240 protein-coding genes, 1 tRNA gene and 2 riboswitches (2 of these 243 cut by a window edge) are annotated in these 228,329 nt (G+C 62.6%); of the genes, 130 read left to right on the top strand and 111 right to left on the bottom strand.

What is annotated here, in order from left to right; all coding sequences use genetic code 11:
- Positions 1-877 carry the 3' portion of a peptidoglycan DD-metalloendopeptidase family protein gene (locus H6955_18490; GenBank protein MCP5315555.1) on the top strand. The gene continues 620 nt to the left of window position 1, outside the view, so 877 of the gene's 1,497 nt are visible here — the last part of the coding sequence; its start codon lies off the left edge, out of view; it ends in the stop codon at positions 875-877.
- Complete coding sequence (locus H6955_18485) at positions 874-1,986, top strand: anhydro-N-acetylmuramic acid kinase (protein MCP5315554.1); 1,113 nt, start codon at positions 874-876, stop codon at positions 1,984-1,986. The genes H6955_18490 and H6955_18485 overlap by 4 nt, the downstream gene beginning before the upstream one ends.
- A gap of 16 nt (positions 1,987-2,002) precedes the next feature.
- Here H6955_18485 and H6955_18480 read toward each other — a convergent pair whose 3' ends face one another.
- Positions 2,003-2,929 carry a histone deacetylase family protein gene (locus H6955_18480; protein MCP5315553.1) on the bottom strand — a complete coding sequence of 309 codons (927 nt, stop codon included), beginning with the start codon at positions 2,927-2,929 and terminating at the stop codon, positions 2,003-2,005.
- A 136-nt stretch (positions 2,930-3,065) separates the two neighbouring features.
- Between H6955_18480 and H6955_18475 the strand changes: the two genes are divergently transcribed.
- Positions 3,066-5,753, top strand: a complete 2,688-nt coding sequence (locus H6955_18475) for a bifunctional acetate--CoA ligase family protein/GNAT family N-acetyltransferase (protein ID MCP5315552.1) — start codon at positions 3,066-3,068, stop codon at positions 5,751-5,753.
- Positions 5,754-5,865: 112 nt separating this feature from the next.
- Here the strand turns inward: H6955_18475 and erpA are convergent, their stop codons facing one another.
- The 4 genes from erpA to H6955_18455 form a co-directional block, all read right to left on the bottom strand.
- Positions 5,866-6,219 (bottom strand): iron-sulfur cluster insertion protein ErpA, encoded by a 354-nt coding sequence (gene erpA, locus H6955_18470; protein MCP5315551.1) that lies wholly within the window; start codon positions 6,217-6,219, stop codon positions 5,866-5,868.
- A 79-nt stretch (positions 6,220-6,298) separates the two neighbouring features.
- Positions 6,299-6,739, bottom strand: coding sequence for a polymer-forming cytoskeletal protein (locus H6955_18465; GenBank protein ID MCP5315550.1), 441 nt, complete (start codon positions 6,737-6,739; stop codon positions 6,299-6,301).
- A gap of 21 nt (positions 6,740-6,760) precedes the next feature.
- On the bottom strand, positions 6,761-7,507 hold the full coding sequence (locus tag H6955_18460) for a hypothetical protein (GenBank protein ID MCP5315549.1): 747 nt from the start codon (positions 7,505-7,507) through the stop codon (positions 6,761-6,763).
- A 5-nt stretch (positions 7,508-7,512) separates the two neighbouring features.
- The gene (locus tag H6955_18455) at positions 7,513-8,550 is read right to left on the bottom strand and encodes an N-acetyl-gamma-glutamyl-phosphate reductase (GenBank protein MCP5315548.1); all 1,038 of its coding nucleotides are present in this window, start codon (positions 8,548-8,550) and stop codon (positions 7,513-7,515) included.
- 145 nt (positions 8,551-8,695) lie between these two features.
- On the opposite strand from H6955_18455, the gene H6955_18450 reads away from it, so the two are divergent.
- From H6955_18450 to H6955_18435, 4 genes are read left to right on the top strand one after another with little or no spacing between them, the layout of a single operon-like run.
- Complete coding sequence (locus tag H6955_18450) at positions 8,696-9,397, top strand: DUF4126 domain-containing protein (GenBank protein ID MCP5315547.1); 702 nt, start codon at positions 8,696-8,698, stop codon at positions 9,395-9,397.
- Positions 9,397-9,891: a TlpA family protein disulfide reductase gene (locus H6955_18445; protein MCP5315546.1), complete on the top strand. Its 495-nt coding sequence runs from the start codon at positions 9,397-9,399 to the stop codon at positions 9,889-9,891. Before H6955_18450 ends, H6955_18445 begins: the two co-directional genes overlap by 1 nt.
- A 5-nt stretch (positions 9,892-9,896) precedes the next feature.
- Entirely contained in the window at positions 9,897-10,319 is a 423-nt protein-coding gene (gene hemJ, locus H6955_18440; protein ID MCP5315545.1) for a protoporphyrinogen oxidase HemJ, read from the top strand.
- A 3-nt stretch (positions 10,320-10,322) separates the two neighbouring features.
- Positions 10,323-12,371, top strand: coding sequence for a hypothetical protein (locus H6955_18435; GenBank protein MCP5315544.1), 2,049 nt, complete (start codon positions 10,323-10,325; stop codon positions 12,369-12,371).
- Between the two features lie 64 nt (positions 12,372-12,435).
- On the opposite strand, the gene H6955_18430 is transcribed toward H6955_18435, so the two are convergent.
- From H6955_18430 to H6955_18420, 3 genes are all read right to left on the bottom strand, one after another.
- Positions 12,436-12,801, bottom strand: coding sequence for an iron-sulfur cluster assembly accessory protein (locus H6955_18430; protein ID MCP5315543.1), 366 nt, complete (start codon positions 12,799-12,801; stop codon positions 12,436-12,438).
- A gap of 65 nt (positions 12,802-12,866) precedes the next feature.
- Positions 12,867-13,349: a DUF5063 domain-containing protein gene (locus H6955_18425; protein ID MCP5315542.1), complete on the bottom strand. Its 483-nt coding sequence runs from the start codon at positions 13,347-13,349 to the stop codon at positions 12,867-12,869.
- Positions 13,350-13,548: 199 nt separating this feature from the next.
- Complete coding sequence (locus H6955_18420) at positions 13,549-13,713, bottom strand: rubredoxin (GenBank protein MCP5315541.1); 165 nt, start codon at positions 13,711-13,713, stop codon at positions 13,549-13,551.
- A 144-nt stretch (positions 13,714-13,857) separates the two neighbouring features.
- On the opposite strand from H6955_18420, the gene H6955_18415 reads away from it, so the two are divergent.
- Genes H6955_18415 through H6955_18400 form a run of 4 tightly spaced genes read left to right on the top strand, consistent with a single transcriptional unit; the run spans position 13,858 to position 17,159 of the window.
- Positions 13,858-14,622, top strand: a complete 765-nt coding sequence (locus H6955_18415) for a hydroxymethylpyrimidine/phosphomethylpyrimidine kinase (protein ID MCP5315540.1) — start codon at positions 13,858-13,860, stop codon at positions 14,620-14,622.
- On the top strand, positions 14,610-15,266 hold the full coding sequence (locus H6955_18410; protein ID MCP5315539.1) for a thiamine phosphate synthase: 657 nt from the start codon (positions 14,610-14,612) through the stop codon (positions 15,264-15,266). The genes H6955_18415 and H6955_18410 overlap by 13 nt, the downstream gene beginning before the upstream one ends.
- Positions 15,263-16,546: a glutamate-1-semialdehyde 2,1-aminomutase gene (hemL, locus tag H6955_18405; GenBank protein MCP5315538.1), complete on the top strand. Its 1,284-nt coding sequence runs from the start codon at positions 15,263-15,265 to the stop codon at positions 16,544-16,546. Before H6955_18410 ends, hemL begins: the two co-directional genes overlap by 4 nt.
- A 10-nt stretch (positions 16,547-16,556) precedes the next feature.
- A complete protein-coding gene (locus H6955_18400) occupies positions 16,557-17,159 on the top strand; it encodes a DedA family protein (GenBank protein ID MCP5315537.1) in 603 nt (200 codons plus the stop codon).
- On the opposite strand, the gene H6955_18395 is transcribed toward H6955_18400, so the two are convergent.
- Positions 17,160-17,780 carry an LON peptidase substrate-binding domain-containing protein gene (locus H6955_18395; protein MCP5315536.1) on the bottom strand — a complete coding sequence of 207 codons (621 nt, stop codon included), beginning with the start codon at positions 17,778-17,780 and terminating at the stop codon, positions 17,160-17,162.
- Positions 17,770-18,387: a UbiX family flavin prenyltransferase gene (locus tag H6955_18390; protein ID MCP5315535.1), complete on the bottom strand. Its 618-nt coding sequence runs from the start codon at positions 18,385-18,387 to the stop codon at positions 17,770-17,772. The genes H6955_18395 and H6955_18390 overlap by 11 nt, the downstream gene beginning before the upstream one ends.
- Before the next feature lie 153 nt (positions 18,388-18,540).
- Between H6955_18390 and H6955_18385 the strand changes: the two genes are divergently transcribed.
- A complete protein-coding gene (locus tag H6955_18385; GenBank protein ID MCP5315534.1) occupies positions 18,541-19,659 on the top strand; it encodes a GGDEF domain-containing protein in 1,119 nt (372 codons plus the stop codon).
- Positions 19,660-19,683: 24 nt separating this feature from the next.
- Here the strand turns inward: H6955_18385 and mpl are convergent, their stop codons facing one another.
- A complete protein-coding gene (mpl, locus tag H6955_18380) occupies positions 19,684-21,045 on the bottom strand; it encodes a UDP-N-acetylmuramate:L-alanyl-gamma-D-glutamyl-meso-diaminopimelate ligase (GenBank protein ID MCP5315533.1) in 1,362 nt (453 codons plus the stop codon).
- Entirely contained in the window at positions 21,046-21,558 is a 513-nt protein-coding gene (locus H6955_18375) for a hypothetical protein (protein ID MCP5315532.1), read from the bottom strand.
- Positions 21,559-21,658: 100 nt separating this feature from the next.
- Here H6955_18375 and rnd point away from each other — a divergent pair, with 100 nt between their 5' ends.
- Positions 21,659-22,813: a ribonuclease D gene (rnd, locus tag H6955_18370; protein ID MCP5315531.1), complete on the top strand. Its 1,155-nt coding sequence runs from the start codon at positions 21,659-21,661 to the stop codon at positions 22,811-22,813.
- Here the strand turns inward: rnd and H6955_18365 are convergent.
- The 4 genes from H6955_18365 to H6955_18350 all read right to left on the bottom strand — a co-directional run bounded on the left by H6955_18365 (position 22,810) and on the right by H6955_18350 (position 26,854).
- On the bottom strand, positions 22,810-24,909 hold the full coding sequence (locus H6955_18365) for a bifunctional (p)ppGpp synthetase/guanosine-3',5'-bis(diphosphate) 3'-pyrophosphohydrolase (protein MCP5315530.1): 2,100 nt from the start codon (positions 24,907-24,909) through the stop codon (positions 22,810-22,812). The genes rnd and H6955_18365 overlap by 4 nt on opposite strands.
- Positions 24,910-25,001: 92 nt before the next feature.
- Complete coding sequence (rpoZ, locus tag H6955_18360; protein ID MCP5315529.1) at positions 25,002-25,289, bottom strand: DNA-directed RNA polymerase subunit omega; 288 nt, start codon at positions 25,287-25,289, stop codon at positions 25,002-25,004.
- A 43-nt stretch (positions 25,290-25,332) separates the two neighbouring features.
- Positions 25,333-25,974, bottom strand: a complete 642-nt coding sequence (gene gmk, locus H6955_18355; protein ID MCP5315528.1) for a guanylate kinase — start codon at positions 25,972-25,974, stop codon at positions 25,333-25,335.
- A gap of 13 nt (positions 25,975-25,987) precedes the next feature.
- The gene (locus tag H6955_18350; protein ID MCP5315527.1) at positions 25,988-26,854 is read right to left on the bottom strand and encodes a YicC family protein; all 867 of its coding nucleotides are present in this window, start codon (positions 26,852-26,854) and stop codon (positions 25,988-25,990) included.
- Positions 26,855-26,952: 98 nt separating this feature from the next.
- Here H6955_18350 and H6955_18345 point away from each other — a divergent pair, with 98 nt between their 5' ends.
- From H6955_18345 to rdgB, 4 genes are read left to right on the top strand one after another with little or no spacing between them, the layout of a single operon-like run.
- The gene (locus tag H6955_18345; protein ID MCP5315526.1) at positions 26,953-27,858 is read left to right on the top strand and encodes a serine/threonine protein kinase; all 906 of its coding nucleotides are present in this window, start codon (positions 26,953-26,955) and stop codon (positions 27,856-27,858) included.
- On the top strand, positions 27,858-28,712 hold the full coding sequence (locus tag H6955_18340) for a serine/threonine-protein phosphatase (GenBank protein ID MCP5315525.1): 855 nt from the start codon (positions 27,858-27,860) through the stop codon (positions 28,710-28,712). The genes H6955_18345 and H6955_18340 overlap by 1 nt, the downstream gene beginning before the upstream one ends.
- Before the next feature lie 13 nt (positions 28,713-28,725).
- Entirely contained in the window at positions 28,726-29,445 is a 720-nt protein-coding gene (gene rph / locus H6955_18335; protein ID MCP5315524.1) for a ribonuclease PH, read from the top strand.
- Positions 29,446-29,494: 49 nt separating this feature from the next.
- Positions 29,495-30,088 carry an RdgB/HAM1 family non-canonical purine NTP pyrophosphatase gene (gene rdgB / locus H6955_18330; protein MCP5315523.1) on the top strand — a complete coding sequence of 198 codons (594 nt, stop codon included), beginning with the start codon at positions 29,495-29,497 and terminating at the stop codon, positions 30,086-30,088.
- A 17-nt stretch (positions 30,089-30,105) separates the two neighbouring features.
- On the opposite strand, the gene H6955_18325 is transcribed toward rdgB, so the two are convergent.
- Together H6955_18325 and H6955_18320 are read right to left on the bottom strand one after the other, a co-directional pair.
- Complete coding sequence (locus tag H6955_18325) at positions 30,106-30,441, bottom strand: DUF2782 domain-containing protein (GenBank protein ID MCP5315522.1); 336 nt, start codon at positions 30,439-30,441, stop codon at positions 30,106-30,108.
- A gap of 96 nt (positions 30,442-30,537) precedes the next feature.
- Positions 30,538-31,257, bottom strand: a complete 720-nt coding sequence (locus H6955_18320) for a TIGR00730 family Rossman fold protein (protein MCP5315521.1) — start codon at positions 31,255-31,257, stop codon at positions 30,538-30,540.
- 218 nt (positions 31,258-31,475) lie between these two features.
- Between H6955_18320 and H6955_18315 the strand changes: the two genes are divergently transcribed.
- Positions 31,476-32,348 (top strand): NAD(P)-dependent oxidoreductase, encoded by an 873-nt coding sequence (locus tag H6955_18315; GenBank protein ID MCP5315520.1) that lies wholly within the window; start codon positions 31,476-31,478, stop codon positions 32,346-32,348.
- Between the two features lie 90 nt (positions 32,349-32,438).
- On the top strand, positions 32,439-34,445 hold the full coding sequence (rep, locus tag H6955_18310) for a DNA helicase Rep (protein ID MCP5315519.1): 2,007 nt from the start codon (positions 32,439-32,441) through the stop codon (positions 34,443-34,445).
- A gap of 79 nt (positions 34,446-34,524) precedes the next feature.
- On the opposite strand, the gene H6955_18305 is transcribed toward rep, so the two are convergent.
- From H6955_18305 to H6955_18295, 3 genes are all read right to left on the bottom strand, one after another.
- Positions 34,525-35,346 carry a cytochrome c5 family protein gene (locus tag H6955_18305; protein ID MCP5315518.1) on the bottom strand — a complete coding sequence of 274 codons (822 nt, stop codon included), beginning with the start codon at positions 35,344-35,346 and terminating at the stop codon, positions 34,525-34,527.
- A gap of 134 nt (positions 35,347-35,480) precedes the next feature.
- The gene (locus H6955_18300; GenBank protein MCP5315517.1) at positions 35,481-36,236 is read right to left on the bottom strand and encodes a Crp/Fnr family transcriptional regulator; all 756 of its coding nucleotides are present in this window, start codon (positions 36,234-36,236) and stop codon (positions 35,481-35,483) included.
- Between the two features lie 186 nt (positions 36,237-36,422).
- The gene (locus H6955_18295; GenBank protein MCP5315516.1) at positions 36,423-38,264 is read right to left on the bottom strand and encodes an adenosylcobalamin-dependent ribonucleoside-diphosphate reductase; all 1,842 of its coding nucleotides are present in this window, start codon (positions 38,262-38,264) and stop codon (positions 36,423-36,425) included.
- 151 nt (positions 38,265-38,415) lie between these two features.
- Here H6955_18295 and ccmA point away from each other — a divergent pair, with 151 nt between their 5' ends.
- The 9 genes from ccmA to ccmI all read left to right on the top strand — a co-directional run bounded on the left by ccmA (position 38,416) and on the right by ccmI (position 45,577).
- Positions 38,416-39,066 carry a cytochrome c biogenesis heme-transporting ATPase CcmA gene (gene ccmA / locus H6955_18290; protein MCP5315515.1) on the top strand — a complete coding sequence of 217 codons (651 nt, stop codon included), beginning with the start codon at positions 38,416-38,418 and terminating at the stop codon, positions 39,064-39,066.
- Positions 39,059-39,727 (top strand): heme exporter protein CcmB, encoded by a 669-nt coding sequence (ccmB, locus tag H6955_18285; GenBank protein ID MCP5315514.1) that lies wholly within the window; start codon positions 39,059-39,061, stop codon positions 39,725-39,727. Before ccmA ends, ccmB begins: the two co-directional genes overlap by 8 nt.
- 220 nt (positions 39,728-39,947) lie before the next feature.
- A complete protein-coding gene (locus H6955_18280; protein MCP5315513.1) occupies positions 39,948-40,697 on the top strand; it encodes a heme ABC transporter permease in 750 nt (249 codons plus the stop codon).
- A gap of 1 nt (position 40,698) precedes the next feature.
- Positions 40,699-40,866, top strand: coding sequence for a heme exporter protein CcmD (gene ccmD / locus H6955_18275; protein ID MCP5315512.1), 168 nt, complete (start codon positions 40,699-40,701; stop codon positions 40,864-40,866).
- Positions 40,863-41,321, top strand: a complete 459-nt coding sequence (gene ccmE / locus H6955_18270) for a cytochrome c maturation protein CcmE (GenBank protein ID MCP5315511.1) — start codon at positions 40,863-40,865, stop codon at positions 41,319-41,321. Before ccmD ends, ccmE begins: the two co-directional genes overlap by 4 nt.
- Positions 41,318-43,276 carry a heme lyase CcmF/NrfE family subunit gene (locus tag H6955_18265; GenBank protein MCP5315510.1) on the top strand — a complete coding sequence of 653 codons (1,959 nt, stop codon included), beginning with the start codon at positions 41,318-41,320 and terminating at the stop codon, positions 43,274-43,276. The genes ccmE and H6955_18265 overlap by 4 nt, the downstream gene beginning before the upstream one ends.
- Positions 43,273-43,818, top strand: coding sequence for a DsbE family thiol:disulfide interchange protein (locus H6955_18260; protein ID MCP5315509.1), 546 nt, complete (start codon positions 43,273-43,275; stop codon positions 43,816-43,818). The genes H6955_18265 and H6955_18260 overlap by 4 nt, the downstream gene beginning before the upstream one ends.
- Positions 43,815-44,285 (top strand): cytochrome c-type biogenesis protein CcmH, encoded by a 471-nt coding sequence (locus tag H6955_18255; GenBank protein ID MCP5315508.1) that lies wholly within the window; start codon positions 43,815-43,817, stop codon positions 44,283-44,285. Before H6955_18260 ends, H6955_18255 begins: the two co-directional genes overlap by 4 nt.
- Positions 44,282-45,577, top strand: a complete 1,296-nt coding sequence (gene ccmI / locus H6955_18250) for a c-type cytochrome biogenesis protein CcmI (GenBank protein ID MCP5315507.1) — start codon at positions 44,282-44,284, stop codon at positions 45,575-45,577. Before H6955_18255 ends, ccmI begins: the two co-directional genes overlap by 4 nt.
- A 53-nt stretch (positions 45,578-45,630) precedes the next feature.
- On the opposite strand, the gene H6955_18245 is transcribed toward ccmI, so the two are convergent.
- Complete coding sequence (locus H6955_18245) at positions 45,631-45,975, bottom strand: TusE/DsrC/DsvC family sulfur relay protein (protein ID MCP5315506.1); 345 nt, start codon at positions 45,973-45,975, stop codon at positions 45,631-45,633.
- 499 nt (positions 45,976-46,474) lie between these two features.
- On the opposite strand from H6955_18245, the gene H6955_18240 reads away from it, so the two are divergent.
- A tRNA-Arg gene (locus H6955_18240) sits at positions 46,475-46,551 on the top strand.
- A gap of 219 nt (positions 46,552-46,770) precedes the next feature.
- Positions 46,771-47,703 carry a hypothetical protein gene (locus H6955_18235; GenBank protein ID MCP5315505.1) on the top strand — a complete coding sequence of 311 codons (933 nt, stop codon included), beginning with the start codon at positions 46,771-46,773 and terminating at the stop codon, positions 47,701-47,703.
- A 370-nt stretch (positions 47,704-48,073) separates the two neighbouring features.
- Here the strand turns inward: H6955_18235 and H6955_18230 are convergent, their stop codons facing one another.
- Positions 48,074-49,666: a hypothetical protein gene (locus H6955_18230; GenBank protein MCP5315504.1), complete on the bottom strand. Its 1,593-nt coding sequence runs from the start codon at positions 49,664-49,666 to the stop codon at positions 48,074-48,076.
- 543 nt (positions 49,667-50,209) lie between these two features.
- Here H6955_18230 and H6955_18225 point away from each other — a divergent pair.
- From H6955_18225 to H6955_18205, 5 genes are read left to right on the top strand one after another with little or no spacing between them, the layout of a single operon-like run.
- Positions 50,210-50,389: a carbon storage regulator gene (locus H6955_18225; GenBank protein ID MCP5315503.1), complete on the top strand. Its 180-nt coding sequence runs from the start codon at positions 50,210-50,212 to the stop codon at positions 50,387-50,389.
- A gap of 43 nt (positions 50,390-50,432) precedes the next feature.
- Positions 50,433-52,289 carry a hypothetical protein gene (locus tag H6955_18220; protein MCP5315502.1) on the top strand — a complete coding sequence of 619 codons (1,857 nt, stop codon included), beginning with the start codon at positions 50,433-50,435 and terminating at the stop codon, positions 52,287-52,289.
- Positions 52,244-53,323, top strand: a complete 1,080-nt coding sequence (locus H6955_18215; protein ID MCP5315501.1) for an alkene reductase — start codon at positions 52,244-52,246, stop codon at positions 53,321-53,323. The genes H6955_18220 and H6955_18215 overlap by 46 nt, the downstream gene beginning before the upstream one ends.
- Positions 53,324-53,362: 39 nt before the next feature.
- Entirely contained in the window at positions 53,363-53,905 is a 543-nt protein-coding gene (locus tag H6955_18210) for a hypothetical protein (protein MCP5315500.1), read from the top strand.
- A gap of 10 nt (positions 53,906-53,915) precedes the next feature.
- Positions 53,916-54,698, top strand: coding sequence for a zinc-dependent peptidase (locus H6955_18205; protein MCP5315499.1), 783 nt, complete (start codon positions 53,916-53,918; stop codon positions 54,696-54,698).
- Between the two features lie 69 nt (positions 54,699-54,767).
- On the opposite strand, the gene H6955_18200 is transcribed toward H6955_18205, so the two are convergent.
- Positions 54,768-54,974 (bottom strand): DUF2934 domain-containing protein, encoded by a 207-nt coding sequence (locus H6955_18200; protein MCP5315498.1) that lies wholly within the window; start codon positions 54,972-54,974, stop codon positions 54,768-54,770.
- A gap of 108 nt (positions 54,975-55,082) precedes the next feature.
- A complete protein-coding gene (locus tag H6955_18195; GenBank protein MCP5315497.1) occupies positions 55,083-56,606 on the bottom strand; it encodes a PAS domain S-box protein in 1,524 nt (507 codons plus the stop codon).
- A 372-nt stretch (positions 56,607-56,978) separates the two neighbouring features.
- Here H6955_18195 and H6955_18190 point away from each other — a divergent pair, with 372 nt between their 5' ends.
- A complete protein-coding gene (locus H6955_18190) occupies positions 56,979-57,914 on the top strand; it encodes a hypothetical protein (protein ID MCP5315496.1) in 936 nt (311 codons plus the stop codon).
- Between the two features lie 32 nt (positions 57,915-57,946).
- Here H6955_18190 and H6955_18185 read toward each other — a convergent pair whose 3' ends face one another.
- The 7 genes from H6955_18185 to H6955_18155 form a co-directional block, all read right to left on the bottom strand.
- Positions 57,947-58,441, bottom strand: a complete 495-nt coding sequence (locus H6955_18185) for a hypothetical protein (GenBank protein MCP5315495.1) — start codon at positions 58,439-58,441, stop codon at positions 57,947-57,949.
- Positions 58,442-58,745: 304 nt separating this feature from the next.
- Positions 58,746-59,339 (bottom strand): membrane integrity-associated transporter subunit PqiC, encoded by a 594-nt coding sequence (locus tag H6955_18180; protein ID MCP5315494.1) that lies wholly within the window; start codon positions 59,337-59,339, stop codon positions 58,746-58,748.
- Positions 59,339-60,937 carry an MCE family protein gene (locus H6955_18175; protein ID MCP5315493.1) on the bottom strand — a complete coding sequence of 533 codons (1,599 nt, stop codon included), beginning with the start codon at positions 60,935-60,937 and terminating at the stop codon, positions 59,339-59,341. Before H6955_18175 ends, H6955_18180 begins: the two co-directional genes overlap by 1 nt.
- Complete coding sequence (locus tag H6955_18170) at positions 60,912-61,559, bottom strand: paraquat-inducible protein A (GenBank protein MCP5315492.1); 648 nt, start codon at positions 61,557-61,559, stop codon at positions 60,912-60,914. The genes H6955_18175 and H6955_18170 overlap by 26 nt, the downstream gene beginning before the upstream one ends.
- Positions 61,556-62,173: a paraquat-inducible protein A gene (locus H6955_18165; GenBank protein ID MCP5315491.1), complete on the bottom strand. Its 618-nt coding sequence runs from the start codon at positions 62,171-62,173 to the stop codon at positions 61,556-61,558. The genes H6955_18170 and H6955_18165 overlap by 4 nt, the downstream gene beginning before the upstream one ends.
- 42 nt (positions 62,174-62,215) lie before the next feature.
- Complete coding sequence (locus tag H6955_18160) at positions 62,216-63,265, bottom strand: class I fructose-bisphosphate aldolase (protein MCP5315490.1); 1,050 nt, start codon at positions 63,263-63,265, stop codon at positions 62,216-62,218.
- 217 nt (positions 63,266-63,482) lie between these two features.
- Positions 63,483-63,944 carry a CopD family protein gene (locus H6955_18155; protein ID MCP5315489.1) on the bottom strand — a complete coding sequence of 154 codons (462 nt, stop codon included), beginning with the start codon at positions 63,942-63,944 and terminating at the stop codon, positions 63,483-63,485.
- A gap of 133 nt (positions 63,945-64,077) precedes the next feature.
- Here H6955_18155 and H6955_18150 point away from each other — a divergent pair, with 133 nt between their 5' ends.
- Genes H6955_18150 through greB form a run of 3 tightly spaced genes read left to right on the top strand, consistent with a single transcriptional unit; the run spans position 64,078 to position 65,132 of the window.
- Positions 64,078-64,452: a CoA-binding protein gene (locus H6955_18150; protein MCP5315488.1), complete on the top strand. Its 375-nt coding sequence runs from the start codon at positions 64,078-64,080 to the stop codon at positions 64,450-64,452.
- A 6-nt stretch (positions 64,453-64,458) separates the two neighbouring features.
- Positions 64,459-64,632 (top strand): hypothetical protein, encoded by a 174-nt coding sequence (locus H6955_18145; protein MCP5315487.1) that lies wholly within the window; start codon positions 64,459-64,461, stop codon positions 64,630-64,632.
- Positions 64,629-65,132, top strand: a complete 504-nt coding sequence (greB, locus tag H6955_18140) for a transcription elongation factor GreB (protein ID MCP5315486.1) — start codon at positions 64,629-64,631, stop codon at positions 65,130-65,132. Before H6955_18145 ends, greB begins: the two co-directional genes overlap by 4 nt.
- A gap of 19 nt (positions 65,133-65,151) precedes the next feature.
- On the opposite strand, the gene H6955_18135 is transcribed toward greB, so the two are convergent.
- From H6955_18135 to H6955_18110, 6 genes are all read right to left on the bottom strand, one after another.
- Complete coding sequence (locus H6955_18135; protein ID MCP5315485.1) at positions 65,152-65,460, bottom strand: hypothetical protein; 309 nt, start codon at positions 65,458-65,460, stop codon at positions 65,152-65,154.
- A gap of 167 nt (positions 65,461-65,627) precedes the next feature.
- Positions 65,628-66,578 (bottom strand): outer membrane lipoprotein-sorting protein, encoded by a 951-nt coding sequence (locus H6955_18130; GenBank protein MCP5315484.1) that lies wholly within the window; start codon positions 66,576-66,578, stop codon positions 65,628-65,630.
- A gap of 20 nt (positions 66,579-66,598) precedes the next feature.
- Positions 66,599-67,015: a hypothetical protein gene (locus H6955_18125; GenBank protein MCP5315483.1), complete on the bottom strand. Its 417-nt coding sequence runs from the start codon at positions 67,013-67,015 to the stop codon at positions 66,599-66,601.
- A gap of 149 nt (positions 67,016-67,164) precedes the next feature.
- On the bottom strand, positions 67,165-67,392 hold the full coding sequence (locus H6955_18120) for a hypothetical protein (protein MCP5315482.1): 228 nt from the start codon (positions 67,390-67,392) through the stop codon (positions 67,165-67,167).
- Positions 67,392-69,632, bottom strand: coding sequence for a CDGSH iron-sulfur domain-containing protein (locus tag H6955_18115; GenBank protein MCP5315481.1), 2,241 nt, complete (start codon positions 69,630-69,632; stop codon positions 67,392-67,394). The genes H6955_18120 and H6955_18115 overlap by 1 nt, the downstream gene beginning before the upstream one ends.
- A 91-nt stretch (positions 69,633-69,723) precedes the next feature.
- Complete coding sequence (locus H6955_18110) at positions 69,724-70,509, bottom strand: RMD1 family protein (protein MCP5315480.1); 786 nt, start codon at positions 70,507-70,509, stop codon at positions 69,724-69,726.
- Between the two features lie 120 nt (positions 70,510-70,629).
- On the opposite strand from H6955_18110, the gene H6955_18105 reads away from it, so the two are divergent.
- Complete coding sequence (locus H6955_18105; GenBank protein MCP5315479.1) at positions 70,630-71,775, top strand: GNAT family N-acetyltransferase/peptidase C39 family protein; 1,146 nt, start codon at positions 70,630-70,632, stop codon at positions 71,773-71,775.
- Positions 71,772-73,232: a RimK family protein gene (locus H6955_18100; GenBank protein ID MCP5315478.1), complete on the top strand. Its 1,461-nt coding sequence runs from the start codon at positions 71,772-71,774 to the stop codon at positions 73,230-73,232. Before H6955_18105 ends, H6955_18100 begins: the two co-directional genes overlap by 4 nt.
- Before the next feature lie 429 nt (positions 73,233-73,661).
- Here the strand turns inward: H6955_18100 and H6955_18095 are convergent, their stop codons facing one another.
- A complete protein-coding gene (locus tag H6955_18095; GenBank protein ID MCP5315477.1) occupies positions 73,662-74,111 on the bottom strand; it encodes a hypothetical protein in 450 nt (149 codons plus the stop codon).
- Between the two features lie 67 nt (positions 74,112-74,178).
- Between H6955_18095 and H6955_18090 the strand changes: the two genes are divergently transcribed.
- From H6955_18090 to H6955_18020, 15 genes are all read left to right on the top strand, one after another.
- On the top strand, positions 74,179-74,610 hold the full coding sequence (locus H6955_18090; protein ID MCP5315476.1) for a cytochrome c: 432 nt from the start codon (positions 74,179-74,181) through the stop codon (positions 74,608-74,610).
- Positions 74,611-74,767: 157 nt separating this feature from the next.
- Entirely contained in the window at positions 74,768-75,133 is a 366-nt protein-coding gene (locus tag H6955_18085; GenBank protein ID MCP5315475.1) for a hypothetical protein, read from the top strand.
- 219 nt (positions 75,134-75,352) lie between these two features.
- Positions 75,353-75,826 carry a DUF4375 domain-containing protein gene (locus H6955_18080; protein MCP5315474.1) on the top strand — a complete coding sequence of 158 codons (474 nt, stop codon included), beginning with the start codon at positions 75,353-75,355 and terminating at the stop codon, positions 75,824-75,826.
- A gap of 86 nt (positions 75,827-75,912) precedes the next feature.
- Positions 75,913-76,272, top strand: a complete 360-nt coding sequence (locus H6955_18075; protein MCP5315473.1) for a hypothetical protein — start codon at positions 75,913-75,915, stop codon at positions 76,270-76,272.
- Between the two features lie 339 nt (positions 76,273-76,611).
- Positions 76,612-76,950 carry a hypothetical protein gene (locus tag H6955_18070; protein ID MCP5315472.1) on the top strand — a complete coding sequence of 113 codons (339 nt, stop codon included), beginning with the start codon at positions 76,612-76,614 and terminating at the stop codon, positions 76,948-76,950.
- Positions 76,951-77,020: 70 nt separating this feature from the next.
- Entirely contained in the window at positions 77,021-77,374 is a 354-nt protein-coding gene (locus H6955_18065) for a hypothetical protein (GenBank protein MCP5315471.1), read from the top strand.
- A gap of 83 nt (positions 77,375-77,457) precedes the next feature.
- Positions 77,458-77,889: a hypothetical protein gene (locus H6955_18060; GenBank protein ID MCP5315470.1), complete on the top strand. Its 432-nt coding sequence runs from the start codon at positions 77,458-77,460 to the stop codon at positions 77,887-77,889.
- A 140-nt stretch (positions 77,890-78,029) separates the two neighbouring features.
- Positions 78,030-78,500, top strand: coding sequence for an EamA family transporter (locus tag H6955_18055; GenBank protein ID MCP5315469.1), 471 nt, complete (start codon positions 78,030-78,032; stop codon positions 78,498-78,500).
- A 138-nt stretch (positions 78,501-78,638) separates the two neighbouring features.
- Positions 78,639-79,157, top strand: a complete 519-nt coding sequence (locus H6955_18050; GenBank protein MCP5315468.1) for a LysE family translocator — start codon at positions 78,639-78,641, stop codon at positions 79,155-79,157.
- Positions 79,158-79,287: 130 nt separating this feature from the next.
- Positions 79,288-79,578, top strand: coding sequence for a hypothetical protein (locus tag H6955_18045; GenBank protein MCP5315467.1), 291 nt, complete (start codon positions 79,288-79,290; stop codon positions 79,576-79,578).
- Positions 79,579-79,724: 146 nt separating this feature from the next.
- On the top strand, positions 79,725-80,291 hold the full coding sequence (locus H6955_18040; GenBank protein MCP5315466.1) for a histidine phosphatase family protein: 567 nt from the start codon (positions 79,725-79,727) through the stop codon (positions 80,289-80,291).
- A gap of 277 nt (positions 80,292-80,568) precedes the next feature.
- Positions 80,569-81,102 (top strand): hypothetical protein, encoded by a 534-nt coding sequence (locus H6955_18035; GenBank protein ID MCP5315465.1) that lies wholly within the window; start codon positions 80,569-80,571, stop codon positions 81,100-81,102.
- Between the two features lie 34 nt (positions 81,103-81,136).
- Positions 81,137-81,571 carry a hypothetical protein gene (locus tag H6955_18030; GenBank protein ID MCP5315464.1) on the top strand — a complete coding sequence of 145 codons (435 nt, stop codon included), beginning with the start codon at positions 81,137-81,139 and terminating at the stop codon, positions 81,569-81,571.
- 147 nt (positions 81,572-81,718) lie between these two features.
- Positions 81,719-82,180, top strand: a complete 462-nt coding sequence (locus tag H6955_18025) for a hypothetical protein (protein ID MCP5315463.1) — start codon at positions 81,719-81,721, stop codon at positions 82,178-82,180.
- A 68-nt stretch (positions 82,181-82,248) separates the two neighbouring features.
- Positions 82,249-82,695 carry an SRPBCC family protein gene (locus tag H6955_18020; protein MCP5315462.1) on the top strand — a complete coding sequence of 149 codons (447 nt, stop codon included), beginning with the start codon at positions 82,249-82,251 and terminating at the stop codon, positions 82,693-82,695.
- A 39-nt stretch (positions 82,696-82,734) separates the two neighbouring features.
- Here the strand turns inward: H6955_18020 and H6955_18015 are convergent, their stop codons facing one another.
- From H6955_18015 to H6955_18005, 3 genes are read right to left on the bottom strand one after another with little or no spacing between them, the layout of a single operon-like run.
- The gene (locus tag H6955_18015; protein ID MCP5315461.1) at positions 82,735-83,526 is read right to left on the bottom strand and encodes a putative DNA-binding domain-containing protein; all 792 of its coding nucleotides are present in this window, start codon (positions 83,524-83,526) and stop codon (positions 82,735-82,737) included.
- A complete protein-coding gene (locus H6955_18010) occupies positions 83,519-84,373 on the bottom strand; it encodes a DUF692 domain-containing protein (protein MCP5315460.1) in 855 nt (284 codons plus the stop codon). Before H6955_18010 ends, H6955_18015 begins: the two co-directional genes overlap by 8 nt.
- 44 nt (positions 84,374-84,417) lie before the next feature.
- The gene (locus H6955_18005; protein MCP5315459.1) at positions 84,418-84,876 is read right to left on the bottom strand and encodes a hypothetical protein; all 459 of its coding nucleotides are present in this window, start codon (positions 84,874-84,876) and stop codon (positions 84,418-84,420) included.
- A gap of 340 nt (positions 84,877-85,216) precedes the next feature.
- Between H6955_18005 and H6955_18000 the strand changes: the two genes are divergently transcribed.
- Entirely contained in the window at positions 85,217-85,489 is a 273-nt protein-coding gene (locus H6955_18000) for a YdeI/OmpD-associated family protein (protein ID MCP5315458.1), read from the top strand.
- Positions 85,486-85,935: a protein tyrosine phosphatase family protein gene (locus tag H6955_17995; GenBank protein ID MCP5315457.1), complete on the top strand. Its 450-nt coding sequence runs from the start codon at positions 85,486-85,488 to the stop codon at positions 85,933-85,935. The genes H6955_18000 and H6955_17995 overlap by 4 nt, the downstream gene beginning before the upstream one ends.
- 76 nt (positions 85,936-86,011) lie before the next feature.
- On the opposite strand, the gene H6955_17990 is transcribed toward H6955_17995, so the two are convergent.
- Positions 86,012-86,941 (bottom strand): bifunctional helix-turn-helix domain-containing protein/methylated-DNA--[protein]-cysteine S-methyltransferase, encoded by a 930-nt coding sequence (locus H6955_17990; protein ID MCP5315456.1) that lies wholly within the window; start codon positions 86,939-86,941, stop codon positions 86,012-86,014.
- Between the two features lie 169 nt (positions 86,942-87,110).
- Here H6955_17990 and H6955_17985 point away from each other — a divergent pair, with 169 nt between their 5' ends.
- Entirely contained in the window at positions 87,111-88,127 is a 1,017-nt protein-coding gene (locus H6955_17985; protein MCP5315455.1) for a metal-dependent hydrolase, read from the top strand.
- An 88-nt stretch (positions 88,128-88,215) separates the two neighbouring features.
- Complete coding sequence (locus H6955_17980) at positions 88,216-89,034, top strand: ion transporter (protein ID MCP5315454.1); 819 nt, start codon at positions 88,216-88,218, stop codon at positions 89,032-89,034.
- 26 nt (positions 89,035-89,060) lie between these two features.
- Here H6955_17980 and H6955_17975 read toward each other — a convergent pair whose 3' ends face one another.
- The 6 genes from H6955_17975 to H6955_17950 all read right to left on the bottom strand — a co-directional run bounded on the left by H6955_17975 (position 89,061) and on the right by H6955_17950 (position 95,054).
- Positions 89,061-89,867 carry an ABC transporter permease subunit gene (locus H6955_17975; GenBank protein MCP5315453.1) on the bottom strand — a complete coding sequence of 269 codons (807 nt, stop codon included), beginning with the start codon at positions 89,865-89,867 and terminating at the stop codon, positions 89,061-89,063.
- Positions 89,868-89,910: 43 nt separating this feature from the next.
- Positions 89,911-90,852 (bottom strand): ABC transporter permease subunit, encoded by a 942-nt coding sequence (locus tag H6955_17970; GenBank protein ID MCP5315452.1) that lies wholly within the window; start codon positions 90,850-90,852, stop codon positions 89,911-89,913.
- Complete coding sequence (gene potA / locus H6955_17965; protein MCP5315451.1) at positions 90,830-91,963, bottom strand: polyamine ABC transporter ATP-binding protein; 1,134 nt, start codon at positions 91,961-91,963, stop codon at positions 90,830-90,832. The genes H6955_17970 and potA overlap by 23 nt, the downstream gene beginning before the upstream one ends.
- Positions 91,964-91,969: 6 nt before the next feature.
- On the bottom strand, positions 91,970-93,076 hold the full coding sequence (locus H6955_17960) for a polyamine ABC transporter substrate-binding protein (protein ID MCP5315450.1): 1,107 nt from the start codon (positions 93,074-93,076) through the stop codon (positions 91,970-91,972).
- A 147-nt stretch (positions 93,077-93,223) separates the two neighbouring features.
- Complete coding sequence (locus H6955_17955; GenBank protein MCP5315449.1) at positions 93,224-94,567, bottom strand: MFS transporter; 1,344 nt, start codon at positions 94,565-94,567, stop codon at positions 93,224-93,226.
- A 253-nt stretch (positions 94,568-94,820) separates the two neighbouring features.
- Positions 94,821-95,054: a hypothetical protein gene (locus H6955_17950; protein MCP5315448.1), complete on the bottom strand. Its 234-nt coding sequence runs from the start codon at positions 95,052-95,054 to the stop codon at positions 94,821-94,823.
- Between the two features lie 362 nt (positions 95,055-95,416).
- Between H6955_17950 and H6955_17945 the strand changes: the two genes are divergently transcribed.
- The 3 genes from H6955_17945 to H6955_17935 all read left to right on the top strand — a co-directional run bounded on the left by H6955_17945 (position 95,417) and on the right by H6955_17935 (position 97,034).
- Positions 95,417-95,830, top strand: coding sequence for a YbaN family protein (locus tag H6955_17945; GenBank protein ID MCP5315447.1), 414 nt, complete (start codon positions 95,417-95,419; stop codon positions 95,828-95,830).
- A 58-nt stretch (positions 95,831-95,888) separates the two neighbouring features.
- Entirely contained in the window at positions 95,889-96,761 is an 873-nt protein-coding gene (gene htpX, locus H6955_17940) for a protease HtpX (protein ID MCP5315446.1), read from the top strand.
- Positions 96,762-96,830: 69 nt separating this feature from the next.
- Entirely contained in the window at positions 96,831-97,034 is a 204-nt protein-coding gene (locus tag H6955_17935; GenBank protein ID MCP5315445.1) for a YjfB family protein, read from the top strand.
- 8 nt (positions 97,035-97,042) lie between these two features.
- Here the strand turns inward: H6955_17935 and H6955_17930 are convergent, their stop codons facing one another.
- Together H6955_17930 and yidD are read right to left on the bottom strand one after the other, a co-directional pair.
- Positions 97,043-98,089, bottom strand: coding sequence for a hypothetical protein (locus H6955_17930; GenBank protein MCP5315444.1), 1,047 nt, complete (start codon positions 98,087-98,089; stop codon positions 97,043-97,045).
- Positions 98,073-98,312: a membrane protein insertion efficiency factor YidD gene (gene yidD / locus H6955_17925; protein ID MCP5315443.1), complete on the bottom strand. Its 240-nt coding sequence runs from the start codon at positions 98,310-98,312 to the stop codon at positions 98,073-98,075. Before yidD ends, H6955_17930 begins: the two co-directional genes overlap by 17 nt.
- A gap of 88 nt (positions 98,313-98,400) precedes the next feature.
- Between yidD and H6955_17920 the strand changes: the two genes are divergently transcribed.
- Positions 98,401-99,000 carry a hypothetical protein gene (locus tag H6955_17920; protein ID MCP5315442.1) on the top strand — a complete coding sequence of 200 codons (600 nt, stop codon included), beginning with the start codon at positions 98,401-98,403 and terminating at the stop codon, positions 98,998-99,000.
- Between the two features lie 6 nt (positions 99,001-99,006).
- Here the strand turns inward: H6955_17920 and H6955_17915 are convergent, their stop codons facing one another.
- From H6955_17915 to H6955_17890, 6 genes are all read right to left on the bottom strand, one after another.
- Positions 99,007-100,533, bottom strand: a complete 1,527-nt coding sequence (locus H6955_17915) for a GGDEF domain-containing protein (GenBank protein ID MCP5315441.1) — start codon at positions 100,531-100,533, stop codon at positions 99,007-99,009.
- A gap of 20 nt (positions 100,534-100,553) precedes the next feature.
- Positions 100,554-101,375 carry an endonuclease/exonuclease/phosphatase family protein gene (locus H6955_17910; protein MCP5315440.1) on the bottom strand — a complete coding sequence of 274 codons (822 nt, stop codon included), beginning with the start codon at positions 101,373-101,375 and terminating at the stop codon, positions 100,554-100,556.
- 3 nt (positions 101,376-101,378) lie between these two features.
- Complete coding sequence (locus H6955_17905) at positions 101,379-102,020, bottom strand: thiol:disulfide interchange protein DsbA/DsbL (protein ID MCP5315439.1); 642 nt, start codon at positions 102,018-102,020, stop codon at positions 101,379-101,381.
- Positions 102,021-102,271: 251 nt separating this feature from the next.
- Positions 102,272-102,877 carry a cytochrome c4 gene (locus H6955_17900; protein ID MCP5315438.1) on the bottom strand — a complete coding sequence of 202 codons (606 nt, stop codon included), beginning with the start codon at positions 102,875-102,877 and terminating at the stop codon, positions 102,272-102,274.
- Positions 102,878-102,943: 66 nt separating this feature from the next.
- Positions 102,944-103,249 (bottom strand): c-type cytochrome, encoded by a 306-nt coding sequence (locus H6955_17895; GenBank protein MCP5315437.1) that lies wholly within the window; start codon positions 103,247-103,249, stop codon positions 102,944-102,946.
- Between the two features lie 127 nt (positions 103,250-103,376).
- Entirely contained in the window at positions 103,377-103,838 is a 462-nt protein-coding gene (locus H6955_17890) for a hypothetical protein (GenBank protein ID MCP5315436.1), read from the bottom strand.
- Positions 103,839-103,982: 144 nt separating this feature from the next.
- Here H6955_17890 and H6955_17885 point away from each other — a divergent pair, with 144 nt between their 5' ends.
- Entirely contained in the window at positions 103,983-104,729 is a 747-nt protein-coding gene (locus tag H6955_17885; protein MCP5315435.1) for a ferredoxin--NADP reductase, read from the top strand.
- A 15-nt stretch (positions 104,730-104,744) separates the two neighbouring features.
- Here H6955_17885 and H6955_17880 read toward each other — a convergent pair whose 3' ends face one another.
- Complete coding sequence (locus H6955_17880; GenBank protein ID MCP5315434.1) at positions 104,745-105,191, bottom strand: PilZ domain-containing protein; 447 nt, start codon at positions 105,189-105,191, stop codon at positions 104,745-104,747.
- Positions 105,192-105,239: 48 nt separating this feature from the next.
- Positions 105,240-105,965 carry a pseudouridine synthase gene (locus H6955_17875; protein ID MCP5315433.1) on the bottom strand — a complete coding sequence of 242 codons (726 nt, stop codon included), beginning with the start codon at positions 105,963-105,965 and terminating at the stop codon, positions 105,240-105,242.
- Between the two features lie 104 nt (positions 105,966-106,069).
- Between H6955_17875 and H6955_17870 the strand changes: the two genes are divergently transcribed.
- From H6955_17870 to H6955_17855, 4 genes are all read left to right on the top strand, one after another.
- Positions 106,070-106,654, top strand: a complete 585-nt coding sequence (locus H6955_17870) for a CBS domain-containing protein (protein ID MCP5315432.1) — start codon at positions 106,070-106,072, stop codon at positions 106,652-106,654.
- 66 nt (positions 106,655-106,720) lie between these two features.
- Complete coding sequence (locus tag H6955_17865; GenBank protein MCP5315431.1) at positions 106,721-107,077, top strand: hypothetical protein; 357 nt, start codon at positions 106,721-106,723, stop codon at positions 107,075-107,077.
- Between the two features lie 57 nt (positions 107,078-107,134).
- Positions 107,135-107,461 carry an EF-hand domain-containing protein gene (locus tag H6955_17860; GenBank protein MCP5315430.1) on the top strand — a complete coding sequence of 109 codons (327 nt, stop codon included), beginning with the start codon at positions 107,135-107,137 and terminating at the stop codon, positions 107,459-107,461.
- Positions 107,462-107,568: 107 nt separating this feature from the next.
- Entirely contained in the window at positions 107,569-107,700 is a 132-nt protein-coding gene (locus H6955_17855; GenBank protein ID MCP5315429.1) for a DUF3149 domain-containing protein, read from the top strand.
- A gap of 273 nt (positions 107,701-107,973) precedes the next feature.
- Here the strand turns inward: H6955_17855 and H6955_17850 are convergent, their stop codons facing one another.
- Positions 107,974-108,156: a hypothetical protein gene (locus H6955_17850; GenBank protein MCP5315428.1), complete on the bottom strand. Its 183-nt coding sequence runs from the start codon at positions 108,154-108,156 to the stop codon at positions 107,974-107,976.
- Between the two features lie 241 nt (positions 108,157-108,397).
- Between H6955_17850 and H6955_17845 the strand changes: the two genes are divergently transcribed.
- The 4 genes from H6955_17845 to H6955_17830 are packed head-to-tail and all read left to right on the top strand — an operon-like array spanning position 108,398 to position 111,461.
- Positions 108,398-108,745: a hypothetical protein gene (locus H6955_17845; protein MCP5315427.1), complete on the top strand. Its 348-nt coding sequence runs from the start codon at positions 108,398-108,400 to the stop codon at positions 108,743-108,745.
- Positions 108,648-109,409, top strand: a complete 762-nt coding sequence (locus H6955_17840) for a (Fe-S)-binding protein (protein ID MCP5315426.1) — start codon at positions 108,648-108,650, stop codon at positions 109,407-109,409. Before H6955_17845 ends, H6955_17840 begins: the two co-directional genes overlap by 98 nt.
- Positions 109,406-110,827: an iron-sulfur cluster-binding protein gene (locus tag H6955_17835; GenBank protein MCP5315425.1), complete on the top strand. Its 1,422-nt coding sequence runs from the start codon at positions 109,406-109,408 to the stop codon at positions 110,825-110,827. The genes H6955_17840 and H6955_17835 overlap by 4 nt, the downstream gene beginning before the upstream one ends.
- Entirely contained in the window at positions 110,820-111,461 is a 642-nt protein-coding gene (locus H6955_17830; GenBank protein ID MCP5315424.1) for a lactate utilization protein, read from the top strand. Before H6955_17835 ends, H6955_17830 begins: the two co-directional genes overlap by 8 nt.
- Positions 111,462-111,490: 29 nt before the next feature.
- On the opposite strand, the gene H6955_17825 is transcribed toward H6955_17830, so the two are convergent.
- A complete protein-coding gene (locus tag H6955_17825) occupies positions 111,491-111,934 on the bottom strand; it encodes a TerB family tellurite resistance protein (GenBank protein ID MCP5315423.1) in 444 nt (147 codons plus the stop codon).
- A 132-nt stretch (positions 111,935-112,066) separates the two neighbouring features.
- Between H6955_17825 and H6955_17820 the strand changes: the two genes are divergently transcribed.
- Positions 112,067-112,381: a PilZ domain-containing protein gene (locus tag H6955_17820; GenBank protein ID MCP5315422.1), complete on the top strand. Its 315-nt coding sequence runs from the start codon at positions 112,067-112,069 to the stop codon at positions 112,379-112,381.
- Between the two features lie 48 nt (positions 112,382-112,429).
- On the opposite strand, the gene H6955_17815 is transcribed toward H6955_17820, so the two are convergent.
- The gene (locus H6955_17815) at positions 112,430-112,717 is read right to left on the bottom strand and encodes a hypothetical protein (GenBank protein MCP5315421.1); all 288 of its coding nucleotides are present in this window, start codon (positions 112,715-112,717) and stop codon (positions 112,430-112,432) included.
- A gap of 191 nt (positions 112,718-112,908) precedes the next feature.
- Positions 112,909-114,801, bottom strand: a complete 1,893-nt coding sequence (thiC, locus tag H6955_17810; GenBank protein MCP5315420.1) for a phosphomethylpyrimidine synthase ThiC — start codon at positions 114,799-114,801, stop codon at positions 112,909-112,911.
- Positions 114,802-114,838: 37 nt separating this feature from the next.
- A riboswitch (TPP riboswitch) is annotated at positions 114,839-114,935 on the bottom strand.
- 97 nt (positions 114,936-115,032) lie between these two features.
- A riboswitch (TPP riboswitch) is annotated at positions 115,033-115,129 on the bottom strand.
- Positions 115,130-115,351: 222 nt separating this feature from the next.
- Between thiC and H6955_17805 the strand changes: the two genes are divergently transcribed.
- The 3 genes from H6955_17805 (at position 115,352) to H6955_17795 (ending at position 117,193) form a co-directional block, all read left to right on the top strand.
- On the top strand, positions 115,352-115,999 hold the full coding sequence (locus H6955_17805) for a peroxiredoxin (GenBank protein ID MCP5315419.1): 648 nt from the start codon (positions 115,352-115,354) through the stop codon (positions 115,997-115,999).
- 200 nt (positions 116,000-116,199) lie between these two features.
- Positions 116,200-116,862 carry a protein-L-isoaspartate O-methyltransferase gene (locus H6955_17800; protein MCP5315418.1) on the top strand — a complete coding sequence of 221 codons (663 nt, stop codon included), beginning with the start codon at positions 116,200-116,202 and terminating at the stop codon, positions 116,860-116,862.
- Between the two features lie 10 nt (positions 116,863-116,872).
- The gene (locus H6955_17795; protein MCP5315417.1) at positions 116,873-117,193 is read left to right on the top strand and encodes a sulfurtransferase; all 321 of its coding nucleotides are present in this window, start codon (positions 116,873-116,875) and stop codon (positions 117,191-117,193) included.
- A 72-nt stretch (positions 117,194-117,265) separates the two neighbouring features.
- Here the strand turns inward: H6955_17795 and H6955_17790 are convergent, their stop codons facing one another.
- From H6955_17790 to H6955_17765, 6 genes are all read right to left on the bottom strand, one after another.
- Positions 117,266-118,660, bottom strand: coding sequence for a peptidoglycan-binding protein (locus H6955_17790; protein ID MCP5315416.1), 1,395 nt, complete (start codon positions 118,658-118,660; stop codon positions 117,266-117,268).
- 230 nt (positions 118,661-118,890) lie between these two features.
- Complete coding sequence (waaA, locus tag H6955_17785) at positions 118,891-120,144, bottom strand: lipid IV(A) 3-deoxy-D-manno-octulosonic acid transferase (GenBank protein ID MCP5315415.1); 1,254 nt, start codon at positions 120,142-120,144, stop codon at positions 118,891-118,893.
- Positions 120,144-121,880, bottom strand: a complete 1,737-nt coding sequence (gene msbA, locus H6955_17780) for a lipid A export permease/ATP-binding protein MsbA (GenBank protein MCP5315414.1) — start codon at positions 121,878-121,880, stop codon at positions 120,144-120,146. Before msbA ends, waaA begins: the two co-directional genes overlap by 1 nt.
- A 108-nt stretch (positions 121,881-121,988) precedes the next feature.
- On the bottom strand, positions 121,989-122,996 hold the full coding sequence (locus H6955_17775; GenBank protein ID MCP5315413.1) for a glycosyltransferase family 4 protein: 1,008 nt from the start codon (positions 122,994-122,996) through the stop codon (positions 121,989-121,991).
- On the bottom strand, positions 122,989-123,960 hold the full coding sequence (locus H6955_17770) for an NAD-dependent epimerase/dehydratase family protein (protein ID MCP5315412.1): 972 nt from the start codon (positions 123,958-123,960) through the stop codon (positions 122,989-122,991). Before H6955_17770 ends, H6955_17775 begins: the two co-directional genes overlap by 8 nt.
- Before the next feature lie 38 nt (positions 123,961-123,998).
- Positions 123,999-124,772 carry a glycosyltransferase gene (locus H6955_17765; protein MCP5315411.1) on the bottom strand — a complete coding sequence of 258 codons (774 nt, stop codon included), beginning with the start codon at positions 124,770-124,772 and terminating at the stop codon, positions 123,999-124,001.
- Between the two features lie 390 nt (positions 124,773-125,162).
- Here H6955_17765 and H6955_17760 point away from each other — a divergent pair, with 390 nt between their 5' ends.
- Entirely contained in the window at positions 125,163-126,431 is a 1,269-nt protein-coding gene (locus H6955_17760; GenBank protein MCP5315410.1) for an acyltransferase, read from the top strand.
- Between the two features lie 208 nt (positions 126,432-126,639).
- Here the strand turns inward: H6955_17760 and H6955_17755 are convergent, their stop codons facing one another.
- Together H6955_17755 and H6955_17750 are read right to left on the bottom strand one after the other, a co-directional pair.
- A complete protein-coding gene (locus H6955_17755) occupies positions 126,640-127,299 on the bottom strand; it encodes an IS5 family transposase (protein ID MCP5315409.1) in 660 nt (219 codons plus the stop codon).
- Positions 127,300-127,556: 257 nt separating this feature from the next.
- Positions 127,557-128,707 (bottom strand): IS3 family transposase gene (locus H6955_17750; protein MCP5315408.1). Its coding sequence is split into 2 segments (ribosomal slippage): positions 127,557-128,470 and positions 128,470-128,707, totalling 1,152 coding nucleotides; the frame shifts between segments, so codons are not numbered across the junction.
- Positions 128,708-128,847: 140 nt separating this feature from the next.
- Between H6955_17750 and H6955_17745 the strand changes: the two genes are divergently transcribed.
- On the top strand, positions 128,848-130,557 hold the full coding sequence (locus H6955_17745) for a hypothetical protein (GenBank protein MCP5315407.1): 1,710 nt from the start codon (positions 128,848-128,850) through the stop codon (positions 130,555-130,557).
- 36 nt (positions 130,558-130,593) lie between these two features.
- Here H6955_17745 and H6955_17740 read toward each other — a convergent pair whose 3' ends face one another.
- Positions 130,594-132,180 carry a sulfatase-like hydrolase/transferase gene (locus tag H6955_17740; protein MCP5315406.1) on the bottom strand — a complete coding sequence of 529 codons (1,587 nt, stop codon included), beginning with the start codon at positions 132,178-132,180 and terminating at the stop codon, positions 130,594-130,596.
- 426 nt (positions 132,181-132,606) lie between these two features.
- On the opposite strand from H6955_17740, the gene H6955_17735 reads away from it, so the two are divergent.
- Positions 132,607-133,704 (top strand): acyltransferase, encoded by a 1,098-nt coding sequence (locus H6955_17735; protein MCP5315405.1) that lies wholly within the window; start codon positions 132,607-132,609, stop codon positions 133,702-133,704.
- 63 nt (positions 133,705-133,767) lie between these two features.
- On the opposite strand, the gene H6955_17730 is transcribed toward H6955_17735, so the two are convergent.
- The 15 genes from H6955_17730 to H6955_17660 form a co-directional block, all read right to left on the bottom strand.
- Entirely contained in the window at positions 133,768-134,541 is a 774-nt protein-coding gene (locus H6955_17730; protein MCP5315404.1) for a hypothetical protein, read from the bottom strand.
- 30 nt (positions 134,542-134,571) lie between these two features.
- Positions 134,572-135,201 (bottom strand): hypothetical protein, encoded by a 630-nt coding sequence (locus H6955_17725; protein MCP5315403.1) that lies wholly within the window; start codon positions 135,199-135,201, stop codon positions 134,572-134,574.
- Positions 135,202-135,342: 141 nt separating this feature from the next.
- Positions 135,343-137,232: a sulfotransferase gene (locus H6955_17720; protein MCP5315402.1), complete on the bottom strand. Its 1,890-nt coding sequence runs from the start codon at positions 137,230-137,232 to the stop codon at positions 135,343-135,345.
- 51 nt (positions 137,233-137,283) lie between these two features.
- Positions 137,284-138,486 (bottom strand): ABC transporter ATP-binding protein, encoded by a 1,203-nt coding sequence (locus H6955_17715; protein ID MCP5315401.1) that lies wholly within the window; start codon positions 138,484-138,486, stop codon positions 137,284-137,286.
- A complete protein-coding gene (locus tag H6955_17710) occupies positions 138,483-139,301 on the bottom strand; it encodes an ABC transporter permease (GenBank protein MCP5315400.1) in 819 nt (272 codons plus the stop codon). Before H6955_17710 ends, H6955_17715 begins: the two co-directional genes overlap by 4 nt.
- A gap of 9 nt (positions 139,302-139,310) precedes the next feature.
- The gene (locus tag H6955_17705) at positions 139,311-140,270 is read right to left on the bottom strand and encodes a peptidylprolyl isomerase (GenBank protein MCP5315399.1); all 960 of its coding nucleotides are present in this window, start codon (positions 140,268-140,270) and stop codon (positions 139,311-139,313) included.
- 501 nt (positions 140,271-140,771) lie between these two features.
- A complete protein-coding gene (locus tag H6955_17700; protein ID MCP5315398.1) occupies positions 140,772-142,403 on the bottom strand; it encodes a hypothetical protein in 1,632 nt (543 codons plus the stop codon).
- Between the two features lie 227 nt (positions 142,404-142,630).
- Positions 142,631-143,032: a hypothetical protein gene (locus H6955_17695; GenBank protein MCP5315397.1), complete on the bottom strand. Its 402-nt coding sequence runs from the start codon at positions 143,030-143,032 to the stop codon at positions 142,631-142,633.
- A 460-nt stretch (positions 143,033-143,492) separates the two neighbouring features.
- The gene (locus H6955_17690; GenBank protein MCP5315396.1) at positions 143,493-144,329 is read right to left on the bottom strand and encodes a hypothetical protein; all 837 of its coding nucleotides are present in this window, start codon (positions 144,327-144,329) and stop codon (positions 143,493-143,495) included.
- A 157-nt stretch (positions 144,330-144,486) separates the two neighbouring features.
- Entirely contained in the window at positions 144,487-145,434 is a 948-nt protein-coding gene (locus H6955_17685) for a glycosyltransferase family 2 protein (protein ID MCP5315395.1), read from the bottom strand.
- 8 nt (positions 145,435-145,442) lie between these two features.
- Positions 145,443-145,850, bottom strand: a complete 408-nt coding sequence (locus tag H6955_17680) for a GtrA family protein (protein ID MCP5315394.1) — start codon at positions 145,848-145,850, stop codon at positions 145,443-145,445.
- 18 nt (positions 145,851-145,868) lie between these two features.
- Positions 145,869-147,665 carry a hypothetical protein gene (locus H6955_17675; GenBank protein MCP5315393.1) on the bottom strand — a complete coding sequence of 599 codons (1,797 nt, stop codon included), beginning with the start codon at positions 147,663-147,665 and terminating at the stop codon, positions 145,869-145,871.
- Between the two features lie 173 nt (positions 147,666-147,838).
- On the bottom strand, positions 147,839-149,266 hold the full coding sequence (locus tag H6955_17670) for a sulfotransferase family 2 domain-containing protein (protein ID MCP5315392.1): 1,428 nt from the start codon (positions 149,264-149,266) through the stop codon (positions 147,839-147,841).
- Between the two features lie 237 nt (positions 149,267-149,503).
- Positions 149,504-149,914: a hypothetical protein gene (locus tag H6955_17665; protein MCP5315391.1), complete on the bottom strand. Its 411-nt coding sequence runs from the start codon at positions 149,912-149,914 to the stop codon at positions 149,504-149,506.
- 354 nt (positions 149,915-150,268) lie between these two features.
- The gene (locus H6955_17660; protein MCP5315390.1) at positions 150,269-151,270 is read right to left on the bottom strand and encodes a hypothetical protein; all 1,002 of its coding nucleotides are present in this window, start codon (positions 151,268-151,270) and stop codon (positions 150,269-150,271) included.
- A 197-nt stretch (positions 151,271-151,467) separates the two neighbouring features.
- On the opposite strand from H6955_17660, the gene H6955_17655 reads away from it, so the two are divergent.
- The 21 genes from H6955_17655 (at position 151,468) to H6955_17555 (ending at position 175,518) form a co-directional block, all read left to right on the top strand.
- Positions 151,468-154,584 carry a glycosyltransferase gene (locus H6955_17655; protein MCP5315389.1) on the top strand — a complete coding sequence of 1,039 codons (3,117 nt, stop codon included), beginning with the start codon at positions 151,468-151,470 and terminating at the stop codon, positions 154,582-154,584.
- Positions 154,581-154,868 (top strand): DUF3144 domain-containing protein, encoded by a 288-nt coding sequence (locus tag H6955_17650; GenBank protein ID MCP5315388.1) that lies wholly within the window; start codon positions 154,581-154,583, stop codon positions 154,866-154,868. Before H6955_17655 ends, H6955_17650 begins: the two co-directional genes overlap by 4 nt.
- A gap of 92 nt (positions 154,869-154,960) precedes the next feature.
- Positions 154,961-155,863 (top strand): glycosyltransferase family 2 protein, encoded by a 903-nt coding sequence (locus H6955_17645; GenBank protein MCP5315387.1) that lies wholly within the window; start codon positions 154,961-154,963, stop codon positions 155,861-155,863.
- 335 nt (positions 155,864-156,198) lie between these two features.
- Positions 156,199-158,088, top strand: a complete 1,890-nt coding sequence (locus tag H6955_17640; protein MCP5315386.1) for a polysaccharide biosynthesis protein — start codon at positions 156,199-156,201, stop codon at positions 158,086-158,088.
- Positions 158,089-158,113: 25 nt separating this feature from the next.
- Positions 158,114-159,844 carry a type II secretion system ATPase GspE gene (gspE, locus tag H6955_17635; protein MCP5315385.1) on the top strand — a complete coding sequence of 577 codons (1,731 nt, stop codon included), beginning with the start codon at positions 158,114-158,116 and terminating at the stop codon, positions 159,842-159,844.
- Positions 159,845-159,933: 89 nt separating this feature from the next.
- The gene (locus tag H6955_17630; GenBank protein MCP5315384.1) at positions 159,934-161,148 is read left to right on the top strand and encodes a type II secretion system F family protein; all 1,215 of its coding nucleotides are present in this window, start codon (positions 159,934-159,936) and stop codon (positions 161,146-161,148) included.
- A 191-nt stretch (positions 161,149-161,339) separates the two neighbouring features.
- Complete coding sequence (gene gspG / locus H6955_17625; GenBank protein MCP5315383.1) at positions 161,340-161,765, top strand: type II secretion system major pseudopilin GspG; 426 nt, start codon at positions 161,340-161,342, stop codon at positions 161,763-161,765.
- Complete coding sequence (locus H6955_17620; protein ID MCP5315382.1) at positions 161,734-162,207, top strand: prepilin-type N-terminal cleavage/methylation domain-containing protein; 474 nt, start codon at positions 161,734-161,736, stop codon at positions 162,205-162,207. Before gspG ends, H6955_17620 begins: the two co-directional genes overlap by 32 nt.
- Positions 162,203-162,598, top strand: a complete 396-nt coding sequence (locus H6955_17615; GenBank protein MCP5315381.1) for a prepilin-type N-terminal cleavage/methylation domain-containing protein — start codon at positions 162,203-162,205, stop codon at positions 162,596-162,598. Before H6955_17620 ends, H6955_17615 begins: the two co-directional genes overlap by 5 nt.
- Positions 162,595-163,311 (top strand): general secretion pathway protein GspJ, encoded by a 717-nt coding sequence (locus tag H6955_17610; protein MCP5315380.1) that lies wholly within the window; start codon positions 162,595-162,597, stop codon positions 163,309-163,311. The genes H6955_17615 and H6955_17610 overlap by 4 nt, the downstream gene beginning before the upstream one ends.
- A complete protein-coding gene (locus H6955_17605) occupies positions 163,308-164,231 on the top strand; it encodes a general secretion pathway protein GspK (GenBank protein MCP5315379.1) in 924 nt (307 codons plus the stop codon). Before H6955_17610 ends, H6955_17605 begins: the two co-directional genes overlap by 4 nt.
- A gap of 148 nt (positions 164,232-164,379) precedes the next feature.
- Positions 164,380-165,312: a PilN domain-containing protein gene (locus tag H6955_17600; GenBank protein MCP5315378.1), complete on the top strand. Its 933-nt coding sequence runs from the start codon at positions 164,380-164,382 to the stop codon at positions 165,310-165,312.
- The gene (locus H6955_17595) at positions 165,309-165,881 is read left to right on the top strand and encodes a hypothetical protein (protein ID MCP5315377.1); all 573 of its coding nucleotides are present in this window, start codon (positions 165,309-165,311) and stop codon (positions 165,879-165,881) included. Before H6955_17600 ends, H6955_17595 begins: the two co-directional genes overlap by 4 nt.
- Positions 165,878-166,432 carry a hypothetical protein gene (locus tag H6955_17590; GenBank protein ID MCP5315376.1) on the top strand — a complete coding sequence of 185 codons (555 nt, stop codon included), beginning with the start codon at positions 165,878-165,880 and terminating at the stop codon, positions 166,430-166,432. The genes H6955_17595 and H6955_17590 overlap by 4 nt, the downstream gene beginning before the upstream one ends.
- Positions 166,433-166,509: 77 nt before the next feature.
- Entirely contained in the window at positions 166,510-168,702 is a 2,193-nt protein-coding gene (gspD, locus tag H6955_17585; GenBank protein MCP5315375.1) for a type II secretion system secretin GspD, read from the top strand.
- 138 nt (positions 168,703-168,840) lie between these two features.
- Entirely contained in the window at positions 168,841-169,923 is a 1,083-nt protein-coding gene (gene rfbB, locus H6955_17580) for a dTDP-glucose 4,6-dehydratase (protein MCP5315374.1), read from the top strand.
- Positions 169,924-169,932: 9 nt separating this feature from the next.
- Entirely contained in the window at positions 169,933-170,811 is an 879-nt protein-coding gene (gene rfbA / locus H6955_17575) for a glucose-1-phosphate thymidylyltransferase RfbA (GenBank protein MCP5315373.1), read from the top strand.
- On the top strand, positions 170,808-171,362 hold the full coding sequence (gene rfbC / locus H6955_17570; GenBank protein MCP5315372.1) for a dTDP-4-dehydrorhamnose 3,5-epimerase: 555 nt from the start codon (positions 170,808-170,810) through the stop codon (positions 171,360-171,362). Before rfbA ends, rfbC begins: the two co-directional genes overlap by 4 nt.
- A 3-nt stretch (positions 171,363-171,365) precedes the next feature.
- Positions 171,366-172,256, top strand: coding sequence for a dTDP-4-dehydrorhamnose reductase (rfbD, locus tag H6955_17565; protein MCP5315371.1), 891 nt, complete (start codon positions 171,366-171,368; stop codon positions 172,254-172,256).
- A gap of 155 nt (positions 172,257-172,411) precedes the next feature.
- Entirely contained in the window at positions 172,412-173,374 is a 963-nt protein-coding gene (locus H6955_17560) for a glycosyltransferase (GenBank protein MCP5315370.1), read from the top strand.
- A gap of 53 nt (positions 173,375-173,427) precedes the next feature.
- Positions 173,428-175,518 (top strand): hypothetical protein, encoded by a 2,091-nt coding sequence (locus H6955_17555; protein MCP5315369.1) that lies wholly within the window; start codon positions 173,428-173,430, stop codon positions 175,516-175,518.
- Between the two features lie 42 nt (positions 175,519-175,560).
- Here the strand turns inward: H6955_17555 and H6955_17550 are convergent, their stop codons facing one another.
- The 7 genes from H6955_17550 to H6955_17520 all read right to left on the bottom strand — a co-directional run bounded on the left by H6955_17550 (position 175,561) and on the right by H6955_17520 (position 182,307).
- On the bottom strand, positions 175,561-175,914 hold the full coding sequence (locus H6955_17550) for an EamA family transporter (protein MCP5315368.1): 354 nt from the start codon (positions 175,912-175,914) through the stop codon (positions 175,561-175,563).
- 5 nt (positions 175,915-175,919) lie between these two features.
- Positions 175,920-176,639: a class I SAM-dependent methyltransferase gene (locus H6955_17545; protein ID MCP5315367.1), complete on the bottom strand. Its 720-nt coding sequence runs from the start codon at positions 176,637-176,639 to the stop codon at positions 175,920-175,922.
- Positions 176,640-176,759: 120 nt separating this feature from the next.
- A complete protein-coding gene (gene lpxL / locus H6955_17540) occupies positions 176,760-177,674 on the bottom strand; it encodes an LpxL/LpxP family Kdo(2)-lipid IV(A) lauroyl/palmitoleoyl acyltransferase (protein MCP5315366.1) in 915 nt (304 codons plus the stop codon).
- 65 nt (positions 177,675-177,739) lie between these two features.
- Complete coding sequence (locus H6955_17535; GenBank protein ID MCP5315365.1) at positions 177,740-177,928, bottom strand: zinc-finger domain-containing protein; 189 nt, start codon at positions 177,926-177,928, stop codon at positions 177,740-177,742.
- Positions 177,929-177,954: 26 nt separating this feature from the next.
- Positions 177,955-178,878: a branched-chain amino acid transaminase gene (locus H6955_17530; protein ID MCP5315364.1), complete on the bottom strand. Its 924-nt coding sequence runs from the start codon at positions 178,876-178,878 to the stop codon at positions 177,955-177,957.
- Positions 178,879-179,005: 127 nt separating this feature from the next.
- Positions 179,006-181,852 (bottom strand): bifunctional [glutamate--ammonia ligase]-adenylyl-L-tyrosine phosphorylase/[glutamate--ammonia-ligase] adenylyltransferase, encoded by a 2,847-nt coding sequence (gene glnE / locus H6955_17525; protein ID MCP5315363.1) that lies wholly within the window; start codon positions 181,850-181,852, stop codon positions 179,006-179,008.
- Positions 181,852-182,307, bottom strand: coding sequence for a DUF302 domain-containing protein (locus H6955_17520; GenBank protein ID MCP5315362.1), 456 nt, complete (start codon positions 182,305-182,307; stop codon positions 181,852-181,854). Before H6955_17520 ends, glnE begins: the two co-directional genes overlap by 1 nt.
- 99 nt (positions 182,308-182,406) lie before the next feature.
- On the opposite strand from H6955_17520, the gene H6955_17515 reads away from it, so the two are divergent.
- Positions 182,407-183,876, top strand: coding sequence for a serine/threonine-protein phosphatase (locus tag H6955_17515; protein ID MCP5315361.1), 1,470 nt, complete (start codon positions 182,407-182,409; stop codon positions 183,874-183,876).
- A gap of 53 nt (positions 183,877-183,929) precedes the next feature.
- Here H6955_17515 and groL read toward each other — a convergent pair whose 3' ends face one another.
- A complete protein-coding gene (groL, locus tag H6955_17510) occupies positions 183,930-185,567 on the bottom strand; it encodes a chaperonin GroEL (protein ID MCP5315360.1) in 1,638 nt (545 codons plus the stop codon).
- A 51-nt stretch (positions 185,568-185,618) separates the two neighbouring features.
- Positions 185,619-185,909, bottom strand: a complete 291-nt coding sequence (gene groES, locus H6955_17505) for a co-chaperone GroES (protein ID MCP5315359.1) — start codon at positions 185,907-185,909, stop codon at positions 185,619-185,621.
- Positions 185,910-186,432: 523 nt separating this feature from the next.
- Between groES and H6955_17500 the strand changes: the two genes are divergently transcribed.
- Positions 186,433-187,002: a hypothetical protein gene (locus H6955_17500; GenBank protein MCP5315358.1), complete on the top strand. Its 570-nt coding sequence runs from the start codon at positions 186,433-186,435 to the stop codon at positions 187,000-187,002.
- A gap of 31 nt (positions 187,003-187,033) precedes the next feature.
- Here H6955_17500 and H6955_17495 read toward each other — a convergent pair whose 3' ends face one another.
- Positions 187,034-187,480: an FxsA family protein gene (locus H6955_17495; protein MCP5315357.1), complete on the bottom strand. Its 447-nt coding sequence runs from the start codon at positions 187,478-187,480 to the stop codon at positions 187,034-187,036.
- Positions 187,481-187,752: 272 nt separating this feature from the next.
- On the opposite strand from H6955_17495, the gene H6955_17490 reads away from it, so the two are divergent.
- The 11 genes from H6955_17490 (at position 187,753) to purH (ending at position 198,365) form a co-directional block, all read left to right on the top strand.
- Positions 187,753-188,043: a divalent-cation tolerance protein CutA gene (locus H6955_17490; GenBank protein MCP5315356.1), complete on the top strand. Its 291-nt coding sequence runs from the start codon at positions 187,753-187,755 to the stop codon at positions 188,041-188,043.
- The gene (locus H6955_17485; protein MCP5315355.1) at positions 188,028-190,451 is read left to right on the top strand and encodes a protein-disulfide reductase DsbD; all 2,424 of its coding nucleotides are present in this window, start codon (positions 188,028-188,030) and stop codon (positions 190,449-190,451) included. Before H6955_17490 ends, H6955_17485 begins: the two co-directional genes overlap by 16 nt.
- Positions 190,448-191,002: a TlpA family protein disulfide reductase gene (locus tag H6955_17480; protein MCP5315354.1), complete on the top strand. Its 555-nt coding sequence runs from the start codon at positions 190,448-190,450 to the stop codon at positions 191,000-191,002. The genes H6955_17485 and H6955_17480 overlap by 4 nt, the downstream gene beginning before the upstream one ends.
- A 135-nt stretch (positions 191,003-191,137) precedes the next feature.
- Positions 191,138-191,572, top strand: a complete 435-nt coding sequence (aroQ, locus tag H6955_17475; GenBank protein ID MCP5315353.1) for a type II 3-dehydroquinate dehydratase — start codon at positions 191,138-191,140, stop codon at positions 191,570-191,572.
- Between the two features lie 40 nt (positions 191,573-191,612).
- Positions 191,613-192,071: an acetyl-CoA carboxylase biotin carboxyl carrier protein gene (locus H6955_17470; GenBank protein ID MCP5315352.1), complete on the top strand. Its 459-nt coding sequence runs from the start codon at positions 191,613-191,615 to the stop codon at positions 192,069-192,071.
- Between the two features lie 4 nt (positions 192,072-192,075).
- A complete protein-coding gene (gene accC / locus H6955_17465; GenBank protein MCP5315351.1) occupies positions 192,076-193,416 on the top strand; it encodes an acetyl-CoA carboxylase biotin carboxylase subunit in 1,341 nt (446 codons plus the stop codon).
- Positions 193,417-193,490: 74 nt separating this feature from the next.
- Positions 193,491-194,372 carry a 50S ribosomal protein L11 methyltransferase gene (gene prmA, locus H6955_17460; protein ID MCP5315350.1) on the top strand — a complete coding sequence of 294 codons (882 nt, stop codon included), beginning with the start codon at positions 193,491-193,493 and terminating at the stop codon, positions 194,370-194,372.
- Complete coding sequence (locus H6955_17455; protein MCP5315349.1) at positions 194,369-195,127, top strand: zinc-ribbon domain-containing protein; 759 nt, start codon at positions 194,369-194,371, stop codon at positions 195,125-195,127. The genes prmA and H6955_17455 overlap by 4 nt, the downstream gene beginning before the upstream one ends.
- A gap of 183 nt (positions 195,128-195,310) precedes the next feature.
- Complete coding sequence (gene dusB, locus H6955_17450; GenBank protein ID MCP5315348.1) at positions 195,311-196,330, top strand: tRNA dihydrouridine synthase DusB; 1,020 nt, start codon at positions 195,311-195,313, stop codon at positions 196,328-196,330.
- Positions 196,327-196,626, top strand: a complete 300-nt coding sequence (fis, locus tag H6955_17445) for a DNA-binding transcriptional regulator Fis (protein MCP5315347.1) — start codon at positions 196,327-196,329, stop codon at positions 196,624-196,626. The genes dusB and fis overlap by 4 nt, the downstream gene beginning before the upstream one ends.
- A 179-nt stretch (positions 196,627-196,805) precedes the next feature.
- Complete coding sequence (gene purH / locus H6955_17440; GenBank protein MCP5315346.1) at positions 196,806-198,365, top strand: bifunctional phosphoribosylaminoimidazolecarboxamide formyltransferase/IMP cyclohydrolase; 1,560 nt, start codon at positions 196,806-196,808, stop codon at positions 198,363-198,365.
- 23 nt (positions 198,366-198,388) lie between these two features.
- Here purH and H6955_17435 read toward each other — a convergent pair whose 3' ends face one another.
- Positions 198,389-198,856 carry an MGMT family protein gene (locus H6955_17435; protein ID MCP5315345.1) on the bottom strand — a complete coding sequence of 156 codons (468 nt, stop codon included), beginning with the start codon at positions 198,854-198,856 and terminating at the stop codon, positions 198,389-198,391.
- On the opposite strand from H6955_17435, the gene H6955_17430 reads away from it, so the two are divergent.
- The 5 genes from H6955_17430 (at position 198,743) to msrA (ending at position 201,841) form a co-directional block, all read left to right on the top strand.
- Entirely contained in the window at positions 198,743-199,045 is a 303-nt protein-coding gene (locus H6955_17430; protein ID MCP5315344.1) for a hypothetical protein, read from the top strand. The two genes, H6955_17435 and H6955_17430, sit on opposite strands and share 114 nt — an antisense overlap.
- Positions 199,046-199,109: 64 nt before the next feature.
- Complete coding sequence (locus tag H6955_17425; protein MCP5315343.1) at positions 199,110-199,400, top strand: hypothetical protein; 291 nt, start codon at positions 199,110-199,112, stop codon at positions 199,398-199,400.
- Between the two features lie 42 nt (positions 199,401-199,442).
- Positions 199,443-200,732 (top strand): phosphoribosylamine--glycine ligase, encoded by a 1,290-nt coding sequence (gene purD / locus H6955_17420; protein MCP5315342.1) that lies wholly within the window; start codon positions 199,443-199,445, stop codon positions 200,730-200,732.
- Positions 200,732-201,097: a VanZ family protein gene (vanZ, locus tag H6955_17415; GenBank protein MCP5315341.1), complete on the top strand. Its 366-nt coding sequence runs from the start codon at positions 200,732-200,734 to the stop codon at positions 201,095-201,097. The genes purD and vanZ overlap by 1 nt, the downstream gene beginning before the upstream one ends.
- A 102-nt stretch (positions 201,098-201,199) precedes the next feature.
- On the top strand, positions 201,200-201,841 hold the full coding sequence (msrA, locus tag H6955_17410; GenBank protein MCP5315340.1) for a peptide-methionine (S)-S-oxide reductase MsrA: 642 nt from the start codon (positions 201,200-201,202) through the stop codon (positions 201,839-201,841).
- Positions 201,842-201,911: 70 nt separating this feature from the next.
- Here msrA and H6955_17405 read toward each other — a convergent pair whose 3' ends face one another.
- Positions 201,912-203,990, bottom strand: a complete 2,079-nt coding sequence (locus H6955_17405) for a hypothetical protein (GenBank protein ID MCP5315339.1) — start codon at positions 203,988-203,990, stop codon at positions 201,912-201,914.
- A gap of 463 nt (positions 203,991-204,453) precedes the next feature.
- Here H6955_17405 and H6955_17400 point away from each other — a divergent pair, with 463 nt between their 5' ends.
- The 4 genes from H6955_17400 to H6955_17385 all read left to right on the top strand — a co-directional run bounded on the left by H6955_17400 (position 204,454) and on the right by H6955_17385 (position 208,193).
- Positions 204,454-206,037, top strand: coding sequence for an acyl-CoA ligase (AMP-forming), exosortase A system-associated (locus tag H6955_17400; GenBank protein MCP5315338.1), 1,584 nt, complete (start codon positions 204,454-204,456; stop codon positions 206,035-206,037).
- A gap of 197 nt (positions 206,038-206,234) precedes the next feature.
- Complete coding sequence (locus tag H6955_17395; protein ID MCP5315337.1) at positions 206,235-206,474, top strand: acyl carrier protein; 240 nt, start codon at positions 206,235-206,237, stop codon at positions 206,472-206,474.
- Positions 206,474-207,325 (top strand): hydrolase 2, exosortase A system-associated, encoded by an 852-nt coding sequence (locus H6955_17390; protein MCP5315336.1) that lies wholly within the window; start codon positions 206,474-206,476, stop codon positions 207,323-207,325. Before H6955_17395 ends, H6955_17390 begins: the two co-directional genes overlap by 1 nt.
- Positions 207,315-208,193: a hydrolase 1, exosortase A system-associated gene (locus tag H6955_17385; protein ID MCP5315335.1), complete on the top strand. Its 879-nt coding sequence runs from the start codon at positions 207,315-207,317 to the stop codon at positions 208,191-208,193. The genes H6955_17390 and H6955_17385 overlap by 11 nt, the downstream gene beginning before the upstream one ends.
- 64 nt (positions 208,194-208,257) lie before the next feature.
- On the opposite strand, the gene H6955_17380 is transcribed toward H6955_17385, so the two are convergent.
- From H6955_17380 to H6955_17370, 3 genes are all read right to left on the bottom strand, one after another.
- The gene (locus H6955_17380; GenBank protein MCP5315334.1) at positions 208,258-209,040 is read right to left on the bottom strand and encodes a hypothetical protein; all 783 of its coding nucleotides are present in this window, start codon (positions 209,038-209,040) and stop codon (positions 208,258-208,260) included.
- A 90-nt stretch (positions 209,041-209,130) separates the two neighbouring features.
- Positions 209,131-210,126: a glycosyltransferase family 2 protein gene (locus tag H6955_17375; GenBank protein MCP5315333.1), complete on the bottom strand. Its 996-nt coding sequence runs from the start codon at positions 210,124-210,126 to the stop codon at positions 209,131-209,133.
- A gap of 22 nt (positions 210,127-210,148) precedes the next feature.
- Positions 210,149-211,885 (bottom strand): ATP-grasp domain-containing protein, encoded by a 1,737-nt coding sequence (locus H6955_17370; protein ID MCP5315332.1) that lies wholly within the window; start codon positions 211,883-211,885, stop codon positions 210,149-210,151.
- Between the two features lie 489 nt (positions 211,886-212,374).
- On the opposite strand from H6955_17370, the gene H6955_17365 reads away from it, so the two are divergent.
- From H6955_17365 to H6955_17355, 3 genes are all read left to right on the top strand, one after another.
- Positions 212,375-213,307, top strand: a complete 933-nt coding sequence (locus H6955_17365; protein ID MCP5315331.1) for a hypothetical protein — start codon at positions 212,375-212,377, stop codon at positions 213,305-213,307.
- 94 nt (positions 213,308-213,401) lie between these two features.
- On the top strand, positions 213,402-214,955 hold the full coding sequence (locus tag H6955_17360) for a lipopolysaccharide biosynthesis protein (protein MCP5315330.1): 1,554 nt from the start codon (positions 213,402-213,404) through the stop codon (positions 214,953-214,955).
- A 501-nt stretch (positions 214,956-215,456) separates the two neighbouring features.
- Entirely contained in the window at positions 215,457-216,764 is a 1,308-nt protein-coding gene (locus H6955_17355; protein ID MCP5315329.1) for a putative O-glycosylation ligase, exosortase A system-associated, read from the top strand.
- A 123-nt stretch (positions 216,765-216,887) separates the two neighbouring features.
- Here H6955_17355 and H6955_17350 read toward each other — a convergent pair whose 3' ends face one another.
- Complete coding sequence (locus H6955_17350) at positions 216,888-217,712, bottom strand: FkbM family methyltransferase (protein MCP5315328.1); 825 nt, start codon at positions 217,710-217,712, stop codon at positions 216,888-216,890.
- Between the two features lie 515 nt (positions 217,713-218,227).
- On the opposite strand from H6955_17350, the gene H6955_17345 reads away from it, so the two are divergent.
- Positions 218,228-218,980 carry a hypothetical protein gene (locus H6955_17345; GenBank protein MCP5315327.1) on the top strand — a complete coding sequence of 251 codons (753 nt, stop codon included), beginning with the start codon at positions 218,228-218,230 and terminating at the stop codon, positions 218,978-218,980.
- Between the two features lie 132 nt (positions 218,981-219,112).
- Here H6955_17345 and H6955_17340 read toward each other — a convergent pair whose 3' ends face one another.
- The 4 genes from H6955_17340 to H6955_17325 form a co-directional block, all read right to left on the bottom strand.
- Positions 219,113-220,348, bottom strand: a complete 1,236-nt coding sequence (locus H6955_17340; protein ID MCP5315326.1) for a pyridoxal-dependent decarboxylase, exosortase A system-associated — start codon at positions 220,346-220,348, stop codon at positions 219,113-219,115.
- Positions 220,349-220,527: 179 nt separating this feature from the next.
- Entirely contained in the window at positions 220,528-221,250 is a 723-nt protein-coding gene (locus H6955_17335) for a sulfotransferase (protein MCP5315325.1), read from the bottom strand.
- Positions 221,251-221,295: 45 nt separating this feature from the next.
- Positions 221,296-222,072: a dienelactone hydrolase family protein gene (locus H6955_17330; protein ID MCP5315324.1), complete on the bottom strand. Its 777-nt coding sequence runs from the start codon at positions 222,070-222,072 to the stop codon at positions 221,296-221,298.
- A gap of 76 nt (positions 222,073-222,148) precedes the next feature.
- Positions 222,149-222,697 carry a uracil-DNA glycosylase gene (locus tag H6955_17325; GenBank protein MCP5315323.1) on the bottom strand — a complete coding sequence of 183 codons (549 nt, stop codon included), beginning with the start codon at positions 222,695-222,697 and terminating at the stop codon, positions 222,149-222,151.
- Between the two features lie 149 nt (positions 222,698-222,846).
- On the opposite strand from H6955_17325, the gene H6955_17320 reads away from it, so the two are divergent.
- Complete coding sequence (locus H6955_17320; GenBank protein MCP5315322.1) at positions 222,847-223,389, top strand: metallophosphoesterase family protein; 543 nt, start codon at positions 222,847-222,849, stop codon at positions 223,387-223,389.
- Here H6955_17320 and H6955_17315 read toward each other — a convergent pair.
- Positions 223,359-223,901: a histidine phosphatase family protein gene (locus H6955_17315; GenBank protein ID MCP5315321.1), complete on the bottom strand. Its 543-nt coding sequence runs from the start codon at positions 223,899-223,901 to the stop codon at positions 223,359-223,361. The two genes, H6955_17320 and H6955_17315, sit on opposite strands and share 31 nt — an antisense overlap.
- A 2-nt stretch (positions 223,902-223,903) precedes the next feature.
- Positions 223,904-225,331 (bottom strand): DUF2628 domain-containing protein, encoded by a 1,428-nt coding sequence (locus H6955_17310; protein MCP5315320.1) that lies wholly within the window; start codon positions 225,329-225,331, stop codon positions 223,904-223,906.
- A 234-nt stretch (positions 225,332-225,565) separates the two neighbouring features.
- On the opposite strand from H6955_17310, the gene H6955_17305 reads away from it, so the two are divergent.
- Positions 225,566-226,312 (top strand): tRNA 2-thiocytidine biosynthesis protein TtcA, encoded by a 747-nt coding sequence (locus H6955_17305; GenBank protein ID MCP5315319.1) that lies wholly within the window; start codon positions 225,566-225,568, stop codon positions 226,310-226,312.
- A gap of 56 nt (positions 226,313-226,368) precedes the next feature.
- Here the strand turns inward: H6955_17305 and H6955_17300 are convergent, their stop codons facing one another.
- Both H6955_17300 and H6955_17295 read right to left on the bottom strand, forming a co-directional pair.
- A complete protein-coding gene (locus H6955_17300) occupies positions 226,369-227,322 on the bottom strand; it encodes a 2-hydroxyacid dehydrogenase (protein MCP5315318.1) in 954 nt (317 codons plus the stop codon).
- A gap of 78 nt (positions 227,323-227,400) precedes the next feature.
- Entirely contained in the window at positions 227,401-227,781 is a 381-nt protein-coding gene (locus H6955_17295; protein ID MCP5315317.1) for a hypothetical protein, read from the bottom strand.
- Between the two features lie 314 nt (positions 227,782-228,095).
- Here H6955_17295 and H6955_17290 point away from each other — a divergent pair, with 314 nt between their 5' ends.
- Positions 228,096-228,329, top strand: partial view of a DUF3683 domain-containing protein gene (locus H6955_17290; GenBank protein ID MCP5315316.1) — the 5' end (the start) only. 3,603 nt of this gene lie beyond the right edge of the window; only the first 234 of its 3,837 coding nucleotides appear in the window; the start codon lies at positions 228,096-228,098; its stop codon lies off the right edge, out of view.

Raw genomic sequence — 228,329 nt, 5'->3', positions numbered from 1 at the left:
GACCGAGGAAATCAGCAAGGCAGTCGAACGCCGTGTCGCGTCCACCGCCGGTGTCATTGAATCTTCGCTGTTCGTCGACGGGCAGAAGGCAGGCATGTCGGACGGGCAGATCATGGAGCTGGCGACGATATTCGGCTGGGATATCGATTTCGCACTGGAGATCAGGGCGGGTGACCAGTTCCGCGTGCTTTACGAAGAGCACTACCTGGATGGTGAGAAGCTGCGCGACGGTCCGATATTGGCCGCCGAGTTCACCAGCCGGGGAACCACCTTCCGAGCCGTGCGCTACGAAGACAAGACCGGAGAAGTCGGCTATTTCGACGCCGATGGGCAGAGCAAACGGCGGGCATTCATTCGGACACCGATCAAGTTCGCCCGTGTGAGTTCACGATTCAATCCGCGTCGCTGGCACCCCGTTCTGAAGAAGTGGCGCTCGCACAAGGGTGTGGACTATGCAGCGCCTACCGGCACGCCGGTCAAGGCAACCGGTGACGGCCGCGTCGTGTTTCGCGGCACCAAGGGCGGTTACGGCAAGACGGTGATCCTGGAACACGCGGGAAGGTATCAGACCCTGTATGCACATCTGTCCAAGTATTCCGGTCGCGCCGCACCTGGCACGAGGGTCAAGCAAGGTCAGGTGATAGGCTACGTCGGTAAGACGGGCCTGGCGAGCGGGCCTCATCTGCACTATGAGTTTCGCGTTGGCGGCCTGCATCAAGACCCACTCAAAGTGAAGCTACCCAAGTCGCTGGGACTGCCCAAGTCGGAGATCGTGGAATTCCACGAAGCCACGGACCCGCTGCTCGCGCAGCTGGATGCGATTGCGCCGGAAACCATGGTTGCGAGCGCACCCGCCGATCCCCGCCCGACACCCTGATCCACGTGTCACTGTTCGTCGGCGTCATGTCCGGGACGAGCATGGACGCCGTCGACGCCGGGCTGGTGGAACTCGGTGGCAAACTGCCTCGCCTGGTTGCGACCTTGTCGGGCGCGTGGCCCGAACGATTGCTCGAGCGCATGAAGCGCCTGGCCGGCGGCGAGCCGCTCGACGCGACGGCCGTCGCCATTTTGGACACCGAGGTCGGCCGCTTCATCGCCCAGGTGGTCAAGGACCTGCTCGCTACGCAAAGGATTGACGCGAGACGGGTGCAGGCAATCGGCTGCCACGGTCAGACCGTGGCGCACGTCCCGGAAGGCGAGGTGCCTACAACCTGGCAACTCGGTGATGCGAATATCATTGCCGAACGAACCGGGATCACCACGATCAACGACTTCCGCCGACGTGACATGGCGGCGGGCGGTCAGGGCGCGCCGCTGGCGCCGGCATTCCATGCCGCAGTGCTGCGTGATCGCCGAGAGGAGCGTGTCGTCCTGAATCTGGGCGGCATCGCGAACGTCACCGTGCTGCCGACCGACGATGCAGCTGACGTGACCGGCTTCGATACCGGACCCGCCAACTGCCTGCTCGACCTCTGGGCGCGTCGCCACCTGGGCCAGCCATTCGACCGAGACGGGGCCTGGGCGGAATCGGAACACCCGGACACGAGGTTTCTTGCGCATCTGAAAAGCGATCCCTACTTCGATCTCTTGCCACCGAAGAGCACCGGCACGCAGTATTTCTCGGCCGCCTGGCTGGATGCCCGACTCGGCACCACGAACGACCTTTCGCCCGCCAAGGTGCAGGCGACCCTGTTGGCACTCAGCAGCGCCACCGTCGCCGACGCCATTTCGCGCCATGCCCCGAAAACCCAGCGCGTGCTGGTCTGCGGTGGCGGCGTCCACAACCGCGCGTTGATGCGCCAGCTGACGCAGACGCTGGGGATTCCCGTCGAATCGACAGCGCGCCACGGCGTGGACCCCGACTGGGTGGAGGCGATGGCATTCGCATGGCTAGCCGAACGGACTCTGTCGAGCCGACATGGCAACCTGCCGACCGTGACCGGCTCGAGCGGCCCGCGGATCCTCGGCGCGATCCACCCGGCCTGAGCGCCGCTGCGGGCGGTCAATACTCGCCGAGGAATGCCTTGAGGTGGGCCTCGACGCTACGCGCCAGTGCGTGCAGGTCGTAGCCCCCCTCCAGTGACGAGACGATTCGCCCTTGTGCACTCTGCTCCGCCTGCTCGCAGAGTCGGCGCGTGACCCAACCGTAATCCGCATCGATCAGATTCAGGCCGGCCATATCGTCCGCCTGATGTGCATCGAAGCCAGCTGAAATCAGGATCAGTTCGGGCGCGAATTCAGCCAGACGCGGCAACCACGTGGACTCGATGACCTCACGGAAGGCCTTACCATCGCTGCCCGAGGGCAACGGGCTGTTGACTACATTGGCCGCGGTCTCACCGAACCCCGAATGCGGGTAAAAGGGGTGCTGAAAGGTTGAGCAGAACAGGATCCGGTCGTCGCCAGAGACGATGTCCTCGGTACCGTTGCCATGGTGCACATCGAAATCGACGATTGCGACCCGCTTCAGGGCATGCCGATTGATCGCGTGCAGGGCACCCACCGCGATATTGTTGAAGATGCAGAATCCCATCGCCCGGTGGCGTTCGGCGTGGTGTCCCGGGGGCCGAACGGCACAGAACACCTGCTGCATGCCACCATCGACGACCAGATCCACCCCGTAGGCCGTCCCACCGGCGGCCCGTAGCGCCGCGGTGAGCGAATGCGGATTCATCGCCGTTTCATCATGGAACCAGACAATCCCCTCGCTCGGGGAAGCGGCATACACCTCATCGATGTAGTCCGCATCGTGCGCCGCCTCGAGCATCTCCCGCGTGGCCAAAGGCGCGTCATAGTGGTGCACGAGTGACGCAAGTCCGCTGGCGATCAGACGGTCGTTGATCGCACTCAGCCGAGCCGGCTGCTCCGGGTGGTGGTGCCCCATATCGTGCAACTCGCAGTCGTGATGCGAGACCAATCCAATCGCCATAAGCCACCCTCAACTTCCGAAATTACTTGCCGCTACTTATGTTGCAGTGCACCATAGTTGCGCCCGCATCACCTGCCTGGCCCCAGAAACTCCTCGGCTCAGCGCCCAGGGTCTTCAACATCCGAGTCGTAACGAGATGAAAAAACACTACCTCAACAAAGTCTTCGAGCCACAATCGGTCGCCATTGTAGGCGCGTCCGATCGGGCCAATTCTGTCGGCGGCCAGGTGCTGCGCAACATGCGGGAAAGCGGTTTCAACGGGGACATCTATCCGGTCAACCCAAAGCACACGACGGTCCAAGGCATCAAATCGTACGCGTCGATAACCGATATTGACCACCCCATCGATCTGGTGGTGATTGCAATTCCCGCACAGGCGATCCCGGAAGTGATCCGCCAATGTGGCGACCACGAGGTGGGCGCAGTGGTCGTGTTGTCCGCCGGATTTGGCGAAGTCGGCAAACGCGGACTCGCGCTGCAGCAAGAGATCGTCGACGTCGCACGTACCTATGACATCCCCATGGTGGGCCCCAATTGTCTCGGCATCGTTCGTCCGAGGGTGGGCCTCAATGCCACCTTCGCAAAGAGCGGCGTGCAGACCGGCCACGTGGCCCTGGTCGCCCAGTCGGGCGCGTTTTGCACGGCGTTGCTGGACTGGGCGGACTCGAACGGATACGGATTTTCGGCGGTCGCTTCGCTGGGTGCGACCGCGGATGTTGGATTCGGCGACGTACTCGACTACCTGGCGGTAGACCCCGAAACCAAGAGCATCCTGTTGTACGTCGAAGGCATCTCGGACGCCCGCTCTTTCATGAGCGGACTGCGCGTCGCAGCCCGCCTGAAACCGGTCATCGTTGTCAAATCGGGGCGCAACGAGAGCGGCACGCGCGCCGCCGTTTCGCACACCGGCGCACTGGTCGGCAACGATGCCGTGTTCGACGCCGCAATCGAGCGTGCCGGCGCGGTACGCGTCACCACGGTCAACCAACTGTTCGCCGCCGCCCGCACCCTGGCCTCCGGGACACGTGTCGAAGGGCCACGCCTGGCGATTCTGACCAACGGAGGCGGTCCCGGCGTGATGGCGGCCGATCGGGCCAGCGATCTCAAGGTCCCGTTGGCCGAGCTCGCAGTGCAGACCATCGACCGGCTCAGCGAGGTGCTGCCGGACCACTGGTCGCACAGCGATCCGGTGGATATCCTCGGCGACGCGGACCACGCCCGGTACCGTGCAGCCACCGAGATCGTGCTGGCCGACCAAAACGTGGACGGACTGCTGGTATTGCTCACACCGCAGGCGATGACCGATGCGACGGCGTGCGCCGAAGGCGTCATCGAGGCCATCAAGACCGCGAAACAACACAAGCCCGTGCTGGCCTGCTGGATGGGTGAGAACCTGGTCAAGGACGGGCGTAAGCGTTTTGCTGATGCCGGCATCCCGCATTTCACCAGCCCCGAGGCCGGGGTCGACGCATTCGGCTACCTGGCCTGTTACCGGCGCAACCAGAAGGCATTGCTCCAGGCACCCACGCCGCTGTCCAAGCACCGCGAGCCCGATGTCGAAGGGGCCAGGCTGATCATCGAGCACGCGATGGGCGAGCGTCGCAACACCCTGAGCAGCGCCGAAGCAAAGGCGGTCCTCAACGCGTTCCACATCCCGACCTCGCCCAGCATCAACGTCAATTCGGCCGCCGATGCGCTGATCGCCGCGGAAGGTGTCGGGCTGCCTGTGGCGATGAAGATCAATTCACCCGATATCACGCACAAATCCGACGTCGGCGGGGTGCGTCTGAACATCCGCGAACCGCGTTCGGTACGCACCGCATTTCGCGAGATGATGGACAGCGTGAAGGCACTCAACCCGGACGCACGGGTCGATGGCGTGACGATAGAGCCGATGGTGGAACGACCGCACGCCCGTGAGATCATGATCGGGATCGCGCACGATCCGGTGTTCGGACCGGTCGTCAGCTTTGGTGCCGGCGGCACTGCCGTCGAGATCTTCGCCGACAGTCATGTCGCCCTGCCGCCGTTGAACGAGTACCTCAGCCGGGAACTCATCCGCGGCACGCGTGCCGCCCGGTTCCTGAAGCGGTTCCGCAACCTGCCCGAGGCGGATGCCTCGAAGTTGACCGATGTGTTGCAGCGCATCTCGGAGATCGCATGCGAACTGCCGGAGGTACGGGAACTCGACATCAATCCCTTGCTGGTCGATGAACAGGGCGTCATCGCGGTCGATGCGAGGGTGGTCGTCGCAGCACCCAAAGCCAGCACTGCGCATTATGGGCACATGGCGATCCACCCCTACCCGCCCGAACTCGAGACGACGTGGCAGCTGCCCGACGGCACCGACGTCTCGGTGCGCCCGATTCGCCCGGAAGACGCCGAGATCGAGCAGGACTTCGTGCAGAACCTGTCGCCGGAGAGCAAATATTTCCGCTTCATGCAGAGCATGGACAAGCTCACACCGATGATGCTGGCGCGCTTCACGCAGATCGACTACGACCGCGAGATGGCCTTGGTGGCGGTGATCAACGAGCACACACCGCAGGCGCGCATCCTGGGTGTCGCACGCTACATCAGCAACCCGGACAAACAGTCGTGCGAATTCGCCTTGACGGTTGCCGACGCCTGGCAGCAGAAGGGCATAGGTCGACTATTGATGCAGCGCCTGATGACCGTCGCCCGCGACCGCGGCATCGAGATCATGCAGGGCGAGGTGTTGTCGGCGAACAGCAAGATGCTGCGGTTGTGCGAGAAGCTCGGTTTCCGGGCCGCGCACAACCGGGACGAAACCGACATCGTCGAGGTCCGACGCCACTTGTGACGGCCAGGCCGGAACGACGCTCGACAACCTGGCGGGGCCCGGCGCTGTGCTCGGTCGCAGAAATGCGAAAGGCGCCGCAGAGGCGCCTTTGCCGGGCCCGAACGGCGTACGATCAGGTCGAGAACGAAGAGCCGCAGCCGCAGGTGGTCGTCGCGTTCGGATTGCGAATCACGAACTGCGCCCCCTGAAGGCCTTCTGAATAGTCCACCTCGGCTCCCATCAGGTACTGGATGCTCATCGGGTCAATGAGCAGGGTCACGCCGTCCGTCACCACACGCTCGTCGCCCTCGTTGACGGTCTCGTCGAACGTGAAACCGTACTGGAAACCGGAACAGCCGCCACCCTGAACGTAGATGCGCAGCATCAGCTCCGGGTTGCCTTCCTCCGCAATCAGTTCCGCGACTTTTTGCGCCGCCGCAGAGGTGAACACCAGGGAATCGTTGTTCGCCGTCGCTTGCTCAGTCATACCATCACCTAACAGACCGGTGGTCCGCCCCGAGCGGACCGATAACAGGGGCAAAGTATGCTTTTCCTGATCAATTCAGTCAAGTATTCGGCTCGCCGTCCGGTGCCGGGACGATGTCGGCACCGGACTCCCGCTTCGGGTCGGCGGCCGACTGCGCGGGCTGGTCCTCGCTGTGCACCAGCTGGCCGTTGACCTCGGCGCCCATCGCCATTTCCAGCAGGCGATAGTAAACGGTGCCCGTAACGCGCGCGTTCGGTGCCAGCTCGGCACGTTCGTTCGCGTACACGTCGCCGATCACGGTACCGTTGAGAATGAGGTTCTCGACGCGCACATCGCCCTCGACGGCGCCCTGCTCACTGACCGTCAGCGTCGACTGGCTGTCGACCGCGCCCGATACGTTGCCGTTGATACGGCCGTCCAGATGCAATCCGGCAGAAAAATCGACGTCTCCGGTAATCACGGTACCGTGTCCGATCACGGTGGATACCTTCGGCGGCTTAAAGCGCTTGATTCGTGCCATCTGTCTCGTGTCCCCGTGTGATTAACCGCTTGCCGCGTCTGAAACGGCCCAGCTGTACGCCTGATCGAACGATTTGAAAGCCTTGCCGTCTGGACGCACCGCGACCTCGACGGTCGCCGGTGTGAAATCGCCGGGCAGCTGCAGTTCCGTCTTCAGCTTCTGAAAACTCTTGAAACGGATGCCGAAATTACTGCGTTTCCCGTCAGTGAGGGCATCCATTTCGAGTGTCTTGTCGACCCCCGCCAGTGTGCCTTTAACACGAATGCTGACCTGGCCGCTGACCGTGTCCTGATCCTCGTCGGCCGGCTTGGAGACCGTGATCTCGAAACGGTATTCGCGTTCGCCGACCTCGACCAGACGATAATCGTCGAGGATCAGCGCCTTTTTGTCTCCGCCGGAAACCAGGGTGTTGAGGAATGCCACCTTGCGCTTGAGTTCGGCGCGTTCGTCCTGCAACGCTTTTACTTCGGCCTTGACCTTGTCGACCGCCGCCCGGTCGATCTGCCCGGCGCGCTCGAACCGTGCCGCCGCCGCGCGCAACACATCGTTCTCTTCCTGGATTTCGGCGACCCGTTCACGCAGTCGGTCTTCGGCCGCGTCGCGCCGCCCGACGTCAAAGCCGGCGCGTTGCTGGCCGAACTGAAACACCTGCCACGACCAGGCGCCGAGCGCTATCAGAAACGCTATCCAGAGCCACGGGCGCACGCCACCTTCGCCCGGCTGGACGATACGCGGCGAGATGATTCGCGATGGCTTGATCTTCCCCATAGCCGTTATGGCAACAGTGCCACCTGTTCGAGCCCGGCACTCTCGTCGAACCCATACATCAGGTTCATGTTCTGTACCGCCTGACCCGCCGCGCCCTTGGTGAGGTTGTCGATCACCGAAAGCACCACGACGACATCACCGTCCTGCGGCCTGTGCACCGCGATGCGACAGTGATTCACGCCGCGAACGCTGCGCGTCTCGGGGTGCGCACCGGCTGGCAGGACGTCGACAAACGGTTCGGCTGCGTACCGCTGCTCGAACATCGCCTGCAGATCGCCGGCATCTCCCGTCAAACGGGCATACAAGGTGGCATGTATCCCGCGGATCATCGGCACCAGGTGCGGAACAAAGGTCAGCCCCACCGGTTGCCCGCTCACCCAGGACAGGGTCTGACGGATCTCCGGCAGATGGCGGTGCCCCGGCACCGCGTAGGCCTTGAAGCTTTCGCCGACCTCGCCCATCAGGTTGGCCACCTTTGCACTACGCCCCGCACCGCTGACACCGGACTTGCAGTCGGCAATCAGGCTCGACGCGTCGACCACGCCACGCTCGACGAGCGGCAGCAGACCTAGCGCCGCGGCGGTCGGGTAACAACCGGGATTCGCGACCAGACGGGCACCTCGAATGCGCTCCCTGTTGAGCTCAGGGAGTCCATAGACGGCCTCGTCCAGGAATTCCGCGCACGCGTGCGGCATGCCGTACCACTGCGTCCAAACCGCCGGGTCGCGGAGTCGGAAATCGGCGGCCAGGTCAATGACCCGCGTGCCCGCTGCCAACAACTCCGGCACCAGTTGCATCGCCGTGCCATTGGGTGTTGCGAAGAACACCAGATCGCACTCGGCAAGCGCCTTGGGGTCCGGCTCTGCAAAGACCAGGTCTAAATGGCCACGCAGATTGCCGTACAACTCCGCAACGTCGCGCCCCGCCTCGCTGCGCGAAGTGATCTGGACCACCCGGGCGTGCGGATGGGTCGCCAACAGCCGCAACAACTCGACCCCGGTGTAACCGGTTCCCCCAACGATTCCCACCTTGACCGTCGTCACTGCTGCTGCCTCGGCTATGCGCTAAGCGGAGCGGTATTCTAAACGCAATCCGCACCGGCGGTCCCGTGCGGACGTGCACTGGGCACGTGGTAAAGTCTGCAACGCGCCGCCCCGCCGAGCCAGGCGCGCCGGGGACACAACTGCAATGGACACGATCGAAACCGTTTCATTAATGCTGGGGGCCGCGTGGGCATCCGGCATCAACCTGTACGCCGCCATCCTGGTACTGGGATGGCTCGGTGGCATGGGTCAGGTTGACCTGCCGCCCGGCCTCGAGGTCCTCAGCCAACCGGCGGTGATGCTGGCCGCCGGCGGCATGTTCGCAGTCGAGTTCTTCGCCGACAAGATCCCCGGGGTGGACACCGCCTGGGATGCACTGCACACGTTCATTCGTATCCCGGCCGGGGCCATGTTGGCCGCTTCGGCGGCGCAGGGCCTGGACGCCGGCCCTGCGACCGAGTTGATCGGGCTGCTGTTGGGCGGTGGCATCGCGGCGACCAGTCATGCGACAAAGGCCGGCGCGCGCATCGTGCTGAATACGTCGCCCGAACCCATCAGCAACTGGGGGACGTCGCTCGCCGAAGACGTTTCAGTGTTCGCCGGGCTGTGGGCCGCGCTGAACCATCCGTGGGTGTTCCTCGCGCTGTTCGTCGTTTTCTTGGTGTTGGTCGCCTGGCTGCTGCCCAAGATCTGGCGTGCGATAAAGCGTGCGGCCCGGGCGCTGCGTCGCTGGTTCGGCGGTGGCGAAACGGCGCCCGCCGGCCAACCAACCGCGATCCGACGCAAGGCATTGCTCCAGGCTTTGCGCGCGGACCCGGGAGTGGAAAGCAACGGGGGGCGCCACTGATGTCAACGGACAAACTGCATGGTCTGTTGCTGCTCCTTGCCATCGGCGTCGCCGGCTGGCTGCTTTGGCCCGATCCGCAGCCGATGCCGGACACGACGTTCAATCTGACCGACGGGCGCACCTTGCACAGCGGCGACCTGCGCGGCAAAAGCGTTCTGATCAATTTCTGGTCGGTGGCCTGTCCGACCTGCCGGCGCGACATCCCCACCTTGACGCGATTGCACGACGACGGCCTTGGCGGCAAGGGCTTGATGGTGATCGGCGTTGCCTCGGCGCAGGACCCACCGCCAGTGATCCTGAGTGCTCTCGAGCAGCTGCAACCCGGTTACCCGATCGCACTCGATGTGCATGGAACTGTCGAGGCGGCGTTCGGCGGCATCGACGCGACGCCCACGAATTTCCTGATCTCGCCCGACGGCCGCATTCGCTACGTGGAGCGCGGCCCGCTCGACGAGCAACGCATTCGCGCAACCTTACTGACATTCAAGGAATAACAACGATGTGGCTGAAGGCATGGCACCTGATTGGCATGGTGACCTGGTTCGCGGGCCTGTTCTACCTGCCTCGTCTGTTCGTCTACCACGCGATGAGCGATGACCAGGTGTCGATCGAGCGGTTCAAGGTCATGGAACGGAAGCTGTATTTCGGGATCACCACGCCCGGCGGCATATTCACCCTGGTTTTCGGCGTGTGGATGCTACATGACTACGCCTGGGCCGCATTCGGCAATCACCTCTGGCTCCAGGTGAAACTGGCGCTGCTTGCCGTACTGATCGCCTACCACCTGTACTGCGGGAAGCTGCTGCTGGACTTCAAACATGATCGGAACAGCCACAGCCACGTGTGGTACCGCTGGTTCAACGAGTTACCCGTGTTGCTGCTGATCGCGATCGTCCTGCTGGCGGTCCTCAAGCCGGTCTGAACGATGGCCGAGGAACAGCACCGCCATCGACGCACTCCGTCTCGCGAGACACTCGCACGTCAGCGACGGCGGCACATATTTTGGTTGAGCCTGCTGGTCGCCCTGGTGTTCGCCAGCGCGCTCGGTGGTGAATTCGTATGGCGCGACCGCGGCGACCTCGTGCAAGGCGCCTATCGACTGCATGGCATCAGCGACATCGGCGCCGCACTGACGATGTCGGGTGAGGCCTACCGCGCCCGTGCGCACGGCCAGACGCTGGACCCGGCTGTGGGGAGTTGGCAACCACTGACGATCGTCGCCAATACCCTGAGCTGGGCGCTATGGGGCGATTGTGCGTTCTGTCACCACCTGGAGAACCTGTTGCTGCATGGCCTTGTCGTGGTCGGCCTGTACGTGCTCGGCCGCCACCTGCTGTCACAACGCCGGCACGGAAGACGCATCGCGGCTTGGTCTGCAGCGCTATTCGCGGTCCACCCGATCGCCGTCAACAACGTGGCCTGGATTGGCGGGCGTTCGTACCTGTTGGCGGCCGTATTCGCAGTCTGGTCTCTGGTCCTGCTCACCCGCCTGCCGGCCACAGCCCAATCGCGGCAGGGGTACGTGAAACGCTGGACCGGAGGACTGGCGCTGATGGCGGTGGCGGCGGTGCTGAGCAACGAGATGGCCTATGTACTGCCACTGTTGGCGATCATGATCGCCGCGTGGGAAAGCCGCGAACGGGGTCGCCGGGCATTCAGCGGCATCGCGACCCTCCGACTTCGCGCACTCGGGCTGCTATGCATCGCATTGATCAGTGTGCTGATTTACCGGTGGCTGGTCCTCGGCGGGGTACAGTCGGCAGGCGGCTATCCAAGCGCCAGCGCCTTCGACAATCTCGGCAGCGCATTGCGGCACGCCTGGTTCATGATCGAGCAGGTGATGCTGCCTGGCGAACCGATCGTCTCCGACGCGCGTCCCGTGACGGTGGGCTGGGGTGCTCTGGAGGTCGCCGCTCTGCTCGGCTTCCTGGTCGTGATCGCCGCCAGCGTAGTTGGGCTGCAGCTCCGTTACGCGAGCGGCCTGGGCGCGGTGTGGTTCCTGCTGTGGATCATCCCGAGCGTCGGCATCTTTCCTTCCACGCATTATCACGACAGCCAGGCCTTGTACCTGGCCGCCTGGGGACCGGCGCTCGCCGTGACCTATTCGTTGTTCCTGGTGTGGAAGCCTGCGGGAAGACAGCTGGTCCCCGGCAGCGAGGCGGTGATATATGTGCCGATCATCCTTGTGCTTGGCGTCATCAGTGCGTTCTCGAACGTTCGCTGGTGGAACCACCAGGGCCTGTTTGAGAGCGAGATCGCGACCGATCCACACTACATGGAAGGGCGCCAGGAGCTCGCCAGAGCGGCACTCGAACGCAACGAACCGGAAATCGCGATGCAGCACGTGCTCGCAGCAATAGAGGCGTCACGCGACCAGGCTTTCAGCGGCTACTGGTCTCCGCGCGAAAGTTACCTCATTCTGGGTCGCGCGCAATACGCGCTCGGCCTGTTCCAGGAGGCGGCAGGCAACTTCCAGGCGGCACTTGGCGATCAGGTCGAGGATGCCGAACTGCAATACTGGCTCGGCGCTGCGCAGCTCGCGTTGGGGGACCTGGAAGCGGCCGATCGGCACCTGAGAACGGCGCTGAGACTGCGTACGCCGTTCCCCGAAGCCGCTGCGGAACTCGGTGTCGCCTTGGTCGCGCAGCAGCGCTATGCAGAGGCGGAGGCGTTGCTCGCGAACGCCCTCGAACAAGGTGCCGGTACTCCGGCGCGTCACCGCGCGATGGCATTGATCAAGATCGACGCGCACCAGTATGCCGACGCTGCCCGACACCTCGAAGCCGCGTTGAGCGGGCGCGAAAATGCCGACGATCGTGCGCGCCTCGCCTGGGTGGCGTGGCAGTTGGGACAGACCGAGAAGGCACAGAGCGACCTGAACATGGCGCTGGAACTCGAAGACGAGACGAGCCCCTACGTCAGCTGGGTACGCGATCAGATTTCATCCGGGACGGCCGACACCGCCGGCCAATGATCTCACGGACCAGAACGCGAAGGCCCGCTTGCGCGGGCCTTCGCGAGGATCCTTTGGGCTGGATTCAGGAACAACCGCCCTGCGAACCGCAGGTACCGCAGCCGCCGCCGGAGACCGGCTGGAGGTTGTTGAACACAAATCGCGCGTCCCCGTCACCGCCGTCGACGAAATCGATCTCGACACCGCGGATGTACTCCAGCGTGCCCTGGTCGACGATGACCCGCACGCCGTCAATCTCACGGACCCGGTCGTCGTCGTTCAGCTGATCGGTAAAGGTCATGCCGAAACTGACACCGCTGCAACCGCCGGGCGTCGCAAATACACGCACTCCCTGAATGGTTTCTTCTACCTGGCCGAGGAGTTCGGCCATCTTGCCCTGGGCCGGACTGGTAAGGCTCAGGTCGGTGTCGGACAGGACTGCTTGGTTCATGGATTCCACCTTCAGGGTCACAAGTCGGAAATAGTCTGCGAGTCTAGCATCATTGGCGTCGGATTTCAGTAGAGTCGATCGCGCGCCGAAAGCGCATACAGATGACGCTCTGCGTCCACGACGTGCTGCCCCCAGTCCTTGCAGAAACCCGAACGCCAGCGGCCGAGGGTGCGCCGGGCGTCGTGATTGCGTTCCAGGCGGGTCAGTCCGTTCTTGAGTTCGCAGTAGATATCGGTCAGGTCGTCGGCCAGACTGCCGCTCATCTCCTGGCGGTCCGGCGTGACGTCGTACTCCATCCAATAGCCATCGAGGTCGCCGAGCAGGCGACGCAGCCGGCTGAACAGCTCGAAACGCTGGTCGAGATCCACGCCGGCATCTTCCGGATTTTCTTCCTGCCAGGGGCCGACCGCGGCCATTGCCGCGTGCAATTGCGGCAACAGGGCATTCAACTGCCCCAACGCCACATCGCGCGCGTCCTCTTCAATCGATTCGATCAATGCACAGTAGCGACGGGCAATCGCGAGCAGTTCATTGACATTGGTATGCATGGCGCCTCCTCAGGACTCGGTGTGCGGGCAACGCAAGGCCCTGGCCGCAAGTCATTGTTTTTGCGGCTTTTGATACACACGTTGGGCTGAGGAAAAGTGTAGTCGAGATTTCGGCCGGGCCTAGCCCGGCAACTGACGGATATCTCAGAAAGCGAAAAAATGCGCGCCGACAAACCCCTGGCGTCGCCGACCGGGCGATTCAAACCTCGACCAGTTCGAAGTCTTCCTTGCCGGCACCGCACTCCGGACACTGCCAGTTCAACGGCACGTCCTCCCAACGGGTACCGGGCGGAATCCCCTCGTCCGGCAACCCCTTGGCCTCGTCGTAAATGAATCCGCAGATCACGCACATATAGGTTTTCATCGGTCGGGCTCCTCGGCTCGTACCCCAACTGCTTTATCGAGCGTGCGATTCTGCCAGATGCGACGCGTGGATTGGCGGGGTTGGCTACAGGGTTTGCCTTCGCTGCGCCGAACACCTCCGTGCGCGCTGCTACAATGCGCCGCGATGACACCCCCCCCTTGCATTCTGTGTATCGGCGGCCACGATCCGACCGGCGGTGCCGGTATCCAGGCGGACATCGAAACGATCGGCGCGCTGGGAGGCCGCGCGCTGACCCTGGTCACCGCACTGACGGTACAGGACACATCCGATGTGCGCGGGGTGCTGCCGACGCCACCGGATTTCTTCGCCGAACAGGCGACGACCCTGCTGCGCGACATGCAGCCCGACGCCATCAAGCTGGGGATGCTGGGCGACGCGGCCCTGCTGCCCACGCTGAGCGAGCTGGTGGCCGGGTTCGGTGGCCCCGTGGTGCTCGACCCGGTGCTTGCCGCCGGGGGCGGTTACGACCTGGACCGGGGGGGCCTCACCGGCCGGCTGCACCCGCTCCTGCGCCACGTCACCCTGCTGACCCCCAACCGTGCCGAGGCGCGACGCCTGGGCGGTGATCCAACATTGACGACGGCAATCGGGAACCTGCTGAAGGCGGGCACCGGCGCGATCCTGGTCACCGGCGCCGACGAGGCGGACGGCGATCAGGTCATCAACCAGTTGTATGGTGCCACCCCGGAACCATCGCTGTTTCGCTGGCCGCGTCTGCCACACAGCTATCACGGCTCCGGCTGCACACTGGCCAGCGCCTGCGCGGTGCGCCTCGCGCTCGGCGATGGACTCGTGGCCGCCGTGGAGGCCGCACAGGGTTTCACCTGGCGGGCGCTCGAACAGGCCCAGCGACCGGGTCGTGGGCAGGCGCTGCCATGGCGACGTTGAGGCGGCCCGTGTTGCGCGGCCTATATCTGATCACCGACGATGCGCGTCCCGGCCCGACGGCGATCGCGGCCCGGGTCGATGCGGCCCTGCGCGGTGGTGGACGGGTGGTGCAGTACCGCGATAAGGGACGCGACGCGCAACGTCGGCTCGACGAGGCACGGGCGCTGCAGACAGTGTGTGCTGAGTACGGGGCAGTCCTGTTGATCAACGACGATATCGAACTCGCTGCAGCCATCGGCGCAGACGGCGTGCACCTCGGTCGCGACGATACGGATATTGCCAGCGCCCGGCGCCGCCTGCCGGCCGGCAGCCTGATCGGGGCGTCCTGCTACGCGGACTTCGATAGCGCCCTTGAGGCCGTCGCTCAGGGCGCCGACTACGTGGCGTTCGGCAGTTTCCATACGTCGCCGACCAAGCCGCAGGCAGTGCGCGCCCCGACCGGGTTGCTGACGCGCGCGCGGCGCGAACTCGGGGTGCCGACGGTTGCGATCGGCGGCATAAGCCCCGAGAATGGCGCGGCGCTGGTGCAGGCCGGTGCCGACATGCTCGCGGTGATCAGCGCGGTTTTCGGCGCCGCCGACGTTACCGCTGCCGCCAAGGCCTTCGCCGACTGTTTCAACCCCGCCGAGGAGACCCGCCGATGAGCGCCGCACATGATCGCTTCGAACTCGCCCAACGCCACATCCCGGGTGGCGTGAACTCGCCGGTGCGGGCGTTCAAAGGCGTCGGCGGCGATCCGGTGTTCGTCGACAGCGCCGCCGGTCCCTACCTGTTCGACCCGGAAGGAAAGCGCTACATCGACTACGTCGGCTCCTGGGGACCGATGATCCTCGGCCATGCCCACCCCGAAGTGATCGAGGCAGTCTCCGAGGTGATCCATAAGGGCCTGTCGTTCGGTGCCCCGACCGAGATCGAGACCCGCATGGCCGACCGGGTCTGCGCGCTGATGCCGTCGATTGAACTGGTGCGCATGGTCTCGTCCGGTACCGAGGCCACGATGTCGGCCATCCGGCTCGCGCGGGGATTCACCGGGCGCGACAAGATCGTCAAGTTCGAGGGTTGTTACCACGGCCACTCCGATTCGCTGCTGGTGAAGGCCGGTTCGGGCGCCCTGACCCTCGGCGAGCCATCGTCACCGGGCGTGCCGGCGGCGCTCGCCGAACACACCATCACGCTCAGCTACAACGACCTCGACCAGGTCCGTGATGCGTTCGCCGCGGCCGGCGACCAGATCGCCAGCATCATCGTCGAACCGGTAGCGGGCAACATGAACTGCATCCTGCCGGAGCCCGGTTTCCTGCAGGGACTGCGCGAGGTCTGCGACCAGCACGGTGCGGTGCTGATCTTCGACGAGGTGATGACGGGCTTCCGGGTCGCGCTCGGCGGCGTACAGTCGCTGTACAACGTGCGCCCCGACCTGACCACCCTGGGCAAAGTGATCGGCGGCGGTATGCCGGTCGGCGCATTTGGCGGGCGCCGCGACATCATGCAGAAAATTGCGCCGCTCGGGCCCGTGTATCAGGCGGGCACCCTTTCCGGCAACCCGGTCGCGATGACGGCCGGTCTCAAGACACTCGAACTGATCGCGACGCCCGGCTTCTTTGAACAGCTCGGCGCAAAGGTCGAGACGCTGGTCCATGGTGTGACCGCCGCCGCACGCGACGCCGGTATCCCGCTGACCGAGAACCATGTCGGCGGCATGTTCGGCCTGTTTTTCACCGAACAGGACAAGGTCGGCGACTTCGCCGGTGCGACCGCCTGCAACGTCGAACGCTTCCGGGCATTCTTCCACGCGATGCTGGAGCACGGCGTTTACCTCGCGCCTTCGGCGTTCGAGGCCGGCTTCGTCTCGGCGGCACATTCCGATCAGGACATCGCGGCGACAGTCAGTGCCGCCGCGGCGGTATTCGCCGGCCTCAATTGAACCCGTACGCTTGAGCGAGTGGTTCGGCGAACTGCTGACGTGGATCGAAACCAACCCGGGCTACGCCGGCTGGGTGGTGTTTGCGATGTCGCTGGCCGAATCGCTGGCGATCGTCGGCGTACTCATCCCCGGCGTGGTGATCCTGTTCGGCGCCGGCGCATTGATCGGTGCCGGTGTGCTGGACTTCTGGAGCATGTGTCTTTGGGCGGTCGCCGGAGCGATCATCGGTGACGGCCTGAGTTACTGGCTGGGCCACCACTTCGAATATCTGACCGCGCGCTGGCGCTGGTTCCGACTGCACCCGGACCACCTGCGCAAGGGCATCGAGTTCTTCGAGAAATATGGCGATCTGAGCGTCGCATTGGGACGGTTTTTCGGACCCATCCGGGCGATCGTGCCACTGGTTGCCGGCTTGATGCACATGCCGCCGCGGCGCTTCTACACCGCCAACGTGCTTTCGGCACTGGTCTGGGCGCCGGCCTATCTCGTGCCGGGGATGGTACTGGGTGAGATCGGCGGGAACGGTGACTGGCGCTACCTGCTGTTCCCCGCCGCCGCGATCGGCTTGATCGTCCTGGTCTGGCTGGTCGTCCACAGCCGCATGCGACGCTGATCAACAAACGGCAGACGGCGGCTCGTGCTGCGGATTGATCAGCCGCGCCAGCTGCCGCAGGCGCTGCACGCTGTCGTCTGTCTCGAACAACGCCTGCTTGCGACCCAATCCCAGTGGCAGCAACTCGATCAACCGGTTGGCGACGTGGTCAGCGGTCACCGGCCGGGTTGCCAATCGGTCGAACGGGGGCCCAATCCGCTCCAGCAGCTCGGCGAGCAATCCTGCCATCCACGCCAGGTCGCCGGGCAGCGCCTGCTCGGCCGCCGGCGGCAACCGCTCCACCGATGCGCGCAACAATTGGTCGTGTTCGACAGCGACCTCGCGCAGCGCGACGCATTGCTCACCCGCACACACCAGGCCAAGCAGACCGTCATCCAGCTGCTCCCAGTCGGTGATGCGCGCCAGGGTACCGCTGCCGGCGGTGTTGGCCACGCCACCGGCCTCCGGGCCATCGATGATTGCCGCGACCGCGAAGGGCCGGTCCGCGCGCAGACATTCGCTCACCATGCGCAGGTAGCGTGGCTCGAAGATCCGCAGCGACAGCACCCCGCCGGGAAACAGGACCAGGTTCAGCGGGAACAGGGCCACCCGTTCCAACGCCGCCGCGGGATCAGCCGGCATCGCCCCAGCGCGCGCCCAGGCTGTGCGCCACCTGCAGATGGTCGAGCACCCGCGCGACCATGAAATCGATAAGCTCACTGACGCTGTCGGGACGAAAGTAGAACCCCGGATTGGCCGGCATGATCACCGCCCCCGCCTGCGCCAGGCGCAGCATGTTCTCCAGATGAATGGTCGACAACGGTGTCTCGCGCACCACCATGATCAACTTGCGTCGCTCTTTCAATGCGACATCGGCGGCGCGGTCGATCAGGTCGTCGCAGATGCCGTTCGCAATCGATGCCAGGGTACCGGTCGTGCAGGGGCAGATCACCAGGGCCTCGGGCGGATTCGAGCCGCTGGCCACAGGGGCTGTCCATTGTTGCCGCCCGAACACCTGCAGCTGCCCGGGCGCACTGGCAAACAGGTCTGACAGGTACCTCTGCATCTCTTCCGGCCGGCCGGGCAGACTGAGGTCGGTTTCCATGTTCACCACGACCTGCGCGGCCTGCGACACCATCAGGTACACCGTGCGCCCGGCCTGCAACAGGCACTCGACCAGGCGCAGGCCGTACTGGATGCCGGAGGCCCCGGTAAAGGCGACGGCGATAGGCGGCAAACGGTCGTTCATCTTGGCTATTTAAGCACGCCGAACAGGGGCGGTCGCGTGCTACGACGCGGCCGACCCGTCCGGCTCTCGTACCGTCCGGTCGACCGTCTGTGGCCCGGACAGACGCCCGGCACAGGATAAAGAAAACCGGCGATCTGGCCGATCTAATGCGGAATGAGCCTCGAACTCGACGACCTTTGGCTGGACAAGATGGATCGGCTGGAAGGGCTGACGCTTACCCAGAAGCGGCGGCTCTACCGGATCATGATAGTGGCCGCTGCCGGTGCGAGTTATCTGATCGATGTCCTGTTGCTGATCGCCTTCAGTCTTGCCGGTACCATCGATCCATCGCTGCCCGCCATCTACTTCGGGTTAGCGCTCGGTCACGTGGCACTGTTTTCCTCGCTGCACTGGAAGGGCCTCACCGACCACCTGAGCAACCCCCATCTGACGGTGTGGCAGACGGTCTATTCGCTGGGCGTGCAGATCCTCGGCATCTTGATCGCGCCACAGCTCACACAGCTGTTCCTTGGCTTGGTGTTCATCATCTTTGCGTTCGCCACGCTGCGTCTCTCGCTGCGATCGACCCTGGTGATCTGGGCCCTGTCCTGCATCGCGGCCGCGGTGGCACTGACCGGCACCGGCCAAACGAGCATCGGCATCACCGATCCCAGCACATGGGAGGCGGGACTGGTCGCGGTCGCGTTCTCCACCATCCTGTTGCGCACCATCGCGCTCGGCTACTACGGGACGGCCCTGCGATTGAGGATGTACGAGAAGAGCCGGTCGATCGAGGCCGCCGCCACACTCGACGCGCTCACCGGCTGCCTCAATCGCCGGCCAGCGCTCGGTGTGATCAGTGAACAGATCGCATTGCGCCGCCGCAAGGGTATCCGTACCGCCGTCCTGATGCTCGACCTGGACCACTTCAAGGCGATCAACGACCGCCTTGGCCATCTGACCGGTGACGAGGTGCTCCGACAGGTATCCGGCCGCATCCGGTCCACACTTCGCGAAACCGACAAGGTCGGTCGCTACGGTGGCGAGGAATTTGTCGTGATCCTGCCGGCCACCGATCTGACCGAGGGCAAAGCCGTTGCCGAACACATCCGCAATGGCGTCGCCAGCATGCGATGGCCGATGGTCGACCAGGCGCTGTGGGTCACGTTGTCGTGTGGCGTTACCGAGATCCGACCCGGCGACACCGTCGAGGATGTCGTCGGGCGCGCAGATGCGGCACTCTACGAGGCCAAACACAAAGGCCGCAACCGCGTCGACAGCGCTGCTGCCTGAGCCGCACAGGCCGAAGCCTGCGCTTCATCCGCGCGCCAGCGCATCCAGCAAACGCTGGTGGATACCTTCGAAGCCACCGTTGCTCATGATCAGCACATGGTCCCCCTGCGCGGCGAATTCGGCGATCTGCTGGACGATCGTAAGCGTTTCGTCACAGACGTTGAGGCGCTGCCCGAGACCGCGCAACACACCGGCCGCATCCCATTTCAGATCCGGCGGCGCATAAACCCACACGCGATCCGCCTGGCTCAGCGCGTCCGCCAGCTGTGCCGCGTGCACCCCCATGCGCATGGTATTGGAGCGCGGCTCCAGTACCGCGAGTATGCGTTGCTGGCCGACATGCCGCCGCAGGCCTTCCAGTGTCAGACGGATCGCGGTCGGGTGATGGGCGAAATCATCGTAGACGGTGACGCCACGGACCTCACCGCGACGCTCCATGCGACGCTTGACGTTGCGGAACCGTGCGAGTGCGGCGACCCCAACCGCGGGCGGCACACCGGCGTGCCGTGCGGCGGCCAGCGCCGCCAACGCGTTCGCGACATTGTGCTGACCCGTCAGCGCCCATTCCACCCGCCCGACATTGTCGGTCTCGCAGATCACGTCAAAGGCACTGCCGTCGGCGGTAGCATTGGCGATATGCCAGGTCGCCTCGTATTCCGGTGCGAAATGTTCGACCGGGGTCCAGCATCCCATATCCAGCACATCGTGCAGGTTGCCGTCGTCGAGCGGCGAGATGATCAGGCCGTTGCCGGGCACGGTTCGCACCAGGTGGTGAAACTGCCGCTGGATCGCCTCGAGGTCGTCGAAGATGTCGGCGTGATCGAACTCCAGATTGTTCATCACCAGGGTCCGCGGATGGTAGTGGACGAACTTGGAGCGCTTGTCGAAAAATGCTGTGTCGTACTCGTCGGCCTCAACGACGAAAAACGGTGACTCGCCCGCGCGTGCCGACACACCGAAGTTCTGTGGCACACCGCCGATCAGGAAGCCCGGGCTCAGACCGGCATGTTCGAGAATCCATGCCAGCATGCTCGCCGTGGTGGTCTTGCCATGGGTTCCCGCGACAGCCAGCACCCAGCGGTCTTGCAGGACATTTTCCGCCAGCCACTGCGGCCCCGAGATATAGCGCAGGCCACGCTCCAGCATGAACTCCACGGCAGGATTGCCGCGCGACATTGCATTGCCAACGACCACCTGATCGGGCGGCGGGTCGAGATGTTCGGGTTCATAACCCGAAATCAGTCGGATCCCGGCCGCTTCCAGCTGGGTACTCATCGGCGGGTAGACGTTGCTGTCGGATCCCGAAACTTCGTGCCCCAGGCTGCGCGCAATCAGCGCAATGCCGCCCATGAAGGTTCCGCAGATACCGAGGATATGGATTTTCATTCAGGTACTCGTCACCGGTGGGTAGATTCGAGCGATCAGGGTGAACGACATGACGGTGTAAGCGAGGACGACGACAACACCGAGCGCAAGGGGGACCTCGAGTGCGTGTCGCAACACGCCACCGAGCGCCAGGTGCAACCAGATGATCAACACGAGGTTCAACAATGCGACGCTTCCGGGGGTGCCGACCGCCTCGACCGGGATCTGTACCAGCGTCATCAAGATACCCGCGAGCACCCCCAGACCGAGAAATGCACTGGTGGTCTGTAACCAGCGGCGGGGGTGACCGCGGATCTGCAGCAGCGCGAACAACACCAGCATACTGAACAGCAGGTCAATCAGATTGGCGCCCAAGGCGTTACCGAAGCCTCCAAACAATTTGGCCCCGTTCGCGGCACCCAGGACCACATTGAGCACCGCGAACAACAGCAACAGGACGGGAGACGCGGGCAGGTCCTGGGGGCGCCGCCGCAGCAGAGCGAGTTCGACGAAAAACTTGATCAGTGCCTGCATGGATCGCATCCGCTGTAGAGGCGAGCCGATATCTTACCGCGTGACATACAGTCCGCGTCCCACCCGGTGTTATTCTTGCGTCCTCGAACGGAAGGAAATGATGCGGGAAGAATACATCGACACGCCGGACGCCCTGGCGACCCTGTGCGAAGAGCTCAAGCATAGCGAATGGCTGGCGCTCGACACGGAATTCATTCGCGAGAAAACCTACTATCCGCGGCTGTGTCTGATTCAGGTCAGCAACGGGGAGGTCGCGGCATGCATCGACCCCTTACGCCTTCCGGACCTGCAGCCGTTTCTGGACGTACTGTACGATGGCGCAATCTTGAAGGTATTGCATGCAGCCCGCCAGGACCTGGAGATCTTTCTGCACGACTACGATGGCCTGCCGATGCCGGTGTTCGATACGCAGCCGGCCGCCGCGTTGCTGGGACACGGCGATCAGATTGGCTACGCGAACCTCGTCAAGTTGCTACTCGGCGTGGAGCTGCCGAAGGACCAGTCGCGCACCGACTGGTCACAACGCCCGCTGGAGGATGACCAGCTCCGGTATGCGCTCGACGACGTCGTGTTTCTCGGCCAGATCTATCTGCACATGCGCGGCCACCTGTTCGATCGCGAGCGTCTGCAGTGGTTGGCAGCCGATTTTGCGCCGCTGACCGATCCGCAGACCTACTACCCGGATCCACAGACCATGTGGCGGCGGATCAAGGGTAAGCATCTGTTGCGCGGACGGCAACTCGCCGTGCTGCAGAAACTTGCGGCCTGGCGGGAGATCCAGGCACGCGAACGCGACCTGCCACGCAAATGGATACTGAAAGATGAGGTGATGATCGATCTCAGCCGCCGCATGCCGCGCGATCCGGGCGGTCTGGCGAAGATTCGTGGGCTCGAACCGGCACAGATTCGTCGCGAAGGCGAAGTGCTGATCGCACTGGTCAGCGCCGGCATCGAACTGCCACGCGACCAGTGGCCACGTGAAAAAGACCGACCGGCACCGCTCGACGCACAGCAGGAGGCAATGGTCGACCTGCTCAGTGCGGCACTGCGCCTGATCGCCGACCAACACCAGTTGTCTCCGATGGCGATCGCGAGTCGCAAGGAACTGGAGGGCTTCGTGCGCGGGGACCCGGACAGCGGCCTCCACGACGGATGGCGGAAATCGCTGGTCGGGGAAACGCTCGGCGCGCTCATGCGGGGAGAAAAGCGGCTGGAACTACGCGACGGCAGACTCGAGCTGTCTGAAACGGGCTAGCCGATCACGCGGTTGATACGCAGCACGAAGGGTATCTTCTTCAGACGCCGCATGATGCTGGCCAGGTGTTTGCGTCCTTTCACCGACACCACGAAACGCAGACTGGTGCTGAGACCGTCGCGCTCCTCGCTTCGGACATCCTCGATATTCGAACCCTCTTCGGCGATCATCGAGGCGATTGTCGCGAGCATGCCGCGCTGATTGCCCGCATCGACGCGAATCGCAGTCGAGAACTCGCCACTCACCTCGTCAGACCATTGCACGTCCAGCCAACTCTGGCCCTGGCGACGGAAATCCCCCAGATTCGGACAGTCGTGATGGTGCACGACCAGGCCACGCCCCGGGCTGAAGATCGCCACCACCGGATCGCCGGGTATCGGGCCGCAGCACTTGGCAAAGCTGACGACCATGCCCTCGGTGCCTTTGATCGTCAGTGACCCTGCCGAGGCGGCATCGGACGAAGGTTGTTCTTCGCTGTTGATCAGCAGCCGCGCCACCAGTTTCGCCATACGGTTGCCGAGACCGATCTGTTCGAGCAACAGATCGAAGCTGGCCAGGCCAAGTTCGGCAACCAACTTGCTGCGATCGGCATCGTCGATACCGCTGCAGTCGCGGCCCAGCGCTTCGATCTCCCGTTCCAGCAGGCGGCGGCCGAGTTCGATCGCCTCCTTTTGTTCGAGTCGCTTCAGATACGACCGGATGGTCGCGCGCGCCTTGCCGGTCACGACGAAATCCAACCATGCCGGATTCGGCCGATTGTTCGGTTTGGTGATGATCTCGACGGTCTGGCCGTTGCGCAGTTGCGATCGCAGCGGCGCCAGGCGGCGGTCGATACGCGCCGCAACACACTGATTGCCGACATCCGAATGGACCGCGTAAGCGAAATCGATGACGGTTGCGCCCTTCGGCAGCACGAAGATCTGACCCCGCGGAGTGAACACATAGACCTCGTCCGGAAACAGGTCGACCTTGACGTGCTCGAGGAACTCCATCGAGTTGCCCGAGTCTTTCTGGACCTCGAGCAGGTTGCGCAGCCAGTCGGCCGCGGCATCCGGGGTCAGGGCACCACCCGCATCCTTGTACTGCCAGTGTGCCGCGATACCCTCCTCGGCGACCCGGTGCATCTCGCGTGTGCGGATCTGGATCTCGATCGGCAGGCCGTGCGGCCCGAACAGGATGGTGTGCAGCGACTGATAGCCGTTCGCCTTGGGAATCGCGATGTAGTCCTTGAACTTGCCGGGCACCGGCCGGTAGAGGTTGTGCACCACGCCCAGCACGCGATAACAGCTGTCCACCGAATCGACGATGATCCTGAACGCGTAGACGTCGGCGAGTTCGTTCAACGACAGCCGCTTCTCCAGCATCTTGCGGTAGATGCTGTAGACATGCTTTTCCCGCCCGTAGACCTCGCCGTCGAACCCCTCCTGCTGCAGGCGCCCGCGCAACACCTCTTCGATATTGCCGACGACCTCCTTGCGATTGCCACGACGTTTGCGCAGGGCCGCACGGATGATGTTGTACCGCCATGGCCAATGCGCGGCCATGCCCAGTTCCTGCAACTCGTGGCGGATGCTGTTGATGCCCAGACGGTTGGCGATCGGTGCGTAGATGTCGAGCGTCTCGCGCGCAATGCGCCGCGCCTTGTTCGGCGCCATCACGCCCAGGGTGCGCATGTTGTGCAGCCGGTCGGCTAGCTTGATCAGGATGACCCGGATGTCGCGGGTCATCGCCAGCATCATCTTGCGGAAGTTTTCCGCCTGCGCTTCCGCGCGTGAACGGAACTTTATCTGGGTGAGTTTGCTGACGCCGTCGACCAGCTCGGCGATCTGCGGACTGAATTCACGGGCCAGCTGATCCTTGGCGGTCTCGGTGTCCTCGATCACATCGTGCAGGATCGCCGCCATCAGGCACTGGTGGTCCATGCGCATCCCGGCCAGGATGCGCGCGACGGCCACCGGATGATAGATATAGGGCTCGCCGGAGAGCCGGTTCTGGCCCTCGTGGGCCTCGGCACCGAACAGGTAGGCGCGGTAGACCTCGCGCACCTGTTCTTCGGGGAGATAGGCCTCCAGGTCGCTACAGAGGTCGCTGATCAAAAACCGGTCATCGCCCGCGACCGCGGCAACAGACTCCGCGCCGGGCGTCGGTAGCGTGGCGATCTCAGAACGCGAGGCGTCCACCTTTCCGTCTACTCATCGTCGTTCCCCATGTCCACGACGCCCAGCTCACCGGCGAGGGCCGCGGCCAGCTCCTCGTCGATCGAATCGGTGGTGTCGACGGGTTCGGCGACGGTCTCTTCGTTGATCAGGCCCTCGGCGATCTCGCGCAGCGCGACGACCGTGGGCTTGTCGTTCTCCCAGGGCACCAGCGGATCCACGCCATTGACCAGCTGGCGCGCGCGACGGCTGGCGAGCAGGACCAGGTCGAAACGGTTGTCCACGTTCGAGAGACAGTCTTCTACGGTGATGCGTGCCATGGCGGTTTCGGGACTCCAGGATCAAAAAATTCAGTGATAACGGTCAATTATATGAATCTGAAGGCGCCCCGCCAAGCATCGTCGCCAGCGCACCCGCATACCGGGCCGCCTGGCGTGGTTCGCGCAGCCGCTCGGCCGACACGATCGCCCGCAGATCGGCGAGCGCGACGGCAAAATCATCGTTGATCACCAGGTAATCGTATTCCGGGTAGTGCGACAGCTCGGCGCACGCATCCAGCATCCGCCGCTCGATGACGTCCTGGCTGTCCTGGCCACGCCCGGCAAGGCGATCGCGCAACGCCTCGATGCTCGGCGGTGCGATGAAGATCGATACGGCCTCGGGAAACCGGTGACGCACCTGCCGGGCGCCCTGCCAGTCGATCTCCAGGACCAGATCCCGACCGGCGCCCAGCTGCTCGCGCACCGTGGCCTCCGCGGTGCCGTAATAGTTGTCGAACACACGTGCATGTTCGAGGAAGGCCCCCTGTTCGACCAGTTCCTCAAACCGCTCGACGCCGACGAAATGGTAGTGCACACCGTCCTGCTCACCGGGTCGCATCGCGCGGGTTGCATGCGATACCGACATCACCAGCCGTGCATCACCGGGCACCAGTTCGCGCAGCAGGCTCGTCTTGCCCGCGCCGGACGGCGCCGAAACGATGAACAATATGCCTGAGTGGGACATCGCCGCCGGCCGCCTATTCGATGTTCTGGACCTGTTCCCGCATCTGCTCGACCAGCACCTTCATCTCGACCGAGATCGCCGTGGTCTCGCTGTCCGCCGACTTCGAACCCAGGGTATTGGCCTCGCGATTCAGTTCCTGCATCAGGAAATCCAGGCGCCGCCCCACCGGCTCGTCCTGGCGCAACACGCGGGTGACCTCGTCGAGGTGGGTGTTCAGACGGTCCATCTCCTCGTCGACATCCAGGCGCTGTGCGAGCAACGCCATCTCCTGTTCGAGCCGATCCTTGTCAAGATTTTCCGCCACCTCGGCCAGGCGAGTCCGCAACCGTTCGCGGACCGACGCGATCACCGCAGGCATCTTTTCGCGCGCGGCATCGACCTGAACCCGCATCGCCTCGACCCGCTGCGCAATCATCTCCGCGAGCCTCGTACCCTCTCGCTCACGACATTCGACCAATGCGTCGATCGCCTGCTCGAGCAACGCGAGCGCGGCCTCCTGGACCGGCGTGAAATCCTGTTCGGCACTCTCCAGCACGCCGGGCCAGCGCAACACGTCCATGATGCTCGGATGATGTGAACTGTGCAGCCGGTGCGCCATCTTGTCGGCCGCCGCGAGAATCTGATCGACCAGCGCGTCGTTGACCTGCAGTTCGACCGCCGCTGTCCTTGCGGCCTTGTAACGCAGGCCGCACTCCACCTTGCCGCGCCCGAGGCGCGCGTTCAGGCGGTCGCGTACGACGGGCTCGATGGCCCGCAGATCCTCAGGCAGACGCACCGTGGCCTCGAGATAACGGTGGTTTACTGAACGAATTTCCCAGGTGAGCTCACCGAACTCGCCGTGTCCCTGTTGGCGCGCAAACGCCGTCATGCTCCGAATCATATTCTCCCCGGGGTGCTTCGCCCTGTCCCATCGGCCTTGGGCTTTGCGTGTATCATATGCCGCATCGAACGCCAACGCACCGTGACCGACAGCGCCGCATGTCCTCCCGCCCCCGCGATAGCCTCCCGGTCGGCACAGTGCTCGACTGCTACCGGATTACGAAACTGATCGGTAGCGGTGGCTTCAGTCTCATCTACCTCGCCGAAGACGAAGACAACCACGACGAAGTCGCCATAAAGGAGTACCTGCCGAAGCGCTTCGGCACGCGCCACAAGGGTCTGGTGGTCACCGTCAGCAAGGAAGAGAAGCAGGAAAGCTTCCAACGCGGCAGACGCCTTTTCTATCAGGAAGCCCGGGTCCTGGCCACGCTCCGTCACCCCAACATCGTGCACGTTCGCAACTGTTTCCTGGCGAACAACACCGCCTATCTGGTGATGAACTACGAGCCCGGCAAGAACCTCGGGCGCTACATCAAGAAGCGCGAAGGCGGACTCAGCACGACTTTTCTGATGACGGTGTTTCCGCCGCTGCTCGACGCGTTGGAGTTGATCCACAGCCGCCACCAACTGCATCTGGACATCAAGCCGAGCAATGTCCACCTGAGGCCCGGTGGCAACCCGCTGCTGCTCGACTTCGGGGCCGTATATCACCTCGACGATGTCGGCGAGAAGAAGGCCCAGGTGGTGACCCCCGGTTTTTCACCGATCGAGCAATACTACGCATCCGCCCGCGTCGGGCCCTACACCGACGTATACGCGATCGGCGCGACGATGCGCGCCTGCATCGAGGGCAAACCCCCACCGTCCGCGGTGGAGCGGCACGCCCAGGACAGCCTGGTGCCGGCGGTCGAGGCGTTCGGTGCGCGCTACCCGCACGAGATCCTCGAGTCGATCGATTGGGCCATGCAGATCGAGTACGCGAACAGGCCGCAGACCGCGGCAGAATTGCGCGACGCGCTGCTCGGCCGTACCCCGGTCCCGAAGATCTCGACGTCGATTGCCTGATGGACCAGATCGACACCCCGCGCAACTTCGAAGCGGCCAAGGCAAGCCTGGTCGGGGATCGCCAATGCAACCAGGACCGCTGCCTGTTCCTGGGCAATGACGACACGGTCCTGCTGGGCCTGGCCGACGGCCTCGGCGGACACCCGCGCGGCGAAGTGGCCGCCCAGCTGTTGATGGACGTCTGCGAATCGATGTTCCGTCAAGCCGCGAAACCGCTGCACGACCCCGAGCAGTTCATGCTGCAGTGTATCGGCAAGGCGCACAACGCCATCATCCAGTTCGGCCGACGCCAGCAGCCACCGATCGCCCCGCGCACGACCGCCGTGCTGGCGACCATCCAGGGCGGCATCGCATACTGGGCACATGTCGGCGACAGCCGGCTGTATTTCATCCGACACGGCCAGGTGCTCGCGCAGACGCGCGACCATTCGCTGGTACGGTTCGTGCGCGAAAGTGCACACGAGGTTTCGCGCCCACGTTCCAGTCTGACGCGCTGCCTGGGCGGCATGCCCCAACCGCCGACGACGACCTGCGGCCCCCCGACCCTCCTGCAACAGGGCGACGCGATCGTGCTATGTTCGGATGGATTATGGGGACAGATTTCGGACCAGGCGCTGGTGGCAGCCTTGGGCGATGCGCGGACGCCCGTCGACACCAGCCTGCCAACCTTGGTTCGACGCGCCGCGGCGATGCCGGGCAGCGACAATGTCACGGCGGTCGCGCTGCGTTGGCAGGCCCCCGCCGCTGTGCAGAGCGATCAGAGCGAAACGCTCGAGCCGCCGCGCGATCCGCGTGTCGAACGGGCGATCCGCCATCTGCGCGGCGTACTCAAAAAGATCAGCACCTCGAAGTGAGCGGAGAGACACCATGCGACCGAGCGGACGAGCGCCCAACCAGATGCGCCCAATCACCTTCACCCCGAACTACACGATGCACGCGGAAGGCTCCGTATTGGTCGCGTTCGGCAACACCAAGGTCATCTGCACGGCGAGTATCGAGGAGCGCCAACCGCGCTGGCTGAAGGACACCGACAGCGGCTGGGTGACCGCCGAGTACGGTATGTTGCCGCGCTCGACGCACACCCGGCTCGGGCGGGAGGCGGCGCGTGGCGGACAAGGGGGTCGCACCATGGAGATCCAGCGGCTGATTGGTCGTGCGCTGCGCGCCGCTGTCGACCTCAAAAAGCTGGGGCCGCGCACCATCACCCTCGACTGCGACGTGATCCAGGCCGACGGCGGAACCCGCACCGCTTCCATTTCCGGCGCCTTCGTCGCACTCAGCCAGGCATTGGCCAAACTGCGGCTGGGCAAGAGCATCGAGACGGATCCGCTGCTCGGCAACGTCGCCTCGGTATCGGTCGGAATCTACAACGGCGTGCCGGTGCTCGACCTGGACTACGCCGAGGACTCGGGGGCCGCCACCGACATGAACGTCGTCATGGACGATCAAGGGCGTTTCATAGAGGTGCAGGGCACCGCCGAAGCCGCACCGTTCACCAACGACGAACTCAACGCCATGCTGGCGCTCGCGCGCGATGGCATCGACCAGATCGTCGCGGCCCAGAACGCCGCGCTCGACACCGAGTGACGCGGGCCGCCAGAGTCCTCCCCACGTCTACCCCGAAGGAACCCACCGCATGCCGCAACGCGTCGTACTGGCCACCGGCAACCCGGGCAAAGTCAAAGAATTCCAGGAACTGCTCGCCGAGCACGATGTCAGCATCGTCCCGCAGTCCGACTTTGCAGTACCCGATGCCGAGGAAACCGGCCTGACCTTTGTCGAGAACGCGATCCTCAAGGCCCGAAATGCCGCGATGCACACCGGCCTGCCGGCCATCGCCGACGACTCGGGGCTGGAGGTCGATCACCTCAACGGCGCACCGGGGATCTATTCGGCCCGTTATGCCGGTGATGCCGGCAGCGTGGCGAACAACGAAAAGCTGCTCAAGGCCCTGGCGGGCGTCCCGACACAAGAGCGCGGCGCACGCTTCCAATGCCTGCTGGTCTACCTGAGACACGCCGACGACCCCACCCCGATCATCTGCCAGGGGACCTGGGAAGGGCGCATCCTGGAGTCGGCACAAGGCGAGGCGGGCTTCGGTTACGACCCGCTGTTTTTCGTACCGACCGACAACTGCAGCGCCGCACAGCTCGCTGCGGACCGCAAAAACAGCCTCAGTCACCGCGGCCAGGCATTGCAGTGCCTGCTGGCCGCGCTCGCACACCGCTGATCACATCCTGGGTCAGGCTACCACTGCCAGATGATCCACTGATTGACGTTGCCCCTGACCGGTTCTCCGGGTTGATAGTCGAGGGTACCGTCGCCATTCACGTCGACGAAGTAATACGGTGGACCGACACGCGGCAGGACCCTGACGAGAAAAAGCGCGCCATTGCGGCGGTACTCGTAAATCGTCTCCTGCTCGGTGCGACGTATCGTCACCTCGGGTTCGAGCGCCTCGCCGGAGCGCAGCGGCGGCGGTGGGGGCGGTGCTTCGAGCGCCTCGCCTTCGGCCGCCAAGGGGCCGCGTGCCGCGCAAACCAGTCCCAGCAGGACCAACCCCGTCCAAAACCGCCCGGTCATCTGCGTTACCACACTGCCTCCTGAACAAGATCCTTGCCGGTTACGTTCATCAATCATCGCATGTGTGCCGGTCGGGAAACGAGCATCGCACCTGCGTCAGAGCTCCAACAGGATCTCCTGTTCGGCCTCGGACGGTTCCAGGCTGCGGGTCTCATAGTGCCGAAAGATCGCCTCGACGATCTGTTGCGGTTCGTCGCAGACCTCGAACAGCGCCATATCCTCCGGCCCGATGGTGCCACCCGACACCAGGGTATCGCGGAACCAGTCCAGCAAGCCGCTCCAAAACGCGCTGCCGACCAGGACGATCGGAATGCGGCGCGTCTTGCCGGTCTGAACGAGCGTCAGGATCTCCGCCAACTCATCCAGCGTGCCGAATCCGCCCGGCAGCACCACATAGGCCGACGCGTACTTCACGAACATCACCTTGCGGGCGAAGAAATGGCGGAAATGCAACGAGATGTCCTGGTAGCGGTTGGGCTGTTGCTCCAGCGGCAGCTCGATGTTCACGCCAATGCTCGGCGACTTGCCACCCTGCGCGCCCTTGTTGGCGGCTTCCATGATCCCCGGCCCACCACCACTGACGATCGAGAAGCCGGCATCCGACAGCAGCCGCGCTGTCTGCTCGGCCTTGACGTACCAGGGACTATCCGGGGGCGTACGGGCGGAACCGAACACGCTGATGGACGGCCGGATCAGGCACAGCTTCTCGAATCCCTCGACGAACTCCGCCATGATCTGGAAGATGCGCCACGATTCGCGTTGCAGCTGCACGTCGGCGACACCCTTGTCGATCCGCTTGCCCGTCATGTCGTTCATCTGCCCCTCGCTGGTATCGGTGAAAACCGGATCGTTGCCATGTTTCCCAATGACGCTATCGGCCACAGGCGGCGCAACATTTGCGCGCGAATCGAGTCCGGCGTCATGGACCCCAGGCATCGTGAAGCCACGTTTGGACGCGGTGCCTCTCGGCCGGTAGCATTGTAGCGATGTCCCACCCGGCCCGATCACGGTCGATCCAAAGCGAGAGCCCCTACATGAAGACCACCGTTATCGGCCTAGGCGCCATGGGTGCCGGAATGGCCGGCAATCTGTACCGCGCCGGTCACCTCGACCGGGCATGGAACCGCACTGCCCAGCGTGCGCAAGATGCGGCGGCGCTGCACGGTTTCGCAGTCGCGGATTCGCTGGAGAACGCGGCGGCGCAGGCCGACCTGGTGATCACCTCGGTCTCGGCCGACGCCGACCTGCTGGAAATCGTCGATCGACTGGCGCCTGCTATGACCGCCGCGAGCGTGGTCCTCGATACCTCGACGGTGAGCATCGATACGGCACGCCTGGCCGCGGAGCGGCTCGGTGCACACGGGATTCATTTCCTCGATGCCCCGGTCTCCGGCGGCAAGGAAGGCGCCGAAAAGGGCACCATGGTGATGATGGTCGGCGGCGACGCCAAGGTGCTCGAGCAGCTCATGCCGGTGCTCGACAGTATCAGCCGCAAAGTCGTGCACATGGGGCCGGTCGGCAGCGGACAGGCCACCAAAGCAGTGAACCAGATCATGTGCGCGGGCATCAACCAGGCGGTCACCGAGGCATTGGCGTTCGGGCAGCACCAGGGTTTGGACATGGACAAGGTGGTCGACGTGGTCAGCAGTGGCGCGGCAGGCAACTGGTTCGTCGAGCACCGTGGGCGCAGCATGACCAGTGGCGTGTTCGAACCGGGCTTTCGCGTTGCGCTGCACCACAAGGATCTTAAGATCTGCCAGGCGATGCTGGCCGCGGACCATGTGCAGCTGCCGATGGTCGAGATGACGCTGCTGCACTACGAACGCCTGATGAAGCAGGGTCACGGCGACGAGGACATCTCGGCGCTGTATCGCATCAAGCGCCCCCTGTTCGACGAACAGGCCTGATCGGGAATCCGCCAGACCGACGTATGCAACACTGTGGGGCGGCGCTGTCGCGCCGGCCGGAAGCCGTTATTCACTGCCGATCATGAACCGATGAGCGATCTCAATGCCAGGCAACGCGAGGCGGTACGCTACCTCGACGGGCCCCTGCTGGTGCTCGCCGGCGCAGGTTCCGGCAAGACGCGCGTGATCACCGCGAAGATCGCCCACCTGGTGCTGCAGGCAGGCGTCGCCGCGCGCCAGATCACCGCGGTGACTTTCACCAACAAGGCCGCGCGCGAGATGAAGCAGCGGGTCGGTCGCCTGCTCGGTGACGATGCCGGCCGCGGACTCACGGTGTCGACCTTCCACACCCTGGGTCTGAACATGCTACGCAGCGAACTCGCTGCAGCCGGCCTGCGACGCGGGTTCAGCATTCTGGACGAGCAGGATACCGAGCAGCTGCTCGGCGATCTGGCCAAACAGGACAACGCCGACAGGGCGTCACTGCTGCGCGCACGCCGGCAGATATCGGACTGGAAGAATGCGCTGATCGATCCCGAGACCGCGCTGCGCACCGCCGGCGATGAACTCGCGGTCGATCAGGCGACGCTGTATGCCGCCTATCAGAGGGCGCTGCGGGCCTACAACGCGGTCGATTTCGACGACCTGATCATGCTGCCGGTCGGCCTGCTGCGTGACGACCGCGCGCTGCGTGAACGGTGGCAGAACCGCATACGCTATCTGCTGGTGGACGAATACCAGGATACCAACGGCGCCCAATACGAAATGGTCAAGCTGCTGGTTGGTGTACGCGGCGCGCTGACGGTCGTCGGAGACGATGACCAATCCATATACGCCTGGCGGGGCGCGCGCCCCGAGAACCTGGCCCGCCTGCGAGACGATTTTCCACGCTTGAAGGTCGTCAAGCTGGAACAGAACTATCGCTCGACGGCCCGCATCCTGCGCGCCGCCAACCAACTGATTGCCAACAACGAGCACGTATTCGAAAAGCGTCTGTGGAGCGAGTTGGGACCGGGCGAGCCGCTGCGCATGATCAGCTGTCGCGACGAGGACGATGAAGCCGAGCGCGTGGTCAGCGAGATCATCCGCCAGCGGTTCAGCAGCTCGGCGGCATTCGCCGACTTTGCGATCCTTTACCGCGGCAACCATCAGGCGCGGCCGTTCGAGAAGGCGCTGCGCGCGCACAGCATTCCCTATTTCATCAGCGGCGGGACCTCGTTCTTCGCGCGCAGCGAGATCAAGGACCTGATGGCCTATCTGCGCCTGTTGATCAATCGCGACGACGACAGCGCCTTTCTACGCATCGTCAACACGCCGCGGCGGGAGATTGGCACCAGTACACTGGAGACGCTGGCCAACTACGCCACCCAACGGACATGTTCGCTGTTCGATGCAATCGGGCAGTTCGGCCTCGACAACCTGTTGCAGCCGCGCGCGCTGAGCAGGCTGCGCAACTTTGCCGACTGGCTCGACCGGCTGGAACGCGATACGCAGGACAGCGCACCGCCGGAAACGCTGCAACGCCTGCTAGATCAGCTCGACTACCGGGCCTGGCTGACTCAGACGAGCACCAGCACCAAGGGTGCGGACCGCCGCTGGGAGAACGTCGAGGAACTGGTCGGCTGGCTGGATCGACTGCATCAGGACGACACGCGCGATACCGGTCTCGACAAACTGGTCGGCCATCTCTCGCTGCTGGACATCCTCGAACGACAGGACGAGGACCAGGGTGGCGACCGCGTCTCGCTGATGACGCTGCACGCCGCCAAGGGCCTGGAGTGGCCGCACGTGTTTCTGGCGGGCATGGAGGAGGAACTGCTGCCGCACCGCAGCAGCATCGAGGAGGACAACCTGGCCGAGGAGCGCAGACTCGCCTACGTCGGCCTGACCCGCGCCCAGCGCACGCTGGTCATGACCTGCGCCGAGCGGCGGCGACGCGCCGGCGAGTTGGTACGTTGCGAGCCGAGTCGCTTCCTTCAGGAACTGCCGGACGACGACCTTTCATGGGAGGGACGCGGCGCCCAATTGAGCAAGGAGGAAAAGCAGGCTCGCGGCAAGGCGCAGCTGGCGAGCCTGAAGGCCATGCTTGGCACCTGAGGCCGCGCCGCGGGCGATGGGCCGGCCACCGCGGCGGCCCGCGGATCTCGCCGCAGACAGCCGCCGCGCCAGGTAGCCGTCACTCCGCCTGGCTTACCAGGTAGGCGACTCCGGCCTCGATATCCGCATCGGACAGGTCCATTCGCCCACCCTTGGGCGGCATCGCGTTCTTGCCGGTCAGCGCGTTCTTGACCAGCGCGTCCATGCCCTGGGCAATGCGCGGCGCCCACGCCGCCTTGTCGCCCAGCTTGGGGGCCCCGGCCGCCCCGGTCGTGTGGCACACGAAACAAGCCGAGTCATACACCGTCTTGCCCTTGGCGAGATCCGGCGCCGATTCGCCGGCAGTCTCCGGCGCGACCGCCGCGGCGACCGCCTGGGCGGCGTCGGCAACCGTTTCCGCGACCGTCTCTGCGGCCTGCGCGACCGCCTCGACAGGACCTGCCGGTGCCGCCGTGGTCGCGGACGCATCCACGCCACTCTCCTTGAGCATGTGTTCGATCGCCGCGCGGATCTCGCCGTCGCTGACCATCGCGCCACCCTTCGGCGGCATGCCGCCCTTGCCGGTAATCGCACTCGCGGTCAGTCCATCGAGACCACCCTGCGCCGCCAGTCGCGTCGACCAGGCGTCTTTGTCCCCGACCTTCGGCGCACCCAGCACTCCGGTGGAATGACAGGCGTTACAGGCACTCGCGACGATCTCGGCACCGCTTTTCGGCTGTGCCGCAGCGGGCTGCGCCTGGGCGACATTGACCGAGCCGACCCGCTGGATGCGCTCGGCGATAGCGGCTTGCATCCGCGGATCCTGGCCACGCTCCTGCTCGGCGTCACCGGTGATCTTCTTGGCGGCGACCATGATGATGAAGGTAAAGGCGACAAGCGCCCCCAGTACGATGATAAACATGCGCAAAAAGGCAGTGTCGTTATGTGCAGACACGGTAGTCGCTCCTCGGAATGTCGTTCGGCAAGGCGGGCAGCGCCCGAAAAATTCCGGGCGATTATAGCGGTTTAGATTATCGGGGGATACCGCACGCCAGGTCAGCCGGCGCGTTTGGGCGTGTATTCACCGATTTCGGACAGGCGCGAGAGATCGTGGACATCGATACGCTGGCGGTCGCAGCTCATCACGCCTTCGCTGCGCAGCTTGCGCAGCACCCGGTTGGTGTGCACCGGCGTCAACCCCGTGAGTTCGCCGAGCATCTCCTGGGTGAGAGGAAACGGCATTCGCCGGTTCGCGTGGTCCACTTGCCCGCGCTGATCCAGGCGGTGGAAGAGATCAGCGACGGCGAACGCGATCCGCTGCTCGGCCGATTTCCGACCGAGGCCGAGAATATGCGACTCACATTTCACGAGATCGTCACCCTGGATCGATGTGATGCGGCGCCCGATGTCGGCATGCCGGTCGATCATCGCGTGCAGATCGGCCTGCGAGAATCCGCACACCACCACGTCGGTGATCGCCAGCGCGCTGTGCGTGTAGTTCTCCTGCGACAACGCGGCGTAGCCGACGAAATCGCCCGGCAACGCGACACGCAGTCCCTGCCGACTGCCATCGGAATGGGTGCGGTACAACAGCAGCCATCCCTCGAACAGGGTGTAGGCCATGTTGGCCAACGAGGATTCGCGGTACAGCTCACTGCGTGCGGCGATCTCGTACTGTCCCGTGCGCCGCGACTCGGCGTCGGACAGATAGTCTTCTGCCACCACCTGGAACAGGGCCTTCTGGCGCACCGGGCAATCGGTGCACCTGACGGGTGACTGGCGTATCTCGGTCGTCGGGTTGTTTTTCGGCACGAGTCGCGCTTCTCCTGATCTGTGACCGGAAACTGACGGGGCACCGTAACGACCCGTCGCATGGAAAGCGGGCGACACGAGGGCAGCCCCGGGGCACGCGGCTAACCGTTTATATTATGACAAGCCGGTGTGGCGGTATACGCGAGAACCCTCACGCCGCAAGGGGTTTCGTCTTTGTGCACCGCCTCAGTCCGCTTCCCGGTCCAGGGTGCAGCAGTGCCCACCCGGCTGCAATGCCGCCTGCGGGCGACGGCGGCCGAGGATCTCGCCGGTGACCGGATTGGGCCGAAAGGTCGTGCACCCCTTGAGCCCGCTGCGGTGCGCCAGTTCGTACAGCGCCTGGAACTCGGCGAACGGATAGTCGGCGGGGACATTGATGGTCTTGGAGATCGCACTGTCGACATACGGCTGGAGCGCCGCCTGCATCGCCAGGTGGTCATGCGGCGCGATGTCGAACGCATTGACGAACTGCCCGGGCAGACGGGCCGCGCTGCCGGCGCGCAACCGCCACAGTGCGTGCGCGCGGTCTTCGACGTCGAACATGCGATGGCCTCCGTCGGCGGTGAGCACCCGGCGGGAGCAGAAGAAGTCGAACACCGGCTCGATCCCGCTGGACACATTGTCGGCCAGCAGGCTGATGGTGCCGGTAGGCGCGATCGCCAGCAGATGGCTGTTGCGGATCCCGTGCGCAGCGATCCCGGTCCGGATGTCTTCGGGCAGGCTCCGTACGAAAAGGCCGGCGAGATAGGCATCGCGCTCGAACATCGGAAAGCTGCCCTTCTCGCGCGCCAGTTCGACCGACGCGCGGTAGGCACTGTGGCACACGGTAGCCATCATGTGTGCTGCCAGCTTGCGCGCGGACGGTTGGGCGTAATGCGCGCCGAGCATGATCAGCGCGTCGGCCAGCCCGGTCACACCGAGTCCGATGCGGCGCTTGCCGCGCGCCTCGGCGGCCTGCCGCTCAAGCGGAAAACGCGATACGTCGATGACATTGTCGAGCAGACGCACGGCGACACGGACGGTCTCGGCGACGGCGTCGAGATCGAGACGCGCGTCCGGACTGAACGGGGCCTGCACGAACCGCGTCAGGTTGATCGAACCGAGATCGCAGGCGCCGTAGGGCGGCAACGGCAGCTCGCCGCAGGGGTTCGAGGCGCTGATCTGTTCGCAATAGGCGAGATTGTTCCAGCGATTGATCTGGTCGACGAACAGCACGCCGGGCTCGGCCCAGTCGTAGGTCGCGCGCATGATCTTCGACCACAAGGCACGTGCCGACACCGAACGCAGTACCCGGCATGCTACCGGGCCGTCGTCGCCGGACCAGCGACGCACCACCGAACCCCCTGACGGCTGGCCCCGCTCCGGGGCCAGCGCCGCCTCCGGAAACACCAGCGGCCAGTCGTCGTCGGCAGCGACCGCCTGCATGAACGCATCGCTGACCTGCACCGAGAGGTTGAACCGTCGCAGCGCACCGGGATCCCGCTTGGCATCGATGAAACGCTCGATATCGGGGTGGTCACAGCGCAGGGTCGCCATCATTGCGCCACGCCGCGCCCCGGTGGACAGGATGGTGCCGCACATCGCATCCCAGATATGCATGAACGAGACCGGCCCCGAGGCGATGCGCCCACTGGCACGGGCCACGCTGCCGGCCGGGCGCAGCGTCGAGAAGTCATAACCGACCCCGCCGCCGGCCTGCAGTGTCACCGCCCCTTCCTTGAGGCTGTCGAAGATGTGTTCGACGCTGTCCTCGATCCGCCCCATCACGAAGCAGTTGAACAGCGTCACCCGCTGTTCCGTGCCCGCCCCGGCCAGCACCCGACCGCCGGGCAGAAACCGGAAATCCTGCAGAATGGCCAGAAAGCGCTGCCGCCAGGTGTCCGCATCCCCGCCCTCGGCCGATGCCAGCGCGTCGGCGACCCGCTGCCAGGTGTCACCGATGTCGCGGTCCGCCGACTCACCGGCGTGTCGGTACTTGGTCCGCCAGATGTGCTCGGCGAGCTCAGTGGCAAAAGGTGACTCGCCCACGCCGCCTCCTCGTCCGCGGTTGCCAGGCCGACGGCCCGCTCTGTTCTAAAAATCGGGCAGCCGGGCACTGCGGTCAAGCACGGCGGCGCCACCGGGCAGAGCCGCCTTTCGTGTAGAATTGCGACTCTTTATGTGCCGAAACAGTCGAACGATGAACGACGCGAGCGCCAGCGCCGCCCTGGAGATCGACCAACTGAGCTGTGTGCGCGGTGACCGCGTGCTGTTCACCGACCTCAGTTTCACGATCAATGGCGGCGAACTGCTGCACCTCAAGGGACGCAACGGCAGCGGCAAGACCACGCTGCTGCGCGCACTGGCCGGCCTGCTGCTGCCCGAATCGGGCACCGTGCGCTGGCGCGGCGAGAACATCCGCACCCTGCGCGAAGAATACTCACGCCACCTGCTGTACCTCGGCCACCTGAACGGCATCAAGGGCGATCTGACGGCGGTCGAAAACCTGCGCATCGCCGCGGTGCTCGACGGCTTCAGCCTGAGCGAACAGCGGGCCTGGGAGATCCTCGGCGAGATCGGCCTGCGTGGCCACGAAGACCTGCCTAGCAAGCACCTGTCACAGGGACAGAAACGGCGTGTGGCGCTGGCCCGCCTGCTGGCCAACGAGGCGCGGGTCTGGATTCTCGACGAGCCCTTCACCGCGCTCGACGTCGCCGCGGTGCAGCTGCTGCAGGACGTGATCCGCGGACACGTCGAGGGCGGCGGAATCGCGGTCGTCACCACCCACCAGGAGGTGGCGATGATCGGTGCTCATACGCGTACCGTCACGCTGGGTCAGGCACATGCTTGAACCCCTGCTGTGGATCATCCGGCGCGACCTCACGATCGCGATGCGGCGTCGCTCGGACATCTTCACGACCCTGATCTTCTTCGCGATCGTCGTCAGCCTGTTCCCGCTCGGCATCGGACCGGAACCGGAGACCTTGCGTCTGATCGCGCCGGGGATCGTCTGGGTCGGCGCGCTGCTGGCGTCGATGCTCGCACTGGAGCAGATCTTCTCCGCCGACCATCGCGATGGCACGCTGGAGCAGATGCTGCTGACGCCGCAGCCGGTGTCCCTGCTGGTGGTCGGCAAGGTCATGGCACACTGGCTGGTCAGCGGTCTGCCGCTGGTCGCGATGTCACCGGTGCTGGGGCTGCAATACGACCTGTCGTGGGAGGGCCTGCGCACCCTGATCGTATCGCTGTTGCTGGGGACGCCCACGCTCAGCCTGATCGGCGCGATCGGCGCCGCGCTGACGCTGGGGTTGCGTTCCGGTGGCGTGCTCCTCGCACTGCTGGTGTTGCCGCTGTACATCCCGGTGTTGATCTTCGGTGCCGGGGCGGTCGAGGCGACCGTATCGGGACTCGGCGGACAGTCGCACCTGTCGATGCTGGCCGCGATCCTGGTGGCGAGCCTGGTGCTCGCCCCGCTGGCGACAGCGGCGGCACTGCGGGTCGCCGAGGACTGAATGTCCGCCCGGCGTGAACTTGCGGCTTTTGCGCCGGTCCAGTGTGTTCGGTAGGCTTAGCCGCCCGGGCCGGGCCCGAGGCCGACGAAACACAAAAAAGCTATCCAGCTCAAGGAATTGCTGAAAAATTGCGGCACAATACCGGGTTCCCAGGCGGAACCCGCGAAGGTGACCGGGGTCACCGACACACGCGCTGCCCTTAGACATTATTCGAGGCACGATGGCAAACCGACTGATCAACTGGTTCAAATTTTCCTCGCCGGCCACGTTCTATCCGCTGGCCCGCAAGATCTCCCTGGTTTCCGCGGTGATCGCAGTCGTGCTGATTGCGATCGGGCTGTATATGAGCTTCTTCGTCGCGCCGACCGACTACAAACAGGGTGAGGGCTACCGGATCATCTTCGTGCATGTGCCGGCATCGTGGATGTCGATGTTCATCTACCTGGTGATGGCCGGCTGGGCGGCGCTGGGCCTGGTCTTCAACACCCGGCTGTCGGCGATGATGGCCCAGTCACTGGCCCCGACTGGCGCGATGTTCGCGTTCCTGTCGTTGTGGACCGGCTCGTTCTGGGGCAAACCGATGTGGGGCGCCTGGTGGGTCTGGGACGCGCGCATCACTTCCGAACTGATCCTGCTGTTCCTCTACATGGGTTACATGGCGCTGCGCTCGGCGATCGACGATCCGCGGCGTGCCGACCGCGCGAGCGCGATCCTGTTGCTGGTCGGGGTCGTCAATGTGCCGATCATTTATTACTCGGTGAAATGGTGGAACACCCTGCACCAGGGCGCGACGATCAAGATGAACGAGAAGTCCTCGATGGACGAGACGATGCTGATCACGATGCTGATCATGACGCTGGGCTTCTGGGCTTATGCAATCGCCGTGTCGATGGCGCGCGTGCGCACCGTGATACTCGAACGTGAACGCAGCACCAGCTGGGTTCGCGAACTCGCCGAAGAGGGTATGTGACATGGCCGAGTTCTTTCACATGGGTGGCTACGGCCTGTATGTCTGGGGTTCGTTCGGCGTGACAGCGCTGTTCATGATCGGCGAACCGCTGCTGTTGCGCGGTCGCTCGCGGCAGATTCGCAAACGTATCTCGCGCCTCACCCGGCTCGAGCAGGAGGTCAATCAATGAAAGCCAGACACAAACGCCTGGGCATTATCGTGGTCGGACTGGCCGCACTGGGTCTGGCCACCTACCTGGTGCTGAACGCGCTGGAAGGCAACCTGTCGTATTTCTTCTCGCCGACCGAGGTCGCCGAGGGCAAGGCCCCGGCCAACCACATCTTCCGCCTCGGCGGCCTGGTCGAGCAGGGCAGCGTGCAGCGCAAAGAGGGTGACCTCACGGTCAACTTTGTCGTCACCGACATGGCGCAGCGGGTCACCGTCGCCTACTCCGGCATCCTGCCCGACCTGTTCGCCGAAGGCCAGGGAGTGATCGCGCAGGGGCGTATGGGCCCCGACAACGTGTTCGTCGCCGAGGAGGTCCTGGCCAAGCACGACGAGAACTACATGCCGCCGGAGGTCGCGGCCGCGCTGGAGAAATCCGGCAAGATGGGTGAACGTCATCCGGGGAGCAAGCCGCTGTGATACCTGAACTCGGCCAGATCGCACTGCTCATCGCCCTGTCACTGTCCGCGATTCTAGCGATATTTCCGCTGATCGGTGCACAAAGGGGGATCACCAACTGGATGCTACTGGCGGCGCCGGTCGCGCGCCTGCAACTGCTGTTCGTCGCGACCGCCTTCGGCCTGCTGACGTACAGCTTTCTGACCCACGACTTCAGCGTCGCCTACGTCGCCCAGAACTCCAACACCCAGCTGCCCACCCAGTACCTGTTCTCCGCCGTCTGGGGCGGCCATGAAGGCTCCCTGCTGCTGTGGGCACTGGTGCTGTCACTGTGGACCACCGCGGTCACGCTGTTCAGTCGCAGCATTCCACTGGTGATGATCGCGCGCGTGTTGTCGGTGCTGGGCCTGATCGCGGTCGGCTTCCTGTTGTTCATGTTGATGACCTCGAACCCGTTTGACCGCCTGCCGATGCCGCCGGCCGACGGCCGCGACCTCAACCCCCTGCTGCAGGATTTCGGCCTGATCGTGCACCCCCCGATGCTCTACATGGGCTATGTCGGCTTCGCGGTGCCCTTCGCGTTTGCCGTCGCGGCAATGCTCGGCGGGCGCCTCGACGCGGCCTGGGCGCGCTGGTCGCGCCCCTGGACCAACATGGCCTGGCTGTGCCTGACGCTCGGCATCACCCTGGGCAGCTGGTGGGCGTACTACGAGCTGGGCTGGGGCGGCTGGTGGTTCTGGGATCCGGTCGAAAACGCCTCGTTCATGCCGTGGCTGGTGGGTACCGCGCTGATGCATTCGCTGGCGGTCACCGAGAAGCGCGGCGCATTCAAGGCCTGGACGGTGTTGCTGGCGATCTTCACGTTTTCGCTGAGCCTGCTCGGCACCTTCCTGGTCCGCTCCGGGGTGCTGACCTCGGTGCACGCCTTCGCCTCCGACCCCGAACGCGGCGTGTTCATCCTGCTGTTCCTGATGACCGTGGTCGGCTCGTCGCTGACCGTGTACGCGGTGCGCGCGAACCAGATCAAGAGCAGCGTGCGCTTCGAGCTGTTGTCGCGCGAGACCGGGCTTTTGCTGAACAACGTGCTGCTGGTCGTCGCGGCGACCAGCATTCTGCTCGGCACGCTCTATCCGCTGGCGGTCGACGCCCTCGAACTCGGCAAGATCTCGGTAGGACCTCCGTATTTCAACAGCGTGTTCATCCCGCTGACGGCACCACTCGCACTGCTGGTCGGGATCGGCACCCTGGCACGCTGGAAACGCGACAGCTTCACCAACCTGTGGCCCAAGCTGCGGATCCCGGCGATCGTCGCGCTGGTCGTCGGCATCGCCTATGCCAGCCTGCTGACCCCGGAGTTCATGTGGCAGGCGGCCGCCGGCGTGGTGCTGGCCCTATGGGTGCTCGGCTCGACGGTCGCTGCGATCCTCGACCGGCTGCGCCCGCACTACAATCTGCGGCACGTGCCGCGCGGTTTCTGGGGCATGGTGCTCGGTCATCTCGGCATGGCGGTGTTCATCGTCGGCGTGACCCTCACCTCGCTGTACTCGACCGAAAAGGACATCCGTCTGGCGCCCGGCGAGGCCTACGAACTGGGCGGATACCGGTTTGAATTTCATAGTGTCGAGACCTCCAAGGGGCCGAACTACAATGCCTACCGGGGCCACTTGACCGCGACCCAAGACGGTGAACCGGTCGCCGAGATGCACCCCGAGAAGCGCATCTACTTCGTGCAGACGATGCCGATGACCGAAGCGGCGATCGACCCCGGTCTTACGCGCGACCTGTTCGTCGCGCTCGGCGAAGACCTCGGCAAGGGCGCCTGGAGCCTGCGCATCTACCACAAACCCTTCGTGCGCTGGCTGTGGCTGGGCGGACTGCTGATGGCGATCGGCGGTGGGCTGGCGGCGACCGATCGGCGCTACCGGACCCTGGCACGGCGCGCACGTTCCGCGCAGGCGGCAGAGGCCCGCGCATGAACCGTGCGGTCATTCCTCTGGCGCTGTTTCTCGCCCTGGCCGGACTTTTCTGGTTCACGTTGGACAAGATGAACGAGGGTGAATACAACCCGCGTGACGTACCGACCCAGTTCATCGGCCGGGCCGCGCCCGAGTTCGCCCTCCCCGACCTGTTAGACCCGTCGCAGTCGGTGCGTTCGGCGGACATGCGCGGGAAGCCCTGGCTGCTCAACGTCTGGGGCACCTGGTGCCCGGAATGCTGGAAGGAGCACGAGTACCTGTTGCACCTCGCACAGCGCGAGCAGGTGCCGATCATCGGCATCAACTGGCGTGACGATGCCGCCGAGGCGCGCGCGATGCTCGCACGCATGGGCAATCCCTTCCTGAAGGTCGGTTTCGACCCGAACAGCGACGCGGTCATCGACTGGGGTGTGTACGGCGCCCCCGAAACCTTCCTGATCGATGCCGACGGCGTGGTGCGCGAGAAACACACCGGCGCGGTCCATCCGCGGGTCTGGGAAGAGAAGTTCAAGCCGTACTTTGCCCAGCGGAGCCCTTCATGAAGCGATTCACTGCCGCAATCCTGGTCGTGTTGCTGACGGCCGCTGCGAACGCTCGAGTCGAAGTCCACGAGTTCGACAGCGCCGAGCAGGAGGCGCGCTACACCAAGCTGATCGCGGAGTTGCGTTGCCTGGTCTGCCAGAACCAGAACCTCGCCGACTCGAACGCGGAACTGGCCGTCGATCTGCGGCGCAAGACGTATGAAATGGTGAAGCAGGACAAGACCGAGCGGGAGATCGCCGACTATATGGTCGACCGCTACGGTGAGTTCGTGCTGTACCGGCCACCGCTGAACAGCAACACCCTGCTGCTGTGGGGCGGCCCATTCGTGATCCTGCTGATCGGCGTCGCACTGCTGATTCGTACGATACGGCGCCGGCGCGCCGAGCAATCCCTGAACGTCGATACGGCCACGCTCAAGACCGCCGCCTCGCTGCTGGACGACGACCTCGACAAGAGAAACACATGACCCTGTTCTGGATTATCTCGGCCGCGATGATCGTGGCGGCCCTGGCTCTACTCGCCCCGACACTGCTGCGCAGTCACGCCGCACGCAGCGATACCACCGAGCAACTCAACGTGGCGATTGCGCGCGAACACCTCGCCGAACTGCGCAAGCAGAAAGATGCCGGGGAGTTGTCCGAAGAGGAGTTCAACCAGGCTAAGCAAGACCTTGAACTCGCGCTTGCCCAGGACCTCGAGGGCACCTCGACGCATGTCACCCCGGCCGGCCGATCCGGTGGTGGCTGGGCGCTTCTGGTTGCGGCGTTGATGGTCCCGGCAATCACCGTACCGCTGTACCTGCATATCGGTTCACCGGAGTTGATCGCGGCGCAACCGGCCGTCCAGCGCGCGGCAGGGCACGGCAGCAACGGCGAAGCGCCGCCGATCGACGAACTGGTCGCCCAGTTGCGCAGCCGCCTGGAAGCCAATCCAGACAACCCGGATGGCTGGTACCTGCTCGGCCGCACCTATATGCGGCTGCAGAACTACCCGGATGCGGTCTATGCGTTTGAAAACGTCGTTCGTCTGTTGCCGGACGACACCGCCGGCCTGTTGTCGCTCGCGGACGCGATGGCCATGCGCGATGGAAGACGGGTCGGACCCCGCGCAGTGGAACTGCTGCAAAAGGCGTTGACGATCGACCCGCAGAGCGTGACCGCGCTGTGGCTGCTCGGCAATGCGGCGGCGGAACAGGGCGACAACGCGAAGGCCCTGGAGTTCTGGCAGCGCGCCTATCCGTTGCTCGCCGGAGAGCCGCAGATGCAGACCGAACTCGGCCAAATGATCACCCGCGTCGGCGGCCAGCTACCGGCGGCCACCGGGGGCCTGCCGCCGATCATGGGTGGTGCCCCGAGCACCGCGGCGGCCGACGTACCCGCGGGCGATGTACCGGCCGACCCGTCGCAGGGTGCGGCGATTGTCGTCGAGGTTGCGCTCGCACCGTCGCTGCTTGAACAGGTCGATCCGAGCGATACCGTGTTCGTCCTGGCACGCGCAGAAAGCGGTCCACCGATGCCGCTCGCGGTCGCCCGACATCAGGCAGGTGAACTACCGCTGCGGGTCACGCTGACCGACGCCATGGCGATGATGCCGGCGATGAAACTTTCGGCATTCCCGCGCGTCAAGGTGAGCGCCAAGGTCTCGAAAAGCGGGCAGGCGGGTACGCAGGCCGGCGATATGGTCGCCAGCGACCAGGTCGTCACCACCCAAGAACCGCCAGACAGCGTGCAGCTGTTGATCGATCGGGTTGTCGAGTGATTCGTATGCCCCGGTCGAGCCTTGCGTCGACCGGGGCCATCCCGTGAATGCCTTCAGCTCATGTAACTGAGCGCCTCACTGCCCGGGTTGGGCAGGCCAGCGATCTGCCAGAGTTCGCGGCAGCCACCGAATGCCTTTTTGACCGCCTCGCGATCGACACCCAGCTTGCGGCACAGGTTGCGCATCGGCGGCATGGCGCCGGTACGGAAGTACTTGTCGCGCACGAAATCGATGATCAGCCAATGGGTTGCACCCAGTTGGCCGACCCCCATATGGTCAGCGAGCTGCTGTGCCAGCGCACGATTCCAGAATCGGTGTTCGAGCAGGAAGCCATCTTCGTCCAATGGGAGGGCCTTGACCGCGCCGTCGAGGACGCGTGTCGCTGCTGCAAGGGACATCATCATTCTCCTTCGCTATCGGTGGTGGTCTTGCATGGAGCGCACCGCGGTCTGACGCCGCGGTTGTTGCGTCGCACCATGCACTGCCTAAGCATAGGCTAGTTTTTTTGATGCAGGCATTGATTTTTTGTATGGACGTCATTCAGCCGATATATTTGGGACGGGGTGCGGACAGCCGGCCGCCCCTCGAAACGGGAAGCCGGGCTGGATCGCACGCGGTGGGATGCGGTTTGGGCAACGGCCATGCGCGCTGGCTGGCGGCGCAGCCGGCGCCAGTAGGAGGCCTGCGAGGACCGGCGGTAAGAATGTCGTCTACGGCATTGAGCTGGACCGGGCAAATCGGCGAGAATGCGGGCCCCGGAACAACGGTGGCCGTCACTCGTCGCGATCGAGACCGCCGCCGTATTCGGACCCGAAACGCCGCGCACCAGCGAAGGCACGCTCCATCACTGCCTCAGTGGCGGGTTGAGCCGCTGATTGCGCCACATCCGTTCTCATAGCGCCCGTAGCTCAGTTGGATAGAGTACAGCCCTCCGAAGGCTGGGGTCAGAGGTTCAAATCCTCTCGGGCGCGCCATTTTCTGATTAATAAACATATACTTAGTGGCCACGCTCATTGCGCGGTCCTTCGCCGGGCAAAATTCTGGGAGAAATGAACTCCTGCTCAGTGCCCCGGTAGGCTGACACCCGCCAGGTTAATCGTGGCTGCGCTAGTTTCCGTTTCCTTTCAAATTCATCAATAATCAGCGTCATAAGAACAACGCAATCACGCCGTAACGGGAAAGGAATCGCGAACTTGCGCCGCATTTATGCCGTTGCCTACGGCAAGCTTTCAAAAACCATCGTTGGCACCAAGCTGGAGCTCTTTTCCGAGATCGTGCTGCTATTGGCGTCCGGATACCTTCTTTTGAAGAAGGCGTTTGGGCTTTCCATCTCTGGTTGGTTGTCCAACCACGCGCTTCAACCAGGCGCAATCAAGGTCTACTACGCAGTGACAGGGATGACCCTCGCTGGCGCGATGATCGTCACAATTCTCTCAGTGGTGTTCAAGAAGTTCCCTGCGGTCAAACACGCATTAATTGAGCCAGAGCACATCGCAGAGTGTTTGGTGGTTATGAACCACGAAATCGCTCAGCACATTCGACGTTGCGATTCGGATGAGCTCCCAAGCCTCAAGAAACTTAAGGATCAGCACGCATTTGACCGGAACATCACGCTCGTCGTCGATGCGTTGACGGAACACGTTCATCAAAGCTCGAACCGGATCAAGATCAGAAAGAGGGACCTTTTTGTGTCCCTCTACACGTTCGACCAAGAGTCCAACGTGCTTTTGTATGAGCTACACTATCATCCGAACCGCGACTTGGTGAACTCCAGGGTCATCCCGTTGTCCGACCCGAGATTTGAAGGCTACGAATGCGTTAAGTGCATGAAGTCAGCTGACGGCACAGCTTATGTACTCAATCGGAATGATTACGTATGCGGTAGTGCCAAGCGTTACAAGACCATGCAGCAATACATGGGGTGCAAGCTTGAGCATCTTGGTACTGTTTTCGGCTTCCTCAACATCGAACTGCATAACCAACAGATCTTTGACGCGGAAGACGAGATGCAGGAGTTCATGGAAGAAAAGGTTTTCCCTTTTAAGTTGCTGCTTGAGTACCAATATCTGAAACGGGCTTTCTTCGGACGATTCGAAGATTTAGATGAGTATTGGGAGGTTGGGTAGTCATGAAATCAATTGCTGATAACCTCCGTCTATTCCAGGAAGCACAGCAGCTTCGGAAAGACGTCAGGTCTGACCTACACAAGCGAGCCACAAACAGCCCCCGGACGCCAGAGAACGTTAACCAAGCAACACCTGATAGCCGCCGAAACATGGATACAGAGTCGAGCAATAGCTGACTGACTGCCCACGGCGTAATTAACGCAAGCGCCATTCCATGCCATGAAACGCCCGCGCAAGGCGGGCGTGAGCGTCAGGACTTCCGAAAGCGGGGGGCAGTGTCACGCGCCAAACGCATCCTTAGACTCCCGCTCCGTCGAGCTGCGAGTTTTGGCGAAACCGACCTCGGTGAGGCCGGCTCGCCGTGGACATACTACGCAGCGAGACGGTCAGACGACCACTTGCGCATTCCGGTGACAAGCAGTCCCCCAACAAGCAAGAGCCACGTGGCAGGAAGTGGAACAGCCTGCCCGTCATCTACCAGCGCTAGCGGCACAATCGAAGTGACGACGTTACCTTGCTCATCAGTAAAAAAATCTGCCGCTGAAGACAGTGAGTTAAAAAAGTTCGTCGACCCAGCGCCACACTCGCTGACAAAGCATGAGACCAGAGAAGTCGCGGATAGATCGTAAAGAATCGTAAACTCTTGCCCACTAGCAACGTTCAGCGAAAGAACCAAGTCCCTCATGATCTCGTCTGCTGTCGCCAGCTCGTTAAACGACAGCGCCGCCAACGGATTGATGCCCAGCAGACTTGCAATTGACAAGTCATCGAGCTTCAGCGGATCGACATTGTCAGTGTTTTTCCCCGCGAGAGGGAAAAAGATGTCTTCCAAATCACCGCCTAACCAGTTGATTGCATCGGCAAACGCAACGGCATCGAAGACATAAATGCCGCCACTGGCCGAACGTTGACCACTCGGTAAGCCAAAGGGTGCATCTCTGAATCTGCCATCAAGCGTAGAGTTGACGTTGATTCGCAATGGATCTTCGCCGGCGTATTCGAAACTACGGAATGCAATAGCCCGAGAAAGCGCTTGCCCAGAATCGCCAGCACCGCTCGCGAATGCTCCAACCTCCAATCCAGGCGACTTAAGCTTGGAGTCCTCAATGACAGCGTCAGTAATGTTTCCTCGTGCCGAGGCTTGACCGGCATTGGTGCTAAACGCAAACGCTCGCGAATCGACTCCGCCGCTTCCGTCAGTCGAAGTATCAAATGCATCCGTGGCATTTCCGAATCGAGTTTCTTTAACAATCGCAGCTGTTGCTGTGCCGAAAGCCAGAGGTTGCGCAGCAAGCGTAGGATTAACGGAAAGCGAATTGATGGCAATCTCGACGCTAACAGGAACCTCCCCAAATCCTTCGTTCATGAATAACGCGTTTACTTCAAATGTCGGAACCCTCGGATTTGCGGCCACCGGGACTTTCAGATCAGTGGAACTCGACGCTACTGACTGAAAAATCTGCGTCAAATTTTGACCGGCCTGAACGAAATCAACATCTGGGTGTTGAATAAGAAGACTCAGCGAATTGATAGCTTCCCCGGCTATGGGTCCATCGGTAAAAGTAAAGTCCGTGCGATTTGGAATACCGAAACCGCCAGCATAAACCGGGGCGGACAGGTGGTCGATGCTTAGCTGGTCATAAGGATCTTGGAATACACCAGTTGATCCGTCGTTCCGCAGGAATACGTCTGCGCCATCTCCCTCGATGCGATATCCACCAATTCGAGCCCGAAAATCCGAAACCAAATTGAGATTTCGCGCCGCACCTCCGGTTGCTGGCCCGAGCAAGCTATCGTCTAGATTTAGCTGATAGGCGAAGTGGTCTCCAATGGCGAACTCATCGACCTGATTGTAAGCCTGCCCTCCGATACTTGAGACGGTTCCAGAGATGTTGACGGTGAGCGGGACTGCTTGAGCGATAGCGCTTGTAGTAGCAAGCGCAACTGCCAGGTACATCTTCATCGTTTATCGATTCCCTTTGTTTTTGCCGATTGTTATTGCCAATGGTTCGTCCGCTCGCTCCCCTCCAGTGCACAGATGCGCCCGATGGTGGGACTGTCTGAGTTGGAATGATCGAACGGAGATTTGCGCTGCGATCTGAAAAACTGCTCCGAACATCAAACACGCCGGACAAACCACTTTCCCGAGGAAGCAAACTTGATACCAGTAATTAAGTTACTGATTATTGGTTTGTGATTTTGGGGACCGGACAAAACTGTAAAAAAAATTGTCACCCAATATTGATCAAGGTTAAGTAAAGTCCGCCGTTTCAGAAACTCATCCTCGTGAGTTGAGATGCCTGTCGCGTTGAACGTGAAAAAGAACGAACTGCACAAACCGCGACCCATAATTGTGGAACCAAATTGAGCAAGGCGTTGCCGCCGCGGAACCCCGCAGGAAGACTGCCGGATGGGAAGGCATGCAGCCGGAAACGCCTTGGCTTTGCGCATGCTGGGTGACTTGGTTCCTTGGCCACTCCCACCACGTCAGCACGGAGGCTGCACCATGTTGATACTCACCCGCCGGGAAGGCGAATCGATCATTCTCGAAACCTCAGACGGCCCGATCCGGGTCACTCTGGTGGAATACAAGAGCAGCACCGATACCGCTGTCGGCATTGAAGCCCCTAGCTCGGTAAAAATCTTACGCGAAGAGATAGCTGGGGTCGCCCATACTTCCGACTAAGGTAAACAGATCTGCCCGAGTCAATCCCAACTGAGGCCCATCAATGGCAATCGACCTTCGATCCACGATGCTTTGGCTCCATACCACAGTTGCAGACATGCACTGGCGGAGAAATAGGCGAACGAAAGGCGGAAAGTCCATCAAATGCCGCGGGATCGTGAATGCAATAGCTGCGACCTGCATTCTGCAAGCCGCGTTGGCGAACGCAGGCGCATTTGAGATCCAAGGCTTCAATATCAATATGTATGGCAAAGACCGGCTGCCCAACGCCGCCGGTTACCCAATGTCCATAGATCAGCTGGTCAACACGGGAAGCAATACCGTCATGGTGACCACTCCTTACTTTCAGTCCGGCGCGACTAGCAACGCAATTTATGCAAGCCAAAGCGCTACTGAAACGGATGAACACCTCGCGCAACTCTTTGACCTACTGCGGTCGAAAGGGTTTCGGGTTGCATACAAGTTCACTGTAATCCCCGAAGATGGTTCTTGGAGCGGAGCGATTAACCCGTCCAATCCTGCGTTGTGGTTTGCTTCCTACCGTGACCACCTCACGCGTCTTGCATCACTTGCAGAAAAGCATGGCGTGACGTTGTTCTACATCGCCAATGAACTGCAATCGATGGCAAATGCAGCCTATAGAGCACAGTGGGATAACACCGTTGATTCGGTCAGAGACGTTTATACAGGAGACTTGGCATGGAACGCCGTACTCAACGCGCGAGGCGCCCCAGACGGCGAGGCTTTTTCGATACCCGTCGTTTCTCGGCTGGATCACATAGGCCTTTCGCTCTACGAGCCGCTAACCCGCAAGCGCAATCCCTCGGTGGAAGAGTTGGTGCAAGCTTGGCGTGGCATCAACGGACACTACGACCTGGTTTCAATTGTGAAAGACCTTCACAGACGCACTCAGAAGCCAGTCGTCTTCAGTGAGATTTCATACCGTGGCGTTGACGGAAACAACATAGATCCCGCCGATTGGCAAGCGAAAGAAACCGACGTGATAGATGCGCAAGAGCAAGCCGACTGCTATGAGGCGTTCATGCGGGTTTGGACTGCCGAAAACGAGAGCTGGATGCTTGGCGTCATCTGGTGGCAATGGACAATAGAACCGATTCTGGATCGCTACACATCTCATGATCAGACGCCACAAAATCACCCAGCGCAACAAGTCGTCACCGAATGGTTTGGCGGCTCCTCAAAGCCTAGCGCCTACGCATTAACCAACCAATCTGCCTTTGGCGTAGGCGAGGTGCTCTCAGTATCTATCGGGATGACTAATCCAGGCATATCTGGGATGAGTGACATCTATGTTGGAATACTGAAGCCAAACGGCGCGGTGGAGTCCATTACCGCGAGCGGCACCAGTCTTGGGACAATAACGGATCTGTCGACGCTGACGCCCTTGCTACGGTCTTTTCCCCTTACAGCGCCGTTCTCAGCCTTGATACCGAACTATCGAACTTGGCGATGGACTAATCGCGACCAACGAGGTCAGCATGTACTATTCGTCGCAGCCACTGTTTCCGGCGCACTAGACGACGGGGTTCTTGCCGAGAGCGAACTCCTAAGCATTTCGACCACACCGTTCAGCCTGAAGTTATGCCTTGCTTTTCACATACTGAACAGACGATCGAAAGAAATCAGCAGGTTGATGAATGAGGGAAAGCGCGGATTGGCCGAGTTCGATCCGGTCAGTACCAGTCAAGTTTCTAGGGCCACGGGCGCTCGCCGTCGACATGCCGATTTATTTCCTGCGCCGCCGCTGGTTATGATGTTGCGAGGAACCATTGCGGGCGGTCCGGGTGACCGCTGCCGGCGATGGCGCCCAACGCGACGCTGGAAAGGATCCCGATGCGAACACTTTTCGAACAGGCGACACTCGGTCGACTCACGCTGAACAACCACATGGTGATGGCGCCGATGACACGCTGTCGGGCGACCGGCAACGTGCCCAACGAGTTGATGGCCGAGTACTACGCGCAACGCAGCACGGCGGGTCTGATCATCACGGAAGGCACCTCGCCCTCACCGAATGGCCTCGGTTATGCGCGCATTCCCGGGGTCTTTGCCACGCAACAGATCGACGGCTGGCGGGGCATCGCCGACGCCGTGCACCAGGCCGGCGGCAAGATCTTCATGCAGTTGATGCACTGCGGGCGCATCGCGCACCCGCTGAATCTGCCGGCCGGCGCGCGCATGCTCGCCCCTTCCGCAATCGCCGCCCCCGGCACCATGTATACCGACGACGAAGGCTTGCAGCCGCACCCGGCGCCGAGCGCCATGTCGTCGGACGACATCGAACAGGCGATCGAAGAGTTTGCGACGGCCGCTCACAATGCCATCGCCGCGGGGCTTGACGGCATCGAGATCCACGGTGCGAACGGATACCTGCTGGAGCAGTTCCTGCGTCCGAATACAAACCGGCGCGACGACGCTTACGGTGGTCCGATCGAGCGCCGCGCCCGCTTCGTCCTCGATGTGGTCGACGCAGTCGTCGGTGCAACCGGTGGCGATCGGGTCGGCATCCGCCTGTCGCCGTTCGGAAACTTCAACGATATGCCGATCTACGACGAGATGGCCGCCGACTACACCTATCTGGCGGAACGACTCAACGAGACCGACATCGCGTATGTACACCTGGTCGACCACTCGGCGATGGGCGCACCACCGGTGCCGGATTCCATCAAATCGACGTTTCGCGAACGTTTCCGGCGCACACTCATCCTGTCCGGCGGCTACGACGTAACCCGTGCAGAGCACGACCTGGAGACCGGTCGAGCCGACCTGATCGCGATCGGACGCGCATTCATCGCCAATCCCGATCTGGTCGCGCGTTGGCGGGCGGGTGCGCAGGAGAATGCCCCGGACATGGACACCTTTTATACACCGGGCCCCGTGGGTTATACCGACTATCCGATGCGGAGCGCCTAGGCCGGCCGACGCTTCGATGCCCCATGCAGTACCCCCAGGATGAACGTGCTGACTCGTAGTGAACCACTGATCGCCGCGGTGTTCGCCGCCCCGGAGCGGGCCACACAGGTGGTCGAGCAGCTGATCGAACGGGATTTTCCGATGGACCGCGTGTCCTTGCTGCATCGCGCCGGCGGACACGGCGACGACTTCCTCGGCATCAGTTACGGCGACGAGGCGGAACGCATCCGGGTGTGGAGCGAGCACGGCGCGCTATGGGGTTCCCTGATCGGTCTGCTCGCCGGCGCGAGCGGGTTGATGGTCGTTCCCGGCATCGGTGCGCTGCTGGTGGCTGGACCCATCGTCAACGCGCTCACCGGAGCGGCGATCGGTGCCGGAATGATGGCCGGTTCCGCGCTTGCGACCCGATTGGGTATCGCCTTGCAGCGACTGGGCATTCCCGAGGAGACGCTGGACCATCTGCACCAGGCGATCATGGATGGCAAGACACTGCTGCTGATCCATTGCGGCAACGATGATCCCGAGGCACTGAAACAGCGCCTCGCATGGCAGGGCGCCGACCCTGTCTTCATCATCCCCTGAGCCATCCGCCATGCAACGACCGCACTGGCTGACACGATGGTGGCGGCACCGCACCGGGGCAGACCGCCGTATCCCCTTCGCCACATGGCATGCCGCGGTCGACGGCCTCACCTGTCTGCGCGGCCTGTCCGCTGTCGAACGCGCGAGATTGCGTGTGCGGGTCACCTGGTTCCTGCAGCACAAGACCCTGAACGGCGTGCAGGGTCTGGAACTCTCCCCGGCGATGCGCATCCAGATTGCGGCGCAGGCCTGCCTGCCGATCCTCAATCTCGGGACCGAGTACTTTGATGGTTGGTACGAGGTGATCGTCTACCCGGGCAGCTTTCGCGTACCTCGGTCATTCGAGGACGATGCCGGCGTCGTCAGCGAGTCCGAACAGATCCTCAGCGGCGAGGCCTGGGAACGCGGCCCGGTGATTCTGGCGTGGTCGGATATCGAACAGGACCGGTACGACACCGACACGACTTCGAACGTGATCATTCACGAATTCGCGCACAAGCTGGATATGCTGAACGGCAGCGCGAACGGCATGCCGCCGTTGCACGCCGAGATGAGCAGACCCACGTGGACACGGGCCTGGACCACCGCCTATGCGGCGCTCAGGCATCGACTCGCGCGCCATGAGACGCCCACGATCGACCCTTATGGCGAAACCGATCCAGCCGAGTTCTTCGCGGTCGCCAGCGAGTATTTCTTCACCGCCCCATGGTCGCTGCTGGACGAGTTCCCAGCCGTCTACGAGCAACTGCGGCAGTTTTATCGACAGGACCCCGCCGCCCGCCTGGCGCGTTGAAAAGCGCGTGCCGACGCCACGGGCAGGGCGCCGGCAGGCGCCGCAGCCGCAACCGGCGGCCCGCAATGTTCAGTACGACGGAAAGGGTACCGACGCCGCGTCCACTTCGCGCTCTGCCTCTAGCCAGTCGTCGAGTTCGCGGCCCGGGGCAAAACCCCGCTTCTCGGCCTTGTAGTAGGCCGCCAGTTCGATCTTCTTGTGCCGACCATTGCGCGCAAAATCGAACCGACGGGCGATGTCCCTGAACTTTTCATCGGGTGGCAGATCTTCGTTCACAGTTGCCTACCTCCATCCGGCTTGCGGCCCACCTCACCTGAACCGACGGTAGAGGCAGGGTTCCTTGCATCGCGTGCACCCCGGCCGGCGCCGGCGCGAACCCGCGGGCTACCGTGGTCGCTCGATGATGCTCGCCAATACCAGCTGACGGCCCTTGTCGAGGTAGGGATTCAGGCCGACTTCCACCGCCAGCCGCTTTCCGCTCTTCGTCACGGCCACCAGTTCGCGACCGTCACCCATCTTGCGCGCCTCGGGTGCGCTCAGAAAATCGCGTCGGTGCCGAACGTGCGCCTGTTCAAGCTCGTCCGGTAACAGCACCTCGACCGATTTGCCGATCAGTTCACCTCGACTGTATTCCAAAATGGCTTCCGCGGCACGGTTGCACAGTTCGATGGTGCCCTCGGCGTCCACCACCAGCTGGCCGATGCTGCTCGCGTCCACCAGCGCATGAAAGCGCTCCTCCAGTTCCTTCAGGCGCTCCAACTGCGAGGCACGTGCCATCGCGTAGGCCGCATTCAATTCGGCGCGGCGCTCCCGCACATGGCCGCTGAGATAGAGGAACAGCGAGGTCCCGTACACCGCCAGGCCGACCAGCACCGCCAGCGAGATCGGTATCCGGATTTCGCGGCGCATCTCCATCAGCGTATCCACCGGTCGGTGCGCCACCAGGGTCAATGAGAAGTCGTCGGAGATCAGCCGGTCAGCGGTCCCGGTCTGCACCTCGGTGGAACGCGTAAGCTGACGGAATGCATCCACCGGCGCCAGGGTCTGCCAGGTCCACAGCCCGCTCCACGACTCCAGGCTGCCGGAGCGGCGGCGCATCATCTCCTCCCACACCTCGGGAAAGCTCGCCGCGAAACTCAGCGGCTGTTCGCCCCCACTGGCGGCACCACTGATCGCCGGCAGATCGCCATTCAGCAGCATCCCTTCGCGATTGACCAGGAGGTAGTCCGCTTCGCTGCTTTCCTGGCGCAGGTGCTGTACCGCGTTGAACAGATACTGCATCGCAATATTGATCACGAGCACGCCTTGCGGCCGCTTTTCGCTGTCGTACAGGCCCGCTGCAACGCGCAGCGTCGGCCGCGGCGGCAGTTCTACGCTACCGCGTTCGACATTCAGGTCGATGCGCGAGACGTACATCTCCCCCGCCAACAGCCTGTTGGCCGCCGTCACATAGTAGCGATCGGACTTGTCCTGCAGATCGGCGGCGGCGACCGCATAGGGTTCGTCATCATCGCGCTCGATACGCAATCGCTCGCTGCCGTGCTGGTCCAGCCAGCGCACCTGGTGGTAATGCGGGTTGCGACGCGCGAGCGCAAGAAACGAATGCTCGAGTGCCTGCAGATTGCGTGGATTGGGCCTGTCCAACGCATCGGTCGTCGCGGATTCGGTGGCCAGAGACCGCAGGTGGTCGAGCGAGTTGGCGACTTCCGCGCCGATGAAGCCGCCGATATGGTGAAGGCGTGTACCGTCCAGGTCGAGCAGTGTCTCGACGTGGGCATCCATGCGCAGCGAAATGAAGGCAAAACCGACCAAAAGCACCAAAGCGGCGATCGGCAGAAACAGGATAAGGAACTCGTAGACGGGAAAACGCACAGCGCGCCTGTTTGCGGCCCCTTCGGTTTTCTGCATCACGACTTCCTACAACTGCTTCCAGACAACGAACGGATCATAGCATCCGCCGGGCGCCTGCCGGCGAAGCGGCGTGCCGCACCGGCGCGTGCCGCGGCCGTGCGGCGTGTCACAAATATGCGCACGGCACCCAGCACCGCGCTCAAGTCCACCGCACTATCGGCCGAACCAGGATGACGACAGCCGTGCGCTGCGATCGCCGGTACCCCGGGGAGCTACTTTGGAGACCCTTGCCGACACCGCGACCCAGCGATTACTGTTCGGCGTGCGCTGAATGCGGCTACCGGTGGTACCGGGTCCGGTTGAGAGGCGTCTTGGCGTGCCGGATCGCCCGTCCATTCTTTTTCACCGTCGAAAATCGGAGTAAGAAACGTGCGCAGAATTCTCTTGCTAGGTCTGGCGATCGCCGTCGCCGCCTGTGCCCCGGTGCAGGAAAAACCGGAACCGCCGCCCGTCGCCAAGGCACCACGGGTGAAACCCCGCTTCGATCCCCTGGCGATGCTGGAACAGGACACCAAACCCGAACGCGATGGAATTCGCGACAAGCATCGCTATGACCGCAGCATCGGTGCGACATCGGTTGATGGCTTGAAGTATTTCTTTTACGAACCCGGCGGCAAACGCACCGTGGTCGGGTTCTCTTTTCTCAACGACGGCTCGCCAACCATCAATCCGGCCGGCCTGAAGCGCAAAGGCGCGCGTCGTGAATATGCATTCCTGTTTTCCGACCGGGCGCGCGAGAACATCCACCTCGCGGTCAACGACGACGTCAAGCTTTCGGGCCGCTTCAGCCACGACAACATGTTTCGCGAGTTGCATTTCTTCCCCCGCAGACAGCTGCCTTCGGCAGCCGTGGAACACGACAAGGGACGCATCAGGGTCACGCTGCCCACGGGCGAACCGGTTTACTTCGACCAGGATTCGATGGAGCTGACCGGGGGCGCCCTGAGCGAGAGCCCGATCGATTTCAACAAGAGTCGACACCTGCGGCACAACCCCGAGGTCCGTTACACCGGGCAGTATCTCGCGCTGACGGTGGCCCAGAGGGGCGAGGCGCCGCGTCGCGCCAAGGTCTGGGGGCAGACCAAGTTCGCCGAGGTCTACTACCCCGCAAAATACCCCAAGCGCAGCTGCAAGCTGTCACCGAAGTTCATCTGGGACCAGAAACCCAAGCCGGGTGACAACGATCCCAAGCTGACGATGCTGTACCAGACCGACCAGGAACTGTTCGCGATGGTCGAGAAACAGTGCCATTGGGACCTGTCCGAGCTGAAGGACGGCAGTACAAAACTGGCCGGGGTGAAGTAGCCACTGGGAGGCGCGCCGGGATCAGCCGCTGCTCACTCCGGTTGCCCCGGCGTCTCGACCCGGGGCGACCGCCACGCGGCAGCCCGGGCCCTCAATCGCAGGGCCGTGACATCCAGGCGATCGGCGAGCGCCTCGGCGACATGTGCCGCGGCTTGCGACCATCGGTCGCCGCCGGGCAGCGTCTGCAGCAGCCAATAACCGCCGCCGAACGCCGCGACCGCAACGATCAGCACGGCACCGGACACCCGGCCGAGGCGACGCCGCGAATGCCGCACGGCGCGGCCGAATCCGCGCCGGGGCGCATCATCCGGATCGACACCGCCGAAACCCTGACCTGCCTGCTCGACCAGCGTGATACCGGCGTGGGTCGCAAATCGCTCGCGCCCCGGGTCGGCCGCTCTGGCGCCGCCACCTTCCGCCGTATCGAGCAGTACGCCGGGATCGTTGCGCGCCAGTTCGGCGGCAGCCCTACCCACGATCCAACTGTCGGGGAACAGATTTCTACCCGGCGATTCAGTGTCGGTCATGGAGGGGGCTCATCTGAGGTTCAGCACATTGAAGATACATTAGTAAATTATGTTTTTCTAATCTTTAGATTCGCCCGTTCGGCATCAAACGACCAATGATCAGAAGTCGATGATAAGTTGATGGGTGTCAATGCAGCTCTTGCGTACGGCGTCCAAACTTAGCTTAACGCTACACCTTCATTCGAGAAGGTGTTGTGTGGGGTCTCACTCCTCCTGACTATCGAATTCACCCGTCGCACTGCGGCGGGTTTTTTTATCCGCCGCGGGCGGCATCGTCACGCGGCGGCGTGAGCCGCTTCGGCGCTCAACGCGGCCGCTGCGGGCGTTGCGTAAACGCGGCGGCGAGATCATCGCCGAACTGGATCACGAGCGCGCTGAGCGCGGCCGCATAGGCCCCATAGTCGCTCCCCGGGACCGCGCCCCGGTAGGCCGCCTGGCGGGTCAGCAGCACCTCGGCGGTTCGATCGTCGACCAGCGACCAAGCCAGATCGAGCACCACCTCGCCACCCAGCATGCCGTCGAAACGACGTATCTCGACCACGACGCGGTAGTCGGTGTCCGCAGCCACGCGACTCGGGTAGCTGTAGATCCTGTCGGTGCCCAGACGGCGACTGAGGTGTTCGGCGAGGACACGGCTGATCTCCTCCTCCAACAGCCCGCCCCAGCGATTGAACTCGTCGACGCTCAGGCGGTTACCGCCGGCGCGGGTGACGATCTGCGGCCGGTCCAGATAGCCCGGCAGGTCGATCGGCCCCAGCGCGAGCGAGAGGTCCGAACGCGCGACCTGGGGCTCGACGTCAGCCGGGTTCAGCGTGAAGAAGTTTGCCGAAGGCGTCGTCGCACACGCCGCCACGCCCAATGCGACGACCAGTACAACCAGACGTGCGATAGCTTGCATCACGGCGACACCGCCCCCTTTCCGCGAATCAGCGCCTCGGGGTGGCGCTCCAGGTAGTCGGCCATGATACGGAACGAGCGCGCCGCAGAGCCGAGTTCCTGCAACACACGCTGCGCCTCCGCCTGCAATGGCGACGTCGGCGCCAACACCTTCTCCAGCCCACCGAGCGTCGTGCGTGTCGCCTGCAGGGTCTTGTTGAGTTCGGCCACGGTCTCGCGGTCCAGGCGACGCAACAGCGTCTCGGTTGCCGCCATCGTCTGGTGCAGTGCCGAGAGGCTGCGCGCCAGATCCTCGCCCATGCTGTCGAGCGGCAGTCGGGCGATGCGAGAGAACAGACTGCGCAGTTCGTCGAGCGGTGTCGGCACCGTCGGCAGCTGCGGGACATCGCCGCCCCACGCGATGGTGCGCGGCGGATCTTCGGGATAGAAGTCCAGGTCGACGTATTGTGCGCCGCTGACCAGGTTCGCGGTCTTGATCTGCGCACGCAGCCCATCGTCGACCAGTCGGTCCCAGACCGCTCGCGCCTCACTGTCGACGACCACTGCCCCGCTGTCCAGCCCCAGCCAGCCGGGGTCGATCGCGATGACCACCGGGATCCTCGTCGCATGCTTTTCGGCATCGAAATGCAGCCGGAAATCGATCACCTCGCCGATGCGAATACCGCGAAACTCGACCGGCGCACCCGGCTGCAGCCCTCGGATCGACCCGGCAAACTCCAGCTTCCAGCGCTGGTGCGGCGCAGTCTTTCGCAACTCGGCCGCACCCTGATCGGCGAACAGCTCAAACAGGGCGCCGTCCGCGGCCGGTGTTCCGGGCGTTTCGGCGCCCGCACGACCAAACGCGATACCGCCGACCAGGACCGACGCCAGGGAGCCGGTCTGCAGCCTCAAGCCGTCGGTGTCGAACGTCATCGAGACACCGGACAGGTTCCAGAACCGCGTGTCCTCGCCGACCCGCTTGTCGTATGGCGACTTGACGAACACCTGGAGTTCGACGCCGTCGGGGTCACGCAGCGCGTAGTTGACCACGCGCCCGACCTCGATCCCGCGGTACAGGACAGGCGACCCCTCGGACAAGGAACCGAGCGTCTCGGCACGCAAGCGAAACGTCTTGCCCGGCTCGGCCGACGTGACGATCGGGGGCGTTTCCAGGCCATCGAACTCGCGCTGCGGCTCTCCCCCGGTCGACAGGTCGACGCCAATATAGGTGCCGGCCAGCAGGGTGCCCAACCCCGACACCTGGCCGCCGGACAGCCGCGGACGGGCGACCCAGAAGCGCGTGTTGTCGTTCAGGAAGGCCTCGACGTCCTGGTTGAGGCGCGCGCGCACCCGCACCTTGCTGAGGTCCGGGCTGAGTTCGATCGCCTCGACCACACCGACGTCGACGTCCTTGAACCTGACCCGTGTCTTGCCGGCCTCCAGTCCTTCCGCGGTCTCGAAACTGATGCCGACCAGCGGTCCCTCGTGGGTGTAGGCGCGATAACCGAGCCAGACGGCCGCGACCACCGCGACCAGGGGGATCAGCCAGACCGCCGACACACGCCGACGGTCGTCGACAAGGGCCTCGGGAATATCATCGATGGGTGATTGGTTGGACATCTTCGTGCACGTTATCCCAGATCAGACGCGGATCGAAAGTCTTGGCCGCGAGCATCGTCAGCACCACGACCGCCGCGAAATACACCGCGCCGATGCCGGCCTCGACCTCGGCGATCTTGCCGAGATGGACCAGCGCAACCAGGATCGTGACGACGAAAACGTCGACCATCGACCAGCGTCCGACGAATTCGGTGAAGCGATACAGGCGGATGCGGTCCATCGGGCGGGCCGTCGAGCGCAGCTGTACCGAGACGACCAGGAACACCAGGATCGCGATCTTGGTCAACGGCACCAGGATGCTGGCCACGAACACGATCAGCGCCAACGGCCACATGTCGTGCACCAACAGATACTCGGCACCGCTCAGGATTGTGTCCGAACGCGTCCTGCCGAGCTGCGTCGCATGCATGATCGGCAACATGTTGGCCGGCACGTACAACATCATCGCCGCCACAAGGAAGGCCCAGGTGCGCGAGACGCTGCGCGTGATGCGTCGGTGCAGGGCCGCACCACAGCGTGCGCAGCGGACCCGGTGAGCATCCGCCGGACAGTGGTTCACCAGTCCGCAGGTGTGGCATGCGACCAGGTCACGGGTACGCGCGGTCGCCAGCGTGCGGCTCATCGGACACGCTCCCACAGGCGGTGCGGATGCACCTGGGTCGCAGCCCCGGCCAGCACGACGACCAGCAGACCGAGTGACCAGGCCGCCGGCCCGGGGACTATGGTCGCCTGTTCGGACAGCTTCACCGCGGCCACCAGCACACCGAGCAGAAAGATCTCCAGCATGCTCCACGGCAGGACCTCCTGGCTGGCGCGCAGTGCGCGTGCAAACCCGGGCGGCCGACGCCCGAGCGCCAGCGGCAGGTGGATGTAGATCAGCAGCGCGATGTGCACCAGCGGCGCGAGCACGGTGGTCAGCAACACGATACTCGCCAGCAGCGGCCTTCCCTGCAGGAACAGTTCGCGGATGCCGGCCAACAGGTAGGTCGTGTCACGCTGCCCCTGGACGATGAAATCGAGCAACGGAAACGCATTGCTGAGCACGAACAGGACCAGTGCGGTCAGGCCGAGCGCCAGCGGTACCGCGACGGCGTCGTGTCCGCTGGTGTGCAGCACGCAGCCGCAGCGGCGGCAACGCACCCGGCCGCGACCGTGTTCGGGTGGCAGTCGCTGGAGCAGGTCGCACTCGTGGCAGGCGATCAGGTTGTGGTAGACAGGTGCAACGTCCGGCTGCATCACCGGAGACTACCAGAACGCCGCGCCGAGCGGCGCGACCGGTCAGGCGATCGTCACCTGGTCGGACAGGTAGACGTCCTGGATCGCGTTCAGCAGGCGTACGCCGTCCTGCATGGGCTTCTGGAATGCCTTGCGTCCCGAGATCAGGCCCATGCCACCTGCGCGCTTGTTGATCACCGCGGTACGCACTGCCTGATGCAGATCGTCGTGACCGGAAGGGCCGCCCGAATTGATCATCCCGATCCGCCCCATGTAGCAGTTCGCGACCTGGTAACGCACCAGGTCGATCGGATGCTCGCTGGTCAGCTCGTCGTAGACCTTGGGGTGCGTCTTGCCGAAGCCGATCGCCCGGTAACCGCCGTTGCAGGTGGCCTGCTTCTGCTTGACGATATCGGCCTCGATCGTCACCGCGAGGTGGTTCGCCTGGCCGGTGAGATCGGCCGACTCGTGGTAATCCACCCCGTCCTTCTTGAAGGCGCTGTTGCGCAGGTAGGCCCACAGCACCGTGACCATCCCGAGTTCGTGGGCGCGCTGGAACGCCTCGCTGATCTCGCCGATCTGCCGTCGCGACTCCGCTGAACCGAAGTAGATCGTCGCGCCCACGGCGACCGCCCCCATGTCGAACGCCTGCTCGACGCTGGCGAACAGCGTCTGGTCGTAGATGCTCGGATAGCTCAGCAGCTCGTTGTGGTTGAGCTTGACCAGGAACGGGATCTTGTGCGCGTAGCGGCGCCCGACCGCACCGAGTACACCGAGGGTCGACGCGACCGCGTTGCATCCGCCGGCGATCGCCAGTTCGACGATGTTCTGCGGATCGAAGTAGATCGGGTTGGGTGCGAACGAGGCGCCGCCGGCGTGTTCCACACCCTGATCCACCGGCAGGATCGACAGGTAGCCGGTACCACCGAGCCGGCCGTGCCCGAACAGCGTCTGCATGCCGCGCAGCACCCCGGGCTTGCGGTCGCTCAGGGCCACCACCCGGTCGACGAAATCCCCGCCCGGCAGCTGCAGCATGTCCTGCGCGATCGTGGTGCAACGGTGTTCCAGCAGATACCCGGCCTCGTCACCGAGCAGTTGTACGACGTCGGTCATTGGTCCTCACCCCCTACTGCGACCCAAGGGCAAAGATAGATCGCGCGCGAACGGCGGCGACGGAAAACACCGCCACGACAAAATGGCCATCGCTACGAGCCATTCAGCGCCCGACCCCTCCCTTCAAAACCACTTTTGTTCCGGTGGGTTGCGTCGCCAGTGCCGCATCCCCGGGCACGCGGCGACAGAATCCTGGAACCGGGCAGGCGCCACCGGATCAAGGCACGAAATAGCGCCCGCCGGCACCGACCGCGATCGTCAGCAGGCCGATCAGGGTGTTGATCCCGACCAGCATACGGATCTGCGCCAGCGCCTTGCCGCCGGCCGGCCAGTCCTGCGCCGCGACGGCACGCTTCAGCCGGCCATAGGGGGCGAAAAACACGTGCAGGAAGATCAGCATCATCAGCAGGCCGAGGCCGAACATCGCGTGCACGTACAGGGCGACCGCGCCCATGCCGCCGAGCACAGCGAAGATCATCCATAGGCCGGTCGCGAGGATCACGCCGATGGACACCCAGACCCACGGAAAGAACCGGCCGAACACCCCGACCCACAACGGAAGACGCTGCGGCGGCTCGAGCAGCGACGCGGCCACCGGGCGCAACGCCATGTAAGCGAAAAACATACCGCCGACCCAGATCACGACGGCGATCACATGCAACAGAACCGCGGCACCCAACATCTTTCCAGTCTCCAAACGATAACGATACCCGGCATTCTACGGAGCAATGCGCATCGCGGCACCCTGTACGACGGGGTTATCATGCGCCGTCCGAAACGCCTCGCTTCCGTCACCAGACCGGGCCAGACCAATGCAAAACGCGTCACATCACGTTGCCGTACTGGGCGCCAGCCCAAAACCCGCACGCTATGCAAATCAATGCATCCGGCTGCTGAAACAGCACGGTTACCGGATCACGCCGATCCATCCGCGCTTCGAGGAGGTCGAGGCGCTACCGGTGACACACAGCCTGGACGAGATCACCGAACCGGTCGACACCCTCACGCTGTACGTCGGTCCGCAGCTGCTCGAGCCGCAGACCGAGGCGATCGTGCGCCTGCGGCCGGGACGGGTGATCTTCAATCCCGGCACCGAGAGCCGCGTCGTCCAGGGGCAGCTCGATGCGGCCGGCATCGAATGGCTGGAGGCCTGCACGCTGGTCATGGTGCGTACCGGCCAGTTCTGACGACGGATGTTCCTCGGTCTGGCGTTGCTCCTGGGTGCACTGCTCTGGGCTCGCGACATCCGTCGGCGCGCGGACGGTGAGGTGCCACGCTACCGGGGGCCGTTGACGATGGGCGGCATCGGTGTCGGCGTGTTCCTGTTCTACCTGTGGCTGGTGACCCGCGGGGTCTCGGGTTCGTGAGCGGCAAACAGACTCCAGGCCCGGCGCGTTCGCCGTACATCACCCGCGAAGGCTGGGAGACGCTCAACCAGGAGCAGGACGCGCTGTGGAAGCGTCGCCGCAAGGTGGTGACCCACCTCGCCGCCGCCGCCGCCGAGGGTGACCGATCGGAGAACGCCGAGTACATCTACCGCAAGAAGCAACTGCGCGAGATCGACCGGCGCATCCGCTATCTGCAGAAGCGCCTGCCGGAACTCCAGGTGGTGCACGCGTTTCCGGAAAACGCCGAACGGGTGTTCTTCGGCGCATGGATCACGCTACGCGACAGCGGCGGCCAGGAGGTCACCTACCGCATCGTCGGCGCCGACGAGTCCGACCATCGGCGCAACTGGATCAGCATCGATTCACCGATGGCGCGCGCCCTGCTTCGCCACGCCCTCGACGAGACCGTTCTGGTGCACACGCCGTCCGGTGCGGCCGAATGGGAGATTCAAGCGATTCGCTACACCGAGCACGAATGACGGCGGCGCGTCGTCGGCGTCAATCGCAGCCGTCGCTCTCGACTACCGCCTCGCCGCCGGCGCCGGGGGGAGGAAGATGGTGGATGCGGATGAACATCATGTGTTGCATCCGATCGTAGTGCGTGTCCAGGGCCCGGTTCACCTGGCGGGCGTCGAGCCCGTCGTAGATCACCACACTGCCGGCCACCTCTTGTGCCAGCTGTGCCGTGGTTGGCTGCATCAGCCGTTTGAGTTGCCAGTCGTCGTCGGCCACCGCACTGGCGGTGGTCGTCAGCAGCGCCGCCGCGGCACCGGTTAGATGGTGGATCGCCCCGTGATGTAAGTCCATTTGTGACTCTCCCCGCGCCTGATCGCTGGGCACTCGGCGCATGACGTTTCGCCCATACGCAAAAGTCTAGTAAGCATTCTTACCAGGCCAAGCGAAACGGGGTCGGAAAGGCCATGGCGTGGATGTAGTCTTTGGCCTACGCGGCGGCGCCGGGTCGCGCGACGCCGTCAGCGCTTGATCTTGCGCAGCGTCGATTCCGACCAGAAACGGGACGATTCACCGGTATTGATCCGGATCACCGATTGCGGAATGACCGCCCAGCTTTCGTTGCCAGTGGTCAGGTCGAGGCCGTACCAGGTCTTCCAGAACAGCGCGCGCGGGTCGGAGGTCTTGCCGGCTTCGACCACCCCCCAGTCACGATCGATGACCTTCACCAGCTTGCCGTCCTTGTAATACAGCGTGCGGTAGTCGGCGAAGCTCTGCGTGTCCACGTAACTGATGCGGTAGTCGTACCACCAGTTCACGAACTTGGTGGTGCTCTTGAGCCCGTAGACCTCCTTGTTCACGTGTCGGCAGCTGCGCTTGGGCAGGGTGCCGGCGAAACGGAACAGCTGACCCTCGAGGTCGCTCATCACACCGAGACAGGTGCGCATCGGTTTGCGCCCGAGGACTTCGTGGGTCTCGTGCCGCGGCTTGCGCAGCGTCACGTCGCCGAAGGTGAATACGCTCCCGCCCCATGCCTGGTCGTGCTCGGGTTCCGCAAAGCGGCGTATCTTGCGCAGCGCCGGCAACCACACCAGGTAGCTCTGGCTGCGCGAGTCGTCGTCGAAGTCGGTGACCAGCATGCCGGTCCCCTGCAAGCGACCCGACCGGAAGATCGCCAGGTCGCGCGAGTTGATCACATCGTCATCGTCGTAGGCATTGTTGAGATGCCGCTCGACCGCGACCGTGGACACCCCACCGCCATCGTCCCGGTTGATCAGCACGGCACTGCTGGCGCCACGGCTGTCGATCGAGAAGTTTTCGAACGCCAGGAAGTGATTGGCGAAATACACCTGTTTCGCGATCTCCTCCCCGCTGGGCGTGCCTTTCGGCAAGGGCAGACTGCGGTCCACGCTGCTGCCCGCAAAGACGATCGCCGTCAACAGGCTGAATGACAATGCCGATACCGGCCTGATGAGATTGCGCATATCGCCCCCTAGTCCCGCGGTACGTTGGTGATCGCCCGGTCGCGCGACGATGCCGTGCGCCCGCTGCGCAGCGCGAAGATGCTGCTGCGCACGCTGCCGAGATCACCGGTCTTCAGGTAATCCTCCCAAACCGAGGTCTTCTGGTACTCGGGGAGACGCACGAAGAGGATGTAGGTACCGGGCAGTCGGCGCTTCAGAAAGGACTCGAACGCCTCCAGGTTGGCGGTGCCGTCGTCGACGCCACCGGTACCGCCTCCGGCTATCCAGGATGAACCGGGCGGTGCGGCGAAGGCGCCACTGCCGAACTCGTCGGCATCGGCCTGGATCGCCGCGACATAGTCGTCGGGCATCGCCTGCGCGGCCGAACCCCAACCCCCCACGACAACAAGCAGGATCGCGGCCACGCGATACTGTTCGAACAACATACGGACCTCCTACGCCGAAACGGAGTGGCACCCTGTGTTGCTGCGTATCGGGTGACTCGAACTGTTCCTATCAGTGCTATGCGGCGTCCGCATGCCAAACTTTATAAGGGAAAGGACTAGGCCTCTCGACAGACTTTTTGTCGCAAAGCTCAGAGGCGCAGGATCGCGGCGCCGAGATAGGCGACACTGGCGAGCACCAGGCCAGCACTCCACACCTGCAACCACAGCACGCGCCCCCGGCGTCCCAGCCACAGCAACAGGACACCGATCACCAGGGCGAGTGCCACGGTGAAATTCAACATGAAATGCAGACCTTCGCTCTGCGAATACAGCGGCAGCTCCTCGATCGGCGTCGCCTCGGTCGCCTGGTAACGCATCAGATCAACTCCCCGTCGGTGAACACCTCGACCAGGGCCGGACCGTCGTACGCGAGGGCGCGCCTCAGCGCCTCATGCAGTTCGCCGTCCTGCCGGACCTGGATGCCGAGGCCACCGCAATCCTTCGCGAACGCCGCGAAATCCGGATTGCGCAGCGCGGTCTGCCAGACCGGCCAGTGCCCGGCACGCTGCTCCTTGCTGATCTTGCCGAGTTCGTGATTGTTCAGCAGCACGTGCGTCAGGTTCATGCCGTAGTGGACCGCGGTCGTGAACTCGGCCATGTACTGGCCGAATCCGCCGTCGCCGCTCACCGATATCACCTGGCGACCGCGATAGTCCGCCTGTGCCTCGGTCGCCGCCCAGGCACCCATCGCGGCGGGAAACGCGAACCCGATCGAACCGAGATAGCCGGACATCAGGATGCGCTGACCGCGGCATTCGAAGTACCGGCCGAACGAGTAGGTATTGTTGCCGACATCCACCGCGATCACGGCGTCATCGGGTGCCAGTTCCGAGAGCGCCGCGAACAGCGTCGCCGAATTCACGCCCTTGCCGCGGTCACGCGCGCGCCGCGCGGCCTTCTCATCACGCCAGATACGCCAGCGTTCGGCGATCTCCGGCCGCTGGTCGACCGCCCCGGTCTCCTCCGGCAGCGCGCGCCACAGCCACTCCGCGGTCAAGCCGATCTCGCCGAGCACCGGCAAGGTGACCGGATGGAACTTGCCCAGGGTCATGGGATCGAAATCCACCTGGATGATCGTCTTGTTGGCACTGATGCCCGTGTGGTCGGCGAAACTGGCGCCGAACACCACCAACAGGTCGGCCTCGTTCATGCACCAGCTCGCGACCGGCGTACCGCTGCGCCCGAGTACGCCGGCGGCATGTGGATGGTCGTCGGCGATCTGGCCCTTGGCCTTGAAGGTGGTCAGCACCGGCGCCTTGAGCTTGTGCGCCAGCTGTTCGATGGGCTGCATGCGGCCAACCGCGCCGTAGCCGACGATGATCGCCGGGCGCCGCGCATCCTTGAGCATCTGCAGTGCCGAGGCCAGGGCGTCAACCGCCGGTAACATCCGCCGGTCGCCAAGACGGCCATCCGGGCCGCCGGGTTGCGCACCGTCTGGTGCGGGCAGGGTCTGCACCTCGTCGGGGAAGATCAGGTGTGCGACATCGCGCTCGACGGTCGCGTGCTTGCAGGCCAGGTTCATCAGCTCGACCTGGCGCGAATCACGCAGCACGGTCTGACTGAAGCGTGCGACCGGCGCGAACGCCGCGGCGAGCTCGATCTCCTGGAAGGCCCCGGGCCCGAGTACCTGGCTGTTCACCTGACCGGTCAGCGCCAGCACCGGCGCACGGTCGACCTTCGCGTCCCACAGGCCGGTCAGCAGGTTGGTGGCCCCGGGACCGGCGATACTCAGGCACGCCGCGGGGACACCGGTCAACTTCGCATAGCCCGACGCGGCAAACGCCGCCGCCCCCTCGTGGCGGATGCCGATGTACCGTAGCTGGCCGCTCTGCTCGAGCACGCGCAGGGCATCGGCCAGTCCGAGGTTGGAGTGCCCGACCATGCCGAAGACATGCGTGACACCCCAGTTGACCATGGTCTGCGCCATCAGGTCGCTGACCGTCGGCTGCCGTTCGGTCGATTCGCGCACCGCGACATAGATGCCATCGTCGCGCTGCTCGACCGGAAAGGTGCGTACCTGGTCGGCATGGCCGCCTGGGGCGCGACCGGTCAGCGGATCGAAGTCCCAGCCATGCCAGGGACACCGCAGCCAGCAGTCGTCTTGACCATCGTTGCACTCGATGCTGCCCTCGCCCAGCGGGCCGCCCTGGTGCGGGCAGGCGTTGTCGAGCGCGCCGATCCTGCCGGCATGGGCGGTCAGTGCAATCGCCTGCCGGCCGGCCTGCACGGTGCGCACCTCGCCATCACGCAGTTCACCGGGCTCGGCGACCTTGTACCAGACGGTCTGCAGGCCGTCCTGCGCGTCGAGGTCCTCCTGGGTGACCTGTTTGTGCGAGCCGTCGCACAGCGGTGGCTTCGCCGTGCGCTTGCACAGGCAGAAGAAATAACGGTCGTCCTTGTCGGCGGTGAACGCCAGCGGCTCGATACCGGTGCCCTCGTGCGAGCCGTCGCAGAAAGGCTGCTGTTTGGAGCGCCCGCAGGCGCACCACCAGACCGTCTCGCCGGCTTTGAGCGCGACTGCCTGCGGCTTGGTGTCGGCGATGTAGGCTTTACTCAAGGTGCACCTCCAGGTTCGGCTTTCGCTGATCCCGGCACCTTTCCTCCGCCCGACGGCGTCAGTGCAGCGCGACCCGCCTGCATCCCGGGGTTCAGTGCAGGAACAGTTCGTAGAGTGTCAGACCGATCTCTACCACGATCAGGATCACGATATACCACTCGACCCGCAGGGTGCGCTGCGCCTGCACCAGGTCGAGCAGGGTCTCGGCAGTCGTACTGACCAGCCGCAGCTTCGCCTCCAGGGCGCTGCGCCGTTCGGGGATCTCGAACTCCTGCTCGAGGCGCTGAAACAGCCGTTCGCGCTCGGGATGCTCCCACAACAGATCGGGTTTCTCGCCGACCTCGGCGCGTCCGACCATGCGGTGTTGTACCAGCAGGGTCTCGCCGATCTGCGCGACCAGGCGGCGCGATTGCCAGCTGCGGTAGTGCCCGCCGCTGAGTTCCTCGGCCAGCGGCTCGACGCGATCGAAGGTCGCCGCGATCAGGCGTTCATGGTGATCCAGCACCACGCTCTTCGCCAGCACATCGGCCACCACCTGCAGGTTCAGGAGGTCATCGGCATCGAGCTGCAGGATCCCCTCACGCAGCAGCTCGCCAGCGCCGGACACGACTGAAAACTCCAGCGTCTCGAACTCGCCGTGGTCGACGGGCTCGGTCGTCAGACCGCGCAGGCCCGCGATGAACGAGGCCTGCTGCAGCGGGGCCACGTCGAAGAACACCACCACGCCGAATCGCTGTATCACCGCGATACCACCGCCGCTGACCTCGACGGTGAGCGGACTGCCCGACATCAGGGGTGCCTGCAACAATGGCCGAACATTGATGCGCCGACCGATCAGGACGGCGTGGGCAAAGCGCGAGGTCGTCGGTTCGGTCATGGAAATCTGGGCATGGCGCGGCTGACGCCGCGAGCGAGACTTTAGGCGCAATCCACGACGCCGACAATCGCCCGCCGCAACCGGCGATGTCGCTTGCACCGTACGGGTTTCTCCGCCCTAATGGACACAAGTCCCATCCATTCACCGGTTACACCTGCCGTGGTGCAGATCCGCACTGCCATACTCGACGATCTCGAAGGCCTGGTCGCCCTCGAGAACCGCTGTTTCACCGACGACCGGATCAGCCGGCGCCAGTTCCGTCACCTGTTGACCAAAGGCCATACCGCAACGCTGGTCGCCGAGCACGCCGGCGAGATCGTCGGCAGCCTGGTCGTGCTGTTCAGCCGCGGCACGGCGACCGCCCGCCTGTACTCGATCGCGGTCGCGCCGGAGATGCGTGGACACGGCGTCGCGCGCCAGTTGGTCGAGCAGGCCGAGGCCGAGGCGTGGCGCGAGGAACGCGCCTGGATGCGTCTCGAGATACGCAAGGACAATGCCGCATCGATCGGCCTGTTCGAGTCGATGGGTTATCGGCGATTCGGCAGCCATGCCGATTACTACGCCGACCACATGGATGCCTGGCGCTATGAGAAAGCGCTCGACAGCCGCCTGAAACCGGTACTCGACCGGGTCGTCTGGTACGAGCAGACGCTGGATTTCACCTGCGGCCCCGCGTGTCTGATCATGGCGATGAAGTCGCTCGACCCGCAGGTCGAGGCCAACCGGAGCCTGGAACTCAAACTGTGGCGGGACGCGACCACGATCTTCATGACCTCCGGACTCGGCGGCTGCGGGCCCTATGGCCTGGCGCTGGCGGCCGACCGGCGCGGGTTCAACGCCGAGGTCTGGGTCAACGACCCCGGCGTGCAGATGATCGACTCGGTGCGCAACGCGGAGAAAAAAGAGGTCATGGCGCTGGTACAGGCCGACATGGAACAGGAGATCCATGAACGCGGCATCCCGGTGCACCTCGACGTGCTCGATCTGACCGCGCTCGAAGCCGCGTTCGACGCCGGTGCCGTACCGCTGGTGCTGATCAGTTCCTGGCAGATCTACAACGAGAAATCGCCGCACTGGGTCGTGGTCAGCGGATTCGACGAACACTTTGTGTACGTCAACGACCCGCTGGTCGACTACGACGAAGGCGAGACCGCGGTCGATTCGATCAACATGCCGATCGGCCGCTCCCAGTTTGCACAGATGTCACGCTACGGCCGCAAGGGTCTGCAGGCGGTCGTATTGATTACCGCGAGGACAGAGCGATGAGTGACCACCTGATACTGGTCGACAGCATCAGCCAATGGAAGAAGGACTTCCCCGAATACAACGTGGTCGAGGTCCGCGACTACCTGGTCGACCCAAGCTGGTCGAACCGGCGCAACCTGAGAGTGCTCAACCTCTGCCGCGACACCGACTACCACAGCCCCGGCTACTACGCGTCACTCCTCGCCGAGGCGCGTGGCCACAAGATCATCCCCTCGGTGCGTACGCTGCAGGACCTGAGCCGCAAGGCCCTGTACGGCACCGAGCTCGACGACCTCGACAAACGGGTCGACAAGCTGTTTCGGGATCACCCCGCCGAGATCACGCGCTTCGAGGTGCTGGTGTGCTTCGGCCAAAGCGAGGCCAGACAGTTGCGCCAACTCGGTCGCGCCCTGTTCGAGGCCTTCCGCGTACCGCTGATCAAGGTCGAGATGCGGCGCGGCAAGGTCTGGCACATCTCCGGCATTCGCGCGGTAGGCCTCAAGGCCCTGCGACGAAACCAGGAGGCATTCTTCTTCGAATCGATGGCCGGCTACCTGCGTCGGCCATGGCGCTCGGTTCGCGGTCGGCGCAGCATGCGTTACGACCTCGCGATCCTGTACGACCCGGAAGAGAGACTCGCACCCTCGAATCGGCGTGCACTGGCACAGTTCATCCGCGCTGCACGTACCGAAGGGATCGATGCCGAACTGGTCACGGCGCGCGACTTTGGCCGCATTGCCGAGTTCGACGCGCTGTTCATCCGTGAAACGACGAACGTCAATCACCACACCTACCGTTTCGCGCGGCGCGCGGCCGCCGAGGGCCTGGTGGTGATCGACGATCCGGACTCGATCCTGCGCTGCACCAACAAGATCTATCTCGCCGAACTGTTGCACCGACACCGGATCGCCACGCCGGCCAGCGTGATCCTCAGTCGCGAAGAACTCGACCGGGCCGAGCAGGAACTGGGCTACCCGATGGTACTCAAGATGCCGGACGGCGCCTTTTCGACCGGCGTGTTCAAGGTCAAAGACCGCGAAGAGTTCGACGCCCGGGCGGCGCAGCTGTTTCGCGACTCGGAACTGATCCTCGCGCAGGCCTATACACCGACCGATTTCGACTGGCGGATCGGTGTACTCAACGGCGAGGTGCTGTATGCCTGTCGGTACTACATGTCGCGCGGCCACTGGCAGATCGTGGATCACTCCAAAGGCAAACCGCGCGAAGGCGGTTTCGACACACTGACCACCGACGAGGTCCCCAAGGCGGTCATCCAGACCGCGCTCAAGGCCGCAAACGCGATCGGCAACGGACTGTACGGCGTCGACCTAAAGCAGGTCGGCCGCAAGGTGCTGGTGATCGAGGTCAACGACAACCCCAACCTCGATGCCGGCGTCGAAGACAAGATCTCCGGCATCGAGCTGTACCGCCGGATCATGCGCGAATTCCTGCGACGTCTCGACGCACGCGGCCGCTGATCGCTACGGACCATCCGTCGCCCCGGAATCGCGTCATCAGACGTAGACGGTGACCAACGGGCGGCGGCGTCATCGCTCGGCCGCCCCGCTCTGGCCGCAACTGGCGGCGCCATCTGTACCAAGTGCCCCGACTCAGGCGTGCTCAGCGCAACATCGATGCTGGTGGCGCCAGGCAGCGAAGGGTCTGGCACGGCCGCCACAAACCCAGCGTGTGCTAGTCTTCGTTTCGCATCAAAGGAAATACGTGAAATGGACGAATATTCATCGCCTGATCCGGCACTTCCCCGCGCCATCTCTATTACTCATCAAGGGTGTTATACAGAGCCTGCCTATCTCGGTTCAGGACGAAACTGACTACTTAACCGTAAACGCTTGCAACCCGATCCGCCTAGGCAGGTCGAAGAATCTGTGCACAAAATAATGGTCTCACTAGCAAGATCGGTCGTAGTTGCGATGGCGTTGCCTCAGTTGGCAGTCGCGGGCGAGTATTTGAGTGATCTCGAAGTCGAGAAGCTGTTCTCTGGAAAAACCTACTTCGAAGATGCTAGCCAGGATTTCACGTTCAAAACGTACAAGGAATTTCAGTTTCGAGAAGATGGAACAGTGAATTATCGCATCTATTGGACCGATGGTTTGTGGCAAACCGATTTTCCTTGGCGAGTAAAGAAGGACGGGCGGCTTTGCATCCCTAACAATCGTGGCAAAGAAAAATGCAGATTCGTCCAGGTTGATGGTAGAAAGATTTTGCTCTTCAACAAAAAAGGCGAACTCAAGGCTACCTTTACGCCCTGAGAATGAGGTGAAAAACCCGATGCGTTTTCTTGTTGGGGTTATTTCTTCGGCAAATGCGAACATGCTCAGCGCTAACGAGTCGATCAAGCCGTTCGCCTGCAGTTCACTCGGACGCTCAGCACTCCGCTTACCTGAGCATTAGCCGTAAAACGAGATGGATCTGATCAAGAAACTATTCATGCCGCTGTGCCTAAGCGTTTCTGCAATTGCGGTGGCAGATGGCGGTGGCTCGGTCGACGCCCGAGTCAATCTTCAACTCACGGAATCGGAGGCCGTTGAATTTCTTGCCGAAATGCGGAACATGCTGGCTAGTATTCAAGGCATCGTTCTGGGCATCGGCACGGAAGATCGTGAGCTGATCATTCGTTCAGCGCGCCTATCGGGAAATCAAATGGCGAGAAACACGCCCACAGCGGTCCGAGCCAAACTGCCGGAATCCTTCAAAGCGTTGGGCGGCCCAACCCACATGATGTTCGAAGAGCTCGTGATCCGAGCCGAAACCGATGATATGGATACTCTTGCTGAATTCACGGGTGAGCTGATGAAGCAATGCTTGTCTTGTCATGCGCAGTTTAGGGTCAACTAGCAGGTGCGAGGTGCAGCGGCCAACAAGGCGGCCAAGCCGTTCGCCTGCGGCTCACTCGGACGCTCAGCACTCCGCACTCGCTCGGGCACGGCTCCACCATTTTTGCCCGATCAGGCGCTCCATGCTGAACGCCGCTTACCTTGGCAGTAAAGCTCGCATGAAATCCATCTTCAGCCTGTTCATGATTGTTGCAGCTCTTTATGCCGGTTGTGCATCCACGGCTGCAGAAGAATTGAAACAGAACACGATCGGGGAAATGCAGGCAGCGGTGAACAGGATAGAACAAGGAAGGGCGATTTCAGCTACTGAAGCAACGGCAATGGCCAATCTTTACCATCGAAAGCATGTGCACATCGAAAGCGCTGTTGGTCCTCTTGAAGACAAAGGCGATCATTGGGAATCAGTTGTATTTGTTGGCGTCGCGGGCCTCCCGAGAGGCGCGATTCGTATTGAAAAAGCCAGTGGTCGCGTGTCGTCAAACCTGGGGCCGGCGGTTGATGATCCAAAAACGCTTGCCGAATAACCCCAACAGGCACGCTAATCCCGCTCAATGAAGCTGACTCCACCTCCACGGCGGGACTGTTTATGGAAGTAGCGAAAATTCAGCCGAACAAGCGTTCAAGCCGCCTGCGGCTCACTCGGACGCCCAGCACGCCGCGCCCGCTCGCGCATGGTTTCTCCATGATTGCTCAAACGCTGAACCCCAACGGCCGCCGCTTACCTGGGCGTAAGGACTGACAAGATGACCGATCCGATTGAGGTAAGCAAAACCAACTGCGGCGGTATGCCAGCCGATCGGTGGAATGCCTTCCTCCAGTTGCTGACAAGCGCGACGCCTGACGAATTCACGCCCATCCAACGGGTCGCTTACCTCGCGTGGTGGTATAGCAGCGAGATCCTGAATGGGGGCCATGATCAGTATTTTGGCAACAACGCAGTTCTCGATCAGGCCGAAGTGGTCAAGGCCTTAAAAAGCCTGGGCGCAATGCGCCAGAGCGAGGTATTGGGAAGAGCACATGCAGTCAACTCAAGGATGGCGGAAGAGATGCCAAACGACCACTCGGAATTGATCGTTTGGGAAAGAGAGAACAAGTATACGGGAAAAATGGCTGACTTCGATCAAGAGTTCTATGCATGCGAACCGCCCATCGAAACCGAGCTATTGGAAAGCTTTTTGATTCACCACGAGAGCGAATTCATTAGATGGGCGCCGTAAGGCCAAGCCGTGCGGTGCTGCGCTTCTCACACGGAGGGCCGGCGCTCCGCGCTGAGCACCTCTTTCCCTAGGCGTTGGAGGTACGAATGCACAGTCTGAGAGCAGCCCAGATCGTGGAGGTATCCGCCGGGAAACTCGAGAGTCTCACGCTTGAGCATGAGGTCTGGCAGCTTGCCTTTGAGAAAGGCTTGATCGTTGGATCACATGCAGGCTGGAGCCATTATGAACACGATTTTGGCTCGAAGCTCCTGATTGGAAGCCGCGATCTGACAAGTTCAGACAACCCGTTCCAAAGAATGAAAGAGGTCATTGGGGAAGCAACCTGCGAAATGATTTCGTTCAATGCGGTTGGCAATTCCACTCAGCTTGAGTTGCTTAGAGGCAATGATCGGTTGTCGCTCCAGCAGCTTGCCATTTCATCGGCGAACCCGAGATCGTTTGCGTAACCCATGCCGCCGACACCCTGCTTGCAGTGAAGGATGGCAATTGCTCCGGCGACGCGTCGGGTTGATGTGGCCCAGGGGTTTGGTCATGGTGATTTCGCACCATAAAAGGCGGGTGAAGAGACAGGGGATACACGCCTGGCTGTCCCAGGCATCGGAGGCTGTTCCTTTTGCGCTCGGCATACGCTTGACGCTGGAGACCGGATGCAGCCGACAATGCACCCATGTCGTTCGTCACTCTGACCCCTCGGCAGGCCGCGCCTACCCGCGCATTGCCCCGGCATTATCCCGCGTTCATACGCTCCGGTCGGAGCGCCGCCAACCCGGGCATTGTATTTCGACATGATGACAAGACGTTTCCTGATTGCTCTCGTATTGCTGGCGACACCAGCGGCATCGTTTGCCGGGGGAGTGGACGCGATCGTCGTCATTCCTCTCTATGTTGTCTTGTTTGTGCTGTCGATGATCTCGTTTGGCACCGTACGGAAAGCAGCCAAGCTGGGAATGTCAGTGCTGGTCGCCGGTGTATTGGTGATGCTCAACTGGGCCTTTTCGTTCTACATCTACCTCGACTGGCTGGCGAATGCGATCGACGATCTGGGGTTTGCGCTTCTTGTGGCCGCCATCAGTCCTTTTCTCATCGTTCAAGTCGCCAATGTTCTGATACGAGGATCTGAATAGCCAGCCGCGTAACAAAAGACATGACAAGCCCCACAAACCATTGCCTTGCGCCCTACTCCGGCGCTTCGAAGTGATTCGACGCATCCTCAACATCCTGACCGTAGCGGCCGTACTCTTCTTCGGTATCCTGGCGATACTGGCGGCCCCGGCGTTCTTCGATCCCGCGTTCGTGGTCGTGAACAATTCGAGAGAACCGGTGTTCGTTGTCGCAAAATGGCGAAACGACGCGAAGCAGATCGGCAATATTGGCGCAATGTCCTCTTTCGAGTTCAGCCTGGACGCCGAGGCGGCGATTCGGTTCCGGGTCAGCTATCCTGATGGGGCGACGGCCGAGTCCAAACCGATCTACTTCACGAGGGGAACGAAGGTGATTGCCACGATCACCAGCGACGGCGTCACAGTTGGGTACGACCATGAAAACTGACATCGCCGTCTGAACGTCGGGCAACCGCAAGGCCTGTTGACGGGCGATAGTTGTTGAGGCACCAAAGTTTGAAAGGAGTAGTCATGCGCATGGTCTTCGCTGCAGTTGTGCTTTTGCTTACGGCACAGGCGGCATTTGCCACAAACAAGGCAGCAGAGTTCATCTGCAACGAGATCGCCGATGCCGAAAAATATGCGCGCTGCGTCAATAAAGCAGACGCCGTCGCCGAGGGCGCGACGTCCCGCCATCAAACGTCTGGATCGTCTGGCTGGTCCGCTTTCTTTTGGCCGGTCAGTTGGTGGGTCGCCTACTACGCCTTCGGGCTGATTCTTGGCTCATATGTCTATCGCGACGCCAGGCGGCGCGATTGGCTGTTCCTGGCGGTTCGACCTTTCTGGTGGCTGGTTCTGGTGATCCTCGATCCGGCGTTTGGATTGCTGGCGTACTGGTTGGTGCACTACTCGAAGCTGTCGCAAAATTACGCGGAGTTCGTGTCGTCGCAGGAAGGTGGATGATCCGGGCCACCGAATAAGCACACAAACGCGTTCGACCCGCACTGCACGTTGTCCCAGGCTTGGTCGGCCGCTGCAAAGCGTATCGTTCGGATAGCCGGCGGAGATTCGCTCCAATGAGGGCGCCAGAAAAGGAGTCGAGAATGTGGATTCTATATGCCTTTCTCTCCGCCTTCGCGGCAGCGCTGGTGGCGATCTTCGCCAAACTGGGGCTGAGTGAAGTCGAGCCGACTTTGGCAACGACATTGCGCTCGTTGGTCATGGCGGCATTCCTGGTAGCCACGGCATGGACACTGGGAAGGTTTCGAGACTTCTCGATACACACGCTGAACAGCAGAGAATGGGGGCTTCTTGTCCTGGCAGGTGTGGCCGGGGCATTGTCGTGGCTCTTCTATTTCTTCGCACTGCGTGATGGACCCGCCTCCGCGGTGGTTGCGATCGATCGTCTGAGCATTGTTTTCGTCGTGCTTCTGGCGGCCGGGTTCCTCGCGGAGCCGCTCGGTTGGCGGGCGATCGCCGGGGCATCGCTGATGGTGACTGGCGCTTTGTTGATCTCACTGAAACAAGGCGAGCTGTCTCGCCTGTGGATCGATCTGCTAAGGCACGTCAAGTGAGTCGAAAGCCGCACGCTTCGCTCCGAGCCACAGCATTCCGCCTTCCCGGGCGACAGCCGGGTGAATGAGCATTTCACAGTCGCAGCCTGGTTTCTGGCGCTTGCACCGCTGACGTTCAGTCCCGGCCCTGCGAATGTCATGCTTGCCGCCATGGGCGCGGCTTTCGGCCTCAGGGCAACCCTGCCCTTTTTGCTGGGTACCAATGTGATTTGCGTGCTCCAGTCCGTATTGATCGGTTTCGGTATCACCATCGTCGTCAGTGAATCCGAATGGGCCACTGTCGCTCTGAAATGGGCTGGCGTGCTCGCCCTGTTGTTCCTCTCCATCCGTTTCTTCCGATCGAAAGTGGCAAGCGGTGCCGCATCGGAGCCACTGGGTTTCAAGGAGGGCGTTTTGCTGCAGGTGCTCAACGGCAAGTTCCTGCTGATTCCAACTCTGATGTTTTCCCTGTTCTACAATTTCGAAGCAAGCGGCGTCGCGGCGGTACTGGGCTTCACGGGTGCACTGGCGCTGCTCACGCTGTCTGCCAACCTGTTGTGGGTGACCGGGGGCAAGGCGCTGGCCGCGGTGCTGCAGGAGGCATGGTTCGCGAAGTACCAGGGGGTATTCTTTGGTTCCATCCTGCTGGGGACTTCGGTATGGATCGCGATGAACTAGCAGCGCGGCGAAGCGGACCGCAGGCGTCGCGGTCACTACGGGGCGATCCGCACTCCCCACGAGCCGCCGTCTGCTTGAGCACCCAGGCACGGCATGCCGAAGACCAGGGTAACGAACCGGAGGATCGCTCATGTATGCACGCGTCTTTTCATTCCCATCAACGTCGGAGAATCGACCGGCCATTGAAGCGATGGCCGACGATCTGTATGCGTTCACCAGGTCTCTAACAGGATTTGTGAGCGCCACCTACATGGTTTCGGAGGATGAACGTAGATACGCGTCTGTCACCCTTTGGCGATCGAAGGAGGAAGCGGTGGCGGCTGGAGCCTCTATTCGCGAGAAACTGGGGACGGTGCTGGAAGGGCTGGCGACCGCACCACCGGAAACGACCATCAACGAAGTCTACGAACCCAAGCCGTAGCTGCCCGCATGGCGACAAGACAAACAAGCCCCCGGCTCAGGCCGTTCGACTCGCTGCGCCCCTCTGCGTGCGGCGCCACGCATCGCCGTGGTCGAAAGTCCCTTCCCCGCCGAGGCCACCCTCCGGTTTGGTGTAAGCATGCAATCATGCGTGTCCTGTCGATGCTGACCTTGTCGATGGTTGCTTCTTCTGCGGCCGCCGACGAATCGCTGTGGGAACGATTGAAGAGAGAACCGAACATGGTTGTTCTGATGCGCAACGCGGAATCGAGCGGCAATCGCGACGGTACCAATATGCTCGCCTGGGACGCGAGCGGAAATTGTCGGGGCGAGAGCACCCTGACCGCAGAAGGCAGAGCCCAATCGAAACGGATAGGCGCGGTATTTTCGAATCATGGCGTCAGACCGAAGGTCATCAGCTCCCCCATGTGCCGATGCACCGAGACTGCACAGATCGCTTTTGGCGAGTACCTGACAGATCCGGACTTGCGGCAAAAGCCGGTGGGCGATGCGTCCGGAGAAGAGGCCTTCCAGGCCAAAGTGAGCGCGCTGCTCATCGAACACCGCGGCAGCACGCCGATCGTCTTCGTCAATCATCGCCCCAACATCGATGCACTGACGATGGAGTTGATCGACATGGGCGACCTGCTGGTAGGCACCGTCGCCGAAAATGGCGACGTCGAAGTGGTCGGCAAGATCTCGCTCGAACCGTGAACAGGCTGGTGAATGATGTGTTCACGCCAATCGCAACGAACGGGCGCGTGTCCGCCCTCAATGAACGCGGCTCGAACGTGAAAAGGGTCGGGCCGCCTGATTCACCAAGTGCTCAGGAAAACACCCGATGTTCAGTCACATCCCCGGCATCAAACGCGCGGCGTTGATCACTTGCTGTCTGGCGTTCGTGCCAGGTACGGCGTGTGCCTGTGATGGGCCGCAGGAAGTGCGCGTGGCAACGCCCTCGTCGATCAGGTCGTTCATCGACGACAGAAAAATGGACGTGCTGACCTTTACCGGATTTTCCGGCGCCCAATACGAGAACCCCGGTGCAATGATCGCGCACGCTTCACGGCTACTCGACGGTCGAGCCCCCGAAAAGACGTTGGTCAATATCGGTGCCACTGCCGAGGGGATCGGCGCTGTCTACGAGATCGCGAAGCAGAAGGGCTTTACGACGATGGGCATCGTCTCCACGCTCGCCCGCGACGAGCACGTTGCACTTTCGCAGTGTGTCGACTACGTATTCTTTGTCGAAGACGAAACCTGGGGAGGGCGGATCGAAGGGACCGGTCACCTCTCGCCCACATCGACGGCGATGGTGCAAAGCGGCACGTCGTTCGTCGCCATCGGCGGTGGTGACGTCACCAGGGACGAGATGCTCGCGGCACGCCAGGCCGGCAAGCCCGTCATCTTCATCGCGGCCGACATGAATCACCAGATCGCGCGCGAGAAGGCGCGCAAGAAAGGCCGGCCGGCACCTGTTGACTTCAAAGGCGCCGCGCATCGAGCGCTCGCCGAGGTCCCTTGAACCGTTGCAGGCGCCATTTGCGGGAAGAATGTCGATGGAAGAACGCAGATCCACAATAAGCTTCGTCGGTATCGGATTGGGCGCCATCGCCTTGCTGGTGGCCGTTTCCCATTTCTGGGCCGGCCCCTTCTCACCGCAACCGAGTCTTGAGAGGACGGTGGCCGAGAAGGCGGTAGCGATCAAGAATGCCACCATCGCTGCGCTGAAGGGCGAAAAGGTCGAGGAGGCAAGTGCACCCAGAGCGATCGATCTCGATCAGGGGCTCCGTATCGCCACGGGGATTCTGGGCGGCCTGGCGATCATCCTGGGTGTTGTCGGGTTTGCAAGGAAAGAATCGGTCCGCGCTGCCGGCGGCGCCGCAGTCCTCGGCGGCATCGCCATGGCCTTCCAGTTTGCCGTGATGGCGCTGGGCGCGATCGTCGTCGCCATTCTGATCGCCGCGGTCATCTCGCAGATCGGCATAGGGTGAGATACGCCTTGTTGGCGGCGAGGCGTTTGTTGCCCCACACCTGGACACGCGAAACACCTGCCGCCGCTGTGCTGGTCGCGACTCGGCTGCAAGCGCCGTACGGTGTCCCGGACGTCACTTGACTCGTCGTTGATGAAGAAATCGCCAATGAATAAGCTGCTCGCGATCTCCATCGCTGTATGTTGTTCCGTTGTGATCGGTGCGGACATGATGAACATTGAGTACGAACGCCACGAGTTTCACGGTGAACCGGAACGACGCCATGCCGAACTCTCGGTACTGGTGTACGACATTCCCTACTTCGGCGCCTGCGGCATCTTTCCTCCGCTGCACATCGCCAACCAGATCTTCCGATCCGGCGGTAGCCAGGGCGGCATGAGTCCCGGCGCGACCTGGCGCCCGTTCGATGTGAGCCAGGCCGAGTACGAGGCGTTGCTGCACACCATCGAGCGGCTCGACCCCGGCACCCTTGGCGAACAGGCGCGCTACACCCGGGTGAAATTCGAACGCGATGCGGATTTCGATCAGATCCCGGATTGGGAGTCCTGGCTGATGGCGGTCTGTGAGAAACACCGCGACAACTATCTGCGCAGGCAGGGCGGCTCCTGACCTGGCGCGGTAGCGGTTTTCCGCAGCGGCGGCTCGGGCATCCCGATAGATCAACTGAGGAATCGAACATGGCGACCAGCAGCGTCAGGCTACACCGGGTACTCCGCGCAACACCGGAGCGCGTCTATCGTGCGTTTCTGGACGCCGACGCGATGGCCAAGTGGCTGCCACCGAACGGTTTCACGGGCAGGGTTCACGCCCTCGATGCCCGGGTCGGGGGTACCTACCGGATGTCGTTCACGAACTTCACGACCGGTCACAGCCATACCTTCGGCGGCGAGTACCTCGAACTCGTGCCGAACGAACGCATACGACATACCGACAGCTTCGACGACCCGAATCTGCCGGGGGAGATGCAGACCACGATATCGATCAAACAGGTCGCGTGCGGCACCGAGCTCGACATCATCCAAGAGGGGATCCCCGAGGCCATTCCCGCAGAGGCCTGCTATCTCGGTTGGCAGGAATCGCTCAACCTGCTGGCACAGCTCGTCGAGGCGGAGATTACCGACTAGCCGCATCGACGCGGCGTGGGCCCACGGCGCGCCCGTCGCCTACGGCCACTGAAGGCCCTGGATCAGGCCCTGGTCCATCCAGTCGAGAAGCTGCTGTAGCGCGATCTGGCTGATCGTCGTGTCGGCCTGGTCGCTCACCAGCATCTCGCACAACGCGGCAAACCGGGTGCCCGACATGGCTGCCTGCAGCAACGCCACCTCGTCATGCGGCAGCGATCGAAACTGCGACAGGCGGTCCTCGCCGCGCCACAGCAACCAGGTCGTGCCCGTATCATGGGTCGCGCCGGGTGGCGTATCGGCGTGCTTCAATGCCTGCCAGATCGCCACCGCGTTGGTCCGGGTCTCGAACATCCGGACGCTGGGATGAAACACCAACCGCAGCTCCGGCCAGTGCGCCGCCGGCACCGATCTAAGGTCATCCCGCGAGGCGAACGGCGCATCGGCAGCATCGAAGACGTTCATCAGCTCGCGCTCGAACCGCGCCAGTTCTGCGAGTACCGGCAGGCCGTCGTACGGCGCGTGGCGCCGCAGAAAGACCGGTAAACCATCGCCGAAATGGCGCAGCGAGCGCACCCGCGACGGCGATGCCTGGATGTAGTTGTCGCACAATGACGCGAACTGTTCGTCGCCGAGATAGGCGGCGAGCATCTCGTGATCGTTCTCGAGACACTGTGCCAACCGTACCCGGTAGGCATTCGCATAGATCGACAGGCGCGCCTCGGCCGTCAGCGGCGGCTGCTCCGCGACCAGGGACAGGGCGGTGGCATCCGGTCGCTGCAGGTGCGCCATCAGGCGCTGTTGCAACACGGCGAGGGGGACCGCGTCAGCCATGTGCCGTCTGTGCCTGCTGCGCCGCGAGGACCTCTTCGGCGAACGCTCGCGCCATCGACAGCTCGGCCTCCAGCTCGGTGAACGCCGGGATGTTGTCGTCGCGCTCGATCATCGTGCTGACCCGGCCGAAGCGCTGCACCGCTTCGCGGTACAGGCACCAGACCGCGTCGCACACCGCGTGGTCGTGCGTGTCGATCAGGTGGTCGCCATTGTCGGTGTGCCCGGCGAGGTGGATCTGCCTGACCCGTTCGGCCGGTATGCCCGCGAGGAAGGCGCCGGGTTCGAAGCCGTGGTTGCGGGCACTGACGTAGATGTTGTTCACGTCCAGCAGTAACAGACAGTCGCTGCGCTGCAGGACCTCGGCGATGAACTCCCATTCGGCCAGTGCCGAATGCCGGTACGTGAGGTAGCTGGAGACGTTCTCGATCAGGATCTGGCGGCCGAGGAAGTCCTGCACCCGGGCGATGCGATCGCTGACATGGGCGATCGCCTCCTCCGTATAGGGCAGCGGTAGCAGGTCGTGGCTGTTGACACCACCGACACCGGTCCAGCAGAGATGGTCGGACACCCACTCGGGCTGGACGTCTGCGGCGAGGGCCTTCAGGTCGCGGAGATAGCCGATGTCCAGTGGGTCGGCGCTGCCGATCGACAACGAGACACCGTGCAGGACCACCGGGTAATGCTCGCGTACGGCACGCAGGTAATGCCGGGGCTTGCCACCGGCGACCATGAAGTTCTCGGAGATCGCCTCGAACCAGTCGATCCGCGGCAGCGTGTCGAGCACGTACTGAAAATGCTGGGTACGCAGGCCCAAGCCGAATCCCAGGTCGTGTCGGTTCTGCGTCATCTGCCGCGGATCGATCGAAATGTCGGGGCTTCGAACTACTGGGCTCAGCCCAGTTTGCCGCCGACGTCCTTGCAGGCCTTGGAGGGCATCAGCACGAAGCCCGTGCCCTTGCAGCTCGCATGACTCGCGCAGGCGTTCTTCGCGGTCTTGCAGTCGTTGTGGCCGGCGCAGGCATTCACGCCGTGGCACTGGCTGAGATCGGCCTTCGCGACCTTGCCGCGCCAGTCGTCGCGTACCGTGCCGCCAATGTCGCCACAGGCCTTGGTGGGCATTGCGACAAACCCGGTGCCCTTGCAGCTGGCGTGTCCGGCGCAGGCGTTCTTCGCGGTCTTGCAATCGTTGTGGCCGCCACAGGCGTTCACGCCGTAGCAGTGACCCATCTCGACCGATGCCGTGCTCGCGGAACCGCCGCTGGTGGGATTGCTCTGGCAGCCTGCCAGCATGCCGGCCGCGGCGAGCGCCAGCGCAACACCGCTCGCCCTCGCGGGAACTTTGTCTTTCATTGAAGTACTCCTCCTGTTTTCGACTTACACCCCACCAGCCAACGGCTCAGGCGCGGCGGGTCCGACTGGACTGGTGCCAGTGATTGTCGAGACCGAACGGCGTGGCGGAATATTTCATCGCGCGTGGGATGGGCGAAGACGATGGCACGGCGGCGCACGGGTTCATCGGCCGCGTTCTCGGACACGATGCGGCGACCAGGGTCGCACCGCTCCGGGTCTCCGGTGTCGGCGGTGCGAAGCTTGGTTATGCTTGGGCTGCGGCGACACCGCGATGCCCGGCTGAACGCCTTCGGGGACGGGGTCCGGCCTGCTCGCGGCACCGATTGTCAGAGGAATCACCATGGCCGCAGATCTTTCGAGGCTGAAACGTCAGCGACAACCGATGCCCGCCTTCGTCAAGGATGCCCTGACCCGGACGGGCCTGATGGATGCCTACCGGCGACGCCCCGCGTACCAGCGGAACGACTACCTGAGGTGGATCGGCCAGGCAAAACTGGTCACCACAAGGCGGCGGCGCCTGTCGCGCATGCTGAACGAACTCGAAGCGGGTGGTGTTTACATGGGGATGGCGCATCCGGCCTCTGCCCGCCATGACACCCAAAACGAGCGATGAGTCTTCGCAGCATCAACAACTACATCCGGGTATCGGACAGGATCGCCTCTTCGGGTCAGCCCGAGGAGATGCAATTCAGGACCATCGCCGAGGCCGGCTTCCAGGTCGTGATCAACCTGGCGATGCCGAATTCGGAGAACGCCCTGCCCGACGAGGGCCATATCGTGACCGCGCGCCGCATGGCCTATGTGCACATTCCGGTGCCGTTCGGCGCCCCGACCGTCGAGCACCTGAGGCAGTTCTGTGGCGTCATGCAGGCCTTTGCAACCCAACGCTGCTGGGTGCACTGCGTAGTCAACAAACGGGTTTCGGCATTTCTGTACCAGTATCAACGCCTCGTCCTCGGTCGCTCGGACGCGCAGGCACGCGGGGCGGTCCTGCCCGGCTGGGAACCCGACGCCGCCTGGCAGCGCTTCATGGCCTATGGCGCCGACGACGTCTGGTGATTCTCGTGGCGCGCATGGCGCGGGGGGCCTGGGAGCGGTGAGCCGACACACCGGAGCCGGCCCTGGACCACGAACCTCAGACCGGTCTAGATCCATCGACGGATGCTGGCGCCTCCGCCGCATCGTCGGGTGACGCGGTGTGCGCCGCCTCCCAAGCACAGATCGCGGTCTTGCGTTCGGTGCCCCAGTGGTAGATGCCGAAGTCGCCGGACTCGCGCAGTATCCGGTGACAGGGGATAAGGAAGGCGATCGGGTTGCGCGCGACCGCGGTACCGACCGCGCGCGCAGCGCGCGGCCTGTGGAGCAGTGCAGCCAGTTGACGATAGCTCAGCAGACCGGCGAACGGCACCTGCAGCAACGCGCGCCACACGTGGACCTGGAAGTTGCTGCCCGCCACCCAAAGCGAGAGGCCGTCCGCGGCGCGTTGTACCGGGCGCTCGAACACGCGCTGCAGCAACGCCGCCGCAGCCGGGTCGTCCCGCAACAGGCGCGCCTCGGGCCACTGCGGGCGCAGCGATTGGAGCGCGGCGTCGTGATCCGCGGCGTCCACGAACGAGAGGTGGCAGATGCCGCGCGCCGTAAACGCGATAAACCCCGGGCCGAACGGCGTGTCACCACAGCCCCAGTGGATATCGATTCCGGCCGCCGCACGCCGGTATTCGCCCGGCGACATCGCCTCCATCGTGACGAACAGGTCGTGCAGCCGTCCCGGTCCGGACAACCCGGCGTCGAGCGCCAGATCGAGCAGATCGCCGGTCTGCGCCATGCGCCGCTTCGCGTACTCGACGGTCAGGTACTGCACGAAGCGCTTAGGGCTGATCCCCGCCCAGCGGCTGAACAGCCGCTGCAGATGGGCCTCGCTGAGACCGATCTCTGCCGCGAGATCGGCAAGCCGCGGCTGCCCGGCCGCATGCGCGCGCAGGTAGCCGATCGCCTGCTCGATGCGCGCATAGTCGTCATCCGCCCGCTCGGCGTGCGACACACGAGGTTTGCCGTCCGTCACCATGACCCGGACTCTAGCGCCCGGCGGGTTCCGGGCCCACCCGATTCTTGCGCCACAGCGAGGGCGATGGCCCCTTCTACCCTGTTGTTTGCCCCCTGATCCGATCGGCGCGGTGCGGCTCGCCGCTTTATGCTGTCCAATCGGGCAGGGCCGGCACAACAGGGGTACAGGCTTGGATTCGGTAACGCAGGCGGCGCTCGGCGCCGCGATCGGGGTCGCGGTGATGCACCGGCATCGCCCGGTCTGGCAGTCGGCACTCGCGGGGGCACTGATCGGCACCCTGCCCGATCTCGACGTGTTCATCGACAAGGGCGATGCGGTCCGCGACATGGTGCTGCACCGTGCCGAGACCCACGCGTTCTTCTGGCAACTGCTGGTCTCGCCGCTGCTCGCCGGCGTCCTCGCCTGGCTCACCCGGACGCGCGAACTGTACGGCCGCTGGTGGCTGCTGGTGATCCTGGGCCTGGTCACGCATTCGATGCTCGACGCGATGACGGTCTACGGCACCCAGGTCTGGCTGCCGTTCAGCAACCGGCCCGTCGGCCTGGGCAGCCTGTTCATCATCGACCCGCTCTACACCCTGCCATTGGTCGTTGGCGTGGTCGGCACGCTGGTGTGGCGCCGCGGAGCGCGCTGGCGCTGGAACCTGGCCGGGCTGCTGCTGTCGACGCTGTATGCCGGCTGGTCGGTCGCCGCGCAGGCGTACGTCACCGAGCGGGTGCGCGCCGCACCCGAGGCCGCGCAACTCGACGAGCGGCGTATCCTGGTCACGCCGACGCCATTCAACACCCTGCTGTGGCGCATCGTGTTGGTCACGGAGGATCACTACTACGAGGGTTTCCGTTCGCTGCTCGACCCGCCCGGCGCTATCGCATTCGAGCGCTACGAACGCGGCGCGGTCCTCGACCGGCGCACGGCCGGTTTCGGTGACGCCGACCTCATCCGACGTTTTTCCAGGGGTTTCTATGCGCTCAGCGACGACGGGCACCGGATCCGCATCACCGACCTGCGCATGGGGCAAGAACCCTACTACCCCTTCTCGTTCGCGTTCGCCGAGCATCACAGCGAGCCGCTGGTGCCGATCGAACCGATCCGCCACCGCAGCCGCCTGCCGATCGGTCCCGGAATGCACTGGTTGTGGCAGCGCATCCGCGGTCTCCCGGTCGTGACACCGCGCGAGCAGGCCTGACGCTGAACCCCGGCCGACGACATCTGTCATACCCGGGGTTTCACATTGTCGTTTACCGGGCCGAGGGCCCGTTTCGCCGGGAGGGGTCGTGGTTCAGCAGTCGGGATCTAGGCGGGCACTCGGTGCCTGGATCGAATCGCCGCGGGTACAGCGGATCATCGTCGCACTGATCATCATCAACGCAGTCACACTTGGCCTGGAGACATCGGAGCCGGTGATGGCGGTCGCCGCCGGCTTGTTGAAGCTGATCGATCACACGCTGCTCGGCGTGTTCGTCGCCGAGATCCTGGTCAAGCTGTATGCCTCCGGCATCCGCTTCTTCCGCAACCCGTGGAACCTGTTCGACTTCTTCGTCGTGGGCATCGCGCTGGTGCCGTCGAGCGGACCGCTGACGGTGCTCCGCGTGTTGCGGGTGCTGCGGCTGATCTCGATGGTGCCGCGCTTTCGCTTCGTCGTCGAATCGCTGCTGCGCGCGATCCCGGGCATCCTGTCGATTGCCGGCCTGCTGCTGATCCTGTTCTATGTCGCCGGTGTGATGGCCACCGGCCTGTTCGGCGAACAGTTCCCGCATTGGTTCGGCACACTCGGTGAGTCGATGTACAGCCTGTTCCAGATCATGACGCTGGAAAGCTGGTCGATGGGCATCGCACGACCGGTGATGGACGTGTATCCCTGGGCCTGGGCCTACTTCGTGACTTTCATCCTGATCGCGACCTTCACGATGCTCAACCTGTTCATCGCGATCATCGTCAGCACGATGCAGTCGATGGTCGAGGAACAGAAGGACCGGGAGACCGCCGAGATCGGCCAACTGGTGCACGGCGAGGGCCTCGAACTGCACGCCGAGCTGCGCGCGATGCGTGCCGAGATCGCCGGGCTGCGCACACTGCTGCAGCGCCGCGCATGACGCAGCACGCCGGCCTGCCCGGATGATCAATCGGCGTTTGCACGCCGCTGCATCGATATGCCGGCGATCACGATACCGATCGTGACCAGCACGACCAACAAGGTCGCCAGTGCGTTGATCTCCGGGCTTACGCCGAGTCGCACGCTGGAATAGATCACCATTGGCAGGGTGGATGCACCGGGCCCCGAGGTGAAACTGGCGATCACCAGGTCGTCGAGTGACAGCGTGAACGCGAGCAACCAGCCGGCCGCCAACGCGGGAGCGATCAGCGGCAGCGTGATCACGAAGAACACTTTCCACGGCCGCGCCCCGAGATCCAGTGCGGCCTCTTCCAACGACGGATCGAGGCGCACCAGGCGCGACTGCACGATCACCGCGACATAGGCCATCGAGAACGTGATATGCGCGATCGTGATCGTCGTGATGCCGCGTCCGGTCGGCCAGCCGATCAGCTGCTCCATCGCCACGAACAGCAACAGCGAGGCGAGCCCGAGGATCACGTCGGGCATCACCAATGGCGCCCCGACCATCAGCGCCAGCGCCGCGCGACCGCGAAAACGTCCGAAGCGCACGAGGGCGACGCCGGCAAGGGTCCCGAGCACGACCGCGATGGTCGCGTTCATCACCGCGATCCGCAGGCTCACCCACGCCGCCCCGAGCAGCTGTTCGTTGTGCAGCAGGCTCACATACCACTTGGTCGAAAAACCCGCCCACACCGTCACCAGGCGGGATTCGTTGAACGAGTAGACGATCAGCGACACGATCGGCGCATACAGAAACGCATAGCCGAACGCCAGCAGACTGAACACCAGGGTCGAACGCCGGCGCGTCATCGCGCGCGGGTCCTGCGGTCGCACCGACGGGTACATGGCCGGTTCACGACGCCTCCTGCCCCTTCTCGCGGAACCGCTCGAATAGCATCACCGGCGCGACCAATAGTGCAAGCAATGCGACCGCGATCGCGGCGGCGACGGGCCAGTCGCGGTTGTTGAAGAACTCGGTCCACAGCACCTTGCCGACCATCAGGCTGTCCGGACCGCCGAGCAGATCCGGGATCACGAACTCGCCGACCGCCGGCACGAACACCAGCAGCGACCCGGCGACGATACCCGGGATCGACAATGGCAGCGTGATCCGCCAGAACGCGCACAAAGGCCGGCAACCGAGGTCGGCGGCGGCCTCCAGCAGGCTGTCGTCCATGCGCGAAAGGGTGGCGTACAGCGGCAGCACCATGAACGGCAGGTAGCCGTAGACGATGCCCAGGTAGACCGCGAAATCGGTATGCAGCAACTGCAGCGGCTGGTCGATCAGACCGAGCCCGAGCAGCAGGTTGTTGATCAGGCCGTTGCCTTTCAAGATACCGATCCAGGCATACACGCGGATCAGGAAGCTGGTCCAGAACGGCAGGATCACCAGCATCAGCAACGGCACGCGCAGACTCGCCCGGACCCGCGTGATACCCAGCGCCATCGGGTAACCGAGCAGCAGACACAGCAGCGTCGATACCGCGGCGACCCGGATCGAATTGACGAACGCGTCGAGGTACAGGCTGTCCTGCCAGAGCAGCATGAAATTGGCGAGGTTGAGTCGCACCTGCAGCAGGCCGTCCTCGGCCCACTCGATCAGGGCGGAATACGGCGGCAGACCGATCACCACCTCGGACAGACTGATCCTCGCGATGATCAGGAACGGCAGACCGAAGAACAGGCCGAGCCACAGCAGCGGGACTCCGGCGACCGCACCGCGCCCGGAGGTCAGACGCTGACGCAGGCCGCGCCGTGCGCGCCGCCAGACGTCATTCAAGGAGGGCGACGGCATCGTCCGCGTTCCAACCGATCCAGGCCTGGTCACCCCAGGTCAGCGGCGCCGCCGCGCGGCGAGCGCGATTGGTGAGTTGCGCCTCGACCAGCGCACCACCCGGGACCCGCACGTGATAGATCGACACGTCGCCGAGATAGGCGATCTCCTCGACCTTGCCCGACAGGCTGTTGTCGCCGGGCGGCGGCCGGTCGGTCGTGATACGCACCTTCTCCGGCCGCACGGCGACCACCACCGGCGTGCCGGGACCGACCGACTGCTGGGTGTGTACGCGCAGCTCGGCACCGGCCGCATCACTGTGTACCACCAGCAGATCGTCGGCCTGCTCGAGCACGCGCCCGTCGAACTGGTTCACCGCACCGATGAAGCCGGCGACGAAGCGGTTGCTGGGGTACTCGTAGAGCTCCGTCGGCGTACCGATCTGGCGGATGCGGCCCTCGTTCATCACCGCCATGCGGGTCGACATCGTCATCGCCTCTTCCTGGTCATGCGTGACCATCACGAAGGTGATACCGAGCCGTTCCTGGATATTGACCAGTTCGAACTGCGTGTGCTCGCGCAGCTTGCGATCGAGCGCGCCGAGCGGTTCGTCGAGCAGCAACAGCTTCGGATGCCTGATCAACGACCGGGCCAGCGCGACCCGCTGGCGCTGTCCGCCCGACAGCTGATCGGGCTTGCGTTTCGCGTAGTCGGCCAGGCGCACCAGTTCGAGCATTTCGGCGACCCGCTCGCGGATCTGTACGCGCGGCAGCCCCTGCTGGCGCAGGCCGAAGGCGACGTTGTCGGCGACCGTGAGATGCGGGAACAGCGCATACGACTGGAACATCATGTTGACCGGTCGTCGGTACGGCGGCAGCTCGGTCACGTCCTCGCCGCCGATCAACAAGCGCCCGCTGTCCGGTGTCTCGAAGCCGGCCAGCATGCGCAGCAGCGTGGTCTTGCCACAGCCCGAAGCACCGAGCAACGAGAAGAACTCACCCGGGTAGATCGCCAGCGAGACGTCGTCGACCGCGTAGTGCTTGCCGAACGTCTTGGTGACGTTGCGAATCTCGACCAGCGGCGCGGCAGAGGGATCCTGCCACGCCTCCAGTTCCGGACGCGGACCCGCCATCCGCGGTCAGCGACCTGCCTTGACCCGGGTCCAGGCCCGGGTGCGCGCACGCAGCGCGGCCGGTGGCAGCTCGTCAGGCGCGACCAGGCGCTCGACCACCTCGGGCGGCGGAAAGATACCGGGATCGTCGCGCACATCGGCTTCCAGCAGCGGCAACGAGGCCGGGACCGAGTTGGCGAACGCGACGTAGTTGGTGATCTTGGCGATCACCTCCGGACGCAGGATGAAGTCGATGAACTTGTGCGCATTGCCCGGATGCTTGGCGTCGGCCGGGATCGCCATCACGTCGACCGCGACGACCGCGCCTTCGCGCGGGATCGCCAGCGCGATGTTCACCTTGTTGTTCGCCTCGGCGGCACGGTCACGTGCCTGCAGGATGTCGCCGGAGTAACCGTGCACCACGCACAGATCCCCGTTCGCGAGGTCGTTGATGTACTGCGACGAATGGAAGTAGCGAATGGACGGGCGCACCTTTTGCAGCACGGCAGTGGCGGCCTCCAGGTCGGCCTTGTCGGTGCTGTTGAGGTCCTTGCCGAGATAGATCAACGCGGCCGCGAACACCTCGGTCGAGTCGTCGAGCAGGCTGATACCGCAGTCCGCGAGACGCTCCGCGTTGGCAGGATCGAAGATCAGCGACCAGGTGTCCGCACGTGCTTCGGCTCCCAGCCGTTCGGCGACCTTGTCGACGTTGTAGCCGATACTGGTGCTACCCCACATGTAGGGCACCACATGCGCATTGTCCGGATCGATCTCGGCCAGCTTGCGCATCATGATGGGGTCGAGTCCGGCGGCGTTCGGCAGCTTGCCCTTGTCGAGCGGGCGATAGATCCCGGCCTTGATGTGCCGCTGCGCGAAAGGCCGCGCCGTCGGGAACACCAGGTCGTAGCCGCTGTGGCCCGCGAGCAGCTTGGCTTCGAGCACCTCGTTCGAGTCGTACACGTCGTATACGACCTTGATGCCCGTCTCGGACTGAAACTGCTGCAACACCTCGTCGGTGATGTAGTCACTCCAGTTGTAGACATGCAGCACGGGCTCTTCGGCCGCGTGGGCGTGCATACTCAACGCAACGACAGCCAGGAAACCGATCAAAGGAAACCGTGACACCGCGAGCATCTCCCAGGTCAGTGATAGACGGACGAATAGCGTGCACCGAAGCGCCCTGGCCGTCACGCGTTTTTTCCCGACAGGCACAAGGTCGCGAATGTCGGACCGGACACTCGGCACGCGGTGGTCGGGCCCACCACGGTACCGGCCGGTCATTCAGGGTTCGCTGACCTCGGGGAGACGCAGCGCCTCCCACGCGGCGAGCAGAGACCAGAGCCCGAGCAGGCCGATCACCGCAGTCACCCCGATGCGGTCCCCCAGGGCGCCGACGAGACCGCCGACCAACATCATCACGCCGATGGCGGTGTTCGATACCGCGACATAGGCGGCCCGCGTCTGCTCGGTCGCCATATCCACCAGATACACCTTGCGGCCGAGGCGCACGCCGCTGTGCATCACGGTCAGCACCGTGTAGATCCCCGCATGCACCCAGGGCGAGGCCATCCAGGGCTGTCCGGCGAACGCCGCAGCGCTGACGGCGATGCCGAGGATGCCGGCACCCGCGGCACCCAGTGCCATCACGCTGCGGCTGGACCGGTCGCCGAGCGCCCCCCACAGCGGCGAGCTCAGCGCGGTCGCCAGTCCACTGCCGATCAACAAGAGCCCCAGGCCGGCGAGATCACCCTGCACCTGCTGCTGCGCCAGCAGCACGTAGAACGGTGGCGACAACGCGACCGCCAACAGTGAAATGCGGCCGAACACGAAACGTCGGAACGGCCTGTCGTCGCGCAGCAGGCGCAGGTTGTCCATTGCCACCTGCAACGCGTTGCCGCCCCCGGAGGTCGCCCCCGGCCGTTCTCGGATGGTCGCGAACATCGCCACGGCCGCAAGCCACAGCACGCCAGCGGACGCGAGCAGGAATGCGAACACCTCGCGCCCGGTGTCGGCCTGCGGGACCTGGGTCAAGCCGCCACCCACGACCAGGGTCAGCACGCCGCCCATGGCGGCACTCCAGCCCATCAGCCGGCCACGGCGACTCTTCGAGACGGTCTTGCCGAGCACGTCTTTTGCCGAGACCGAACACAGACCGCGCGCCAGGCTGAAAACGAGCAGTGCGGCGACCACCGCCCAACCGGCGGCGATACCGTCGAGGGTCAACGCGGCCAAAGCCGCACCGAACAGCGACAGCGCCGACAGCACGCCACCCAGCAGCCAGACGGGGCGGCGTAACGGCAGACGCCTGACGATCGCGGCCACGGCCATCTGCGGCAGCAACACGCCCGACTCGCGGATCGGCACGAGAAACCCGGTGAACGCCGCCGGCGCACCCAGCACGCCGAGCATCCATGGGAGCACGAGTTTGGCGCTGGCGAGTTCGTCGGCGACCTTGTTGAGGGTATTGGCCCCGAGGTAGGCGAAGAAGTTACGCGGCTGGTCGTCGCACGACTCGGGCGGGATGTCCTTGCAGACCCGGGCATCCTCGTCGCCGGTCATCAGGTTGTAGAGCACATCGATCCGGGGTATCTGTTGTTCGCCGACCTTTTCGATCCCGCGTTGCATCTGCACCTCGACTGCTTGCGAACTTCAGACCACCGACAGACAGCCCGCCGGGTATGGCGCCCACTGCGGCGCCGCCGCGTCGGACCCACCGTTCGACGAGAGCCCCATGGATTGTTAAATTCGATTGGTATCTATTTTTCGATAGGTTGGCAAGGGCCACACCCGTACGGCCAGCCGCCCAAAAGCAGAAACCCCCGGTCAGGGCCGGGGGCTTCGCACTACCGCCTGATCGGCGCGATGGCAGTGCCTGGATTTACTCGCAGTCTTCGTCCATGCCGGCCGAATACTCTTTCTTGCTCAGCTTGCCGTCGCCATCCTTGTCGAGCTTGGCCATCTCCTTCTTCATCCCGCTGGCGGCAAACTCGGTCGCATCGAGCGAACCGTCACCGTTCGCGTCCGCCTTGTCGAACTTCGCCGGGGCGGCGAAGGCTACGGAAGTGGCGAGCATTGCGGCGAAAGCCGCGAGGGTCATGGGTGTCTTGTGCATCGGTGTGGTCCTTTGGTCTGGCTTGGAAAGGGTGGACGAATTCGGTCGCCGCGACGGTATTCGCATCTGGCGAGCCCAGTAATTTAGGCCCTGCGCCGGTCGGCGTCGAGTGGATGCGTCATATTTCGCCGGACTGTGCGACAAGTCCTTAACCTCGATCAAGCGGGCTCGCGCGCAACTCGCCGGACGCTGATCCCAAAAGACAGGCGGCGGCGTGCGAAGTTCCCTCGACCACACCCTCGGCGGCAGTCGGCGAATCGGTCCCCAGCCGCTAAAGTTGCAACCAGGGGAATCCGCTAACCCTGGGTGCGCAGAATACGCAAGCAGACGCGGTGCCCAGGCACGACTTTGAGGCGGGACAGATGTCACGAGACAGCGTTTCAGGAACACGCCGACAGCTCTACCTGGGGCTGGGTTGGCTGTGCGTGCTGCTCGGCATCATCGGTGCGTTTCTGCCGCTGATGCCTACCACGGTGTTCCTGCTGATCGCCGCCTGGGCCTTCTCCAGGTCGTCCGAACGCTGGCACCGCTGGCTGCGCGAACACGCGCGCTTCGGCGAGGTGGTGCGGGCCTGGGAGGAACACCACGCGATGCCGCGGCGCGCCAAACGTATCGCCCTGCTCGCGCTCGCCGCATCCTATGCGTTCACCGCGTGGGTGTTCGGTCCCTTGTCATGGGCGGCGATCGCGGGCGGCGTCTGTATCGCCGGCGTCGCGCTGTACATCCTTCACCTGCCGGTGTTGAGCAAGCCGCTGGGCGACACCGCCGGCCCTTGATTTATCCGCTGCCCGGTCCCACATTCTCCGCATTCCTCGGCGGTTCTGGGACATCTCCATGCTGCGTATCCTGTTATTTCTCGGCACCAACATCGCGATCGTCGCACTGATCAGCATCACCTTCCGGCTGCTCGGGATCGACAACCTGCTGGCGCAGAACAACGTCGACCTCGACATGAATGCGCTGCTGATCTATTCGGCGATCATCGGATTCTCCGGGTCGCTGATCTCGCTGTTCATGTCCAAGGTGATGGCCAAGCAGACGATGCACGTCCACCTGATCGAGCAACCGCAGTCCGGGGACGAGGCGTGGCTGCTCGAGACGGTACAGCGCCAGGCCCAGGCGGCCGGCATCAAGATGCCCGAGGTCGGCATCTTCGAAGGTTCGCCAAACGCCTTCGCGACGGGCTGGAACAAGAACGACGCACTGGTCGCGGTCAGCACCGGTCTGCTGCGCTCGATGAACCATGACGAGGTCGAGGCCGTGCTGGCGCATGAGATCAGCCATGTGGCGAACGGCGACATGGTGACCCTCACACTGATTCAGGGCGTCGTCAACACCTTCGTCGTGTTCCTGTCCCGGGTGATCGGCCACCTGGTCGATCGCGTCGTCTTCCGGGTCGAACGCGGACACGGACCGGCGTTCTGGATCGTGTCGCTGATCACGCAGTTCGTCCTCGGCATCCTCGCGACCATGATCGTGATGTGGTTCTCGCGCTGGCGTGAGTTTCGCGCCGACGCCGGTGGCGCCCAGCTTGCCGGGCGGCACAAGATGGTCGCCGCGCTGCGCCGCCTGCAACAGGCCCACGATACCCAGCCGCTGCCCGACGAGATCGCCGCGTTCGGCATCACGGGCAAGGGACTGAAGGAACTGTTTGCCAGCCACCCGCCGCTGCCGGAGCGCATCGCGGTACTGGAACGCGCCGCCTGAGTCGCGACCCGCTGGGAAACCGCTTCGCAGCCTGCTCAAGGGCGATGGCGCACAGCCGCCATCGCCTGTATGGACATCTCCGCGATTTCATCCAGCCTGATTCAGCAGATCAACGGTGATGCTACGCAGAGTGGCGACGCCGTTGCGATCTCGGTGCTCCGCAAGGCGCTCGACCTGCAGTCCACGCAGGCCGCACAGCTGATCGCGTCGGTGGCTGCCAGCGTGCCCGATCCGGCGAGCGCGGTCGGCCACCACGTCGACGTCCGGGCCTGAGCAACGCCCTAGACAACGAGCAATCCCAACTCCTGATCGATGGCCTGCGCGGTGAGGGCGGCAAACACCGCGGCCTCAGCCACGACCACCTCACCCGCCACCTCCGACCATGCGAATCCAGCGGTCCACGGACTGTGGCGGTAGCTGCCCTGGAAGGCACGCGTCACCAGATACATGTGCCCGGGGCGATAGAGCAGGTTGTACGTCGCCCCCGCGGCATGCAGCCGCTCGATGGCCTCCCAGGCGGTCCGGGCATCGATATGCCGGGTCACCGCCAGTGGGTAAGGGCACGGGCCACCGTTGTGTCGCCACTCTGCCGCCTCGATCGGGTAGTCACCGACCGGTCGCAGGAACATCTGCAGGTGCAGGTGGTTGACCGAGGCGTAGGCGCCCTGGGCGTTGTACCCCGCGCCGATGTCCGGCAGCGCCTCACCCAGCACCGCCAAAGTGTCCCAGACCTCGACGTGGGTCTGGCGGTCCAGCCACTGCGGCAACCCCCTCTGTGGATGCGGCACCAGCAGCGTATGCAGATCGGCAAACGGGAACTTGTTGTACAGCAGACGTGCGGACAGCGCCCCGAGAGTACCTTCCCAAAACACCTCACGGCGCAGAACGGGTCGATCGAAGTGAAACCCGTCGCGATCGAACGGGCGGTGCAGCCGGGTCACTGCGGTACCGCTCATGCGCGGCGGCCGCAGCGCCCGCAGCGGATTGAGCTGCACGGACCAGGGGCCGACCGCACGCCGCTGCATCGCGGGCAACGCGTCGATCGCGGTCGACCGCAGGCGCTCGAATACCGCGATGTCGTCCACGGCCGCTTCGCGCACCCGCGGTGACTGCCGGGCGAAACGGCCCTCCCAACGAGCAAACGCATCTCCAAGCGCCCCGCGCAGGGGCTCCAGCTGGGCGCGGTCATAGCTTGCATTGCCCAGCACCAGGATGAAGGTACCGAGCAGATCGTGGGTCAGCAGGCGCTCCAGGCCTGCACCGAACGCAGCGCGCAACGCCTCGGGTGAACTGAACGGCGACGGACGGGGGTCAACGGGTGTGATCATGCTCGTGGGGATCGGGGACCGGATCGTAACCACCGGCATGGAAGGGATGACAGCGCGACACGCGTCGGATGCCCAACCAGAGGCCACGCCAGGGGCCCCACTTCTCGATGGCCTCCAGCGTGTACGCGGAACAACTGGGCATATAGCGACAGTTGTTGCCGAGAAACGGACTGATCAGCAGTTGATAGCCCCTCACCAGCTTCAGCATCAGTGTCTTGATCATTGATCCTACCTGCAGTCGGCCGCCAACCCCGACGGATCCGCAATGCCCGCGCTTGCCCGCGGTCGGCAGCTACGCCACCATCCCGGCAATGGCACAACTCACCAGCCTGTTCCTCGCTCCGCAAGACCCCTTCGTCGCCGTCCCGCTCTCCGGGATCACCCGGGTGCTGCGCGAACTGCGGATCATCGATGCGGCACTCGACGATTGCACCTTCACCGCCGGCGATGGCTTCAGTCGACACGTGGTGTATGCCGGCTGTTCACCCTTCCTGCAGATGCAACCCGCCGCCGACGGCGATATGCAGTTCTGCCATGTCGCCCTTCACGGCCCGCTGGCGAGTCCCCGGCTGGTCACCGGGCCGAATACGGTCAAACCGCGCTGCCCGGCATGTCGCACCCGCCTGCCCGACTGGCAGGCGCAGCTGCGGGAATGGCTGGAAACCGATTCGACGCCGCCGTGCATCGGCTGCGGCAGGCGCTGGTCTCCGCACCGGCTGGACTGGCGTGGACACGCGATCAGCGGCCGGTCGTTGATCGAATTGCGAAATGTGTTTCCCGGCGAGGCCAGTCCCAGCGATCTGTTGCTGGAACGCCTGCAGCACGCCTCGGGCCAGAGCTGGCGCTACGCCTGGGCAGGATACCTCATGCCGTGTGGCACCGCGTCACCGGCTCGCGATCCCTCGGCGTGATGACCGTCAGCCGGCGGTGACGCGATTCTTGCCCGTGCGCTTCGCCTGATACAGGGCCCCATCGGCGCGCTCGAACACCACCTCGGGCGTGTCGGCATCCGCAAACGACGCCATGCCCACCGATACCGTGACCTTGACCGGCTTTCCGCTGGCGTGCAGACCGCCCTCGGCGACCGCCTGTCGCATGCCGTCGGCGAGGCGCAGGGCATCGTCGCGCTCGGCACCGATCAACAGCACGACAAACTCCTCGCCACCGAAGCGTGCGATGAAGTCGGTCTCGCGCAGTCGCTCCTCGAGAATCTTGGCGATCATGATCAACGCCTTGTCGCCGGATTTGTGACCGAACTGATCGTTGATCTGCTTGAAGTCGTCCACGTCCAGCACCAACAGTGCCAATGGCCCGCCGAAGCGCTTCCAACGCGCGAATTCCTGGGCAACGCGCTCATCGTAGGCCCGCCGATTGGCCAGCCCGGTCAAGGGATCGCGCATCGCGGCACGGCGCGTCTGTGCCACCTGGCGGCGCAGGTCGAAGGTGTCCTGCTCGAGCTGCCGCAGGCGGCCGCGCAGCACGCCCGCCTCGTCCTCGGCCTTTTCGCGACGGGCATTCTCATCCAGCAGGTGTTCGCGGACCTGCGTCTGCATGCGGTCCAGCGTGCGGATCACGTTGGCCTGCAACTCCGAGAGACTCACACTGCTGCGCACACTCTCGGTCAACGAGCCGACCGCGCTGTCCATCGACTGGCCGAGCCGTTCGCCGCTCGCCTGTGATTCGACGCGCCGCTGCGCCTCGTCGTGCATGTGTCGGTCAAGCTCTTCGAGGCGCTGGTTGAGCGCGGTGAGGAAGGACTCCGCGGACTGCGCATCGAGCTGCGACTGCTGCATTGCGCGCACCGCGAGATCGCTGATCTCGCGCACCACGTGGACCCAGGCGTCCTCCTTGCCCTCCTCCAGCAACTCGGTGCGAAAGGCCGAGACCTGGTCGACCAGACTGTCGGGCCATTCGACCGCCTGCAGCAGGTCGAGCAGCACGCGGTTGGGCGGCAGGTCGTCCTTGTGCCCGGACTTGCCTATCAGTCGGCCGAGCAGCCCCGGCCGCGACGCTTCACGCTCCGCGCCGGCGGCCAGACTGTTGCGCAGCGCGTCCGCCAGCCGATCGAGTTGCGCATCGCTGGCGGCCGCGGGATCCGCCGCGACCGCGGCCCAGAGCTTCAGCGCCTCGTCGACCTGGCGCTGCGCGGCACCGTACCGTTCGAGCAGCATCGCGATGACACCGGGGCGCATGCGCTCCTCGGTCGCGCTGACCAGCGAGTCGGCAAACTCGTCGGCGCGTCGCAGCAGGGTCTCGGCCTTGCCGCCCTTGGCCGCCTGGCGCAAACGATTCAGGTGGGGATCGAGTACCGGGTCCAACCCGGACGTGGCGACGCACAGCCGCGTCACCAGGCGGATCAGCTCGCGTTCGGCGTCGGCGTGGCTCTGCTCGGCACGTTCGTTCTGATCTGCCAGTTGCAGGTAGCGTTCCCGCCAGTCGGTCATAGAGGGCGCGTCACCACGTCTCAGGCCGCCAGGCGGATGCCCTCGGGCAACTCCAGCTCGACACAGATGGGCAGATGGTCGGACAGCGCATAATCGACGACCCGGGTGTTCCTGACCTCGAGCGCGTGCGAGACCAGGATGTGATCGATACGCCGCACCGGGCGCCAGCTGGGGAAGGTGGCCTGGTCACAGGCCGGTTCGGTCAGACCGGTCTTTTCGATGAACGCGCGTACCTCGCTGCTGTCGCAGCCTGCGTTCAGATCACCCATGACCACCAGGTGGCGTCGCTCGCCGACCAGATCGTTGATGAAATCGAGCTGCCGGGTGCGTACCCGGCGGCTCAGCGCGAGGTGCATGCTGCACACCACCAGCGCCTCCGGTCCCTCGCCAAACTCGAGCAGCATCGCCCCGCGGCCGTTACCCGGCGGCAAGCGGTGATTGCTGACCCGGGTCGGTCGGATACGGCTCAAAAACCCGTTGCTGTGCTGGGCGAGCACGCCCATGTTGCGATTCACCTGACGGTACCAGTGCGGATAACCGCTGCGGTTTGCCAGGTACTCGGTCATATCGACGAAACCACTGCGCAGGCTGCCCGAATCGACCTCCTGCAACCCGACCAGGTCGTAGCCGTGGATCATGTCGGCAATCAGGTTGAGATTGCGCAGGCGCTCGCGGTTGGGCAGCAGGTGTTTCCAGCCCTTGGTCACGTACTCACGGTAGTGGCGCGTGTCGACACCGGCCTGGATGTTGTAGCTGAGCAGACGCAGTCCCCGACCCGCCGCCTGCAGGTCGGCCGCGTCGGGCCCGCTGGGGCCACCCGTGCCTTGTCGAATGAGGTCCATGATTCAGCGGCTAGCCTGCGCCTTGCGTTGTGCCAACACCTTAGCGACCACGAAATCGGCAACTTCAGTCATCTCCGCGTAGCTGGCGAATCCGCTTCCACTGCGGTAACGGCCATCGACGACCAACGCCGGGACACCGCGGATGCCATAGCGGCGCATCAGCGCACGCGCCCGGTTGACCTTCGCAGCGACCGCGAACGAACTCATCGCCTCGTTGAACTTGGCCAGATCGACGCCGTTCTGCTGCATGAAGGCATCCACCGCGGCGCGATCGCGCAGCTTGTTCTTGTCGACATGCATCGCATGGAACAGCTTTTCGTGCAGCCGCGCCAACTCACCCATGCCTTCGAGCGCGTAGTACATCTGCGCATGCAGGTCGGCCGGCCCGCCGAACAGCACCGGCACCTGGGTGAATTTCACATTGGCCGGCAGACCGCTGGCCCACTTCGAGACCACCGGCTCGAAGTCGCGGCAATGCGGGCAGCCGTACCAGAAGAATTCAAGGACCTCGACATCCTCACCGGTTCCGACCGGCGGCTGCGGGTCGATCCGCACGTACTGCAGCCCTTCTTCGAAGGTCTTGGCCCCGGCAGCGCCGGCGATCAGCAGAAACCCCGTCAACAGGGTCACGATGGCTTGTCTCACACTCAGACTCCGTTTTTTCATAATGCACCGCCGGTAAGACCGCCTGTCGGGTCGCGAGTTCGACGGTGGAAGTCACTCGTGTCGGCATTCTGGCGCGTTGCACCGGGCCACTGCAACCGCAGCCGCCGGGGGATCGCCACCGGCCGCGCCGCCGAGGCCCGCCAGCGTCGCAGCGGCACGCAAGCGGCTCCACCACAAACAAAAAAGGCGGCTTGCGCCGCCTTCTTTGCCAACTCGCAATCGGCCTGCGATCAATGCAGCCCCTGGATGTACTGCGCGACGGCGTCGATCTCGGCGTCGGTCATCTTTTTTGCCACGCCGCGCATCATCGAACCGGCATCGTTCGCACGCGTGCCGGCGCGGAAGTTCTTCAGCTGCGTGACGGTGTAGTCGGCGTGCTGGCCGCTCAGGCTGGGGAACTTGGCCATCGGGTTGCCGCCACCGGCCGGACCGTGACAGGCGGCACAGGCGGAGACGCCACTCGCGGCGTTACCGGCACGGTACAACGACTCGCCAAGCACGACCTTGTCTTGCGCGGCACTGCCGACCGCCCCCTTTTGCGCTGCATAGAATGCCGCCAGATCCGCCATGTCCTGATCGCTGAGTGCCGCGGCCATGCCGTTCATCGTCGCATCGGTGCGGTCACCCGACTTGAAGTTGGACAGCTGCTTGACCAGGTAGTCCGCGTGCTGTCCGGCAAGTCTCGGGAAATTCGGGGCGGCGCTGTTGCCATCGGTACCGTGGCACGCCATGCACATCGCGGATTTGGTCTTTCCGGCTTCGATGTCACCCGCCGCCATGGCCGGGGCCACCGCGATGAGACCTGCGAGAGAGGCGATCAGAGAAAAATTTTTCATATGGACCATCCAGGTACGTTGGAAAGCGTTAAACAAAGGTTCATGGCCGGCCCCCTGCGCCCCAGCTCATCTGAGGGTCGCGATGTAGGCGGCGAGGTTGTCGATATCGACATCGCTCAAGCCTGCGGCCATCGCCCTCATCGTCGGGTTGTCGCGGGTGCCGGATTTGAAGGCGCGCAACTGCGCAGCCACGAACGCGGCATCCCGTCCCGCCAGTGCCGGATAGCGCATCTCCGCATTGCCGGCTCCGGTCGGCCCATGACAGCCTGCGCATAGCGCGAACTTGATCCGCCCTGCCGCCGTGTCCGCGGCCTGTGCGGCCCCACAGACCCCGAATTGCGCCAGCATGGCAGCGATCGCGAAAATCCGCATTGGCGCCCCCCGGCAGATCGGCCACAGTGGTCGGGCCCACAAGCGCTCGCCGACCGACCCATGTGCCCGGATTCGGCTCGCGTTTATATCAGAAGACGCTTAAGTAGGCAAACCGACGAGGTGGCTTTCACGACCGCGTCGTGGCGAAAAGAAACGGTATCTCGACGCCCTGATCCGCATCGATCTGCACGGCGGCCTCCCACTCCATGCGCCGCTGGCTGCAGATCGGCAATATGGTCTCGCCGCTCCACACCCCTTCCCGATCCTGCCGCAGCGCGGTGCGGTTCAGACCCATCTGCATGTTCAGGCCGCGGATATCGACCGCGACCGCGGCCGCCGCGATACCCTGCGTGCGCACCGCAAGGCGCAATGGCTGCATCAACGGCAGGGTGCGTGGCTCGATCGAGAACTCCACCCATCCGTCGCCCAGCCGGGTGCGACAGCTGCCGGAGCTCAGTTCGCAGTCGGCGGCCGCCGGCAGCCTGCGGTAACCCGTCGTCCCCGCCTGCCAATACCGCGCGCCGAGGTACGCGAATCCGGCCATCGCCACGAATACCAGCAGGCCCGCGACACCGCGCCATCCCTTCACCGGCCTTTTCCCCATGCGTCACCCGAACGAGGCGGCGAGTCTGCCACAGCTTGCCGGCACTTTCCCTGCCCGGCGGCATTACCGGAGACGTCTCCGGGTTGCTTTCGCGCCACACGCCACTAATTTAGCGGTCGGAGGTACGAGATGACGCAATGGATGAGTGGCCGCGTGGCCCGCAAGACGCGCTGGAACGATACGCATTATTCGCTGGCGATCGAGGCCGAGGGGCCGCCGTTCGTCGCCGGCCAGTTCATCCGGATCGGTGTCGATCTCGATGGCGAACGGGTCGGTCGTCCCTACTCGCTGGTGAATCCGCCGCACGAGCCGGTGCTCGAGATCTTCTTCAATATCGTGCCCCAGGGCCCGCTGAGCAGCCGACTGGCGACGCTCGAGGCGGGTGACCAGGTCTGGCTGACCGACTCCGCGAATGGCTTGCTGACGCTGGACGAGGTGCCGGCCAGCGCGCGCAACCTGTGGCTGCTCGCGACCGGTACCGGCGTCGGCCCATTCCTTTCCATGCTGCAGACGGACGAACCCTGGGAGCGCTTCGAGCACGTGATCCTCGGCTACGGCGTACGCTATCTCCAGAACCTCGGCTACAGCGACCTGATTGCACGCCTGCAGATGCAGCATCCGGAGCGTTTTCGCTTCGTGCCCTTCGTCACCGGCGAGGCCGTGGACAACGGCCTGCCGTGCCGTATCACCCAGGCGCTGGCCGACGGACGGCTGGAGCAGCATGTCGGCGTGGAACTGGATACCGAGCACAGCCATGTGATGCTGTGTGGACACTCCGGCATGATCAGCGACGCACTGCTGACGCTCGAGACCCGCGGGCTGCGCCGCCACCGGCGCCGCGAACCGGGCCACATCAGCACCGAAAAGTACCACTGAACGAGATGCCGGGGCTCAATGCAGCCCCGGAAACACCTCCGCAAACCGCTCGATCCATTCCTCGGCGGCCTGCTCACGGGTCATCTGCCGCCCCTCTTCGCGTTCGACCTGGTTGCGATAGTCCTCGATGTAGCAGAGCTGCTCGACCATGCGCACGCAGAATCGGTCCTGGGGGGTCATGAACCTTACCCCGACCTCGAAGCCCGCTTCGGCCGGCCGGCACCAGGCCACCGTCGCCTCTACCTGATAGCGCTCGGCGAACACCGGAATCGTCAGGCGGATCGACCGTCCCGGTCGCAAGGCCTCCTCGGTCGTGAAACAAAGACCGCCCTCGCCGACATTGCGCAGGTATTCGTCCCGCCCGTCGGTACGGCCCTGTAGATCGAAATGGATCGGCATCCGCGCGGGATGGCGGATGAATCGACGCGCTTGGTGCCTGGCATCCGGGCCCGTTCTTTTCATGAGGCAGTCCTGGTCGCGCCACAGCGAGGGCGCCCTCTGTACTGCAGTCTAATCGCTTTCTCGCGCGTTGGAATGCGTCACCGGCAGCACCGCGGCGCGCTCGCGCACGCTGAGCGGGCGCCATTGTCCAGGGTCCAGCGACGGATCCAGCGACAGGCCGCCAATCGATTCGCGATGCAGCGCAACGACGCGGTTGCCGAGGGCCGCGAACATGCGTCTGACCTGGTGGTAGCGCCCCTCGTCGATCGTGATGCGCACCCTGTTGGTGTCCAGTCTCTGCAGATGGGCCGGGCGCGTGGGCCGCTGTTCGCTGCGCAACAGCAGTCCCCGCCCGAGCCGCGATTCGGCGTCCCCGGTCAACGGTTCCGCGAGGTCGGCAAGGTAGACCTTGGGACAGCGGCTGTGCGGCGCAGTGATACGGTGCGACCAATCGCCGTCGTCGGTCAGCAACAACAGGCCGCTGGTGTCCTTGTCCAACCGGCCGACCAGATGCACGCGCGCCGCGAGTGCCTCGGGCAGCAGCGACAACACCGTCGCCTGTTGCCCGTCGGTGGTCGCGCTGAGTAGCCCGGTGGGCTTGTGCAACATCAGGTACAACGGCTCGGGCAGGCGCAACGCGCGGCCGTCGAGCTCCACCGCCGCCACGCCGTCGACGCTTGCCGCAGCGTCACGCACCGGTTCGCCGGCGACCGCCACCCGGCCCGCACGTACCGCGCCACGTGCCTGGCTGCGCGAGATGCCAGCGGCCTGGCTGACGAAGCGATCGAGTCTCACCTGGACACTTCAGAGATTGCAATTTCCCCGGTCCGGCCTACCTTAGCCAGAGAAGGGGCCTGGATTGGATCTTCCGAGAGCACAACCATCACCGGAGTCCGCTCATGAGTCAATTCCGTGTGCTGAACGCCGGGGCGCTGGATGCGGGTGTGGGGTTCCAACGCCCGCGCCAAAGCCTTCCGGAACAGGTGACGCTGGACAGCCCGGCGTTGGATGTGATGACCGACCTGACAACGGTGGCCGCGGAGACGGTCTCGGCGAACATACCGATCGACGACGCCGAGCAGAACATGATCGCGGGTGGGGTCCGGCTCTTGTTCGTGACCAGCCCGTTGCACCAGGTGATCGGCATCGTTACCTCCAGGGATCTCAGCGGCGAGCGCATCCTGCGCCGCATCAGCGAATCCGGTACCGCGCGCAGTGACCTGACCGTGCGCGACATCATGACCCCGCAGCACAAGATCGAGGTACTCGAGATGGCGGACGTCTCGATCGCCCGGGTCGGCGACATCGTGACCACGCTGAAGCGCATGGGGCGGCAGCACGCGCTGGTGGTGGATCGCAGCGCGGCCGGCGCGCAGACGATCAGGGGACTGCTGTCTACCACCCAGATCGGGCGCCAGATCGGTGAAAACATCGACACCACGGATATCGCAGGCAACTTTGCCAATCTCGCGGCGGCCGGTTGACACGCTTCCATAACGCCGGCCGGCGGTTCTAGAATGCTGCCCCGCAGGGTGTAGGGGTACGATTGCTTGAAATTCCATGAGCTGCGTCTGGGTGAACGATTCCGGTTTCAGGGCGCGGTCTTGCGCAAGGTCTCGCCGCTCAAGGCGGCATTCGAAGACGACACCGAGGGTCGCCAACGGCTGATACCGCGTTCGGCGGAGGTGGTGTCGGTCGCCCAGGGCGAAACATCGGAAGCGGCGACGCTTCCCGATAACCTCACCGGGGCCTCCGTGCAGACCGCGCTCGATGCCTTCGTCGCGGCCATCGAAGCCGGGACCGACGTGTTCGACCCTCCACTCACTGAGCATCAGCGCCAACAGCTACAGCGTGCGCTGCGACAAGCCCAACGCGACTTGACCGATCGCCTGACCGGCGGCGGGTGAGTCGCCGAAACCACGTCCGGGCGAATGCCTGCGACATCCACAAGGAGACTGTTTTTCGTGAACAAGATCATGTTTGCCTTCGTTCTGGCCAGCGCATCCGCGATGGCACAACAGCCACAGATGCCGCAGATGCCGCAGATGCCGAACCTCGATGAACTGTTCATGAAACAGTTCGACGCCAATCAGGACGGCAAGGTCAGCAAGGACGAATTCCTCAAACCCACCGTCGAGCAGTTCGATCACATGGACAGCAATCACGATGGCGCGCTCGACGCGGCCGAGGTCAAGGCGTTCAACGACGAGATGCAGAAGCGCGTCCAGGAACTGCAGCGGCAGATGCAGCAGCACGGCATACAGGGAATGCCGGGGATGCCGAAGCGTTAAACGTCAATCCGGCAAAATCCCGCACGTTTGACGCCGATCAGCCCACATGCGGGCGTTTTCTCCTAGCATGTGCGGACTGATTCGGCAAAATAACCAGGGAGGCCGCCATGGAACTCTTTTCGGAATTGTTCTCCGATTGGGTCGGCATACTGTCGTTCGGCGTCATCGCGTTCATCATCCTGATGGCGCTGTTCTTCATCGTGTTTTTCATGGCCCGTTCCGGCGATCCGAAAAGCTGAATCCGGCCGCGCAACGGTCGTCAGGGCGACGGGCGGCTCGCCCCTCGCTTCGGTGCGCGGATTGACGGATGCAGGGACCCGGACCAACACCGGGTTGTCACTGGCGCCATTCGGCGCGGACATCGAGAAGGCCGTCACCGGACGGTTGCAGCCCTTTGCCAGCGCTCCCTTCGATCGAAGTCGGTGAGCGCGGCAGACAGGCCTGAGTTCGGCACCGAATCGTTCACGGCGCGCGGCCCGACCCGGGACGCGAGCGCCGCAACCGGGAGTCGTTCAGTTGTACCCGGGAATCGCAACGTGCTCCTGCACCCGCGAATCCTCGCACTCCGTATGGGCCAGGTAATCGCGCGCGACGCGACGCTGCTGAGTGCCCTCATTGGCGGCCCAGTCAAGCCGGCGAGATGCCTCCTTGATCTCGTCCCAGCTTACGGGAAGCCCTTCATTTTCCAACGACATTTCGCTCTCCTTGGAGCTCAAACTATAAGAAATCAAGCCAACGCATTGAATTGCATGCGCATATCTTCACAAGCGTAGATCAACTCGCGCCCCATGGTGAGGCAGATCGCCTGTGCATCGGGCATAGGAGGCATTTTTTGGGCACTCCGCGCACCGCGACAGGGCGTTAGACCCCACCTATTGAATAGGTTCGGCCAAACACCCCGTTTTTGTAGCAATTTGCATCGTTCTGGCGCCGCTGATGAGCGACGGTGTGACACAGATCAAATCTGCTATTGCTTATTTAACCATATTCTGCACTGCGTTGGCGCAGATTTATGTCGTCCAGGCACGCGCGCTGTCAGCCACGCACCCCGTTGTCACGCCGACGCACGAAAAAGAGGCATCCGGCGATACCGCCGGCACCGTTGCCAGGCGCGGCGTTCTGGACCCGGTCGACGTGCCGATCGGCTATCCTCGGCAGGACGTCACCGAGGCACGATGCGACCACTATGCCGACACCCCGACAGATCTATTTTTTTTCGACCTGCCTGGTCGACCTGCTGTACCCGCAGACCGGCCTGGCCGCGATGCGCCTGTTACGGCGTGAGGGGATCGAGGTGTTGTTGCCGCAGGGGCAGACATGCTGCGGCCAACCCGCATTCAACTCGGGATATCGCAATGATGCACTGGCGGTGGCACGCGCGCAGCTCGACTGTTTCCCGCGCGAGATCCCCATCGTGGTGCCCTCCGGGTCCTGTGGCGGCATGATCCGCGAGCACTGGCCCGAACTGTTCGCCGGCCAACCGGACGAGTCGCGTGCGTGCGCGATCGCGCAACGCACGTTCGAGTTCACCGAGTTCCTCGTCGACACCCTCGGTATCCGACTGCGCGACCGCGGCGAAGCGCTCAAGGTCGCGATCCACACCTCCTGTTCCGCACGCCGCGAACTCGGCGTCGCAGACCGAATCGAGTCACTGGTCGGCCAACTGGACAACGTCGAGGTCACGACCCAGGCACGCAAGGCCGAATGCTGCGGCTTCGGCGGCACCTTCGCCGTCAAGCAGGCCGACGTCTCCGGCGCCATGGTCAGGGACAAGACCGATGCGCTGCGCGCCACTGGCGCACAACGCGTGATCAGTCAGGATTGCGGCTGTCTGATGAACATCGGCGGCGCCTTCGCGCACCAGCACGCGACCGCACCAGTCGGCGATCCGGGCGCAGAACCACCGGCGACCCAGCATATCGCCGAGTTCCTGTGGGAGCGCACATGAACCAGACCAGCGCCTTTCAGCGCCGCATCGACGAGGCCCTGCACAACGACCAGCTGCGGCGCAATTTCCGTTCGGCGCTGAGCGGCATCCAGGCGAAACGCGAGGGCCAGTTCCCCGACGAAATCCAGTTGCAGGCCCTGCGCGAACAGGCCCGCGAAGTACGCGCCAATGCGCTGGTCGGCCAACCCGAACTGCTCGAACGCCTCGAGGCGAAGCTCACTGAGAACGGGATCCAGGTGCACTGGGCCGAGGGGCCGGAGCAGGCGAACACGATCATTGCCGGAATCCTCGCCGCGGCCGGCGCGCGTTCGGTCGTCAAAGGCAAATCGATGGTCTCCGAAGAGACCGAGCTCAATCACCACCTCGAGGACAACGGCATCGAGGTGATCGAATCCGACCTGGGTGAGTTCATCATCCAGCTGGCCCAGGAGCCCCCGTCGCACATCGTCGCCCCGGCGATCCACAAGAACCGCCGCGAGGTGGCCGAGCTGTTTCATCGGTTCTACCCCGAGATCCCGTACACCGACGACATCGACGAGCTGACCCAGAGTGCGCGCCTGATCCTGCGCGAAAAGTTCGCCGCCGCCGATGCCGGTATTTCCGGTGTGAATTTCGCGGTCGCCGAGACCGGCACCCTGTGCCTGGTCGAGAACGAGGGCAACGGCCGCCTGAGCACGACGGCACCGCGTGTGCACATTGCGATCACCGGCGTCGAGAAGGTCGTCGAACGCCTCTCGGACGTCCCCCCGCTGCTCGAGATCCTGACCAAGTCGGCGACCGGACAGCCAATCACCACCTACTTCAACATGATCAGCCGGCCGCGCCAGCCCGGCGAGCTGGACGGCCCCGAGGCGGTGCACCTGGTGCTGCTGGACAACGGCCGCTCGCGCATCCGGGTGGACGAGGAGCTGCTCGATACGCTGCGGTGCATACGTTGCGGCACCTGCATCAACTATTGCCCGGTGTACGTGCAGCTCGGCGGACACGCCTACGGCACCGTCTATCCGGGGCCGATAGGGATCGCTCTCGAGCCACAGCGCATCGGGCTCGACAAGGTCGGCACCCTGACCTCGGCGTGCACCATGTGCGGGGCCTGTGCGGAGGTCTGCCCGGTAAAGATACCGCTGCCAAAGCTGATCAACCGGCTGCGCGCCGAGGCGGTCGGTGAAGGCGTGGCCGGCGCGTCACTCTCGGGCAGCGGTACGCTGCGCCGCTCCGCCGAGGCGTGGGCATGGAGGGCCTGGAGGGCGATCTATGCCCATCCGCGGCTGTACCGTCTTTTCGCCCGCGTGGCGACTCGGGCGCGCGGCCTGGTACCGAGCAGGCTCGGCGGCTGGACACGCTATCGCAGCGCACCCCGCCCGGCAGCACGCAGCCTGCGCGAACTGGCCCGGGCCGAGGGCTTTGGCGATGAGTGAGGCGCGCCGCCGGATACTCGAACGGCTGCGGGCCAACCGGCCTCACGCCGTCGCCCAGCCGCCGGTCTACAGCAAGCCACTCGGCTGGGACCGCGAACAGCGTATCGCGGCGTTCACAGAACGCATGCAGGCAGTCCGCGGCGAAGTGCACCGGGTCGCGCGCGACGCCTGGGTCGACTGGATCAACCGCGAACTGCCCGAGCGCGGCCTTTCGCGCGTGCTGCTCGGCCACGGGCCGGTCGCCGAGCGCTTCGCGGCCGGCGCGACCGATGCGTTCCGGATCAGGCGCTACGACCGGCCCATCGAGGAATGGAAACAGGCCCTGTTTCGCGACGTCGATTTCGCGATCACCGGCAGCCGCGGCGGCCTAGCGGAAAGCGGCAGCCTGGTGCTGTGGCCGGACGCCGAAGAACCGCGCCTGATGTCGTTGGTGCCGCCGCTGCACCTTGCCCTGCTGGACGCGGACCGGCTGTTCGAGAACTTCGCGGCGATGATCGAGCAAGAACGATGGGCCCGAGGCATGCCGACGAATGCGCTGCTGATCTCTGGGCCTTCGAAGACCGCCGACATAGAGCAGACCCTCGCTTACGGGATCCATGGACCCAAGCAGCTGATCACCCTGATCCTCGACTGACCACCCGATTCGCCTCGCCGCGCACCCTGTCAGGCATCACCCAGGGCGCGGTGCTTCTCACGGATGAAATCGCTGTGCGAGACGTACAGCAGATCGGCGAGCCGGCGGACCAACGCCTCTTCGTGATGGTGAATCTGGCCATCGGCACCGGCGACCTGCCACAGACCGCGCACCAGGTCGCATTTCTGCTGCGGCGAGAAATGGCGGTTGATCAGGTCGACCTCCTGATGCAAGGACACGCTGTTCGCGGAATTGTCCCGGGCTACCGCGAGCAGATCATCGAGATCTCGCTGGCCCAGTCCCCACTCGCGCGCGAGCACCGCCTGCATGCGCTCCAGTTCGATCTGTTCGAGGCAATGATCGGCCTTGGCGACCTCGATCAGCAGCGCCGCGGCGGCGAGATGCAGCGCAGCCTCGTCGTCAGCCGGCGAGGCCGGAGGCGCACCGAAATAGGCGCGTAATCGATCCAGCATCTGTGATTGTCCTCCGAGCCGATCGCGACTGAATACTTTGCTTCCCGACGGTCTGCGCTACTTGGGCTAGTCTCCGCTACCAGTGGTGGCGAAGAAGCACTACGAACCCAAGATATAGTGAGGATACCCGACATGAACGACTATTCGGAAAAGCGCGACTTCATCCGCATGCCGATGCGCTGCCCCATCTGGATCCGTGATATCGCATCCGACACCAACGAGACCGTCGAGTTGCGTGACCTCAGCGCCAGTGGCATCCGGTTTTTCAGCGCGCGCGCACTCGAAGCGGGCATGCACCTTCAGGTCACGGTACGGCCGGCAAAATCGATCACGCCGCCGCTGAGCGCCGCGGTATCGGTGTTGCGCTGCGAAGAGATCGACGACGGCTTCGACATTGCGGCATCGATCGTCGAGATCGAACCGGCCGAATTCGCTTCGATCGGGTAAACGAAGGATGACGCGGCGCGGACCCGCCGCGGCGGGTCCGCGCGACGTTCAGACGCGCGCCACCCGCTCCTCGTTCAGCAGCGCGGTGGCAGTGATCTCATGCTGCAGGTGGATCATCTTCGCGACGATTTCGCCCAGCTCGGGATGCTTGTCGCAACGTGCTTGTTGGGCAATCGCATCGCTCAGCGAGTCGTTCAGGAAAGAGATGTCGAACTCCTCCAGACATTCTCCGCGATCGACCCTGGCCTTGATGTCCAGGGCCCGCGGCAGGCGCTGGGTCCGTAACCGGTTGAGCAACGCAACAATCACACCGGCATCGCTGTTGTTATCGTTCATTTGCCGTCCCCCTCTGCGATATTGGGCAATTATTGCCGTCGCCGGAGGACCTGGCGATTCGGGTTTTCCCGGGTAAAACCGACCGAAACAGCTTGCGACACAGGGGCTTAGCGCCCCCGTGCCCCTAACGTCAGTACAAATGCCGACAGTTTGACGGTTTTGTGACACCGCCTCCGGCGTGGCCGGAGGCGTCAGACCGGCTTGTAGATCTCCGCACCCTGGCGGCGGAACTCCTCGGCCTTCTCCTTCATGCCTTCCTCAACCGCGACCTCGATGTCCTTGAACTTGTGGCTCGCCGCGTACTCGCGCACATCCTGGGTGATCTTCATCGAGCAGAAGTGCGGACCGCACATCGAGCAGAAGTGCGCGACCTTGGCCGAGTCCTTCGGCAGCGTCTCGTCGTGATACTCGCGTGCACGGTCCGGGTCGAGACCCAGGTTGAACTGGTCCTCCCAGCGGAACTCGAAACGCGCCTTCGACAGCGCATTGTCTCGCACCTGGGCACCGGGCAGGCCCTTCGCCAGATCGGCCGCATGCGCGGCCAGCTTGTAGGTGATGATGCCCTCGCGCACGTCGGCCTTGTTGGGCAGACCGAGGTGTTCCTTGGGCGTCACGTAGCACAGCATTGCGGTGCCATACCAACCGATGTTGGCGGCGCCGATACCCGAGGTGATGTGGTCGTAGCCGGGCGCGATGTCGGTCGTCAGTGGGCCGAGGGTGTAGAACGGCGCCTCGAAACAGTCGACCAGTTCCTTGTCCATGTTTTCCTTGATCATCTGCATCGGCACGTGGCCGGGGCCCTCGATCATGACCTGCACGTCGTGCCGCCACGCGATCTGGGTCAGCTCGCCGAGTGCCTCGAGCTCGCCGAACTGGGCCGCATCGTTGGCGTCGGCGATCGAACCCGGGCGCAGGCCGTCGCCGAGCGAGAACGACACGTCGTAGGCCTTCATGATCTCGCAGATCTCTTCGAAGTGCGTGTACAGGAAGTTTTCCTTGTGATGCGCGAGACACCACTTGGCCATGATCGAACCGCCGCGTGAGACGATGCCGGTGACGCGGTCGGCGGTCAGCGGCACATAGCGCAACAACACCCCGGCGTGGATCGTGAAGTAGTCGACGCCCTGCTCGGCCTGTTCGATAAGCGTGTCGCGGAACATCTCCCAGGTCAGATCCTCCGCCTTGCCGTTGACCTTCTCCAGCGCCTGGTAGATCGGTACCGTGCCGATCGGCATCGGCGCGTTGCGCAGGATCCACTCGCGCGTCTCGTGGATGTTCTTGCCGGTCGACAGGTCCATCAGCGTGTCGCCGCCCCAGCGCGCCGACCAGGCCATCTTCTCGACCTCTTCCTCGATCGACGAGGTCACCGCCGAGTTGCCGATGTTGGTGTTGATCTTCACCCGGAAGTTGCGGCCGATGATCATCGGCTCGAGTTCAGGGTGGTTGATGTTGGCCGGGATGATCGCGCGGCCGCGTGCGATCTCGTCGCGCACGAACTCGGCGGTGATTTGCTCTGGCAGGCTGGCACCGAAGCCCTGCCCCGGGTGCTGGCGCAGCAACCTGGCATAGCGCGGGTCTGCGCGCATCTCGTCGAGCCGCTGGTTCTCGCGGATCGCGACGAACTCCATCTCCGGCGTGACGATGCCCTGGCGTGCGTAATGCATCTGGGTCACGTTGCGACCGGCCTTGGCACGACGCGGCGCGCGGATGTGCTCGAAGCGCAGGTGGGCCAGCGCCGGGTCATGCTGGCGCTGGTGCCCATAGTCCGAGGTCGGCCCGTCGAGTTGCTCGGTATCGCCGCGTTCGTCGATCCAGGCGCTGCGCAGGTCCGGCATACCACGCAACAGATCGATCCGGGTGTCGGGATCGGTGAAGGGTCCGGAGGTGTCGTAGACGGTGATCGGCGGGTTTTCCTCGGCACCGAAACTGGCCGGGGTTGGGGATTGGCTGATCTCGCGCATCGGCACGCGGATATCCGCACGCGACCCCTCGACGTAGACCTTTCGGGCCCCGGGAAAGGGTCGTGTCACCTCGTCCGAAAGCTCGTTGGTCTTCTTGATGAAGTCTTCGGGAATCGCGCTCATCGATCGTCTCCATCGGCGCGGAAACGGAGACACCCGGAGGATTGGGTCTCAGCTTCCCTACGCCAGTACTAACTGGTTCAGGTTCCAAGGGTCTCTCTCAGCCCGCCGACCGACGGGCACCCCCAGCTGTATCGCATTCGACGCGCCATCCTGGCGCGGTTCGGCGGCCGATTCCGGCCCCGGCCCTGCCCTCCATGGCAGGGCGTTCGTTCGGCTGCGAATGCCCACCGGGCATTCGGTCCTCACTCACCCTACGCCAGTACTAACTGGTTCAGGTTCCAAGGGTCTCTCTCAGCCCGCCGACCGACGGGCACCCCCAGCTGTATCGCGTTCGGCGCGCCCGGCCGGCGCGCATCTCGAGAAACCGACTGTACCAGTGCGGTTTACCGGGCACCACCGGGGAATCCATGGAGTTTTCGGCCGATGCCGAATAGTCCTCCACTATCGATGCCTTTTCTCTAATCAATTGGATCAATTGATTAGGAAATTCTAATGTAGCTGCACAGGCCGGACATGCCGGCACCCAGAGAAACACTTGAGGTACACGAAGATGGACACCATCACAGACAACTACCGGATGCCACGCATCAATGAGCCCGCCCCCGCATTCGAGGCGCGCACGACCCATGGCGTCAAGAAACTCGAGGACTACCGCGGCAAGTGGCTGGTGCTGTTCTCGCACCCGGCCGACTTCACCCCGGTCTGCACCACCGAGTTCACCGCGTTCGCCAAACACTTCGATGCATTCAAAGCGGTCAACACCGAGCTGCTCGGCCTGTCGATCGACAGTTATTACAGCCACGTCGCGTGGGTGCGCAATATCAAGGAACGCTTCGACGTCGACATCCAGTTCCCGATCATCGAGGACCTGTCGATGAACGTCGCCCGAGCCTACGGCATGATCCATCCGGGTGCCGCGGACACCTCAGCGGTGCGCGCGACCTTCATCATCGACCCCGAGGGTGTATTGCGCGCGATGGTCTACTACCCAATGACCAACGGCCGCTCGATCCCGGAGTTCCTGCGCCTGATCAAGGCCCTGCAGGCGTCGGACCAGCACAAGGTGGCGACACCGGAAGGCTGGCAACCGGGGGACAAAGTGATAGTCCCGCCGCCCCAGGACATGCAGGCGGCCGCGGCGCGGATGGACGAAGGCTACGAGTGCACCGACTGGTATTTCTGCAAGAAGGCTCTCTGATCGGCGCTGGCGCAGCCGCCATTCGCTGACCGTTGGACGGCCGGGGGCAACCCCGGCTGTCCTGTCACTCAAGGGCCGGTCATTAAGGGCCTTCATGGTTGCGCAGAAAAATGATGGGCTTCAATCACTTGCCCCATTACCGCGCAGCGCTTAGGCTAGCGTCCCAACGTCAGTGCCGCAGCCCCTGCACGGAGAACCGGATGCTCGCCAACGACCTCGAAACCGCCCGCTTCAACATGATCGCCCAGCAGATCCGCCCGTGGGAGGTGATCGACGAGCGTGTATTGAACGCATTCGAAAAGGTCCCGCGCGAGCGCTTTGTCGGCGAGGAATATCGCGGCCTGGCGTTCGCCGACATCGCTGTCCCGATAGGCGAGGGTCAGCAGATGATGAAACCGGTACTCGAGGCACGCATGCTTCAGGCGCTCGATGTCCGGCCGGGCGACAACGTGCTCGAGATCGGTACCGGCAGCGGCTTCGTCACGGCATGCCTGGCCCACCTCGGTGGCGTCGTCACCAGCTATGAGATCAGTCCCGCGCTCAGCGAGGCCGCGGCCAAGCGCCTTGCCGCACTGGCGGTGAAGAACGTCGAGCTGGTCGCCGGCGATGGCCTGCACGCAAGCCTTGCACCGGCCAGCTTCCAGGTCATCGCGGTCACCGGCTCGCTGCCGACCTATCCCGATTACCTCGAGCCACTGCTCGCGGCGCACGGCCGGATGTTCGTCGTGGTCGGCGAGGCACCGGCGATGACGGCGATACTGATCAGCCGCAACGACGATGGCGAACTGTGGAGGCAGTCGTTGTTCGAGACCGTGCTGCCGGCCCTGGAAAACGCGCCCCAAGCCGATCATTTCGTGTTCTGACACGGCTCCGATGCGTGACCTGAGCGCGGCTGAGCTGCGCGACTATCTGGCGCACTCCGACGACGAACCGCTATTGCTCGACGTACGTGAACCCTGGGAGTTCCGCGTCTGTCGCATCGAGGGTTCACAATTGATTCCGATGGGCCAACTGCCGGCCTCACTGAACGCGCTCGACCCGGATCGCGCAACAGTGGTGATCTGCCATCACGGGATCCGCAGCCGCCAGGTGGCGATGTACCTCGACTACCAGGGCTTCGGCGATGTGATCAACCTGGCCGGCGGGGTTGCCGCCTGGGCGCGCGAGGTCGATCCGACCATGCCGACCTATTGACCGCTGCCGGCAGAGACGCAGCGGGCGCACCCGAGGGTACGCCCGCGCGACAACACCGGTTTGGCTCACGCCTCAGATCTTGACACCCAGCGCCTCGAGCGTGCTCAGCGTCAGGCCGCCACGCTCCATGCCTTTGGTACGCTGGAAGTCATCCACGGCGCGCATCGTCTGTGCACCGATCTGGCCATCGACCGGACCCGGGTCGAAGCCCGCCTCCTGCAGCGCGCGCTGCAGGTCGGTCATGATGCGCGGGGTCATGTTCGTTTCACACAACACGCTGCGCCATTCCAGGCGTTCATCGCTGACCTTGACCTTTTTCGCAACGGTCTCGACGACCGCCGGGATCTCGATGCGGTTCTCACCTGCCGGCTTCACGACCTTGCGGACCTTGACCGTCTTGTACTCGGCCGGGATCTCGACCTCACGCACCGTTGCCGCGGTCTTCAGCTTACGCTGCTCGACCTCGACGACCTTTGCCGGGAACTCACGCAGGCACACGGTGTGTCCGGTCGCATTGCCGGCGGGCTTTTCCTCCCAATCCGGATACCAGGCATAGCGCTCGTCGGCGACCTTGACGCGCTTGGTCAGCGTTGCGTAGGTCGGCTCCACCTTGATGCGGCGTTCCTGCGCCGGTTTGACCAGCTTGCTGACCTGCTGCACCTTGTACTCGGCCGGAATCTCGACCTCTTTGGTCGTCGCCGGGGTCTTGATGACCTTGCGCGTGACCGTCTCGTACTTCGCCGGCACTTCCACCAGACACATGATCTCGCCGGTCGAATTGTCGATCCGCTGGATCGGTCCGCGCCCGGCCTTCCACATGGTGGTCGCCGGCGCGACCAGTACCTGCTCAGTGACCGTCTCGAACTCGGCCGGGACCTCGACGACCTTCTTGCTCGCCTGCTTGACCAGGACCTGCTCCTCGACCATCTCGTAGGCCGCCGGTTCGACCTCGACCTTCTCGTAACCCTCGGTCTTCAACACCTTGACCTGCTCGTCCTTGAACTGCGCGGGCGTGAAGAACTCGTTCAGGCAGGCGCCCGGCGGCTGTTCCTCGAGCTTGATACCGCTGTCGCCGATCGCCGCGAGCAATGCCGGGCTGGCGGGCGGCGCGTTCTTCTTGCGTCCGGCCGTCCAGATCTTGCGCGCCGGCCACAACTCGACCGACTCGACCGCGGTCTCGTACTCGGCCGGCACCGGAACCAACTCGTTGCCGGCCTCGCGGACCAGGACCTTTTCCTCGACCATCTCGAACTGCGCCGGAATCGTCTCGATGCGCACCGAGGCCTCGCGCACGGTCACGTCGACGTTCTCGGTCTTGTATTCGGCTGGGACCACGACCTTGGCGTAACACTCGCCGGGTTTGGCCGCAGGCAGTGCCTGGGTCGCGTCGACCGGTGCAGCGACCGCGGGTACCGACAGCAGCGCAACCACCGCAGCCAGGCCGGTGTATTCAAAGCGTTTCAGCATGGGAGCTCCTTCAACGACGTTCCTTGCACCGGCATGGACCTTCGGTCGGTGGCAAGCCACGCCGACTCGCCCAAGTGGCGCTTAGCGATCCGACGCGATAAAAAAGCGCCGGGAAAATCGCAAAGTAGCGAAAAAAAGATTCTCAATCCTTGCGCTGGTTCGCATAGTTTCCATCTGCACCGACAGCATCTGCGCCAGTGCAGGCTTTTTCAGCCGCGACGGGAAGATCCTCAGGGCAGTGGAATCAACTTGAGCAGGCGGTTCAGTGCGCCACGGTTGCGCGCGACGACCGCGCGCCCGTTCTCGCCCGCCTCGGCGCGCTTGCTGGCATCGGCGAACCACGCGCTGACCTGATCCGCGAGCTCGGCCGCATTCGCGACCTGCCGCGCCGCAGCGGCCTCCAGCAACAGCTGGCTGATCGCCGCGAAATTGAACACGTGCGGCCCGAAGCACACCGCGACGCCCTGCGCGGCCGCCTCCAACATGTTGTGACCGCCGATCTTGACCAGGCTGCCGCCGATGAACGCCACGTCGGCCGATCCCAGCATCGCCGGCAGCTCACCCATGGTGTCGCCCAGATAGACCTGGGTGTCGGCGTCAAAATCGCCCGGGTCCGAACGCCGCGTGACCGACATCCCCTCGCGCCGACACAGCGCGGCGACCCGGTCGAAGCGTTCGGGATGGCGCGGCACCAGAACGAGCAGCGCATCGGGATTGCGTTGCAACACCTGGCGATGCGCGACCAGGATCTGCTCCTCTTCACCTTCGTGGGTACTGCCGGCTATCCACACCGGTCGCCCGCCCCAGTCGCGACGCAGCACCTCGACGCGTTCCTCCAGGCTTGCCGGTATCCGCATGTCGAACTTGATACTGCCGGTGACATGCACACGTTCGGGCGCAACCCCCAACTCGCGGAAACGTGCCGCATCTGCGCCATCCTGTGCGGCCACACAGTCGATCTGCGCGAAGGTCTCGCGTGCGAAGCCGCCCAGACGGGCATAGCCGCGGGCCGACTTGGCAGAAAGTCGCGCATTGCCCAGCAACGTGTAGATCCCATGGCGCCGGCAGTGGTGCAACAGATTCGGCCAGATCTCGGTCTCCACCATCAGCAGCACGCGCGGCCTGACACGGCGGATGAACCCGGTCAGTGCGAACGGCAGATCGTAGGGGAAGTACACATGGAAGACCTGCTCGCCAAGCTGTTCGCGCACCCGCGCGGATCCTGTCGGGGTCGTGGTCGTGACCGTGACCGGCAATGTGGGTGTGTCGGCGAGGATCTGGCGGATCGCCGGCAGCACCGCCTGCACCTCGCCAACCGACACTGCGTGCACCCACAGGCCACCCCAGCTGGTTGGCGGGGTGAACCAGCCCAGTCGCTCGAGCCAGCGCCGGCGGTATCCCGGCGCGCGCAGGCTGCGCCACAGCAGCCGCAACAGCACCAGCGGAAACAGCGGGTAGAGCAGCAGGGTGTAGAGCCGGCGCATCATTGGCCCTGCACGAACTGGGTCTCGTACAGCACGCTGTACTGTCCTCCAGCGGCGATCAGCGCGTCGTGACTGCCCTGCTCGACGATGCGCCCACCGCTGATCACCAGGATCTGATCGGCATGCACTATGGTCGAAAGGCGGTGCGCGATGACCAGGGTCGTGCGATCGCGAGTGAGGTTGCGCAGCGCGGACTGTACGTAGCGTTCCGACTCGGTATCCAGCGCCGAGGTCGCCTCGTCGAGGATCAACACCGGCGCATCCTTGAGCAGTGCACGTGCTATGGCGATGCGCTGCCGCTGGCCACCGGACAGCAGCACGCCGTCCTCGCCCACGATAGTGTCGAAACCGTCCGGCAGATGGTTGATGAAGTCCAGCGCGTAGGCCGCGCGGGCGGCGTCCTCGATCGCGGCGCGCGATGCGCGCGACTCGCTTCCATACGCGATGTTCGCCGCGACGCTGTCGTTGAACAGCACCGATTCCTGGCCGACGTAGGAGATCTGATTGCGCAGGCTGACGAGCGTCAATTCGCGCACGTCGATACCGTCGAGCAGGATGGTGCCACCCCCGACCTCGTAGAAACGCGGCACCAGCGAGGCGATCGTCGTCTTGCCGCTGCCCGAAGGACCGACCAGCGCGGTGGTGGTGCCCGGTGCTATCGTGAAGGACACCCGGCTCAAGGCATCGTCCCTGGCACTCGGATAACGAAACGTCACGTCGACGAACGCCAGGTCGCCCTTCACGCGGTCGACGACCCGCTGCCCGGTATCCGCTTCGGGTTCCTGGTCGATCAGGTCGAATACGCTCTCGGCACCGGCCAGTCCGCTCTGCAGTGGCTGGTTCACACCGACCAGGCGCTTGATCGGCGAGAACAACAGACCGAGTGCCGCGAGGAACGAGACGAAGGCGCCCACGGTCATCGGCTCGTGCCCCATCTGCCCGGTGCCGAAATAGATCAGGATCGCCATCATCAGCGCGGCGATCGCCTCGACCAGCGGTTCGCCGGCGCCGTCCGCGATCTTGGTCTTGAATTGATAACGCCGGATCCAGTTGGCCTGCTGCAGGAATCGTCGCAGCTCGAGATCACTACCGCCGAACACCTTGATCACCTTGTGCCCGCGCACCGCCTCACCCAGCACGTGGGTGATCTCGCCCATCGAGGACTGGGTACGACGGCTCAACATCCGCAGGCGCTTGGCAAGCAGGCGCACCGCGAGGATCAACACCGGGAACAACACGAACACCAACAGCGTGAACTGCCAGTTGAGATACAGCATGTAGCCGATCAGCCCGACCACGACGACCGAGTCACGCACCAGGATCATCAGCACCTTGGTGGCCGCTGCCGTCACCTGGGTCACGTTGTGCGTGACCTTCGCGATGATCAGGCCACTCGCATGCGCATCGTAGTAGCTGGTCGGCAGGCCCAGGATGCGCTCGAACATTCGGCGGCGCAGATCCAGTACCAGCTTGCCGGAGACCCACGCGAACGCCGCCTGGCTCGCGAGGTTGCAGCTGCCGCGTACCAGGAACAACACCAACAGCAGAATCGGCGACCAGAACAGGAACTGCGGGTCGCGTTCGACGAAGGTGCCGTCCAGCAACGGCTTCAGAAAATAGGGTATAGCCGGCTCGGTCAGTGCGAGCAGCACCATGAAGACGATCCCGGCCGAAAACTGTTTCCAATACGGGCGTACATGATGCAGCAGTCTGCGATACAGCTCCCGGCTGCTCATCTGCCGGTCGGAAATCTGCTCAGGCATGCACGGCCCCCGCAAAAAATGCGTTCGACACGATATCGACGACGCCAACCGGTACAGGGTTGCAATCTGCTGCGCGCTGCATCACCGCCTAACATCCTCCGTTATCCCTGCGCCAAACCTTAGCGCCAGAACGATCGGAGGCATATAGGCAAGCAACGCGATCCATAGCCCCTGCTGCGGCATCGTCTGCGCGATCCAGGCCAGCGGCAGCAGCCATGCAAGGTCGATCGACAGCACTGCGAGCGTGACCCGCCGATGCCCCCAACGCCGCGACGCCTGTTGATAGGCGTGGCTGCGATGCGCTTCGAACCAGCGTTCACCGCGCGCAACGCGGCGTAACAGCGTCAGTGTCGCGTCGCTGACGAACACTGCGACCAGGATCACCCAGGGCCATACCAGCGAGGCGTCTTCGAGCGAGGACGCGTAACCGCTCAGGCCCAATGCCGCACCGAGGAAGCCACTGCCCACGTCGCCCATGAAGATCTTCGCCGGTGGCCAGTTCCAGGCCAGGAACCCGAGCGATGCGGCACCGAGGATCAGCAGCAGCATCGCGATCTGCGCCTGTCCGGCCCCGGCCGCAAACCAGGCGCCGGCCAGGGCGACGAATGCCGCCTCACCGGCGGCGAGGCCATCGATGCCGTCCATGAAATTGAACAGGTTGAGAAACCATACCAGTGCGACCACTGCGAACAGCCGCACTGGCCAGCCATCGAGTGGGCCGCCGAACGGCCAGGGCACAACCAATGCGTCGCCCAGCCAGTATGACGCCCAGGCGATCGCCGCGAGATGCGCGAGGATGCGCACCCGGGCCGGGAGGTCGCTGTGGTCGTCCCAGAATCCCACCACCGCCACGCCCAGCACCGGGGGCAACAACGCGAGCGCCAGGCCGCCGTTCAGACCGTACAGCACCACGAACACGCTAAAACTCGCGACGATCGCCAAGCCACCACCACGCGGCGTTGACACCCCGTGCGAACTGCGGGCATTCGGCACGTCGAGCAGATCGCGGGCCAGAGCGTAGCGGCGTACCAGGCCCGTGACGACTACCGCCGACAGGAACGCAACCAGCACAACAACCAGTTCAGGCATCGGCCGCACCGCCTTTCGTCGGGTGCACCGCATGCGCCACGGCGTCGGCGCCGGACTCCACCGGCGTCCAATGCAGCAGCCGGCGGTTTTTCGCGGTGTCGACCTGCAGGGATTCGCACAGGCGGCGCATCGGCGCGCGCTGGCCCAACAGCGACGCGGCGGCCATCAGTACAGCTGTCGGCACACGAAACAGGCGCGGGCGGCAGCCCAGCTCGGAGGCGATCGCGGCGACCAATTCGGGCGTCGACCAATCAGTGCCGTCGGCGATCAGAAAAACCTCGCCGGCGGCCCGCGGATGATTCAGGCAGGTGACGAGGAAATCGACCAGATTGACGACCGAGACCATGCTGCGTCGGTTGTGCAGGCCGGCAAACGGCAGCGGCAGGCAACGGGCCACCAGTCGCACGAGCCGACCGAAGTTGCCTTTGGCGCCGGGCCCGTACACCAACGGTGGGCGGACCACGACGAACTCCGTTGCAGATGATGCCGCGAGACGCAGCAGTGCCTGTTCGGCGAGATGTTTCGATCGTGCATAGGCGTCGGCTGGCGCGGGCACGTCGTCGGCGCGGAACGGCTGGCCACTCGTGTGCTCGCCGTTGACCTTGATCGTACTGACGTACACGAACCGTCGCACACCCGCTGCCACGGCGGCCTCGGCGAAGCGCAAGGTACCCTGCACATTCACCCGCTCGTACAGCGACCGGGGATCCGCGGCGCGGTCACGCATGACGTGCACGCGCGCCGCCAGGTGCACCACTGCATCGGTACCGTCGAGTTTGTCCTGCCAGCCGACCTCGTCGGCCAGGTCGTCGATCTCGACCGTCGTCGCACCCCGGTTCAACAGGGTGTCCGGCACGGCGCCGCCACGGCGGATCGCGCAGACCACCCGGTGGCCATCCTGCAGCAGCCGCTGCACCAGGTGGCCGCCGATGAAACCGCTGGCGCCCGTCACCAGGATGTGCATCGCCCGCGATCTCTATGTCGAACCGTGGTGCCCATCGCTCAGCGTCGACCGTGCAGGGCACGGGCCTTCCGGTACACACCCGAACGGAAGAATCGCAACATGCTTTGCAGATGCCAACGCGCATAGCGCAGATTGCGGTGACTGCTGCGTTGTGCCGCGTGAATGATGGAAAACCGTGGATCGACCATAACCGTATAACCCGACAGCCACAGACGGCTGCAGATATCGACGTCTTCATAGTACAGGTGATAGCGCGTGTCGAAACCATCGACCTCGGCAAACGCCTGCCGGGGGAACAGCATGCACATGCCGGCCACCCAGTCGGGCTGGAAGGGTCGGTCGTCGACCTCGACCGGCCAGGCGCCACGGCGGCCAAAGAGTTTCGCCACCAGCCGCGACGGGGTCGGCAGATAGCGCGCACTGTCTTCACGCGCACCGTCGGCCGCCAACACCTGTGGCGCAATCACGCCGACCTCGGGCGTGTCCCGCAACCGGTCGGCCAGTCCGGCGAACAGATCACCGCGCAGTTCCACATCCGGATTCAGTACGACGAAGTACTGCTGTTCGGCCGGGACGGGTGGCTCACGAAAGGCGACGTTGTGATTGTGCGCGAACCCCTGCGGCCGGGCGTTGCGCAGCACCCTGACCGGGAAAGGCATCGAATCCACCGCCGCGGGAAGCACCTCGGCGACGTTCAAGGTCAGCGTGACCTGAGCACGTGCGACCGACGGCATGGCCGCCAACTGGGCGAATAGGCCGTCAAGATAGCGGGCCTGTCCGTGGCTGACGATCGAGATATGGATGTCACGCATCTTTCCGCTATACAACTGCCAAAGAACATATGCTCTCGGGCCGCAACTATCTGCGGGGCTCACTAGGCCACACGATCAATTCGCCGATGGCCGGTGCCGGCCAGAACCCACGGAAGATCCCGAGAAAGCTGCGGCTTCTGTTTGCCTGGCCGTTCGCTGCCGTGAGCCGGCCGCGTAACGCGCAGTCCAAATTGAATGTGCCTGCCAATTCTGGCCTACAGTCTTCACCATAGAAAACCGAATTTTTCAGGGGCGACTACGTACCCTGTCCAAGCTGGCTTACCTGCAGCACCAACTGATCATCCTCACGGCCCAACCGCGCCGCTGTTCGGCCACACGCATTGGGGCTTATAGTCGTCCCTGAACCAATAGAAAGGGATTACCGCCTCCGTGCTCACGTCGCAACTGCAGCACAATTTGAAATCGGTGTTTGCCGCCAGTCCTGAGACCGATCGAACCATTGACGGCCTACGCGCATTATCAGTGTTGCTCGTGATTTTCTTCCACTCCTTTTACTTGCATCGCTCGGCTGTCTTGGCACCCGATTGGTGGAGAATAGTCAGCGCAACGCCAGTTTGGCTGGACTGGGTTTGGCACGGTGACCTCGGCGTCGACAGTTTTTTCGTGATTTCTGGCTATCTCATTACCGCCCTGCTTCTGCGGGAGCAGCGTCGATTCGGAAAAGTCGACCTGCGCGCATTTTACCTGCGCCGTATCGCGAGGATCTATCCAGCCTACCTTTGCCTGATCTTTTACGGCTGGGTAGCGGGTATGCCAAACAGCGAATTTCTGTGGACGAACTTGCTTGGCGTAAACAACTTTCTCAGTCTTGGAAACAGCTTTCTACCGTGGACTTGGTCAATAGCGGTCGAATTGCAGTTCTATATGTTTTTCCCGCTGATATTGCTTTTCATCGTTCGACGACGTAGTGCAACTTGGTGGTTGGGCCTATTGCTGCTCGCAGTCATTTTGCTCCGCCCTTTAATCGTGATGATTCACCCCTCACTTTACGAGACGCCAATATATCAACAGTATTTCAATATTGATGGCAAACTAGCCACTTGGTTTGACGTGCTTTATCTGGACCTCTGGACGCGAGCCGGTCCCCTACTGTTAGGAAGCCTTGCCGGGTTGCTGGCGTCCCAACGACGACGTGGGTGCCTGCTCGCAGCACTCTCGCAACCGCAATTGGCCATAGCGATGCTAGCAGTCTTGGTAAGTTGCATTGGTATTCCGTTGTGGATTCCGTATCAGGACCCCACCAGCTGGTTCTATAGATTGCCTACCGAGCTTGCCAATACTCTCGCACTCGGCTTCGTACGCAACGTCTTCAGCATCGGTGTTGTCCTGATAATCATACTCGGGGCGCACGCGGACCCACCCATAACGTCGCTAAATTGGCTTGGAACGAGAGCACTGCATCCTGTCGCACGCGTGTCTTACTCAATGTACCTCTTCCATGTACCATTGATGTCAGTTGGATCTGGGTTTATTCATGATCACATTTTTCCTACGGTCAGTTGGGGTAGTCTCTTAGCTACCGGAGTACTAACATTTGTGCTGACATTTATCGTTGGTATCGTCGGGTTCACGCTGATCGAGAAACCTTTCATCGACATCTCGAAGTCTATGTCGCGACGCCGTAAAAGGGACTTTTGAGAACCCATTTCAAACACGACAAAGCCAGAAGCGCCCTTAAGGGCACTTCTAACTATCGAGTTTCAAGCATGACAAAGCCCCGCCGGCATCCTTGCCAACGGGGCTTTACGGAATTCGCATCTGACTTCCGTTGTCAGCTGGCGTACAACAATCCCTGTCGGCACTGACTGTACTGCCGAGTCTATTGGGTGACAAATCAGTAAGTTCCTCATGTCACTCTGGATTCCAGCCAACACCAGCGGCGCAGGTTGCACACCCAGTTGGCAAGTGCCACCTTGAGCCGTGCACGTGCCAAGCCGATAGTTCTCACCCTCTTGCCACCCATCGCCTGCTGCGCGGCAAACACATGCTCAATGCGTGCGCGGACCTTGGAGCGTCTGCGGTTGGCGCGTTGTTGGCAGGGTGATACGGGTTTACCGGCTTGGCCACGGCTGTGGATATGGCTGCGGTAACCGACTTCCTTGAGCGTCTGCTCGCGCGCCTTGGAACGGTAAGCGGCGTCGGCCCAGACATCGCCACTGCGGTTGTCCGAATCGAGCAGCACATCGAAGACCTGCGTATCGGCTACTGATGCCGCAGTCACCTCGAAATGTCGGATCAGCTTGTGCTTACGGTCGATGCTGATGTGGTTCTTGTAGTCATAGTGCGTCCGGCCATGCTTCTTCGTCCAACGTGCATCCAGGTCCTTCTGCCTCAGCATGTTCGGGTTGTCCTCCCAGCCTTCCGGGACCTGACCCTGTTTGATCTTCGCGTTGTCTTCCCGGCTGTTGCGCTGACGTGGTGCCGACACCATGCTTGCATCCACGATCTGACCCTGGCGCGGGACATAACCTGCTGCATTGATCTGTGCGTTCAGCTGTGCAAACAGCTCATCAACAGTAACCGGTCAAACCGCACCGTTCTTCCCGGCATCCTGATCGGATCGTAGTGTATCCGCGTGGTCAATCACCGGAGGACACACGATGAGTTCAGTGACCAAGCGATGGATACAGCGCAGCCGAGACGAGTGGCAGCGCCTTATCGACGAGCAGGCCGAGAGCGGGCAGAGCCAGAGCACCTTTTGCGCCGCGCGCGGCATCAGTGTCGGCAGTCTGCAAAATTGGAGACTGGCAAGCCCCGAGTTTTCTAGACAACTGACAGCTTCTCAAAATACCGTTGCTCATAGGCGACGGGCGACAGCCCATCGTTGTTGCCATGCCGGCGATTCGGGTTGTAGAAAAACTCGATGTAATTGAAGATCTCCGCGCGTGCTTCGTTCCGGGTCTTGTAGATCTTCCGTTTGATGCGCTCGGTCTTCAGCAGCGAGAAGAAGCTCTCGGCCACGGCATTGTCGTGACAGTTGCCCCGTCGACTCATGCTGGCTTCCAGGTTGTGGTCGTCGAGAAATTTGCGCCAATCGCTGCAGGTGTATTGGATGCCCTGATCCGAATGAATCAGCACCCGCTGCTTCGGTTGACGGCGCCAAACAGCCATCAGCAAGGCGTCGATGACCAGATCCGCCCGTGGATTGTTCTTCATGCTCCAGCCGATGACCTGGCGTGAAAACAGGTCGAGGACGACGGTCACGTACAACCAGCCCTCATGGGTGCGGACATAGGTGAAATCCGTGACCCAGGCCTTGTTCGGCTCGTCGATCTCAAACTGCCGATCCAGCGTGTTCGGCGCAACATGGCTAGCGTTGCCGCCTTTGAAGCCCGGATGACGCTTGTAGCCACGCTGCGAGCGAATACCAGCGGTTCGCATAATCCGATGTACCCGATTCTTGCCACAGGACTCGCCCGTGTCGCGTAGGTCTTTGGCAATATTGCGGTAGCCGTAGGCAAAGCCACTTTCAATCCAGAATTGCTTGATCTTGCCAAGCAGGCCCTCGTCTTCACGTTCACGTCGGCTCTTGGGCTGCTTCAACCAGGCGTAGAAGCCGCTGCGCTGAACCTCCAGGACGCGGCACATCGTTGCCACCGAGTATTTGCTGAGCCGGGACTTTATGAACGCGTACCTCGCTTTGACTCGCTGGCGAAGTACGCGGCGGCCTCCTTTAGGATGTCGCGCTCCTCTGTCACCCGCCTCAGCTCAGCCTTCAATCGCCGCAACTCCTCCTGCTGAGCGCTGATCGTCTGATGCTGGCTGCCCTGGTCACCGTAGCGCTTGATCCAGTCGCCCAGGCTCTTACTGGTTACCCCGAGACGCTGCGCCACTTCGCTGACCTTGTAGCCGCGCTCGGTGACCTGTTTCACCGCCTCAATCTTGAATTCCTCCGGGTCACGTTTCCCGCTCATTTCCACACCTTTTGGTTTACGTTAGTTTAACGCTGCCGGGTGTCTACGATAGTCGGGGCTTGCCAAGGCGATTTCGAAGACACCCTGGGCTCAATATACGGGCTGTTATACTTGGTATTTTGTTAGACTCCTCGCTCGCCATGACAAAACTGCGCTTCCTGCAGCCACTGCTCGGTAACACCGCCACCTTTTTGAGCATCGCAGCTTACTTTGCGTTTGTTTTTCGGTTCGCGTGGAATCTGCCAGTCATGGACGACTACGAGACCCTACTCGCATTCGCCCTCGGGTTGCACGATGTTTCGGTGAATACGCTGATCGCCGAACTGCTACACAAGCACAACGACAGCATCTTCCTGCTGTTGCGGGGGCTGGCATTGTTGCAGGTCTTGATCACAAGCCACTTGGATTTCAAGGACCTGATCCTCATCGGCAACTCCGCCCTGGTCGCCGTCTTTTGGTTCTATTACCGCGCCATCTCGCGCCCGGTGCCGGCTTGGGGTTCGGTTGCTTTGACCACCGTTTTGCTGTTCTCGCCGACCAAGTACACCACAGCGACATGGGCGACGAGCTCAGTATCGCGCTTCCTAGTAATCGTTTGTGCGCTGGGTGCTTTTCACCTATTCGCCAGTAATCGACAACGCCACCAAATTGCCGCATTTGTCTGCGCCATACTCGGCGTCCTAGCAAACGCCAGCGGCATGTTGATCGCTATGTTGCTTGTCTTGGCGGCTTGGTACCGCTTCGCACGAGATCCGGCCCGCCAGCGATTGCTGCTCGCTATTTTCTCGACACTGGTAGCACTTGCCGTCGGCGCCTTATACGGCCACCAAGATCCGGTGCCCGTGCCCCCTGGAGTGTTCGACCGCTTATTTAACATCGCAACCAATCTAGACTATCTGCTGATCGTGACTGGATCCGCGATCGGATTTCACAACCCTGGCATTGCCGCCTGGGCCGGCGCGGCAACCATACTGCTGCTCGGTTACCTGACCATGTTCCAACACGAACACTTGCCACTACCTTGGGCGCTATTCCTGTTGTTTTTGTTCGCCAGCGCTATCGCAATTACCAGCGCGCGACCCGGACTCGCCGATCCGGCCGCACCGCGCTATCAGATCATATCGCAACTCATTTTTGCGACCACGATATATTGGGGCACCAAGGCACACGGCAACCTGCGGGCGTGGCAACTGCTGTTCAGCGTGGTCTCAATTGGTCTGGCAGTTTCGCTTTATGCCGCAACCATGCCGCGTGTGCAGAACTGGTCGGAATCAAACGCGGATGGCCTCGCGGCATTTCTTCAAAGCGGCGACTCACGCTTCCTTACGTTCGAGGACAAACGCAGGGCAGGAGCAATGCTCGAGGAAGCGATAAGACGCGGAATTTTTGTGCCGCCACCAGTGCTGCAGCACACACCGAACCGGCCGATTTGGTCGGGCAACACCTTGGTTGGTGTCGTATCCATGCGACCTCGCACGACCAACAACCCATTCCTGTTCGGATCTTCAGGCCGCCTTAGGGTTCGCCAATCTGGCACCATGGTCGACATCAATGCCTGTCTCATCGGTGATGCTTCAAACCGATTTCGCATATATGTCGGTTCACCACGCGTGCCTGCAGGCTTCGAATACAAAAGGAGTTCCCCAGCAAAAACAAAGCTCTGTTCGGGCGTTGACGGCACGCCGCTTTCGGAGTTCCAAATCACGCTAGACTATCGTCACGACCCCAACTTAACTGACATCCTGCAGAACTTGTGCCTGGCTTACGAGACCGACGCACGCCCGCTAGAATTGGTGCAGGGATCAAGCCCGGCTTGTGACGGGCTGCTGGCAGCAACTCGCGGACAATGAAGCTAACGTACCGACAACGGAATGGACTCCGAACAATCAATCCTTAACGTGAGGGCACGATAGCTCTGCGCTGCGCGGCAAGTACTTGTCGAACATGGCCTGTTCGAGAGGACCCATCTTGCTGCCATCGCCGTCAGTAGGACGCGCGAGTGTGCCGTTCCACGCCTCCCACCGGCGCCGCAACCCTTCCATCAGATGTGCATTTTCGGCAGATCGATTGCATTTCTCGCCCGGATCAGAAGCCAGATCGAACAGATACTCGCGGTCAGCCGCTCTCAGATACTTCCAGTTGCCAAGACGAATTGCCCCTTGGTGTCGAAAGCGCCAGAATATCGGACGCTGCGTGGCGTCTTTTTGCTCCAGCGTCAATAGGTCTTCACCGTCTAGCTGCTCATCGCGCGCGAGACCGGCAGCCGCCAGCACGGTTGGTACGACGTCGAGCGTGCTGACAGGCGCCGCATTAACAACGCCGGCGGCAACCCGATTTGGCCACGAGAGCAAGAAAGGGACGCGGATCCCGCCTTCAGTGAGCATGCCCTTCTCACCCTTAAATGGATCGTTCAGCGAGCCATTCCAACCGATGGCATCGATGGGGCGCCGATCGGCCTTGTCGAGCGCGAGCGGCGCGCCGTTGTCGCTGATAAAGAAAAACAGCGTATCGTTGAGCCAGCCCAAATCGGCCAGTCGCCCGCGCAATCGACCAACACCATCGTCGATCGCCGCCATCATTGCCAGCGCATAGCGCCTGCGCTCCGCAACATCCTTTGCGCCCGAATCGGTGCGTTCACGCGGAAACCGAGCCAAGTAATCGGGTGACGCCGCGAGTGGAACATGTGGCGCAAAATAGGCTAAGTAAAGGAAGAATGGCGCTCGCTCGCCGGATTGGAAAGCAGCCGCACGGCGCTCGATAAACGCCATTGCAGCAGCGGTCTGCACGTCGACCCGATCCCCTTCTGCTCGCAGCGGCCCATCATCTTCGGCGCGCGTCGCTCCATCGAGCTGATAGTTGGTGTCGTACTGTCCGAAATAGCCGGCAAAGTAATCGTCGAAGCCCTGGTTGCGCGGCATGAATGGCTGCGCCAGATCTGTAGGAATTCGCCGTTTGGCGAGCGGCGGCAGCGCACGGCCGATGTAGACCGCATTGCGCAGCCAACCCTCTGATTCGACATTCGGTTCCAGATGCCATTTGCCGACCATCCCGGTTCGGTAACCGGCATCACGTAGACGTTCAGCCAATGTCTTAACTGCAGTCGGCATTGGTGCGTCGAGGTGACTTTCGACGCTGAAGCGTTGCGGATAAATGCCACTGAGGATACCGGCACGCGACGGAATGCACACCGGAGAGGTTACGTACCCCGACTCGAAGCGAATGCCGCTCCGTGCCAGGGCATCGATGTTCGGCGTGCGAATATCGTCTCTTACTTCGTGTACGCCAATATCCGCCCAGCCTTGGTCGTCAGTAAAGACCAGCACGACGTTCGGTCGCACGGCTGCAGAGCAGCTGAGCGACAGCAGGAGTAGCAACACAAACCAAGCCATTCTCTGGCATGGCGTGTCCAGGGTTTGACAAGTAATTGAATCTATCATTTGTTCGCGACCGAAGACGAAACGCGGGCCGCCCATCGTTCGACTCACGGCGCCAATGCCGCAGAGGAAACGGTATACAATTTACGCAGCCAACAACTCCCCTGCAACTGTGTTTGGCATTCGGCCCGACAGTCCGGCATCAAAACCGCACTCCCCGTTCCACGGCGACGCTTCTGGCAGACACGAGCACTCATTGGGGTCACGTGAAGAACATTGCGGCAATACCCTCAGAGCCGTGGCGCAATAAATCAGAAACATCCGCACCGCGACAGACGGGCACTGCCTTCCCTCTGCGCTGCGGCCGGGTGTTAAACTGCTGCTTCCGGCGCGGGGCGTACAAACGCGTCGACTACCGGCTGCGACGGAGGGACGACTCGAAGCGTTGCGCATGAGCAACAAGAAAAGTCCGTCCATTCAAAGCGATCGCCTTGGGCCGCAGACTGAGGGGGCATTTGCGTCAACGTGAATCCAACGATCGAAACAATGCGTGGCTTGGCGGCACTGATGGTGCTAACGAGCCATTATCATAGCTTCTTTCTGAATTCGGACAGTGGAATATTCCAGTTTCTTGCCAGCGGCGTGGACTTGTTCTTCGTCATTAGTGGCTACCTGTTCGCCCAAAACATCCTGCATGGCATGCCCAAAATACCGGGCTATCTGTTGAGGCGTTTTTTCCGAATCTATCCGCTGTATCTGCTGTCGCTGCTCATGTATGCGGCAGCTACACCGTCAGACGAAGACAAAGCACTGTATTTCATACGTCACTTGTTTTTTTTGCAGACCACGCGCGACCTGGACGAATTGAACTTCTTTAACAGCGCCTACTGGACACTTCCGGTAGAGGTCGAATTTTACCTGGTGGTGCCGCTTCTGTTCGCGCTTCATCGTTGCCACCGGTTCGCACTACCGGGACTAGTGCTGCTGGCGGTTGCAGTCAAAGCATTACTCAATCTAGAGCCATTGGTTCCGCCAGAAATTTCGTTGGCACAGTTGGTAGACCACCACCTCCCGGGTAAATTTTTGGAGTTTTTCGCCGGTGTTGCTGTGTACAAGTCAACCCAATCGATGCCCGCTGTCGGCCGGATCAGGAGAGCGATTGCACTGGTCGCGGGGCTGGCATTGCTCGGCTGGCTGGCATCGATATGGCACGAACTGCGGGCACCCGGGATCCAGGAGAGTCCTTGGCTGCGACCTACATTCAACATTCTCGCGGCGGCCAGCTACGCCTTATTGCTGTACGGGCTTGTGTCGGCTCGGATGCCGGCGCGTTTGGCTTCATTCGGACTAACGGCCGGCGCGCTTAGCTACGGCGTGTATCTATTGCACCACTTGCCGGTCGTGGTGATAGAACGTTTCCAATTGCCGGCCGATGGGGGCGGAGGGTACCTGGCCGCAACGTTGTTCACCCTGCTACTGGCCACATTGTGCGCCTGGTTGGTTGAGTATCCGGCGCGACAATACGGCAGAAATCTGGCGCGCCGCCTGTCCGGCCCGGACACGACCGACGCTTGCGTGGAGGGCACTCTGCAAACCAACGCGCAAAAGGTTGCGGACAAGTAAGAAGATCAACGCGATGCTGCCGACGATTGGCGAAGCAAGTGGACGCCAAAAAATGCCCAATGGTCATTGAGGCAAGGGACGCCGAAGTGCATCCATTACATTGAAATAAAACGCTTCCTTGCCCATCACAGTAGGTTCCAAAGTGGCGACAATGCGTTGCATTGTCGCCACATCATTTCGGAGTGGTGACTGTGGTGCGAACCACGTCACACGGTGTCGGTGCAAAGATTCATCGTAATAACCAACGTACGGGACGATTCTGACTCGGCCGCGGCGGGCTAGGGCAGCAACTGTGCGCTGCAGATAAAACGGCCCGCCAAGAAAATCGACAGCAGCCTCTCTTTGGATCAATCCTTTCTCTCGGACATCTGAAATCACAGTGAGGCTACGACCTTCACGCAATCGCGCTGCTAATGCGAATACTCCATCAGTGGAATAGCAGCACTCAAAACCGGAAAGATATTGTCGCAAATGACCGTAGCGATACCAGAATCGTCCACGCGGGGTACTTCGGTCCTGATTGCGGCCAGTCGCAACCATTTGCGATGGAATGCCAAACTGCTGATAGAGGGAAGCTGGATACATGCCCCAATGCCCAAAATGCAGACTAGTGAAGACATAGGGCTCATCGGGATCAAGCAACTCAACCCCGACATGGTCGAAGCAGTGACGCAAGTGCCAACGATTCAACCACAACACTTCCATCGTCATCGATGACAAATAAGCGTCCCGGGGCGAGTCGGTTTGCGTGAGGTGTTGCAATGCGTAATGCATCCATCGATAAGGGATCGCCTTTGGAAGGACAGCGAATGCAGCCTGCACAATCGGTGGCTGCAAATCGATCCTAAACCCCGCCATCGCAATCTATCAGATCAGATTAAAGCGGCGGCTTTCTTCAGCGTACCCGAAGAATTCGAATGACCACGCTTCGAGATTGACCATCGCACTGTAAAGCGAACGAGGAACGTCAATCCACCCTTTCCCGGGATAGGGAATGACGTTCTGCGGAGGAACGGTCTGCACGAGTGCGCAGTCGACATCCTCACCGGCAGCGGTCAATATCGCACAAAGCTCATTCCGCAAATCTTCGAAACGCCCCACCCGATCCATTTTCTTGAAAAGATCAGCATGCTGCGAAATGAATGGTACCCCCTCGGCAACAACCTGCTCCAAAAACCCAACGAACGTGTCAGCGCCTTGGGCTTGATAGATGCTGACCGCATTCCAACCTGGATGCAATTCGCCCGTCCATCCAACGTGCGTGCGGTGATTCCAATATGACGCATACCAATCCATGGGGTGCCTCATGAAAATGAAATAAAACTTGCTGCTTTCCGCTGATCCATCGACCTTATCGGGATCTATCATATGAAAAGAATGATCCGCAGGATTATCTTCTCTATAGGGGATCCCACTACGGCGGATGATTTCGCGCACGAAATACCCCCCCGTTTTGGGGAAATGAAAGAAAACAGAGTGAGGCAGGATCAATGCCATAGCCGACTCATTTGCGCGAGTTGTTGTAACGGGCCACCAGCAGCAAAGCTCCAATAAACCAAAATTTGACGCGGCTAGCGGATGCACGATCGGGCCAAGCGACCGCAAAATACGCCAAAACCGCAGACATGCCGCCACTTCTCATGGGTTGCCCAACGCGCGCAAGAGGGGAGCCAGCTCGTTTCGGTACGACTCCCATGCTGCCACGGAAGCTCGGTACATAGGTTTACGAACCTGAAGCTTACTGGCAGTGTGAACGGCGCGATCCTGTTCGTAAAACCTCAAACACCTTTCGTCCCATTCCAGATCGCAATAATCCAGAATCTGCCGCACATGCACCTCCGGATCATTCACGAGTCGCTCATAGTCAATTTCGAGTAGCTCTCCGTGGTAGATACTTCTCCAGTGGCTCATCAGATCCTGGTACATTCGGTGATATTCGCCCAATTCCGTGAGGTCATAGGCATAAGGGTGGTAACCGGAAAAAAGCTGCTTGAAGATAGACCAGCAATTGTCTCGCGGATCTCGCCGGCAGTGAATGATTCGGGCATTCGGCAAGATCGCGCGTATCATTCCGACGCGCAGGAAATTATGCGGCATTTTGTCGGTCATGAACCGAGCATCCGCCGAGTATCGCCGGAGCTGCGCTACATATTCTTGACCGAATGCGTAGCGGACATCGTCCGTAATCTGCGTCATTCCAACTGGAAAACCGCCTAGCGGTTGCAAGTACTTTTCGGTGAGCTGTGGCAATATCGTGAGTTCACCGGCCCCGAAGACTTCAGGATGACTGGAAATTATCTGCTCCACCAGCGTGGTGCCTGATCGCGGCATACCGATAACGAAGATGGGCGTGGAATCAGGATAACCACCATTCGTCCATCTTGCAGCATTCTCCGCAGTGAAACACTCTTTTATCCCACTGAAGCGCTGGCGTTCTTTCGCAGTACTGTAGTCGTAGCCTCGACGGCGCAAGGCATTTCCAAGTCTTAGATACTTGAATGATTCGACCGGCCGCCTCAATCGTTCGTACGCGCGGCCTAGCGCGAAAGCCAAATGCTGACGACTAAACTCTTTCTTTTCTTCCGAAAATGCTACATGAATATGGTCGACAGCTATATCAAGATCGCCCTTATCCATTGCAAGCACCAGATGAAACCATGCGATACCAGAATTTGGGTTGTGGGACAAAGCCGTCCTCAATAGCTCATTGCCGCGTGCGATATGGCCAACTTCCTGAAGCGTGCTGCCCAGCCGCTCCAGTATATTCGCGTCACCACTGCCCTCGAACCGTTCATACAGAGACACCGCGTCACTCGTCTTGCCCTGCTCCAAATAGTATTCTGCCAACTCCCATGCGTCCTTAAATGAGCCAGGATTGGCGTCGACGATCGCTTGATAGAGTTCTTCTGCGATCTGACTCTCCCCCATATAGCGCCAATGACGCGCGAGGTTGCGCTGCGCTTCAAGATAAGACGGATTCAACTTGAGCGCCCGATGATAACCAGACAAAGCGTCGTCGGGGCGTCCCAATCGATGACAAACGACCGCATAATTGTTGTGGACCTTTGGATTGCCTGGGTCCAGGCGGATACTGACCTGAGTGGCATCCAGTGCGTCCTGCAGTCGATCCAGTTCGAGTAGGACAGCACCAAGATGGCCATGAACCAAAGCCGATTCGGGAGCTATCCTAACCGCCTTGCGCAGTACTTTCTCGGCTTGAACGAATTTTCCATTTTCCCGAAACATCTCTGCGAGATGCAGATAGGGCGCCAGGTTCCCTGGGGCACACTTTATCGCTCGGCGAAACCAAGATTCCGCGAGCGCAACGTTGCCGCTGCGAGCATACAAATCAGCCATAAGATGCAGCAATGACTGGTTGTTCCGCTGACGCGTCACAATTGGACTCAGCAAATCGATAGCAGCGGTGAAGTTCCCCTCAGCGACCAAAGTCTGCAACCGCGTTTGCAGTTCAGCCATTGGCGCGGCGCGTGTGGAACCCAAGCCGCCACCACCTTGTTGCTCATTCATGCCAGCCAATTCATCATCCCCCTTCCCAATTGCTGCCAAGAAACCGTCCGGTCATCCGTAAAAACGCTTCTCAACATCCCAATCAATCGGCACTCGAATCAGTGCCGGGGAACGGATTGAATCGGAATCAACAACTTCGATTTCCAAAACACGATAGTCTTCTATCTGCAACAGTGTTTTATCGAGCAAACCTGCTTTCACTTCGTACCCGCCCGCACGCAAAGCGTCCGTACCAACTCCAAGGACCACGCGATAGTCGCCGGGAACAAAAGTCAATGCCGGCAGTCCGCACTCAAGCGCCGTCTCGGCAACCAACCGCTGACCGGTCTGTGCACGGTCGATCGCCACTCCAAACACATAGCTCCCCGCGACTCGGATAGAGAAATCGATGACCACATGCATGAGCGTGCCGCGTACTATAATTGGAGAAATGTCAGTCGGTGATAGCGTGACATCCTTTACCGTGCAGCGAGGGCCGACCGCTGCAGCCCGCCGTGGCGATTTGGATCGCACGGGAACCCCCTGTTGTTCTGAAACGCTGTTTGCCGCGATATAGCGATCGACAATCACGCGGGCAGGCCCCACTGCCATGACGCTACCATTCTCAAGCCATAGCGCCTTGTTACAGAACTGCGTTACATGGTGCATGCTGTGTGAGCAAAAAATGATCGTGGCGCCATTTTCCTTGATCTCCGCCAGTCGACCAATACACTTCTGTTTGAATCGATGATCCCCCACGGCTAAGGCTTCGTCGACGATCAGGACATCCGGATCGACTGAGGTTACGAGAGAGAACCCTAGACGCATGATCATGCCGGTCGAATACGTCTTGACCGGCTCGTCAATTGCCGACCCGAGCTCGGCAAAACTCAAGATGTCTTTCAGACGACTTTTAATGAACCTATGAGGGATCCCAAGCACCTCGGCGGAATAGAATATGTTCTCCCGACCTGTAAACTCCGGGTGAAATCCGGTGCCGAGCTCCAAAATGGCGGTCACCCTGCCATCGACTGCGATTTTCCCATAGGAGGGAGCGAGCACCCCACTGACAAGCTTCATCAAAGTGCTTTTGCCCGCACCGTTGTTCCCTATGACGCCCAGGGAGTCACCTTCGTCGAGAACCAGATCGACGTCGCGCAGTGCCCAGTGGGGGTGGAACGACTCGCTACCGAAAAATAGATCGCGAAGTCGGTCCTGTGGACGTCTGTAGACGCGGTAGGCTTTACTTACGCCTTCCAAGCTGACGCGGGTCATAACCAATCCACCAGAATTCCGCGCGCACGCCGGTGAAGGAAGGCAGCGAACGCTGCCGCCACAGCCAACCAGATCAGTACCGTCAATACGAATGCGTATTGAGGTAATTCGCCATGCAGCACCAAACTATGGTAGCCCACGACAAACGGGGTCATCGGGTTGATAAACATCAGCGCTCGAAATCTCTCGGGAACGTCAACCATCGAGTACAGCACCGGCGCCAAGAAAATCAACATTCCCAGCAATACGTTGAAAACATGGCCAATGTCGCGCACGACGGACGTCAGGATTGCCAGTGAGTGCGCAAGATAAAAGGTGAACAGGACTTGCGCGACCAGCCAAAGCAGAAGAGGCAGCAAACTCGCTGGATCGATCCACGCCGCGTTGAAAGCCCATAGCAGAATCACGAAAGGCCCGTAGGTAACTAATGGCGCAAGAACAGCTTTTGCAGTCAACAATTCCAGAGGCAATCTCGTTTTCTTTATGAGTGTCGCCGCTGAGACCAAGCTGTTCGTGCCCCTGTTGGCCCCTTCAATGAAGCACAGCCAGGGAACCAGGCCGGAAAGCAAATAATGCGGATAGGACGCGTTAACGTCCCCACCGTGACGCATACCAAGAACAATACCGAAAGCGAAATAATAGGCGCTGATCTGCAAAAAGGGGCGCAGCAAATTCCAGCCAACGCCGATCGCTGACCCCGCATACTGTGCTCGGAGATCGCGGACCAACAGGACGACCAGCCGCGACCGCACAGCCCAAAGCTCAGTGAGCAGCGTCGCTCCGATTATCCGCTTCGCGAGACTGGACGGTGGCACCACCGAACCTCAGCGATTCTCACCCGCGCCCGGGGCTGCCTTCTTCTTTTCGCTATCTGCAAAGTAGTTTTCAAAGTAGCGCTGGACCGCGCCCTCATCGTAACGATAGTCTGCAGATTTCTTTATCTCCGTAATGTGTGCATTGATAGTCGTGCTTCGCGCCTGTTTTTTTGCTTGCGCCATCAGTGCACCTTTCACTTTGTCGAACGGTAATTTTGCACTGGGCGAATAGGCATTGAGCCGAATAATATGTAATCCGAACTGTGTCTCCACTGGCTCCGAGATACCTCCCGGCGACAGTGCGAGCGCAGCGTCCTTGAACGGCTCAACCAAACGCTTCGTGGCCATCACGCCGAGCGCACCGCCTTTTCTCGCCGTCTTTACGTCATCAGAATGCGCTTTGGCCAGCGCTTCAAACTGGCCCGGATCTTCCATCAACTGCTTATGTAACTCACCTGCGAGCTTCCGTGTTGCCGCCTCGTCACGGCATTGCCCATCGGTACGCAGGAGGATATGGGACACGTCTACAGTCTCATCCGCGAGATAGTCTTCGCTGTGGGCGATATAGATCTCTTTCGCCGCATTTTCCAACTCCTCGTCAGTCAACTGGCGGGCCAGGGAATCCATGCGGGCCTGCGCCAACCAGATTTCGCGCTGTCGCTGCAAGCGGATCTTCATTTCCGCTTCGGGGATCAACTGCTGATCTTGCGCCTCCAGCGCCAAGGCCCTTCTGGTTAACAAATTATCGACGAGGGTGAACATGACCTGGCGGTCGGGCTCGACCCGAATGTTCTTTTCAGCCCTGATCGCTTCAATTTCCTGGCTGAGGTCATCGCCAACCAGGGATTCCTGTTTATAGCCCCCCAGTTCGACGTGATTTCCTTTCGCATCAGCGAAGACGACACCCGTTGAATACAGCGATACCAGCAGAACAACGATCGATATTAGATTCATATTAATACTACTCATGGCCCCCCAGTACCGGGTACTGGTGACACCAATGGCCTTGGTGAGATGGACAAATCAATCATCGCGGCCGAATGCAGCCGGAAAAATGCTAAGACCACCGTTAGAACAACAACAACACCGGAATGTTCATTTAGCGCGGTCACCGACGGTATCGTTAACTATTAGACGCGGTGGATTAAGACTACGAACACATACAATGCAGTACTTGATTTCCACGTGCCACCTCATACCCAGATCAGGGCACAACAGGGATGCCCGGGACCGAGCAGAAGGGACCACGAGTTTTTTTTGAACACTCGATCTTTGACCAATAGATCGTAATCCATGAGTCGACTCGGCCAAGCGGACACGCCGCCAAACCCGAACGAACCGGCCGAGCATCATCACTCCTTACCGATGACTCGCCCCGTCAACTCTGCGCCAATGAAAAAGGCAGCGGGAAAACCCGCTGCCCTTCTCCAGTAAGCATCACCGGGATTGCGATGCTTTTAGGATGGCCCCTTAAGGAGCGACAACTACCGCATCCATCAGATGATGGCTGAAGGTCGCCCCACGCGGAACCGTGTCACCCGTGTTGGAGATCGCGGCAAAGCCAGCCAACGGAAGCCCGCTGGCGGTTCCCAACGTGTAAGCGGAGAAGTCGAGACGACCCCATCCATTAGCACTGTTGAAGCCACTGTCAAGACCAACGTACTTCGCCACTGAAGACGATTTAAGTACCGCCGAGTCACCGGTGTCCGATTGGTTGAACGCCATCACGTTAACCTCGTAGCACAGCTGGAACGCTGACCGCTCAGTGCCGCCCGGCGAGAAGTCGATCGACCCAGGCGTGCTCGGCTCATGCTCTTCCCTGTTCCAGTAATTGAAACCCACGGTTTCGCAAGCCTCACCAGTAACAAGGTCCTCGTCAGCCGTGAACGGCGGCAGTGCTGCAACAACATCGGGGTCAACATCAGGATCCACGTGCAGATAACGCGTCGGGAAGGTGACGACCCATTCGGTCTCGAAGTCGGTGCCGGTGATGTAATCGTTGGAGAGGCCGGCCCGCATCAGCGCGAAGGTGGTTGCATCACGCTTGGCCGCAGCGGCGGCCGAACCCAACACGTCTTCGGCCGGAGCGCTGATATCGCCAGTAAACGCCTCCGACACAGTCCCGACTGCGGTGCCATTCACAAACTGGCTACCGGTATAGGTCTGAACACCGTCACCAACGAGTGCCGCCGGCGTGCTGAGGTCTGGCAGATCGAAATATTCGACCAAGCCGAGGCCTTCTTCACCTTCGTCGAAGGCAAGGCCATCGTCCGTCGTATAAGGCGTGAGCTCCGTAAGTCCAGTATCGTTCTGCGGGAACCACAGCGGCGCCTCTGCCCAGCCTCGCAGGGCTGTGGCTTGGTAGGTGAAGTAGGTACCGTCGGCCGGGTTGTACACGGCCGCATGACCGTACAGACCGCCCGTCGGGTTCGCCATATCTTGAATTATGGGATTGACAGCGGCGCCATCGCTCAACGAGGTTTCGGTCACAGCGATCGACGAACCGTCGCCGAAAGGCTGAAGGGCTACAGCAGCCGTCCAGTTGCGAACCAAGTCACAATCGACCGGAACATCGTTGTCCGGGTCATGCGTAATGGCATCACGTACATCGTCGTTGCCGGTGTTAGGCAGTTCCGCCATTTCCAGGATCTCAATGTGGCCCTCAGAGAGGCGGTTCGGCACAGAATCGCCCTCGTACTCATTAGGAATACGAGTCGCACTGAATGCCGGTTTCGCCGCGGCAACATCCGGCACCGTACAGGACGAATCATTCGTCGAGATTCGGACAGCATTTCCCTCGCGATAAACGATCGCGCTCCAGTGGTCGTGGTGGGACAGGTAGACGGTGAAGTCCATGACGTCACGGGAACCGACGCCCTCACGGAAACGAACTTTTACCGCCTTGGCCTCGTTCGTCGTATTGGTGACGGTAATGAACGTCACGTTGCCGTTCATCGCACTGTAGTAAGGGTAGAGCAGCGCTTCGCCCACGCCATCGGTGCTCGTGTTGATTGCGCTGGCCAGCATGGGGCTCCCCAGTCCTGCGACGATCGCCGAGGACAGAAGCGTCTTTTTCATCTTCATTAACAGTAGCTCCTTCATATCGCTTTACAGATGTTGTCGACAACGGCAGCAATATCTAGTGTTTGGGTCAGATACCGCAAGCTCAAAGTCTAACGTGGATTCAAAACTTGGCGCAACTACTTGAATCGACGCATTTCACAGAAATAGTCACGCACCAATAATTGTCAGCCAGGAGTGCTCCGTTTCACCTCATATTGCCCCCTCCCTACTGAACTCCGAGCCAATGTCGCCCTGCAAAACGCGCCCTAACGCTTGGGCACCAACCACCAATTGCCATCTTGCAGAATCCATGCCTCGGTAATTTCGGTGGAACTCGAATAGGACGGAAAGAGTTCGTTGCCCACATAGCTGTAGCGAGCATTCACCGTGACAACGCAGCGATCTTCCTCACACTTCACCGACTGGATGTCGGCACCTTCCCATCGCGTCTTGCCAGCAAACCGCAGCATAAATGCATCCTTGCCAACCCGCGCCCGGAATCCCTGAGAAAGAAGCTCATATGCGTTCGTGTACTGCTGGTCAACCATAGCGCCCCAGTAGGCCATTGATCGGGCAGCCACTGCCTTCTCGGGAGAAGGCGTGCTCGGAGCGCGAGCACACGCAACCAGCCCCACACCTACCAAAGCCAGCAGCAAAAACCGCTCCACACCGCCCTCCGCAAGGCGCCATTTGGCCGCTCGAACTGGACAAATCCCTCTCCATCAACGAGAAATTCCGTCCCAACATTTGCACTTGTGCGTCATTGTAGCAGAATCCCAGCAATCGTCACGTGGAAAATATTCAATGACGCCAAATTTGCGCAAAATCGCCCGAGGGCACTGCGCTGTTGCGGGAATGCAACATATTTCAGCCTGTGGCTTTCGAGCCTAATCTGAGGCTCGAATGAATCTTCCGGTAGATCCCAAAAACCGCCGATACGACAAAATTTTCGGAACTGAAGTCCTGACTCACCCCCCACTTACCCACCGACAAATAGTCCGCGAGGCGTGCCGCCAGAAAACAACACCGTCCGCCAGCGTGCGTTTGCATCTGACACAGACATATCGACAAAGACAGCCCTTCCTTTAGCCGAAACAAGAGGAATCCTACCGCCAGGGTCGAGGATGTTCAGATCTCGCTTGCGATCAAAGCCTCCACGTAATCCGATCCGGTGGATGCATCCAGTTTCGGGGGCGTTTCCAGCTTCCAGTCGGTGTAGCCACAGCGCCCCATCGACTCGGCCAAAGCATTGCGGTAAAACTCGACGTCTTCCGCGGTAAACATTTGCTTCCAATTGTCTACTGTCATGCTACGCCGCGTCCATTCAAACCCCTCAACCGAACGATCTTGCGATAACGCAAATCCGAGATAGGCCTCAAGAGCCGAAGAATGCCCCGACATGAAATCCTCGTACCGGACCACGTGCACCAAATGCCGCCAACGCTCAAGCAATTGAAAATACTCGCCAATTCGGCCGATTTCCGCTGGGACAGATGAAACAGGCTCACCAGTAATCGATGCCAGGCGTCGGATCATTTCGATAACCGGCATTGCCGACGGATTACACTCCTTCTCCCGCAGAACGGCCAACCACGCATCCACCTGATTTCGGTCGTAACCGGCACGACGGACATACGGCAGCAGGTAATAATAGAGTCGACTTATGATCTCGTCACGTGGGTCCCTGACAATTGCGACCTTGTGTGAAAACTTCAGCGCACACCCGTTTTGAATGATCAATTCTCGCTCTTCGGGAAAAGCGTTCCAGTGCTCGACGATCAGCTTAACCACAACGCGTTGTTGCTCCTCGGCCCAAGCCGCGTTCTCAAAGAAAGACAGCTGCTTTGGCTCGAGAAAATAACGGGCGCGCGGGATCGAATGCTGAATCGTCTTCGAGATGACGGTCGTTCCGGTCTTTGCGCGCCCCAAAACAAGGACGCGGTAGGCAGTTGGCAGATCAGGCAAAAAAACAATCCGTTCGTGACTGCGAGTGATGCGCCCAAGTACCGGTAATAGCCAACGACATCTGGCTCGTCGCGGAAGGGCGCCGGAATTGTCGTACAAGACCTCGCACTTGTCCAAGCGCAAATGGCTGACGCCGCACGGGTCTCAGACGAGCGCGCTATTCATCTCGTAGTCGATCGGCGACAACATATGCGGGCCGGCGCTTGACTTCGGTGTAAATCTCAGCAACGTATTCTCCAATGATCCCTATTCCCAGCAGGATCATACTGCCCATTCCGAGGATAAGAACTATGACGGTAGGGAAACCCTCCTCAGATTGGCCGCGCCAATGGAGCCAGAGCGTCTGCAGGGTCAGCGCGATACTGAACATCAGCCCTAAAACACCAAACCAGGTTACCAACCGTAGTGGCATAGACGAAAAGCTAACTATTGAGCGACGCGCCAGTCCAACCAAGCGACCGACCGTCCAGCTCTTCGAGCCGTGAGCTCTAGGAGGCGGCTCGAATTCCAAAGCCACACTGTGCATACCCAGCCAGATTGTAAGACCGCGAAAAAACCTTCCAACTTCGGGAAGACGCAGATATTGCTCGACAGCCCTTCTGTCAAGTAGTTTGAAATCTGTTGCATTGCGAATATCGATACCGCAGAAAAACCGAAACAACCCGTAATAGACCCAAGCGGCCCACCTAAAAAAGAGCGCCTCTTTCTGTCTCCGAATCTTCACCGCCTCAACAATATCGACCACAAAACCTTCTCGCCAAATCGCAACCATGTCGCTAATCAATTCCGGGGGATGCTGCAAGTCTGCATCCATGACCACCACAGCTTCACCTTGGGATATCTGCAAACCCGCCAGAATTGCGGCTTCTTTCCCGAAATTCCGACTGAAGCGCAACCCCTTTAGATTGCCATGAGCACCGCCTAGGTTGCGCAACACACAGATTTCTTCCCAGCTTCCATCAGTCGAGCCGTCGTCAACGAAAACCACCTCCAATTCACAGCTGATCCCCTTAGCTACAGCGTGCAGTCGATCCAGGACCTCACGGAGGTTACACCTTTCATTAAAGACAGGAATGACGACAGATAAAATCAACGAGTCCCGCATTACAGTCCCTATCGAAAAATCATACGCTTTGATATCAAAAAATTGACTACTACGATGATAGTTTCCACGCCGACCTTAGCGACGACCTCGTTGACGTTGACAAACCAGGCCAACCAGAGAATTCCCAACAGACTTAATATAAATGATAGCAGCCAGAGCATGGCGTACGACAGCACCTGCCTTCTTAATACGGAGCCATGATAGCGCCGATCTAAGAACACATAATCCTTGTGGCCGAAGAATGTAATCACGGCGCCAATCGTTCTTGAAACCACCTGGGCTAGAGGAACACCAAGACTTGGATACAAAATGGAGAATATCGATATATCCACTAGCCACGCCGCTCCACCGACCAACAGATAACGAGAACCCTGTCCGACGTATTGACGCAGACGTTCTCCGTATAGCGATTTCACACCCATCGCCTCCGACCACTACCGGGTTCCCTCCTTGTTGAGCAGCGCGTCACAACGACCACCAACAGGTCCATCTAGAACCTGCATCCCTGTATAGGAGGAAAGACTCAATACACACAACGTTTTCGAAGCACTGATCGCCTCGCGATTGTCGGAGTAGTCCAAGTCGAGTCGAAAACCAACAAACCTCTTTTCATCGTTGCCCAGTCGCTCGGCCAAATCCGCTCGCACTTGGGTATTCAATTTTTGGCTGACCAACAAACCAGGTGACAACAATATTATGACCTGATCAGGATCGGCATCTAGCAAATCGACCCACCCGGTTACGGAAACACTCGTACCGCTTACCCTTGTCGTCTCAACAGCACCGCCCATTCGGTCGAACAATGCCGGATACGGAGGCCCGAAGGGGAGATGTTCGAAAGACCTTAGTGGTTCAGCCTGCCCTGCGAGCGCTTCGCCCGGCGGCGCAACACCAACGAAACAATCGCAGGATTTTGAGTATTCACGTACGCGACGAGCATGGAAATCAACCTTGTCTAGCTGCTTGGGGTCAGTAAGTATGCTAACTCGCTTGAACGGAACATTATCCAGTACCGCATGAGCACGACGCGCCCCATTGAGTACTACGTCCCAGTATCGCGGCGTACCACCCCGAACAACCATCAACGTGTCGGGTGCGGCTTCAATTGCTTCTTTATATATGGCGTCAAACCTTGCGAGGTCTGGTGTGCGAGCTGCCGATTCGTCTAGACCATGTCCCAACACCACCCAAAACAAAACAGATCCGAGGACCACTCTAAGCACGACGAATCCGCGACCCCCAGCGCCCAACATGTAAGCAGCCGCCACGCAGATTACCGCCCAAGGCAGGAGGAGATAACGGTTTGGACCTCTCAACCCCGGATACGCAACAAGCGCAAGTAAAGGTACTACCAAAACCAAGATCACCACAATGGATAACCGCCAATCGACGATCCTGCGCAGCATTGCGACGAAAAAGAAAGCAGCAAGCAGACCTGCAGCGGCTAAACCGACAACATCATTGCCAAGTAACCAACCAGGAATCTCCAGGAGCTGCCGGGCCGCAACTGCCCAGTCAAAAACTCCCCGCCGGTATCCTCCAACTGCCGTCCCCAGCACCGTGAACCGCCATGCCATATAGAAGATGCCCCACGCAGCAAAAGGCATTATGCCCACGACTCTTGAACGCCAGGAACCGAAGGAGACGAACAGCAGCACCAGGGGCAGCGGAACAAACACCTCCTTGCAAGTCGTTGCCAACACATACAGCAATGTGCTTGTTGGCAGCCAAAAGCCCCTCACGTTGCTGCGTGCGCGGAAAAACGCATAAACCGACAAGTTAGCGAAAATCAAACCATAGACATAGTGACCAACCATGAGTTCTTGAGAGACATGAAATACGGGCGCACCCACAATGAATAAGCCCGCCCCAAAGAGCGCATACCCCATCGTCACCGAATAATTCAACAACAAAAAGATCGTTGCCGCGGCTAACGTTACCGCAAGTAGGTGTTGGATGTAATATTTCTCTACATCCAGTCCAAACGCAAAAAGATTTAGGTCGAAAACAAATGGGTTCCAGGGCGTAATGTTGCTCGGAGAAAAAGCTCTCGTGATCATCGGATCAAAAAAGTACTCGCTGGGAGTAAATCTGGTGGCGAAATCGAGAATCCACCCGTCATCGAATCGCCAATAGCCATCCAACGCATTACCGTGCGCGAGCCACGTGAGTCCAATTAACAGCAAACCCACCAATGCGTGGATCACTATCGCGTCAATGTTGATTCTCATGCGAAAGACCTGTCACTGAACAGAGCGATGGGAAATGAGACGTGGCATGAATGCAGACGCTCAACATGGCCCGGCACGTAAGCGCACTTCCAACTCTTGAGTTTCCTACATAGCCAGTCCTGTTGGCACGCGCACCGCCGGGCATCGAATATTTGGAATCCGATAGTTTTGCGTTACCGTCCGTGGTGGGGTGGAGCGTCAGACCGTGTCGCCCATGGAGACTGCTGCAGCAGACAGTCATACAGCGCCAAGTCGAGTCGATTGTGCTCGTTTATGACTTTCAATGTTGCTTCGTCAAGGATTGGAGGTGTCGAGGCTGACACATTAAGTTTTATTGGCGGCTGAACCTGCGGAAGCCAACCAAATAGATCAACGAGTCGCCGTATCGATTCGTCGAAGTATTCAACAAACCCAACGAATCGAAAGCGCCGATTTACATTCTCAAGTGCGATATCGAGAAATTTCTGGTCGTCTATTCTGTTCAGGGTTCCGTCGAGCATGCCTGGCGCGGCCGTACCAACCAAAATCCGAGTCATGAAATTATCTGTCTGGTGAGTGATGCCACTCGCCACAAACTCGCGCAATGTCATTCCGCGCGCAGCTAACTTATGATACTCGCTGTGCTCGTGAGCCAGCTGATGTCGCCAAAAAGAAACAACTCGGGCGACAGGGTCGCGAAGGAAGGTTCCATAGTCGCCGTGAAATCCGAGATGCTCATCGACACCGAAATAAAGATGGCCAATGAGTACTCTCATATGCGGAAGTAGACGAATAGTTTTAGCTCGCAGCTCGGTTGATATCGGCGGATCGAGCACTGCCAACGCGTTGCCCGGCAATTGCTGTCGCAGTAATTGGCGCAAAGACGTCCCCGCTGTTTTTGGGATATGCAAAAAAACCATCGGCTTATGTTTGGTACGCGACGCCAAGCTTCTCTGATTCGGCGTATTGCCAGCTGCCGGAATATTATCGATAGAGCTGGAGCAAGCCCGGGATTCGTCTGTAGCGGTTTCCGCTGAGGAATTGCTAACATCAAGTTCCGGTTTCCGATTGCAGAAAGTTTTGAGTGTTTCGGAAAAAGCAGCAGGTTCTCGACGGGCTTTTCCGGTTGATGCAAGCAGTGCAGTCGGTTTGCAGTCGTCCAAGAATCTCAGAATTGCCTGGTTGGCCGCCAGCCCATCTCGCATTTGTTCCAACACGGAGCCTGACCTGACAGCACCCTGATTTGTAGTAGCAACTAGGTCCGACAGCAAGATCACATATCGCGGCTTGCCCAACAGGTCGTGAATTCTCACCAGCTGGTCGGGACTGTACGGAAAGACCCAATAGTGTTTCGATCTTCCTGCGTCGCCCCTATACGAATTCGCGCCCACATCCGGCGAACTGCCCTGCCGGAGGGCTTCTATGCCTTCCCTGTCTTGGATGTGTGGTGCGACTTCCGAAGGCAGAGGTGGCAACCCCAAGTTCAGTACTGCGTTGCGTGCAAGAAGGGAACCAGGTTCGGTCAGACTGACCACGACCAAGGTGAAATCGTCACCTGCTGGCGCGTCGTTGATTGTCAACAACCCAGAGTTTTCGAGTTTGCGCAGTATTTCTTGATGCATGGCGGTTTCCGCTCGTTGCTTATCTTTGAGACACAATTGGGGTAAGTCGCAGAATGAATCACACGTCAACCAATCGAGTGTCAAGTACGGCAAGACGTTGCAGCCATTCCTGCAACGGGACCCTACGAAAACGTGCATCTCGCGCGCACGAACCGTTAGGCGAAGACATCCCCTCTCGACACTGACGATACCCCAGAACCCATCGGGGGATAGATCAGTAATTTTTTCACATTGCCATCACATCCAGCCGAGACCCTGACTTTGGGCCACAAGGCGGATCGATACCCCCGTGACTCGCGCTCGCGCCAGACCGACCTTCTGCACAAGCTTGCCACCCATCGGATGCCGCGCGCGATACTTATGATCGATGCCACGACGCACTCTGTCATCTATGTTTAGCGCGCTGCTCAAGCAGCGATACGGGCTCGCCAGCCCGCTCCCGTCACTGGATGTGGCAACGGCAATCAGCAGTTTCACGCAACTGCGGCACGCCCGCGACGAATTTGCCGCAGCGAACAAGGCATCACCACTGCCTCTGGCGAGATGGGGCACCCTCTCGAAAACCTGGTGATAAGTCGCCGCAACCGAAGCCACCCCGAAAAGCAGGACCGGCGTGTAAAGATGCCGCCGCATCGACACCTTGAACATATCAGATTTATGCCATACCGCTTGCACTCAGCGTTGCAATCAAGCGCGTTCTGACAAAGCCTTTCCACGACAGGGGTGAAAGCCGTGTGAGTCCATGATTTGCTGCGGCTTAGGCAGAAAGCCCCCCGGTGGCTCGTGATAGTTTTCCAGATCGAAAGAGTCGGATTGCGCTTTACCCCCCACTTCAGTCGCGTGCCACCTCGGGTTCACGATACGCTTCAAGCGCCTCTTGGGCAGCTTTTGCATTCCTTTCAAAATCTGAATGGGGCGCAACGGCCCCTTGGGGGGAGGGGGGCATCGGTCTCAAGGTACCAGACGCGCGAGACAAGTCCCGCGTCATCAGAACTCACGACCTCAGCTATTGCTGACCTTCACGTGGGTCCACACCCAGTCACGAAGCCGGCCAAACAGCGACGATGGGCCAAATCGCCACGGGGACCCCTCAAGATCCTCTTCGTACTTCCCGGCGTAGACCCTGATCACATCACCCGTTCGCAAGCGTTTGTCGTGGGGGAGGTTAAACGTGAAGCCGGCCTGTCCCGTGGAGTGAACCCCACTGCTCAAGAGATCTGGTCGCAGCGTGTCAGCCCTCACCTCCGCCACTGTCTGACCGTTGACAGCAAGCGACACCCACAGCGGTTGCGCCTTGCTGGTCTGACAGCGCTGGGCCGCCCAGCCAAGCACCTGATCGGCGGCAACCACATCAATGTGGCCGATCACCCGATCTGCGCGGCTCGCTCGCAAATAAGCAACGGGCGACGGGGATACGATCTCGAGTGCGCGTGCACGCGCTGCTGCCTCGGGCCGGAGTCCGGCGAACGCAATCAGGCGATCCAAAAACACTTCCTTACCGCCCAGCGCGTGATCGTATGAAACCAGCATCGTCGGGCAATCCAGTCCATCGATGAAGTCCAGCAATATGCGATACTCATCGATCGAGCGCTGCATGTTATCGAGAACGTTGGCGCCAACCGACAATCGGTTTCGGTTGGCGATCGCAAACAAGTCGCGGAAAACGACGACGTAATGCGGATTGCGCAAATGCGCATGAATGCCTTCCATGTGATGCAATGACCCTGGGCGCTTCCAGCCCCAAATATCATGACGGCGGTCATATCGTTCGACGGTCCTATGCACCTCGCGGGTATCACCGGACTCAACAGCAGTACTGAGTACCAAATCCTCGTAGACCGGTGGTGGCGCCTGATCGCCAAGAAACACACCCAGTTCGTGCAACACTGCGGCCACCAGCGATGTGCCGCTGCGCGCGACGCCCATCACCACCACGGTCTTGTGACGCCCCGCAGCCGACGGCCGGAGCACCAGAAAGCCCGAATTTTCGTCGTCACTTGCCATCTTTAATTGATGATTTCAGCTCGCCAAGGCCCAGCGCCCTCCCGAATTTGGAAGGGCGTTGTGCCCTCATGTCGGGAATCAAAAAGCTTAGGTGCACTCCAACGGAGACGTCGGTTCGGCAGCTGCCGTATACTAGCATAATAGAGCCCAACCGTCGGACCGGTGTCGCCCTGCGGCACTGGCCACCCAAATCGTGCATGCAGACAAAACTCGACCCGGCGCCTGATCCGCAAGATCCGCGGCCCGCACCCTTGAAATACGAGCATGCGCTGGAGTTCCGCTCGGAGAACAACTCGCACGTTCAACTGTTGGCACGCGTGCCGACCGGCGCCCAGGTGCTGGAGCTCGGCTGCGCAACCGGCTACATGTCCGAACATCTCACGCAGCAGAAAGGCTGTCGGGTGTTCGGTGTGGACATCGAGGAGGCGGCGCTGCGCAAGGCCGCGGCGCACTGCGAACGCACCCTGTGTGTCGACGTGGAGTCGCCCGACTGGCAGTCCGGCCTGGGTGATGCCCGCTTCGATATCATCCTGTGTGCCGACATCATCGAACACCTGAAGGATCCGCAGACTTTTCTGGCCGGCCTGCGCGACCGCATCAAGACCGGCGGCAGCCTGCTCGCGTCCGTGCCCAACGGCGCACACGCTGCGATCCGCCTCGAATTGTTGCAGGGACAACTGACGTACGAAGACACCGGCCTGCTCGACCGGACCCACCTGCATCTCTACACACACCAGTCGTTGATGGCCCTGTTGGCGTCGTCAGGCTATGCGGTCGAGGCACTGAGCTACACCTTCCACGACATCCCGGACGAGGTGCTCGCCGAAAAGATCCGCCAGGCGGGTCTCGAGCCCACCGAAAGGGCGCTGGCGCGCCTGCATGCGCCGGAGGCAATCGCCTACCAGTTCATCGTCGAGGCGCGACCGCGCGCAGCCGACGAACCGACGGCGCCGTTTCCGGAACTGTCGGACAAACCACTGCGGGACTCCGAAGAGGCCTACCGCAAGGTGCACGAACGCCTGCACGAGACCCAACAGGTCGCCCAACACCGTCAGACGCTACTGGAAAACAAGGAACGTCAGGTTGCGCACCAGCAACAACAGGTTGAGCATTTGCAGCGCCAGCTCGCACACAAGGACCAACAGTTTTCCGAACTGACCCGACGCCACACACGTCAGGAACAACAGCTGGCCTACAAGGAAGGGCGCATCGGTGAGTTGACCCAACGCACCCGCATCCTCGAAGACCGCAACGCCTCGCTGCACGCCGACAAGGCCAAACAACAGCTGACCCTGCAGCAGCTGCAGGGTCAGCTGAAACGCGTTCGACAGCAGCAGACCACCCTGCACCAGCAACATGCCGCCCTTCGGCAGGTGCTCAACACGCGCTCCTGGCGCCTGTTTCGTACGCTCACCCTGCCGGCACGCGGCGCAGTCCGCCTGACACCCTATCTCGCCCATCTGGTGCGCAACCCGAGCGTCGCACCGCAGTGGATGGCCAAGGCGGTACGGCTGCTGCGCCAGGGCGGCATCAAGGGATTGCGCTGGCATCTGGCCGCCGCGAGCTCCGGCCGCGCCGCGCCGCGGACCGCGAACTATGCGCGCTGGATCGAGCAGATAGAGGCGCCCCGCGAACCCGACGCGGCGAGCGTCAAGACGTTCGTCGAGAGTCTGGCCCAGGCACCGCTGATCTCGGTGGTGATGCCGGTCTACGAACCGCGCCCGGAATGGCTGCGTGCCGCAATCGATTCGGTCCTGGCACAGCGTTATCCGCATTGGGAGCTGTGCATCGCAGACGATGCCTCGCCTTCACCGGAGATCCGCACGCTGCTCGACGACTACCGCCATCGCGACCCGCGGATCAAGGTGATCCTGCGCGACAAGAACGGACACATTGCGGCCGCGACCAATTCCGCCCTGACGCTCGCGGAGGGCGACTGGGTCGGATTCATGGATCACGACGACCTGCTGACGGAAAACGCCCTCTATCACGTGGCCCGCGAGATCGTCGGGCATCCCGACGCGCGCATGCTGTACTCGGACGAAGACAAGATCGACGATCGCGGTACGCGTTCGGCACACTATTTCAAACCCGACTTCAATCCGGACCTGATGCTGTCGCACAACCTGGTGTGCCACTTCAGCGTCTACCGTCGCGACCTGCTGAACCACGCCGGCGGCATCCGTGAAGGCTTCGAGGGCGCTCAGGATTACGACCTGGCGTTGCGCTGCATCGCCGAGCTGCACCCGGACGAGATCCGTCATATCCCGCGCATCCTTTACCACTGGCGCGCGGTACCTGGCAGCACGGCGTCCGGGCTTGAAGCCAAACCCTATGCACTCGATGCAGCGGTGCGTGCCGTACAGGATCACCTGCAGGCGAAAGGCGTCCAGGCCGAGGTGAAACCCTCGAAACGGATCGAAGGCATGCTGCGGGTACGCTATCCGGTGCCGGAACCGGCACCCTTGGTAAGCCTGATCATCCCGACGCGCAATGGCTTGCGCCTGCTGCGACAGTGCATTGACAGCGTTCGTGCCAAGACCGGCTATCCGAACTACGAGATCATCATCGTCGACAACCAGAGCGACGAGCCGGCGACCATCGAGTACCTGCAACAGCTGCAGGCGAGCGGCGAGGCGCGTGTCGTGCCCTATGACAAACCGTTCAATTACGCGGCACTCAACAATTTCGCGGTTGCCAAGGCGGCTGGCGACTACCTGTGCTTCCTGAACAATGACATCGAGGTCATCGAGGGGGACTGGCTTGCCGAGATGGTCTCGCACGCCGCACGCCCCGAGATCGGCGCTGTCGGTGCACGCCTGCTGTATCCCGATGGCCGCCTGCAACATGGCGGTGTGCTGACCGGCCTGGGCGGGGTCGCCGGGCACGCGATGAAATATCTGTCCGGCGAAGCCAAGGGCTACAATGGGCGCGCGGTGTTGGTGCAGAACTATTCTGCCGTGACCGCGGCCTGCATGGTGATGCGGCGCGAGGTGTTCGAACAGATCGGTGGCTTTGACGCAGAGCACCTCGGCGTTGCGTTCAACGACGTCGATCTCTGCCTGCGGATCCGCGAACAGGGATATCGCAACCTCTGGACACCCTACGCGGAACTCTACCATCACGAATCCGCGACGCGCGGTGCCGAAAACACCGCCGAGAAACAGGCGCGATTCGGCAAAGAGATCGCCTACATGAAATCGCGCTGGGGAGCGGGATTGCTGCGCGACCCCGCCTACAATCCGAACCTCACCCTGGATCGCGAAGACTTCTCGCTGAACTGGCATGAACTAGCACGGGGCACCCAGCCATGACCGACGAAAGCACCACGACCAAGAAAGTCGAATTCTCCGAGGTCCAGGACCTCGCCAAGCGATTCATCGACCTCGCCAACGAGATCAAGAACGAGGGACGCGCCCCGGATGCGATCAACGGCGCATTGATGTTCGCGTCGTGCATCTACGCAACCTACAGCGCGGCCGGCAACGAAGGCTATCTGCACGACTCGGGCGTCGCAAAGGTCGTGGAGGTCTACCGGCGAAACCTCGCGACCTTGCAGAAACTGAAGAAGGCGCAGAGCCAGACAGACACCGCCTGAAGCAGCCGCCAGCGATGCCGTTGCCGGGTGCCGCGGCCAGATCCGAAGTGCCGACCAGCGGCCCCGCGCATGCCACTATCCAGTGAACGTCGATGAGCGATAAACGCGTAATCGGCGTCGTCGTGACCTACGAACCCGATCCTCAGTCGCTGCAACGTCTGCTCGCAGCGGCCCTGCCCCAGGTCGCGGCACTGGTACTGGTCCACAACGGCAACGAGGCACCCAGCGTGACCCTGCCGGCCGGGGCGGAGGTTCAGATCCTCACCCTCGGCGACAACCTCGGTATTGCCCGGGCACAGAACGAGGGTATCGGATGGGCGCGCGGCCGTGCAGCGACGCATGTGCTCTTGTTCGACCAGGACAGCGTGCCGGCACCCGACATGCTAGAGCGCCTGCTGCATGCAGAGGAGCAGCTGGCAGGGTCCGGCGTGCCAGTCGCGGCGCTCGGTCCGCGCTATCTCGACCCGCGCCAGGACAACCCACCGCCGTTCCTCCAGGTCCGCGGGCTGCGCCTGCACCGCCAACCCTGCAGCACCCCCGCGGACATCGTTCCGGTCGACTACCTGGTCAGCTCCGGCTGCCTGATTCCGCTCACCGCGCTGGAGCGCGTCGGTGGCATGAACGAACGGCTGTTCATCGACTATGTGGACATCGAATGGGGGTTGCGCGCGGCGCGTGCCGGGCTGCAGAGCTATGGGGTCTGCGGCGCACAGATGCGGCATGCGCTGGGCGATGAGCCGCTGATGGTGCTGGGACAGGCACGCCCCGTACGTTCGCCGCTGCGCCATTACTACCTGTTCCGCAATGCCGTCTGGCTGTATCGCCAGGCGGAAATCCGCGGCTCCTGGAAATGCGTCGACGGTTGGCGCCTGCTATTGAAATTCGCCGCCTATGGGTTGTTCGCAAAGCCGCGCGCGATGCATCTGCGTATGATGACCATGGGCGTTTGGGACGGGCTGCGCGGCCGCCTCGGGCGCTACCGGGGCGATGCCTGAGCTGCGGCGATTGCGCATTGCAACGCCCGTCGGCGAGAAGGTAACATCGCCGGATTTAGCAAGTAATGTGATTTTTGTCGCATAACTTCTTGACCCTTCAGCTGAAAATCGTGCACATCGAGGGCCGGATGCAGGCCACGGAACGGACGGAGGCGGGTGCCCATTATTCGGGTTTCCCCTGATCAAGACTAGGATGATCACGTCAATTTATGGGAAACTAACGGCCAGCACCGGTTGCCGTCTCAGCCGCAGAACACCGACGTCTTGGCCGCTGGATCAGCACGACGTCTCCACCGCGCAGGCTGGACCTATCGAAGCGAGTTACGTGGGGTGAGATGAAGATCATGGCACTGGAGCGCTTGCGCAGCCGTATCGCTGCCTTTCTGCACGACCTGATGATGATTCCGGTGGCCTGGCTCGGCGCCTATTGGCTGCACGCCGACCTCGGCGCGATCCCACCCCACGACCTGCGCCTGGCGCTGATCGGGCTGCTCCTGGTACTGCCACTCCAGGCGCTGGTCAATTGGCATTTCGGCCTGTACCGGGGAGTCTGGCGATTCGCTTCACTGCCCGATCTGATACGCATCAGCAAGGCGCTGGTCGCCGGGGTGCTGATCACCTCGCTGGTACTGTCCATCGGCGGTCAACTCGCCGAAATGCCGCGCTCCCTGATGTTCCTTTACGGGCTCTTGCTGCTCGGCTGCCTGACCCTGCCCCGCTTCTTCTATCGCTGGTGGAAAGACCATCGCCGCCATTTCCGCTCCGCCCAGCGTGTGCTGATCGTCAACGCCGGCGAGGCCGGTGACATGCTCGTACGCGACATGCTGCGCGACCCGCGCCAGGCCTACCGGCCGGTGGCCTTCGTCGACGACAACCATGCCAAGCAGGGCAAGGAGATCCAGGGCATCCGCGTGGTCGGTCCCTATGCGGCCATGCCGCGCGTCGTGCAGGAACTCGCGATCGACGTGATCATGCTCGCGGTACCGTCCGCGAATGCGGCGCAGATGCGCTACTTGGTCGCGTTGGCCGAACAATGCGGGGTTCCGTTCCGCACGGTGCCGCATCTCGAGGACCTGATGAGCGGGCAGATCCGCGTCCAGGAACTGCGCAAGGTGCGCATCGAAGACCTGCTCGGCCGCGAACCGGTGAACCTGGATTGGCCGCGCATCAGCGAAGGCCTCACCGGCCGCGTGATCATGATCACCGGTGCCGGCGGGTCGATCGGTGCCGAACTGTGCCGCCAGATCGCCAGCCTCGAACCGGCGGCGCTGATCCTGCTCGAGAACAGCGAGTTCAACCTCTACAGCATCGAACTCGAACTGCGCGAGCAGTTCTCCGAGTTGTCGTTGCATGCCCATCTCGCCGACATCACCGATGCGGTGGCGTGCGACCGCCTGTTCGCCAAGTACCACCCACAGGTGGTGTTCCACGCGGCGGCCTATAAACACGTACCGATGCTCGAGACCCAGGTCCGCGAGGCGGTGAAGAACAACATCCTCGGCACCAAGGTCGTCGCCCAGGCCGCGGATCGCTACGGTTGTTCGGAGTTCGTGCTGATCTCCACCGACAAGGCGGTCAATCCGGCGAACGTCATGGGCGTTACCAAGCGCGTCGCCGAGATCTATGTGCAGAACCTCGACGCCAAGTCGGATACCCGCTTCATCACCGTCAGGTTCGGAAACGTGCTCGGCTCCGCCGGCAGCGTCGTTCCACTGTTCGAGAAACAGATCAGTGCCGGCGAAGCGGTCACCGTGACCCACCCCAAGATGGAGCGCTACTTCATGACGGTGCGCGAGGCCTGCCAGCTGATCATGCAGGCCAGCGTGCTCGGCAAGGGCGGAGAGATCTTCGTGTTGAATATGGGCAAGCCGGTGAACATCAGCCGACTCGCCGAGGAGATGATCCGGCTCTCCGGCAAGGTCCCGGGACGCGATATCAAGATCGTCTACACCGGACTCAGGCCCGGCGAAAAGCTGCACGAAGAACTGTTTCACGAACGCGAGAAACTGGTCGAGACCAGTCACCAGCAGATCCGGTTGGCACGCTATCGCGAAGTGGGCTGGGACCTGCTGACCAACCGCATGGACGAGCTGGACAAGACCTGCGCGGCGTACGACACGACCCGGCTGGGCGAACTGCTGAACTGGTTTGTCCCGGAACGTCGCCGCGTCGGCACGGCGCCGGACAAGGCGGGCGAGGTCGTGAACCTGGTCCAGAGCGACTGACCGGCGAGATTCGCGCAGCGACCCCATGGCGTCTTCGCGCAATATTCCGAGCCCGCAGGCCGGCGACCACGAGACGACCGATATCGGCAATCTGCTGCTGCAACGCGGCAAGATCGACGGCGCCGAACTGAACCGCGCCCGCCGCCTGGCGGAGGAGTCGGGCGACCCCCTGCACACGCTGCTCTCGCGCCTCGGCCTGGTCTCGGAGCGGGATCTTGCGGCCGCACTGGCCGAGCTGAACGGTCTGCCGCTGATCGATGCGAGCGAGTTTCCCGAGGTGCCGATCCTCGAGGACCGTATCGCGATCCGCTTCATGAAGGAGAACCGCATCCTGCCGCTGCATCTGCAGGACGGCAACCTCGTGGCCGCGGTCGCCGACCCCGAACGCCCCTATGTCGCCGCGGCACTGCAGGCCGCGGCCGGTCATCCGGTCACATTGCGCGTCGGCGTCGCCGCCGAGATCGACGACGCGATCGAACGGCTGTATGGCGAGGGGCGCAGTGCGATGGGCGAGATCGCCGGCGGCCTCGAGGAGGTCGACGGCGGCGAAGAAGAGGACGTGGAACACCTCAAGGACCTCGCCAGCGAGGCCCCGGTGATCCGGGTGGTCAATCTGATCATCCAGCGGGCGGTCGAGTCGCGCGCCTCCGACATCCACGTCGAACCGTTCGAAAACCGCCTTAAGGTGCGATACCGCATCGATGGCGTGTTGCGCGAGGTCGAAGCGCCCCCGGCGCATTCCTCGGCGGCGGTGATCTCACGCATCAAGATCATGTCGAAGCTGAACATCGCCGAACGCCGGCTGCCACAGGACGGACGCATCGGCGTGCGTATCCAGGGCAAGGAGCTCGACCTGCGCGTCTCCACGGTTCCGACGCTGTTCGGCGAAAGCGTCGTGATCCGCCTGCTCGACAAGGAGAGCGTGAAGTTCGACTTCGCTGCACTCGGTTACGACGGCATCACCGTCGAGCGGCTCAAACACATCCTCGACATGCCGCACGGCATCGTGGTCGTGACCGGACCCACCGGCAGCGGCAAGAGCACCACGCTGTACACCGCGTTGCATCGGCTGAACACCGCCGAACGCAAGATCATGACCGTCGAGGATCCGGTCGAGTATCAACTCGACGGGATCAATCAGATCCAGGTCAAGCCGCAGATCGGTCTGAACTTCGCCAACGCGCTGCGCGCGATCGTGCGCCAGGACCCGGACATCATCATGGTCGGTGAGATGCGTGACGCAGAGACGGTGCGCATCGCGGTGCAATCGGCGCTGACCGGACACCTGGTGCTGTCGACGCTGCACACCAACGATGCAGCGGGGGCGATCACGCGCCTGCTCGACATGGGCGTCGAGGATTATCTGCTGACCTCGACGATCAACGGCGTGGTGGGCCAACGGCTGGTGCGCCGCCTGTGCGAGCATTGCAAGCAACCCAAAGAGGTGCTGCCGGAACTGGTCAACGAACTCGATCTGACGCGCGATCTGCCTCCCGGCACCACGCCGCAACTGTTCGACGCGCGCGGCTGTGAGCATTGCAGCGGTACCGGTTACCGCGGCCGCCTGGCGCTCGCCGAGGTGCTGGTGATGAGCAACGAATTGCGCGCACTGGTGATGCGCCACGCCGATGCGACCGAACTGCAGCGCCAGGCGATCGCCGAGGGCATGCAGACCATGTACCGCGAAGGGCTGCGCAAATGCGCCGCAGGCCTCACCACCCTGGACGACGTCCTGCGCGTCTGCGAGCCCGACTGAGCCATGTCGGCGTCGTGCATCGCTGCCCATGTCCTTGCAGCCGGTTGCACACGTCGACCGGTGCAGTACAGCACGAGCTAGGTGCAGACATGCTGTTCGCTTTCAAAGCGGTCCGGCCCAACGGCGAGAATCTCGAGGGGGAACGCGACGCGCCGGACGAACAGACCCTGGTGCGCGAACTGCAGGCGGAAGGCGCGATCCCGATCGAGATTCGCCCCGCGGGTGGTCTGCGCACCCTGCTGCGCGCCGGAAGAACCCCCCGCGGCACGCGCTTTCGCGCCCAGCAGGTCGCGGTCCTGACGCGCGAATTGTCGACACTGCTCGGCGCCGGCCTGACGCTGGACCGTTCACTGCAGGTGCTGCACGACCTCACCCGCGACGCCGCGACCCGTCGCCTGCTCGCGGCGCTGCGCGACCGCATCCAGTCCGGGAGCACATTCGCCGCCGCGCTGGAAGCCGAGCACCAGGTCTTCTCCAAGCTGTACATCAACATGGTCCGTGCGGGCGAGTCCGGTGGTGTCCTCGAGGCCGTGCTGGAACGGCTCGCCGACTATCTGGAGCGCTCGGCGCAGCTGCGCGAGCGCGTGCGGTCCGCGCTGACCTATCCGATGATCCTGGTGGTCGTCGCAGGCCTGTCGATCGTGTTGCTGTTGGCCTTCGTGGTACCGCAGTTCAGCCAGATGTTCGCCGACATGGGCGAGACACTGCCATTACCGACACGCATCGTGGTCACGGTGGGCGACCTGTTCCGCGACTACTGGTGGGCCGCGTTGGCCGCATTGGCGCTGGCCGCGGCGGCGGTCCAGGCCGCGCTGCAGCGACCAAGGGTGCGCGAATGGTGGGACCAGAGGGTCATCAGGTTGCCGCTATTCGGGGACCTGATCGTGAAGGTCGAGGCGGCGCGCTTTGCGCGCACCCTGTCAACGCTGCTCGAAAACGGGCTGCCCTTGCTGGGCGCGCTGAATCTCGTCAGGGAAGTCGTCGAGAACCGACGCGTCGCCGAGACCATCGACGTCGCGGCCCAGCACCTGAAGCGCGGCAAAGGCTTCGCCGAACCGCTGATCCAGGACGGCATCCTGCCCGACCTGGCGTTGCAGATGATCAAGGTTGGCGAGGAATCAGGGCAACTCGACAGCATGCTCGCCAAGGTCGCGGACGTGTTCGACCGCGAAGTCGGCACCACGGTGCAACGGATGCTGACCTTGCTCGAACCGGCGCTGATCGTCGGGCTCGGCGTGATCGTCGCCGGCATCATCATCTCGATCCTGGTGGCGATCATGCAAGCCAATCAACTTGCGTTCTGAGGCCGATGACGCCATCCTTCGCGGACCTGTCACGGGCGCCCGAAGCGGGGCTGCCGGACACGGCGTGATGTTCACGGCCGCGGGAACGCTCGACCCGGTTCAGCTGTCGATACCCCGGGATGCCGAAACACCGCAGCCGCTGCCTCGCGGGCGACAAGGCCCCCATCGGATTCTTTTGCTAGGTCAACAACATGCGACACAGATTATTGCGCCTGCAAGGCTTCACACTGATCGAGCTGCTGGTCGTGCTGGCGATCCTCGCGCTGCTCGCCGGCCTGGTCGGTCCGCAGGTGATGAACTCCCTGCGCGACTCCAAGACCAAGACTGCAAAGCTGCAGATCGAGGACTTCGGTGCCGGGCTCGATCTGTACAGCCTGGATGTCGGCCACTACCCCTCGACCGAGGAAGGCCTGAACGCGCTGGTCAGCGATCCCGGTGCCAGCAACAAGTGGCGCGGTCCCTACCTGAAGAAGTCACTGATTCCGCAGGATCCCTGGGGCAACGATTACCAGTATCGGCATCCCGGAGAGCACGGCCCGTACGACCTTTTTTCGCTGGGTTCGGACAATCGGGAGGGTGGCGACGGTGAGGCTCAGGACGTGGTCAGCTGGGAATAGCCGCAGGCCCACCGCCGGATTCACGCTTCTCGAACTCCTCGCGGTCTTGATGTTGTCCGGACTGCTGCTCGCAGTGGTCCCGCCATTGCTCAGCCGCGCCGTGCCGGGCGTACAGCTCAAGAGCGCCACGCGCACCCTGGTCTCAGCCTTGCGCCAGACGCGCAATTTCGCGATCAGTCACGCCAGCGCCGAGCGCCTGACCATCGACCTCGAACAACGCCAGATGCGCGTTCCAGGACGTTTGCAGCCGATCGCGATCCCCGAACAGATCGACGTGCGCCTGACGATCGCCCAATCGCAACAGCGTGCACCCGGCGTGGCCGCGATCGGTTTTTTTCCCGACGGCAGTTCGACCGGCGGCCGTATCCAGCTGGCACGCGCCGGTAGTCGCTACCAGGTCGACATCGACTGGTTGACCGGCAAGGTGGCCGTCATTGATTGAACGGGGACGCCAACGCTGTCAACGGGGGTTCTCGTTGCTCGAGGTGCTGGTCGCCTTCTCGATCCTTGCGCTATCGCTCGGCGTGTTGATGCAGATCTTTTCGCAGGGTACGCGCAATGTCGCGATCGGCGCCGACTACACCAAGGCCGTGACCATTGCCGAATCCAAGCTGGACGCGGCGGGCGTCGTGACGCCACTCGACGAATCCAGCGCCGGCACGGAACTGGATGGCCGGTACCGCTGGCAGCTCACCAGCGTGCCGGTCGATACAGACTATGCAGGTCCTTCTTCGATGTTGCCCTATCGGCTCAGCGTGACCGTCGAGTGGGGAGCCGCCGAGCAACCGCGCAGCGTGTCGCTGGAGACGCTGAAAGTGGCGAGAGTGCAATGAGCGGTTTGCGACCCTGCCAGCAGCAGGCGGCCGGCTACACGCTGATCGAGTTCGTCATTGCGCTGACCCTCGCGGCACTGATCATGCTGCTGCTCACCGGCGGCCTGTACCTCGGCACGCGTAGCTGGGAAGCGGTGGACGGCAAGGCGGAACGTGTCGGTGAGACCCGGCAGACACTGGAGTTTCTGCGTCGCGAGCTGAGTGCCGCGCGCGGGCTGATCTACGAGCTGCCGGACGGCGAAGCACCGCTGTTCTGGGGCAGCCGCGAGATGTTGGAATGGGTCGCACCGCTGCCGGCCTATGTCGGCAGCGGCGGCCTCAGCATCATGCGGTTGAGCGCGATGGGTGACGGCGACAAGCGCCAGTTGGTGCTCGACCGCTGGTTTTTTCACCCCGATGTCCTGGAAGGCAAGGGCCTGGACACGCCACTGTGGACACCGCTCACCCCGGTCGAAGCCACGGCTGGACAGGTCGCCAACGCGAACTACGGGCGGCATATCCTGATTGAGCACCTCGACGATATCGAGATCGCCTATTTTGGCGCCGCCGAGGACGACCAGAAGGCGCGCTGGTTCGAGGAATGGGCGGGCGTCGCCGCCCTGCCCCGCCTGGTCCGGATCCGCATCAAGCAGGCCGCCGAGGACTGGCCCGAGATGGTGGTCGAGATGCCCGATCCGGAGATCACGCTGCGCAATGTGGGCGACCGCTCGTGACCAGGGTATGGCCGCAGCGCGAATCGGGCATTGCGTTGATCGCCGTCCTGTGGGTACTGGTGCTGCTGACCGTGGTAGCCAGTTCGCTGACGTTCACCCAGCGCGCCGAGATCGACCTGAGCCGCGGCCTGCTGCAAACCGCACAGGCCCGGCAGCTGGCGCGCGGCGCGCTGCACTTCGCGTTGTACATGCTGCAGCTGCGTGACGCCGATCAGAGCTGGCGCAGCGACGGCGAGCCGCACTCGCTGCGTTTCGGCGATCGCGACCTACAGGTGGTGGTGTACGAGGAACAGGGTCTGATCGACCTCAACCGCGCCAACCCGAGATTGCTCGGGAGCGCGCTGGCCGCGACCGGTGCCGACCCCGAGGTGCTGGACGCGCTGGCCGATGCGATCGCCGACTGGGTCGACGCAGATGACGTACGCCACCTGCACGGAGCGGAACGCGAGGAGTACCTCGATGCCGGTTACAGCTACGGGCCGCTCAACGTGCCGTTCCGCGACCTTTCCGAACTACGCCTGGTATATGGCATGTCGAGCGACTTGTACAACGCGCTGCGCAGCGTGCTCACGGTGGATTCGCGCAGGTCGCAGGTGAACCTGATGGCGTCGCCACCGCAGGTACGTGAACTGATCGGGGACGAGATGGTCGCGCAGTTTGCCGGCCCCGCCGTGCCCCTCGGGGTTCAACCCATGCTGCCAACCCGCGGGGCCATCGATTTCGGCGGTGGCATCCGCGGCAGTCTACTCGGTGGCCTGCGGGTGCACGTCGAAGTGCCGATACCCCAGGGGGGACGTTATGTGACAGAGGCGACGGTGGTGCTGGATAATCAGGCCCGGAACGGTTACCGCATCGTCAAATGGCATGAGGCAGGGATGAATCTGACACGCTCGACAAACGAATCCGGGACAGCGGGGTAAGGTCTTGGCCGAGCAACCGCACGCATCTGCAGGCTTTGCAATTCCGGGATGGAAGGAATTCCTGAACTGGTGGATCGGGGGGCTGACGCAGTGCCTTCCGCGCCGCCTTCGCGGCGGTTTGGGCGGCGCGAGACGCTCGGTCCTGCGCTTGCGTGACGACGGGTTCGTGCTGCAGTCGCAGGACGCAGAGGGCGTCCGGGATCAGGCCGAACTGGGATCCCTGCAAAATGTGTCGTTCGACCGATGGCTGGGCAGCGGCTGGCAGCACAAGGCGCCGCTGGTCCTGCGCGTTCCACGCGAGCATGTGTTCACGCGCACGGTCAAGCTGCCTCTGGCGGCCGCCGGCAACCTTGGGCGCGTACTGCAGTTCGAGATGGACCGCCTGACGCCGTTCGCCGGCGCCGAAGTGCTGTACGACTATCGCATCGCGCAGCGACTGCCCGACCGCGGCCAGATCCTGGCCGAGCTGGCTGTGCTGCGCCGCGAGCTGATCGATACCGCCCTCTCACAGCTCGAGGGCAGCGGACAGGCACCGCAGGCAGTCGACGCGGAAGGGCTGTGGCCAGGCGCCAACCTACTGCGTTCGGCCGCATCGCGCGGCAAGACCCGCGCGAATGCCGGGGTCTGGGTGGTGGCAACAGTGGTCGCACTGCTGCTGATCGCGATCGTGATGACGCCGCTCTGGCAGCGCCGCCAGGTGGTCATCGAACTCGACCAGCGCCTTCGGCATGCGCGCGAACAGGCGGCTGTCGTCTCACGACTGCAGCAACAACTCGACGAGGGCGCCGAATTGGCGAACTTCGTTGTACGCCGTCAACAGCAGCGCGTGCCGGTGGTCGATCTGCTGCAGGAACTCACCGAGCGGCTGCCCGACGACACCTGGGTGCAACAGCTCTCGATCCGCGGTGCAGACGTGGAGCTGCAGGGCGAGTCCGAACAGGCCACCGGGCTGATCGAACTCCTCGAAGATTCGCCGTACTTCGAATCGGTGACATTCCGCGCGCCATTGACCAAGGCACGTGGCGCAACCGCCGAACGCTTCTCGGTCGTCATGCAGCAGACCGAGCGAAACGCACAGTGAATGCCGCTACCGAAAAACGTGCGCGTTGCCTCGGCCCATTGGCGCTGACGGCCGGTGTGCTGTTTCTGGTGTTGCTGATGATCGCCCTGCCACTGGGTTCGAAGCTGCAACAATTCCGCGAGACGGCCGACGATCACGCGTCGCAGCTCGCGCGCTTCGAAGCCCGGCTGGCGAAGCGCCCGGCGATCGAACAGGCGCTCACCGAGCTGCGCACACGCAGCGGCGTGCAGCGTTCGTATATCCAGGGGCAGACCCTGGGACTCGGCGGGGCCAATCTGCAGCAATTGGTCAAAACCTTGATCGAGCGCGCAGGCGGCACCCTGATCAGCTCACAGATCACGACACCGCCCGCCGACCAGCCGCTGCAAATGCTGGTCGACCGCGTAAGAATGCGCGGCAATGTCGAGGTGCTGCTCAATCTGGCACATCGAATCGAAACCGGCGAACCGGCCCTGTTCCTGGACAACCTGGTGGTGCGTGCCGCACGCGCACAGCGACGTGCGACCGACGAACTCGACATACAGTTCGACCTGGCCGGTTACATGCTGCTCAACGGAGACGAAAGGTGATGCGTCGTCTCGGCTGGGTGATCGCGATCTGCCTCGGCGTGGTACTGGTCGCGCAATGGTACGGCTGGTCGCTGGGGGATGCGGTGACTGCAAGCCTGGTGCCGCCACCGGCGGTCGAGGAACCGGACCCGGCCACCATGGCCGCGACCCTGCCGAAGGGAACAACGCTGGGGGCGCTGGAAGACTATGCGGTCATCATCGAACGACCACTGTTCAGCAGCGACCGTAGGCCGGCCGAACAAGAGGCGTCTGGCGACGTCAAGCTGATCTCGGCAGGACGCCCGCAGATCCTGCTCTCCGGCGTAGTGGCGGTACAGGGCGACTATCAGGCGCTGGTCACGCCGGGCAGTAGCGAAGCGATAAAGGTCTCGGTGGGCGATGACATCGAAGGTTGGCAGGTCGCCGAGATCCTGCCGGACAGCCTTGTGCTGACCCGCGACTCGCGCCGGGAGGTGTTCGAACTGCGCGTGGCACCAGCACCGAATGCAGTGCCCGAGGGGGCCCTGCGGAAGCGCCTCGCGCCAAAACGGACGATACCGCGCCGCCGATGAGCGGGGGTTACCGGTGTCGACGGCTTTCCGGTAGCATGCGCCGACGGCGCGTCCCGGCGACAGTGCAAGGGTGACGAATGAGTGGCTTGAATCAAAAAACCCGGCGCGCCGGGAACTGGTACCGCCTGATCATGCTGGGTTTGAGCCTTGCACTCGCGGGCTGCGAGAGCCTGCAGACCAAGGAAACCCCGTATGTCTGGCCGGATATTGCAAGCGGCGCGCCGAGTCCGGAAGCGATGCGGGCACGCAACGCCGCGTATCCCGAATCCAGCGCCGAAGGCGAGAAGGACGAGGCCCGTCCGCGCGATCCGGTCGTATACCGCGGGACCGGACGTTTCATCAATCAGTCAACCGGGCTCGCCGAGGCGAAGTCGAACGACGCCGGCGACATCACGCTGAATTTCCAGAACGCCGATCTCAAAGAGGTCATCGGCGTCGTGCTCGGCGACATGCTGGGCGTCAACTATGTGCTCGACCCCGCAGTCCAGGGCGCGGTGACGATCCAGACCACGCGTCCGCTCCGCCGCGACGACTTGTTGCCGACGCTCGAGACGCTGTTGCGCACACACGGCTTCGCCGCGGTCAAGACCGGCGATACCTATCGGATTCTGCCCATCGACAAGGCGGTGCGTGGCGAACTCTCGCCGCAACTGGGCGGCAGCAGCATCCCGCTGCCGCAGGGCTACTCGCTGCGGATCGTGCCGCTGTCCTACATCTCGGCTGCGGAGATGGCGGAGATACTGCAGCCGATAGCCCCGGCCAACGCCATGGTGCGTATCGATACCACCCGCAACCTGCTCGTCCTGGCGGGGACGGGCAAGGAACTGAGCCACCTGCTCGATGTGATCGAGATATTCGATGTCAATTGGGTGAAAGGCGTCTCGGTCGCCTTCTTCCCACTGCAGAATGCCAAGGCCTCCGAGGTCGAGGCGAAGCTCGAAGCGATCATCGGGCCCAAGGGAAGCAGCGCGTTGCAGGGGCTGTTCCGTATCGCCGCCGTCGAATCGGCCAATGGTCTGCTGGTCATCACCCCGCAACCCGATTACCTGAAAACCATCGGTCAGTGGGTGGAACGACTCGATGGTATCGACGCGGTCAGCGGTGGTGACGAGCGCCAGTTGTTCGTCTACCGCGTGAAAAGCGGCGAGGCCGCAACCCTTGCACAGCTGCTGAATCAGTTGCTCGGCACCGAAAGCAGCACCGTCTCGACCCCGCGACCGCTCGGCCTGGCGCCCGGAGAGACGCCGATCAACCTGGGATCACCGGCGAGCGGCAGCCCGACGGCTGACAAGGCGACCGCAGCGACGCCACTGGCCGCGCTGTCTGCCCGCCGCCCGGGTTCCACATCCAGCGAAGCCGGCACCGAAAACGGCGTACGCGTAGTCGCCGACGAATCGCGCAACTCACTGCTGATCACCGCCACGGCACGCGAGTATCGCAAGATCCTCAAGGCCCTCGCCGATCTGGACATCCCACCGCTCCAGGTCATGATCGAGGCAACCATCATCGAAGTGAAGCTCGAAGGCGGGCTGCAATACGGGCTGCAGTGGTTCTTCAATACCTCGAGAGAGGGCTATACCGGCAACATCAGCCTGGACGGGACGCTCGACTCAGCGACCAATTCCGGGTTGGGCGAGGCGTTCCCAGGGTTCAACTTCTCGGTGATCGACAGTGTCGCCCAGGTGCGCGCCGTGTTCAGCGCGCTGGCCGAAGACTCGCTGGTCCATGTCCTGTCATCGCCGTCGGTAATGGTGCTGGACAACGGAACCGCACGTATCCAGGTCGGCGACCAGGTACCGATCGCCACCCAACAGCAGCAGAGCACGAGCGAAAACTCCAACATCATCAACTCGATCCAGTACCGTGATACCGGCATCGTGCTCGAGGTCACGCCGCGCGTCACCCCGGGCGGCCTGGTGACGATGGAGGTCGAACAGGAGGTCAGCGACGTCTCTTCCACCCGCACCTCGACCCTGGACTCACCGACCATCACGACCCGCAAGATCTCGAGCTCGGTGGCGGTCGTCGACGGCCAGGCGGTCGTCTTGGGCGGCCTGATCCGCGACCGCAACGAGAACTCGGACGGTGGCCTGCCCGGCCTGAAGGATGTACCGGGATTCGGCTGGTTGTTCGGACAGACGAGCAAGTCAAACGAACGCAACGAGTTGGTCGTGATCCTGACGCCACGGGTCATCGTCAACCCGGACGACGTGGCGCGCGTGACCGACGACTTCCGCTCGCGGATGCTGCGCCTGCAGGGGGCCTTTTAGCGACCCAAACCCGGCGACACCGGGGCGTTCAAACCTTTCCCCACCCGCGACGGCGGGGATCACGGTGTTCCTTTTTGGGTCGGCATCCGCAGATCGGGTAAAATCTCGCGGATTTCGCCTTCAAGGAACCTCACTGGCATGCAGCCCGACACCCCTCCCCGCGTCCTGGTGACCGGGGGCGCCGGATTCATCGGCGGCAATTTCATCCACCACCTGATCGCCGAAAGCGATGCCGAGGTTGCCAATCTCGACCTCCTGACCTATGCGGGCAATCGTGAGACGCTGGTCGCGATCGAGGATCATCCGCGCTACCGCTTCGTGCGCGGCGACATTGCCGACCCGACCGTGGTGGACGGGTTGATCAACGATTTTCGACCGACCTGCATCGTCAATTTTGCCGCGGAGAGCCACGTCGATCGGTCGATCGACGGCCCGGCCGCATTCATCCACACCAATATCGTCGGCACCTACAACCTGCTCGACCGCGCGCTGGCCTATTGGCGGGGGCTCGATGATGCCTCCCGTTCGGCATTCCGCTTTCTGCACGTCTCCACCGACGAGGTATACGGCACATTGGGCGAGACCGGGGCGTTCACCGAACAGACTCCTTATGCACCGAACTCTCCGTATTCCGCGTCGAAGGCCGCGTCGGACCATCTGGTGAGGGCCTGGTACCACACCTATGGCCTGCCGACACTGACCACCAACTGCTCGAACAACTATGGGCCATACCAGTTTCCGGAAAAGCTGATTCCGCTGATGATCCTCAACGCGCTGGCAGGCGAGGCGTTGCCGATCTACGGCACGGGCGGAAACATTCGCGACTGGCTGTTCGTCGAGGATCACTGCCGCGCGATCTGGCAGGTCGTGAACCAGGGCCGGCCCGGTGAGATGTACAACGTGGGCGGCAACAGCGAGCGTACCAACCTGCAGGTGGTCGACACCCTGTGCGCCCTGCTCGACGAGCTGGTACCGGATTCTCCGCATCGGCCGCATGCACAGCTCAAGACCTTCGTCGCGGACCGGCCGGGCCACGATTGGCGCTACGCGATCGACGCGAGCAAGATCCGCGAACAACTCGGCTGGCAACCGCTCGAATCCTTCGAGTCCGGTATGCGACGGACCGTGCAGTGGTATCTCGACCACCTCGACTGGTGCGAAGCAGTGAAGGCGGAGACCTACCAGGGCCAGCGACTCGGCCTGCAGCAAGCGGCGCCCTGAGGCAAAGCGATGAAAGGCATCATACTCGCCGGAGGCGCCGGCACGCGCCTGCACCCGATCACGCTTTCGATCAGCAAACAGCTGTTGCCGGTCTACGACAAGCCGATGATCTACTACCCCTTGTCGACGCTGATGATGGCCGGCATCCGCGAGGTGTTGATCATCACGACACCGCGCGACAATCCCTTGTTCAAGCACCTGCTCGGTGACGGCAGCCAATGGGGATTGACGATCGAGTATGCGATCCAGGAATCCCCGGGAGGCCTCGCCCAGGCGTTCCTGATCGGTCGCGATTTCGTTGACGATCAACCCAGCTGCCTGGTCCTGGGCGACAACATCTTTTTCGGTCAGGGACTGAGGAAGCTCCTGCACCAGGCAGCCAGCAAGACGCGCGGCGCGACGGTATTCGGCTACTGGGTTCGCGATCCTGAACGCTACGGCGTCGCCGAATTCGACACCCAGGGACAGGTGATCAGTCTCGAGGAAAAGCCTGCCAAACCGAAGTCGAATTACGCGGTCACCGGCCTGTATTTCTACGATGACCGGGTGTGCGACCTGGCAGCCAGCCTGAAACCCTCGCCGCGCGGCGAGTTGGAGATCACCGATCTCAACAAACTCTACCTGGAACGCGGCGAACTCGAGCTTCTGCAGCTGGGCCGCGGCATGGCCTGGCTGGACACGGGTACGCACGACTCGCTGATGGAGGCGGCCGGGTTCGTCGAGACGATCGAAAAACGCCAGGGACTCAAGATCTGTTGCCCAGAGGAGATTGCCTGGCGCAATGCATGGATCGACGACCGCCAGCTCCAGGCGATGGCCGAACCGCTACGCAAGAACGGTTACGGGCAATACCTGTTCGAACTGCTGGAACACGGTTCGCCGTCATGAAAGTGACGGAGTTTGAGCTGCCAGGGCTGAAGCTCATCGAACCGAAACGGTTTGGCGATGCACGCGGTTGGTTCGCCGAGGTGTGGCAGGATGCACGTTACCGTGCGGCGGGGATCGCTGAGACCTTCGTACAGGACAACCTCGCGAGGTCCGTCAAGGGCGTACTGCGCGGACTGCATGCGCAGGAGCCGCATGCCCAGGGGAAGCTGGTGCAGGTATTCGCGGGCAGCGTGTTTGATGTCGCGGTGGATCTGCGGGTCGGCTCGCCGACCTTCCGACGCTGGGAAGGGGTGATCCTCGACGGCGATAAGGGACTGCAGTTCTACGTCCCCCCTGGATTCCTGCATGGCTATTACGTGCTCAGCGAGCAGGCGCTGTTCGGCTACAAGACCACGGACGTCTACAGTCCGCAGAGCGAATTCGCCGTGCGTTGGGACGATCCCGACATCGGGATTGCATGGCCCCTCGACGGGGAACCCGCGCTGTCCGACAAGGACCGCAGCGCACCGCTGCTTGCCGATATCCCGGCGTCACGCATGAGCAGGTATTGATGCATGCGGATCCTCTTGCTTGGATACACCGGACAGGTGGGTTGGGAACTCGCGCGCACACTGTCGACGCTGGGCGAGGTGATCACGACGGCGCGCGACGACAGCGCGGACCTGAAACTGGACGCCGCGGATCTCGACCAAGTGCACGCCGCGTTGGATCGGATCGCACCGGATGTGATCGTGAATGCCGTCGCTTATACGGCTGTCGACCAGGCCGAGGGGGAGCCACAGCAGGCGATGCGACTCAACGGTGAGATGCCCGGCGTCATCGGTGACTGGGCGGCCGGCCATGACGCCCTGGTCGTGCACTATTCCACCGACTACGTATTCGACGGCGAAAAACCCACGGCGTATGTCGAGACCGATCCAACCTGTCCCATCAGTGTCTACGGCGAGTCCAAACTGGCCGGCGACCGGGCGCTGTTGGCAAGCGGATGCGCTGTAATCATCCTGCGCGTCAGCTGGGTGTACGGCGTCCGCGGCAAGAATTTCCTGTTGACCATGCAACGCCTGATGCGGGAACGGGATCGGCTGAGCGTGGTCGATGACCAGCGCGGAACGCCGACCTGGTGCCGTACGATCGCGCAGGCGACCGCTACGGTGCTGGCCCGTTTACCGGCAGACCGGCAGCAGAGGATGGCGCTGCGCGGCGTCTACCATCTTGCGCCAGCGGGCGAAACGAGCTGGTTCGGCTTCGCCCAGGCTATCCGCGACATCGCCGGCCTGGATTGCGAACTGCACCCGATCCCCAGCAGCGCCTATCCAACGGCGGCGAGGCGGCCGGCGAATTCGCGCATGGACGCCCACAAACTGGCGGAGCGCTTCGGCGTTGCGCTGCCGGACTGGAGACGTGAGCTTGGTTACTGCCTGCAGGACACGAAAACTACACGATGATCTGGACCGCCGACCGGGGCCCCGGACGGGCCGGTTGTGCCGGGGCATGACCGGCGCACCCCGCACCATCAAGGCCGTTCCCGTATAGACGGCGGCTCAGGCCGCCACGGAAGAACACAACAGGCACCTGGCCGACACTCAGGCGACTGCTCAGAATGACAAACAACGCGCGCATATCGGTAGTCATCCCCTGTTTCAGGGTCACGCGGCACGTGCTCGACGTGATCGCCAGGATCCCTTCGGACGTCGAGAGGATCTATGCAGTCGACGATGCCTGTCCGGACGGATCCGGCGGTTACATCGAAACACATTGCAAAGACCCGCGTGTGGTCGTGCTGCGCAACGCGGTGAATTTGGGGGTCGGCGGGGCCGTCGCGACCGGCTACCGACGTGCGCTCGATGACGGCATGCACATCGTGGTCAAGATCGATGGCGATGGCCAGATGGACCCTGCGCTGCTGCCACAGTTCGTCGCACCGATCAGCGCCGGCCAGGCCGACTACACCAAGGGCAACCGCTTCTTCAGCGTCGACAGGGTGCGCCAGATGCCGTTGGTGCGGCTGATCGGCAATGCCGGTCTGTCGTTCGTCAACAAGATGGTCAGTGGATATTGGGGAGTGATGGATCCGACCAACGGTTACACCGCGATCCACACGGCCATGCTTGCCCATATGCCGCTGGATCGCCTGGAACGCCGGTACTTCTTCGAGAGCGACATGCTGTATCAATTGAGCCTGTTGCGCGCGGTTGTGCGTGATGTCCCGATCCACGCGCGTTACGCCGACGAAGTCAGCGGGTTGTCGATCGCCAACACCCTGATGCGTTTTCCGGGGAAATACGCAACGCGCTTTTTCAAACGCTTCTTCTACAACTATCTGCTGCGTGACTTCAATGCAGGTTCGATCGAGACGCTGCTTGGCGTCCTGTTGATATCGTCGGGTTCGATATTCGGCTTGCTGCGCTGGATCTCCAGCGCGCAAACCGGCATTCCGGCGAGCGCCGGCACCGTCATGCTTGCAGCACTACCGATCATCCTGGGGGCTCAGCTGATCCTGTCGGCACTGCAGTACGACGTCGAGAACCAGCCCCGCCAGCCGATCCACCCGAGCCTGACATGATGGCCGGGCCACCGGAATTTGTGGGCATGGTGCCATTCGCTGGGGGGTGGTGATTGGCCGCGCAGATCCTGCTCGGTGTCGCTATCGTGCTCGTGGTCGCCGCATTGGCATTCGGTAACCAGATCTCTGCACGGATGGCGACACATAGCCAACACACACTGCATCCGGCCCTGGTGCCGGGCACGGCCATAGCGCTGGCGTTTGCGCTCCTGGTCGCCGGCGGCATCTCCGGGACATCGGCAGGATTGTTGCTCAATGGCGGCACCCTGGTGGATGGCCGGGTGGACACCCTATACGGCGATGCCCGTCCGGTCCGCTCCGACGAATGGCTGGTATTGACCAGTTACGCCCTCGCCCAGGCAGACCACACACCACCCTTCCCGGTCGTGAATCGAAACCTCGGCAGCGATGGTCAGAACATGCTGGTCAGCCATATGTCCAGCGTACCTGTCTGGCACCTTTCACTGCTCGCGAAGCCGGCAACCTGGGGATTCTTCCTGCTCGACCTCAACCGCGCACTCGCCTGGTACTGGTGGTTTCCGTTGTTTTTCTGCGGCTTCGCCCTGTGGTGGCTGTTCGGCATTCTGCTGCCGGACCGCTGGCGGCTCGGCCTGGCACTCGCGGCCTGGTTCTGCGCGAGCGCCTACGTGACCGCTTGGTCCTACTGGCCGGCATACGCCGTTGCGTTCCCTGCCGTCGCACTGGCCGCCGCAATCTCCATCCTGCGCACCGGACACCGGGGTATCCTGGCGCTGCTCGCGCTGCTGCTCGGCTGCGCGATCGCCGGGTTCGTGCTCATACTCTATCCACCCTGGCAGGTATCGCTCGGGTACCTTTTCCTTGCCCTGGCCGCCGGCCTGGTCGCCCGCGATCGCCTCTGGCAGCAGCTGAACCCAGCGCGGTTTGCGGCACTGGGCGCAGGCATTGCGCTGGCGGCGACGATTCTGGTGGCCTGGTGGCATTCCGCAGCACCTGCGATCGACAGCATGTTGGCCACCGTCTATCCCGGCCAGCGCACCGCACTGGAAGGTGGAGGGTTCGGCCTGCAGGGACTGTTCCGCGGCGTAACCAATGTGATTACCTTGTACACGCGCTCCGAGGCGCCTTCGGTGTGGTTCGGCAACCCGAGTGAGAGCGCATCATTCATCTACTACCTCGGTCCGCTCGCGATGCTCGTGGCGTTGACTGCCAGGCACAGGATCCGGCAGCACGTCGTGCTGTTCGCCGTTGCGGCTTTTGTCGCCTGGGTACTGTACTTTCAGACCATAGGGGTCTCACCCGCGATCGGCGAACTCACGCTGTGGGGGCGTGTGCCGGTGAAACGTGCCGAACTCGCACTCGGCCTGGCGCAGGTGATACTGATCGGACTGCTCGCGGCGCAACAGCGGGAGCGTATCCGGCCACTGCCAGCGGGTCTCGCCGCGCTCGCGCTGTTGACCGCGATCGCCTGGGCGACCGCGTCGAACGCGGCACTGAATCAGGCCAGATCGCTACTCGACATAGGACCCGGGGTGCGGGCGGCGCTGTTCGTGCTGCTGCTGACCGGCTCCGTCTGGTTGTTGTGGGGTCACTACCGACGTTTTCTCTGGCTGAACGGCATCTGGTCGGCAGTGGCCGTGATACCGTTCAATCCGATCGTCGTGATGCCGCAAACGGTACAACCCGGTGCCGGCGTACAGCGGATTCAGCAGGCGACTTCGCCGCAGACGGGCGCACGCGTGCTGGTCATCGGCGGGCAGAAATCTGCGATGCAGTTACTGGCGGCCGGGGTGCCGGTCGCCAATGGCGTGTTCTTCTATCCGCCGATCGGTTTCTGGTCGAATCTTGACCCGGTGGGTGAACGATCGTCGATCTACAATCGTTACCAGCATCTAATCGCCGGAATGCAGGTACACGGGAAGCCGGGGGGCTTCGTCATCACCAGTCCACAACGGGACGTGGTGCGGCTCACCATCGACCCCCGTTGTTTCGACTTTCGGTTGACCACTGCACAGCTGTTGGCGGTCCCGGATGCCCAGACTGTCGGGCTGGACAGCAATCCCAGCGTCTCGTACGCCGGCAGTACAGCGGCCTGGCGCTGGTATCGGATCGACCCCTCTGTGGACCCTAAAATCTACGACGCCGCCTGCCATCAAGCACAATGAGGCAGCAACCGACGTCCGCGCCGGTCCGTGCCGGGCCCGCGGTCAGGCCCCCGATTGCGTAATGACCAGGATGCCCGCCACTATCAACAATGCGCCGAACACGTAGCGTTGATTCAACGCCTCGTCGAACAGAAAGTAGCTCGCCAAGGGCACGAACACGAAGCTCAACGCAAAGAAGATATAGGCCTTGTTCAGGGCCACGTGGCGCAGCAATTCGATCCAGACCAGCGTGGCCAAGCCGTAGATCACCAGTGCCGCACCCAACCAGAGCAGTGCGCGCAACGTGAGCCAGCTCTGCGATGCCTCGATCTCCATGCCGGTTCGCTTGAACAGAAGCTGGCCGGCGGAGATTGCGAGCACGCAGAGGATTGCAACAAGCGTCTGCAGGGCGGTCATCGAGATCACACTCTAGCGTGGCAGATGTAAAACAGGTTGAGGTCGATCGAGGGCAGGCGCGCCGGCAGCCACTGTTCGCCGACGTCGTCGAAGTAGTGACGCACGAAGGTCACCAGATTGTTGATCGGGTTCACGTGCTCGCGCGCCATCCAGTAGTCGTACTGCAGCCCGGCACGATTGAACTTGCGCCGTGCCACCAGGTAGCGGCCGGCGCGCCAGGCGAGTCCAGGATCGCAGGGCAACACCAACGACAGCACGCCACCCGGCTTCAAGACCCGCACCCATTCACGCAGCACCTCGTGCGGGCGATACAGGTGTTCCAGCACATGGGCCGCAATGACCCGGTCGAAACTGTTGTCCGCAAACGAAAGCTTCGCCGCATCTTCGCGTTGTACCTGGACGCGCCCCCGATGCCCGTCGTCTGACGGCAGATCGATATTGTCGAGAAACGGTGGGTTCAGATCGGTCAGCAGGTATTCGTCGAAGGTGTGCCGGACGAACTTGATATGCACACCGGTGCCGGCGCCAACTTCGAGCACGCGCGCAAAATGCGTATCCGGTCCAAAGCGACGTTCGCACCACTCGTGGCTCTTGCCGAGGAAGTAACCGGTGAGTCCTTCGTCGTAGTTCTTGCCTTCATACAGATCAGCCCACTGTCTCAGGTAGGCGTCATGATCAGGATCGGCCGCGAAGCGTTTCGCCGCCTGGCTGGATAGATCGTCCACGGGTGTCTCCTGGTCGGCGGATGCCTGGCGGTTCAACACCCCGGCATGCCACTACTTTGGGTGTGCAGCCTATCACGGCAGCCACGAAGTCGGTCGTGCGAACGCCCGCACGCAAACCGCTCAGTATATCTTTGGATCACTGCGCGCGGGCCGGGTACGAAAGCGTTGATGTACCCAAAGGTACTGCGCCGGTGCCTCGCGCACCCAGCGCTCGATTATGGTGTTCGTGCGCTGCGTGTCGGTTTCGAGGTCGGCACCCGGAAAATCCTGCAGTGCCGGCTCGAGGGTGAGCGCGTAGCCACCGTCATCCGCATTGCGCAGCACCTTGAACGGAACGACTTGCGCACCGGTCATCGCGGCAAGGCGCGAAGACGCCGGGGTGGTCGCCGCCTTGTGACCGAAGAAATCCACAAACACCGCCTTGCGACGACCGGTGTTCTGATCCGGTGCATACCAGATCGTATTGCCGGCGCGCAGGCTACGGACCACGTCCTTGACAGCGTCGCGCGGAATGATGCCGGTACAGGCACGCGCCCGGCCTCGCGCCATCAGAAACTGTACGACCGGATGTTCGCTGGGTCGGTACATCGCGACGAACGGAAACCTGAACGACAGCAGACGACCGCCGAGTTCGAGGCAGGTAAAATGCGCCGACAGCAGCAGAACGCCCTTGCCACGTGCAGCCGCGGCCTCGAGATGCTCCAAACCTTCGATCCGCCCCAGCGGTGCGAGTCGTCGTTCGCCGGACCACCACGCCAGGCCGGTCTCCATGACCGCGATTCCCAGCGAGGCGAAATGCTCGCGCAACATACGCTGCTGAGCGGACGCATCCAGTTCCGGGAAACACAGTTCGATGTTGCGCCTTGCGATCGCCGCACGACTGCGTGCCAGCGGCAACAGCGCGTAACCCAGCCCGCGACCGAGCCGCATCAGCATCGGATAAGGCAACAGAATCACCAGGCGCAAAACGCCGAAGCCGATCCACGACGGCCAGAAGCGTGGATGCAGCAACTGGCTGCGCGCGACCTCAGCCAATGACTGATACCGCGCAACACCGACAATCCGGCGTCGTAGACGCCGGCCACGACGTTCGGCAGCGGTCAGTCACCGAGCACGTAGTGCGCGCCGCAATAGGGACAAACGGCCTGGCCGTCCTTCTCGATCGGCAGATAGACACGCGGATGCATGTTCCACAACTCGTCGGCGGGGCGTGGACAGGAAAGTGGCAGATCGGCCCGGGTGACCCGGATCGGCTCCTGTTTGCGTGGCGTTGCGGTATTGGTGTTCATCTCTGTCTCCGAGTTGCCGCGACCTGTCACACCGGGCTGAGCCAGCCGGCGTGCTCAGCACTGCGGCCGTGTACCACGTCGAAATATTTGCTTTGCAGGCGCTCGGTGACGGGTCCGCGACTGCCACCGCCGATCTGACGGCCATCGACCTCGCGGATCGGCGTGACTTCGGCGGCAGTGCCGGTAAAAAACGCCTCGTCGGCAATATACACCTCGTCCCGGGTGATACGCCGTTCGACCACCTTGAGGCCGTCTTCCTCGGCCAACTGGATCACGGTGCGGCGCGTGATGCCGTCCAGGCATGAGGTCAGATCGGGCGTATACAACACGCCGTCGCGGACGATAAAGATGTTTTCGCCCGAGCCCTCCATGACGAAACCGTTGGCATCCAGCATCAGGGCCTCGTCATAACCGGTATCCAGCGCCTCACGCAGCGCAAGCATCGAGTTCATGTAGTTGCCGTTGGCCTTTGCGCGACACATCGTGATATTGACGTGATGGCGCGTGAACGACGAGACCCGGATTCTGATGCCGTTGGTCATGCCATCTTCACCGAGGTAGGCCCCCCAGGCCCAGGCGGCGACCATGCAATGCACCTGCAGATTGTCGGCACGCAGCCCCATCCCTTCTGAGCCGTAAAAGCACATCGGCCGGATGTACGCGGAGTCGAGATTGTTCTCTCTGACGGCGCGCCGCTGTGCCTCGTTCAGGGTTTCCCGATCGTAGGGTATCTGCATGCCCAGGATATGGGCCGAGCGAAACAGACGATCGGTGTGCTGATCGAGGCGAAAGATCGCCGTACCCTGCTCCGCGTGGTAGGCGCGAACCCCCTCGAACACGCCCATGCCATAGTGCAGGGTGTGTGTCAGAACATGGGTTTTCGCCTCGCGCCACGGGACCATCTCGCCGTCGAGCCAGATCAGGCCGTCACGATCTGCCATCGTTTGCATCGTCAACAACTCCAGAAAAATTCGCCGCGGCACTGGCTTGCGACCGCTCCACGCCGCTGCAGCGTGGCCGGATATTGAACCACAAAGGCGGGGTCGTCGGCGAGGCTCCGGGGGCGGGACGCGCCGGTCAGGGCCGCCGCATCATCGTATCCCAGATCTCGGCGACGACCGCCCGCTGCCCAACGAACTGGTCCGCCGACACCAGGGAGCCCCGCTCCTGAAGTGCGTGCCGGTGGACGACGCCGCGGTACAACTGGTAGGCGTCCCACAGGGCATCGGCAGCCCCTTCCGGCAGCAGTGCGTGCCGTGCGAGGCTTTGGAGCAGGCGCGCATTGTCGGTCCACTCGGTGAGGTCGGGGTGGTCGTGCGACCACCGCAGCACGCCGTACTGGACCAGAAACTCGATGTCGACCAGGCCGCCCCGGCCATGTTTGATATGGAACTGATCCGCATCGCTGCGGTCCAGGCTGTCGCGCATCTTCTGCCGCATGCTGTTGACGTCGTCGAGCAACCGGACCGGGTCACGCGCCTGACACAGGACCGCACGCCGGATCTCGCCGAATCGCTCTCTGACCGCCTTATCGCCCGCGACCGCGCGCGCACGCACCAGGGCCTGATGTTCCCAGGTCCAGGCGTCGTTGAACTGGTACTTCTCGAACGCGCTCAGGGAGCTGACGAGCTGGCCCGCGTTGCCGTTCGGTCGCAGACGCATATCGGTCTCGTACAGCAGGCCGGACGGCGTGCGCGTGGTCAGCATGTGGATCAGGCGCTGACCCATGCGCGCATAGAACACGTCGTTCGCGACGCTGCGCGCCCCGTCGGTCATGGCGTTCACATCGGAGCTGCCATGCAGAAACACCAGGTCGAGGTCGGAGCCGTATCCCAGTTCGATCCCGCCCAGCTTGCCGTAGCCGATCACCGCGAAGCCGCTCTCCATGCCATCCAGATCACCCGGTCGACCGTGCTTGGCCGCCAGGTGGCGCCATGCGCTGGCCTGCACGTGTTGCAGCGTCACCTCGGCAATCTCGGTGAGGAAGTCGCTGACCACCATCAGCGGGATCGCACCGACGATGTCCGCAGCCGCGACCCGCAGCCGGTTGCCCTGGGCGAACTGTCGCAGACGCTCCATCTCCTGTTCGAGATCATCCGCCGCGACCGGTGTCAGCAGACTCTGCAGTTCGAGCGTCAGTTCGCGGCTGTGCAGTGGCGAATACAGGCGACGCGGATCTAGCAACTCGTCGAGCAGCAACGGCTGACGAATCAACTGAGAAACGACCCAGCTGCTTTCGCCGACAAGGCGCACCAGCTGCGACAGCGCCAGCGGGTTTTCCAGCAACAGGTCGAGATAGGCGGTACGCCGCACCACAGCGGCAATCAGCTGCAACAGGCGGTCGAGCGTGACATCCGCGGACACCGCCCCTGCCGCCGCTTCGACCAGCGACGGCATCAGCTGCTTGAGCTTCGCGCGCCCTCGGGTCGGCAGGGCACGCACCGCCACCGACTCGCGGAAAGCCGTGAGCTTGGTCAACGCGTCCGCAGGATCCTCGAACCCGGCCTGGGCCAATGCGGCCTGCGCGCGCTGATCGTCCGCTGCCGCCCGCCAGATCGCGGCGAACGCTGTTTCCTGCTCGGGCTGTTCGGTTTGCGGCGCGACGAACACATGACCGAACTGTTCGTGCACGCGCTGCCGGTGGCGGCGCAAGGTGTGATCGAACTCCTCCCAGTCGGCGAATCCCATGCTCTCGGCCAGCCGCTGCCGTCCCTCCGGCTCACTCGGCAGACGATGACTCTGCTCATCTTTCCAGGCCTGGATGCGATTCTCGGTCAGGCGCAGAAACCGGTAGGCGTCGAGCAGGTCGCGCACCGCGAAAGGCGGCAAAATGTCCATTTCGCCGAGCACGCGCAGGGTCTGTTGAATCGGACGGACCTGCAGCTGCGGGTCACGACCGCCGCGCACCAGTTGGAACGCCTGACCGATGAACTCGATTTCCCGGATGCCGCCCTGGCCGAGCTTGATGTTGGCATCCATGCCCTTCTTGTGCAGCTCGCGCTCGATCATGCGTTTCATGTCGCGGATCGACTCGATCACCCCGAAATCGATATAGCGCCGATACACGAAACCGCGCAGTACCGCCGTCAGCGCCTCGACCTCCGCGGGATCACCGGTGATCGCCCGCGCCTTGACCATCGCATAGCGTTCCCAGTCGCGGGCTTGCGAATGATAGTAGTTTTCCATCGCATCGAATGTCGCGACCAACGGACCGGAATCGCCGAAAGGCCGCAGGCGCATGTCCACGCGAAACACGAAACCATCGATGGTCTGCCGGCTCAGCGCATTGATCAGCTGTCGGCCCAGGCGGGTAAAAAACTGTTCGTTGTCGAGCGCCCGCTGACCGTCGGTGGCACCATGCTCGGGAAAGCAGAAAATCAGATCGATGTCGGACGACAGGTTGAGTTCGCGCGCACCCAGCTTGCCCATGCCCAGCACGACCAATTGCTGTGCCGATCCATCCGTGCCGCGCGGAACCCCGGATTTCTCGGTCGCCCATCGGTAGAGGTGCTGCAGCGCCTCACGAATGCAGATGTCGGCAAGCTCCGAGAGATCCTCCAGCGTCTCGTCGAGCGGCGCCAGCCCGAGCAGGTCGCGCCAGACAATGCGCAACATCTCGCGCTGACGGAACTGGCGTAACGCGGCCTCGAGTGCCGCCTCATCGGCACAGCTGTCGAGCCGACCGGCAAGCCCCGCGGCCATCTCACCGGGGCGATAGGTGCGCCCCAGCTGGCCGTCTGCATGCAGTTCGGCGAGCATCTGGGGTTGCCGCAGACAGGTCTGGGCGGCGAAATCACTGAACCGCCAGACCAGCTGCAGGTCTTCAACATCAGGCAAACGCGGCGCCAGCTCGGCGAGCTCGGGGAGGGACTGCCAGGCATCTCGATACCGTCGCAGCCGCACGTCGGCCGGATCTTCACTCATCAGGGCTTGGTGGCCTCGTCGGCAAACTTCTTCAGTGCCCCGGTCATCTTCTGCACGACCGGCGCCCTGTCGCTGATGCCATGCCGGGCGACCAGCCACGCCGGGTCGTTCCATCCGACCGTGACCTTGCCGTCCGTATCCTGCCAGACCAGGTACTTCAGCGGCAGGTCGATGCCGACGCTGGCCGCACTCTGCATCAGCAGGGTACCGGCGTCCGGTTTCCCGAAGATCAGCAGTTCGGTGGGTGCCAGCGGCATGTCGACACTCTTGGCGCCGGCGCCGTGATCGACCCGTGCAAACACCTTGAAACCTGCCGCGGTCACGGCGTTCTCCAGTCGGTCCATCGTCACCGGTACCGAATGCGCGCTCGCCTGGGTCGTCAGGCCATCCGCGGCGCCAACACCAGCTGTCCCAATGACCGAGACCGCCATCACAAATCCGCTCCATCTGTTCATCCTGAGATCCTCCTGTTTACCTTGGACAGATGTCCGTTTCAACCTGGTGGGCCGTCCGGACCCTGTAAAGACCCCGCCAGTATGGACGCTATTTCACGCATGCCAAGAAATCTCGCCCCCGAACCCATCGAGCACCAGCGCCTGCGATTGCTTTTCAAGCAGGGCCAAGGGGCCTCGATCGTCGCGGCCGTCGGTGCGGTGGGGTGTACGGCAATCTTCAGACACGCCGGAGCAACAGGAGCGGCATTGATCTGGCTGGCGCTCGTGGGCGTCGCCACAACGCTGCGGCTGCTGCTCTACTACCGGTTCTTTCGCACCCATATAGGGCACCACCCGGAGCACTATTGGCTGTTTCATCACGCCTGGACGGCCGGCCTGGTCGGACTGGCCTGGGGAGCCGTGGCGGCGATCCCGGTGCCATCGAACGTCAGTCATATCCACGAACTGCAGACGCTGATCCCGGGTTTCATCCTGATGGCCACGATCAGCTCCTACGGTGTCTATTTTTCGCAATACCTGGTGCTATGGTCGACGACCGGGGCGGCGACGATCATTGCGCGGCTGTATACCAGCGGCATGGATGGTGCCGCCGAGGTCGCCCTGTTCGCCCTGTTCCTGCCTGTATTGCTGTTGACCGCGAAGCGCTACGGTCAATCGATTTCCGCCAGCATCGCAGCCCGCCACCGCTCCGAGCAACTGGTCGACGAGATCACCGTGGCCAACAACAAGCTGCAGCACCACAATGCGGTTCTGGCGCGCCAGCGCGACGTGATGGAACACGAAGAGGCGTTGGCCAAGCACGTGTTTCAGCAGTTGACGGTGGGGGGCGACCACAGCCTGGAGGGTGTGCATTCCTGGAACCAGCCGATGGGCAGCCTGTCGGGCGATCTGGTCCAGACCGTACGGGGCCCGTCGGGACAAAGCTACGTGTTTCTCGGCGACTTCACCGGACACGGCCTGCCTGCGGCACTGGGCGCCTTGCCTGCATCATCGGTGTTCCTGGCGATGGCGGCAAAGGGACTGCCGGTGTCCAAGATCGCCGCGGAACTGAACAGGAAACTGCGCCAGTTGTTGCCGGTCGGTTACTTCTGTTGCGCGGTCCTGGTCGAGCTCTCGCCCGACCGGCGGCGGATCGACGTGTGGAACGGGGGCCTGCCGCCCATCCTGATCCGCCGCAAGGGTAAAAGTGACTACGAGCGCGTCGAGTCACACAGTCTGCCCCTGGGCGTCGCCGAGGGTCCGGAGTTCGATTCCGCGTCGCGGCAATGTACGCTGCATCCGGGTGACCGGCTGTACATCTACACCGACGGGCTCACCGAAGCGGAAAACATCGAAGGCGAGTTTTGGGGCACGGAACGACTCGAGTCGTTCCTGACGCGCGACGACCTGCCGCCACTCAAACTCCCGGCACTGATCGAAGCGGTGCTGGAGTTCGTCAATCTGGCGCCGGCCTCCGACGACATTACCGTGGTCGAGATCGAGGCCACTCCCAGTTCAACCGACGAATACGACGCGCAACAAGAAGCCCCGGGCGAACTACTTCGCGCGGGGCTCGCTGCGGGCAGCTAGGCCCGGACCCGGAAGCGCGTGCCGCCGGGCCCCATGGGCCAGTGTTACCGGCCTTACATCATGCCGCCCATGCCGCCCATGTCGCCCATGCCGGGTGCGCCGGCCGGCTCGTCCTTCGGCTCTTCGGCGACCATGCACTCGGTCGTGATCATCAGCCCGGCGACCGATGCCGCATTCTGCATCGCAGTACGGGTAACTTTGGTCGGATCGAGGATACCCATCTCGACCATGTCGCCGTACTCACCGTTGGCCGCGTTGTAACCGAAGTTGCCTTCGCCCTCGGCGACCTTGTTCAGCACCACCGACGGCTCGTCGCCACAGTTCGCAACGATCTGACGCAGCGGCTCTTCCATCGCGCGGCGGGCGATGCTGATACCGACGTCCTGGTCATGATTGTCACCGGTCAAATCGGCGAGCGTGACCAGTGCACGGACCAGCGCGACGCCGCCACCGGGGACGATACCCTCTTCGACGGCAGCGCGGGTGGCGTGCAACGCGTCTTCGACGCGCGCCTTCTTCTCTTTCATCTCGACCTCGGTCGCGGCGCCAACCTTGATCACTGCAACGCCGCCAGCCAGCTTGGCCAGGCGCTCCTGCAGTTTCTCGCGGTCGTAGTCCGACGTGGTGTCTTCCATCTGCGCGCGGATCTGTTCGCAACGCGCCTTGATGTCCTGCTCGGTGCCGGCACCGTCGATGATCGTAGTCTCTTCCTTCGAGATCACGATACGCTTGGCGGTACCCAGTTCGTTCAGCGTGCACTTCTCGAGGGTCAGGCCGACCTCTTCGGAGATCACGGTCGCACCGGTCAGGATGGCGATGTCCTGCAGCATGGCCTTGCGGCGGTCGCCGAAGCCCGGGGCCTTGACCGCGCACACCTTGACGATGCCGCGAATGGTGTTGACCACCAGTGTCGCCAGCGCCTCACCCTCGACGTCTTCCGCAATGATCAGCAGCGACTTGCCGGCCTTGGCAACCGACTCGAGTGCCGGCAGCAGATCGCGGATGTTCGAGATCTTCTTGTCGTGCAGCAGGACGTACGGGTCTTCCAACTCCGCGGTCATGTTCTGCTGGTTGTTGACGAAGTATGGCGAGAGGTAGCCACGATCGAACTGCATACCCTCGACCACGTCGAGTTCGTTCTCCAGGCCCGATCCCTCTTCGACGGTGATAACGCCTTCCTTTCCGACCTTTTCCATCGCGTCGGCAATGATCTTGCCGATGTTCTCGTCAGAGTTCGCCGAGATGGTGCCTACCTGGGCGATCGCCTTGGTGTCGGCGCACGGCTTGGACAGGTCTGCGAGAAAATCGACGGCGGCGTGTACCGCCTTGTCGATGCCACGCTTGAGGTCCATCGGGTTCATACCGGCGGCGACCGCCTTGAGGCCCTCGCGGACCATGCATTGCGCCAGTACGGTTGCGGTGGTGGTGCCGTCGCCGGCGACGTCCGAGGTCTGGGAAGAGACCTCTTTGACCATCTGTGCGCCCATGTTCTCGAATTTGTCGGCCAACTCGATCTCTTTTGCGACCGAAACGCCGTCCTTGGTGATGGTCGGCGCGCCGAACGACTTCTCGAGCACGACGTTGCGACCCTTCGGGCCCAGCGTGACCTTGACCGCGTTGGCCAGGGTGTTCACGCCCTTGAGCATGCGCTGACGCGCGTCATCGGAAAACTTGACTTCTTTTGCACTCATTTTGTCTTACCTGAATTCGTTGTGAACCAAAGGGATGTCTGATGCCGGCGATCAGCCTTCGATGACGCCCATGATGTCCTCTTCACGCATCACCAGGACCTCATCGCCGTTGAGCTTCACTTCAGTGCCCGAGTACTTGCCGAAAAGCACCTTGTCGCCGACTTTCACGTCGAGCGGACGGATATCGCCGTTTTCCAGGATCTTGCCCTTGCCGGCAGCGACCACCTCGCCCTGGACGGGCTTTTCGGTCGCCGAGCCGGGCAGCACGATGCCCCCGGGGGTGGTGGTTTCCTCTTCCTTGCGACGAACGACCACGCGGTCATGCAGGGGACGAATGTTCATTTCGCGGAATCTCCTGATGGTCAAAAAGCAGTTGAGCTTCAGTGGTTCTGCGCGTTTGCGTTGTTAGCACTCGCGCCAAGTGAGTGCCAATAATAGGGGCGATCCGACGCAAGTCAAGGGCGCCCCCGGAATCTCCCGCCAGCCCCGGACACGACCACGCAGACCACGCTCACCGGTGGACAAAAGACCTTTAACGTTGGTGGGAAGCAGGTAGTGAGTACTAACGGACCCGGCTGTACCGGCAATAACCACAAGATTTTCCGGGCAGGACGGGCAGCGCCGCGGCCGGGCCCGATCCAGGTGCAGCGCGCCGGCCCGGGCACCGTCGCCCAGCGAGCCCGCCCATCCTCGGCACCGCACTCGTGGAGTGGCAGAGCAACACTCCGGCAATCCCGACGCCTGCCGGTCGATGCCTCCCCGCGAAATTAGCACTCGCGCTCACAAAGTGCTGATAACTAAACATTTTATCGAATATGTCGTAAACCTATTACAAGCGGGTCCGGGGAAATTTGGAGGACTGCCGATGGGTGACCAGACACAGGGTGGATTGATTCAGACACCGCAGCTGGGCGAATACTTCCACGACGCCGTGCACACCGCCGCCCGGCAATGCGGCGTATCCGCCGACCAGTCCACCCTTCACTACCTCGCACTCCTGCTGTGCCAGTACGCGCGCAGCGAGCGGGTATTCGACTACAGCGATCAACGTCTGCAACTGCGCCCACTCGCACTGCTGTACGGCGAGGCGCTCGAGGCGCGCAGTCAACGCGAGCGGCGCCTTTGGCTACAGCGTCTGGGCGATCTGGCGCTGTTCGTGGGGGGATGGTTTGCCGGCCGGCTGAGTCGGCATTTTCAGGACCTCGACTATTGCGTCGCGATGGGCGGTAACGCGTACGGCTACCTGAATCAGACCGCACAGCAGCCGGGCGACCGGGCCATGGCGACGGTGTTCGGCGAACTCGCGGACGGCTTCGACCGGTTCGTCGACCTGGTCGCAGTGGTGACCCGGCGCAGAGAACTCCCGGTCGAGGTCATGCTGGATGGCGGGACCAGGCACCGGGATCTGGCGACCCTCCCTCCGACGCCCCATTGACGGCCGCGCCCTGCGGGAGCGGCGGGGTACGTCAATCCTCGCGCTTGTAGTCTCCCTCGATCACGCGATCAGGGTGCACCGGCGATCGGCGGTTCTCACCAGGGGCCGGCTGCAGGTCCACCCGCGCCGCCAGCCAACGCAGGATCAACCAGCGTCGCAGTGACGGCAGCAGCAACAGAAAACCCAGCGTGTCGGTGACGAATCCGGGCAGCAGCAGCATCAGGCCGGCCAGTACCAGCAACACCCCCTCGAGCAACTCGAACGCCGGCACCTCCCGGTTGGCCATCTGCGCCTGCGCACGAAACAACACCGCCAGCCCCTGCATGCGTACCAGTGCACCACCCAGTACCGCGGTGAAGATCGACAGCAGGATCGTCGGCAAGGCGCCAATCTCGCTGCCGACCTCGATCAAGAGATAGAGTTCGATCAGTGGCGCAGCGACGAAAATGAACAAAAAAATCAACCCAGGACTGGACATGATGTCTTCTCTGGCTGGCGGACGGCAAATGGGCGCAACGACGACCGACACCCCGCTGGACCGACCGGCGAGACGCCGGAATACACCGCAATGTGCGGCGCGCACCCATTTGTGCCGATCTGCATCTCCGCGCCAAGGACGCAGGCAAAAGCGCGCCGAACCGGGGTAAACTTGGCGCCCCGAGGTGCCTGGGAGACCGGCATCCGGGCTGCGCTGTATTGTGTCGCTTGAGGGTTCACAGGGTGCCGAAGATATTGCTCGTGATCACCACCATGCCAGATCAGGAGAGTGGGGAAAAGCTGGCACAGGCCATGGTTCAGGCGCGGCTCGCCGGATGCGTGAATATCTCCGCGCCGGTGACGTCTTTCTACGAATGGCAGGGACGACTCGAGCGCGGCACGGAAGTCATGTTGACCATCAAGACCGCAGCGGCACGATACGCAGAACTGCAAAGCTTCATTATCGCGCAGCACCCCTATGAACTTCCGGAGGTGATCGCGGTTCCGATCACCGAGGGCCTAGCCGACTACCTGAAATGGATCGAAGCATGTACAACAAGCTGACCGCCTGGGCCATCCTCGCACTGTTGCCGCTGTTTACCGCGGCGCAGGCGGAACAGGAATTCCTCAAACCGGACCAGGCGTTTGTGATCTCGGCCCAGGCCGGGAACGGCAACAGCGTGCGTTTCAACTGGCGCATCGCCGACGGTTACTACCTGTATCAGAGCAAGTTCCGCTTTATCAGCGACACCCCGGGGGTCGAACTCGGCTCACCCGATCTGCCACCGGCAAAGCAGAAAGACGACCCCATCTTCGGCACGGTGGACATCTATCGCGACCAGGTGACGATCGACGTCCCGCTCGACGCGCTACCCGCCGACACCGACACCGTGGCATTGAAAGCACGTTCGCAGGGTTGCGCGGACGGCGGAATCTGCTACCCGCCGCACACCCAGTCGGTGTTGGTCGCGCTCAGCCAGGCAGCCGACGGCCCGCCGCCGGTCGACCCGGCGGCGATCAGCGACTTCACCCCTTCGGGCAGCGCCACCGAGTCGAGCCCCGAACCCGAACCCGAACCCGAACCCGAACCCGAACCCGAACCCGAACCCGAACCCGAACCCGAACCGGCGGAGACCGCTGCGGCGCCAGATCCGTTCACCGAACTGGCACAACTCGGCGAAGACCTCGGCCTGGACGCGGCAGGTGACGATATCCTCGCGCCGGAGCAGGCGTTCCAGGTCAGCGCCAGCAGCGGTGACGGCAGCCGCCTCCAGGTCCAGTGGACGATCGCCGACGGCACCTATCTCTACCAGGACAAGATCAAGCTCGAATTGGCCGGCGATGGCGTCCAACTCGGCGAGTACGTGCTGCCGGAACCGGACATCAAGAAGGACTCGATCAAACCGGATGGCAGCATCGGCGACGTGGCGGTCTATCACAAGCTGATCGACCTGGACATTCCGCTGGTGCGCAGCAATGCGGCGGCCACCGAGGTGACCCTGACCGCGCGTTACCAGGGCTGCGCCGACCGCGGAATCTGCTATCCGCCCCAGAAACAGCAGTTCACGCTGGCCCTGCCGGCCGCCGAGGGTGCGGCCACGGTCGCCGCTGCCGACAGCCCCGTCACGCCGGCGACCGGCGCGGTCGCACCGGTGACGCAGCAGTCCGAACAGGACCAGATCGCGGCGATGATCGCCGGGCGGAGCACCTGGGTCGTGGTCGGCGCCTTCTTCCTGATCGGGCTCGGCCTCGCATTCACTCCCTGCGTGTTCCCGATGATCCCCATCCTTTCAGGGATCATCACGGGCCACGGCCAAAAGATCACGACCCGCAAGGCCTTCATGCTGTCGCTGGTGTACGTGTTGGCGATGGCGCTCACCTACACGGTGGCCGGCGTGTTCGCCGCGCTGGCCGGCGAGAATCTGCAGGCCATGCTGCAAAACCCGGTGGCGATCGGCATCTTCGCGCTGGTCTTCGTCGCCCTCGCGTTCTCGATGTTCGGGTTCTACGACCTGCAACTGCCGTCCAGCCTGCAGTCGCGGCTCACCGAGATCAGCAACAAACAACAAGGGGGCAACCTGGCCGGCGCCGCCATCATGGGCCTCCTTTCGGCGTTGATCGTCGGACCCTGCGTCGCGCCGCCACTGGCCGGGGCCCTGATCTATATAGGCCAGACGGGCGATGCGGTGCTGGGTGGCCTGGCATTGTTCGCGATGTCGATGGGCATGGGCGCCCCGCTGATCGCGATCGGCACGTCCGCAGGCAAGCTGTTGCCTCGCGCCGGGGCCTGGATGGACACCGTCAAGGCGGTGTTCGGGGTGGTGATGCTCGGCGTCGCGATCTACCTGCTCGAGCGCGTCATCTCGCCGGTGACCGCGATGCTGCTGTGGGGTATTCTGTTGGTCGTCTCCGGCGTCTATATGGGGGCGCTCAGCCAACTGCCCGCGGACGCCAGCGGTTGGCGCAAACTTTGGAAGGGCCTGGGGGCCGCGGGCCTGATCTACGGCGCGCTGTTCCTGGTCGGCGTCGCCGCGAACGGCAAGGACACCTTGCAGCCGCTACGCGGTCTTGCGGTCGGCGGCGGCGGAGCGGCCGCAGAGCAGCACCCGGCGTTCAAGCGGATCAAGACGGTCGAGGACCTGGGACGCGAACTGGCAGCGGCGAAAGCGGCGGGGCGGCCGGTGATGCTGGATTTCTATGCCGACTGGTGCATCTACTGCATCCAGATGGAGAAAGAGACCTTCCCGGACCCCGCGGTGCGCGATGCGATGTCGCAGATGGTCCTGCTGCAGGCCGATGTGACCGACAACGATGACGCCGACAAGGCGCTGCAGCGGCATATAGGCATCCCGGCACCGCCGGCGATGATCTTTTGGGGTCCGGACGGAGAAGAACGCAGGCACCTGAGGCTACTCGGGTTCATGGGCCCCGATCGGTTTGCGCCGCATCTGCAAGAGGCACTCAGAGAGTGAAGATACGCAACTATTTCCTGATCGCGGTCGGCGGAGCCGTCATTGGCGCTGCCAGCGGTTTCGCCTGGCGCGCGTTCGACAATACCGCGCAAAACGAGGCCACCAACCCGGTGAAGACCGTGCAGGAGGTCGACACCCTGCCGCATTTCACCTACCCCGACCTCGACGGGCGGGTCCGCAACAGCGGCGAGTTCGCCGACAAGGTCGTGGTGCTCAATTTCTGGGCGACCTGGTGCCCACCCTGCCGCAAGGAGACACCGGAGTTCGTCGCCCTCCAGGAGACGTTCGCCGACAACGTACAGTTCGTCGGTATCGCGATCGATGATGCGGAACCGGTACGCGAGTTCGCCGACTCCTTCGGGGTCAACTATCCGGTATTGCTCGGCGACATCGACGCAGTGACCCTGTCGAGACGCCTTGGCAACCGCTACGAGGGGCTACCCTTCACAGTCGTCACCGCCCCGGGCGGCAAGGTCGTCATGCGCCATGCAGGCGGTCTGGAACGCGACCAGCTGGAACCCCTGCTCCGCCGGCTCGCCGCTCCGGGCTGATCCCGGAAAGACCTGCCGGTCCTGGACAAACCCAGAGCGGTGTTCGACAATTAGCGTCAATTTGATGCCATTTCGGCACAGATCCCGGCAGATTGGTCAAGGCTGATACCGACCGCCCCAAGGAACCGATTGTCCATGGCACGCATCCTTGTCCTGAACGGCCCGAATCTGAACCTGCTGGGTTCGCGCGAGCCGGGGCTGTACGGGCAAGACACCCTGGCGAGCATCGAACAGCGCCTCGTTGAGCAGGCCGCTGGCCACGATATCGCGTTTCTGCAGAGCAACGCCGAGGCGCAGCTGATCGATCGCATTCACCAGGCGGGAAGCGAAGGGGTGGATTTCATCCTGATCAACCCCGCCGCCCTGACCCACACCAGCGTCGCCCTGCGCGACGCCCTGCTGGGGGTCGCCATCCCGTTCATCGAGGTGCACCTGTCGAACGTGTTCGCCCGCGAGTCCTTCCGCCACCACTCGTATCTGTCGGACGTGGCGGTCGGCGTGATCAGCGGCCTCGGCGCACAGGGTTACGAACTGGCACTCGCCGCCGCATTGCGCAGGGTCGGCGGATGATCGGAAACGAGCTACAACGCATTGAGAAGGAAGCGTCCTAATGGATATCCGCAAGGTAAAAAAACTGATCGAGCTGCTCGAGGAATCGGATGTCGCAGAGATCGAGATCCACGAGGGCGAGGAATCGGTGCGCATCAGCCGTACCAGCAGCGTGATGCCGGCGATGATCGCTGCAGCCGCCGCCCCTGTAGCCGCGCCCACCGCGCCGACGGCAGGTGCCACAGCGGCCGGCTCACCTGCGCCCGCGGCGCCGAAGGAGCCCGAGGGTCATATCATCCGGTCGCCGATGGTCGGCACCTTCTACCGGGCACCCTCGCCGGGTGGCAAACCGTTCGTCGTCGAAGGCCAGGCGGTGTCGAGCGGCGACACCCTGTGCATCATCGAGGCGATGAAGATCCTGAACCAGATCGAATCCGACAAATCCGGGAAGGTCGTCGAGATACTGGTCGAAAACGGCCAACCGGTCGAATACAACGAACCGCTGTTTGTGATTGGTTGAGCCCATGCTCGAGAAGATTGTCATCGCCAACCGCGGCGAGATCGCACTACGTATCCTGCGCGCCTGCCGCGAACTCGGCATCAAGACGGTCGCAGTCCATTCCGAGGCGGACCGCGACCTCAAGCACGTCCGACTCGCCGACGAATCCGTATGCATAGGCCCCGCGGCGTCTGCCGCGAGCTATCTCAGCGTGCCCGCGATCATCAGCGCGGCAGAGGTGTGCGACGCCCAGGCGATCCACCCCGGTTACGGCTTCCTTTCGGAAAATGCCGACTTCGCCGAGCGGGTCGAGCAATCAGGGTTCGTGTTCATTGGCCCGCGCCCGGAAACGATCCGGCTGATGGGTGACAAGATCACGGCAATCGAGGCGATGAAATCGGCCGGCGTACCCACGGTGCCGGGCTCCGACGGCCCCCTCGACGACAACGACGAGCGCACCATCAAGCTTGCGCGCGAGATCGGTTACCCGGTCATCGTCAAGGCCGCCGGGGGTGGCGGCGGCCGCGGCATGCGCGTCGTACGCGCCGAGGCAGCGCTGCTCAGCGCGATCTCGCTGACCAAGGCAGAGGCCGGCGCCGCTTTCGGTAACGAGACCGTCTATATGGAGAAGTACCTGGAAAACCCACGTCACGTGGAGTTCCAGGTACTCGCCGACGAACACGGGCATGCCATCCATCTAGGCGAACGCGACTGCTCGATGCAGCGACGCCACCAGAAGGTCGTCGAAGAGGCGCCAGCACCGGGGATCGATGAGGAACTGCGACAGCGGGTCGGCGGACGCTGCGCCGACGCCTGCCGGCAGATCGGTTACCGCGGTGCCGGCACCTTCGAATTTCTGTACGAAAACGGCGAGTTCTACTTCATCGAGATGAACACACGCGTACAGGTCGAGCACCCGGTCACCGAAATGATCACCGGGGTCGACATCGTCAAGGAGCAGTTGCGCATCGCGAGCGGAGAGGAGCTGAGTTACCGGCAATCCGACATTCAGATCCGCGGCCACGCGGTCGAGTGCCGGATAAACGCCGAGGATCCCAAGAATTTCATGCCCAGCCCGGGTGATATCAACCAGTTGCACCTGCCGGGTGGCCCGGGTATCCGGGTCGACACCCATCTGTACAACGGCTACCGCGTGCCACCGTACTACGACTCGATGATCGGCAAGCTGATCGCACACGGCGAGACGCGCGCAGTGGCGATCGCTCGCATGCGCACGGCGCTGTCCGAAATGGTGATCGACGGCATCAAGACCAACATCCCGTTGCAGGCCGAGATCATGGCGGATGCCAACTTCCAGGCCGGCGGGATGAACATCCACTATCTGGAAAAGAAGCTCGGGCTCTAGCGGGCCACCGGGCCGACCGGCATCGCCAACGTGGCGCGCACTGGCAAACCGGCCAATCGCGATAGACTTCGACCATGTCCTGGCTCCAAGCCCACATAACCATCGACCCGGCGCGTGTGCCGCTGATCGAATTGCTGTTCGAACAACTCGGCGCCGTGGCCGTCTCGCTGCACGACGCGGCAGACGAACCGATGCTCGAACCGGCACCCGGCGAGACGCCGCTCTGGCAGGCCAACCGGGTCACCGGGCTGTTCACAGGCGACACCGATGCGGATGCCCTGCGCATCGCAATCACCCAGACGCTGAGCGACGAGATCGGTGACGGGCTGCGGCTCGAACGACTCGGCGACCGCGATTGGGAGCGCGCCTGGCTCGACAGGTTCCGTCCGATGCGCTTCGGCAGACGCCTGTGGATCCGTCCCAGCGGACATGCAGTGGAGCAACCGGATGCCGTGGTGGTCGATCTCGATCCCGGCCTGGCGTTCGGCACCGGAACTCACCCGACGACGGCGTTGTGCCTGCGCTGGCTCGACGCGCACGACCTCGACGGCCGCGACGTGATCGATTTCGGTTGCGGATCCGGCATCCTGGCGATCGCCGCATTGAAACTGGGCGCGCGCCATGCCATCGGCATCGATCACGACCCACAGGCGCTTTTGGCCACGCGCGACAATGCGTTGCGCAACAGTGTGGCGAATGCGCTTGACGTCGAACACAGCGAACAGTCCGGCGGCGCCGCTGCCGACATCGTGATCGCGAACATCCTTGCGAATGTCCTGATCAGGCTCGCGCCGAAGATCGCCGGCCTGTTGCGTCCGGGCGCACAGCTGGTGATGTCGGGCATCTTGCAGCACCAGGCGGACGAGGTCATGCGGGCCTATGCCGAGCAGATCGAGTTCGAACCGACGGAGACCGACGAAGACTGGGTGCTGCTGTCTGGCAGACGACGCACATGAACATCCATTGCCCGCGCTGCGCAACGCCCTATGCGATCGGTCCGGACGCATTGCTCGACGTCGACGGCATCGTTCGCTGCATGCGTTGCGGGTTGGTGTTCGACGCCGTCTCCGGCGAACCTGGCGACCCGGCGCAGCGCAATCGCGCGCTGCGCCTGGATGCGCACATGGAACAGCGTCCGCAGCCAGCCGCACCCACCGACCTACCGTTTGACGTACCCGAAGATCTGCCACCCCTCCAGGCATCCGATGACGCAGGACTGGACATCAACGACAGCCTGTACACGCAACGATCACGCAGCAAGCCGTGGTACACGTTGATCGCAATCGTGTTGATCGCGCTACTCGGCATGCAGCTGGCATGGCAGCAGCGTGTCGTCCTGTTGCAGCACTTCCCTGCGCTGGAACCATTGTGCCGATACCTCGAATGTCGACCGTCGCTGGTGCACAAGCCGGATGCATTCAAGGTGATGCAGCGCGACATCCGGCCTGCGACCACCGATCACGACGCACTGACCTTCAGTGCAGTGGTGCGCAACATGGCGCAAGGACCGCAGCGTTTGCCGGACATCCAATTGTCGCTGCTCGACAACAACGGAAGCGTATTGATCCGCCGCCGCTTGATGCCGTCGGAATACACCTATCCACCCCCACCCAGAGATCACTTGGTGGCCCCAGGCGAAGTGTTCACTATCGAGTTGGATTTCCAGGATCCGGGTAGCATTGCGACGGGCTTCGCCATCGACTTTCTGTGACGCGACATTTACGCGATTTGGCGCTTGCGTTGATGTCATTTAAGCGTAACATCGCATCCCCCTGACGACCCCAGATCGGCTTCGATTCCGACGCGGCAACAGCGCAGAACGCCGCAGCATCGTCAGACCAGGATTGCAGTTTCCGACTCACTCGGCAGCAGGTTGACAGAGGCCTCCCGGACAGTGCGCATCGGTCATCATCAACTCGACAACAATCTGATCGCCGCACCAATGGCCGGAGTCACGGACCGCCCCTTCCGGGCGCTGTGCCGGCGTCTCGGTGCCGGCATGGCGGTCTCGGAGATGGTGACCACGGACGCCAGCCTTTACGGCACGCGCAAGACCGTTCGGCGGCTCGATCACGATGGCGAGCCCGGACCAGTCGTGGTGCAGATTGTCGGCACTGATCCGCTGCGGATGGCAGAGGCCGCCAGGGTCAACGTCACATACGGCGCGCAGATCATAGACATCAACATGGGCTGTCCGGCGAAGAAGGTGTGCAAAGTGGCCGCCGGTTCGGCGCTGATGCGCGATGAGTCGCTGGTGACCGAGATCCTCGATCGGGTCGTATCCGCTGTCGATGTGCCGGTGACGTTGAAGATGCGGACCGGGTGGGACCTGGAGCATCGCAACGCGCCCCGCATTGCGCAGATCGCGGAGCGGGCCGGGATTGCCGCAGTGGCAGTACACGGCCGCAGTCGCGCATGCGCCTACCGCGGTTCGGCCGAGTACGAGACCATCGCCAAGGTGAAACAGGCGGTATCGATTCCCGTCATCGCGAACGGCGACATCGATTCACCGCGCAAGGCTTTGGAGGTGCTTGAACAAACAGGTGCCGACGGCCTGATGATCGGCCGGGCCGCGCACGGCCGCCCCTGGGTGTTTCGCGAAATCGCCCACTACCTGGACACCGGGGAACGACTTCCCGATCCGGAACCCGCGTGGATCCGCGATCTTTTGACCGAACATCTGGATTCTTTGTACGCGTTTTATGGGCCGGATCATGGAGTGAAGATCGCCCGCAAGCACGTTGCCTGGTACAGCAATGCATTGCCCGGCAGCGCTGCGTTCCGCCAACGTTTCAACGCTGCGCAGAACACTCAACAGCAAGGCAGTTTGATCAGGGAGTTTTTCGACCGCCTTAACGACAAGAAGGCACCCGGCTTCGGTCCAGTGCCCAGGAAGGAGGAGAAAGCAGCGTGAGTCTCGCAAGCACACAAACCGCCGCGCATACGCCCAAGAAGTTCTCGAGCGTGTCCAAGACAAAGAAGACTGAACCCCTGCGTGAAGCCGTGCGTGACGCGCTGTCGCGTTACTTCGACCAGCTCAACGGCGCAGATCCCGCCGAACTCTATCAGCTCGTGATCGAGCAGGTGGAGCGGCCCCTGTTCCGCACCGTGATGGATCACACCGGCGGCAATCAAAGTCGGGCCGCACAGATTCTCGGCATCAGTCGAAGCACATTGCGCAAAAAACTTGCCCAGTACGAAATAGAGTAAAATCTTGCTGCCCGCGGCGGCAGTCGTTGCGGGCCACCGACAACCCCATGTCGCCCGGCCCCACTTCCGGACCGGGTGCGCCGGGGGCGAGTAATCCATCGAGATGCGGTGTGCGCCCGCGGTATTGACTCTGATACCCCGGGCAAGCCGTCCGCTTAGTCCGCGCAGGAATTCACAGCATGCCATCCATAACCCGAGCCCTGATCAGCGTCTCCGACAAGACCGGCGTGGTCGCATTTGCCCGCGACCTGGTCGAATCCGGCGTCGAGATCCTCTCCACCGGCGGTACCGCAAAACTGTTGCGCGACAACGGCGTCGCGGTCATGGAGGTCAGTGACTACACCGGGTTCCCCGAGATGATGGACGGGCGCCTCAAGACACTGCATCCGAAGATTCACGGTGGGATTCTCGGCCGCCGGGACCTGGACGACGAGGTGATGGAGCGTCACGGCATCGGCCGCATCGATCTGGTGGCCGTCAACCTGTATCCGTTCGAAAAGACCGTGGCCGACCCCGAATGCACCCTTGCCGATGCAATCGAGAACATCGACATCGGTGGGCCGACGATGATCCGTGCTGCCGCCAAGAACCATCGCGATGTCGCGGTCGTGGTCGATCCCCATGACTATGGTCGGATCATCCAGGAGATGCGCCGCAACGCAGGACAGGTCAGCGACGAGACCTGCTTTCAGCTGGCGGTAAAGACCTACGAGCACACTGCGCGCTACGACGGGGCGATCGCCAACTACCTCGGGACGATCACTGCCGAGGGTCAGAGCGACTTTCCGCATACCATCAATCTGCAGTTCCGTCAGACGCAGACCATGCGCTATGGCGAGAATCCGCATCAAAAGGCGGCGTTCTACGTCGAGCACAACCTGCAGGAGTCATGCGTTGCAACGGCACACCAGTTGCAAGGCAAAGAACTGTCGTACAACAACATCGCGGATACCGACGCGGCTCTCGAATGTGTCAAACAGTTTGACGAAGGTCCGGCCTGCGTGATCGTGAAGCACGCGAATCCGTGCGGTGTCGCAATTGCGGACAACCTGCTCGCGGCCTATGACCGCGCCTACGCAACGGACCCGGAGTCCGCGTTCGGGGGCATCATCGCATTCAATGGAGAACTCGACGGCGAGACCGCCAAGACCATCGTCGATCGTCAGTTTGTCGAGGTCATCATCGCGCCCACGGTGTCGGCGGAAGCCATAGAGGCGGTGAAGGCGAAGAAGAACGTCCGCCTGCTGGCCTGTGGCGACTGGGCCGCCGAGGTCATCCACCGACTGGATTTCAAACGTGTGAATGGTGGCCTCTTGGTGCAGGATGCCGATCTGCAGCTGCTGACGGAGACACGTGTGGTCAGCGAGCGGGCTCCCACCGAAAACGAGATGCGTGACCTGCTGTTCGGCTGGCGCGTTGCAAAGTTCGTGAAGTCCAACGCGATCGTGTATACCCGCGGCGGCATGACGATCGGTGTCGGCGCCGGACAGATGAGCCGTGTGAACTCCGCACGCATCGCCGCGATCAAGGCGGAGCAGGCCGGCTTGGAGGTGCGCGGCTCGGTGATGGCCTCGGACGCCTTCTTCCCGTTCCGCGACGGCATCGACAATGCCGCCGCCGCTGGCATCGCCGCGGTCATCCAGCCCGGTGGCTCGATGCGTGACGAAGAGGTGATCGCCGCAGCCAACGAACACGGCATGGCGATGGTGTTCACGGGCATGCGGCATTTCCGTCACTGAGCATCCACAGGCGAAGGCGCCGCTCAACCGGCAAACGGATCCCACCGATAGCGGTTGAGCGGGATCCGACCATTGACCACCTGCACACCCTCGCGTTGCAGCAGGCGTAGCTGGCGGTTCCAACCGCGTGCATCGAGCGGCAGACTCGAACAGCCCCGCGCATTGACCACGCGGTGCCAAGGCAGCACCGAACCCGCCGGCAGGCTGCCCAGCTGCCGCCCCACCCAGCGTGCGCCGTTCGGGCGACCGATGAGCTTCGCCAACTGGCCGTAGGTGACCACCGTCGCCGGCGGAACCCGGGCGAGCCAGGCGTACAGTTGAAGGTGCACATCGCTCACGTGCTTGATCCTGTCCCCCGCCCGGCCCAGTATCCGGGCATGAGCAGGTCTGGCGACAACGGCTGCTGCAGTCTCTGCGGCCGCCGCACTGAACTCACATTCCACCACCTGGTGCCGCGCAAGGTCCACCGACGTACCTATTTTCGCAAGCATTTCGATCGGCAGGCGCTGTCCGCCGGAATCGAGGTATGCCGCCTCTGCCACACAGGACTGCACCGGCTGTACGATGAAATGACGCTCGCCAGGCGCCTGTGCTCGCTGACGGCACTGCGTGCCGACCCGGCGATACGGCGCCATGTGCAATGGGTACGCAAGCAGCGCGAGTCCAACGCCGGCGCTTGAATCCCCGGACGGCCAGCGGCAGCATGGGACGGACCTTGGCCGTCAACCCTGAACCGAGCACGGCATGAAACCCGACAGCGCCACCGCGATGCAGCAGCTGATCGCACAGATCCGCGCAACCTTTCCGTTCGACCGGCCTCAGGCGCAGGTCTGCGCGGGACCGTGCGAGGGCTGCTCCCTGAAGCTGCTTGAGTTTCTGGCGACCGAAATCGAGACCTGGGAACAGCGGATCACCGCCGGAGAACGGCCCGGCCTGGCGGAACTGTCGCAGTTGCTGCGTACCAGTCGGAAGATCGCGCGGGTGCTCGAGAAGGCCGACCTCATGCGTACCCCGGAACCGGGCGATGCCGGGTAGAATGTCGCGCTGCACCGTACTGACTACCGAACGACCCATCTGATGAATATCCTGATTATCGGCGGCGGCGGCCGCGAACACGCGCTCGCCTGGAAGGCCGCGCAGTCACCCTTGGCAGACCAGGTCTTTGTCGCCCCCGGAAACGCCGGGACAGCACGTGAAGCCAAGTTGCGCAACGTCGCAATCGACGCCGAAGACATCGATCAACTGGTCGCGTTCGCACGCGAGCAAGCCGTCGGGCTCACGATCGTTGGCCCGGAGGCACCCCTGGTGCTTGGTGTAGTGGACGCCTTCACCGCGGCCGGCCTCAAGTGCTTCGGCCCCGGCCAGGGCGCCGCACAGCTCGAGGGCTCGAAGTCGTTCACCAAAGACTTCCTCGCCCGGCACGGTATCCCGACGGCTGCGTATCGCACCTTCACCGACCTGGATGCCGCACTCGCCTATCTGCGGGAACAGGGTGCACCGATCGTCGTCAAGGCTGACGGACTCGCCGCCGGCAAGGGGGTGATCGTCGCAATGGACATGGCGACAGCGGAGTCCGCGGTACGAGACATGCTCGCCGGCAACGCGTTCGGCGAGGCCGGGCACCGCGTGGTGATCGAGGAGTACCTCGAGGGCGAAGAGGCGAGTTTCATCGTGATGGCCGACGGCCGACATGTATTGCCTATGGCCACCAGCCAGGATCACAAGCGGGTGGGCGATGGGGACACCGGGCCCAATACCGGCGGCATGGGCGCCTACTCGCCGGCACCGGTGGTGACCGACACGGTCTACGAACGCATCATGGACCAGGTGATCATGCCGACCGTGCGCGGCATGGCGGACGAGGGACTGCCTTATACCGGCTTTCTGTATGCCGGCCTGATGATCACCCCGGACGGCGTACCAAAGGTAATCGAGTACAACTGCCGGTTCGGCGATCCCGAAACCCAGCCGATCATGTTGCGCCTGCGTTCCGACCTGGTGGCGCACTGCCTCGCCGCGATCGACGGAACCCTGGATACCGAGAAGGCCGACTGGGACCCGCGGAGTGCCGTTGGCGTGGTGTTGGCGGCCGGCGGCTATCCCGGCAGCTACGCAAAAGGCGACCGCATCATCGGCCTGCCCACGGCCGAGATGCCGGACCGCAAGGTGTTCCACGCGGGGACGGCCGAGCGTGACGGCGAGGTGGTAACTGCCGGAGGACGCGTGTTGTGTGCCACCGCACTCGGTGATCATGTCGCCGACGCCCAGGCCGCGGCCTATACCCTGGCGCGCCAGATCGATTGGCACGGCATGTTCTATCGGCACGACATCGGTTTCCGGGCGATCGCCCGTGAACGCACCGGCTGATGGCGATATCGCGTTGCGACTCGGCGGGTTTTCGCATCCTGCTCGGACTCGCACTGCTGACCGCGACCTGGCTGGCCCTGAATCCCCGGCCGGTGGCCCTGCCCCCGATCCCGCAGGCCGACAAATGGGCCCATCTGGCCAGTTACCTGCTACTCGCGTTTCTCGCCGACGCGAGCTGGCCCGCACGTGGCTTCGATGCAACCAAATGGGGCGCGCTGTTGGGGTATGGCCTGTCCATCGAGCTGCTGCAGACCCAGATCGCCACGCGGATGTTCAGCACCGCGGACCTGGTCGCCAACGCCCTGGGCCTGTTGCTCTACGGCCTGTTTCTGCTGCCGTTGCTGAGGCGCCGGGGTATCCGCTAAACCCCAGGCGATGTAGTGCCTTGGACCGCCCCTTGGCGCGCAGAATTCCCCAACCTGGCCCGCATTGAACGGGCCCTGGATACGCGACAGACGGGGGTGACGATGTTGTGGATGCACAAGAAATCGACCGAAATGCCGGGCCCGAAGGACGCACTGCCGGGACGTGCGGATCCGCTGCCGGTCGACGACCGGCATTTCGTCAACGGACATCCGATCAAACCGCCGTTTCCTGAAGGGATGCAGCAAGCCATATTCGGGCTGGGCTGTTTCTGGGGCGCCGAACGCACCTTCTGGAAGCTCGGTGGCGTTTTCACGACCGCAGTCGGCTACGCCGGCGGATACACACCGAATCCGACCTATGACGAAGTCTGCACCGGCCTGACCGGACACAACGAGGTCGTGCTGGTGGTGTTCGATCCGGAACACATCGACTACGCACGGTTGCTGAAGACGTTCTGGGAGGCACACGACCCAACCCAGGGGATGCGCCAGGGCAACGATGTCGGGACCCAGTATCGTTCCGGCATCTATGTCTTTTCCGCCGACCAGCGGGCACTTGCAGAGCACAGCCTTGAGCGCTATCAGTCCGCTCTGGAGCAGCGCGGCCTGTCGCGCATCTCAACCGAGATTCTGGACGCACCGACGTTCTACTATGCCGAGTCCTACCATCAGCAGTACCTGGCGAAGAACCCCGGCGGCTACTGCGGGCTCGGCGGAACAGGGGTATGTCTGCCCGACGCGTAAACCGCGGGCACTGCCGGGAAGGGCTGCCGCCCGGATGGACACGGTTCGTCGCGTCGCACGAGGCGGGTCCTCAGTGGGTGCACACGGCCCAGACCCCCTCGGGTGCGCAGGTCCAGGACAGCGAGGCCAGATCGTGTACGGCGCCGTCGGCGTGCGCCGACCCGGCATCCAGCACTATCACGTCGATCCCCCGCTGATCGATCTCCGCGCTCAGGAATGCCTTGTCATCCGCTGACCAGGCCTCTGCGCGATCGACCAGATCCTGCAAGCGGGCGCGATCGTGCGCCTCGTCGCCGGCGAAATAAGGATGCGCCCAATACAACTCCCTGGAGGCGATGAGCCTGCCCCCCCAGTCGAGCATGGGCAGGATCTCCGCGACCCTGAGGTCCACCAATGCCAAAGCCGTCGGAAACCGATCGCGTAGCGCCGATGCCATTGCCAGGGCGTCCGGATTCAGCTTGTGGACCACCGGCTCCGATGCAAGGCGTTTCGCGGTCGATCCAAGGCTCTGCAACGCAAAGGCCAAGATGAAAAACGGCACCACGACCAGCGAACGGCGGGCCAGGCGCAACCAAACGCCTTCGCCACGGCTCGGACGTTGCACGAGCAGACGAAAGGCACCTGCACCGACCAGCATCACCACCAGTCCTACCGGCATCACCCAATGCCAGCGCCAGCGAACGTTGGATATGCCGGTCAGTGATGCGAGCCATTCCGAGAGCGGATCGTTCAACGCCAACGCGACCAGCACCAGCCACCAGCGGGTCAACTCCAGGGCCCCCGCGCGCTGTTCCCGCATCAGTGCGAACACCGCGAAACCCAGCCAGGTCAGCACCAGGACGATGGCCAGATGGGTGCCATCGCCGAAGAACCAGTAGATCGAGGTGTTGTCGTTCGCCTGGCTGTTGCCGAGGGACGCGCGGGGCAGCTCGCGCATCGCGACGATGCCGACCAGCGACCATGCGGTCATCGCCAGGCTCGGCACCGAGGCGAACGCGAGGCCGATCCCTCCCTGCAGAATATTCCGCCAACGCACCGGGACGAAGCTCAGGTAAGCGACACCCACCACCGCCAGCGCCAGATACAGCGCCGTCGACGTCAGACCGCCGGACGCAATCAGCGCGAGACACACCAGGCCTGCCAACAGCGGCCGCAGGGAATGCAGGTACCCGCGGACCAACCAATACAGCACCGGCACCATGACCGTGACGAAGACGCCCTTGCCCTGGAAGAAGCGTGGCAGGAAGAACATCCCGTTGGAGTGGTTGTAGACCCCCCAGGACACCAGAAACACAATCGCCAGGGCGATGCCTACCCAGGTGGAAAGCCCGAAATACCGGTAGCCCACCAGATACATTGCCAGCGGAATCAGGACCACGAACGACAGCGGCAGCCAGAGATAGTAGGCAGACAGCAGGTCCGCTGCCCCGATCCAGGCGAGGTAGGCCGCCAGCAGTTCCCAGGACTGACCCTTGTTCAGGCGGAAGATGTAGTTGTCGGTGCCCGGAATATCGAAGATCCCGTCCTGTGAAAACAGCGGCAGGTCCGGATACGACAACACCGCGCGGGCGGCACCGAGGAAATGCGTGTCGTCGGCATTGGTCGCATTCGAAAACAGATACAGCAGGGCGCAGCTCAAAGCGACAACCGCGTACACGACGAAACTGAGGTAGTCGGCGCGCCCAGGCGCCGCCTGGCCCCCGCCCGGACCAGCAGCATGCGCGGCCGCGAAATACGCCGCGGCCAGCACCGAGACGAACAGTAACGACCACGGAAGGCCGAAGTCGCCCTGGGTACGCGCAACGACCAGGGCCAGCGCACCCAGCAGCCCCCCCCCGGCAAGCAACAGTGACACCGCACCCAGCAGCCGGTTGCCTGGCCATCGGATGTGTCCCGTGGAAAACCGCTGGAGGTCTGCTTCCAACGCCACCGGCACCGCCTTGCGGGCCAGCCACCAGGCTGTCGGCGGGGCCGCCAGCAGCACAAACGAATAGTGGCCGAATTGGTTCAGGTCCCAGGCCAGCGCCAGTGCCAGCCAGACATACAGGGTCCACAGGCCATACAGGGAGACGACAAAGATCACCGAGAACGCGGCGAACCGATCGAACGCGCAACCCGCTGCCGATGCGCCTTTACCCGTCTGTACCACGCAGTTGTCCTTCCTTTCAAACAGGTCCGTCCGGTTTCACCCGGCCACCGACCGAACCGACCGATGCGACGCCGAGTGTGCGCGACAATCCACCTATCGGTCCACCTCTGCCGCTGTCACCCGGCTCGTATGCGAAAGCACAGTCAACAGCCATCGTGCGGCAACCGGCGACACCGCCTGGGCATCGGGTTCCCACGACGACACGCAATCGGCGCCCTACCGGAACCGGCCGCTCGTCGGCCCGGGTTCTTGGCGATGTGTCCCAACAATGCGAACATGTCGACCCTGCAATCCCGGGCGAAGGTGCCGCCAGCGATTCGATTCACCACGTCCATGGAAGCCAGTTTTATGCCCATCCCGGCCGACCGCCAAGGCGGCGCCGACTCCACCCGGATAGACGCTCGACGGCGGCCGGCAAGGTCCGCGGCAGCCATGTCCATCACCCGCCCCGGAGGCTAACCAAGTGCGCGATGTTCGCCTGCTGCAAGACCTGGTAGCTGATTCGGCAGACCGCCACCCTACGCGACCGGCGCTCCTGCAGAAGTCGGACACCCTGAATTTTTCCGAACTACGCGATCAGATTGACCGATTCGCGCGGGCGATCTGCGCAGCCGGACTGGCGGCCGACGAGCGGGTCGCGATCTACCTGCCCAAGCAGTTCGAGGTCGTCATCAGCCTGTTCGGAACCGCAGCGGCCGGCGGTGTCACGGTGCCGGTCAATCCGCTGCTCAAGCCGCAGCAGGTTGCCTACATCCTGCAGAACTGTAATGTGCGGGTGCTCGTCACCTCGGGTGCACGCGCCAAACAGCTGGCACCGGTACTGGATGAGTGCCGCGACCTCGTGACCGTGGTACTGACCTCAGCGGCCGACGATCTGCCAGAGACGGTCTCGACCCGGTTCACATCATGGCAGGCGTTGATGGATACCCCGCCGCGCCCGGTCCACCCGAGGATCGATACGGACATGGCGGCGATCCTGTATACGTCGGGCAGCACCGGTCTGCCAAAGGGTGTCGTGCTGTCGCACCGCAACATGGTTGAAGCCGCGAAGAGCTCTGCGGAGTTCCTCGGGTTGACCGCCGACGACAGGCTGCTGGCGGTATTGCCGTTGAGCTTCGATTACGGCCTCAGCCAGTTGACCACGGCCTATTCGGCCGGCGGATCTGTGGTCCTGATGGACTACCTCTTCCCGCGCGAGGTGCCCAAGGCGATCGCCAAGTTCGCAGTGACCGGGGTATCGGCCGTGCCACCGATCTGGAACCAGCTCGCAGTGGCCGACTGGCCGGACGAGGCAAGGCAGTCGCTCAGATACATTACGACGTCCGGTGGGGCGGCGCGCAGCACGACGCTCAAGCGGCTCAGGGAACTGCTTCCCAACACGCGCATCTTCCAGATGTACGGCCTGACCGAGGCGTTTCGTTCATCGTACCTTTCGCCGGAAGAGATCGACGAACGCCCGGGATCGGTCGGCAAGGCGCTGCCCAATGTCGAGTTGATGGTGGTGCGTGAAGACGGCTCGCGCTGCGCACCCGACGAACCGGGCGAACTGGTGCACCGCGGCACCCTGGTCGCAATGGGTTACTGGAACGACCCGCAACGCACCAGTGAACGTTTTCGCCCCGCCCCGGGCCAGCCGCCGGGCATCCCCATCCCCGAGATCGCGGTATGGTCGGGCGATCAGATGCGCATGGATGCCGACGGCTACCTGTATTTCGTCAGCCGCAAGGACGAGATGATCAAGACCTCGGGCTACCGGGTGAGCCCGACCGAGGTCGAAGAGGTCGTTTTCGCCTCGGGGTTTGCTGCGGAAGCGGTTGCGCTGGGCGTACCCCACCCGGATCTGGGCCAGGCGATCATCCTGCTGGTGCATCCGGCCGACGGACACGACGTGGACGACGCGACAGTCAGAAAGTTCTGCCAGCAGGAACTGCCGACCTATATGATTCCGGCCCACATCCAGGTCACCGACGACCTGCCGCGCAGCCCCAACGGCAAGATCGATCGCGCCGAACTGACGCGCATGTTTCACGAGTACTTCAGTGCCTGAGGCGCCCTGCCAGCGAGGTCGCACAGGCATGGCCACGCAGGCCCGACCGAGACCGATGTCGAACGGCCACCCGTCTCGCAACAGTGCTCATAGGCGCATCGGGCGTCACGACGGCGGTGCGCGCGAATTGTGGTCCCCGCACGGGCCCAAGGTCTGACAAAATCCCCCTCCGACAGCTCCAACCCTTGAGTGAAGACATGGATTCCTTAACCCTGGCCAAACAGATCCTGATCTCGAACCTTCAGCTGACCAACGTCGAGTTGACGCCGGACACACGCATTGCCGGTGATTTCCCGCAGTTCAACTCGCTGACGATCGCCGGCATCATCGCCTCGATCGAAGACGAGACCGGGTCGACGGTTGACGACGAAGAGATCTCGGCAGAACTGTTCGAGACGGTCGGTTCGCTGGCGGCATTCATCGAATCCAAGTCTTGATGACCGCGGGCACTCCGACCGCGGTGCCATATCCGGCCTTTCTGCAAGGAAACGCAGGTCGCCTGTTCACCCTGCATTTCAAGCCGGATGCGCCCGACAGAGGCGCGATCCTCTGCGTGCCTCCGTTTGGCGAGGAGATGAACCGTACGCGGGCGCTGATGGCCGCACAGGCACGTGCATTCGCCGGGATGGGTTACGGCTGCCTGTTGCTTGATCTGTTTGGTACCGGAGACAGCGGCGGCGATCTGCCCGACGCGACCTGGGAGATCTGGCGCAGCGATGTCGAAAACGCAGCGCGGTGGCTGGCTGATCATTCAGAAGGTCCGATATCGTTGTGGGGCATCCGACTGGGCTGCCTGCTGGCCGCCGAAGTCGCCGCGATGCACCCCGACATGTTCGAACGGCTGCTGTTCTGGCAACCGGTTGCGGACGGCAAGACCTACCTGACGCAGACGTTGCGATTGCGCGTATCCGCGCTCGTCGACCGCAACGAACCGCCTGAAACGACCGCAGAGATGCGTGAACGGCTGGCTGGGGGAGCACTGCTCGAAGTCTCGGGCTATGTCCTTCCGGGGGCGCTGACAGAGGCATTGGATCGCACGCGACTGGTCGATCTGAAGCGCCTCGCGGGACAGCGCGTCGACTGGCTCGAATGCGTGGCGGACGCCGAGCGTCCGTTACCGGGCGGCGCCAGCAAAACACTCGAGCAATTGACCGCCAGCGGCGTCGAAGTGCAGGCCCACGCAGTCGTGGCCCCCCAACTATGGACACTGCACAAGCAGGCAAAGGCCGACGGCTTGCTGCACGCCACCTCGGCGCTGTTTTCGGAAAGAGCAGGCGATGAACGCTGACGAGATTGCAACGACCTTCCCCTGTGCCGGCGAGACACTGGTCGGCATCGTACACCTCCCCGAAAGACCGGGCCCACTGGGCCTGCTCTGTATCATCGCGGGCGGCCCCCAATACCGCATCGGCTGCTGCCGACAACAGGTGCAGTTGGGGCGCGAACTTGCCAGCAGGGGTGTCGCCGTGATGCGCTTCGACTTTCGTGGCTCGGGCGACGCGAGCGGCACGGACCCCGGCCTGGACCGATCCGAGGATATCAATGCGGCGATCGATGCATTTCTGCAGCGGGCCCCGCAGGTAGAACGGGTGGTACTTTACGGTGGTTGCGACGGTGCATCGGCGATTGCAATCGGCGGCTGGCGACATCCGGCGGTTGCGGCCTGGGTCCTGAACAACCCGTACACCCAGGTCGAAGAGGTCCGGGCCAAAGTCATGATCAAGCACTACTATCGAAGCAGGCTGTTTTCCAAGCAACTGTGGCGCAAGATACTCCGTCTCGAATTCGACTTCGCAAAATCACTGTCCGGGCTGACACAGAATCTGCGCAAGGCGCGCGGCGCAGCTGGTGAGCGGAACACGGGCGATGCCGATCCATTCGCGCCTTCGCGGCCCTTCACCCAGCGCATGCTGGAGGGATGGAAGCGTTTCGACGGCCGGGTCCTTGTGCTGATCGGCGGGCGCAGTCTGGTAGCCAAGGAATTCGACGAATGTGTGGCGGCTTCCAAGGAATGGCAGGCCGTGGTGCGCAGCGACAAAGTCACCCGACATGTGCTGCCGAACGCCGACCATACATTTTCCGAGACCCAGTCCAGGGTAGAGCTGTTCAAGGCACTCGCCGATTGGTTTGGACAATTGGGCGCCACGCGGCAGTGATCGCACGCTCGACGGTGGTGGCGACACCGCCAGCGTCGAATCGCGCTTGCCCTGTTTCCCAGGCCTATTCGGAACCGAGACGAAACGCGGTGTCGCTCAAACGCAGCAGGCACGCCCGACATTCGTCGTAAACCGCTTCGGCCTGTTCGAGAAGTGCCGGACTGAAGCCCTCGATCGAAGGGGGGCGCGTCGCCTGGGCGATTTTTCCCGATTTGATCTTGTCGGAGCTGTCTCCGGCGCGCGGCTTGCCGGTGTTCTCGAACAGCTGATACTCGGTAGTTAACGGAGAAGCCAGGTGTAGCCAGGCACTCAGATCTCCGAGCACCTGCTCCGGCTCATCGACCAGCGCCTCGGCATCGAGATAGTAGAACCTACCCGCCAGACGCTCCGCCAAGCGACAAAGTCCGGACAACCGTTCCACATAGTAGGCCTGCGCCCGGTCAGGATGGGTGTAGGGGTGCTCGGGGTCGACCTTCCTGTACAGCTGAACGATGCTGCTGATCGTACTGGCCGGTTTGCGCAATGCGAACAGCGCCCGCACCGAGTCCCTGGAGAGTATCTCCGGCGCAACCGTCAGTTCGTTGTGCAGGATCTTGTCGAACATGAAACCGGATGCCGGCTTGACGTCGTGTGTACCGAGGTAAAGGAGCTTCTGCCGCCACAGGCTTTTCCAGCTGTAGTAGCCGATCTGCATCTCATAGTAACCCTCGATCTGCGGGTGACTGCCGAGAATGTGCCCGAACAGACTGGTATAGGCGCGCATATGGCTGAACAGAAAGATGTTGCGATGCCCGACCAGGTGTTTCGGATTACGCAGAAGCGCCGTCAGAAAGCGATGAACAGACACGTCCACCTCACCGACCGCAGGGTGAAAACGGAATGAGACGCGAGCGATTCACCGCTACCCGGCCCGCCCGCGCAGAGGGAAAGTGATGGATCATTTTTCTGAAAACAGACTCTTCACGGCGCATAGGGAGGTGAACCCGAACCATTTGAGAGTCGGCCCCGCACCCAGCGCCTGGGCCGCATAGTAGAGCGCGTTTCGCCAGCTGCCGGACTCCGCCAGATCGCTGGCGATCTTCTTCAGCGCATGTGCCTTGTGCAGCCTGCCATGCGCGCGGATCAGCGGGTCTTTCGCGAACAACGCCGCCTTATCGAGCACGCGCAGCTGGTACAAACGTCGCTGAATCTGATTGAGCGATGTGGTCATGCTGGTTGCCTTGGCCGGGTCGGGGACATTGTGTCGTGAGACGACCGCAGGATGATGCAGCGTAAGTGCGCTGTCGTCGATCAGTCGCAGGTACACGTCGCGATCACACTCCCAGCGGATACCCTCGTCCATGCCGCCGATTCGATCGTACAACGATCGCCGCACGATGAAGCAATTGAGATGACAAAACCCGTTCGTCTGCATCAGATCCGTGATACCGACCTGGAAACTGCCATCGGCGGCCGGCTGCCTGCCCCGCGCAAGGAGTTCGGCCTCCAGGCCTTCGAGCCAGACCGGTCCGTCCAGTTTGACACCGACCCGATAGGCGTGTTGATTGGCCATGTAGAGATCGGCACCTGCACCGGTTTCACCGGCCTTTGCGATGACCAGGGCGGCGCGTGCCAGGTGGCCCTCGTCCACCCACTCGTCGTCATCGTCGAGGAAACCGACATATTCTCCGGTGGCATGCGCGACGCCGAAGTTCAGGGAGTAACTCTGGCCATGTCCGTTTGGTCGATGTACCAGGTAGTGGTGCTTGAGACGGTCACCGAGGACCGCTCGTGCGCGGCCCAGTGCAAGTTCGTACGCCGGCAGGTACGTCTCACCGGAACCGTCATTGACGACGATCACTTCGACGTCAGACGTCGTCTGGGCGACTACCGAGTCGAGCGCGACACCGAACAACTCGGGCCGATCGCGGGTAGCCAGTATGATCGAGAACATCGGCATTTCGGGGACAACCTCCCTACAGCGACGCGGCCAGGCGATCGACACTGGCCACGACCAACTCGGCACATGCTTCGTACACCTCGCGCGGCTGGCCGTAGGGGTCGGCGATCTCGACCGCCGAATCCTGTTGCGACGCCCCGGCGTTGAGCAAAAACGTCTTGCCGCACGCCTCCGGGTAACGCTCACACAACTGCTGCTTGTGTTTCAGTTCCATCACAAAGATCACGTCGCTGCCGTGGACCATCTGGTCGTTGAGCGTCCGAGAAAGCGAGGCACCCAAATCGAGCCCCCTGCTCGCCGCCACATCTACCATCACCGGATCGGCAGGACGGCCCTCGACTTGATGGAAACCGGCGGAAACGGCCTCGACCCTCTCCGCCGGCACCCGTTTTCTGAAGTATGACTCGGCCAGAGCGCTTCGATTGATGTTGCCGTAGCACACGAACAACACCTGGCCGGCGTCGCGCAGCAGCTCGTCCACGGTCCCTTTGCGCCAGGCCTGCCGCTCGCGGGCAGCGGCGCGACGATCGTTCACCAGGTTGACTGCCCGGGAGAACTGGCGCGATACGATGCGCTGTAGATCGACTAGGCCTGGCCGGATATCCCGCCACTGCTGGACGTCAAAGTAGTGATTCCAGGAAAAAATCCGCAGCCAGTCACGGAACATCTCGCGCCCCGTTGGAAAGCGCACGAGCTGCGCCGGTGCCTCGCGCCGAAACACCAATTCATGCCAGTACAGGTCGCTCGACAGCTTGCGGCAGTAGACACCGGGCTTCGCCTCCAAGCGTGGCGCCACACGCCCGTGGCGGTACAACTCGTACAGCATCGCCGGAAAATCCGCGCCGGCTGCCACCGCCAGCGGCAATGATCCCCAAAAACGACCGTTGATCTCCATCAGGGCGAAGCGGCGATTGATCGGGTTCCACTTGAACTCGACCATCGCCACACCGTGCCATGACATCGCCTTCATCAGGCTCTTCGAGGCACGCAGCAGTTCCGGGGCCACGGCCTCGCTGACGCGCAGGCTGCTGCCACCACCTGTCAATGGCATCTCGTGCAACCGACGGTGCTGGAACGAGAACACGGTATTGCCGTGAGCTGCGATCAATTCAATGCCGACCCCTTCGCCAAGGACATACTCCTGAAGCAACACCGGCCCGTAGCGAAAGTAATGCTGCAGCTTGTTTTCCAGATCGGTCTCGTCGAACGCATATTCGACCCGCAACTGCATGCGGTGCGAATCGTTTTCGCCGATCGAGTGTGACGGCTTGATGACAACCGGAAACTGCAGCGGACCGATTCCGGCACGCAGCTGCTCGTGCCCTTCGACATAGACGGTCTTCGGCGTGGGTATGCCGAGCTGCTTCGCCAGCTGAATCGTTTTGTTCTTATCCAGCGCGATATTCAACGACTCCGCGGCCGCCACCGCGATCCGGTCACCACCCGGTAGCGAGGCGAGTGCCGCCATCGGTACCACCGTGCGCTCGGTCACCGGGACAATCAGATCGTAGTCTTGCTCTGCTATGACCTGCTTGCACCAACCCAGGAACGCCTGTTCCTCCGTCAATGGATCGGGATAGGTCAGCGTGCGTTCGACGTGACGGGAATAGCCGGCCAGCGGCTTGGCTTCGTGGGCGGCCACCACAATCCTGAGGCCCAGCCTGCCGAGCGAACGAGCGATGGTAAGCGCCGGCACCATATCGCCGTCCAACACCAGAACGGCGTCACCACGCCCAGCGACATCTTTAGACACGCCTCTCAGCCTCGCGTGGTCTCAACGGTCCGCAAAGGCGTCGCACGCAAAATCGACAGTTGCATCGGAATCATCTTGCTACCGCTGCGAACGCGGCTCTGCTGCCACCCCGGACCGAGGTCAGAACCGTCATTATCGACGATTCCGCCCGGGCGGAGAATCCCGCGCAGGCCACGATGTGATGTCGGATCGCCCGAACTGCGTGGCCAGTCGCCCCTGTGGCGCCAGTCTGTCAGAATCGCCGATCCCATGCCACAGCCACCCGGCGACCATGTGACGCCCGACCCGGCTGGCGGGAACGGGTGACCAATTGGATTCGCCGTCCCCGCATTCGAAGCCCCAAGGACGGACCCAAGGCAACCCGGCCTGCGATCAAGTATCCTTGCGCTGGGCCGAAAACCTGCTTGCTTGTCTGGCCACTCCGTTCCGAGCAGGTGGTCATCGACGCGTGGCGGGTGCCGCGCCGGTTATCCACGTTGCGAGGCCGCGATGTTTACTTCTCTGAGAATCAGACTGCCGAAAAAATGGTTTGATCTGAACGCCCGCCCGATTCTCCACACCGCGCCAATCAAGTGCGACGGTGGCAGAAACCTTGTTTTCTTGAGTCAACTCCACCATCCCGACGTGCTGATGTACCTGGTTGCCGCGAAGTCGTTTGCACGCTTCATCCAACCCCGCGAGTTCGTGATCGTCGACGACGGCCTGCTGGACCGCGATCGCGACCTTCTCCAACGGCACTTCGAACGCATCAGGTTTCTCAGCAGCCGATCGGTCGATGCCGGCGTCTGCCCGCGAGGCGGCTGCTGGGAGAGACTCCTCAGCATCAGCGATATCAACGGGTCGGACTACGTCGTACAACTGGACGCCGACACAGTGACCCTGAACGAACCCACGGAAGTGATAGAGCACATCGACGCGGGTAGATCCTTTACGCTCGGGACACCGGGGGGCGAGTCCATTGTGTCGACCGAGGAAACCAGCCGGATTGCGAGCACCTGGACGAGCTCCCACGTCCAGGTGCTGAGCGAACGGGCGATGGTGGATCTCCCTCGACACCTGGGCGACCGGTACGTACACGGCTGTGCGGGCTTCACGGGCTTCCGCCCAGGCAGCCTGCCCAGAATCAAGATCGACGAGTTTTCGGGTGAAATGAGTAAACTGCTCGGCACGGCCAAATGGTCGGAATGGGGCAGCGAGCAGGTTACGTCGAATTTTCTCGTTGCGAACGATCCGGGCGCCGCGGTATTGCCAATCGACCGTTATCCTTTCTGGAAGGCCGGCAAAGACATATCGTCAGCCGCATTGGTGCATTTCTTCGGTACGCATCGTTTTGAAGAAGGCCGCTACATCAAGTCTGCGAAACAGGTCATCGATGCCCTGAATGACGGACTCTCGCCAACCCGCCAGCTTTCCTCTGGCTGAGGCGAACGAGCCCTCGGATGCAGGCCATTGGCCGCACAGGCCACGTCAGGCAGTTGTCGTCAAAGGTGATGGTAATGATGCGTTTTGAGAGACCATGTCCGTGGTCCGCAGTGGCGCCGCCGGCTCCCTGGCCCAGGCACCAGAGCGGCACCGGAAGATGAAAGATCAGGTGCCCCAGGATTTCGGCAGGCAAATGCTGTCGAGTGTCCGCTGGGTGCTCGCGCTGCGCTCGGTGGCCCAGCTGTTCACCTGGCTCAGCACGCTGATTGTCGTACGTTTCCTGACACCGGACGACTACGGCCTGAACGCCATGCTCGAGGCCCCGCTCGAGATCATGATGCTGGTCTGCACACTTGGCATCGATGCGGCGCTGGTTCGTCGCCCGGCCGATCGCCATGAGGACATTCAGGCGGCTTTTGGCTGGCTGATCATCGTCAACGGTGTGCTGTTCACGACCTACTTTTTCGGTGCCCCTCTGATAGCGGATTACTTCGACGAGGCGCGCCTCGAGCCGATCGCACGCACGCTTTCGTTTTTGTTCTTTCTGGTGCCCCTCCGGGCGATCCCGAACGCCCTACTGGACCGGGAACTCAAGTTCAAAAGCAAGGCGCTGGTGGAATTGATTGCGGCAGTCATTGCCGCGATTGTGACATTAACACTCGCAGTGCAAGGCACCGGCGTATGGGCACTGGTCATCGGTTACCTCACGAACAAGGTGCTTTCCGCGGTGGGCCTGATGGTGGTGCACCCCTGGCTGGTATGGCCCAAGTTCGGCGTGCCCATCGGCGAAATGCTGAAGTTCGGAGGGCTATTGACCCTTGCCAGCATCCTCACGCTGATCGCCGACAGGCTCGTCAGTATCATCGCGGGCCCAACCATAGGTCCTGACCTGCTTGGCGTGTATGCAGTTGCCATACACATATCGCTGATTCCAATTTCCAAGACCATGCCGATCATCGGCCCGATTCTGTTTCCGACGTTCGCGCGCATACAAGACGACCGCGATATGACGGCACGCTACTTCGTCAAGATCGTCAGCATCACTTACGTGCTGTTTCTGCCCATCGTCGTCGGTCTCGCCATCACCGCCGAGGAAACGGTACCGTTGGTTTTCGGCGAAGCGTGGGCGAGTCTGCCCCTGCCATTGGCCCTCATCTGCATCGCGATGCCATTCCGGTTGATCTCCCAGCTCGTCAGACCCATGGTCAGCGGCCTCGGACGGGCGGACATCCCGGTCGCCGGGAGCGCGACAAGGCTTGTCGTCCTGATCCCCCTGGTGCTGATCGCTCAGCAACACGGACTGGTCGCGCTCGCCGCGATTTGGCTGATCGTGGAACCCATCGTTGCCGTCACCGTCTTGCGCATGGCAAGCAAAGAAATCGGATTGCATCTGGCGGCTGTGATTCGCGGCATACTCCCGGCGTTCGCATCGGCCACAGCGATGGGTTTGGGAGTCTTGTTGATGAAGAGCGTCGTGAATGTGAACGCGGTGGCACTGTTGGTCCTGGAGATCCTGATCGGCGCATCGCTGTATCTGGCGGTCATGAAGCTCGCGTTTCGTGACACCTTCGCCTCGACATTTGAGGTACTGTTCAGCAGATCCCGCGCAAATGGGGCCTCTCAATCCACGCAAGGCGCAGAGACCTAGCTGGTCACTGCTGCAGATCGACCGGTATGACCGACGATTCCCGCTCTACGCAGTCAAAACAGGCAGTCTCCAGCCTGGCCGGACAGCCAGAAATCCAGACCCCCGGCGGGCGGGGCGCGGTTCGCCCCCCTCATCGCCCTCGATCCGCAGCGCCTCGCGCTGCAGACACGGCTTACAGGTCGCACCGGACCCGTCGGTTCAGATCTCCGCTCACTAAAGATTGCAGAATCGACGCCGCGATGACTGACAAACCGGCGAGTTACCGGAGGACCTGATGGCCGCGTCGCTCGCACGAATTGAATCTTGCAATGGCAGCCCGGCTCCCGGGATGCGGGTGGAAGAGAGGTTCGTAGGCCGCGATCCATTCCGACAGATCGGGGGGTCAGCCCACCTTGGCCCAGGCTTTGCTATTCCCGTGCAGACTTGCAAACAGAGGGAGTCCATACAAATATCCGAACGGGGATCCTTGGCTGACACCTGGATTCCATTCGCGAGGAACCCATGTCACTTCGAGACATAATACTGTTCGTAGTTTTCTTCGGAGTATTGCCGTTCGCACTGACGCGACCGCCCATTGGCGTGGCGCTATGGTCGTGGGTCAGCTATATGAACCCGCATCGGCTCACCTGGGGTATCGCTTACAACTTCCCGTTTGCCATGCTGGCCGCTGGTGCACTACTGATGTCTCTCTTCATCAGCAAACAGCCCAAGCGCTTCAGCTGGAACGGACTGACCGCGACCTGGCTACTGTTCATTCTCCTGGTGGTACTGAGCACGTTCTATTCGCTCAATCCCTATAACGCCTATTACCAGCTGGAAAGCGTGTTGAAGATCCAGCTCACCACGCTGATCACAATCCTCGTAATGCGCGATCGCAAGAATCTCGATCTGTTGATCTGGGTGATCGCCCTCTCCATTGGATACTACTCAATCAAGGGGGGGGTCTTCACGATTCTCACCGGCGGAGGACACCGCGTCTACGGCCCCGCGAGCAGCATGATCGCGGAAAACAATGCGCTCGCCGTCGCCATCCTGATGATCATTCCGCTGTTCAACTACCTTCGGATAACCGCCACGAACATCTGGGTAAAACGGGGGTTGTTGGCCGCCATGGGCCTGAGCTTTATCTCCGTATTGGGCTCGCAGTCGCGTGGTGCATTCCTCGCGATAATCGCTGTGACAGGGTTCTTCTTCTTGAAGAGCAAAAACAAGATGCTGGTGCTGATCCTCTTGGTGATGCTAATGCCGATCGCGCTCCTGAGCATGCCCGATTCCTGGGTTGAGCGCATGGAGACCATCCAAGACTATGAGACGGACCCCTCCGCGATGGGCCGGATACGCGCCTGGGAATACAGCATCAATCTGGCTTCGCATCGTGTTCTTGGCGGGGGATTCGGCTCCTGGACACTGTACAACTACTCGATTTACCTGCCGGGCGTCGAAATTGAAAAGGCCTATGTGGCACACAGCATCTACTTCGAGGTGCTGGCCAATCACGGATGGCCTGGATTGTTCGCGTATCTGTTGGTCCTGTTCCTGGCCTGGCGGTACTGCAGTCAGGTCATAGCTGTAACCAAGAAAAACACCGAGATGGAATGGGCCAACAACCTTGCGAGAATGGTCCAGGTGTCTCTGGTTGCGTATTGTTCCGGCGGTGCCTTCCTGAGCCTCTCCTACTTCGATCTGCCGTGGCATCTGATAGCCATCAGCGTCCTGCTCAGGGACATCGTACGTGACCAGCAGAAAGTCACTGCGCAAGGTGCTGTTGGCGGAACCCGGAACAAACTGGCCACGCCGCCCGTCGTCTAAACCGGTCCGACGGAGTGAGAACTCAAGGACGACGGGTACCGCTGGTTTGTCGCGCCCGATCAAACAAAGGCGCTGTTTGAAAAAGAGCTGTTGCTCCGTCGGGAGCGGTCGCCGTCAGCACAGCTAGTCATTGGGATTTCGGAAACAGAAGACACTTTCGTCCCGCACAAGCATGTCGAAGGGATAGCGGCTGATTGTCTGCAGAAAGGTCCGACTCGTACCCGCCCACGGAAACTGCCAATCGTCCAACTCCAGAGAAATCAACCAGGTCCGGGCCACCCATTCGGTATTACTTGCGAACAACGCGGCTTGGGCCCCTTCGATGTCGATCTTCACGTAAAGCGGATTCTCGTTTCCTGCCAGCGTACAGATCTCGTCGATCGTGTATCCACGGATCCCGCCGTCACTCTCGACGGGTAGCTCTTCGACACGAAAAGCAGCGGCGCCCGCTTCCGGATTGATGATCGTCAACTTACTTGGCCTGGGCCAGATGCCTCCCCTCAGGCAGATCGATCTTTCTTTGAGATGGCTGCTATTCGACTGCAACAGCGAAAAATTGGCCTCGTCAGGTTCCACGGAACAGATCGTCGCCAGCGGATAGCGATTGGCAAGCCATATCGTCGACAAGCCGATATTGGCCCCGCAATCGATAATCAGCGGCTTTTGCCCGGCAGCCAAGGTCGCCTTGTATTGCAGCGCGATGTTCTCTGCCTGAGGAAATATGGAGAAATCATATTGCTGCATGACGATGCACTGCCAGAACGTCGCGTGGTCCGCGACAGTGTCCCGTAGCCTGATGGGATTGGCATACCCGGGCACCGTCAACGACCGCATCCTGTCGCCACGACCGCTCTTGGTGTGCCACTCCACTTGAAAAAACAACCGGGTACCGGCCAGTAGCCCAAACGTCAGCAGATACTTTGGAAGCTTCTTGAACTTTCTAAACATCGCTCGATTCTCAACGACCCATCAGGCCCCTGCTCGACACGCCGGCGGTTGCTCCACCACTACCCGCGACGGACAGGGAACCCAGGGTATTCGAGGTATTCCTTTCAGTAGAGGTGCAATCGCCCCAGTCAACACTTTCGCCGCGGCACCCCACCCCGCCCATCGACGGCGCAGAGCGACAACCCTGCCCCTGCCTCAGAAAAGTGAACCTGGCGCTGAATATCGGCTTCTCGTGGAAAGGTCCAGCGAGAACACTCATCCCGTGCTGCATGATAGAGATTTCTGACGCCGAGGGAATCCCGGCGCGACGAAGGTACAAGAAACTGCGTGTTCGCCGGCAGCATCCGTCAACGGCGCACACCAAATGTGCCGAAAACGGCGCGGTGTGCGGCGGCCGGTACCGGACTGCAGAACCCATAAGACAGCCGTTCCCAAGTAGAACGCACGAACCCGCCTCGTTTCCCCGGAATTAGCCGACTTAGTAGTCTGCAGATCTTGGGGTATCATTTCCGATCATGACCCATATCCGCAATCCAGGCCCCCGTCAGGTGATTAATCGCATTTCATTTGCACTCTTCACTGCGTTGCTTGTTCTGGCAGGTCCCGCGCTGGCATGGAACAAGATCACCCTGTCGCCGCTGGAGTTCGATGCGCTGCCGAGACTTTGCAAGAGTGCCGCTCACTTGCCGATCCCGCGCGAGCGCCAACGCTGGCCGCACACCAAACAGGAAAAGCAGCTCATTTGGGATGTTGGCGGCTGGCACTATTGCACCGGGGTCGTGAAGTTGCGCCGAGCGGAGCTGATGCCGAGGAACATCTCGGGCTTCGAAGCGCTCGTCAAGGACGCCTTGTTGGACATCGATTTTTCGTTCGAACGCATGCCCAAGCGCGAACTGTGGTACGCGGAAATGGCGGTCGCGGCCGCCCGCGGTTACCGCTTGTTGGGCGACACCAAGCGAGCGCGCGAGTTTCTCAAACTGGCGCAAGACAACCACCCGAGATATGCACCGACATACTCGGCGCTAGCCCTGTTGAGCTTTGACGAGAAAGACTACGCCACAGCGATCGGGGTGCTCGAGAAAGGCAATGAAGCCACCGGGAAGAAATCCAGCGAACTCAATTACTTTCTCGGCCTCGCCTATTTTTACGCCGGCGATATAGAGAAGGCCAGGCACCAGGAGGCGCTGGCCCGTGAACTTGGCTATCCGCTCAGCGGCCTCGCGCGCAAGATCGCACAGCACGGCCGATCGACCGGGAGCAAAAATTAGCTTCGCAGGTGGTGCGACGTCGTTCACACGGCCTACCTCGACGAGACCCGGCGGATTCCACGCGATAACGCAGGCAGCACCCGGCGCGGACCAACACCCGTCGCGTGTCCCACCTGGCGGCGAAGGCGACCCTCAGACCAGCAATTCAACCGGCGGCGGATGGCTCAAAAAGGCGTGCGGACTGGCGCTGTAGCCATAGGCCCCGGATTGCAGCACGGCGATGAGGTCGCCAGGATGTGCGACACCGAGTTCGGTCTGGTTGGCCAGCACGTCCAGCGGCGTGCACAGCGGACCGACGACAGTGGCGGTCTCGCGTACACCACCGTACACCCGGTCGGCCACGACGACTGGAAAATTCCGGCGAATGACCTGGCCGAAATTGCCACTCGCTGCGAGATGGTGGTGCAGGCCGCCGTCTGTCACCAGGAATGTCTGGCCACGAGAGACCTTGCGGTCTATGACGGAGCACACGTAGACGCCCGCCTCACCGACCAGGTAACGCCCCAGTTCGACGATGACCTCTGGATTGCCCAGCGCTTCCCGATGCACCGCCAACTGTTCCGCGAGATGTTCGGCAACGGGTGCAAGATCGAGCGCGGTGTCGCCCGGAAAATAGGGAATTCCGAATCCACCGCCGATGTTGAGGGTCTCAATCGGCGAGGGGGCCGACTGCGCCAGCCGATCGGCAAGATCGAACGTCGCTGCCTGTGCCTCGATCAGACTGTCCGGCAGGAGATTCTGGGTACCGGAGAAGATGTGGAACCCCCTAAAATGCAGATCGAGGTCGGCGATGCTCTCGAGCGCTTCCGGGACGATCTCTGCATCGATCCCGAACTGCTTCGGGCCACCTCCCATCTTCAGACGCGACGCCTTCAACAGGAAATCCGGGTTGACCCGCACCGCAACCCGAGGCCGCTCCCCCACCCGGTCACCGGCATGCGCAACACGGGCGAGTTCGCCCATCGACTCGATGTTGATCGTGACCCCTGCTTCCACCGCCGCCGCGAGTTCGACATCGCGTTTGCCGGGACCGGCGAAGCTCATCGTCGCTGCCGAAGCACCGGCGTCCAACGCCAGCCGCATCTCTCCCGCAGAGGCCACATCGATACCGTCGACCAGATCGATCATATGGCTGACGACTGCCGGCATCGGGTTGGCCTTCATCGCGTAGTGCACGCGCATCGCCGGAGGCAGGGCAATCCGCAATGCCTCGGCGCGCCGACGCATCGCATCGCGGTCATAGGCATAGTAAGGTGTCTGACCCGCGAGGGCGGCAAGATCGTCGAGTGATCTTCCACCAACCAACAACCGGTCATCGCTGACCTGCAGCAGGCTGATGGGCGCATATTCGTGACGCGGATGGGTCATCGCGGCCGTCAGTGTCCAGCGGCTTGTTCGACTGCCGGGCAGATCGATTTTGCACCAGCACCCATCCGGCGCCCTCCCGTCATCTCTGCGATATTCACTTCGAATCCCTGCATGCTGTTCGAATGTGCTTCATAGTACCGGGCGCCGTGGGCCGGTGCCGTGCCGCACGCCTGCCCGGTTCAGCGGTAGCGCTCGCGATAGTTGCGTACGTAGATCAACGCCGCGGTCGCAAGATCGCGGATCCCTTTCGGCTTCTCGTACAGCCTGCCGCGATATACCGCCTGCAGGTCAGCCGTTTCCAGCGCCGACCCGAGGAAATCGTTCAGCCGTCGCAGCGCTGCATCGGGGTCGACGACCAGGTCTTCGTATTGCATCTCGAGAAAGTCCAGTCCCTGTTGCTGCAGAAACCGACGGTTCGAATCGCCAATGCCGTCCAGGTAGCGCTTCAGGTAGCCGAACTCCTGGATCTGCCGCCTGATGGTCATCGCGATCCACGCCTGGAGCGGGTTACGCGTCAAATGGATGAACTTGACCTCGCCGAGGTCGAAGACGTCTTTCCAGAGATGGATGGTCAACCAAAGCCTGGGATCCTTCCACAACCAGGGCGTGTGCCGATCACATTGGGCGATGAAGTCGCGATAATCCGATAGATCGATGCGCGCCGAGAGATCTGCGAAACAATCGATATCGGCGGGATCGAACACCATCTCGTAGTGACCGCGGTAGCCCGCCTCGTCGAACAGGCGTCGATTGAGTGCGATCAGTTGGCTGTTTTCGTGGGTGTCGTAGTCCCTTTTCTTGAACGTTTCATCGCCCTGCCACCACCCTGCGCGGGCCAGCAGGCCGGCGAGTACCGAACTGCCTGACAACCCGCTGGTCAGTATGATGACGTTGTTCTTCATGCCGTCGTATAAAGGCGCCGAGCGACGGCGCTACCTCGGTTCGCGTCAATCGAAGATCTCAGAGAAGAATTCCTGGGCGCGCGCCCAGGAGCGCTCATCCGCCTGCTTGTTGTACACCAGATTGTCTATGCCGAACCGGCCGGCATCGGGATTGGTGAATCCGTGACGCGCCCCGCCGTAGATGTCCATCTCCCAGTTCGCGCCGGCTTCGGCGAGCTTGGCCTGGAAATTCGCGATCACCTCGGGAGCAACCCAGGCGTCCGCTGCACCGTGCAACACGAGCAGTCGCGGCGCAATGCCGCCTTTCGATTCTTCAGGCGCCGCCGGGAGGGAGCCGTGGAAGGTCACCACGCCTTTGAGCGGATATCCCGCGTAAGCCATCTGCAACACGGTCGCTCCGCCGAAGCAGTAACCGATCGCGGCGACATTGTCATCGGCGACCAGCCCACTGGCCTTCAATTGTTCCAGGCCGAGCAGCGCCCGGGCCCGCCACCCATCGACGTCTGCGGTCACCTCCTGCATCCAGGTGCGTGCCTGGTCAGGCTTGTCGGTCACGTGGCCATCGCCGTAAATATCCGCGGCAAACGCAACGAAGCCGAGCTCGGCCAACATGTGCGCGCGCTTTTTCGCGTAGTCGTTGAGCCCCCACCATTCGTGGATCACGAGCACGCCGGGGCGCGGACCCTCGATCGCATCGTCCCAGTACAGGAAACCGTTCAACATCGTGTCGCCGTCTTGATACGTGACGGATTTGTTCTGCACGGCGGCTTGTGCGCCAAGGCTCAGCGCCAACAACAACAGACCAGCGGCGATCGATTTCATGACTGCATACTCCTGCGGTTGAAGCCGCCCGCGCGGCGCGGCGAATGGATCTGCCGCATTATGCCGGGTGTCGGCGTCAGTCGACAGTCATGATCGCCCGCCATGAGGGATGGGCGCGGATCGCATGCAGCGCTTGCTGTAACAACGTCCTGCCTGGCTCACTCTTGTGCCAGCTCGAGAGCCCGGAGGGATGCGGCAATGGAATCACATCGACCGATCGACCATAGACCGTGACACGCTGTTGACGACCGATCACGTCGACCAGGCGAGCCACCGGAAGCAACTGGGTTATCGCCAGCTTCCCCACCGGGATCAATAGCTTAGGCTGAAGCATCTCGATCTCCCTGCGCAGCCAGGTCGCACAGCGCTCGACCTCTCCGGCATCCGGAACCCGGTGGCCGCCGCTGGCCCGCCGACCGGGGAAGCAACGGCACACGGCGGCCATGTAGACGCGGTCCCGGATCATCGCCTCGTCGGCACCGATCTGCCTGTACCACTCGAACAGCAACTTACCGGCAGTCCAGGCGAATGGTCGCCCCAAGCGACCCTCGTGTTCCCCGGGCGCCTGGCCGATCTGGATGACTGGCGATATCACTGGCGCACCGACCACCACGGGACCGTGCATCTGCGGACAGCGCCGACAGGCGCGCAGTGCGGTCTGGTGATCGATCAGGGCTTGCAGTCGCGATGCCACGCTCACAGACTGACACGCCAAGTCGTAGGGGGGAAGTCGGCAGACGGATCGCGCTGACCCCGATACCGGGAGGCTCGTCGATGCCAGATACGACCGGCCGCGTACAAGTGTTGCTGCTGGCCGATACCCACGGGCAACTGCATCCAGAAATCCTGGCGCTCGCCGAGCGCGCGGATTGGGTCGTGCATGCCGGCGATATCGGCACCCCGGAGATCCTTCACCGGCTGCGTGGGCACCGGCGACAGCTCGTTGCCGTGCACGGCAACAATGACACCCCTCGCGCCTGGTCTGCGCAAGGGCATGATGCATTGGCTTTTCCCGAGGCAATCGCCGAGATCGCACTGCCCGGCGGGGTGTTGTGCGCCGAACACGGTCACCGGGCGAATCCCGCGACACGGCGCCATGCGGTGCTGCGTGCGCGTTATCCGCATGCACGCCTGGTGATCTACGGCCACAGTCATCGCCAGGTGATCGACGACAGCGCCACCCCCTGGGTCGCCAATCCCGGCGCGGCCGGCCGCAGTCGAACCTTCGGCGGATCCGGTTGCCTGCTGCTCAATGCCAGCCGTTCGGCCTGGCACCTGCAGGCGTTTCAGTTTTCGCTCGGCGATTGGAAGAAATAAGGTATGCAGTTCGCGAACGGCCGGCCGACCACGGCAAGCAGATCGCGCTTTGAATAGTGCGCATCCAGGATGCGCAGCGACTCCTCGTGTGCGACCAGCAACACGCACTGCCAGGGCTGCGCCTCGAGCCAGACAAGAAATCCACCCAGGCGCTGCTGATATTCGCGCAGCGACTCCCCGTCGCCCACACGCCCGTCGACCGGGTCTCCCGCGATGGCGCCCAGGAACTCGTCCACCGGGCGACCGTCGCAGCCCGAACGGATATCCGCCAGCCGCTCATCGATCTTCACCGGCAGGCCGAGAGGCGCTGCAACGATGCGTGCGGTATGTTCGGCGCGCAACAGCGGCGAACTGAAAACCTGCTCGATCGGCTCTGCGGCGAGTCGTGCTGCTGCGCGCTGCGCCTGCCGCATGCCCAGCGCGGTCAGATCGACGCGACGCCGTGGATCATCGTTGCACAGGCGCCGAACGTTGTAGCTGGACTGCCCGTGACGCAGCCCGATCACACGCACGCTCAGGGCTCCAGGATGCGGCGGTATTCGACGTCGTCCGGGCTTCCGAACTGGCCGTCGGGTCCTGCGGACAGCAACTGGAAGCCGCGGCCGTCCGATTGGTACAGCAACGGCACCCCCCAGCCGTCGACCGTCTCACCCTCTGCGAGTGGAACCGCGGCGGCGATGGCCTGCAGGTCCAGCCCTGACGGGTCCCGGCCACTCCCCCCCTCTGCAAACCAGACGCTCAACCGCTGTCCCAGCTGGCGCAGCCTGTTGCGGGTCGCGACCCATTTGTTTTCTTCGACCAGCGCCTGGTTTTGCAGCGCGGCCGGTGATTCGACCGGGGGCTCGCCCGGGGACGGAACCGATGGTGGTGGAACGACGATCGGGGCCGGTGCCGCAGCACGCGCTGCCGCCAACCATTGCGCATGCAGGGTGTCGATGACGCTCCACGCGAGCAGCGAGACCACCATCGCCAGGACGACGCCGACCAACAACGAGGTACGGCTTGTACCACCCCGATTCGCGACCTGAACGTCCGACGCGAACGTCGGCGACATCCGGTTCATCTGCATGATCGTGCGTCGCACGTGCCTGCAGTAGAGGCTCTTCAGGATCGCAGGCCATATCAAACGATTGACCACGAGCAGAATCAGCCCGACGTCGACCAGGCGTCCCGGCATACCCTGCTTGCTGCCCAACGTGATCAACACCACCGGCAACAGGATCTCGACCAGGAAGATCACCGCCCCCCAGCCCCACATCTTGCGGTACATCGCCCAGAGGAACGGGCTGATGACCGCGCCACCTGCCCAGGTCAACATCATGCGCGTGCGCCGCCCGAGCATCATGCGCTGACAGACATCGAAGAGCTGCGGCGCGTGCGGGCCGATGAACAGCTTCATGTGCACCTGCTCGGTCGGCAGGCCGTCATCGAGCCATTCCTCGGCCCATTTCGCCTGGGCCGAATCGTGGATCCCCGACGCGCGTCGCGGACTCCGCCGTTTCGGTGCCGACGCCGGCGCACGTGGCGGAGCCCCGATCGTACTGGCGGCACGTGTCCGGTTGTAGTCGGCGAACACGATCCCACACTCGTCACATCGCTTGGCGACCAACTGCTGATGGCCGCATGCCGGGCACCGCATCAGACCCGGATCCGACGAATCCAGGCGGTTGGGCAACGTCACCCCGCTTGGCGACTGTGTCTGCGTCGAATTCGCCGGGTCGATGCGCGCCTCGACGCCGATCGACTCCAGGCGCCGCTGCAGTGCAGCCGCCTGTTCGGCGGGCAACCGGTCATCGATGCGGCACTCCCGGCCGTCGAGCGTCGGTTTGAAGCGCGCCGCTGAAGTCTCGAATATCCGCGCCAGACCGGCGAGTGCCGCCTCTCGGGCGAAACCCGGGACCAGCCGCCCGGTCATTACCACTTGATACAGGTGACTATCCATGCGAATACCGCCGACTTCCAGCTGCCAAGCGCCCGGATGCGATGAGCACTAGCGACATGAGATGTAGACCCTGACTTCCCTCTCGGCTGCGAGCAGCGACCACGTTAGTATAAAGACAGCGGCCCGTCGCGGCGCGTCTTGAAAACAGCCTGCGCTGCCGCTGGCGGCCACGCAACCGGGCTCGACCGCGCCGCGCGTCCGATGCCCTCCGACGAGACGCTGTACCATTCCTGCATGACTGAACAGCACACTGAAAAGCCACCAAAATCCCTGCTGCGCAAGGTCGGACGCGCGATCGCCGACTTTTCGATGATCCGCGACGGCGACCGCATACTGCTCGGCGTCTCGGGCGGCAAGGATTCGCTGAGCCTGTTGTTGGTCCTGCGCCACCTGCAGACCTATGCCCCGGTGCGGTTCGAACTCGGCGTCATCACCGTAGACCCGCAGATCGAGGGTTTCGATCCATCACCGCTGACCCGGTATTACGCGCAGCTCGGCGTGCCGTGGTACTACTGCACCCAGCCGATCATGGAAGAGGCCAAGAGCCGTCTGGACGGCGATTCCTTCTGCGCCTATTGCGCACGCATGAAACGCGGCATCATGTACTCGACCTGTCGGGAGCATGGCTTCAATGTACTCGCACTCGCGCAACATCTCGACGACCTGGCCGAGAGTTTCCTGATGTCGGCCTTTCATCAAGGCAGACTCGGCACCATGAAGGCCCACTATCGCATCGACGCCGGCGACCTGCGCGTGATCCGCCCACTGGTGTATGTACGCGAGACCCAGACCGCCGCGTTCGCGGCGGCGGCACGCGTGCCGATCGTGGCCGACTCCTGTCCGGCCTGTTTCAGCGCACCCACCCAGCGCGGCCATATGAAATCGCTTCTCGCACGCGAGGAACGCGCCCATCCCCGGCTGTTCGCGAACCTGCTGAGCGCGATGCGCCCGTTGATGAGCAACGAGACAGGCCTCAGCTGAGCACCCCGACCTCGGGCATCATGGCCACGCGGACCGCGGCATCTGTGCAAACCGGCTCAGACAATGCGGTTGCGCGGGCTGTTGGCCAGAAAAGCCTTGATATTGGCCACCGTTTCATCGACCACATTCTGTCGGGCGCGCCGTCCGGCCCAGGCACTGTGCGGCGTCACGATCAGATTGGGGATATCGTCCGCAAGTAGCGGGTGGTCCAGCGGCGGCGGCTCGACGTCGAGCACGTCCAGCGCCGCACCGCCGATGACCCCCTGGCGGAGCGCGTCAGCCAGCGCGCGATTGTCGATCACCGCTCCCCGCGCGGTATTGATCAGCAGTGCCGTCGGTTTCATCGTTGCGAGTGCGCGGGCGTCGATCAGGTGATGCGTGTTCTTCAGTAGCGGTACGTGCAGGGTCAGCACGTCCGCCGCACGCAGGACCTCGTCCAGGGGGTGCCGACCGGGCGTCGGGTCACCGCCCGGGCGCTGCGCCACCATCACCTGCATTCCGAACGCCTCGGCGATGCGTGCGACTCCCTGGCCGAGTTCGCCATAGCCGACGATCCCCAGCGTCATGCCTCTGAGTTCGCGAACCGGATAATCCAGCAGACAGAACTGCGGGCTGTGACTCCAATCGCCCCGCTTGACCGCGGCGGTATAGTCGAAAAGACGCGTGTGGTGCGCGAGCATCAATGCGAACACGTGCTGGACCACGCTGTCGGTCGCATAACCGACGACGTTGCTGACCACGACCCCGAGTTCGCGCGCCGTATCCACCGCGACATTGTTGTACCCGGTCGCGGTCACGCAGATCAGCTTCAGCTGCGGCGCAGAGCGCAGAATCGCATCATCCAGCACCACTTTGTTGGTGATCACGATCTCGGCACCCGCGACGCGTTCGGCCCGCTGTTCCGGCGCCGTGGCGCGATATGTCTGCCATTCGTCGACGAGCGGTTCGAAGGCCGACAGATCCAGATCCTGTTCGGCGAGGCTGGCGAGATCGAGGAAAACGGCGCGCATCGGCGACCCCCTGGGGAATTGCGACGGAGCGGAGAAACTAGCACGACCCACGCCGGGAAACACAGCGCCCGGCGGCGATCAGCGGGATGCGCGGCCGTCGAATGCCAACAACAGGGCCACGCCGAGCAGCAGCACCTGAAATTCCATGCCGCCCAGCGGATGGCCTTCGCTGGCCACGAATGACCAACGTGGCCAATGGGCCAGCGCGATGGCACCGAGCAGCACCGGGACCGCCGCCACCGCAGTCAAACGATTGACCCATGCACGCAGCGGCACACCGGCGATGCCGCCTGCGACTGCACCGATGCCGACCAACACCTCGACGACGCCGACGAACAACGACAGCGCCAGCGGCAGTTCCAGCAATTCGGCAGTCGCCTGGGGCATCAACAACTTCCCTGCGCCATGGCCGGCGAAGGTGATCGCAAAGGGTATCCTGACGAACCATAGGGTATTCATGCGCGACTTCTCCGACGCGGCCTTTGAGGCCGATGCACGATCGATAGACCGTCCGGCCGAACGGTTCATTGCAGGCCGGGGTAACAGCGGGCAACCAATAGCGTGCCGCGGTCATTTTCAATGATCAGCGCGCAAAGGTCTTGTTTTCAAGCGCGCGGGAAGCGTGGCACGCGGACCGCGCCACCGCGGATTTCGGATAGACTTGCAGATGTACGCCGGCCCGCCCTGCGTACAAGCGAGTCAACACCTGCCGACCCGTTGCGGGCTCGGCCAAGGCAGTCAGTCGTTCACCCCCAACAGCTTCCGGAAGTCCGATGGAGCGCATTCGCGAGATTCCCTACAACTACACCTCGTTTTCCGACCGTGAGATCGTCATCCGTTATCTCGGCGAGGACCACTGGCGGCTGATCGAGGACCTGCGCGGGACCCGTCGCACCGGACGTTCGGCCCGCATGTTGTTCGAGGTGCTGGGCGACATGTGGGTGGTGGAGCGTAACCCCTATCTGCAGGACGACCTGATCAACAACGTGGACAGACGGGATGCGCTG

The sequence above is a fragment of the Chromatiaceae bacterium genome (assembly GCA_024235395.1).
Lineage (GTDB): Bacteria > Pseudomonadota > Gammaproteobacteria > Chromatiales > Chromatiaceae > Thiosocius.
This window is presented reverse-complemented; position numbering and strand designations above follow the sequence as displayed.

Bases quoted from the DNA above. Each gene is read 5' to 3' on its own strand.
- H6955_17840 (MCP5315426.1), top strand. From the start codon at position 108,648: ATGCCGACACCCCGACAGATCTATTTTTTTTCGACCTGCCTGGTCGAC.
- H6955_17515 (MCP5315361.1), top strand. From the start codon at position 182,407: ATGCCAAGAAATCTCGCCCCCGAACCCATCGAGCACCAGCGCCTGCGA.
- H6955_18045 (MCP5315467.1), top strand. From the start codon at position 79,288: ATGTATGCACGCGTCTTTTCATTCCCATCAACGTCGGAGAATCGACCG.
- rph (MCP5315524.1), top strand. From the start codon at position 28,726: ATGCGACCGAGCGGACGAGCGCCCAACCAGATGCGCCCAATCACCTTC.
- H6955_18345 (MCP5315526.1), top strand. From the start codon at position 26,953: ATGTCCTCCCGCCCCCGCGATAGCCTCCCGGTCGGCACAGTGCTCGAC.
- H6955_18005 (MCP5315459.1), bottom strand. From the start codon at position 84,876: ATGAAAGACAAAGTTCCCGCGAGGGCGAGCGGTGTTGCGCTGGCGCTC.
- H6955_17485 (MCP5315355.1), top strand. From the start codon at position 188,028: ATGTACAACAAGCTGACCGCCTGGGCCATCCTCGCACTGTTGCCGCTG.
- H6955_17490 (MCP5315356.1), top strand. From the start codon at position 187,753: ATGCCAGATCAGGAGAGTGGGGAAAAGCTGGCACAGGCCATGGTTCAG.
- H6955_18025 (MCP5315463.1), top strand. From the start codon at position 81,719: ATGAATAAGCTGCTCGCGATCTCCATCGCTGTATGTTGTTCCGTTGTG.
- H6955_18450 (MCP5315547.1), top strand. From the start codon at position 8,696: ATGGACACGATCGAAACCGTTTCATTAATGCTGGGGGCCGCGTGGGCA.
- rpoZ (MCP5315529.1), bottom strand. From the start codon at position 25,289: ATGGCACGCATCACCGTAGAAGACTGTCTCTCGAACGTGGACAACCGT.
- H6955_17425 (MCP5315343.1), top strand. From the start codon at position 199,110: ATGAAACCCGACAGCGCCACCGCGATGCAGCAGCTGATCGCACAGATC.
- H6955_17435 (MCP5315345.1), bottom strand. From the start codon at position 198,856: ATGCTTGCGAAAATAGGTACGTCGGTGGACCTTGCGCGGCACCAGGTG.
- msbA (MCP5315414.1), bottom strand. From the start codon at position 121,880: ATGAGCAGCCGGGAGCTGTATCGCAGACTGCTGCATCATGTACGCCCG.
- H6955_17550 (MCP5315368.1), bottom strand. From the start codon at position 175,914: ATGACCGCCCTGCAGACGCTTGTTGCAATCCTCTGCGTGCTCGCAATC.
- groL (MCP5315360.1), bottom strand. From the start codon at position 185,567: ATGAGTGCAAAAGAAGTCAAGTTTTCCGATGACGCGCGTCAGCGCATG.
- waaA (MCP5315415.1), bottom strand. From the start codon at position 120,144: ATGCGCCGGCTCTACACCCTGCTGCTCTACCCGCTGTTTCCGCTGGTG.
- H6955_18255 (MCP5315508.1), top strand. From the start codon at position 43,815: ATGAAGCGATTCACTGCCGCAATCCTGGTCGTGTTGCTGACGGCCGCT.
- H6955_17645 (MCP5315387.1), top strand. From the start codon at position 154,961: ATGAGCGATAAACGCGTAATCGGCGTCGTCGTGACCTACGAACCCGAT.
- H6955_17640 (MCP5315386.1), top strand. From the start codon at position 156,199: ATGAAGATCATGGCACTGGAGCGCTTGCGCAGCCGTATCGCTGCCTTT.
- H6955_18160 (MCP5315490.1), bottom strand. From the start codon at position 63,265: ATGACCGACGTCGTACAACTGCTCGGTGACGAGGCCGGGTATCTGCTG.
- H6955_18050 (MCP5315468.1), top strand. From the start codon at position 78,639: ATGCTTGCCGCCATGGGCGCGGCTTTCGGCCTCAGGGCAACCCTGCCC.
- H6955_18385 (MCP5315534.1), top strand. From the start codon at position 18,541: ATGAGCCTCGAACTCGACGACCTTTGGCTGGACAAGATGGATCGGCTG.
- H6955_17910 (MCP5315440.1), bottom strand. From the start codon at position 101,375: ATGGACCTCATTCGACAAGGCACGGGTGGCCCCAGCGGGCCCGACGCG.
- H6955_17885 (MCP5315435.1), top strand. From the start codon at position 103,983: ATGACGCAATGGATGAGTGGCCGCGTGGCCCGCAAGACGCGCTGGAAC.
- H6955_17815 (MCP5315421.1), bottom strand. From the start codon at position 112,717: ATGAACGATAACAACAGCGATGCCGGTGTGATTGTTGCGTTGCTCAAC.
- ccmA (MCP5315515.1), top strand. From the start codon at position 38,416: ATGAACGACGCGAGCGCCAGCGCCGCCCTGGAGATCGACCAACTGAGC.
- rep (MCP5315519.1), top strand. From the start codon at position 32,439: ATGAGCGATCTCAATGCCAGGCAACGCGAGGCGGTACGCTACCTCGAC.
- H6955_17330 (MCP5315324.1), bottom strand. From the start codon at position 222,072: ATGAAATCGATCGCCGCTGGTCTGTTGTTGTTGGCGCTGAGCCTTGGC.
- H6955_18070 (MCP5315472.1), top strand. From the start codon at position 76,612: ATGATGACAAGACGTTTCCTGATTGCTCTCGTATTGCTGGCGACACCA.
- H6955_17610 (MCP5315380.1), top strand. From the start codon at position 162,595: ATGAGCGGTTTGCGACCCTGCCAGCAGCAGGCGGCCGGCTACACGCTG.
- H6955_17305 (MCP5315319.1), top strand. From the start codon at position 225,566: ATGACTGAACAGCACACTGAAAAGCCACCAAAATCCCTGCTGCGCAAG.
- ccmB (MCP5315514.1), top strand. From the start codon at position 39,059: ATGCTTGAACCCCTGCTGTGGATCATCCGGCGCGACCTCACGATCGCG.
- H6955_17975 (MCP5315453.1), bottom strand. From the start codon at position 89,867: ATGACGCGCCGGCGTTCGACCCTGGTGTTCAGTCTGCTGGCGTTCGGC.
- H6955_18180 (MCP5315494.1), bottom strand. From the start codon at position 59,339: ATGCAAGCTATCGCACGTCTGGTTGTACTGGTCGTCGCATTGGGCGTG.
- H6955_17740 (MCP5315406.1), bottom strand. From the start codon at position 132,180: ATGGGCGGCCCGCGTTTCGTCTTCGGTCGCGAACAAATGATAGATTCA.
- H6955_18195 (MCP5315497.1), bottom strand. From the start codon at position 56,606: ATGCAGAAAACCGAAGGGGCCGCAAACAGGCGCGCTGTGCGTTTTCCC.
- H6955_17335 (MCP5315325.1), bottom strand. From the start codon at position 221,250: ATGAAGAACAACGTCATCATACTGACCAGCGGGTTGTCAGGCAGTTCG.
- H6955_17770 (MCP5315412.1), bottom strand. From the start codon at position 123,960: ATGCACATCCTGGTGACGGGCGCCAGCGGTTTCATCGGCGGCCACCTG.
- H6955_17375 (MCP5315333.1), bottom strand. From the start codon at position 210,126: ATGTTCTCGATCATACTGGCTACCCGCGATCGGCCCGAGTTGTTCGGT.
- H6955_18075 (MCP5315473.1), top strand. From the start codon at position 75,913: ATGCACAGTCTGAGAGCAGCCCAGATCGTGGAGGTATCCGCCGGGAAA.
- H6955_18465 (MCP5315550.1), bottom strand. From the start codon at position 6,739: ATGGCACGAATCAAGCGCTTTAAGCCGCCGAAGGTATCCACCGTGATC.
- rnd (MCP5315531.1), top strand. From the start codon at position 21,659: ATGCGGGAAGAATACATCGACACGCCGGACGCCCTGGCGACCCTGTGC.
- H6955_18435 (MCP5315544.1), top strand. From the start codon at position 10,323: ATGGCCGAGGAACAGCACCGCCATCGACGCACTCCGTCTCGCGAGACA.
- H6955_18395 (MCP5315536.1), bottom strand. From the start codon at position 17,780: ATGCCGGCTGATCCCGCGGCGGCGTTGGAACGGGTGGCCCTGTTCCCG.
- H6955_18245 (MCP5315506.1), bottom strand. From the start codon at position 45,975: ATGTCCCTTGCAGCAGCGACACGCGTCCTCGACGGCGCGGTCAAGGCC.
- H6955_17685 (MCP5315395.1), bottom strand. From the start codon at position 145,434: ATGCGGGACTCGTTGATTTTATCTGTCGTCATTCCTGTCTTTAATGAA.
- H6955_18015 (MCP5315461.1), bottom strand. From the start codon at position 83,526: ATGGCTGACGCGGTCCCCCTCGCCGTGTTGCAACAGCGCCTGATGGCG.
- H6955_18105 (MCP5315479.1), top strand. From the start codon at position 70,630: ATGGACACAAGTCCCATCCATTCACCGGTTACACCTGCCGTGGTGCAG.
- H6955_18150 (MCP5315488.1), top strand. From the start codon at position 64,078: ATGCAAAACGCGTCACATCACGTTGCCGTACTGGGCGCCAGCCCAAAA.
- rdgB (MCP5315523.1), top strand. From the start codon at position 29,495: ATGCCGCAACGCGTCGTACTGGCCACCGGCAACCCGGGCAAAGTCAAA.
- gspE (MCP5315385.1), top strand. From the start codon at position 158,114: ATGGCGTCTTCGCGCAATATTCCGAGCCCGCAGGCCGGCGACCACGAG.
- H6955_18420 (MCP5315541.1), bottom strand. From the start codon at position 13,713: ATGAAAACCTATATGTGCGTGATCTGCGGATTCATTTACGACGAGGCC.
- gmk (MCP5315528.1), bottom strand. From the start codon at position 25,974: ATGTCCCACTCAGGCATATTGTTCATCGTTTCGGCGCCGTCCGGCGCG.
- H6955_17725 (MCP5315403.1), bottom strand. From the start codon at position 135,201: ATGGCATTGATCCTGCCTCACTCTGTTTTCTTTCATTTCCCCAAAACG.
- H6955_18480 (MCP5315553.1), bottom strand. From the start codon at position 2,929: ATGGCGATTGGATTGGTCTCGCATCACGACTGCGAGTTGCACGATATG.
- H6955_17395 (MCP5315337.1), top strand. From the start codon at position 206,235: ATGGATTCCTTAACCCTGGCCAAACAGATCCTGATCTCGAACCTTCAG.
- H6955_18120 (MCP5315482.1), bottom strand. From the start codon at position 67,392: ATGCGTTACCAGGCGACCGAGGCGACGCCGATCGAGGAGCTGCCGCTG.
- H6955_17765 (MCP5315411.1), bottom strand. From the start codon at position 124,772: ATGCGTGACATCCATATCTCGATCGTCAGCCACGGACAGGCCCGCTAT.
- H6955_17880 (MCP5315434.1), bottom strand. From the start codon at position 105,191: ATGAAAAGAACGGGCCCGGATGCCAGGCACCAAGCGCGTCGATTCATC.
- msrA (MCP5315340.1), top strand. From the start codon at position 201,200: ATGTTGTGGATGCACAAGAAATCGACCGAAATGCCGGGCCCGAAGGAC.
- H6955_17675 (MCP5315393.1), bottom strand. From the start codon at position 147,665: ATGAGAATCAACATTGACGCGATAGTGATCCACGCATTGGTGGGTTTG.
- H6955_18030 (MCP5315464.1), top strand. From the start codon at position 81,137: ATGGAAGAACGCAGATCCACAATAAGCTTCGTCGGTATCGGATTGGGC.
- H6955_17630 (MCP5315384.1), top strand. From the start codon at position 159,934: ATGCTGTTCGCTTTCAAAGCGGTCCGGCCCAACGGCGAGAATCTCGAG.
- accC (MCP5315351.1), top strand. From the start codon at position 192,076: ATGCTCGAGAAGATTGTCATCGCCAACCGCGGCGAGATCGCACTACGT.
- H6955_17655 (MCP5315389.1), top strand. From the start codon at position 151,468: ATGCAGACAAAACTCGACCCGGCGCCTGATCCGCAAGATCCGCGGCCC.
- H6955_18145 (MCP5315487.1), top strand. From the start codon at position 64,459: ATGTTCCTCGGTCTGGCGTTGCTCCTGGGTGCACTGCTCTGGGCTCGC.
- erpA (MCP5315551.1), bottom strand. From the start codon at position 6,219: ATGACTGAGCAAGCGACGGCGAACAACGATTCCCTGGTGTTCACCTCT.
- H6955_18425 (MCP5315542.1), bottom strand. From the start codon at position 13,349: ATGCATACCAATGTCAATGAACTGCTCGCGATTGCCCGTCGCTACTGT.
- H6955_17895 (MCP5315437.1), bottom strand. From the start codon at position 103,249: ATGCGGATTTTCGCGATCGCTGCCATGCTGGCGCAATTCGGGGTCTGT.
- H6955_18340 (MCP5315525.1), top strand. From the start codon at position 27,858: ATGGACCAGATCGACACCCCGCGCAACTTCGAAGCGGCCAAGGCAAGC.
- H6955_18460 (MCP5315549.1), bottom strand. From the start codon at position 7,507: ATGGGGAAGATCAAGCCATCGCGAATCATCTCGCCGCGTATCGTCCAG.
- gspG (MCP5315383.1), top strand. From the start codon at position 161,340: ATGCGACACAGATTATTGCGCCTGCAAGGCTTCACACTGATCGAGCTG.
- rfbB (MCP5315374.1), top strand. From the start codon at position 168,841: ATGCAGCCCGACACCCCTCCCCGCGTCCTGGTGACCGGGGGCGCCGGA.
- H6955_18085 (MCP5315475.1), top strand. From the start codon at position 74,768: ATGAAATCCATCTTCAGCCTGTTCATGATTGTTGCAGCTCTTTATGCC.
- H6955_17495 (MCP5315357.1), bottom strand. From the start codon at position 187,480: ATGTCCAGTCCTGGGTTGATTTTTTTGTTCATTTTCGTCGCTGCGCCA.
- H6955_17900 (MCP5315438.1), bottom strand. From the start codon at position 102,877: ATGAAAAATTTTTCTCTGATCGCCTCTCTCGCAGGTCTCATCGCGGTG.
- H6955_18205 (MCP5315499.1), top strand. From the start codon at position 53,916: ATGCAACGACCGCACTGGCTGACACGATGGTGGCGGCACCGCACCGGG.
- H6955_17360 (MCP5315330.1), top strand. From the start codon at position 213,402: ATGTCCGTGGTCCGCAGTGGCGCCGCCGGCTCCCTGGCCCAGGCACCA.
- H6955_17790 (MCP5315416.1), bottom strand. From the start codon at position 118,660: ATGCTGAAACGCTTTGAATACACCGGCCTGGCTGCGGTGGTTGCGCTG.
- H6955_17670 (MCP5315392.1), bottom strand. From the start codon at position 149,266: ATGCATCAAGAAATACTGCGCAAACTCGAAAACTCTGGGTTGTTGACA.
- H6955_17845 (MCP5315427.1), top strand. From the start codon at position 108,398: ATGAGCGACGGTGTGACACAGATCAAATCTGCTATTGCTTATTTAACC.
- mpl (MCP5315533.1), bottom strand. From the start codon at position 21,045: ATGAAAATCCATATCCTCGGTATCTGCGGAACCTTCATGGGCGGCATT.
- H6955_17990 (MCP5315456.1), bottom strand. From the start codon at position 86,941: ATGGTGACGGACGGCAAACCTCGTGTGTCGCACGCCGAGCGGGCGGAT.
- H6955_17795 (MCP5315417.1), top strand. From the start codon at position 116,873: ATGCGTGACCTGAGCGCGGCTGAGCTGCGCGACTATCTGGCGCACTCC.
- H6955_18260 (MCP5315509.1), top strand. From the start codon at position 43,273: ATGAACCGTGCGGTCATTCCTCTGGCGCTGTTTCTCGCCCTGGCCGGA.
- H6955_17960 (MCP5315450.1), bottom strand. From the start codon at position 93,076: ATGCTCGCGGTGTCACGGTTTCCTTTGATCGGTTTCCTGGCTGTCGTT.
- H6955_17935 (MCP5315445.1), top strand. From the start codon at position 96,831: ATGGACATCTCCGCGATTTCATCCAGCCTGATTCAGCAGATCAACGGT.
- H6955_18280 (MCP5315513.1), top strand. From the start codon at position 39,948: ATGGCAAACCGACTGATCAACTGGTTCAAATTTTCCTCGCCGGCCACG.
- H6955_17500 (MCP5315358.1), top strand. From the start codon at position 186,433: ATGGGTGACCAGACACAGGGTGGATTGATTCAGACACCGCAGCTGGGC.
- ccmE (MCP5315511.1), top strand. From the start codon at position 40,863: ATGAAAGCCAGACACAAACGCCTGGGCATTATCGTGGTCGGACTGGCC.
- H6955_17995 (MCP5315457.1), top strand. From the start codon at position 85,486: ATGAGTCTTCGCAGCATCAACAACTACATCCGGGTATCGGACAGGATC.
- H6955_18060 (MCP5315470.1), top strand. From the start codon at position 77,458: ATGCGCATGGTCTTCGCTGCAGTTGTGCTTTTGCTTACGGCACAGGCG.
- H6955_17805 (MCP5315419.1), top strand. From the start codon at position 115,352: ATGGACACCATCACAGACAACTACCGGATGCCACGCATCAATGAGCCC.
- H6955_18100 (MCP5315478.1), top strand. From the start codon at position 71,772: ATGAGTGACCACCTGATACTGGTCGACAGCATCAGCCAATGGAAGAAG.
- H6955_18170 (MCP5315492.1), bottom strand. From the start codon at position 61,559: ATGAGCCGCACGCTGGCGACCGCGCGTACCCGTGACCTGGTCGCATGC.
- H6955_17835 (MCP5315425.1), top strand. From the start codon at position 109,406: ATGAACCAGACCAGCGCCTTTCAGCGCCGCATCGACGAGGCCCTGCAC.
- purD (MCP5315342.1), top strand. From the start codon at position 199,443: ATGAATATCCTGATTATCGGCGGCGGCGGCCGCGAACACGCGCTCGCC.
- H6955_17665 (MCP5315391.1), bottom strand. From the start codon at position 149,914: ATGTTCAAGGTGTCGATGCGGCGGCATCTTTACACGCCGGTCCTGCTT.
- H6955_18035 (MCP5315465.1), top strand. From the start codon at position 80,569: ATGGACGTGCTGACCTTTACCGGATTTTCCGGCGCCCAATACGAGAAC.
- H6955_17350 (MCP5315328.1), bottom strand. From the start codon at position 217,712: ATGTTTAGAAAGTTCAAGAAGCTTCCAAAGTATCTGCTGACGTTTGGG.
- H6955_17470 (MCP5315352.1), top strand. From the start codon at position 191,613: ATGGATATCCGCAAGGTAAAAAAACTGATCGAGCTGCTCGAGGAATCG.
- H6955_18110 (MCP5315480.1), bottom strand. From the start codon at position 70,509: ATGACCGAACCGACGACCTCGCGCTTTGCCCACGCCGTCCTGATCGGT.
- rfbC (MCP5315372.1), top strand. From the start codon at position 170,808: ATGAAAGTGACGGAGTTTGAGCTGCCAGGGCTGAAGCTCATCGAACCG.
- H6955_18175 (MCP5315493.1), bottom strand. From the start codon at position 60,937: ATGTCCAACCAATCACCCATCGATGATATTCCCGAGGCCCTTGTCGAC.
- H6955_17700 (MCP5315398.1), bottom strand. From the start codon at position 142,403: ATGAAGGAGCTACTGTTAATGAAGATGAAAAAGACGCTTCTGTCCTCG.
- H6955_18055 (MCP5315469.1), top strand. From the start codon at position 78,030: ATGTGGATTCTATATGCCTTTCTCTCCGCCTTCGCGGCAGCGCTGGTG.
- H6955_17340 (MCP5315326.1), bottom strand. From the start codon at position 220,348: ATGACCCATCCGCGTCACGAATATGCGCCCATCAGCCTGCTGCAGGTC.
- H6955_18415 (MCP5315540.1), top strand. From the start codon at position 13,858: ATGACACCCCCCCCTTGCATTCTGTGTATCGGCGGCCACGATCCGACC.
- H6955_17855 (MCP5315429.1), top strand. From the start codon at position 107,569: ATGGAACTCTTTTCGGAATTGTTCTCCGATTGGGTCGGCATACTGTCG.
- H6955_18220 (MCP5315502.1), top strand. From the start codon at position 50,433: ATGGCAATCGACCTTCGATCCACGATGCTTTGGCTCCATACCACAGTT.
- H6955_18090 (MCP5315476.1), top strand. From the start codon at position 74,179: ATGGATCTGATCAAGAAACTATTCATGCCGCTGTGCCTAAGCGTTTCT.
- H6955_17720 (MCP5315402.1), bottom strand. From the start codon at position 137,232: ATGAATGAGCAACAAGGTGGTGGCGGCTTGGGTTCCACACGCGCCGCG.
- H6955_18305 (MCP5315518.1), bottom strand. From the start codon at position 35,346: ATGTTTATCATCGTACTGGGGGCGCTTGTCGCCTTTACCTTCATCATC.
- potA (MCP5315451.1), bottom strand. From the start codon at position 91,963: ATGGCGGGTCCGCGTCCGGAACTGGAGGCGTGGCAGGATCCCTCTGCC.
- htpX (MCP5315446.1), top strand. From the start codon at position 95,889: ATGCTGCGTATCCTGTTATTTCTCGGCACCAACATCGCGATCGTCGCA.
- H6955_18010 (MCP5315460.1), bottom strand. From the start codon at position 84,373: ATGACGCAGAACCGACACGACCTGGGATTCGGCTTGGGCCTGCGTACC.
- H6955_17430 (MCP5315344.1), top strand. From the start codon at position 198,743: ATGAGCAGGTCTGGCGACAACGGCTGCTGCAGTCTCTGCGGCCGCCGC.
- yidD (MCP5315443.1), bottom strand. From the start codon at position 98,312: ATGATCAAGACACTGATGCTGAAGCTGGTGAGGGGCTATCAACTGCTG.
- H6955_17455 (MCP5315349.1), top strand. From the start codon at position 194,369: ATGAACATCCATTGCCCGCGCTGCGCAACGCCCTATGCGATCGGTCCG.
- H6955_17920 (MCP5315442.1), top strand. From the start codon at position 98,401: ATGGCACAACTCACCAGCCTGTTCCTCGCTCCGCAAGACCCCTTCGTC.
- H6955_17660 (MCP5315390.1), bottom strand. From the start codon at position 151,270: ATGGCAAGTGACGACGAAAATTCGGGCTTTCTGGTGCTCCGGCCGTCG.
- H6955_17560 (MCP5315370.1), top strand. From the start codon at position 172,412: ATGACAAACAACGCGCGCATATCGGTAGTCATCCCCTGTTTCAGGGTC.
- aroQ (MCP5315353.1), top strand. From the start codon at position 191,138: ATGGCACGCATCCTTGTCCTGAACGGCCCGAATCTGAACCTGCTGGGT.
- H6955_18165 (MCP5315491.1), bottom strand. From the start codon at position 62,173: ATGCAGCCGGACGTTGCACCTGTCTACCACAACCTGATCGCCTGCCAC.
- H6955_17820 (MCP5315422.1), top strand. From the start codon at position 112,067: ATGAACGACTATTCGGAAAAGCGCGACTTCATCCGCATGCCGATGCGC.
- H6955_18475 (MCP5315552.1), top strand. From the start codon at position 3,066: ATGAAAAAACACTACCTCAACAAAGTCTTCGAGCCACAATCGGTCGCC.
- H6955_18185 (MCP5315495.1), bottom strand. From the start codon at position 58,441: ATGACCGACACTGAATCGCCGGGTAGAAATCTGTTCCCCGACAGTTGG.
- H6955_18410 (MCP5315539.1), top strand. From the start codon at position 14,610: ATGGCGACGTTGAGGCGGCCCGTGTTGCGCGGCCTATATCTGATCACC.
- H6955_18430 (MCP5315543.1), bottom strand. From the start codon at position 12,801: ATGAACCAAGCAGTCCTGTCCGACACCGACCTGAGCCTTACCAGTCCG.
- rfbA (MCP5315373.1), top strand. From the start codon at position 169,933: ATGAAAGGCATCATACTCGCCGGAGGCGCCGGCACGCGCCTGCACCCG.
- glnE (MCP5315363.1), bottom strand. From the start codon at position 181,852: ATGAGTGAAGATCCGGCCGACGTGCGGCTGCGACGGTATCGAGATGCC.
- H6955_17705 (MCP5315399.1), bottom strand. From the start codon at position 140,270: ATGAGTAGTATTAATATGAATCTAATATCGATCGTTGTTCTGCTGGTA.
- H6955_17955 (MCP5315449.1), bottom strand. From the start codon at position 94,567: ATGCAACGCGGGATCGAAAAGGTCGGCGAACAACAGATACCCCGGATC.
- H6955_17915 (MCP5315441.1), bottom strand. From the start codon at position 100,533: ATGACCGACTGGCGGGAACGCTACCTGCAACTGGCAGATCAGAACGAA.
- H6955_17535 (MCP5315365.1), bottom strand. From the start codon at position 177,928: ATGAACACCAATACCGCAACGCCACGCAAACAGGAGCCGATCCGGGTC.
- H6955_18215 (MCP5315501.1), top strand. From the start codon at position 52,244: ATGCGAACACTTTTCGAACAGGCGACACTCGGTCGACTCACGCTGAAC.
- prmA (MCP5315350.1), top strand. From the start codon at position 193,491: ATGTCCTGGCTCCAAGCCCACATAACCATCGACCCGGCGCGTGTGCCG.
- H6955_17970 (MCP5315452.1), bottom strand. From the start codon at position 90,852: ATGCCGTCGCCCTCCTTGAATGACGTCTGGCGGCGCGCACGGCGCGGC.
- H6955_18210 (MCP5315500.1), top strand. From the start codon at position 53,363: ATGAACGTGCTGACTCGTAGTGAACCACTGATCGCCGCGGTGTTCGCC.
- rfbD (MCP5315371.1), top strand. From the start codon at position 171,366: ATGCGGATCCTCTTGCTTGGATACACCGGACAGGTGGGTTGGGAACTC.
- H6955_17355 (MCP5315329.1), top strand. From the start codon at position 215,457: ATGTCACTTCGAGACATAATACTGTTCGTAGTTTTCTTCGGAGTATTG.
- thiC (MCP5315420.1), bottom strand. From the start codon at position 114,801: ATGAGCGCGATTCCCGAAGACTTCATCAAGAAGACCAACGAGCTTTCG.
- H6955_17825 (MCP5315423.1), bottom strand. From the start codon at position 111,934: ATGCTGGATCGATTACGCGCCTATTTCGGTGCGCCTCCGGCCTCGCCG.
- H6955_17930 (MCP5315444.1), bottom strand. From the start codon at position 98,089: ATGATCACACCCGTTGACCCCCGTCCGTCGCCGTTCAGTTCACCCGAG.
- hemJ (MCP5315545.1), top strand. From the start codon at position 9,897: ATGTGGCTGAAGGCATGGCACCTGATTGGCATGGTGACCTGGTTCGCG.
- H6955_18125 (MCP5315483.1), bottom strand. From the start codon at position 67,015: ATGTTGTTCGAACAGTATCGCGTGGCCGCGATCCTGCTTGTTGTCGTG.
- H6955_18040 (MCP5315466.1), top strand. From the start codon at position 79,725: ATGCGTGTCCTGTCGATGCTGACCTTGTCGATGGTTGCTTCTTCTGCG.
- H6955_17310 (MCP5315320.1), bottom strand. From the start codon at position 225,331: ATGGATAGTCACCTGTATCAAGTGGTAATGACCGGGCGGCTGGTCCCG.
- gspD (MCP5315375.1), top strand. From the start codon at position 166,510: ATGAGTGGCTTGAATCAAAAAACCCGGCGCGCCGGGAACTGGTACCGC.
- H6955_17850 (MCP5315428.1), bottom strand. From the start codon at position 108,156: ATGTCGTTGGAAAATGAAGGGCTTCCCGTAAGCTGGGACGAGATCAAG.
- vanZ (MCP5315341.1), top strand. From the start codon at position 200,732: ATGGCGATATCGCGTTGCGACTCGGCGGGTTTTCGCATCCTGCTCGGA.
- H6955_18225 (MCP5315503.1), top strand. From the start codon at position 50,210: ATGTTGATACTCACCCGCCGGGAAGGCGAATCGATCATTCTCGAAACC.
- H6955_18320 (MCP5315521.1), bottom strand. From the start codon at position 31,257: ATGAACGACATGACGGGCAAGCGGATCGACAAGGGTGTCGCCGACGTG.
- H6955_18315 (MCP5315520.1), top strand. From the start codon at position 31,476: ATGAAGACCACCGTTATCGGCCTAGGCGCCATGGGTGCCGGAATGGCC.
- H6955_17745 (MCP5315407.1), top strand. From the start codon at position 128,848: ATGACAAAACTGCGCTTCCTGCAGCCACTGCTCGGTAACACCGCCACC.
- purH (MCP5315346.1), top strand. From the start codon at position 196,806: ATGCCATCCATAACCCGAGCCCTGATCAGCGTCTCCGACAAGACCGGC.
- H6955_17950 (MCP5315448.1), bottom strand. From the start codon at position 95,054: ATGCACAAGACACCCATGACCCTCGCGGCTTTCGCCGCAATGCTCGCC.
- H6955_17385 (MCP5315335.1), top strand. From the start codon at position 207,315: ATGAACGCTGACGAGATTGCAACGACCTTCCCCTGTGCCGGCGAGACA.
- H6955_17775 (MCP5315413.1), bottom strand. From the start codon at position 122,996: ATGCCTGAACTGGTTGTTGTGCTGGTTGCGTTCCTGTCGGCGGTAGTC.
- H6955_18375 (MCP5315532.1), bottom strand. From the start codon at position 21,558: ATGCAGGCACTGATCAAGTTTTTCGTCGAACTCGCTCTGCTGCGGCGG.
- ccmD (MCP5315512.1), top strand. From the start codon at position 40,699: ATGGCCGAGTTCTTTCACATGGGTGGCTACGGCCTGTATGTCTGGGGT.
- H6955_18000 (MCP5315458.1), top strand. From the start codon at position 85,217: ATGGCCGCAGATCTTTCGAGGCTGAAACGTCAGCGACAACCGATGCCC.
- H6955_18350 (MCP5315527.1), bottom strand. From the start codon at position 26,854: ATGATTCGGAGCATGACGGCGTTTGCGCGCCAACAGGGACACGGCGAG.
- H6955_18445 (MCP5315546.1), top strand. From the start codon at position 9,397: ATGTCAACGGACAAACTGCATGGTCTGTTGCTGCTCCTTGCCATCGGC.
- groES (MCP5315359.1), bottom strand. From the start codon at position 185,909: ATGAACATTCGTCCCCTGCATGACCGCGTGGTCGTTCGTCGCAAGGAA.
- H6955_17325 (MCP5315323.1), bottom strand. From the start codon at position 222,697: ATGCACGGTCCCGTGGTGGTCGGTGCGCCAGTGATATCGCCAGTCATC.
- H6955_17345 (MCP5315327.1), top strand. From the start codon at position 218,228: ATGACCCATATCCGCAATCCAGGCCCCCGTCAGGTGATTAATCGCATT.
- H6955_17520 (MCP5315362.1), bottom strand. From the start codon at position 182,307: ATGAACAGATGGAGCGGATTTGTGATGGCGGTCTCGGTCATTGGGACA.
- H6955_17365 (MCP5315331.1), top strand. From the start codon at position 212,375: ATGTTTACTTCTCTGAGAATCAGACTGCCGAAAAAATGGTTTGATCTG.
- H6955_17830 (MCP5315424.1), top strand. From the start codon at position 110,820: ATGAGTGAGGCGCGCCGCCGGATACTCGAACGGCTGCGGGCCAACCGG.
- H6955_17945 (MCP5315447.1), top strand. From the start codon at position 95,417: ATGTCACGAGACAGCGTTTCAGGAACACGCCGACAGCTCTACCTGGGG.
- H6955_17870 (MCP5315432.1), top strand. From the start codon at position 106,070: ATGAGTCAATTCCGTGTGCTGAACGCCGGGGCGCTGGATGCGGGTGTG.
- H6955_17295 (MCP5315317.1), bottom strand. From the start codon at position 227,781: ATGAATACCCTATGGTTCGTCAGGATACCCTTTGCGATCACCTTCGCC.
- H6955_17390 (MCP5315336.1), top strand. From the start codon at position 206,474: ATGACCGCGGGCACTCCGACCGCGGTGCCATATCCGGCCTTTCTGCAA.
- ccmI (MCP5315507.1), top strand. From the start codon at position 44,282: ATGACCCTGTTCTGGATTATCTCGGCCGCGATGATCGTGGCGGCCCTG.
- H6955_17300 (MCP5315318.1), bottom strand. From the start codon at position 227,322: ATGCGCGCCGTTTTCCTCGATCTCGCCAGCCTCGCCGAACAGGATCTG.
- H6955_17650 (MCP5315388.1), top strand. From the start codon at position 154,581: ATGACCGACGAAAGCACCACGACCAAGAAAGTCGAATTCTCCGAGGTC.
- H6955_18020 (MCP5315462.1), top strand. From the start codon at position 82,249: ATGGCGACCAGCAGCGTCAGGCTACACCGGGTACTCCGCGCAACACCG.
- H6955_18230 (MCP5315504.1), bottom strand. From the start codon at position 49,666: ATGAAGATGTACCTGGCAGTTGCGCTTGCTACTACAAGCGCTATCGCT.
- H6955_17530 (MCP5315364.1), bottom strand. From the start codon at position 178,878: ATGCAAACGATGGCAGATCGTGACGGCCTGATCTGGCTCGACGGCGAG.
- hemL (MCP5315538.1), top strand. From the start codon at position 15,263: ATGAGCGCCGCACATGATCGCTTCGAACTCGCCCAACGCCACATCCCG.
- H6955_18390 (MCP5315535.1), bottom strand. From the start codon at position 18,387: ATGAACGACCGTTTGCCGCCTATCGCCGTCGCCTTTACCGGGGCCTCC.
- H6955_18080 (MCP5315474.1), top strand. From the start codon at position 75,353: ATGACCGATCCGATTGAGGTAAGCAAAACCAACTGCGGCGGTATGCCA.
- H6955_17800 (MCP5315418.1), top strand. From the start codon at position 116,200: ATGCTCGCCAACGACCTCGAAACCGCCCGCTTCAACATGATCGCCCAG.
- H6955_17715 (MCP5315401.1), bottom strand. From the start codon at position 138,486: ATGACCCGCGTCAGCTTGGAAGGCGTAAGTAAAGCCTACCGCGTCTAC.
- H6955_18135 (MCP5315485.1), bottom strand. From the start codon at position 65,460: ATGGACTTACATCACGGGGCGATCCACCATCTAACCGGTGCCGCGGCG.
- H6955_17320 (MCP5315322.1), top strand. From the start codon at position 222,847: ATGCCAGATACGACCGGCCGCGTACAAGTGTTGCTGCTGGCCGATACC.
- H6955_18325 (MCP5315522.1), bottom strand. From the start codon at position 30,441: ATGACCGGGCGGTTTTGGACGGGGTTGGTCCTGCTGGGACTGGTTTGC.